The organism is Dictyobacter halimunensis (genome assembly GCF_036245075.1).
In genome coordinates, this window is the sequence record NZ_BSRI01000002.1 from 980,417 (window position 1) to 1,211,102 (window position 230,686).

General features: G+C 52.9%; 181 protein-coding genes, 4 tRNA genes and 1 other RNA gene (2 of these 186 cut by a window edge). 84 read left to right on the top strand and 102 right to left on the bottom strand.

All coding sequences use genetic code 11. The features are described from left to right. The 8 genes from AABA21_RS18125 to AABA21_RS18160 all read right to left on the bottom strand — a co-directional run. Positions 1–229 carry the 5' end (the start) of a response regulator gene (locus AABA21_RS18125; protein WP_338252607.1) on the bottom strand. The gene continues 4,358 nt to the left of window position 1, outside the view, so 229 of the gene's 4,587 nt are visible here — the first part of the coding sequence; the start codon lies at positions 227–229; its stop codon lies off the left edge, out of view. Positions 230–391: 162 nt separating this feature from the next. Continuing rightward, the gene (locus tag AABA21_RS18130; protein WP_338252609.1) at positions 392–2,392 is read right to left on the bottom strand and encodes a methyl-accepting chemotaxis protein; all 2,001 of its coding nucleotides are present in this window, start codon (positions 2,390–2,392) and stop codon (positions 392–394) included. 75 nt (positions 2,393–2,467) lie between these two features. Continuing rightward, a complete protein-coding gene (locus AABA21_RS18135) occupies positions 2,468–3,073 on the bottom strand; it encodes a chemotaxis protein CheW (RefSeq protein ID WP_338252611.1) in 606 nt (201 codons plus the stop codon). Between the two features lie 113 nt (positions 3,074–3,186). Beyond that, positions 3,187–3,552, bottom strand: coding sequence for a response regulator transcription factor (locus AABA21_RS18140; RefSeq protein WP_126594861.1), 366 nt, complete (start codon positions 3,550–3,552; stop codon positions 3,187–3,189). A 108-nt stretch (positions 3,553–3,660) separates the two neighbouring features. After that, the gene (locus AABA21_RS18145; protein WP_126594862.1) at positions 3,661–4,092 is read right to left on the bottom strand and encodes a response regulator; all 432 of its coding nucleotides are present in this window, start codon (positions 4,090–4,092) and stop codon (positions 3,661–3,663) included. Then, complete coding sequence (locus tag AABA21_RS18150; protein WP_338252617.1) at positions 4,092–5,495, bottom strand: DUF4388 domain-containing protein; 1,404 nt, start codon at positions 5,493–5,495, stop codon at positions 4,092–4,094. Before AABA21_RS18150 ends, AABA21_RS18145 begins: the two co-directional genes overlap by 1 nt. Positions 5,496–6,214: 719 nt before the next feature. After that, positions 6,215–6,937, bottom strand: coding sequence for a response regulator transcription factor (locus AABA21_RS18155; RefSeq protein ID WP_338252619.1), 723 nt, complete (start codon positions 6,935–6,937; stop codon positions 6,215–6,217). Between the two features lie 100 nt (positions 6,938–7,037). Beyond that, positions 7,038–9,731, bottom strand: coding sequence for an ATP-binding protein (locus tag AABA21_RS18160; RefSeq protein WP_338252621.1), 2,694 nt, complete (start codon positions 9,729–9,731; stop codon positions 7,038–7,040). 874 nt (positions 9,732–10,605) lie between these two features. Between AABA21_RS18160 and AABA21_RS18165 the strand changes: the two genes are divergently transcribed. Next, on the top strand, positions 10,606–12,270 hold the full coding sequence (locus AABA21_RS18165) for an alkaline phosphatase D family protein (RefSeq protein ID WP_338252623.1): 1,665 nt from the start codon (positions 10,606–10,608) through the stop codon (positions 12,268–12,270). Between the two features lie 183 nt (positions 12,271–12,453). Here the strand turns inward: AABA21_RS18165 and AABA21_RS18170 are convergent, their stop codons facing one another. Then, positions 12,454–13,575 (bottom strand): lipocalin-like domain-containing protein, encoded by a 1,122-nt coding sequence (locus tag AABA21_RS18170; RefSeq protein ID WP_338252625.1) that lies wholly within the window; start codon positions 13,573–13,575, stop codon positions 12,454–12,456. Further along, the gene (locus AABA21_RS18175; protein ID WP_338252628.1) at positions 13,572–15,902 is read right to left on the bottom strand and encodes an MMPL family transporter; all 2,331 of its coding nucleotides are present in this window, start codon (positions 15,900–15,902) and stop codon (positions 13,572–13,574) included. The genes AABA21_RS18170 and AABA21_RS18175 overlap by 4 nt, the downstream gene beginning before the upstream one ends. Positions 15,903–16,227: 325 nt before the next feature. On the opposite strand from AABA21_RS18175, the gene smpB reads away from it, so the two are divergent. Both smpB and AABA21_RS18185 read left to right on the top strand, forming a co-directional pair. Further along, on the top strand, positions 16,228–16,725 hold the full coding sequence (gene smpB / locus AABA21_RS18180; RefSeq protein WP_338252630.1) for an SsrA-binding protein SmpB: 498 nt from the start codon (positions 16,228–16,230) through the stop codon (positions 16,723–16,725). Between the two features lie 6 nt (positions 16,726–16,731). Then, the gene (locus AABA21_RS18185; protein WP_338252632.1) at positions 16,732–17,100 is read left to right on the top strand and encodes a VOC family protein; all 369 of its coding nucleotides are present in this window, start codon (positions 16,732–16,734) and stop codon (positions 17,098–17,100) included. On the opposite strand, the gene AABA21_RS18190 is transcribed toward AABA21_RS18185, so the two are convergent. From AABA21_RS18190 to AABA21_RS18240, 11 genes are all read right to left on the bottom strand, one after another. Next, entirely contained in the window at positions 17,085–18,383 is a 1,299-nt protein-coding gene (locus AABA21_RS18190) for an MFS transporter (protein WP_338252633.1), read from the bottom strand. The two genes, AABA21_RS18185 and AABA21_RS18190, sit on opposite strands and share 16 nt — an antisense overlap. A gap of 16 nt (positions 18,384–18,399) precedes the next feature. After that, positions 18,400–18,645 carry a hypothetical protein gene (locus AABA21_RS18195; RefSeq protein ID WP_338252636.1) on the bottom strand — a complete coding sequence of 82 codons (246 nt, stop codon included), beginning with the start codon at positions 18,643–18,645 and terminating at the stop codon, positions 18,400–18,402. 138 nt (positions 18,646–18,783) lie between these two features. Next, on the bottom strand, positions 18,784–19,467 hold the full coding sequence (locus AABA21_RS18200; protein WP_338252638.1) for a GNAT family N-acetyltransferase: 684 nt from the start codon (positions 19,465–19,467) through the stop codon (positions 18,784–18,786). Positions 19,468–19,540: 73 nt separating this feature from the next. After that, entirely contained in the window at positions 19,541–20,521 is a 981-nt protein-coding gene (locus tag AABA21_RS18205; RefSeq protein WP_338252640.1) for a GNAT family N-acetyltransferase, read from the bottom strand. 88 nt (positions 20,522–20,609) lie between these two features. Beyond that, complete coding sequence (locus tag AABA21_RS18210) at positions 20,610–21,434, bottom strand: ABC transporter permease (protein ID WP_338252642.1); 825 nt, start codon at positions 21,432–21,434, stop codon at positions 20,610–20,612. Positions 21,435–21,449: 15 nt separating this feature from the next. After that, positions 21,450–22,412, bottom strand: coding sequence for an ABC transporter ATP-binding protein (locus tag AABA21_RS18215; RefSeq protein ID WP_338252644.1), 963 nt, complete (start codon positions 22,410–22,412; stop codon positions 21,450–21,452). Positions 22,413–22,707: 295 nt separating this feature from the next. Next, positions 22,708–22,905, bottom strand: a complete 198-nt coding sequence (locus AABA21_RS18220; RefSeq protein ID WP_338252646.1) for a hypothetical protein — start codon at positions 22,903–22,905, stop codon at positions 22,708–22,710. Between the two features lie 179 nt (positions 22,906–23,084). Further along, entirely contained in the window at positions 23,085–23,444 is a 360-nt protein-coding gene (locus AABA21_RS18225; protein ID WP_338252648.1) for a hypothetical protein, read from the bottom strand. Positions 23,445–23,556: 112 nt separating this feature from the next. Further along, a complete protein-coding gene (locus AABA21_RS18230) occupies positions 23,557–26,031 on the bottom strand; it encodes a transglutaminaseTgpA domain-containing protein (RefSeq protein ID WP_338252650.1) in 2,475 nt (824 codons plus the stop codon). A 5-nt stretch (positions 26,032–26,036) separates the two neighbouring features. After that, positions 26,037–27,248, bottom strand: coding sequence for a DUF58 domain-containing protein (locus AABA21_RS18235; protein ID WP_338252652.1), 1,212 nt, complete (start codon positions 27,246–27,248; stop codon positions 26,037–26,039). Positions 27,249–27,250: 2 nt separating this feature from the next. Then, positions 27,251–28,222, bottom strand: a complete 972-nt coding sequence (locus tag AABA21_RS18240) for an AAA family ATPase (protein WP_338252654.1) — start codon at positions 28,220–28,222, stop codon at positions 27,251–27,253. 310 nt (positions 28,223–28,532) lie between these two features. On the opposite strand from AABA21_RS18240, the gene AABA21_RS18245 reads away from it, so the two are divergent. The 4 genes from AABA21_RS18245 (at position 28,533) to AABA21_RS18260 (ending at position 31,691) form a co-directional block, all read left to right on the top strand. Further along, a complete protein-coding gene (locus AABA21_RS18245) occupies positions 28,533–28,841 on the top strand; it encodes an acylphosphatase (RefSeq protein WP_338252655.1) in 309 nt (102 codons plus the stop codon). Positions 28,842–28,869: 28 nt separating this feature from the next. Continuing rightward, positions 28,870–29,160, top strand: a complete 291-nt coding sequence (gene gatC / locus AABA21_RS18250; RefSeq protein ID WP_338252657.1) for an Asp-tRNA(Asn)/Glu-tRNA(Gln) amidotransferase subunit GatC — start codon at positions 28,870–28,872, stop codon at positions 29,158–29,160. 5 nt (positions 29,161–29,165) lie between these two features. After that, positions 29,166–30,623, top strand: coding sequence for an Asp-tRNA(Asn)/Glu-tRNA(Gln) amidotransferase subunit GatA (gene gatA, locus AABA21_RS18255; protein WP_338252659.1), 1,458 nt, complete (start codon positions 29,166–29,168; stop codon positions 30,621–30,623). A 93-nt stretch (positions 30,624–30,716) separates the two neighbouring features. Then, on the top strand, positions 30,717–31,691 hold the full coding sequence (locus AABA21_RS18260; protein ID WP_338252661.1) for a D-alanyl-D-alanine carboxypeptidase family protein: 975 nt from the start codon (positions 30,717–30,719) through the stop codon (positions 31,689–31,691). Positions 31,692–31,747: 56 nt separating this feature from the next. On the opposite strand, the gene AABA21_RS18265 is transcribed toward AABA21_RS18260, so the two are convergent. Next, positions 31,748–32,746, bottom strand: coding sequence for a sugar phosphate isomerase/epimerase family protein (locus tag AABA21_RS18265; protein ID WP_338252664.1), 999 nt, complete (start codon positions 32,744–32,746; stop codon positions 31,748–31,750). Positions 32,747–33,021: 275 nt separating this feature from the next. Between AABA21_RS18265 and AABA21_RS18270 the strand changes: the two genes are divergently transcribed. The 4 genes from AABA21_RS18270 (at position 33,022) to mfd (ending at position 40,267) form a co-directional block, all read left to right on the top strand. Further along, the gene (locus AABA21_RS18270; RefSeq protein ID WP_338252665.1) at positions 33,022–34,281 is read left to right on the top strand and encodes a metallophosphoesterase family protein; all 1,260 of its coding nucleotides are present in this window, start codon (positions 33,022–33,024) and stop codon (positions 34,279–34,281) included. A 12-nt stretch (positions 34,282–34,293) separates the two neighbouring features. Then, positions 34,294–35,007, top strand: coding sequence for an aminoacyl-tRNA hydrolase (pth, locus tag AABA21_RS18275; protein WP_338252667.1), 714 nt, complete (start codon positions 34,294–34,296; stop codon positions 35,005–35,007). Positions 35,008–35,273: 266 nt separating this feature from the next. Continuing rightward, positions 35,274–36,245: a helix-turn-helix transcriptional regulator gene (locus AABA21_RS18280; RefSeq protein ID WP_338252669.1), complete on the top strand. Its 972-nt coding sequence runs from the start codon at positions 35,274–35,276 to the stop codon at positions 36,243–36,245. Positions 36,246–36,727: 482 nt separating this feature from the next. Further along, positions 36,728–40,267 carry a transcription-repair coupling factor gene (gene mfd / locus AABA21_RS18285; protein ID WP_338252672.1) on the top strand — a complete coding sequence of 1,180 codons (3,540 nt, stop codon included), beginning with the start codon at positions 36,728–36,730 and terminating at the stop codon, positions 40,265–40,267. Between the two features lie 92 nt (positions 40,268–40,359). Here the strand turns inward: mfd and AABA21_RS18290 are convergent, their stop codons facing one another. From AABA21_RS18290 to AABA21_RS18305, 4 genes are all read right to left on the bottom strand, one after another. Then, positions 40,360–41,847, bottom strand: a complete 1,488-nt coding sequence (locus AABA21_RS18290) for a hypothetical protein (protein ID WP_338252674.1) — start codon at positions 41,845–41,847, stop codon at positions 40,360–40,362. 65 nt (positions 41,848–41,912) lie between these two features. Beyond that, complete coding sequence (locus AABA21_RS18295; RefSeq protein WP_338252676.1) at positions 41,913–44,174, bottom strand: DUF2079 domain-containing protein; 2,262 nt, start codon at positions 44,172–44,174, stop codon at positions 41,913–41,915. A gap of 204 nt (positions 44,175–44,378) precedes the next feature. Beyond that, entirely contained in the window at positions 44,379–45,392 is a 1,014-nt protein-coding gene (locus tag AABA21_RS18300) for a glycosyltransferase family 2 protein (protein ID WP_338252678.1), read from the bottom strand. 212 nt (positions 45,393–45,604) lie between these two features. Further along, positions 45,605–46,378, bottom strand: coding sequence for a glycerophosphodiester phosphodiesterase (locus AABA21_RS18305; RefSeq protein ID WP_338252680.1), 774 nt, complete (start codon positions 46,376–46,378; stop codon positions 45,605–45,607). Positions 46,379–46,642: 264 nt separating this feature from the next. Between AABA21_RS18305 and ssrA the strand changes: the two genes are divergently transcribed. The 9 genes from ssrA to AABA21_RS18350 all read left to right on the top strand — a co-directional run bounded on the left by ssrA (position 46,643) and on the right by AABA21_RS18350 (position 56,456). Beyond that, positions 46,643–47,013, top strand: a transfer-messenger RNA (tmRNA) gene (gene ssrA, locus AABA21_RS18310). Between the two features lie 192 nt (positions 47,014–47,205). Next, a complete protein-coding gene (locus AABA21_RS18315) occupies positions 47,206–48,618 on the top strand; it encodes a hypothetical protein (RefSeq protein ID WP_338252682.1) in 1,413 nt (470 codons plus the stop codon). Positions 48,619–48,902: 284 nt separating this feature from the next. Next, positions 48,903–49,358, top strand: coding sequence for a hypothetical protein (locus AABA21_RS18320; protein WP_338252683.1), 456 nt, complete (start codon positions 48,903–48,905; stop codon positions 49,356–49,358). A gap of 349 nt (positions 49,359–49,707) precedes the next feature. Further along, entirely contained in the window at positions 49,708–50,679 is a 972-nt protein-coding gene (locus tag AABA21_RS18325) for a Vgb family protein (protein WP_338252685.1), read from the top strand. Between the two features lie 198 nt (positions 50,680–50,877). Beyond that, positions 50,878–52,449 carry an MFS transporter gene (locus AABA21_RS18330; RefSeq protein WP_338252687.1) on the top strand — a complete coding sequence of 524 codons (1,572 nt, stop codon included), beginning with the start codon at positions 50,878–50,880 and terminating at the stop codon, positions 52,447–52,449. Positions 52,450–53,132: 683 nt separating this feature from the next. Continuing rightward, a complete protein-coding gene (locus AABA21_RS18335) occupies positions 53,133–53,336 on the top strand; it encodes a hypothetical protein (RefSeq protein WP_338252689.1) in 204 nt (67 codons plus the stop codon). Positions 53,337–53,626: 290 nt separating this feature from the next. Continuing rightward, positions 53,627–54,790, top strand: a complete 1,164-nt coding sequence (locus tag AABA21_RS18340) for an AI-2E family transporter (protein ID WP_338252691.1) — start codon at positions 53,627–53,629, stop codon at positions 54,788–54,790. Between the two features lie 156 nt (positions 54,791–54,946). Continuing rightward, positions 54,947–55,393 (top strand): hypothetical protein, encoded by a 447-nt coding sequence (locus AABA21_RS18345; protein WP_338252693.1) that lies wholly within the window; start codon positions 54,947–54,949, stop codon positions 55,391–55,393. 190 nt (positions 55,394–55,583) lie between these two features. After that, positions 55,584–56,456 (top strand): aldo/keto reductase, encoded by an 873-nt coding sequence (locus AABA21_RS18350; protein ID WP_338252695.1) that lies wholly within the window; start codon positions 55,584–55,586, stop codon positions 56,454–56,456. A gap of 119 nt (positions 56,457–56,575) precedes the next feature. Here the strand turns inward: AABA21_RS18350 and AABA21_RS18355 are convergent, their stop codons facing one another. The 3 genes from AABA21_RS18355 to lexA all read right to left on the bottom strand — a co-directional run bounded on the left by AABA21_RS18355 (position 56,576) and on the right by lexA (position 59,628). Then, positions 56,576–57,469, bottom strand: a complete 894-nt coding sequence (locus AABA21_RS18355) for a DedA family protein (RefSeq protein ID WP_338252696.1) — start codon at positions 57,467–57,469, stop codon at positions 56,576–56,578. A gap of 98 nt (positions 57,470–57,567) precedes the next feature. Further along, positions 57,568–58,650, bottom strand: a complete 1,083-nt coding sequence (locus AABA21_RS18360) for a hypothetical protein (protein WP_338252698.1) — start codon at positions 58,648–58,650, stop codon at positions 57,568–57,570. 336 nt (positions 58,651–58,986) lie between these two features. Then, positions 58,987–59,628, bottom strand: coding sequence for a transcriptional repressor LexA (gene lexA, locus AABA21_RS18365; protein ID WP_338252700.1), 642 nt, complete (start codon positions 59,626–59,628; stop codon positions 58,987–58,989). Positions 59,629–59,950: 322 nt separating this feature from the next. On the opposite strand from lexA, the gene AABA21_RS18370 reads away from it, so the two are divergent. Further along, complete coding sequence (locus AABA21_RS18370) at positions 59,951–60,487, top strand: bifunctional nuclease family protein (RefSeq protein ID WP_338252702.1); 537 nt, start codon at positions 59,951–59,953, stop codon at positions 60,485–60,487. Here the strand turns inward: AABA21_RS18370 and AABA21_RS18375 are convergent. Both AABA21_RS18375 and lysA read right to left on the bottom strand, forming a co-directional pair. Then, complete coding sequence (locus tag AABA21_RS18375; RefSeq protein ID WP_338252704.1) at positions 60,484–61,125, bottom strand: hypothetical protein; 642 nt, start codon at positions 61,123–61,125, stop codon at positions 60,484–60,486. The two genes, AABA21_RS18370 and AABA21_RS18375, sit on opposite strands and share 4 nt — an antisense overlap. Before the next feature lie 97 nt (positions 61,126–61,222). Next, on the bottom strand, positions 61,223–62,551 hold the full coding sequence (gene lysA, locus AABA21_RS18380; protein WP_338252706.1) for a diaminopimelate decarboxylase: 1,329 nt from the start codon (positions 62,549–62,551) through the stop codon (positions 61,223–61,225). 139 nt (positions 62,552–62,690) lie between these two features. Between lysA and gltX the strand changes: the two genes are divergently transcribed. From gltX to AABA21_RS18425, 9 genes are all read left to right on the top strand, one after another. Next, positions 62,691–64,223: a glutamate--tRNA ligase gene (gene gltX / locus AABA21_RS18385; RefSeq protein WP_338252708.1), complete on the top strand. Its 1,533-nt coding sequence runs from the start codon at positions 62,691–62,693 to the stop codon at positions 64,221–64,223. Positions 64,224–64,301: 78 nt separating this feature from the next. Next, the gene (locus tag AABA21_RS18390) at positions 64,302–64,955 is read left to right on the top strand and encodes a DUF6483 family protein (protein ID WP_338252710.1); all 654 of its coding nucleotides are present in this window, start codon (positions 64,302–64,304) and stop codon (positions 64,953–64,955) included. Between the two features lie 172 nt (positions 64,956–65,127). Then, positions 65,128–65,763, top strand: a complete 636-nt coding sequence (locus AABA21_RS18395; protein ID WP_338252712.1) for a CPBP family intramembrane glutamic endopeptidase — start codon at positions 65,128–65,130, stop codon at positions 65,761–65,763. Between the two features lie 357 nt (positions 65,764–66,120). After that, entirely contained in the window at positions 66,121–67,071 is a 951-nt protein-coding gene (locus AABA21_RS18400; protein ID WP_338252714.1) for a UDP-glucuronic acid decarboxylase family protein, read from the top strand. Positions 67,072–67,564: 493 nt separating this feature from the next. Next, on the top strand, positions 67,565–68,740 hold the full coding sequence (locus tag AABA21_RS18405) for a lysylphosphatidylglycerol synthase transmembrane domain-containing protein (protein WP_338252716.1): 1,176 nt from the start codon (positions 67,565–67,567) through the stop codon (positions 68,738–68,740). Between the two features lie 130 nt (positions 68,741–68,870). Then, on the top strand, positions 68,871–69,053 hold the full coding sequence (rpsU, locus tag AABA21_RS18410) for a 30S ribosomal protein S21 (protein ID WP_126594919.1): 183 nt from the start codon (positions 68,871–68,873) through the stop codon (positions 69,051–69,053). A gap of 196 nt (positions 69,054–69,249) precedes the next feature. Then, positions 69,250–69,822: an rRNA maturation RNase YbeY gene (gene ybeY / locus AABA21_RS18415; RefSeq protein WP_338252721.1), complete on the top strand. Its 573-nt coding sequence runs from the start codon at positions 69,250–69,252 to the stop codon at positions 69,820–69,822. Further along, positions 69,819–70,247 (top strand): diacylglycerol kinase family protein, encoded by a 429-nt coding sequence (locus tag AABA21_RS18420; protein ID WP_338252723.1) that lies wholly within the window; start codon positions 69,819–69,821, stop codon positions 70,245–70,247. The genes ybeY and AABA21_RS18420 overlap by 4 nt, the downstream gene beginning before the upstream one ends. Before the next feature lie 79 nt (positions 70,248–70,326). Next, entirely contained in the window at positions 70,327–70,557 is a 231-nt protein-coding gene (locus tag AABA21_RS18425) for a hypothetical protein (RefSeq protein ID WP_338252725.1), read from the top strand. Between the two features lie 83 nt (positions 70,558–70,640). Here AABA21_RS18425 and efp (AABA21_RS18430) read toward each other — a convergent pair whose 3' ends face one another. From efp (AABA21_RS18430) to AABA21_RS18440, 3 genes are all read right to left on the bottom strand, one after another. Then, on the bottom strand, positions 70,641–71,207 hold the full coding sequence (efp, locus tag AABA21_RS18430; RefSeq protein WP_338252727.1) for an elongation factor P: 567 nt from the start codon (positions 71,205–71,207) through the stop codon (positions 70,641–70,643). Positions 71,208–71,318: 111 nt separating this feature from the next. Further along, positions 71,319–72,371 (bottom strand): THUMP domain-containing class I SAM-dependent methyltransferase, encoded by a 1,053-nt coding sequence (locus AABA21_RS18435; protein ID WP_338252729.1) that lies wholly within the window; start codon positions 72,369–72,371, stop codon positions 71,319–71,321. A gap of 183 nt (positions 72,372–72,554) precedes the next feature. After that, a complete protein-coding gene (locus tag AABA21_RS18440; protein WP_338252731.1) occupies positions 72,555–73,352 on the bottom strand; it encodes a hypothetical protein in 798 nt (265 codons plus the stop codon). A 425-nt stretch (positions 73,353–73,777) separates the two neighbouring features. Between AABA21_RS18440 and AABA21_RS18445 the strand changes: the two genes are divergently transcribed. The 3 genes from AABA21_RS18445 (at position 73,778) to AABA21_RS18455 (ending at position 76,000) form a co-directional block, all read left to right on the top strand. Beyond that, positions 73,778–74,257 (top strand): MerR family transcriptional regulator, encoded by a 480-nt coding sequence (locus AABA21_RS18445; protein WP_338252733.1) that lies wholly within the window; start codon positions 73,778–73,780, stop codon positions 74,255–74,257. Positions 74,258–74,346: 89 nt separating this feature from the next. Further along, a complete protein-coding gene (locus tag AABA21_RS18450; protein ID WP_338252735.1) occupies positions 74,347–75,132 on the top strand; it encodes a lipoyl protein ligase domain-containing protein in 786 nt (261 codons plus the stop codon). 25 nt (positions 75,133–75,157) lie between these two features. Continuing rightward, entirely contained in the window at positions 75,158–76,000 is an 843-nt protein-coding gene (locus AABA21_RS18455) for a PIG-L deacetylase family protein (RefSeq protein ID WP_338252737.1), read from the top strand. A gap of 79 nt (positions 76,001–76,079) precedes the next feature. On the opposite strand, the gene AABA21_RS18460 is transcribed toward AABA21_RS18455, so the two are convergent. Next, positions 76,080–77,156, bottom strand: a complete 1,077-nt coding sequence (locus tag AABA21_RS18460; RefSeq protein ID WP_338252739.1) for a C39 family peptidase — start codon at positions 77,154–77,156, stop codon at positions 76,080–76,082. A gap of 724 nt (positions 77,157–77,880) precedes the next feature. Here AABA21_RS18460 and AABA21_RS18465 point away from each other — a divergent pair. Continuing rightward, a complete protein-coding gene (locus tag AABA21_RS18465) occupies positions 77,881–78,102 on the top strand; it encodes a hypothetical protein (RefSeq protein ID WP_338252741.1) in 222 nt (73 codons plus the stop codon). 15 nt (positions 78,103–78,117) lie between these two features. Beyond that, the gene (locus AABA21_RS18470; RefSeq protein ID WP_338252743.1) at positions 78,118–79,716 is read left to right on the top strand and encodes an asparagine synthase-related protein; all 1,599 of its coding nucleotides are present in this window, start codon (positions 78,118–78,120) and stop codon (positions 79,714–79,716) included. 64 nt (positions 79,717–79,780) lie between these two features. On the opposite strand, the gene AABA21_RS18475 is transcribed toward AABA21_RS18470, so the two are convergent. Both AABA21_RS18475 and folP read right to left on the bottom strand, forming a co-directional pair. Beyond that, on the bottom strand, positions 79,781–81,199 hold the full coding sequence (locus AABA21_RS18475; protein ID WP_338252746.1) for a bifunctional folylpolyglutamate synthase/dihydrofolate synthase: 1,419 nt from the start codon (positions 81,197–81,199) through the stop codon (positions 79,781–79,783). A 15-nt stretch (positions 81,200–81,214) separates the two neighbouring features. Continuing rightward, positions 81,215–82,093 (bottom strand): dihydropteroate synthase, encoded by an 879-nt coding sequence (folP, locus tag AABA21_RS18480; RefSeq protein WP_338252748.1) that lies wholly within the window; start codon positions 82,091–82,093, stop codon positions 81,215–81,217. Positions 82,094–82,388: 295 nt separating this feature from the next. On the opposite strand from folP, the gene AABA21_RS18485 reads away from it, so the two are divergent. Next, positions 82,389–82,883 (top strand): hypothetical protein, encoded by a 495-nt coding sequence (locus AABA21_RS18485; RefSeq protein WP_338252751.1) that lies wholly within the window; start codon positions 82,389–82,391, stop codon positions 82,881–82,883. Positions 82,884–83,002: 119 nt separating this feature from the next. Continuing rightward, complete coding sequence (locus AABA21_RS18490) at positions 83,003–84,094, top strand: polyprenyl synthetase family protein (protein WP_338252754.1); 1,092 nt, start codon at positions 83,003–83,005, stop codon at positions 84,092–84,094. A gap of 66 nt (positions 84,095–84,160) precedes the next feature. Here the strand turns inward: AABA21_RS18490 and AABA21_RS18495 are convergent, their stop codons facing one another. Beyond that, complete coding sequence (locus tag AABA21_RS18495) at positions 84,161–85,696, bottom strand: WD40 domain-containing protein (RefSeq protein WP_338252756.1); 1,536 nt, start codon at positions 85,694–85,696, stop codon at positions 84,161–84,163. A 214-nt stretch (positions 85,697–85,910) separates the two neighbouring features. Here AABA21_RS18495 and AABA21_RS18500 point away from each other — a divergent pair, with 214 nt between their 5' ends. The 6 genes from AABA21_RS18500 (at position 85,911) to ligA (ending at position 95,974) form a co-directional block, all read left to right on the top strand. Next, a complete protein-coding gene (locus tag AABA21_RS18500) occupies positions 85,911–87,629 on the top strand; it encodes a M28 family peptidase (RefSeq protein WP_338252758.1) in 1,719 nt (572 codons plus the stop codon). 225 nt (positions 87,630–87,854) lie between these two features. Beyond that, positions 87,855–89,507, top strand: coding sequence for a putative manganese-dependent inorganic diphosphatase (locus AABA21_RS18505; protein ID WP_338252760.1), 1,653 nt, complete (start codon positions 87,855–87,857; stop codon positions 89,505–89,507). A gap of 251 nt (positions 89,508–89,758) precedes the next feature. Beyond that, positions 89,759–92,017, top strand: coding sequence for a sodium-translocating pyrophosphatase (locus tag AABA21_RS18510; RefSeq protein WP_338252762.1), 2,259 nt, complete (start codon positions 89,759–89,761; stop codon positions 92,015–92,017). Positions 92,018–92,235: 218 nt separating this feature from the next. Next, a complete protein-coding gene (locus tag AABA21_RS18515; RefSeq protein ID WP_338252764.1) occupies positions 92,236–93,324 on the top strand; it encodes a phospholipase D-like domain-containing protein in 1,089 nt (362 codons plus the stop codon). Between the two features lie 217 nt (positions 93,325–93,541). Next, the gene (locus AABA21_RS18520) at positions 93,542–93,829 is read left to right on the top strand and encodes a putative quinol monooxygenase (protein WP_338252767.1); all 288 of its coding nucleotides are present in this window, start codon (positions 93,542–93,544) and stop codon (positions 93,827–93,829) included. A 57-nt stretch (positions 93,830–93,886) separates the two neighbouring features. Further along, a complete protein-coding gene (gene ligA / locus AABA21_RS18525; protein WP_338252768.1) occupies positions 93,887–95,974 on the top strand; it encodes an NAD-dependent DNA ligase LigA in 2,088 nt (695 codons plus the stop codon). Between the two features lie 67 nt (positions 95,975–96,041). Here ligA and AABA21_RS18530 read toward each other — a convergent pair whose 3' ends face one another. Then, positions 96,042–97,868, bottom strand: coding sequence for a serine/threonine-protein kinase (locus tag AABA21_RS18530; protein WP_338252770.1), 1,827 nt, complete (start codon positions 97,866–97,868; stop codon positions 96,042–96,044). A 340-nt stretch (positions 97,869–98,208) separates the two neighbouring features. Continuing rightward, positions 98,209–99,504 (bottom strand): serine hydroxymethyltransferase, encoded by a 1,296-nt coding sequence (locus AABA21_RS18535; protein WP_338252772.1) that lies wholly within the window; start codon positions 99,502–99,504, stop codon positions 98,209–98,211. A 786-nt stretch (positions 99,505–100,290) separates the two neighbouring features. Here AABA21_RS18535 and fusA point away from each other — a divergent pair. Beyond that, complete coding sequence (fusA, locus tag AABA21_RS18540) at positions 100,291–102,351, top strand: elongation factor G (RefSeq protein ID WP_338252775.1); 2,061 nt, start codon at positions 100,291–100,293, stop codon at positions 102,349–102,351. A gap of 80 nt (positions 102,352–102,431) precedes the next feature. Here the strand turns inward: fusA and AABA21_RS18545 are convergent, their stop codons facing one another. The 7 genes from AABA21_RS18545 to AABA21_RS18575 all read right to left on the bottom strand — a co-directional run bounded on the left by AABA21_RS18545 (position 102,432) and on the right by AABA21_RS18575 (position 110,323). Further along, positions 102,432–103,679, bottom strand: a complete 1,248-nt coding sequence (locus tag AABA21_RS18545; RefSeq protein ID WP_338252777.1) for an MFS transporter — start codon at positions 103,677–103,679, stop codon at positions 102,432–102,434. Positions 103,680–103,914: 235 nt separating this feature from the next. Further along, entirely contained in the window at positions 103,915–105,909 is a 1,995-nt protein-coding gene (locus tag AABA21_RS18550) for an aldo/keto reductase (protein ID WP_338252779.1), read from the bottom strand. A 284-nt stretch (positions 105,910–106,193) separates the two neighbouring features. Then, on the bottom strand, positions 106,194–106,559 hold the full coding sequence (locus AABA21_RS18555) for a hypothetical protein (RefSeq protein ID WP_338252781.1): 366 nt from the start codon (positions 106,557–106,559) through the stop codon (positions 106,194–106,196). Between the two features lie 100 nt (positions 106,560–106,659). Then, a complete protein-coding gene (locus AABA21_RS18560; protein WP_338252783.1) occupies positions 106,660–107,313 on the bottom strand; it encodes an LON peptidase substrate-binding domain-containing protein in 654 nt (217 codons plus the stop codon). Between the two features lie 415 nt (positions 107,314–107,728). After that, complete coding sequence (locus AABA21_RS18565; RefSeq protein ID WP_338252784.1) at positions 107,729–108,208, bottom strand: GatB/YqeY domain-containing protein; 480 nt, start codon at positions 108,206–108,208, stop codon at positions 107,729–107,731. 155 nt (positions 108,209–108,363) lie between these two features. Further along, positions 108,364–108,648 carry a hypothetical protein gene (locus AABA21_RS18570; protein ID WP_338252786.1) on the bottom strand — a complete coding sequence of 95 codons (285 nt, stop codon included), beginning with the start codon at positions 108,646–108,648 and terminating at the stop codon, positions 108,364–108,366. A gap of 22 nt (positions 108,649–108,670) precedes the next feature. Further along, positions 108,671–110,323: a sodium:solute symporter family protein gene (locus tag AABA21_RS18575; RefSeq protein WP_338252788.1), complete on the bottom strand. Its 1,653-nt coding sequence runs from the start codon at positions 110,321–110,323 to the stop codon at positions 108,671–108,673. Between the two features lie 432 nt (positions 110,324–110,755). Between AABA21_RS18575 and AABA21_RS18580 the strand changes: the two genes are divergently transcribed. The 3 genes from AABA21_RS18580 (at position 110,756) to AABA21_RS18590 (ending at position 114,955) form a co-directional block, all read left to right on the top strand. Then, on the top strand, positions 110,756–112,261 hold the full coding sequence (locus AABA21_RS18580) for a thioredoxin-like domain-containing protein (RefSeq protein ID WP_338252790.1): 1,506 nt from the start codon (positions 110,756–110,758) through the stop codon (positions 112,259–112,261). Between the two features lie 164 nt (positions 112,262–112,425). Beyond that, positions 112,426–114,003: an L-glutamate gamma-semialdehyde dehydrogenase gene (gene pruA, locus AABA21_RS18585; protein ID WP_338252792.1), complete on the top strand. Its 1,578-nt coding sequence runs from the start codon at positions 112,426–112,428 to the stop codon at positions 114,001–114,003. A gap of 16 nt (positions 114,004–114,019) precedes the next feature. After that, on the top strand, positions 114,020–114,955 hold the full coding sequence (locus tag AABA21_RS18590) for an MBL fold metallo-hydrolase (protein ID WP_338252794.1): 936 nt from the start codon (positions 114,020–114,022) through the stop codon (positions 114,953–114,955). A gap of 93 nt (positions 114,956–115,048) precedes the next feature. Here AABA21_RS18590 and AABA21_RS18595 read toward each other — a convergent pair whose 3' ends face one another. The 9 genes from AABA21_RS18595 to AABA21_RS18635 all read right to left on the bottom strand — a co-directional run bounded on the left by AABA21_RS18595 (position 115,049) and on the right by AABA21_RS18635 (position 125,843). Further along, positions 115,049–115,645: an acyltransferase gene (locus tag AABA21_RS18595; RefSeq protein WP_338252796.1), complete on the bottom strand. Its 597-nt coding sequence runs from the start codon at positions 115,643–115,645 to the stop codon at positions 115,049–115,051. Further along, positions 115,645–116,706, bottom strand: coding sequence for a polysaccharide deacetylase family protein (locus tag AABA21_RS18600; protein ID WP_338252798.1), 1,062 nt, complete (start codon positions 116,704–116,706; stop codon positions 115,645–115,647). Before AABA21_RS18600 ends, AABA21_RS18595 begins: the two co-directional genes overlap by 1 nt. Before the next feature lie 96 nt (positions 116,707–116,802). Next, positions 116,803–118,029, bottom strand: coding sequence for an NAD(P)-binding domain-containing protein (locus AABA21_RS18605; RefSeq protein ID WP_338252800.1), 1,227 nt, complete (start codon positions 118,027–118,029; stop codon positions 116,803–116,805). 21 nt (positions 118,030–118,050) lie between these two features. Continuing rightward, positions 118,051–119,304, bottom strand: a complete 1,254-nt coding sequence (locus AABA21_RS18610) for a carboxylate--amine ligase (protein WP_338252802.1) — start codon at positions 119,302–119,304, stop codon at positions 118,051–118,053. Between the two features lie 25 nt (positions 119,305–119,329). Further along, complete coding sequence (locus tag AABA21_RS18615; protein WP_338252804.1) at positions 119,330–120,382, bottom strand: polysaccharide deacetylase family protein; 1,053 nt, start codon at positions 120,380–120,382, stop codon at positions 119,330–119,332. Positions 120,383–120,441: 59 nt separating this feature from the next. Continuing rightward, on the bottom strand, positions 120,442–121,680 hold the full coding sequence (locus AABA21_RS18620) for an NAD(P)-binding domain-containing protein (protein ID WP_338252806.1): 1,239 nt from the start codon (positions 121,678–121,680) through the stop codon (positions 120,442–120,444). Continuing rightward, positions 121,677–122,954: a carboxylate--amine ligase gene (locus tag AABA21_RS18625; RefSeq protein ID WP_338252809.1), complete on the bottom strand. Its 1,278-nt coding sequence runs from the start codon at positions 122,952–122,954 to the stop codon at positions 121,677–121,679. The genes AABA21_RS18620 and AABA21_RS18625 overlap by 4 nt, the downstream gene beginning before the upstream one ends. Positions 122,955–123,031: 77 nt before the next feature. Then, a complete protein-coding gene (locus AABA21_RS18630; RefSeq protein ID WP_338252811.1) occupies positions 123,032–124,075 on the bottom strand; it encodes a polysaccharide deacetylase family protein in 1,044 nt (347 codons plus the stop codon). 106 nt (positions 124,076–124,181) lie between these two features. After that, a complete protein-coding gene (locus tag AABA21_RS18635) occupies positions 124,182–125,843 on the bottom strand; it encodes a N,N-dimethylformamidase beta subunit family domain-containing protein (RefSeq protein WP_338252813.1) in 1,662 nt (553 codons plus the stop codon). Between the two features lie 768 nt (positions 125,844–126,611). Between AABA21_RS18635 and AABA21_RS18640 the strand changes: the two genes are divergently transcribed. From AABA21_RS18640 to AABA21_RS18680, 9 genes are all read left to right on the top strand, one after another. Then, complete coding sequence (locus AABA21_RS18640; RefSeq protein ID WP_338252815.1) at positions 126,612–128,048, top strand: tyrosine-protein kinase domain-containing protein; 1,437 nt, start codon at positions 126,612–126,614, stop codon at positions 128,046–128,048. A gap of 199 nt (positions 128,049–128,247) precedes the next feature. Then, positions 128,248–129,549: a nucleotide sugar dehydrogenase gene (locus AABA21_RS18645; protein WP_338252817.1), complete on the top strand. Its 1,302-nt coding sequence runs from the start codon at positions 128,248–128,250 to the stop codon at positions 129,547–129,549. A gap of 35 nt (positions 129,550–129,584) precedes the next feature. After that, positions 129,585–132,521, top strand: a complete 2,937-nt coding sequence (locus tag AABA21_RS18650) for a lipid II flippase MurJ (protein ID WP_338252819.1) — start codon at positions 129,585–129,587, stop codon at positions 132,519–132,521. A 166-nt stretch (positions 132,522–132,687) separates the two neighbouring features. After that, positions 132,688–134,031 (top strand): glycosyltransferase family 4 protein, encoded by a 1,344-nt coding sequence (locus tag AABA21_RS18655; RefSeq protein ID WP_338252821.1) that lies wholly within the window; start codon positions 132,688–132,690, stop codon positions 134,029–134,031. A 2-nt stretch (positions 134,032–134,033) separates the two neighbouring features. Beyond that, on the top strand, positions 134,034–135,359 hold the full coding sequence (locus tag AABA21_RS18660) for a glycosyltransferase family 4 protein (RefSeq protein WP_338252822.1): 1,326 nt from the start codon (positions 134,034–134,036) through the stop codon (positions 135,357–135,359). A 24-nt stretch (positions 135,360–135,383) separates the two neighbouring features. After that, a complete protein-coding gene (gene asnB, locus AABA21_RS18665) occupies positions 135,384–137,330 on the top strand; it encodes an asparagine synthase (glutamine-hydrolyzing) (protein WP_338252824.1) in 1,947 nt (648 codons plus the stop codon). Between the two features lie 26 nt (positions 137,331–137,356). Next, complete coding sequence (gene asnB, locus AABA21_RS18670) at positions 137,357–139,297, top strand: asparagine synthase (glutamine-hydrolyzing) (RefSeq protein ID WP_338252826.1); 1,941 nt, start codon at positions 137,357–137,359, stop codon at positions 139,295–139,297. A gap of 41 nt (positions 139,298–139,338) precedes the next feature. Beyond that, positions 139,339–140,418: a glycosyltransferase gene (locus AABA21_RS18675; RefSeq protein ID WP_338252828.1), complete on the top strand. Its 1,080-nt coding sequence runs from the start codon at positions 139,339–139,341 to the stop codon at positions 140,416–140,418. Beyond that, positions 140,405–141,706: a glycosyltransferase family 4 protein gene (locus tag AABA21_RS18680; RefSeq protein ID WP_338252830.1), complete on the top strand. Its 1,302-nt coding sequence runs from the start codon at positions 140,405–140,407 to the stop codon at positions 141,704–141,706. Before AABA21_RS18675 ends, AABA21_RS18680 begins: the two co-directional genes overlap by 14 nt. 6 nt (positions 141,707–141,712) lie before the next feature. Here AABA21_RS18680 and AABA21_RS18685 read toward each other — a convergent pair whose 3' ends face one another. Then, a complete protein-coding gene (locus AABA21_RS18685; protein ID WP_338252832.1) occupies positions 141,713–142,963 on the bottom strand; it encodes a putative glycoside hydrolase in 1,251 nt (416 codons plus the stop codon). Positions 142,964–143,270: 307 nt separating this feature from the next. On the opposite strand from AABA21_RS18685, the gene AABA21_RS18690 reads away from it, so the two are divergent. Further along, positions 143,271–144,227 carry an SDR family oxidoreductase gene (locus AABA21_RS18690; RefSeq protein ID WP_338252834.1) on the top strand — a complete coding sequence of 319 codons (957 nt, stop codon included), beginning with the start codon at positions 143,271–143,273 and terminating at the stop codon, positions 144,225–144,227. Between the two features lie 84 nt (positions 144,228–144,311). Here the strand turns inward: AABA21_RS18690 and AABA21_RS18695 are convergent, their stop codons facing one another. Both AABA21_RS18695 and AABA21_RS18700 read right to left on the bottom strand, forming a co-directional pair. Continuing rightward, complete coding sequence (locus tag AABA21_RS18695; protein ID WP_338252836.1) at positions 144,312–145,319, bottom strand: Gfo/Idh/MocA family protein; 1,008 nt, start codon at positions 145,317–145,319, stop codon at positions 144,312–144,314. Between the two features lie 150 nt (positions 145,320–145,469). Next, on the bottom strand, positions 145,470–146,600 hold the full coding sequence (locus AABA21_RS18700; RefSeq protein WP_338252838.1) for a DegT/DnrJ/EryC1/StrS family aminotransferase: 1,131 nt from the start codon (positions 146,598–146,600) through the stop codon (positions 145,470–145,472). Between the two features lie 478 nt (positions 146,601–147,078). Here AABA21_RS18700 and AABA21_RS18705 point away from each other — a divergent pair, with 478 nt between their 5' ends. Next, complete coding sequence (locus tag AABA21_RS18705) at positions 147,079–147,381, top strand: sugar transferase (protein ID WP_338252840.1); 303 nt, start codon at positions 147,079–147,081, stop codon at positions 147,379–147,381. Further along, positions 147,359–147,754, top strand: coding sequence for a sugar transferase (locus AABA21_RS18710; RefSeq protein WP_338252842.1), 396 nt, complete (start codon positions 147,359–147,361; stop codon positions 147,752–147,754). Before AABA21_RS18705 ends, AABA21_RS18710 begins: the two co-directional genes overlap by 23 nt. Before the next feature lie 596 nt (positions 147,755–148,350). Here AABA21_RS18710 and AABA21_RS18715 read toward each other — a convergent pair. The 10 genes from AABA21_RS18715 to AABA21_RS18760 form a co-directional block, all read right to left on the bottom strand. Beyond that, positions 148,351–149,145, bottom strand: a complete 795-nt coding sequence (locus AABA21_RS18715) for a response regulator transcription factor (RefSeq protein WP_338252844.1) — start codon at positions 149,143–149,145, stop codon at positions 148,351–148,353. Between the two features lie 447 nt (positions 149,146–149,592). Further along, entirely contained in the window at positions 149,593–150,042 is a 450-nt protein-coding gene (locus AABA21_RS18720; RefSeq protein ID WP_338252846.1) for a divergent PAP2 family protein, read from the bottom strand. A 21-nt stretch (positions 150,043–150,063) separates the two neighbouring features. Next, entirely contained in the window at positions 150,064–150,288 is a 225-nt protein-coding gene (gene xseB, locus AABA21_RS18725; protein ID WP_126594979.1) for an exodeoxyribonuclease VII small subunit, read from the bottom strand. 11 nt (positions 150,289–150,299) lie between these two features. Further along, positions 150,300–151,535, bottom strand: coding sequence for an exodeoxyribonuclease VII large subunit (xseA, locus tag AABA21_RS18730; RefSeq protein ID WP_338252849.1), 1,236 nt, complete (start codon positions 151,533–151,535; stop codon positions 150,300–150,302). A gap of 5 nt (positions 151,536–151,540) precedes the next feature. Continuing rightward, entirely contained in the window at positions 151,541–152,056 is a 516-nt protein-coding gene (locus AABA21_RS18735; RefSeq protein WP_338252851.1) for an acetyl-CoA carboxylase biotin carboxyl carrier protein, read from the bottom strand. Positions 152,057–152,167: 111 nt separating this feature from the next. Next, positions 152,168–152,716, bottom strand: a complete 549-nt coding sequence (gene efp / locus AABA21_RS18740; RefSeq protein ID WP_338252853.1) for an elongation factor P — start codon at positions 152,714–152,716, stop codon at positions 152,168–152,170. Between the two features lie 15 nt (positions 152,717–152,731). Beyond that, a complete protein-coding gene (locus AABA21_RS18745; RefSeq protein WP_338252855.1) occupies positions 152,732–153,832 on the bottom strand; it encodes a M24 family metallopeptidase in 1,101 nt (366 codons plus the stop codon). Positions 153,833–153,847: 15 nt separating this feature from the next. Continuing rightward, complete coding sequence (aroQ, locus tag AABA21_RS18750) at positions 153,848–154,285, bottom strand: type II 3-dehydroquinate dehydratase (protein ID WP_338252857.1); 438 nt, start codon at positions 154,283–154,285, stop codon at positions 153,848–153,850. A 6-nt stretch (positions 154,286–154,291) separates the two neighbouring features. After that, complete coding sequence (gene aroB, locus AABA21_RS18755; protein ID WP_338252859.1) at positions 154,292–155,956, bottom strand: 3-dehydroquinate synthase; 1,665 nt, start codon at positions 155,954–155,956, stop codon at positions 154,292–154,294. A 29-nt stretch (positions 155,957–155,985) separates the two neighbouring features. Next, entirely contained in the window at positions 155,986–158,757 is a 2,772-nt protein-coding gene (locus AABA21_RS18760; RefSeq protein ID WP_338252861.1) for a CHAP domain-containing protein, read from the bottom strand. 390 nt (positions 158,758–159,147) lie between these two features. Between AABA21_RS18760 and AABA21_RS18765 the strand changes: the two genes are divergently transcribed. Next, a tRNA-Val gene (locus tag AABA21_RS18765) sits at positions 159,148–159,221 on the top strand. 40 nt (positions 159,222–159,261) lie between these two features. Continuing rightward, positions 159,262–159,338: transfer RNA gene (locus AABA21_RS18770), tRNA-Val, on the top strand. Between the two features lie 116 nt (positions 159,339–159,454). On the opposite strand, the gene AABA21_RS18775 is transcribed toward AABA21_RS18770, so the two are convergent. From AABA21_RS18775 to rpsB, 10 genes are all read right to left on the bottom strand, one after another. Then, on the bottom strand, positions 159,455–160,867 hold the full coding sequence (locus tag AABA21_RS18775; RefSeq protein WP_338252863.1) for a S53 family peptidase: 1,413 nt from the start codon (positions 160,865–160,867) through the stop codon (positions 159,455–159,457). Between the two features lie 644 nt (positions 160,868–161,511). Continuing rightward, positions 161,512–162,750, bottom strand: a complete 1,239-nt coding sequence (gene ispG, locus AABA21_RS18780; RefSeq protein WP_338252865.1) for a flavodoxin-dependent (E)-4-hydroxy-3-methylbut-2-enyl-diphosphate synthase — start codon at positions 162,748–162,750, stop codon at positions 161,512–161,514. Positions 162,751–162,769: 19 nt separating this feature from the next. After that, positions 162,770–163,969 carry a M50 family metallopeptidase gene (locus tag AABA21_RS18785; RefSeq protein WP_338252867.1) on the bottom strand — a complete coding sequence of 400 codons (1,200 nt, stop codon included), beginning with the start codon at positions 163,967–163,969 and terminating at the stop codon, positions 162,770–162,772. A gap of 82 nt (positions 163,970–164,051) precedes the next feature. Next, positions 164,052–165,239 carry a 1-deoxy-D-xylulose-5-phosphate reductoisomerase gene (locus AABA21_RS18790; protein WP_338252869.1) on the bottom strand — a complete coding sequence of 396 codons (1,188 nt, stop codon included), beginning with the start codon at positions 165,237–165,239 and terminating at the stop codon, positions 164,052–164,054. Positions 165,240–165,455: 216 nt separating this feature from the next. After that, a complete protein-coding gene (locus tag AABA21_RS18795; protein ID WP_338252871.1) occupies positions 165,456–166,361 on the bottom strand; it encodes a phosphatidate cytidylyltransferase in 906 nt (301 codons plus the stop codon). Between the two features lie 243 nt (positions 166,362–166,604). Next, positions 166,605–167,393 carry a polyprenyl diphosphate synthase gene (gene uppS / locus AABA21_RS18800; RefSeq protein ID WP_420917161.1) on the bottom strand — a complete coding sequence of 263 codons (789 nt, stop codon included), beginning with the start codon at positions 167,391–167,393 and terminating at the stop codon, positions 166,605–166,607. 2 nt (positions 167,394–167,395) lie between these two features. Beyond that, positions 167,396–167,953, bottom strand: coding sequence for a ribosome recycling factor (frr, locus tag AABA21_RS18805; protein WP_338252873.1), 558 nt, complete (start codon positions 167,951–167,953; stop codon positions 167,396–167,398). Between the two features lie 119 nt (positions 167,954–168,072). Further along, positions 168,073–168,807: a UMP kinase gene (gene pyrH / locus AABA21_RS18810; RefSeq protein WP_338252875.1), complete on the bottom strand. Its 735-nt coding sequence runs from the start codon at positions 168,805–168,807 to the stop codon at positions 168,073–168,075. A 148-nt stretch (positions 168,808–168,955) separates the two neighbouring features. Then, positions 168,956–169,552, bottom strand: coding sequence for an elongation factor Ts (tsf, locus tag AABA21_RS18815; RefSeq protein ID WP_338252877.1), 597 nt, complete (start codon positions 169,550–169,552; stop codon positions 168,956–168,958). Positions 169,553–169,775: 223 nt separating this feature from the next. Further along, entirely contained in the window at positions 169,776–170,645 is an 870-nt protein-coding gene (gene rpsB, locus AABA21_RS18820) for a 30S ribosomal protein S2 (protein WP_420917200.1), read from the bottom strand. A 645-nt stretch (positions 170,646–171,290) separates the two neighbouring features. Here rpsB and AABA21_RS18825 point away from each other — a divergent pair. From AABA21_RS18825 to AABA21_RS18835, 3 genes are all read left to right on the top strand, one after another. Beyond that, on the top strand, positions 171,291–172,022 hold the full coding sequence (locus AABA21_RS18825) for a response regulator (RefSeq protein WP_338252881.1): 732 nt from the start codon (positions 171,291–171,293) through the stop codon (positions 172,020–172,022). An 81-nt stretch (positions 172,023–172,103) separates the two neighbouring features. Further along, positions 172,104–172,871 carry a Crp/Fnr family transcriptional regulator gene (locus tag AABA21_RS18830; protein ID WP_338252883.1) on the top strand — a complete coding sequence of 256 codons (768 nt, stop codon included), beginning with the start codon at positions 172,104–172,106 and terminating at the stop codon, positions 172,869–172,871. Then, on the top strand, positions 172,871–173,536 hold the full coding sequence (locus tag AABA21_RS18835) for an ABC transporter ATP-binding protein (protein ID WP_338252885.1): 666 nt from the start codon (positions 172,871–172,873) through the stop codon (positions 173,534–173,536). The genes AABA21_RS18830 and AABA21_RS18835 overlap by 1 nt, the downstream gene beginning before the upstream one ends. A 67-nt stretch (positions 173,537–173,603) precedes the next feature. Here the strand turns inward: AABA21_RS18835 and dxs are convergent, their stop codons facing one another. Further along, the gene (dxs, locus tag AABA21_RS18840) at positions 173,604–175,541 is read right to left on the bottom strand and encodes a 1-deoxy-D-xylulose-5-phosphate synthase (RefSeq protein ID WP_338252887.1); all 1,938 of its coding nucleotides are present in this window, start codon (positions 175,539–175,541) and stop codon (positions 173,604–173,606) included. Between the two features lie 422 nt (positions 175,542–175,963). On the opposite strand from dxs, the gene AABA21_RS18845 reads away from it, so the two are divergent. Next, on the top strand, positions 175,964–176,467 hold the full coding sequence (locus tag AABA21_RS18845; protein ID WP_338252889.1) for a hypothetical protein: 504 nt from the start codon (positions 175,964–175,966) through the stop codon (positions 176,465–176,467). A gap of 87 nt (positions 176,468–176,554) precedes the next feature. On the opposite strand, the gene AABA21_RS18850 is transcribed toward AABA21_RS18845, so the two are convergent. Together AABA21_RS18850 and gatB are read right to left on the bottom strand one after the other, a co-directional pair. Then, entirely contained in the window at positions 176,555–177,802 is a 1,248-nt protein-coding gene (locus AABA21_RS18850; protein ID WP_338252891.1) for a Glu/Leu/Phe/Val family dehydrogenase, read from the bottom strand. Positions 177,803–177,883: 81 nt separating this feature from the next. Next, a complete protein-coding gene (gatB, locus tag AABA21_RS18855; RefSeq protein WP_338252893.1) occupies positions 177,884–179,371 on the bottom strand; it encodes an Asp-tRNA(Asn)/Glu-tRNA(Gln) amidotransferase subunit GatB in 1,488 nt (495 codons plus the stop codon). 546 nt (positions 179,372–179,917) lie between these two features. Here gatB and AABA21_RS18860 point away from each other — a divergent pair. Beyond that, positions 179,918–180,502 (top strand): GTP-binding protein, encoded by a 585-nt coding sequence (locus AABA21_RS18860; RefSeq protein ID WP_338252895.1) that lies wholly within the window; start codon positions 179,918–179,920, stop codon positions 180,500–180,502. 648 nt (positions 180,503–181,150) lie between these two features. Continuing rightward, the gene (locus AABA21_RS18865; protein ID WP_201366643.1) at positions 181,151–181,840 is read left to right on the top strand and encodes a LuxR C-terminal-related transcriptional regulator; all 690 of its coding nucleotides are present in this window, start codon (positions 181,151–181,153) and stop codon (positions 181,838–181,840) included. Between the two features lie 133 nt (positions 181,841–181,973). Here AABA21_RS18865 and AABA21_RS18870 read toward each other — a convergent pair whose 3' ends face one another. Then, positions 181,974–182,495 (bottom strand): hypothetical protein, encoded by a 522-nt coding sequence (locus tag AABA21_RS18870; RefSeq protein WP_338252900.1) that lies wholly within the window; start codon positions 182,493–182,495, stop codon positions 181,974–181,976. Between the two features lie 188 nt (positions 182,496–182,683). Here AABA21_RS18870 and glgP point away from each other — a divergent pair, with 188 nt between their 5' ends. After that, the gene (gene glgP, locus AABA21_RS18875; RefSeq protein WP_338252901.1) at positions 182,684–185,239 is read left to right on the top strand and encodes an alpha-glucan family phosphorylase; all 2,556 of its coding nucleotides are present in this window, start codon (positions 182,684–182,686) and stop codon (positions 185,237–185,239) included. A gap of 222 nt (positions 185,240–185,461) precedes the next feature. On the opposite strand, the gene AABA21_RS18880 is transcribed toward glgP, so the two are convergent. Then, a complete protein-coding gene (locus AABA21_RS18880; protein ID WP_338252903.1) occupies positions 185,462–186,127 on the bottom strand; it encodes a GtrA family protein in 666 nt (221 codons plus the stop codon). Between the two features lie 1,101 nt (positions 186,128–187,228). After that, on the bottom strand, positions 187,229–187,684 hold the full coding sequence (locus tag AABA21_RS18885; RefSeq protein WP_338252905.1) for a VOC family protein: 456 nt from the start codon (positions 187,682–187,684) through the stop codon (positions 187,229–187,231). A gap of 523 nt (positions 187,685–188,207) precedes the next feature. Between AABA21_RS18885 and AABA21_RS18890 the strand changes: the two genes are divergently transcribed. From AABA21_RS18890 to AABA21_RS18910, 5 genes are all read left to right on the top strand, one after another. After that, positions 188,208–188,867 (top strand): HAD family hydrolase, encoded by a 660-nt coding sequence (locus AABA21_RS18890; RefSeq protein ID WP_338252907.1) that lies wholly within the window; start codon positions 188,208–188,210, stop codon positions 188,865–188,867. A 189-nt stretch (positions 188,868–189,056) separates the two neighbouring features. Further along, on the top strand, positions 189,057–190,001 hold the full coding sequence (locus AABA21_RS18895; RefSeq protein ID WP_338252909.1) for a quinone oxidoreductase family protein: 945 nt from the start codon (positions 189,057–189,059) through the stop codon (positions 189,999–190,001). Between the two features lie 122 nt (positions 190,002–190,123). After that, the gene (locus AABA21_RS18900; protein ID WP_338252911.1) at positions 190,124–191,236 is read left to right on the top strand and encodes an aminotransferase-like domain-containing protein; all 1,113 of its coding nucleotides are present in this window, start codon (positions 190,124–190,126) and stop codon (positions 191,234–191,236) included. Positions 191,237–191,653: 417 nt separating this feature from the next. After that, a complete protein-coding gene (locus AABA21_RS18905; protein ID WP_338252912.1) occupies positions 191,654–191,800 on the top strand; it encodes a hypothetical protein in 147 nt (48 codons plus the stop codon). A 122-nt stretch (positions 191,801–191,922) separates the two neighbouring features. After that, positions 191,923–192,981, top strand: a complete 1,059-nt coding sequence (locus AABA21_RS18910) for a phosphotransferase family protein (RefSeq protein ID WP_338252914.1) — start codon at positions 191,923–191,925, stop codon at positions 192,979–192,981. Between the two features lie 70 nt (positions 192,982–193,051). Here AABA21_RS18910 and AABA21_RS18915 read toward each other — a convergent pair whose 3' ends face one another. The 3 genes from AABA21_RS18915 to AABA21_RS18925 all read right to left on the bottom strand — a co-directional run bounded on the left by AABA21_RS18915 (position 193,052) and on the right by AABA21_RS18925 (position 199,986). Continuing rightward, on the bottom strand, positions 193,052–195,577 hold the full coding sequence (locus AABA21_RS18915) for a flippase activity-associated protein Agl23 (RefSeq protein ID WP_338252916.1): 2,526 nt from the start codon (positions 195,575–195,577) through the stop codon (positions 193,052–193,054). A gap of 13 nt (positions 195,578–195,590) precedes the next feature. Next, the gene (locus tag AABA21_RS18920; RefSeq protein WP_338252918.1) at positions 195,591–197,870 is read right to left on the bottom strand and encodes a flippase activity-associated protein Agl23; all 2,280 of its coding nucleotides are present in this window, start codon (positions 197,868–197,870) and stop codon (positions 195,591–195,593) included. 313 nt (positions 197,871–198,183) lie between these two features. Further along, complete coding sequence (locus AABA21_RS18925; RefSeq protein WP_338252921.1) at positions 198,184–199,986, bottom strand: ArnT family glycosyltransferase; 1,803 nt, start codon at positions 199,984–199,986, stop codon at positions 198,184–198,186. A 272-nt stretch (positions 199,987–200,258) separates the two neighbouring features. Here AABA21_RS18925 and AABA21_RS18930 point away from each other — a divergent pair, with 272 nt between their 5' ends. Further along, on the top strand, positions 200,259–200,744 hold the full coding sequence (locus AABA21_RS18930; protein ID WP_338252923.1) for a BsuBI/PstI family type II restriction endonuclease: 486 nt from the start codon (positions 200,259–200,261) through the stop codon (positions 200,742–200,744). Positions 200,745–200,780: 36 nt separating this feature from the next. Here the strand turns inward: AABA21_RS18930 and AABA21_RS18935 are convergent, their stop codons facing one another. The 6 genes from AABA21_RS18935 to AABA21_RS18960 all read right to left on the bottom strand — a co-directional run bounded on the left by AABA21_RS18935 (position 200,781) and on the right by AABA21_RS18960 (position 209,524). Then, positions 200,781–203,282: an ATP-dependent Clp protease ATP-binding subunit gene (locus tag AABA21_RS18935; RefSeq protein WP_338252925.1), complete on the bottom strand. Its 2,502-nt coding sequence runs from the start codon at positions 203,280–203,282 to the stop codon at positions 200,781–200,783. A gap of 222 nt (positions 203,283–203,504) precedes the next feature. Beyond that, a tRNA-Arg gene (locus AABA21_RS18940) sits at positions 203,505–203,580 on the bottom strand. A gap of 129 nt (positions 203,581–203,709) precedes the next feature. Continuing rightward, positions 203,710–203,785 (bottom strand) — tRNA-Arg (locus AABA21_RS18945). A gap of 391 nt (positions 203,786–204,176) precedes the next feature. Continuing rightward, positions 204,177–204,596, bottom strand: coding sequence for an ArsR/SmtB family transcription factor (locus AABA21_RS18950; protein WP_338252927.1), 420 nt, complete (start codon positions 204,594–204,596; stop codon positions 204,177–204,179). A gap of 496 nt (positions 204,597–205,092) precedes the next feature. Beyond that, a complete protein-coding gene (aspS, locus tag AABA21_RS18955) occupies positions 205,093–206,883 on the bottom strand; it encodes an aspartate--tRNA ligase (protein WP_338252929.1) in 1,791 nt (596 codons plus the stop codon). A gap of 205 nt (positions 206,884–207,088) precedes the next feature. Continuing rightward, the gene (locus AABA21_RS18960; RefSeq protein WP_338252931.1) at positions 207,089–209,524 is read right to left on the bottom strand and encodes a Stp1/IreP family PP2C-type Ser/Thr phosphatase; all 2,436 of its coding nucleotides are present in this window, start codon (positions 209,522–209,524) and stop codon (positions 207,089–207,091) included. Between the two features lie 251 nt (positions 209,525–209,775). Between AABA21_RS18960 and AABA21_RS18965 the strand changes: the two genes are divergently transcribed. The 5 genes from AABA21_RS18965 to AABA21_RS18985 all read left to right on the top strand — a co-directional run bounded on the left by AABA21_RS18965 (position 209,776) and on the right by AABA21_RS18985 (position 216,643). Next, positions 209,776–211,080, top strand: a complete 1,305-nt coding sequence (locus AABA21_RS18965) for a zinc-binding metallopeptidase family protein (protein WP_338252933.1) — start codon at positions 209,776–209,778, stop codon at positions 211,078–211,080. Positions 211,081–211,453: 373 nt separating this feature from the next. Continuing rightward, a complete protein-coding gene (locus AABA21_RS18970; RefSeq protein ID WP_338252936.1) occupies positions 211,454–212,632 on the top strand; it encodes a glycosyltransferase family 4 protein in 1,179 nt (392 codons plus the stop codon). Positions 212,633–212,652: 20 nt separating this feature from the next. After that, entirely contained in the window at positions 212,653–214,269 is a 1,617-nt protein-coding gene (locus tag AABA21_RS18975; protein WP_338252938.1) for a sugar transferase, read from the top strand. A 1-nt stretch (position 214,270) separates the two neighbouring features. Further along, on the top strand, positions 214,271–215,398 hold the full coding sequence (locus tag AABA21_RS18980; RefSeq protein ID WP_338252940.1) for a glycosyltransferase: 1,128 nt from the start codon (positions 214,271–214,273) through the stop codon (positions 215,396–215,398). Positions 215,399–215,902: 504 nt separating this feature from the next. Then, a complete protein-coding gene (locus tag AABA21_RS18985) occupies positions 215,903–216,643 on the top strand; it encodes a hypothetical protein (RefSeq protein ID WP_338252942.1) in 741 nt (246 codons plus the stop codon). Positions 216,644–216,729: 86 nt separating this feature from the next. Here AABA21_RS18985 and AABA21_RS18990 read toward each other — a convergent pair whose 3' ends face one another. After that, a complete protein-coding gene (locus tag AABA21_RS18990) occupies positions 216,730–217,941 on the bottom strand; it encodes an acyl-CoA dehydrogenase family protein (protein WP_338252944.1) in 1,212 nt (403 codons plus the stop codon). Between the two features lie 273 nt (positions 217,942–218,214). Between AABA21_RS18990 and AABA21_RS18995 the strand changes: the two genes are divergently transcribed. Next, a complete protein-coding gene (locus AABA21_RS18995) occupies positions 218,215–218,862 on the top strand; it encodes a glucosaminidase domain-containing protein (RefSeq protein WP_338252945.1) in 648 nt (215 codons plus the stop codon). 77 nt (positions 218,863–218,939) lie between these two features. Here the strand turns inward: AABA21_RS18995 and AABA21_RS19000 are convergent, their stop codons facing one another. Both AABA21_RS19000 and AABA21_RS19005 read right to left on the bottom strand, forming a co-directional pair. Continuing rightward, positions 218,940–219,380: a CHRD domain-containing protein gene (locus AABA21_RS19000; RefSeq protein WP_338252947.1), complete on the bottom strand. Its 441-nt coding sequence runs from the start codon at positions 219,378–219,380 to the stop codon at positions 218,940–218,942. 14 nt (positions 219,381–219,394) lie between these two features. Continuing rightward, complete coding sequence (locus AABA21_RS19005) at positions 219,395–219,814, bottom strand: hypothetical protein (RefSeq protein ID WP_338252950.1); 420 nt, start codon at positions 219,812–219,814, stop codon at positions 219,395–219,397. A 223-nt stretch (positions 219,815–220,037) separates the two neighbouring features. Here AABA21_RS19005 and AABA21_RS19010 point away from each other — a divergent pair, with 223 nt between their 5' ends. Next, complete coding sequence (locus AABA21_RS19010; RefSeq protein WP_338252952.1) at positions 220,038–221,249, top strand: tRNA dihydrouridine synthase; 1,212 nt, start codon at positions 220,038–220,040, stop codon at positions 221,247–221,249. 432 nt (positions 221,250–221,681) lie between these two features. Here AABA21_RS19010 and AABA21_RS19015 read toward each other — a convergent pair whose 3' ends face one another. Then, a complete protein-coding gene (locus AABA21_RS19015; RefSeq protein WP_126549160.1) occupies positions 221,682–221,882 on the bottom strand; it encodes a hypothetical protein in 201 nt (66 codons plus the stop codon). Positions 221,883–222,609: 727 nt separating this feature from the next. Here AABA21_RS19015 and AABA21_RS19020 point away from each other — a divergent pair. Together AABA21_RS19020 and AABA21_RS19025 are read left to right on the top strand one after the other, a co-directional pair. Then, positions 222,610–223,326 carry an SRPBCC family protein gene (locus AABA21_RS19020; protein WP_338252956.1) on the top strand — a complete coding sequence of 239 codons (717 nt, stop codon included), beginning with the start codon at positions 222,610–222,612 and terminating at the stop codon, positions 223,324–223,326. Positions 223,327–223,498: 172 nt separating this feature from the next. Then, positions 223,499–224,101: a DUF1003 domain-containing protein gene (locus tag AABA21_RS19025; RefSeq protein ID WP_338252958.1), complete on the top strand. Its 603-nt coding sequence runs from the start codon at positions 223,499–223,501 to the stop codon at positions 224,099–224,101. A 639-nt stretch (positions 224,102–224,740) separates the two neighbouring features. Here the strand turns inward: AABA21_RS19025 and lepA are convergent. Then, positions 224,741–226,549: a translation elongation factor 4 gene (gene lepA, locus AABA21_RS19030; protein ID WP_338252960.1), complete on the bottom strand. Its 1,809-nt coding sequence runs from the start codon at positions 226,547–226,549 to the stop codon at positions 224,741–224,743. After that, positions 226,546–227,727: a tRNA 2-thiouridine(34) synthase MnmA gene (mnmA, locus tag AABA21_RS19035; RefSeq protein WP_338252962.1), complete on the bottom strand. Its 1,182-nt coding sequence runs from the start codon at positions 227,725–227,727 to the stop codon at positions 226,546–226,548. The genes lepA and mnmA overlap by 4 nt, the downstream gene beginning before the upstream one ends. Before the next feature lie 451 nt (positions 227,728–228,178). Here mnmA and AABA21_RS19040 point away from each other — a divergent pair, with 451 nt between their 5' ends. Next, entirely contained in the window at positions 228,179–228,595 is a 417-nt protein-coding gene (locus AABA21_RS19040; RefSeq protein WP_338252964.1) for a hypothetical protein, read from the top strand. Between the two features lie 172 nt (positions 228,596–228,767). On the opposite strand, the gene AABA21_RS19045 is transcribed toward AABA21_RS19040, so the two are convergent. Both AABA21_RS19045 and AABA21_RS19050 read right to left on the bottom strand, forming a co-directional pair. Next, the gene (locus tag AABA21_RS19045) at positions 228,768–229,049 is read right to left on the bottom strand and encodes a hypothetical protein (RefSeq protein ID WP_126595032.1); all 282 of its coding nucleotides are present in this window, start codon (positions 229,047–229,049) and stop codon (positions 228,768–228,770) included. A 907-nt stretch (positions 229,050–229,956) separates the two neighbouring features. Next, a protein-coding gene (locus AABA21_RS19050) for a glycosyltransferase (RefSeq protein WP_338252966.1) crosses the window boundary here: on the bottom strand, positions 229,957–230,686 show its 3' portion. The gene runs 494 nt beyond the window's last position; only the last 730 of its 1,224 coding nucleotides appear in the window; the start codon falls outside the window, past its right edge — the gene reads right to left on this strand; its stop codon occupies positions 229,957–229,959.

Below are 230,686 nucleotides of genomic sequence, written 5' to 3' on the forward strand. Positions count from 1 at the left end.
CACCCAGGATGTCCTCCATACCATGGGCTACGTGAGCCAGGCCAGGAAAGTCCATCATGGAAGCGGAACCGCCAATGGTGTGAGTGCGGCGGTAAGTTTCTTCGAGGGCATCCATGTCGCCAGGTGACTGTGCCAGTCGCCCGAGATTCGCCTCGATTTCTGGCAAATAGCTATTCACCTCTTCGATAAACGAGTCGAGGACGGATAGTTTATCAAATGTGTTCGACATGTTGCGCGTACTCACTTAACTATTCTGGTGTTATCTTTCTCAATCCCGCCGTGCAGATACAATAGAGCAGGGAGGGATAAATACGAGAAAGATAACACCTCACTTCTATAAGCCTGCTCTCACTTTTTCGCTCACACGATGATAGCAGGCCTATAAGAACAATTACTGATTCTGGTCGTGAATGCCACTTTGCCAGCGCGGGCGTGCATTGTTCCCTTGGCCAGGCTGCTGCTGTGACAGTTGCTGGAACGGTGGTGGAAGCAATCCAGAATTAGGTGCCTGCTGCGCAAAGCCGGGATTACCATTCGCCTGGTTGCCATACTGTGGCATGCCAAAGCCTTGATCCATTCCCTGCTGCTGGCTATCAAAATCGCCCAGATTGCCAAAATCGAACTGATTTCCACCAAAGAACTGCTGGTTGTTATTGATGCCAAAGTTACCAGATGAGGGCACCTGTTGTGGCATGCCTGCCGGAGAAAACGCGGCAGGATTGCCGAAGTCGGGGCGCTGCCCAAAGTCTGGCTGGCCGAAATCTGGCTGACCAAAGTCTGGCTGCCCATTGGCCGCGAATTGCCCTGAACGGCTACCCAATGAGACCAGTGAACCCGTGTTCCCGGGTTCAGGAAGTGGCGGGAAGTTGCCCGAGAAATTCTGGCTCCAACCACTATCGGACCCACCACCCAGCATAGCGCCAAAGGGTTGCTCACCGCGCTCAGCAGGTGACTCAGTTACAGATGTCGCCATATTAGAGAACGAGCCAAGCATGTCATTTATACGATCAGGCAGGCGGAAAGTTGAAACGGAAGCACGCAACTGCTCAGAAAGCTCAGCCAGGTAACTTACGCTTACCGCCGCTTCCTGCGTGCCGGCGTCGGTCTGACGGGTGATTTCAGAGATACGGCCCATGGCTACGGCCACCGCTTCAGAGACCGAGGTCTGTTCATTCGCGGCACGAGCAATATTTTCAATCATTTGAGCTTGTCGCTCTACTGCGCTGTAAATAGAGTTCAGAGAACGACCGGCATCATCGGCCAGTTGCGATCCTTTAACCACTTCCTGCGTGCTATCTTCCATAGCAACCACGGCTTCGTATGTATCGCCCTGAATACTCTTGACCAGCGTCGCGATACGTTTGGTCGACTCGGTCGAACGTTCTGCCAGCAGGCGGATTTCATCGGCAACAACGGCGAATCCACGACCGTGCTCACCCGCCATAGCGGACTGAATGGCCGCGTTCAACGCCAGCAAGTTTGTCTGGTCGGCGATGTCTTCGATGATACGTACGATTTCACCAATTTCGTTTGAGCGCTCACCGAGGCGCTTAATCTTTTTCGAGGTTTCCTGTACGTTCTCACGAATGAGCATCATACCTTCAATCGTCTGACGTACAGCTTGCTGACCATTGTTCGCGCTACGCAACGCTTCTTGCGCTACGTCCACACTCAGCTGGGCGTTACGCGCCACGTTTTGAATAAATACGGCCAGCGCTTCCACGGCCTCGGTCGTCTGGGCGATCTGTTTCACCTGTGTCTCAGAGGCCTGCGCCAGTTCAGCCGAGCGATCCAGAATACGGCGAGTCGCGTTGGTAACCTGTACAGCAGTTGACTGTACACGGCCCACAACCTTCGCCAGCTCTTCAATCATATAGTTGAATGAGTCAGCCAGCACACCCAGGGTGTCCGGGGTTACTTCCGCCTGGACGCGCAGGTCGCCATCACCGACCGCGCTTACCTCTTGCAGCAGCTTCTCAATCTGCGCCTGCAGGGCCGCCGCATCGTTACCAGAGCCTCCCATTGAAATGCTGGGGGTTGAGCCCTGGTTATCCAGGATGGCATTTAAGGAGCTCGCCAATTGGGCCAGCTCGCTGTCGCCATTCACCGTCGCACGCACCGAGCGATCCCCGCTCATGAAATCGCGGCAGATCTCAGCCAGGCCCAACAAACGGCTCTTAACGCTATTTTGTACATAAAGACTTGAACCAATACCAATAATAAGAGCGAGCACGGCACCAATAACAGCGATAATACCGATCGTTGGGTTAGAACTAAAAGACAAAAAAGCAATAACAATAAACACTATAAAAGGAACAACGAAGGAGCCAAGTAACCCTATGGTAAAAGGGGCACTCAACGCCGAACCACTTTTATTTTGATCAGGATTCATCCGCCAGACCTCCATTGATAAAAATATATCTATCTCAATTCAGGTAGCCTACAACAGGCCCCCGCACTATTATCATTAGGCCTTATAGCGCTGCATTTTTTCGGAGAAAAGAAGGCGAGCTACATCCAGGATGATGATTCCACGATTAGGCAGCACTGCCCCACCCATAGCATATGGAGCCGCCCAGGAGGGAATGATAGCCTGGCGCACATTTCCATTGATAGCAGTAGCGGGAATCGGTAGCATCTCACTCACACCATCCACCGCCAGGCAGATGACCATCTCGTTCGCCTGTAGCGATAACAGGCGAGTTTGTGGTGTATAGGGCACCTGCTCTAAATCCAGAAACATTCGTAAGTCTACCACTGAGACGATGGAACCTCGCAGGTTCATCACCCCTCTAACCCAGGAAACAACATTAGGAACCGGCGTTAACTCGACCAGCCGCTCGACGCCTTGCACTAGCTCAGCCTTCACAGCCAGTTCACGATCAGCAAGAGAAAACACCAGATATTGCTCCCCAACAACGGCCGGGGGTGAAGTCTCTCCATTGGGAGATCCATTCACACCAAATTGCCCCTGCGCCAGTTGCAACTGCAGAGCCGCAACCGAGGGAGACTGTGAGATTAATTGCTGAATTGCAGCAAAGGCTTCACGTTTTTTCTGATCTTCACTGGACACAAAAACTTACTCCATAGAGAGCACAAGAAGCGAGAGGCATCCCATGCGACATGTGTGGCAAGGAGAAAGAGAGCGGCGTCCGCCGTCAACCCTGGCCCTGCCCGTACGACTACTTAAATAAGGCGTCGCACACTAGCTACTAACTCATCACCGTTAAAGGGCTTGGTAATATAGAGGTCAGCCCCTTGCCGCATCCCCCATGCCTTATCCAACGGGGTGTTCTTCGACGTCAACAAAATGATGGGGATATGCCGGCTCACGTCCGAGCTCTTTAATTTACGACATACCTGAAATCCATTTTGCTTCGGCAACACAACATCAAGTACGATACAGTGTGGACGTTCTTTAAATACTTTTTCGACTGCTTCATCGCCATCAACCGCGGTCACAACATCAAAACCGCTGTTGCGCAATGGCGTCACAATCATCGTTAGTTCTGTCCAACTATCGTCCACAACAAGTATTTTCTGCCCAGGCATCCGATTCTAACCTTTCCTAATGAGCCAACCTAGCAATGGGAAATTTAGCCTACCCTCCAACCCTCCCGACCAAAGATGCTGAACATCACAGGTACTGATATTGGAGATTTAGCCGCGATAGCGTAGGCGAGGGCGTGTCCCCTCTTGTTGAGCAGGTACACGTTCTTGCCAGTTCGCAAGGTGTTTCTTGACTGTTTGCACAAGTTCAGCCGAGTCAAATGGTTTGGTGAGATACTCCGTCGACCCTGCTAAACGACCGCGCATCTTGTCAAACAAGCCATCCTTCCCACTGAGCATAATAATGGGAATTTGTCGAAACTGCAAGTGTTTGCGTATTATCTGGCAAATTTGGTACCCATCCATCCGCGGAAGTTGGATATCAAGCAAAATAAGGGCTGGCATCTCATCGGCGACCGAAGTCAACGCGCTCAGACCATCTCCTACCGTCACCACTTTGATGTGTTCTCTCTGGAGAGTCATCTGCACAATTTTGCGTACAGTAGGACTATCGTCTACAACAAGTACCGTTGGTTCAGCCATCAAATTGACCTCCTTCGCGTATCAGGCGACCACATTTCCCCATTGTTGTCGGCGGGGTTCTGCCAATTTTGTACAATTCCAAGTGATGAGGGTTGGATAGCATCTCGACCTCGCGAGTTCTGGGTGTTGCGATGCGCCCGGTAAATCTGGTATTGCTGAACCTCGTGATCAATCTCTGATAAGAAGATTCGCCACGCGACATTCAATTGGCGCCCGATATGTGAGTTTCCGACCTCGTCGCGCAATAGTTCGGTAAACACCATGCGCAAAAAGGCGACCAGGCCCTGAACTGCTTCCCAATAGAACTCTTCTAACTGCTCACCCTTCACGACTTTGTTAAGCGTCAGTATATCATTACAGTCGAGTTGGCCATAGTGAAACGTTGCTGTTTCTAGAATCGGAAATTGCTGCTGTGATAACGCCTGCAGTTGTGGCACAAAACGGCGTTCAAGATAACGAGCAATTTCCATGGAAGGAATTTTGCCTCGCCCGCGTAAGCTGCGCGCGTATAAGCCATGGTGCACAAGGAGACCATTAATACACTCGGAGAGGGTGGTAATTAAACCAAGGAGATGTTGAGCTGGATTGGAAGCCTGGCGCTGCTGTGCTAGCAGATACTGGCACTTGATAATGATGTTTGAGAGGTCACCCTGCAACTCGGTTTCCAGTGCGGTGTCTACCACTTCAATCAGATTTAATTCTAACAGGCGAGCCATAACGCGAGCAATCCTGGCCTCTGGAGTCATCAGGGCCAGCGCGACCGCTTGCAGAGTGAGCTCTCCATTGGCGAGGCATAGCACTTCAATGCCTTCCTGATTCAGGCCCAGATTGCGCACATCATTGCTGACTTCTGGTTGCCAGCGAGCCACCGTGGTGCGGGTAAGATGGGTCACCCCCTCGGCGCTAATCTCTTCCCATTCATCAGCCTGGCGTAGAGCTTCCAGCAAGACGGAATCAACATCCAGCGCCTGCATCTTGCTCTCCATCGGGATAACCTGGCGGTGAAAGGCGAAACGACCATTTACCCAGCGTAGGGCATGACTGATCGACTGCGTCACCAGAAATTCCAGGCGGCGCTGCATCTCTCCGGCAGTCATCCAGCCGCGCTCAACCAGCAGCGCGAGCGACATCTGCATATCTCCGCGCGCCAGTTCTCGAATATATTGCGCACGTGGCGGATCTAATTTATTGAGTAAACAGAGCATGCCCAGCACGTCGGGTGGGGGCACTCCGTCTTCATGTAATCCTACAATTTGCCCTTTACGCAAGCTGATTGAAAGCGTCTCTGGTCCCGAAGTCACAAATAACTTTCCAGTTTTTCCGCTCAGGGCAAGCATCTTTAAAATGGATTGGAGACCCAGGGTCTGTAAGTCTCCATCCATGATACGGTCTTGCTGCTCCATTCTTCTCTCAGTTCCTTTATCAGACTAGCTTGCGGTATAAGTAAGATAATCAGTGCGCAAGCGGTCTTGGTGCGTGTCCGCCGTAGATATATCCATCCATAGTTCCACAACGCACGCTATAAGCAAAATGCGCATGCCCATTTATCAGATATGCGGGGCATCCGCATGTAATTGCTGTGTTAAAAGCGCTGCTATCCTTCACTCGTGCTTTCTGATAGAGCCAGCACATACAACACGAGCGATAGACGCATTTTTTACCACACACATAGCTATTTTTATTTTTCTGTATGATACAAAGGGAGACCCTTTTTTCGATTATTGTGAAGAAATTTCCCTCTTAGCGCCGTAGGTAAAAGGTTGTCCTCGTCCTCCCCACACATCCTATCTTGATGTCATCCCAGGTCCGTACGCCTATATCATAGTATTATGCACGGCGCTAGTACCTGGTCCCCATGATCAACAGTTTAACCGACCATAGCATACTAGAAATCCTGATTTTCCACCACCCCCCACATACCTCTGTTATCTGCCTCCATCATACATCGGATTGCAGGACAATACCAGAACTTATTATGGTATACAGTAACACAAAAAGGAATGCTTTTACCAGCCAGAACAATGATCACAGGCCCGGGAACCTCATGTTAAAAGTGTACCGCTAAATCAGTCAAGTCGCTATAAAAAAAACACAAGATGGCATTAAAATTTTATTAAGGATTTTAATTTTCTCCTTGCGATCTGAAAACGTAGCCAATCCCTGGCTCGGTGACGATATATCTCGGCCGCGATGGTTCCGGCTCGACTTTAAGCCTGAGCTGGCGCACATAGACGCGTAGGTAATCGGCCTCTTCGCCATACTCCGGCCCCCAGACGGCACGCAAGAGTGCGCGGTGTGTCATGACTTTGCCCGCATACAACATGAGTTGCCGCAACAGTTCAAACTCTGTCGGTGTCAGGCGCACCTCCTGCGAGCCCGCGCGCACCTGGCGCCGTACGATATCCATGTACAGATAGTCGTCCTCGCTGGTCAGTATTTCTGGCTCCCGCTCGTTCGTGGCCTCTTTCGTGCCAGCCCGTCTGAGACAGGCTCGTACGCGAGCCTGGAGCTCGTCGTTGCTGAAAGGCTTGGTCAGATAGTCATCGGCACCATAATCAAGCGCCTTGATTTTCTGCTTTTCCTCCGCCACGGCTGAAAGCACAATAATGGGTGTCTGTGTAAACTGGCGTACCTGGACGCATACGTCGACACCATCAATACCGCCTGGCAAGCAAATATCCAGTAAGACCAGGTCTGGTTGATGAATCTTCACCATTTCAACCGCTTGCTTTCCACTTTCAGCGACCAGCACCTCGTAACCACCTACGGTCAGATTGCGGCGCAGAATGCGCTGAATTGGCGGCTCATCATCAACGACCAGTATCCGTTTCCCTTTCACCCTCATAGCGTTCCTCCATACAGGTATCCCAACCTGCAACAATGCCTTCCACCCCGACATCGGTCATCCCCGGGCCAGTCAATTATGCTCGAATCGGCAGCTGCGACTAGCCACGTTCCGTTCTCTGTTCATTCCGATGGATCATCGTCTGGGGATGAATCGGCAGCAGAAAGGTAAAACATGTCCCTTCACCATCCGCCGCCTCAGCCCAGATGCGACCCTGATGGGCTTCTATGATCCCCTTACAGGTTGCCAGCGACAGCCCATTGCCATAAAAAGATGCATGGCTTTGAAATGAGGTAAAGATACGCTCTCGCTCATGCTCTGGTACGATGACCCCTTGATCAATGACACGCACCCGCAATTCTTCTCTCTCATCCTTTACCACATCGATAAATAGAGAGATCGTTTTATAATCTGAACTGTGCCGCGCGGCATTCTCGATCAGGTTATACAATATCTGTCCCAAACGTGCATGATCTGCATAGATCAGCGGCAAGGAATCTTGAAGCCGCAGCTGCAGCTGACGATTTCCAAGGGCACGCTGCAACTTTGTGATGGTTGCGTAGAGAATTTCTGAGACGTCGCACCATTCAAGTTTAAGCTCCATCGCCCCCATTTCTATGCGTGAAAGCTCGATCAGCGCGTTGACCAGCATGGTAAGATGATCGGCCTCGCTATCAATATCGACCAGCATCTCATTGCGGTCATCTTCATTCCACACCAGGTCGGCCTGTAAAAGACCCGTTACCGCGGCTTTGATCGTTGTCAGCGGCGTGCGCAGATCATGTGAAAAGGCCGAGAGCAGCGCGGAACGATTCTTTTCTTCGCGTACCTGCTCGGTTATATCCTGCACCTGTAAAGCAATGCCTTCCAGCTGCCTGGCCTGTGTATAGAGAGGATAACAATGAAATTGGTAGTGATGATCGCTGGCCACGCTATCCTGGCTCGTCTCGCTGGCCACCCTTTCTGCACAGGGCTGCGCCATCGTTTCCAGTGGCTCCTCAGCCAGGATACAGCGAAATGCCTGCCGGTAGATACTCTCCTGCGTAAAGTCGCGTAGATAGGCGCGTACCTCATTGTTGTTGCGCATCCGTGGCAAAAGATGTGAAAATACCTCTTCGATCGAGGGCCTCACTGATCGGCCCTGCACGACAGAAGATACGAGCAATTGCATGTGTGGATAATATTCTGTAGCCATCGTTTCCAGCTTCCATTCACACCATTGGCGCGCCGCTGAATTCATATACAGGCAGTATCCATCCAGGTCAACAACAAACCAGGGATCACGTACCCAGTTGGTTGATTGATTGAGATGACCAATCAAACGGTTAAGTTCCCCAATCATGCCGACATGTGTCAGGGCCGATTCTGATGGCTGCGTCAGCAGCGCCTGAGGTTCAACATTGGTAGCACCGGGCTGAAATGGCGCGGACTCAAATAAGAACGCTGAGGACGGTAAGGGCTCTGTTGACAGTGAAGAAATAAACGGATCGTTCGTTTGCTCGCTCTCGATCGCATAACGGATGCTTTGCAGATTGCGCTCACCCTGGGTTAAGAGCTGTTCGCTGATCCAATGCATGAGCTGGCTGAAATTCAAACCATAGGTGTGCTGGGCATGGGCACGAATCTCTTTAAAGATGCGGAGCTCTTCACGGAGCTGCTCATCCGTAGTGCTCTCTTCATATACCGGCTGCAACCGATCAAACTGCTCGATGGCCGCTTGAAATTGTCTGCGTTGATCCAGGGAGGCCTGTAACATGCCATTGTGGATGGCGATGGTAGCCTGGTTCGCAAAAAGCGCCAGGATGTCGCTTTTGAGGGGCGTGAAGCCACCTGCCTCAGTAGAGCATAGGGCCAGGATACCATAAACGGCTGATCCGGTGGCCAGTGGATAACAGTAAAGCGAACGGAGTCCGAGTTCGCTGGCCAGCGGTTGATTCTCTGGATAATGCTCATCGCTGGCAATGTCCTGTGAACCCAACGGCTGGCGCCGCATGAGCGTTTGCCAGAACATATTCTTTTCGCTGACCCTTCCCTGCTGCTGCAAAATACGTTCCAGTGGCTTCGGATCCACCTCGCATTGAGCTTCCAGGTACAGGGTATGAGAACGGCGGTTGAGCAAGAGCATAAACGAGGAGACGCTGAGTGCATTCGAGACCCCGGCCACAATCTGCTGCAGGACGGTGGAGAGCTCCATTTTAGAGGTTAGCGCCTGGCTCACATCCTTCAATGCCCGGCGCTGACGATCCTGGATCGCCGCATTCCCGCCCAGTTGCACCCCCTCGATCGCGGCGGCCAGCATTTTGACGACGGCATCCACCAGCCGCTGCAGATGCTGATCGGCATAGGTGTGCAGTCCTGTGCTACCAAGCTCCAGGGTGCCCAGGACGCTATTCTCGACCATCAGCGGCGCGATCAGGGTCGAACGCAGCTGGTGATAGCTACTTAATACATCACCACTGGAAGAGGGGGAGCCATCCAGCCCTTCAGGATAATCGTGTACCTGCAACGAAGGATTCCGCAAGACTTGCTCTAGCATGGAGTCAGCCAGTGGATATTGATGCAGGCGCGCCTTCCAGGCCCGACCTTCATCGCGCTGGCAAACCGTTACGCGTACGGCCTGACGGTCGTGACGGAGCAATACCACCCCGAACACATCGAAAGGCACCGCCAGTTCCAGCTCTGCTGCCAGCACGGTATAATCAGGCTTGGCCCCGCGCACGCTAAAAACAATACGAGCTACGCGTTCAATAATTGCAGACTCTTCAAGAGCAGAGGTATGTGTTCTCGCTTCCATTGCTTCCTGCCAGATTTCGCAGCCACCCTCATCATCCTCAGCGTTGATGAGATCCCTTCCCTATAAAATGAAAAGGTGAGAGGCATATCAGGTGTACCGAATACGCTTTGCGTTGCATAGAACCAGCGGCACGCAAAGGACACAATAAATACACATTGATCATTGTTTATACACTTTTTAAGAGGATGCAAACAAATACATGCAAAATATGTTACAAATCCTCATCTACCTACAAAATACCTGTTTGCTATTGTCACAAAGTATACCACATCCATGCCGGGGCTGGTCAATGCCCATGGGTGATGTTTCGATTATTTTATAAAAAAAAGTCGATCAGCAGATTGCCTCAAGCAGCCTGATAACAACGTTTCCCCCACCCAACCTGCTCAAGTCCTCTATGATTTCTTTCTATTTACTTAATGTGTCTTTGAGCAAATAAACGGCTCGCAGACAGGTTTTCTCCGAGGCTATATGGTGGTGCAGCAGGGCCGCGTCCGCGGCCCTGCTGCACCACCATATAAAACTAGCGCGGCCGCACTGGTTTTGTATGAGTGTATCGGGTGCGCGGCTGCGCACCCGATACACTCATACAAAACTGGCACGTGAGTACCACAGGGATGAAAACAGCCCCTGGTATGTTGGTGCCCCGGGTGCGCGGATGCGCACCCGGGGCACCAACATAAAACCAGTGCGGCCGCGCAGCGGACGCACGTGCGGGGGCGCCCACATGCCACCCGATAATGGGAGTAAGACCCATTCATTTTATACGAAAAACAGAGGAACCTGTTTTTCGTATAAAATGAATGGAGTATTCCCTACCTGGGCGAAGTTAAAAATTGCCAGACTCCCTGGCGGGAAAGAAGAAGAGGAATTAATGGCTGAACTTCTCGTTGGACCGCTCGTACGTGCTATCAACCCGGACAGTGTCGTCATCTGGGCCGAGCTAACAGCGGCTGAGACTGTCACGCTGCTTGTTTACGCGGATACACAATCAGAAACTATCGTTAGACAAAAAACAACCATGGTTGGCGGTCACTATTATGTAGCGCTTGAGCTGCGTAATTTACAGGCCGCGACCTGGTATACATATCAGCTTATCGCGGCATCTACAGGAAAAGAGCTCACACAGACCTCCGGCTTACCCGGCAAGCAGTGTTTTCGTACCCTGGCGGCATCTACATACAAAGATCCACTACGCATTGCCTATGGTTCCTGTCGCAAGGCGGAGGCCAACCAACCAGATGTGTTGAGCGCGCTGGGATACTGGTTGAGTGAGCACGCCGAGCAACGCGAATCGGTATGGCCCCATCTGCTGCTATTGATTGGCGACCAGATCTACGCCGACCAGCCCTCAACCGGCATGCAACAAAATGTACCACAGATTGGTGATCAAGCAACCACTTATGAAGATTTTTGTCAGTTCTATCACTACGCATGGGGCACCGATAGCGGCGTGCGCCAGGCATTGGCCGTGCTTCCCACGTATATGATCTTTGATGACCATGAGATTACCAATAACTGGAACTTTATGCCCACCTGGCTCTCTTCGGCCATTAAGGCGGGCCGCGAGCAGTTACTGGTCGATGGACTGGTGGCCTACTGGGTCTACCAGGGCTGGGGCAACCTGCGGCAGCAGGCAACACGGCATCCGTTGCTCGAGGTTATGCGGCAGGCCGCCGAAAGCGGCGAGGACGCCATAGAGCCGCTGCGCGATTATGTACGTCGGGATCTTTATGGCGAGGTGGGACTGCGCTGGCACTATGAAATACCATCCACGCCGCCCATATTCGTGGCCAATGCGCGCACCGAAAGAACCACCATCACAACCGGAAAAGAAGAAGACATTCTGGCCCCGACGCGCATCACCAGTCGCGACCAGACGCACGATCTTCAGAACTGGTATGCCAATAATCAGAGCCCCCTGGCGATCCTGGTCTCGTCCGTACCGGTCCTGCTGCCACCGGCTATTGGCTGGCTTGAGTATTTAATGGGGCAGCGTCTCTGGCTGACGAAAAAGGGGCTGGGGAGCCATCTGGGACTGCGGCTGGCGCGCGTACAACAGCGTCTGGCGGCCAGGCTAAGCTTTGATCACTGGCCGCACTATCCTCTATCCTGGCACGACCTGCTGCAGCTTTTTCAGCAGCCGAAAGATACACTGATTCTCTCTGGTGACGTGCATTTTTCTTACGCGCTCACAGCCAGATTAACGCATCAATCAGATAGTGACACCTATCTCTACCAGTTTGTCTCCACTCCCCTGCAGAACGAGCTCAGCCCATCCGACCAGAAAAAGATAAAATTGCAGTCCAGAATCTCCAGTTGGAGCTATGGGGGTCTAAAACAGAGCATTCTCCCGCTGATGTCGGACAATGACGCGGTCCACATCGATCACAATCTACTGTTTGAAAATACGCTGGCCATCATCACCCTGCAGACCGATAGTCAGGGACATTACATCCCCCATCAAGACTACCTGGGCATCATCAATGGTCAGCTACAAAAAATCGCCACCACCATCCTACCAGCGCTCAGACAATAATGGACTGATGCCCATAAAGTAAGTAGTAGGATGTTACCGGTGTGGCATGGATACACCAAGACACGTAATATATATTGCCGGTGGTGTGGCGCGGATGCGTTACACCACCGGCAATATATATTACGTGCGAGCGCCGCAGGCGCGAGACTGTGCGGAGCCTCTCACCAGCGCAATGCTAACAGGCTATCTAGTATAGCCCGTTAGCTCAACATACCCTTCGCCAGAGATCGGCTGGCCTTTCTGCTGTCCCTCGATGCTGACGGCACCTTCCCAATAGACGTTGCCAGTCGAATTCGTTACGACCAGTTCCTGATTCTTCAAGAGAGGCCTGATCGTCAGGGTTGACTGCAGGTGAGGATCCTTGATATCGATGCGCCAGCCTGAAGGGTACGTGATACCCGTCGTTGGACTGGCCCATTTATCCAGGACGATCGCTTTCAACGACTGCTCGGGCAGCACATAAGCCTTTCCATCGGCATCGGTATAGCCGATATACGTCGAGATAGTTTTGCCGCTGGCATCGCGAATAAAGTACAGCATGATCTCGGTTCTGTTGTTCAGCTGGATACTGTACCAGTCCCAGCCGCCACCACCCAGGCTGAGGAAGTTGCCCCATTGATGGTCCATCCAGGCGGTACCGGTAACCTTTAAGGACTGATTATGGTCGAGCAGCGTACCACCAACCTGCATGCGCGTGCGCGAATAGTAGTAGGAGAAGCCGCCAAGACCATAGGTGATCAGCCCGTTACCGTTGTGCAGGGTCGGAGCCTTGAGTCCGGTCAGATTGAGATTCATGGCGTAATTCTGCATTGAGGCTACCAGATGGTCCTTGCCGTTCAGACCCTGGGCGGACCAGTCGCCAACATGCACATCGATGCCCGGCGTTGCCTTTCCCCCTGAAGAAGAAGGGGTCACAAACTGTGTGAGGCGCCGCTGATCATAATGGAACTCGCCACGCGTAATATCGCTAATAGCAAAATGGGCGGGATACACCGTGGGTAGGTTGCTACGTATGGCCTGAAAAAAGACCAGTTCAAACCCATAGGTATGCGACTTGCCGGACGCATCAGTCGCCTGCATATGACCGGTGTAGTACCACCATTCGGTGAGGTCATTATGCTTCCCCTCGTCGCGTGGGAACTCGATCGGTGGCAGAACCGTCTTCGTTGGCTGCTCACTGACCTGTGGCAGCGTCGCCGAGGTTGTGGTCATGCCAGGAAAGGCACAGGATGAAAGTAGCAGCGTGAGCAACAGGCCCCCAACCGCCAGCATCCAGACCGACGTGTAACGCATCCACAGCCTCATCTTTTGCCTCCTATATGTATATTCGTATGTGTGTTCGCCTGCTCGGCCGTCGTCTGTTCATTATCTGTATCCACTGATCCCATGTACTCGGCCAGGGCGGGTGGATGGCGCTGGACGCCGGCGAAGGGCAGCCACCAGTTCCAGGTACCCAGCAGGCGCATGGTGGCGGGAACCAGCAGACCACGCACCAGGGTCGCATCGATCACCACAGCCAGGGCCATACCCAATCCCAGGGCTTTAACCAGGATCATGTCAGCAGTAGCAAAGCAGGCGCTGACCACGATGACGATGACGGCCGCGCTGGTAATAATGCCACCGCTACGCTGCAGTCCCAGCGCCACCGCCTGCCTGTTGTCGCCCGTCTGCCAGAACGCCTCTTGAATGCGCGACAGCAAGAAAACCTCGTAGTCCATCGAGAGGCCAAAGATCGAGCAGAAAAGCAGGATGGGGCTGGACGCCTCAACAAATCCCAGCGGGGTAAAACCCAGAATCTGGTGTAAGAAGCCATCCTGAAAAATCAACACCAGGGCGCCATAGCTGGCCAGAATCGACAGGGTATTCATCACAATCGCCTTCAGGGGCAGCAACAGCGAGCGAAACAGTAGCAGCAGCACGATATAGGTGGTGATAGATATAACCAGCACGGCAACCGGAAAATCTGTATACAGGGAATCGACGTAATCGATATTGCCCGCCGTGCCACCATCAACTAGCACAGATATGCCATGGCCAGGTGCGGTATTGCGAATCGTCTGTACCAGCGCCTGCGATTGCGGATCAACCATACCATATTTGCTAACCACCTCCACCAGCAGCGTATCCCCCGAAACAGACGACTTCAGAAAGGCACCGATATACGGGTCAGCGATCAATTGTGGGTGCGCGTAAAGCAACTGGTACTGATCCAGCGTGAAGCGTGGATCGGCGCTCACAATGCTATCAACCCGGTCCACGCGTGGATCCGCCTCGATGCGCTTGACGTAGTAATACAGATTCTTGATATTCTCCGGCGTCAGGGCATTGCCCGGCGTATGCACGGCTATCAGAATAGGCGTGGTCTCGCGCTGATTGAAACGCTGCATCAGCAGATCATACGCGGCGCGCGAGGGCACATATGATGGCAGGATCGAGGCATCGGGCGCCGAGAAACGGACTCCCAGAAAGGGTGCACCAAAGCTCAGCAAGAGCAGCAGGACGGGAAAGAAGACGCGTAGCGGATAGCGCATTACAAAGTGAGACAGGCGATACCAGAAGCCATGGTGCGGCTCCAACTCTATATCTGTTCCCACCGGATGCCGCTTGAGGCGGGGAAAGCGCACAGGCAAGGCATTGACCTTTAGCCCAAGAATCGAGAGGAGCGCCGGTAGCAAGGTAATGGCAGCCGTCACCGCCAGCACGACCACCAGGATGCCGCCCAGACCAACGGAATGCAGCATATTGATGTGGAAGAAGGTCAAACCAAACAGACCGATCGAAACGGTCAGGCCGGAAAACGTAACAGCCCGGCCCGCCGTAGCCACGGTCACCGCCACCGCATCTTCGATGTCGCGTCCATGCAGCAATTCCTCTCTGAAACGGCTCACCATAAAGAGCGAGTAATCGACCCCTAAGCCCAGGCCAAACAGCGTCGTAATATTGAGCACAAAGATAGAGAGAGGGGTAATATGACCCAGCGCAAAGATTAAAGCCAGGGATACCACCACGGCGAAACCGCCAACCAGCGCAGGCAAAGCCGAGGCAATCACTGACCGGAAGACAAACAGCAAAGCGATAAGAGCAAAAGGAAAGGCTAAAAGTTCGGCCCGCCGCAGATCATTTTCACTGACGCTTTGAATATCTTCATAGAAAACGGGGCCGCCACCCACGCTCGCCTTTAAGTCGGGGACCTTCTGTAGGCGCCGCTCTAGCTCCGGCAATAGTTTGGCCGCCGTGTTCGCATCAGGCTTCATCTCGACATTCACATACGCGGCATGGCGATCCTGCGAAACCTGGCGTGGATTTTCCAGGTAACTGGTGACCTGCGCCACCTCGGACCAGTTACGAATATTGGCCAGGGCGCGCTCGGACTGCTGACTGAACTGTGGATCTTCGACCGTATAATGGGTGCTGGTAAATATAATCTGTACGATCGTTTCATTGACATGCAACTTTTGCGACAGCGTATCAATCGCCTTCTGAGACTCCGAATCGGGACTTTCAAAGCCACCAGATTGCAATACCTGATTCGCCCGGGGCGCGAAGGGGAGCGCGAGCACCGCGGCAAGTATCCATAACCCAACAATCAACCAGCGATGGCGGGTGGCAAATTTGCCTAAACGGTAGAACATAATGTAACCTTTCTCTAGCATAATGCAGTGGGCAACGAACTCTCTCGTTCTGTTGTATGACGACCCTCTATGCCCGGTGGGGTAATTCTCTAAAGAAGAGGCTAAGGTCGACTATAAGAGCCGGGTGTTGTATAATGAGGACATCACCCACTACCTGTGTATGAACACATCCCTTTTTCCTGGTACAAGATTTCTGACGGGTACTTTTTATCTTACCAGGTAGAAAAAGAACCTGCTACGCAGTGTTCCTGCCGCACAAAAGAGATCGTAACACCATTGTAAACGATACGGCAGATAGACGTCCTTTATCTAAAGGAGTTTGAGTATGGCTAAAGCAGCCCCGGCAAAAAAAGCAAGCACACCAATCGAGCATGTGCCGATCAAGGTCATCTCGGTCAATCGGCAGGCCTATCACGATTATGAGGTCGAGCGCACCCTGGAGGTTGGCATCTCGCTCGTTGGAACCGAGATCAAGTCGATTCGAGAGGGAAAGGTCCAGTTGCGCGGCTCCTATGCCATGGCGCGCAAAGACGAGATCTGGCTGGAAAATGCCAATATCGCGGCCTACGAACACGGCAACCGCTACAATCACGATCCGATGCGCACGCGTAAACTGCTGCTCCATCGGCGCGAGATCGATCAGCTCCTGACCAGGGTCGCGACCAAGGGCCTGACGCTGGTCCCCTTAAAGCTCTACCTGAAAGGTGGGCACGCCAAGATAGAACTGGGACTATGCCGTGGTAAAAAGCTCTACGACAAACGAGCGATGATCGCCAAACGCGATGCCCAGCGCGATATAGAACGTATTGTGAAAGGTAGATGATCCAGTATGTCGATTACAGGCATTCATCACGCACAGATTACCATTCCACGCGGGGCCGAGGAGCAGGGGCGGCAGTATTATTGCCACCTGCTCGGACTGCCCGAGATCGAGAAGCCGGACTCCCTGAAGGGTCGCGGCGGCTTCTGGCTCCAGGTAGGTGATCGCCAGGTTCATGTTGGAACCGAAGACGGTGTGGAGCGCACCAGCACGAAAGCCCACCTGGCTTATCATGTAGACGATATCGCCACCTGGAAGCAGAAGCTACAGGAGCATGGCTTTGAGGTCCTGGAAGGGGTGCCGATCCCAGGCTTTGAGCGCTTTGAGACGCGCGACCCCTTCGGCAATCGCCTTGAGTTCATTCACTCACTGGCATAGATAGATTTATCATCGCTGTACCCTTCGCCTTTCTTAAACAGCCAGAAGAGGGAGAACAATGCCACCAGGGCCAGCAAAGCGGTGAGATAGATCAGCCCATCGAAGCCAAAGCGATGGGCGAACATCCCACCAAGGCCGTTCCCCAGTATCTGCCCCAGGCCCAGAAAGATGGAATAGAGGCCCATCACCATCCCTCGATCTCTAGCGGCCTCTTCCGAAATATCCGCCAGATAGGCCAGTGCGGCCGGAGCAAAACTGGTTTCAGCGAACACGCCGATCAGTAACAGAGGTAGCCAGACATAGATCATAGTAGTATCGCTAGCACCACGATGATTGATGCCAAACAGAGCGATACAGGCCAGGTACACGCCAATAATCGAGGTAAACATCAGGCGCAGGCGCGCAATCTTCTGCAGGAAAAAAGCCCAGAACAACAAACTCAGGCTGAAGAAGAGGACGATTCCACCCAATACCAGACTCAACATACGTCCCCCGCCGGGTCCGCTCATGCTTCCCATCAGCAGTTGATGAGGATAGCGCACGGGCGTTGAGAGAATAAACGTCAGCTGTGAACTCAGCCAGATGCCCACCAGGGCGCTGATGCAGAGCCAGGCTGGTAGAAATGCCAGCAGGCGTGGCATACGCAGGATACGCAGATAGCGCCTCGCGGTCTCACCAATCTTCCTCTCACTGCTGACAGCCTGGTTAGCCACCGGCGAAAGCCACATGCACCAGATAACCAGTATATAGCTGACAGCCAGCCAGACAAACGCCCCACGCCCAAACCAGAACCAGAGCAGGCCGCCCATAACGGTCCCCACAGCGATACCACCACTGGTCACCAGTTCATACAGACTCATGACGCGTACGCGCCTGCTTTGATCGCGCACCGTCAGATCGGCCAGGTAGCCAAGCACAGCGGGAACGGTAATGGCTCCCGATAGGCCAGCCAGAACTTGCAGGCTCAGCAAATAGGGTAGTGGCTGGTGGGCAGGAGTAAAAAAAAGCAGGCCAGCCTGCAACAGACCAAAGACAGGTCCCAACACCAGAAATATACGTCTCCCCCAGCGATCACTCAATCCACCCATAAAAGGGGCCAATGTAAGTTCAGAAATATAAAAAGCTACCGGCAACAAGCCAACTTGCACACTGGTAATCTTGTGAGCCGTGCTGGCCGCCATGTGTGCTAACAAGAGGCCCAGCACAATCGTGCTGGCGCCAGAATTCGCACGCAGGATAAGGGTTCCCACTAATAAAGGTGTCACAGTGTGCCTGCGAACCATACCCCCCTCGATTCATTTATTGTTCGCCCCGAAGGCGATCCGCATTATTCGCACGAACCTTACGATAGCTATATAACGTTACCAGGGCAATAATAGCTCCAGCAACGATCAGACCAATCGCTACGATAAGCAGTACGAAGAGCAATATACGCATAGTATCCGTATTGGTAACACTCATAAAAGTTAAAGCAGTCATCGTCGATACACCTGTCATGGCAATCCTGTTGTTTTCCTTCCCGGCGGTAATACCTTGTCGTTCCACGCGATGATAGAACTATGTACTAGGACTATGCAGAACCATTAAAGGTAACAACAAAACAGGATAAACTCAGCATTCATAATAAAACACGCCAGGCAATGTTGCTGGCGTGTGACTATCACCATTTTATCCATTTTTATTTTAACCTGTGGCGCAAGGAATCAACACAGTTGATGCCTCGGCCTGAAATCTCCTCCCAAAGGTTTTGACATACACGCTGTACTTCGATGTCCTGTAGGCCTCACCCTGCACCTGTGAAGTCATGCTCTGCTCATCATTCAGCGCCACCTGCAGCGTTAACAGACCATCTTCAGATGAGAGTAAGGGATCGGCAATATGCTTCAGGGCGAACTGCATGCGCAAGAACTGCTGCTGTAAGCAATAACCTTCGTGCTGCATCATCTCACACAGCACGCTATTTGCACTATCCACCGTGACATGGATCTGAATCTGGCAGCGCCCCACCAGGTCGCGGCTCAGATAACGGATGCGTTCTTCCCCCAGCCGAATCAACAATGTCTCGATGCCGCGGCTCTGATACTCGGGATGGATAGCGATCTTAAGGGCATAGATTGGCTCTAATGATTCGTGGTTCTTGCGCTGTACATCAGCATAGCCAATCACATGCTGCTGCCTCGTCACAATCATCCAGGCATCGCTCGCCATCTGAAAGTTGCAATCCTGCCAGCGCTCCTTGAGCTCCGCCTCCAACTGCTCTTCAGATGCGATAGCCGCACGTTCATATAAGCTCAGCAAATGTGCCACCTCGGCACTATCTTGTAGATGCGGGGCACGTGCAGACAGTTGGTGTAGACGTATAATCACAACAGTGCTCCATTCATTGTCAGCCAACGAGCTGGTGAGATGGAGACTAGAGATAGGCGTATCAGGGTACCAGCTACTCTGAAAGCGTCTGTATACCCGGTTCTCTACCTACCCGTAATTCCTTCTCGTATTGGGTCGCTCGTTTGACAACGTGCATTCCAGCACGTTCATATAAGCGCGTCGCGCCCGTCAGGCTCTGTGCATCGACCGACAGGGAAACCGTATGTATATCGCGACGGAAAAATTCACTAAAAGAATGCTGCAAAAGCGCCAGGGCCAATCCCTGACGGCGCCATGGGCGACGTACACCCAGCACATGCACCCAGCCACCTTGTTCCTCATTGGCACAAAGGGAGATGCCAGCGATCTCATCACCATCCATAGCTAGAAACCAGAGCGACGGATCAAAGGTGTCTTGCTGTACAGCCCAATACTGCCACTGCTCAAAGGGCTGATGCATAAAGCCCCAGTGATCGCGAAAGATCTCTTCATCGGTCTCGTAGACGGCATAGAGCATATCGGTCGTCGGATGAATGATACGGATATACTCAGGCCACTGGGGTGCCGTGGGTGCCGTCAATAATTCGATCCCCATATCCCAGAAATTGCGGATCGGCTGAAAGTCGTGCCGCTTCAGTAGAGCTTCCCAGGCCGGGTTCTGATTATCACAGTAACCGCGCAGGGTAACACGCACATCCGGGGCGGCCAGTGGAATTTGCTGCCGCGCCCACTGCTCGGCCTTCTCCAGCAACAGTTCGCCAATGCCATGGTCGAGATATTGCGGATGCACGATACAGCGCACTATGTTGCGCGCATGCTGTACATGCTCCATCATAGCGAAACCGATCGCCTGTCCCTCCTGGTTCAGCACCAGCCAGCCACCACTGGCCAGATCGGCATCCGGGGAGGCCAGAAGCACCTGTAATGCCTTCAATGTGATCCTAACTTTGCCTGTCCAGTGCATCTCACTGGCTGCGACGAGCTGGTACACTTTCTCTGCGTCATCTAAAGTCAACTGACGAACCGTAAAGGTGTCAGGAATTTTCGTTATCACAACTGTTATCCATTCCTTCGGATGGTGGAAGCATTGGTGCTCCAAACACAACTGCTTCCACCTGATCAATCACATCAACAAAATGATTCTAGCCGTTGCGCTTCAATTTGCCGGTACGCTTGGCGTAGCGCTCGGCCATCCTGAAGATCCACATACCAACAGGGATGCTGATCACGCCTGTGATCAACAGCGGCCAGATGTTGCTCCAGACCTCGGGCGACCAGAGCTCCTTGCCCGACAGCAGTCCGGCGCGCAGCCCGTTGAGCACATAAGTGGCGGGTGAGAGCCAGGATAAAGGCTGCATCCAGGCCGGTAGAACGGTCACTGGATAGTAGACGCCCGAAACCAGCAAGATCACCGCGCGCACAATAAAGGACATCTGCATGCCCTTCTCGGTATACAGCAGCGGCAGGACCGAGGTAGCGATGCCAAAGCCGATAAACGAGATGCTCCCTAACAACAGCATAAACACGACCGTCAGATAGTTAGCGTGGCTGAGATCGAGATGGAAAAAGAGGACCACCACGATCAACTGCAGGGCCGTAAACAACAGTCCGTGTACGATGGCGTACCAGCAGCTTCCAATCATATGCGTCAGGCGCGAGATAGGAGCCATAAAGGTATATTCGATCGTCCCTTCCCAGTGCTCAATATTGATGACATCGGTCACGCCATCAAAGGTCACACTCAAATAGGTCCAGACCGATGTACCGATCAACAGGTACAGGATCATATAGTTGACCTGGGCCGGCTTCAGGTCGGGCGTGGCCTGCGCGATAAATGTTATGCTGAGCGCGTTCACCACGTTATAAAAGAGCCAGACCACCTCCCACGCCCAGTAGCGCTTGGTCAGGTTCCAGTTGCGCTCAAAAAACGCAAAGCTGGCACGCGCCTGATGCAACATCGATGACATAGTAACAACTCTCCTTTAATTATTCTCTTCTTCTTCACGCCGGGCCTCGTACACTTCGAATGCCTTCTCCCAGCTACCATAGCGCTTCACGTCTTCCTCGGTGATCAGATGGGCCGCGGTATAGTGCATAAACACTTCATTCATCGAGACCAGTTCAGTCTTACCATGGAGAGCGGTCACGGTGCGCTTGAGGGCCTCTGTCTCCCCTTCAGCGACGATACGGCCCTTGTCGATAATGGCCACGCGATCGCACAGGGCCTCGGCCTCGTCCATATCATGGGTCGTAATCAGGATGGTCGCGTCATGCACATCGCGCAGCTCATTGACGAATTTCTGCACATCGATCTTTGAGCGTGGATCCAGCCCGGTGGTCGGCTCATCCAGCAGCAATAGAATCGGCGAGGTCAGAAACGCGCGGGCGATAGCGACCTTCTGCTGCATACCACGGGACATGTTCTCCAGCGGCGCATCGATGCGATCGGGCTTGATGCCCAGCCGCGTCAAAATCTCGCGGATGCGCTTGCGCGCCTCTGCCCCATTCATGTTATAAAGGCGGGCCGCATAGATCAGATTCTCCATCGGAGAGAGCTTCTTGAAGAATGACGCCTCTACACTCACGCGATTGATCAGCCGCTGCACCGTATATTCATCCTTGACCACGTCATAGCCAAAGATGCGTACCGAACCCTCATCGGGAATCAGCAGCGTAGACATCATGCGGATCAAAGTGGATTTCCCAGAGCCATTCGCGCCCAAAATACCAACGATCTCACGGCGTTTGACCTTTAAACTGACATTATCGACCGCGCGTATCTCCTTTTTCTGCTCCTTCTCCGGTGCATTCTTCCGTGAACGACTCCATAACGAACGTGATTTTTTAAAGACTTTTGAAACACCATCGATGACGACCGCATCGTCGGCCGGATCAATGGTGATATTTTTTAACAGTGGCATAGCCGCAATATCAAGGATAGACAAGAGTTTTCTCCTTTGGAATAAGCACGCCTATCAGAACATTCTCAAGTCTAGATCAACGCGGCGACCCTGACATCGAACCTTCGAACAGGCCAGATCTGTCCAACCAGACAGTGACAATTTCCATACTTCTACCATTACATTCCCAGGCACATACCTCAAAACGACATACATCCTCCATTCATCAGCGAAACGACAATTGAAGTCCTTAGAAAAAAACACAATAAAAAAACCGTGGGCTGGATTTGCTTCACCAGTGCCCACGGTTGGAGGGTTGCTCTTACATTTGACGCGCCTGCTAGCGTCTATCAGGCGGTCTCCTCCTGGAGATGGGCACACTGGTCCCCTGGGCCACATCGGTAGGGCGATGCGTCAGGAAAACAAAGCCTGAGGCATACAAGCCTGTGGTGGCACCGGGCACAGCATGGGTATCGTGACCAAAAATAGCGGCGCGCTCGCGCAGCACAGCATAGGAAAGTACACGATTGTTCAACATGCCAGCCATCTCCTTTCATAAAAATCGGCGAAAAAGGCAGAAAAAAATATCCCACAGTAAGTGAGAGGTATTGGGGATTACACATGTAATCCCCACTGCTTCCAAGTATACGGAATATACTTGTTCTATGTCAAGGGAATATGATAACAAATTTTATTTTTGTGAACGCCAGGTAAGTATTATTTCTCTTTCAGATACGATCGTAACTTCCCTTGCTGAATCACCTGTACCAGTTCAACATGGCGCTGGAGTGCTTCGTCAGGGTCACTAAAGACATACTCACACAGGGGTAAACGCACCAGGGTATGATACCCGCCCTGCTGGGGATAGATGGTTGTGACATAATCGCGGCCAAGGTTACGGTCCGCAAATGTCGCCACGACATATTGCTTGTGGTCCGGGGCAATCGCGATATGGCGCGCCAGGTCCAGCGTCTGCAGGCGCACAGGAGGCGCACCCGGGATCTCTAATTCCCGTTTTTCAGGGATCTGTAATGGAATGAGCGTTTGCTCGGAACTGACTACTTCATTTTCTGACATGGAATCCTCCTACCAAATTATTAGCTTGAAAAAGTGCAGCCCACAGTTAAGATGACAGGAGGCCGCGACCTATAGTGTACGAAAATGTACCGTGGAGGTCAAGCAGTCCATGCTAAAATTCTAGCCGCATCTTCTTGCGCTTCTGCCGCCTCGCCTGCAGACGTTTGTACTGTCTTCTGATAGCATCGGGCACGCGACGCAGAAAGCGAGGATGTCGGGCCACGTAAAAGAACAGTCGTCCCCGCAAGCGCTTCCACATGGCCGGCAACTCTCTATGTTCACCCGATCGCCGCGGATGTTCTACGCTGTCGGGATCAGCCCAGCGCTCGCGCACAAAGATATCCCCCAGTCGCTCCAGGGCTTGCTCATCTTCTTTCGATGTCAGAACCGAGCCCGCCAGGCTGTGCAGGTATTCATAAGGTGTCTGTGATGACTGGTGCTCAAGGCCCGCCCACTCAGCCAGCGTACAAATACGACCATAGATCTGGGCCGCCACACTATAGCGGCTGAACAGGCGCCGCCACCAGAACGCAAAGATCAGTGTTCCCAGCAAGATTACTACCAGTATACCCCCCAGACCGATACGCAATTGAGCCTGGAACACATCCTGCGACTGATTGGCACCTGATCCGCCGCTTCCATTATCAGCAGGGTTATCAATATTGCGATCCCGACGCGCTTTATTGGTGGCTGAAGGCAGGGTAACACTGTTTCCACCAGGAAGAGGCGCGCTGCCGCTATATTGATCGGGCTGTGGGCGCTCAAACGTTTTAAAGCTGGCCGAAGGCTCAAAGTTAATCCAGCCATAGCCGGCGAAGTAGACCTGGGTCCAGGTATGGGCATCCACTCCACGAATAGTATATTGTCCACTTTCATAGGTCCCCGGTGCATATCCGGCGACCTCACGAGTTGGAATGCCCAAAGAGCGGGCCATAAGCGTCATGGCCGTCGAAAAGTAGTTACAATAGCCATCGTGGTTCTTATTACCAAAGAGGAACCAGAGCACAGGATCAACCCCGGCCGGGGGATGAATATTGGTATTATAGGTATAATGCTGACGCAGGTATGTTTCCAGGGCCACCGCCTTATCATACATAGTGGTGGCCTTTGCCTGCGTCACTATCTTTTGCGCCAGGTCGTGGATACGCTTATCCTTCTGGAGATAGCCAGGAACCTGGGTGAAATCTTTTACCGTCTGAAGATTAAAATAGTCCACTGGAGGCAACTGATCTGGTGCCTGGTTCGGATCAAAATTGGGCGCATCGGCAGGCATGGGGATCTCGCGCAGCGATACGATATCGGCAGACGAAGCCGTAGAGATCACGGTATAGTGCGTACCGGCTGCCAGACCATTATTATTATCACCCAGCCAGGCAATGATGCCGCCGCTGCCATCCATCACATTAGCCGGCAGAGACATCTGCACAATATCCGATGCGCCCACCAGGTACGGCTGTTGCTCGCCGGGGGCTGCAACGACCTCGATGGTCTGCTTGACCGTATGGGTCTTCTGCGTACTGTTCGACAACGTCGTATTGGCGGCAATATGATATTTCTGATCGTTATAGACGATCGACCAACCATGGTCATACGTATCATACGTCACCAGTGTCAGATACTGAGGTTGAATATCATCGATCTTCACTTTAAAGACAACATCCTGTGTCAGATTAGGGTTACCGCCAAGCACCAGGGTATCTTTAAAGTTACCATGGTTGGCCGCGATATTATCCGTGGAACCTACAGAATTAAAGATGGTGGAAAATTGTCCTAACGGACCATTGGGCGCCCAGATCTGGGCCAGGTGCGACTCCTCATAAGAACTGGGAAGGAGCCAGGAAAGCACGAGGATGCTTACGGTAATAAAAATGCCCGTCTGCATCACGTCCCAACTCAGATCATCTGAGTAGCGCAAACCTTTGCGCTGCCAGCCGTGGATCGCCTGATGGAGGTTAAAGCGTAACAGCAGGACCAGAGCGGCCAGCAAGAAGATCACAAGCAAAATAATGTAGGGCGCAATAACATTGTTTAAATTGAAGACAAGAACAAGGGCATTCAGGATCACCATCAGCCAGGGAAGATGCCAGCGATACAGGCACAGTACGCTACAATACGCCAGCATAAAACTGCAGAAAACGATGAAGAGGAAAGGAATAGAGCCATCGAAATTAAAGTTCCCGCTGAAGATTTGGCTGCATCCGCGCTGTATCGCTTGCCAGCTGGCAGCGGCATTGCCTTCGTAGAAAAAACTGGTCATCTGCCAGTAGGAGAAGGCAAGACTCAGCAGCGTAACGGGAATATAGACCAGAGCCGGCGCAAACCGCTGTTGCTTGGCCGACCAGAGCCCGAGCAACAGGGCGATAAAGGTGGTCAAAGTCAGCACGCTCAGGTTATCAACCCAATTGGCAGCTTGAATACACCAGGTCACACAATATACCATTAAAGCCAGCAAGAAGAGAGAAAACCAGCCCTCTTCAAAGTAGTATGCAATTCCTCTGCTGCTAACCAGCTCATTAACGTCATCCTGTCGTCGCCTGGATGGATCGGTAATCAGCTTTGAGAGACGTTCCATCGCCGCATTGCGCATTACGCTTACCTCTGTTGTAGTGCACGCACATCAGTACCCGTTTCTAAAATTTGAGTAATAGGTTCACCGCGTTTGACGCGCATAACCGGGACGCCCGAACCTTCCAGCAAAGCCAGTGTATCTTCATCCGGTGGTTGCTCTATAAAAGAGGCTGCATCCAATCCTATAACGGCGGTCTGTACTCCACGCAGTTTCAAGTGACGCAAACTTTCATGCCAATCACGCGAATTTGATGGCGTGATCACGATCGCTACCGCGTTACGCCCAAAGTGGAAGGCATCCATCGCCAGGGCTTCTTTTAGATCTGGACCGTCACCTGCCATAACGACGGCCAGCAATTCCAGTGCGCGTTCGATCTGGCGCTCACCTCGATCCAATGGCAACATCTCTCTACGTTCACCATTGACAATCATGCCCACGGAAAAATCCTGCCGCAAGAGATACGTGGCCAGGGTAGCGGCGATCGTTACGCCGTATTCCTCAGTCGATTCATTGCCTTCTCCGGCCTGCACAGCGGAGTGAAGATCCAAAAAGATCCAGGCATCAATGGCCGGGTCAAGGTCAAACTCTTTCACCATCAGCTTGTTATAATGCGCGCTGGAACGCCAGTGAATACGATTGAGCGCATCACCGCTGGCGTATTCACGGATAGTGGTGGGAGTGGTAGTGGTCTGTAATGCGCGGCGCGAACTCCTGCCGCGTCCGGGCAGGCCACCAGTAAACAGAGCGAAGTCGGATAAGGGATAGACACGCGGCAAGACCAGTATTTCCTGGGCAGGCGCCAGCACAATGCGGCGGCGAAACAATCCGAAGGGATCTCCACTCATCGCCAGCACGGGACCGAGCTGGAAGCGTCCACGTTGCTGACACACACTGCGTGCACGCCAGGTTGCTCGCTTGCGCCCTCCCATGCTGGCCACATATCCGGCCCAATGTCCGGGTAGGGTCGAGCCATCAGCGATCTGCACCCATAGTTTAGGGAAAGAGCTCATATTATCAAGCGTCAAACGCTCATCAAAATACTCGCCCACCTGCACGCGTCCCGCCACAGAGGTGCGACGAAATACCATCTTGAGCAGGCTAAAGCGAGTCCAGACCCAGGATAGGACGAACAGGACCAGGAGCACATACGTCAAAACATAGAGGACCTTCCAGGCACTACTGATGGCAAAGAAGGCCAGCACGAGAATCAGTAAGAATACTTGCCATGGACGCATAGCTAGCGCCCCCTTCCACCACCAACCCACGCGTTTGGCACCGGCACCGATTGCAAGATCTCATCAAGAATTTGCGCCGAGGTCACAGAGCGTACGCGTGCAGCAGGGTTGACAATAATACGGTGTGCCAGGGTCGGCTTGACCAGCAGCTTGATGTCATCAGGAATGACATAACCACGGCCACGTATGGCGGCCAGTGCCTGGGAGGCGCGGAACAGGGCCAGCGATCCGCGTGGACTCACACCCAGATAAATATTCTGATGATTGCGGGTCGCATTAGCGAGAGCCACAATATACTCTCGAATCGATGGATCAACATGTATGCTACGCACCTGCTGCTGAATCAAGACCAGCTCATCGGCCGTCATAATCTGGGCCAGGTCCTCAAGCGGATGATGGTGCTGATGACTATCCAAAATATTGATCTCGTCCTCGGCACGCGGGTAGCCAAGCTTAATGCTCATCATGAAGCGGTCCAGCTGCGCCTCGGGCAAAGGAAAGGTACCCTCATATTCAATCGGGTTTTGCGTCGCCATCACCATGAAAGGTTGGGGCAACTGATAGGTCACACCGTCTACCGTAATCTGAGCTTCTTCCATCGCCTCGAGCAAGGCCGACTGGGTTTTAGGAGTGGCACGATTCACCTCGTCCGCCAGTACAATCTGTGACATGATCGGCCCGGGGCGAAACTCAAAATTGCCCGACTTCTGGTTATAAATAGAGACACCGGTCACATCACTGGGTAACAGGTCCGGAGTAAACTGGATACGTTTAAAAGAACAACCAATCGAACGGGCGATAGATTTCGTAAGCACGGTTTTACCTACGCCCGGCACATCTTCAATCAAAATATGGCCGTGGCAGATTACCGCGATCAAGCTGAACGCAACGGGCTCGGCTTTGCCAACAATGACCCGTTCAACATTGCCGATCACACGCTGTACAGCGCTTGCAAGGTCTTGTACTGACTGCATTAATCACTCCATAAGAGGTTTTATCGAGGCTGGCGCATCGATAGTTATCTGATCCATTGAAATGCGATAGACGAAAAGTGGTGTTTATTATGGTATCACTTACTACCTCAATAACACAATGATAGTCATAAATTTGCTGTATAAAAAACGGTGCACGAACATTCCTAACTAATACGATGCGTCATATGTTTTTGTTACAGCCTTCCATATAATTATACGTCTATCCTGAATCCTATATCTCATGCCTGGCAAAAGTATCCTTCTTTCTTCATTCTGCGAAAGGGACTATCCTCAAAGGCGAGTCTATGCTATGATGGAAGCCATGAGCCAGAACAATCCGAACCCAAAAGAAGAACTTTACGCAGTGGTAGTCGGACTTGTGCAGGGCGTAGGCTTTCGTTATTTCGTTGTCGAAAAAGCACTTCCCCTGGGGTTACACGGGTACGTCCGCAATGATAGCAGTGGCGACGTTGAAGTAGTCGCGCAGGGGACGCGTCCCGCGCTCGAACATCTGCTGGCCTTGCTGCGGCAGGGGCCCTCGGCAGCACAGGTGCAGGATGTACGTGTAACCTGGAGAGAACCTACGGAACATGTAAGCGGCTTCCACGTCCGATGGTAGCAAGCAGGTTATATAGAAGAGGAACAGTATGATTGATCGCGAGACGGTACAAAATGTCGCCCAACTCGCCCGATTGGGACTGAGCGAGGAAGAGGCCGACATGTTTGGTACCCAACTTTCTGCCATTCTAGACCATATTCATATTTTGCAGGAAGCGGATGTGAGCGGCGTTTCCCCAACAGCCCATGCGTCGCGCCTCACCAATATTACACGTGAGGATATTCCACAACCATCCTATCCACCCGAGGTGTTGCTGGCGAACGCGCCCGATCAGGATGAGAACTGCCTGAAGGTCAATGCGGTACTGGAGGAGGAATAGGATAGATGACAGAACTCTATAAGCTCAGCATTTCCGAAGCTGGCGCACTCTTACGCCAGCGTAAAATTTCTGCGGTCGAATTGACGCAGGCCCACCTGGATCGTATCCGCGCGGTTGAGCCAAAGGTGAAGGCGTTCACCCTGGTAACGGATGAACTGGCCCTGCAGCAGGCGCGTGAGGCGGATAAGCGCCTCGCCAGTGGTGAAAACCTCCATCCTTTAACCGGCATTCCACTGGCCATTAAGGACGTGATCAGCACCAAAGGTATCACCACTACCTGTGGCTCACGCATGCTGGAAAACTTCAAGCCTCCCTTCGATGCCACGGTGATGGAACGCCTGAACGCCACCGGCTTCGTCATGGTCGGTAAGACAAATATGGATGAGTTCGCCATGGGTTCGTCAACCGAACATTCGGCCTTTTTCCCAACCCATAACCCCTGGGATTTAGAGCGCGCACCTGGTGGCAGTAGCGGTGGCTCCGCCGCAGCGGTGGCCGCCGGCATGGCGATGGGCTCATACGGTAGCGACACCGGCGGCTCTATCCGCCAGCCCGGCTCGCTCTGTAATCTGGTTGGACTCAAGCCGACCTATGGGCGCGTCTCGCGCTTCGGCCTGGTCGCCTTCGCCTCCTCGCTAGACCAGATTGGTCCTTTCGCGCGTAGTGCGCGTGACGCGGCGATCCTGCTGCAGGCGATCGCCGGCCATGATCAGCGTGATGGCACGAGCTCACCCGAACCAGTACAAGACTATGAGGCCGCGCTTTCCGGGAGCATTAAAGGGCTGCGCATCGGGGTACCCGAGGAATACTGGGTTGAGGGCACACAGCCCGAGGTCATTGAGACGACGAAAGCCAACATCGAGCGCCTGCGCGAACTGGGTGCCGAGATCAGCCCTGTCTCCTTGCCACATACCAGATATGGCGTCGCCGCCTACTACATCATCGCGCCAGCTGAGGCCAGCTCAAACCTTGCCCGCTACGATGGCGTGAAGTATGGCTACTCGTATCGCGATACCAGCGACATGTGGGAAGCGATGGAGAAGACGCGTGAGTATGGCTTCGGAGCCGAGGTAAAGCGCCGCATCATGCTGGGAACGTACGCCCTCTCGGCTGGCTATTATGATGCCTACTATAAGCGCGCCGAAAAAGTACGTACCCTGATCAAACAGGACTTTGACCGTGCCTTCGAGAAATTTGACGCCCTGGTCAGTCCCGCCTCACCAACCGTGGCCTTCAAGATTGGTGAGATATCCGATCCCTACCAGATGTACCTGCAAGACGTCTTCACCATACCAGCCAACCTGGCCGGTATCTGTGGCGTCTCCATCCCTGGTGGCTTCAGCGAAAATCTGCCGATCGGCCTGCAACTGCTTGGTAACGTCTTTAAAGAAGATGTGATCCTGCGCATCGCCGATGCCTTTGAGCAGGTGACCGATTATCACACCCAATGGCCCGGTTTATAAACTGCCCATTCGAGCGCTCTGCCCTTTGCCATAGAAGCATGAAGAAGGGCAGGGCGCTTCTTTTCTAGAAAAAACGAATAGGTACAACTTATAATGAAACGCCGTCTTCTTGCACTCTTATTGATATGTATCGCTCTATTTCTTCTCATTCTGGTACCGATCCTCACCTTTACCCCGCTTGGGACCGCACTACAGGGTAGCGCACAGTCGGCAGCTTCACCCACAGCCACCCCACAGCCACGCTCTTCACCCACGCCAATCCCAACCGCTCAACCCGTTCTGACAGCCAGGGGAACAGCCCCCGCGACAGACGCGACGGCCGAGTTGCTGCTTGACGCTGACACTGGCAATATTCTCTACGAAAAAAATGGGGAAGAGCCACTCATGATGGCCAGCACCACCAAGATCATGACGGCGCTGATCGCGATTCAGACGGCCGATCTTGAGCGTCCCATACATGTGCATCAGGACGCGATTGATCACGTCATCCTCGATGATGGGAGTAGCGCGGGTCTACAGGTGGGGGATGTCGCGCCGCTCAAGGAGATGCTCTATGCGTTGATGCTGCCCTCGGGCAATGACGCGGCCTACGCGATTGCCGATGAACTGAGCGCAGGTGATCGGGATGTGTTCGTCAATCATATGAATCTCTTCGCGCAACGCCTGCACCTGTTTCAAACCCATTACAGCAGTCCAGATGGACTGATAGGGGACAGTACAACACACTACACGACCGCTTATGATCTGGCCAGGTTGAGCCGCTACGCCATGAGTATTCCTTTGTTCGCCACCATCGTGCATACGCAGACGTATACCGCCCATATCGGTGGCAGAACACTGCTCTGGACCAATACAAATAAGCTACTGGGCAGTTATGCCGGGGCGACCGGCATCAAAACCGGACATACCTTTGCCGCCGGCTATTGCCTGGTCTTTGCCGCCACCAGTCATCAGCATCATCTGATCGGGGTCCTACTCAATAGTCCAGATGAGACACAACGCAACATCGATGCCGCCGCGCTGCTGGACTGGGGCTTCCACCTGCCCGTGCTACCACCCAGAGAATAACATAAACCGAGGGCAACCAGATAGGTACCTGATTGCCCTCGGTCGTCCGTACGGCATTATTTTTTGCTGAAGGCGGCATCGAAGGCCACGTTGGAAGGCGCAAAGTCCGAGCGGCGCACAAAGGCCAGCGCGTCCTGCGCTCCATACTCGCGGTCCATACCAGAATCCTCCCATTCAATTGAGAGGGGACCCTGATACCCAATGCGGTTCAAGGTGCGAATGATCGACTCAAAATCAACATCACCATGTCCTGGCGAGACAAAGTCCCAACCGCGCTCGGCCTCACCGAAGTTGAGATGAGAGGCCAGGATGCTGCGGCGTCCATTGAGATGGCGCTTGGAATCTTTTACATGCACATGATAGATGCGATCCGCGAACTCAGCCAGGAAGGTTGCCGAGTCCAGAAACTGGGGCACCAGGTGGCTGGGATCAAAGTTGATGCCAAAGCCGGGGCGATTATTGATCGCGTCCAGTGTCTTACGCGTGGTTACAAAATCATAGGCGATCTCGGTTGGATGGACCTCTAACGCGAACTTGACACCCTCCTGGTCGAAGACGTCGATGATTGGATTCCAGCGATCAGCGAAATCCGCATAGCCACGCTCGATCTGGGCAAAATCATTGGGCGGGAAAGAATAAAGCATATGCCAGACGCTCGATCCGGTAAAGCCGGTGACGCGGTCGACACCAAATTTAGCGGCGGCGCGCGCGATATCTTTCATGCGCTCAGCGGCACGTTTGCGCACACCTTCAGGTTCACCATCACCCCATACATCTTTGGGCAGAATATTCTGGTGCCGTGGATCAATCGGATCACAGGTCGCCTGGCCAATCAGGTGTGCGCCAACGGCATACACTTTCAAGTTGTATTTGTCTAAAATAGCGCGCAACGACTCGGCATAACCAGGCTCGTTGAGGATACGAACTTCGTCAAAATGCTGGCCCGAGGTCGCCAATTCCAGACCATCAAAGCCCCAGCGGCTCACCTTGGCGGCTAATTCCTCCAGGGGCAGGTCGCCCCATTGGCCAGTAAAAAGTGTGACAGGTCGTGCCATTACGTCCCCCTTACAAGTTTTTCATTAAGTGCCCGATCGATCAGGCTGCATATACGCTCTCAAAGCGGCCGCGCTGCTCGCTGGGCAACTACACCATCGTTCGTACTTGAGTATACCACATGCGCTTAAACACGTCTGACTGCCAGAAAGTTGTGTTCACCGTGACTGGCGGCCCATTTCCAGGGCAAGATTGGCAGACTACTAGTAAGGTTGCTACAAACATGATAAAATAACCTCACTTACAAGTATCATATATTTTGAATAGAGTATGCTGCATGCGTTACGCGATCTTTACCGATATTCACGCGAATTTAGAAGCACTAGAAGCAGTGCTCGCGAAAATTGATGAATTAGCTCAAGAGGATCCCATTGATGAGCTCTGGTTTCTAGGAGACCTGGTCGGCTATGGGCCCAATCCTAATGAGTGCATCAAGAAATTGCGAGAACGCACTGACGTTATTATTGCTGGCAATCACGACTGGGCTGCAGTTGGCAAGCTGGATCTCGATGATTTCAGCGAGGCTGCACGCATCTCTGCCGAATGGACGGCCACCCAGCTCACGGAAGAGAATCGCGCGTTCCTGGCTAATCTACCAGAACGGATCCAGAAGGGTGAATGCCTGCTGGTACACGGTAGTCCTTACGGACCACTGTGGGAGTACCTGACGTCAGAAGTGCTGGCAGAAAGAAGCTTTCAGCACTTCAATAGCCGTTACTGCTTCGTGGGGCACACCCACGTGCCGGTCATTTTTCAACAGCCGGACACCCTGTCCAACACCCCGACCAGTCCATTAGCCAATGGTGAGGTAATGGAAAATCTGGATGATGAGGAAACGGCAGCGCTGGAAGCGGTTGATGGGTCATCTCCTTCCAACACCTCAGAAAAACAACAGGATAACGAGGCAAGCACCGTAGGGTCTACGCGGCAACAGTCCCAGGCCGCTCAGTCGGGCGAGAAAACCGAGAGCGCCCATACCGAAACAGAGCAGATTCAAAACCTGGTCGCCGACGCGGCGGACGCCATCGCGGATCTGCAGCATCAGATCGCCGACGATGCCCCCGAGGCCAATCCAGAGACGCCTTCTGAACTGAAAGAGATCATCACCAACCAGGAATCTAACGAGGATGCTGATGCCGATGAGGAGACACTGGATAGCGAAGAGGGTGAAACAGAAACAGATGACGAGTACGCCTCTGCGGAGGCTATCCAGGATGCTGAAGATCTCATTAACCAGGAAATTGAAGAGCTCTTAACCCTGCTGGGACTCAGTCAGAGCATGATTGACGTTACGAATGAGATGCTGGTGCCTCCGGAAGGGTTGTGGCAGGCCCCTGAACACCATCGAGCCATCGTCAATCCCGGTGGCGTTGGTCAACCACGCGATGGCGATCCGCGCGCGGCCTTTATGATCTACGATACCAATGGTGGCTTCACTTTTTATCGCATACCCTATTCATTTGAGAAGACACAGGAAAAGATTGAGAAGGCGAAACTACCACAATACCTGGCCACACGCCTTGCTTACGGTCGCTAATCAGGAACTCCAATGAAATTAATTATTGGCCTGGGCAATCCGGGCTCTCAATATGAAAAAACACGCCACAACGTGGGCTTCCACGTTGTGGATTTGCTTGCGCATACCCATGCGTTCCGCTGGGAACGTCGTGGTCGGGCCATGATCGCCAGCGGCACCATTGGATATGAAAAGGTGGTACTCGTAAAGCCAACTACCTATATGAACAACAGTGGAGAGGCCGTTGGCGAACTGGTACGCTGGTTTAAGATCGAGCCCGAAGATATCCTGGTCATCTATGATGAACTCGATCTACCGATCGGCCATATCCGTCTGCGCGCCCGTGGTAGCTCTGGTGGACACAATGGGATCAATAGCTTGATCAGCCACCTGCATACCAACGAATTTCCACGCCTGCGCGTCGGCATCGGTCGACCCGCCAATAAGCATATCGACACCATCAATCATGTACTGGGTGTTCCGGCAAGCTCCGAACAGATCGAGCTAGAGATCGCCGAAAGCAAAGCAGCCGAAGCGATACCTCTCTACCTGGAAAAAGGGCTGGACGCCGCCATGAATATCATCAACGTAGATCCCGAAGCGCAACGCAAGGCCGAAGAGAAACGCCGCCTCAAACAGGAACGCCGCGAACAAGAAAAGAGGCGCAAAGAAGAAGAGTTTGCGCGGCAGGCTGCCGCCGCGCAGGCAGATTCCCTCCCCACTGATGGCCAGGCCACCTCAAACTGACTTGGCGTCCCTGAGGGCATTGCCTGGGGCGCTGACGCGCCCCATATTTATTTAATAGGGTCCATGCAAAATAGGTGCCTGGGGCACCTATTTTGCATGGACCCTATTAAATAAATATCTTTGAGCGCCGTAGGCGCGTATCGTCAAGGGCCGAAGGCACAAATGCCAGCGGCGCGCAAGCGCACATACTCTTGCACAGCACTCAAGGATGATCTACAATTGAACGGAAGTTCTTGCTGAACTCTTTCTCGTCGATGGAGAGAAAAATGTATCATCCAAGCACACGCTTGCTAACCATCCTGGATCTCTTGCAGATGCATCCCTATTTAAGTGGAGAAGAACTGGCCCGGCGCCTGGAAGTTGAGCCGAGGACGGTACGGCGCTACATCGGAATGCTTCAAGATATGGGGATGCCCATAGAGGGGAGCCGGGGGCCCGGTGGGGGCTATCGCTTACGACCGGGATTTAAATTGCCGCCACTCTTGTTTACAGAAGAAGAGGCTACCGCAGTCATGCTAGGGCTGCTGGGAACATCCTGGCTGGAAATAGATCTCTCGGCAACAGCGGTAGAAGGCGCGCTGGCCAAAGTATATCGCATACTACCGGCGAAAGGTCGTGAACGTCTGCAAGCATTCTCAACCAATATGATGCTTTCTCCTCAACAAAAGGATACGCGCCCCGATTCCTCACTACTGGTTCGTCTGAGCGAAGCGGCGCACACCCATCGACGCGTAACGATAGCATATAGCTCACATCACAACCAGGACAGCACACGCACGATCGAGCCCTACGGCATCGCGGGATGGAAAGGCCACTGGTACGTAGTGGGCTATTGCATGCTGCGTCAGTCGTATCGCATGTTTCGGCTGGATCGTATCCTCCAGGTACAGATCCATGAAGAAACATTTGTGCCCGATAAAGATTTCGATTACCAGGACTACATCCTGAAACACCTGGTTACGGTTCCTCCCAGGTGGCTGATCGAGGTAGAGTTTCAGGAAGAGTTGCACCTGGTACAACATAAAATTCCTTCGACGCATGGCAAGTTGACGCCCACACCAACTGGAGTACTCTTTCAAACCCATCATGTCGACCTGCCATCGATGGCTCGCTACCTGATGAATCTCAACATTCCATTTGTGATCCACCAACCGCCAGAACTACGCACAACCTTGCTCGAACTGGCACAAGAGATGGTGCGTATCGCGCATGCTGGCTTCGATACTCATGCAGAATGAGTCTACTCCCGTCACCCTGGGGGTACGTGATAGTCCCCCCACGCGCGTCCGCTGCGCGGCCGCGCTGGTTTTATGGGTTGGTGCCGGGGGGTGCGGATGCGCCCCCCGGTACCAACCCATAACGGACTCGGGAGCCACCGCAGGTGCAAAACCGTCATACATATATGGGTGCATGGGGTGGGGTGCGCATCCGCGCACCCCACCCCATGCACCCTATAAAAAACCAGCGCGGACACGCGTGTGAGGGTGCTCACGTACCCCAGTAAGGTGAGAGTAAGGCTCACTCTCACAACAAATATGACTTCAAAAGCTTTTGCTGAAATTTATATTATAACGTTTGAAATTATTCTGTGATAAGACAAAAGAGGCAAAGTGTACCGTCCTGTCTAGACGAGAGCCCAGGTAGTACGGTATGATAACTAAAGTATGGAACAAGGGCAAGGCAAACGACACCCCCACGGCAAGCACGGAGGGGGTGCTGTTTGTACTGTCTAGTGCTGGAGGTCGAATTGACATTACAGGGTTTATTAACACTGCTGATACAACGGCCAGAGTTTCGCCGTTTACAAGAAAAAATACAACATGCTGAAGGAATTCCTGCGCTCACCGGCATCACCGAGGCTGCGCGCCCCTATATCGCCGCCAGCCTGGCGCGTGCGTTAAAGCAGCCCATGCTGATTGTTGCCAGCGATGAGGCAGAGGCGACTCAAATGACCGAGGTACTCAAAGCCTTCGTTCCTAATCCCAGCGATGTCTTTTGCTTACCAGATCGCAATGCTCTTCCCTACGAGCGCTTGATTGGTGACGCCCTGACCACCCAGCGCCGTATGCAAGCGTTGATTGCCATGGTTGAACGGGAGCGCACCCCTATTGTTATCTGCTCGGCGCGTGCGCTTACCCAGCCGGTGATTCCGCCCCAGGAGCTCTCGGCATCCCTGTTCCGCTTACAGACGGAGCAAGAAACAGATCTCAATATGCTGATCGAGCACCTCTACAACCTTGGTTATGAGCCTGTCGCAGAGGTAGAGGAGACGGGCCAGTTTAGCCATCGTGGTGGTATCATCGACCTGTTTCCACCGACGCTTCCACGACCGGTACGCGTCGAGTTCTTTGGCGATGAAATTGAATCGATCCGTACGTTTGACCAGGAGACACAGCGCTCCCTGAATACGATCGAGTCGTGTATTATCGGGCCTGCGCGCGAGGCGCTTCCTGGTCGAGGAATCGCGGCGGCTAAAGAATTAGCCCAACTGGATAGCCGCACGCTACACAAAGATGCGGAAGAACGCTGGAAGCATGACATTGAATTGCTCGCCCAGCAACGCTCGTTTGAGGATATCGCCTTCTATCTGCCCTACCTGCATAGCCCGGCCAGCGTGCTCGATTACCTACCAGCCAATGGCCTGCTGATTATAGATAATCCGGCCAGTGTGCAAAATCATATTCAGGAACTGGATCTGCAGGCACAGGAAATTAAAGAGCAACATGAGAAAGAGCATGAGAATCCAGCTCGCCTGCGCAACGCCTGCCTGGAATGGAAACAACTGGAACCACAGATTCAGCAGCGGCGTCAACTACGTTTTGCCGACATCCTCTCGACCGCCGAAAGCGAATTTGATATGCGCCAGCAGGGTGGAACGGAGAATTTAGTTCCCCCCTGCAGCAGCGCCAATTCATATGGCGGCCGCCTGCGAGCATTTGTGCAGGACTGTCGTAAAGCGCTGGATAACCGCGATCGCGTGATCATTGTAACCATGCAGGCGCGACGCATGGCCGAGGTACTCAGCGATGAGAGCATTCTACACGATCAAACCATTGAGGTCAGCCCCGGCACCAACATCAATCAATTGCCGGAAGCCGGCACGCTAACCCTGATCCAGGGACAGCTTACCGAAGGCTGGCAATCGCGCTCATTGGCGCTCTATATCTATACCGATACAGAGATCTTTGGCTGGTCGAAACGGCGCAATGTCCAGCGCCGCAAACCGGTCACGCCAGCCTCGTTCCTGGCCGAGGTCAATCCCGGCGACTATGTTGTTCACCAGGAACACGGCATCGGACGCTTCGAGGGGCTGGTGAAGATGAATCTCACCGGCGTCGAGCGCGAATATCTCTTAATCCATTACGCAGGGACGGACAAGCTGTACATCCCAACCGATCAACTCGACCGCATTACGCGCTATATAGGGATGGGAGACGCGGTTCCCGCTTTGAGCAAGCTGGGCACCACCGAATGGACACGTGCGAAATCCAAAGTGAAAGAGAATGTACAGGATGTCGCCCGTGAGCTGTTGCGCCTCTATAGCGTGCGCGAAGCGGCACAGGGGCATCCCTTTCCGCCAGATTCGGAGCAGCCATGGCTACAAGAACTAGAAGACGGCTTCCCCTATCAAGAAACACCTGATCAACAGCGAGCGATCGATGAGGTCAAGGCGGATATGGAACTGCCACGGCCCATGGATCGGCTGGTCTGCGGTGATGTAGGCTACGGCAAAACTGAGGTAGCGCTCCGAGCTGCCTTCAAGTGCGTACTCGATCAGCGGCAGGTCGCCATCCTCGTTCCCACCACCGTTCTGGCCCTGCAGCACTACAACAACTTTAAGGAGCGCCTCAAAGCCTATCCCGTTCGCGTCGAGCTGCTCAGTCGCTTCCGTTCCGAAAAGGAGCAAAAGCAAATCCTGGAAGACCTGGCAATGGGTAAAGTAGACATTATCATCGGCACCCATCGCCTGCTGCAAAAAGACGTGGTCTTCTTGAATCTGGGGCTACTGGTCGTCGACGAAGAACAACGCTTCGGCGTCATCCATAAAGAGCGCCTGAAACAGCTACGGGCGGAGATCGACGTGCTGACAATGACCGCCACGCCTATTCCGCGTACACTGCATATGTCGCTGGTCAATCTACGCGACATGAGCATCATTGAGACGCCGCCGCAGGAGCGCCTACCCATTCGCACGACGATTCGTGAGTATGACGATGCGTTGATACGTGAGGCCATTCTGCGCGAGATCGACCGGGGCGGCCAGGTCTTCTTCGTGCATAACCGGGTCCAGGGCATCCAGGTGCTGGCCCAGAAGTTACAACGCCTGATTCCGGAAGCTCGTGTCATCGTTGGTCACGGGCAGATGAATGAAGAACAACTTGAACGCGTCATGGTTGGCTTCTCTAATGGGGATTATGATGTACTGATCTCCACGACGATCATTGAAAATGGACTGGACATTCCAAATGCCAATACGATCATCGTCAATAATGCCGCATTCTTCGGCCTCTCACAGCTCTATCAGTTACGTGGACGTGTAGGGCGTGCCACGCAGCAGGCCTATGCCTACTTCTTCTATGGCAAAAATGCCAGGCTGACACCGGTACAGGAAAAACGGTTGCGCGCCATCTTCGAGGCAACCGAGTTAGGGGCTGGCTTCCGCATCGCCATGAAGGACCTGGAGATCCGTGGCGCAGGCAGCTTGCTGGGCGCGGAACAATCGGGTTTCATGAATTCAGTCGGCTTTGATCTCTACTGTAAGCTACTTTCAGATGCTGTTCAGGAGCTACAGGGTAAGCAGGCGGAAATGGGAATGCCCTCGACCTCGGTCGATCTCCCAGTCGATGCCTACCTGCCCGACGAATACATCGGCGATCGCACACTCAAAGTCAATTTCTATCAGCGCCTCGCCAATCTCAAAGGTCCCGAGCAGGTAGAAGCCATGGCGGCGGAGATGACCGACCGCTTCGGACCCGTACCCGAACCGGTACACAACCTGCTTGAGCTAGTCAACCTGAAAGTCGAGGCGGCCCAGCTGGGATACGAAGCCATCGCCATCAAAGACAACGAATTAATCTTAACAGTCAAGCGCAACGTGGTACCTAATCGCATCATGCTCTATCGTCGCTTCCGCAACGAGGCGCGCGTGCAACAGGGGGTCATCCGCATCCCCCGACGCTTGCTTGGGCCCACCTGGATGAAGCAGCTAAAAGAACTGCTGCCCGTCATCACAGCATCAGCCTCATCCACCGCATCCTGAACACAAATATGAGAAAGAAGGGATAAATGTCAGGGACGCGCCAAAAGCGCGTCCCTGACATTTATCCCTTCTTTCTCATACCTCACCATTTTTTATTGACGGCGTGTATGCATCAGGTGGAACATGAGAGCCTGCTTGTAATCGAGCACGCTGACCAGGCCGGTCTTCATCACCTGGTTGGCCAGATTCAGCAGGGTTGAAACGACCTGTAGACGCGTCTCATCGAAGCGAGCCTGTTGGCGTAACATTTCCAGCAACTGGGTAGGGCTCTGATTAGAGATCTCAAGGCCAGCTGAAATAGCTTCGACCCGTAGCCAGATCACAAGCTGGTGGCGCATCTGCTCAAAGATCGCCAGGTCATCTTCGCCCGCCGTCATCACTTCGCGGTTTCCATGAGACGTCGCGGCTGCGAGAGGACTATTAGGGGCAACGGGAAAATTCGCGGGAGCAGATGCTCGCGCGGCAGCTGGCGCGGCCGGACTCGCTGGCGGTGCAGAGACTGCCGGGGCGGGTGCGGTCTCACTTAATGGCGAAGTCGGCGGACGCGTACCATTGCCTGTAGACGTCCTGCTTTGTCTGGAAACCGGCATAGTAGGCGCGGTAACAGATGTTTGTGCTGGCGGCGCGCTACGATTCACCGGGGCAGCATTTTTATTCTCCTGTGGCTGCGTGAGCGAATCCAATTTGCGTGCCACGGGCTGGGGAGCCGCCGTCTCAGCTGGCCGGCCCGTTCTGGCAGCAGGAGGTGGCATAGTAGCAGGTGTCGCGGCAGCCACCGGTTGGGCAGACCCTACGCGACCATCCGCGGCCGGAGCAACTGGCTGGTTCTGACGTTGCGGCGCCACCGGCTTCCTGGCAGCCGGAGCTTCAACGTCGCTCCTCCCCGGCTGTTGCACCGAAGGATAGCTAGCCGAACTGGCCGAACCTGGTGTAGCAGCAGGTCGACGAGCGGCCCCAGTGGTCGCATATTGATTGGCAGAGCTGGCACCAACCCCGACCGGCTGGGCCACGGCGGCAGCGGCCGGGGTGGCCATCGGGCGAGCTTCGCCACGAATCTCCTGCATCTGCTGCTGCAACAACATAGTCGAGTTGGCGACCTGCTCCCATGTCGGCTCAGACCGTCCACTAATGCTGGGCGTACTCCACGAAACCACTGGACGCGGGCTTCCAAAGGGCGGCGTACCTGGCGTGGACTTCTGGCCTGTCAGGTGATGCCGCAGATTCTGGGTCACCGTCGACGCGCACGAGCTAATGAGTAAACGGATATCCGACATTCTGCGGCGGCCCTGGCTCCCAAAGAAATTGCGATTGCGTTGCACAAACTGGATAAACAGCCGCTCGATCTGATGCTGAAAATCCGTAGACATGAGGTCGATACGACTCCAGGCAGTAAAATCGACAGAGCTAAGATAGAGCCACACTTCCTGACGCTTCGAACGGTCAACTGGACGCATCTGTAATGACTCGGTGCGATGATCAAAAAAACGTGGATAGCAGAAATTAGCGATCAGCGTCTCAGCTAATTCAGCTTTTAAGCGTGCGATTTCCGCAGGCGGGAGTTGACCTAAATAAATGCCCATCCTACATCCTCTTTCATTTTACTGCGGGCATGCCATAGAGAATTGGTGATGCCGCTCACTATTCATTAGTCGACAATTGTTATTGGCATCAACTGCAGCGTATGTGTACCCGGGTTGGCAGTAACTGTACGCGGTGCATGCAAAACCTGCAACGGCAGCCGAGCTTGTACATCCATTATTGTACTCGATGTCTGTACTTGTGGTAAAAGGGCAATGGACATCTGTGCTAGCCCATTTGGAATACCACTCTTTTGTAGATTAAACGTACGAGTCATGAGTCGCACGATTGAGCCAGCTTTCCAACTCTGTGTAGGACACCAGGCAAGTTCAGGCATATCCATACTGGCAATATATTCCTGCCCGTTGCTCCCCTTCAATAACGTGGTCACCTGTAATGGTTGCTTACTCGGCTGCTCTACGCGCCAATAGGTCGTCAGCGACCCATAGCCATTGGTGCGGCTAAAAGGACTACTGGCGCCCACCTCAAATCCAGCCAGGTCCATATGTCCACCGCCAGGTTGCTTGAAGTCAACCTGCAACGAATTCTTCACCTCTTGAGGTGAAACGTATATATTTGAACAGAAGCTCGCCGGCAGGTCAAACAACAGAGATGCCGGATCGGATGGCTGTCCGCCGCCTGTAGACGGTAAGATACGCGGTGCTGATAGCCCACGCTTCAACAACAGATACCCATCCTGAGCAGCCAGCACGCCATAGTTCCCACTAGCCAGCACAGTTTTAACCTCGCTCGTATATTGCTGAGCTTCAAAATAGGGATAGATATCTCCCGTTACATCTAATAAAACGTATTCAGCCAGCCGATCCGCGGGCCGACCATTCAGATATTTCGGATCGGCGGCATACGGGAACATATAGATGCTCGCGCGGTGACTCAGGTGCGGCACCAGTTTTGTCTGCGCCGATACCGAGGCATCCTCTGGAATCATATCCATAAAGTGCTGAGCCAGGTCCATATGCGGCGTGGTCTGCGGCCATTGAAAACCGATCGAGAATGGCAGCTGACCATGGAAATAATAGTCTGAACGTAAGGCGCTAAAGATGACCCCAAGCACCAGCACCCAGGTCAAAATGCGAGGCAAGAAGCGTCCTATATCTGAGCTGGTCCGCGCCAGAACGATCCCGCGACTGGCCAGCGCAGCCAGGGCGTGGCGCGCCAGCCAACGCACAACCACCAGAGCCTCAATGGTAGAAAAAATGATTACCGGCACGACTTCAGCATTATAGTGGAACAGGCCGCTATATTGCTGTGGGTTCGAGCTCAGCAGGTTGATCGCCAGCGAAGGAGTCGCCATGACCAGCACCCATGGTGCCAGCATTGGCAGATAGAAGATGCCGCCGCCGTGCGGTCTGGGTATATAGCCAGCCGGTGCCAGGACAGCGTGAATATACGCCAGGTGATGATACTCAAAGACATATGTATGTAAAAAGGACACCGGGTGCACAAAGGCATCTTTGATCAGAGATCCACCGCCCGCGCTCCCACCGTACCGCGAAATCAGCAACGGCTGGCCGGTTGGGCTGAAGTGCGGCATGATCACTTGGGTAGCGACCACGAACCAGACCAGTCCAAGCAGCGCCAGAGCCAGTCCACTCTTCCAACGGCGCTGAAAGATGACCGACCAGAGGCCGAACGTCAACACGACCAGCGGGATATCCTCTTTGCAGGCCATGGCCAAAAGCGCAAAGACAAACAGCCACAGCGTCTGACGCGTATACATGAAATACAGCATAAACAGCAGCAAGGAGGCCGTCAGCGTCACCGCGTGAAAGTCTGAGGTTGTCGCCTGTAGCTGAGCCGGATAGATCAGGTAGAGCAGCGCAAAGGTCCCTGCCAGCCACTCGTTGCCTAAGCGCAGGCGGGCCAGCCAGTATGCTGGATAGGCACCCAGCGCCACGATAATCGTCTGAATAACAAAAAGGATACGCGGATCAGACCAGATGTAGTAGAACAGGGAAATCGGAAATAAGATAGGCTCAAAATGGATCGCGAAACGCACGTATCCATCCGGGGACGCGCAATTGGTATCGTTGATAATATTGCAGATAGTATCGTGCAGCAGATTACCATGGGCCGTATTCCAGATCGACTGATCCATAATACCAAAGTCTTCAGCATTGGTTTGAAAAGCCAGGTGTCGACCGCCCATGTACAGGATGTAAAAGGCGCTGAAACAGATGACAGCCAAAGTTATCAGGCCCGTCACGATCCAGAATGTTCGGGTACGCGGCAACACCTCTGGAGCAGGGTAAGCGCACCACTGATCGCGCAGATAGACCAGGCGCTTACGCCAGATCTCTTTACCCACAGGCGCTACCTCTTTCTCTCGTTATAGATACCACCTGTCTGGTTGGCAAAGCAGTCCTGCCACCAACGCTCCGTATGGCTTGGTCTATATGCGCTACCAGTTCGGCCCATTGTTTATCCAGACAAAACACATACCGCACCCCTCCGAAGGGCAGCCACACCTGGCATATCCGTTTACCCATCATCGGAAAGAGCATCCGCAGCATTAAACCAGTTCCTGCCTGATACTATATTCTTCGTCGCGCTGGAAAGCATAGTGACGGATCATCTCACTCTGTAAGCCTGCCAGAAAGAACTGCACGCCAAAGATCATCAGGAGGATACCGACAAAGAGCATCGGCTGCTGGTGAATTGGCTCGTGGATCCAGAAGTAGCTGCGCAAAACAATAAAGAGATCGATCAGCACACCCAGCACAAAGGACCAGAAGCCAAGCGGGGCAAACAAGCGCAGTGGCCGACGCAGAAAGGTGGTCAGGAACAGAATGTTCATCAGGTCAATCAGACCCTGAGCGAAACGCTTGGCTCCAAACTTGGAGACACCAAACTGACGCGGATGGTGGGTGACCTTGATCTCTGCCACCCGGAAACCACGGGACTGCGCGATGACCGGAATAAAACGGTGGAAGTCTCCATACAGCTTCAGATGCGGATCTTCAATCACTTCACGGCGATAAGCCTTGAAGCCACAATTGATATCGTGCAGATGAACACCGGTCAGCTGACTCACCATGCCGTTGAAGATACGCGATGGGAACGTTTTAGAGATCGGATCCAGGCGAGGAAATTTCCAGCCCGTGACCAGGTCGTAACCCTCATCCAATTTCTCTAGATAGCGTGGAATCTCCTGTGGATCATCCTGCAGATCGCCATCCATGGTAAACACAACATCACCGCGCGCACGCTCAAAGCCAGCAACCAGACCGGGAGTCTTACCAAAATTGCGGCGAAAACGAATCACGTGCACAACGCCAGGATTCTCCTCGTGGAGAGCCTTCAGAACTTCAAATGTTTTATCAGTACTACCATCGTCTACAAAAATAATTTCATACGATTTACCGAGTTGATTAATTTGCGCCTGAATTCTCTCAAACAGGATACGAACGCTCTCCTGCTCATTCATCAAAGGAACCACAATCGTGATATCAATATGCCTCGATGATAACTCAGGAGTAGCCAGCTCAGACGCGTGTTCTTTTATTGCCATTTCAGATTGCTGCATAGCCTCAGATTCTCCACTCACAACCAAGATTCAACCCGCCTAATGGCTGGTATTCGGGGCTCATTATAGCATACCCTTCTGTGTGAACTATAGGATATGGTACCATTGCTCTTTCTGGTAATACAAACGGATAATAACTAAGAGCAGACACACTACAAGCTCCCACCCATTACTTCATGTGGATGGAGTGCGCGGATACGCGTACGCCAGAACTAGACCTGCGCAAAAAGGTCGGGGCGATCGGTCGTCAACGAGTTTACCCCATCAGCCGCCAGTTGCCGCAGGTCCTCCAGATCATCAACCGTCCACAATCCCAGCTTAAAACCATTCTGGTGCATAATGGAGAGCACTTGCGGAGTGTAGAGCTTGCGGTCCAGGTGAACCCAGTTACATCCGGCCAGGGTTACCTGCTTGCATAACTTTACCAGGCCAGGATCATCGGCCAGCGACCAGACCCGCTCACTCACCAGCGCCCCGGTCACCACGCCAGGCATCAGCCGGCGCAGCCGGGACAGGGCCACCCAATCAAACGAGATAATCAGAACCCGATCCACCATCTTGGCCGCCTGCACCTCGCGCGCCACCAGTTCAGCGAGCCGTGGATAGCGCCCGAACTCACCATCACGCTCACTAAACTTGATCTCGATACAGACCTTCATCCGATTGCGCGCCAGCGCCAGCACCTCGCGCAACGTTGGCATCTGCTCTGCCTGGGGCCAGCCGCCCGGAAAATGGGCCGCCGTATTTAAAGAGCGCAGATAAGCAAAATCCAGGTCCAGCAGATTCCCCTCACCATTGGTCAGACGCTCAACCGTCGCATCATGAAACACCACAATCTGCCCATCACGGCTCAACTGCACATCGAGCTCGATCATATCAACCGGCATCGTCAACGCATTGCGAAAAGCGGCCAGCGTATTTTCTGGTGCCAGGCAAGAGCCGCCACGATGAGCAATGCGCACCAATGAACTTTGAAACATGACCATAAAAACCCCGCTCACTAAACAGCTAAACAATTAAAACGCCATCATCACGCAGATCATTATACAAAGGCAGAATCCACCATGGCAACACAGCCAGACAAAAAGACGCCCAACTATCCAGGCACATCATGTCAGCAAGCTAACCACAAACAAATCAAAATCTGGGCGCCCAAATATTGCTATTTGTCAACCAATATGGTATACTACAGAATACACCAATCGTGTACTGGCCTTAATTGAGCAAGTACATGATAAGGTTCTTCATCTGGGGATGTCGGGTTTCGACAGGCAGTCAGATTGAAGAATTGCAGGCCGAGGTGTCGGTATGCACCCTCGCTAAACAACCGACAAAACAATAGTTGCCAAACCAGCAACAAACAACTTCGCCCTCGCTGCCTAAGAAGTAGCGACGCGACGTCTGCCCGGCTTTTTCTCGTGGGGCCGGTTCCAGGCGTCATACACACGAGATGCGATAACGGCCATCGCCTTCTAACCGTTGTCAAAGACCAGAAGGCCAGCGCTCTAGTATCCAGTTGATGGGAGACCGGGGCGTACAAGCAAAACATCAACTAAGCCTGTAGTACATTCCTCGGTAGGATTGTTTGGACGGGGAGTTCAACTCTCCCCCATCTCCACCACAAAAGCCGCTTGTGAAGCGAGTTCACAGGCGGCTTTCTTTTGCCTCCTTTATTCAACAGTTGAATTAACTTCTACCACAATCGAAGTCTCTCAAATCTTATAGGCGCTTCCATAGTTCCTTATTTTTATCACATGTATAATTCTTTTATACAGTATAATTATGTTTTTATATTGGAGGAAACACTACTGCCATGCAGAAATTTCTGTCACGCCGCTTGAATGATGGCGTATTCTTTGTCATTCTTATGATTGTGTTTGGTGAACTGGCAAGCTTGTTGCACATCAATTCGCTATCTCCATCGGACTCCAATCATTTTATTTTACAGGCACAGGCGTGGTTACACGGTCACCTGGACATGGGGGTGCATCGAAACGACACCATCACCATCAACGGCAAGGTATATATTGTATACCCTTCGTTGCCGGCATTTATGATGCTACCATTCATTGCCGTTCTGGGTGATACATTCAGTGATGTCTGGTTTACATGGATATTTGCATCATTGAGTATCGTTTTGCTGTTTCGAACCCTTGAGGTCATGCGCATTCGCAATATTACCCATCGTCGGCCGTTTGAAAATTTCATCATTGCTATCACCTTTGGGTTTGGCACCATAGCTTTATGGCTCTGCCTGGGCGGCCAGATATGGTTCACAGCCCAGACTGTTAGTGTCTTCTATATTTTGCTCACACTCCATGGTACACTAAGCAGGCGCTGGCCATTAGCAACGCTGAGTGTGGGACTGGTGTTGCTTACACGTGTGCCTGAAGTGTTGATCGGTATTGTTCCCCTGATCGTCTATCTGCACGATCTAGGAATTGGGCGTCGCGTTCAGCAGCAGTGGTACTTTCTACCGAGATACTGGCCATCACTGCGTGAACTGGCCGTCATACTCGCGCCATTCGCTGTTACATTGCTTATACACCTGGTTCATAACCAGCTTTACTTTGGGAGTCCATTGAGCATAGGCTATGATATTCAGAATCAGCAAAATTATCCCAATATCAAATATGGTGTCGTAAGCTGGCACTATATCTGGCCCAATTTTGTGGTTGCTTTCCTGCGCTGGCCAGCCTTTTATTTCAATAGCCCCACCGATGTTCATCCACAGGTTGATCTGATCATCGATGGCATCGGAACAAGTATGTTCTTTAGCACGCCGCTGCTGGCAATCTTTATTTTCGCTCCACAAGGTAAAACACCACAAACCTGGTTGCGTGCCACCTTTTGGGTAACGACCGCGATCATCCTCCTGGCCATACTGATGTATTGTACTACGGGATGGCGCCAGGTCGGGGCTCGCTATGTATACGTGCTCTATCCACTGCTCTTTCTGCTATTGGCCCAACGCGCTGCTCCCATAGATACGCGCTGGATATGTCTGGCAGGCGTAAGTATATTCAACAACCTTTTACTGGCGCAGAGATTCTGGGAAGGGAAATCTTCAATGGAATTTATAGCAGGAAGCGCGGGTATTGTCCTGGTAGCCTGCATCGTTGCTATCGTTATACTCCACAGGCAGAAATATCAGTCTGAAGAATTAACGCCAGCCGAGCCAGAAATGGTCCCCGTGGGGTCTATACATAGCGGTGAATATTCTTAATGCAAGCGCAGCATTTATATAATCCCTGCCGGTAGCAAATAGCAAGCCACTCATTTGGAAACGCTGCTCACTCGCGGATAGCTCTGCCGCGAGTGAGCGGCGTTTCCAAATGCTTTTTACAACAATATTGCAAAAATTAAATGTTTGATTTGTCACATTTATTATACTTAAAAATAGATTTTTGCTTTCTGCACCCTTACACATAGCAAGTGCCTTTGTTCCATAAAGCTCTGATCTTTATTTTATTGCTGCATTAATTTGAGGAAAGAAAGGAAGTGTTTATAATGAACAAATCTCGCACCCTGAGTATCGCTTTTGTGCTCTTCCTTGTAGCTGGTTTCGCCAGCTTACCCACACAAGCCTCCGCCCATGCAAGCTCGTATCAACCTGTGAAAGCACAATCCGATCGTTGGTTTTCACATTCTTCTTCCCTTCAACATCCTGTTCACATGGCTGGTGAACAAGACGCGCCGGTGACAACAATTATAGGAGGGCAGGGTACAATCGCTGCCAGCAGTACAAATGGGGGTTCGGTATCCTGCAACGCGAATACACATATATCCGGAGGCGGATATGCACTACTCGATAAAGATGGAAAGCCTGCAAGTCTAAAGGATGTCTTTGTTTTAGCAAGCGCTCCATTTAAAACAAATGATGGGACAGAAGCATGGGGGGTGAGCATCAATAATACTACAACCTCTCCTATCACTGTAGAGGTTTATGCAGTTTGCATTTCATAAGAAGCGTTCTAGCTACGCCAGATGCTTCTTTCACTTATCTGTCATGATAGACCTATAACTATCATGATACAAATGAAGGAGAGGGCCGGATGCCCTACCTCTGGCTTCATGCAAAGCCACTTGTTGAAACATTACGTGATCAGGCCGCCTGCCCACAAAATCAGGCGGCCTTTTGCCTGACAAATCGAGCCGTCAAATTGTAGCGGGGCAATCCATTACTCTTTTGCAAAGCTTGCCAAAAAAGTTATATCGGCGCATGATTATGGTGGGCAGAAAACGGGGATATCGTACTAAAATACGAGTGGATAATTTGTATTGAGATGCATATACCAGAAGAAGGATGCTCACCATGTTACGCCATATACACCAGCGGTCAGATGCAGTTATTATGAGGATGTTTGTGGGTAGTCTGTTGTGTATGCTGGCTGCGTGTACATCGGCGAGCCCGACAGGTCCTACCCATACAGGCACAAGCCCGACGGCGGCAACTGCTCCATCGCCAACTCCACGTCCTACCCCAACCCCAAAGACACGTGTGGCGCCATCCCACTATACGGCTCAGGTAATCCTACGGGGAAAAGGACATCCAGACGACCTGGCGCAGGACCGGCAGGGACATCTCCTGTTTAGCGATGATACCACCGGAACTATCGACCGCCTGAACAGCGATGGTTCGGTGACGATTCTGCTACGCGATCCCGCGGGACCAGAAGGGCTGGTTGTGCTGGCCGATGGCACCATTATGTTCGGCGAACAGACTACGAACCGTATCATGAAGCTGGCTCCCGGCTCTCAGACAGCGACGGTCGTGCGCGATCTTCCGGGGCACGATAGCCAGGCAACCTGCAAACATGGGGTCGATGGGATCGCCCTTGATCCAAAAACCAACACCTTGATCGTGCCGGATAGTCCAATTGGGAACGTTTATCGGATGAGCCTGGATGGCAAAACGTTACATCTCCTGGCGGCAGGGATCAGCCGACCGGTGGGCGCCAGCGTTGATAGCAATGGCACCGTTTTTGTAGCCGATGAGTGCGGCGGGGCCATCTGGAAGATCACCCCATCCGGCATGGTCACACGCATTGGCGGCTTTGCGATGCCAGACGACATAATCCCCGATGGCTACGGCAATCTGCTAGTCGTCGACCTGGCTCAAGCGGTCCATGCCTTCATCCGTTTTAATCCCGCCAGTGGCAAGAAAGAGATCCTGGATAGTCAACGCTATATTGAGCCACAGGGGATCCTCAGCGACAGCAGCGGACATATCTATGTCTCAGATGATGCGGCCAATGTCATCGTCAAATATACTCCGATCCCTTGAGAAAAGGATGTGTGAACGGCATCAGCTGCCACGCATCTCATCCTCTTCGCGTGCATATCCTGACGGATAACGACACATCTAACAACAACTATGAAAAGTAATATAAGCAAATCCACCACAAAAAGGGAAGATATTCGACCCTTTTTTTGTTATAGGTTAGATAGAAAACGTTATCTTTTTGTTCCAGGGAGATCAGGCATGCATGATGAGCACAGACAAGTATTTCATGGGAGATTTGAAACAGCATCGCAGGGGGAGATAGAAGCTGTAAAGGTGGAGAAACCGGTTGCATCGGGGTCCGTTACCCATTTACCAGGACAGGTGCATCCGGGGGTGAATAAGTGGGCTGTACTTATTTTAGCCGCTTCAAGCGGCTTTTTGACGACGTTAGATAGTTCGATTGTTAATATTGGCCTTCCCGCCATTTCAAACACCTTCCATGTGGGGGTAAGTGGGGAGATCGAGTGGATTATTATTGGCTACCTGGTTGTGATCGCGGCCGTCTTGCTGACCTTTGGTCGCCTGGCGGATTTAATCGGGCGCAAGCCTATCTTCTTAGCTGGCCTGATCGTCTTTATCAGCGGATCCGCCTTGTGCGGAATGGCGCCATCCCTGCTGATGTTGATCCTGGCGCGCATCTTTCAGGGGGTGGGGGGCGCAATGATCTTCGCGGTTAACATCGCCATGATCACCAGCACCTTTCCAAATAATGAACGCGGATTGGCGCTGGGATTGAACGCGGTTGTGGTATCGCTGGGCGTCAGCGCGGGGCCAACTATTGGGGGACTGATCACTCAATATTTGACCTGGCGTTGGATCTTCTATGTCAACGTGCCACTGGGCCTGCTGGTGTTATGCGCCGCCTTTTATGTCTATCGAGAGATTCGGCCGGCTCACGGACAAAGCAGCCGTTTTGATCCCCTGGGTGCCACCTTGCTGGCCATTGGGCTCTCAACGCTCACCCTGGGACTCTCCTTTGGCCAGGAGTGGGGCTGGTTGTCGGCCGGATTAATCGTTACTCTGGTCATCAGTATTATCGCATTGGGATCGGCAATCTACGTCGAGAGCCGTATAGCTCATCCCATTTTAGATTTAAACCTGATCCGCAATCGTACATTTGCCTTTGCCAATATCACCTTTATGCTGTGCATGATGGCCCTGTTCGCACCAGGTTTTCTGATGCCATTCTACTTTGAGCAGTTACGACACTTCACCACCGAGCAGACGGGGCTGATGCTGACACCACTACCACTGACGATGGCCATTCTGGCTCCCTTGAGCGGCGCGCTGGCGGATCGTATCGGCTCGCGCTGGCTCTCGCCCATTGGACTGGCCATAGCTTGTTTCGGGCTCTTCTTGCTCTCTGAGATAAGCGCGCAGAGCACGCTGTGGGATATTATCTGGCGGCTGCTGGTTATCGGTATTGGCCAGGGCATCTTTCAATCACCCAATACACGTACCATGATGGGGGCCGCGCCGCGTTCGGCCCAGGGTGAGGCGTCCGGCCTGCTGGCCACCGGACGCGTCATCGGCCAGGCATTGAGTGTGGCGATGATGGGCACAATCTTTGCCAGTCTGGGTGGCTCCATAGCCGGAAATCTACTCGCCAGCCAAACGCACTCACTATCGCCTGCAAGGATTTCTTCGCTGCAACAGATGTTCATGGGCGGCTTCCACGCCGCATTGATGGGCTGTGCCGCCTTTGCGGCCCTGGGTATCTTTAGCGCGATGGCACGAGGCAAGGGGACGGCCGCGGAGTCGGCACAGTAAGAGAGAAGCACTGCTGGCTGTTCAAGCCAGCAGTGCTTCTCTCTTACCGCATATGAATCTTATGGCGATTCTGAAGCCTGTAATCCACAGTCAAAAATATTGTCTTTTAAGTGAAAGTAGGCTATACTCTAATGGTCTTACAGTTGCTCTCGCGAACCGTATCCTCTTACGAAACGGCATCCTCAGCCCGTTCTTCCCATGGATGCTGTGATATTACATACAGGTATTCGCGTACGCCAAAGTGGCAGGCTGCCGCTCACTTACGGTCATCTCAGCCACCTCCAGTAGTTGCAAGCAAGCTGATCTATGGTTAGGAGACGTAGCAACGTTCTAGATCGCTACGTTCACATGATTGAAGGGGATTGCATTCCTTTGCATGGAAACGTCAAAAGTTGAGCACACAACGCAGGTGTCTTTTGACGATTGCCAGCATACGTTTATTTCCACCTGTCCATACACTTTTCTACGGAATGTTCGGTCGCCCCATAAGCAGGGGATACGCGAGATGAACATTCCTCGTTAACTCAATACCGCGCCCTACCACGGGCGACAACCAGGTAAACCTACCGACAGCACCATTCACGCGCATAACTGTATAGATGGGTGAAACCGCCTGGCAGGCGCAATATAACAAGATAAATTACACCCTTTCGTGGGGGGATTCTCAGTGGAGGCATTTCAGGATGAAAAATCGTTACTATGTACAACCTTTAACCGAACAGGTCTATCTGATACGCGAACGTCAATCCGCCAGTGGCGGCCCAGGTCCTAATGATCCAATCATACGCTCATTTAGCGTCCGTCACGACGCTTATATGTATGCCAATAGTATGAATTCAGGAGCCGTAGAGCCACCAGTCCGCAACGATAAGCATCGTCCAGCATAGTCGGGTACATGAATGGTGCAAGGGCCAGGTATTATGCATCTTGCACCATTCACGCATCACGTTGGTTTCACAGGCTAAAAAGCTCTGGTTGTTCTTTCCTCTCCTCATACCAGTCCCCCCTCGCATTGATCTTCCGATTTACATCCTCTGATTACATCTTTTGGTTGAAGCAAAGCGCCGACTCGTTTGATATGTTCTCAATATTACTGGCTGCTGGCTCGTCATGGTCTTTATACGTCCACGTGTTGTCCCGCATAGATATCGTGAGCCGGAGAGCGAGGGTAGATTGAATGTCCTCTTTATCTAATTACAATATAGTGCCCAAAGGCGATCAAACGCCCACCGCGGCATGGACCAGGCGTTTTCTAATCGCGTTAACAATCGTCGCCTGGATGATTATCCTGATCGGTATCAGCTTTATCCTCAGCAAGATCCTGGGAGCGCTCATCACCCTGAGTATTTCAGCCCTCATCGCCTACGTTATCTATCCCCTGGTTAGATTGCTGGAACGCTTTATCCCCAGACCGCTCGCGATTTTAATCGTCTATCTGGGAGTACTACTGCTGCTGCTGCTGCTCATCTATTTTGTCGTTCTCACGGCTATCGGTCAGTTAGCGGCGCTCATCATATCCATCCAAAATAGCCTGCCAGATCTTCTGCAACGCCTGCAACCATATATCAACAAGTTGAGCAACGTCAACATCTCGCCCGGTCAGATATTGTCCTCTGGCGAACAGGTGCTCAATTATGTTTTATCGGTGGTGGGCAACGTTTTTCCGGTGGTCAATAGCATTTTCTTATTAATCATTAATTTGATTATTGTTACCTCTTTAAGCGTTTATTTTTTACTGGAGGGGAACAAGACGATTGACTGGCTACGTGAAAAGACGCCGCTACGCACGCGTGCCAAAGTCAACTTCTTTCTGGATACATTGCATAACACCATGGGAGGCTTTATACGGGGACAGATTACGCTGGCAGCGGTCATCAGTACGATCATGTGGATTGGATACAGTATTATCGGCGTACCATATGTCACGCTGATCGCGATCATTATTTTTGTCTTCGAGTTCATTCCCCAGGTTGGTTCCTATATTTCTATCGGCATTGCTGTCCTGTTAACCCTGGCCACCAGGGGATGGCAGACGGCATTGATCGCGCTCATCTTCTCAAGTATTGTACAAGGTGGGCTGGATGGGCAGGTGTTGGCGCCACGTATCCTGGGGCATGCCGTTGGCATCCATCCCATTATCTCTATCGGGGCCCTGCTGATTGGGGCGGACCTCTTTGGCCTGCTCGGGGCGCTGTTTGCAGCACCGATCGCGGGCGCTCTCCAGATCTTTGTACTGGCCTACTGGCGTTCCTGGGTCAAGCAGCATCCTGAGGAATTTCCTGAAAAATCACCTGGCAATGTCGCGGGCACGACACCCGGCACATCAGGGCCAGCCCCTTGATGAGAAGGGATGATCATCTCCCATACCACAGCAGCGCGCTCACAACACCTGGACAAACAGACAAATTCTTGTATGATTGATATCAGGCACTCCCTGCTGCCCGGCATGCAAACTGATCTGTTTTCAATAGTATGTATTGACATGGAAAGGATTATCGTGGCTTCTCATGTTGCCCAACTAGCATCAGCTCTACATGCGATCTCCGTCCTGGCGCTTCAGCAATCACCGCAGCCACTGCGGGTTGCCGTGATTGGTCAACCCGCATTCACCCCGCTTTCACTGGTGACGTCATTGATTGCCCATCTGCCCGCCAGTTGCGTGGTGGTAGCAGAGAATACAGGCAAGGTTGAGCAGCACGCGCTGGCCAGCGCACGCCGCTACGGCTACATCGTCGAGGAACATTCACTTGAAGAGAACATGCAGCCAGGCAACACGGCAGACGCGCTGGTACAGCCGGTCTCGATCGTCGTTGCGTTCTGGGATGGTATCAGTCAGGGTCCCCATAGCAGTGCCACCGTCGCGGCACGCCAGGCCGGTATCCCGGTCTTTGTGATCGCGCCACCCCCTCCACCCAATGCCCCCATCCAGAATACCTTGTTCTAGCGCGCGAGAGGTTAGGGAGTGAAACTTCCCACAAAGAGAAATCGTTTTCTAAACAGGGAAGGGAGATCCATGTTCTTCATTCACAAGAAGGTAAAGATCACGAGCCAGCAAGAATTTTCCACGCTTTCCACCTTTCCCTCCTACCAACAGATATGAGCCCTGCTGCTCATGAAGATAAGGAGAATTTCGCATGCAACAGACACATCAGCAGCCTGCCACAGCCAGCGGCACCTTTGCCATTGGTGGTGACTTGAATGTATATCGCCTGGGATTTGGGGCGATGCGCATCACCGGTAAAGGCGTCTGGGGCCCTCCGACTGACAAGCAGGAGAGTATCGCGGTACTGCGTCGAGCGCTAGAGCTAGGCATTAATCTGATTGATACCGCTGACTCATATGGTCCCGAAGTAAGTGAAGAGCTTATCGCGGAGGCACTCCATCCTTATCCTCAAAATCTTGTGATTGCTACCAAAGGCGGCTGGCGACGGCCCGGTCCGGATAACTGGGTACCGCAAGGGCATCCATCCCATCTGCGCCAGGCCCTGGAAGGCAGTCTGCGCCGATTGCGCCTCGATACCATCGACCTTTATCAATTCCATGTGCCCGACCCCAATGTCCCGTTTGAAGATTCGGTTGGTGAGATCGCCAAGATGAAGGAAGAGGGCAAGATCCGTCACGTCGGCCTGTCCAATGTCGATGCAAAACAGTTGGATCAGGCGCGCAAGATCGTGCCAATCGTAACGGTACAGAATCGCTATAACCTGACCGATCGTGGCTCTGAAGAGTTGGTCGACTTCTGTCAGCGCGCGGGCATCGGCTTTATTCCCTGGGCACCACTGACGGGTGGCGATCTGGAGGAGCCGGGCAGTCCACTCGAACGTATCGCGCAGCAACACCAGGCCCAACCAAGTCAGATCGCTCTGGCATGGCTCTTACAGCGTTCCACCACCATGCTGCCCATACCAGGTACAGCATCGGTCAAACATCTGGAAGAGAACGTGCTGGGGGCCACCATTAAGCTGACACAGGGAGAGTTTGATATACTGAACCAGGCCAGCAAATAAGTACTTGCCCGACAAAAAATCAGCCTGCTAAAGACAGGACCAATGTCTTACAGAGCAAAAGGGGTACCTATCTATATGGAATAGGTACCCCTTTTGCATAGCTTGCGATATAAGCTGTTTTATGAACGACGAGGAGGCTGGGATTGTGTTGGTCGCTGTGGCTGCTGGAACTGTGGATTTCCGGAAGACTGACTCCAGGGCTGCTGTGGCTGCTGGAACTGTGGATTTCCGGAAGACTGACTCCAGGGTTGCTGCGGCTGCTGCGGCTGCTGGAACTGGGCATTGTTCACCGGCTGATTCCAGGGTTGCTGCGGCTGCTGGAACTGGGCATTGTCCACCGGCTGGTCGGTGTTCGAGGCCTCATGCGCGAGGCGGGCGCGACGATCATTGCGCAGATGGCGCCAGACGTACAGTACGACCAGAACAACAATGGCGGCGACAATCACATATTCAAAGCTCTTATAATATGGTTCAATGGTCGACATATTGCCATTGAGAACCACACCGGCGTAGGCCAGCAATACGCACCAGGGGAAAGAGCCAATAAAGGAATAGATACAGAACTTGGTAAAGGACATCTTGGTGATACCAGCGGGTAGCGAGATATAGGTACGAACCACCGGCAGTAAGCGCGAGAAGAATGCGGTGGGGCTACCCCAGCGCTGGAAAAAACGATCTGCGATATCGGCATCATGATGTGAGATCAGTACGTAGCGCCCATACTTTAACATCAAGGGACGGCCACCTTTGTAGCCAATCCAGTAAGCGATGGTTGAACCGATCAGGCACCCTAACGCACCGGCCAGACCCAACGCAATAATACCCATTGGAGTGCTGACTCCAGGGAGAATTTTGTGCTGCGCTAATAAGAGGCCCGCCACCGGCATGACGATTTCGCTGGGTAGAGGAATACAGCAGCTCTCAATTGCCATTGCCAGAACAATACCTAACAGGCCAGTCGAGATATACAGATTAGTGATAAACGTTGTTAAGAGATCCATGAAATGGGCCACGTCTGCCTCCTTCGTAGAGCTTGCGATTTTGTCTCATACTAGCACATTTTATTGAAAGAGGCCAGAACCGTTAGTATCTCAAAAGGAGGTAGAATAGTCTACTCTTCATCGTGGCTGCTGGTCAGATTACGCGAGGAGCGGCGTGTTATCGGTGGCTCTAATTGCTGCGCCAGCTCATCCTTTAAAGGGTCATCCTCATACATATACGGTGCACGCCGTTGGAGCGGCTTCTTCAAATCGGCACCCATAAAATCTGGCGGAAACACGTCGGTTTCGGGATCCCTGTATTGGTACTTTTGGGCGCTTATATCCTCATCTTCCGAAATCGCCCGATAAGGACTATTGGGTGATGGATTGGCATCAACGATGCGCCGCCCACGCTGGGTATAGCGATAAGGGCCATCGGTATCCTGAAGCTGCCTGGTGATCTGGCGATAACCATGTGAACTGGGTGGCTTGCGAGTAGAGTGCTTATTCGTCAGAGGAGATGATGGACGACGCGAACGGTATCCCTGATAGTCGTCTTGCGCGGCATCTTCTGAACGCTGCGATGCTTCCTGTCGCGCGATGCGCAACGCCTGCGATTGAAACTGGCTGCGCGTCATCTCCGGTTGGTAACCCGGGAAACCAGGATTGGGCAGGCGACGTGTTGTGTGCCGCCGACTGGGAGTCTCTCCATCGCGTGGCGTTAGCTGACGCGGTGTAGACCTGGGGCGTTGCGTTGAAGAGGGTCGATACGCCGGATATTCATCTGAGGCCAGGTTGCGTGGAGATGGGGGAGGCAATTCTCTTCTGGTTGGAGCTGGGAGATAACGGCGCTCTTGTTCATATTCCTCATACTCGTCTTCTTCACCCCATACACCACGATTGCGCGGCGTATACCCATCGTCTTCCTCGATCCAGATCGTTCGCGCCAGGCGCTCAGGGACCTGCCGATAGACATACATACCAGAACGGGGCTCTTCCTCAAACTCTTCATCCTGCAAGCGTATACGTTCTTGCTCTTCATGGCGACGAGCGAGAAACGAAAAAAGTGTTAAAGAGATTGGAATACTTAGAAGTAGTGCCGCCAGGCCACCTATTAACCCACCAAGAACCCAGGAATTGAGGGTGTTTGCATACCAGAGAACAACTGCAGCCCCTACAATAAGGACAAGTGCCGCAGCAACAGCCTTTAACAAAGGCTCGCATCCTTTCTGAGCTTCCACAAAAAATTGAGGCTCACAACAGAATAAATCCCTACTAACATAGTAATAGAAGTATAGCAGAATAGATCAAAGAGTACAAGAGCATAGGTCGTTCAGGAGGGGCTTAACAGATAATAACAGGCGCAAGTGCATACAAAAGTGCATTCTATATCTGTTGGAAGGCAAAACAGATAGAGACGGGAGCAAGATCATATTACCCGGTAGCTATGAAAGCGTACCGGTGATCTTTGATTCCCGTCTATGATGAAAAATCGCGCCGCTAAAGCTAGCAAGGGGAATAATCAGTTCTACAGCTGAGCTTTCAGGAGCTCAGGCAGCACTGATGCACTGACGGAAGATCGCTACGACCTTGCCTTGAATCTGCCATTCACGATCCCAGATACTCCTGGGAATCAAAATGGGATCCAGCTCTGAGTTCGCTGGCTGTAGACGAACCCGGTCGTGATCTTTTTCCTGGAAGAAACGCTTTAAAGTAGCGCTTCCGCTTACCCCTTCTTGCATATGAACCGCCACGACGATATCGCCATTCTGACAGGTCTCCTGGCGCTTAATCACCACGTAGTCTCCGTCACAAATGTGATCTTCAATCATAGAACGGCCTCGTACAACCAGAGCGTATGAATTTTCGGTATCTACCATGTTATGGCCCATATCGACTGTCTCAGAAGCCCCCTCGTATATATCCAGGGGCTCACCTGCTGCGATTGTGCCCATGACAGGGATACCTTGAGTCTGCTTGGTAAGTTTGATACCACGACTCTTCTTCGCCTGACGAGAGATCAAGCCCTTCTTTTCCAGCATGGTAAGATGATAATCAACGTGGCCAGTACTGGCAATGTTAAGTTCGCGGCCAATCTCGCGATTTGTGGGGGGCATCCCCTCTGATTTCATGTAATTTACAATGAAATCATACATGCGGCGTTGTATTTCGCTGGCTTGCTCCAACGACATAGTATGGTCTCCTGCCTTTCTGAACACCTCAGCTAACTTCCCCACACAGCCAAAAACTAGAACGACTATTCCAGATGATAATACCACAACAGCATAGGCAATACAAGCTTTTTTTGAACGGATTTTTCAAACAGACATTCTTATCAATCTTCAGGACTTGGCAGTAGCTGCTGGTTTTGTTATACTCCTTGCAAAGGAACATTGAGATACACGAAGCTGTCCAACGACGCGTTAACATTTGCGTCCTATGCTTTACTAGGTGTACAATAGATGCATTGGGTATTCGACGGATCCACGCACGAAAGAAAGAGTCAGAAAAACTATGGTAGAGATGACAGTTGAGAGCGTGCGCATAAACCTGGCTACGCAGCAGCGAGTGGTCATCTTAAAAGCAACGAAACAAGAGCGCTATCTCTTCATTTGGATAGCGTATGCGGAGGCATATGCTATCGCCGTCGAGCTGCAAGGAACCACTTCGCCGCGACCACTGACGCATGACCTTCTTAAGAACGTCATTGAAGAGCTTAACGCGAAAATTGTAAGTATCGTAATCTCTGATTTGATCGATGAAATCTACTACGCTCGCATTGTCCTTGATGTTGATGGTCGACATGTTGAGATCGACTCTCGACCCAGCGATGCCATCGCGCTCGCGGTACGGGCCAAAACTCCCATCTATGTTGAGGAAAGTGTCCTGGAGCGTGCTGGTGTTGTTCCTGAACAGAATGAAGAGCCGCAACCCCCGAATGTGCGATCAGAGACGAAGCAGGAAGATGAGGAGGAGGAAGAGCAAAACCTGGATGCCTATCGCGACTTCATTAATAGCCTGGACGTCCTGGACGAATTTGGTAAAGACTAGTTCGCTCTGTCCACCGTTTTCCTTACGTTACTGCCCTGGCTGGTAGCCCTGTCTATGCCTATATGCGCATAAATGATCATCTTTAAGATATGGACCAGTATGCGCGAACAGAAGCCATAGAGCACGATCGCCAGGAGTGTGTAGGGCTCGATGCGAGTAAAAAAAGCCTGATGCAGTGGGGGAAGTAGCATTTGCACAGGGAGCAGCGCCATATCGCTGATCTGATAGACAGTTCCCACCCATCCACCATCCGGTGCGAGATTCCATGCTTTGCATACAAAACGCACAAGTAGTAGTATTTGTATGCCCACAAAACATAACCCAACCTCCAGGGGCAATAGACGTAGCGAGAGGGTGCTTATACTTTGCGACAACCTTTGCCCCCATCCCATGGATACAGGCATTCCTTCTTGTCTGCCTGGCTGTGGGAGATTTGCACTGGTCGCGGTGGCTGGCGGTACGGGATAAAAGGTATGGTTTGTCGCATGCGGAGCCGGGATGGTATCATAACCCGACGAGGTCGGATATGCAGGCGGAAAAGACGCGGGGCCCGGAAAGAGATCATGCGGCACAGGTTCTGTTGGTTGATCATGTTCGTCTATCTTTGGCGGCTTCTTCTTCAGCATCCAGATTCCCATGCGCGTTCAATTCCTCAATCTCTCAGGCCCGGCAGTGATTGCATTCGTCGCTCCCCCTCCTGTTGCGTGGGCAGAAGGGATAAAAAGGCGAAAGCCATCAGGCCAGATATCTCTCTAATATATCTTCATACGTTTCACGTCGTTCCATGATAACTATCTCTGCTTCGTCAACCATGAGTACTGCTGGCCGAGGGACAAGGTTATAGTTGCTGGCCATTGGAAGACTATAGGCGCCAGCGGTCGGCAGACAGATCAGATCTCCCTCGTGCAGCACAGGTAGCTCAACCTGCTCGATCAGCATATCCCCCGACTCGCAATAGCGGCCTGAAAGACAGTAGGTCTGGCTGGCTGGCTCCATGACATGTTCAGGTGCCAGGGCCGTATAGCGAGAGCCGTAGAGAGCTGGTCGGATATTATCGCCCATGCCACCATCAACAAAGAGATAATTCACGCCCCCCGGCGTCGCCTTCGTGGCTCCAATGCGGTATACAGCCATTCCCGCGCGCCCGACCAGTGAGCGACCCGGTTCCAGAATCAGGGTTGGCATAGGTGCCGGCAGTGTTGGTCGCAGCGCCTCAACGGTCCGTTGCAACGCTCGAGCCAGCAGCGCGATCGGGGGCATCTGCAATGCGTCAACGGTCTCGATGCCCCAGCCACCACCCGGACTGATCTCCTCCGGCCACCAACGGGTTTCCTGATAGATCTCACACGCCAGGGATAGCAGGCGCTCCACACACTCTTCATAGGGACGTGTCTCGCGCAGCAAAGTCCCACTATGGGCATGAATTCCGGCCAGGTCCAGTTGATCATCGCGCAGGATGCGTAACAGAGCAGCTTTCGCGTCACCAGTGGCCAGTGGAAAACCAAATTTGGCGGTCGCATGTCCAGTCTGCAAATATTTATGCGTGTCGGTATCGATATCCGGCGCGACACGCACCAGTACCGCCGGACGAGTCGCCGTCTCCCGCGCGATGCGCGTCACGCGCTCCAGTTCGCTCCAGTTATCAAGTACGATACGGCCCACACCCAGCTCTACCGCCATACGCAGTTCCGCCTCCGACTTATTGTTGCCATGAAAAGAGATACGCTCCATGGGAAAAGAGGCGTGCCGGGCAACTTGCAGTTCGCCCCCTGAAACGACATCCAGCCCTAATCCCTGTTCCATACATAACCGTGCCAGCACCGGAGAAATATATGCCTTGGAGGCATACAGGATACGTACAGCCGATGCGGTATAATCAGTGGAAAAGGCCTGCCTGTAACGTGCGCATGCACTCATCATCGTCGCCCGATCAAAAATATACAGCGGAGTACCATACATACGTGCCAGGTCGCTCAGCTTTCGACCAGCGATCAACAATTCACCTTGCGCAGAAATAGTAGCCGTATCAGGAAGCAGTTCGGCAGCGGGTAAACGCGAAGACATAAACGATAACCTTTCCAGGAACCTTTGCTAAGAAAAAGGAGACGGACATGCTGTTTTTCGCATGCTATCCAGCACAGTTATGCTATGTTACAATAGATCGGAGATGTAGTAAAGAAGTTGAAGGAGAACCATTCTTCGTATGACACAGATTGACAACCGTACGGAGGGGCAACTAAAGCCGGAGCAGACTCAGGTGCCCCGGCTGCGTTTCGCACCTAGCCCCACCGGATTTCTACATATTGGTGCATTTCGGACCGCCCTCTTTAGCTGGCTGTTTGCCCGGCACAGTGGCGGCAAGTTTATCCTACGCATTGAAGATACAGACCTGGCACGCACTGTAGAAGGAGCGGTTGAAGATTTCACCAGTGGTCTGGAATGGTTGGGGATGGATGTTGATGAGGGTCCAATCATCGGTGGTCCCTATGGCCCATATTACCAGGTGCAGAGGAAGGCTCTCTATCAGCAGTATGCCAGCCAGCTCATCGAGTCCGGACACGCCTACCGTTGCTATTGCACACCCGAGCGCCTGGACGAGATGCGCAAAGAACAGATCGCCAATAAGCTGCCTCCCCGCTACGATCGGCGTTGCCGCTATCTGACACCCGAGGAGCGCGCGGCACACGAAGCGGCGGGCGAAACCTGGACGGTACGCTTCGCCATGCCGCTGGAAGGTGAGACCGTTGTGCATGATATGCTGCACGGCGATATGGTCTTCAAAAATAGCGACCTGGATGATACCGTTATCCTTAAGACAAACGGCCTGGCCCCCTATCACCTGGCACACCTGGTCGATGACCATCTGATGGGTATTACCCACGTCCTGCGCGGCGAGGAGTGGATCTCCAGCGCGCCACGTCACGTGCAGATCTATCAGGCCCTTGGCTGGGAGCCCCCGCTGTTCTATCATGTACCCAACGTACTGGGGAAGGACAAAAAGAAGCTCAGCAAACGCCGCAATGCTCCTTCCTGGTCCGATTATAAACGCGAAGGCTACCTGCCAGAGGCCGTCTTTAACTTCCTGGCTCTGCTCGGCTGGGCCTATGATGACCAGACCGAGCTCTTTACCAGAGAAGAGCTGATCAAGGCCTTTACCCTGGAGAAGATCGGTATCTCATCGGGCATCTACGATCCCGAAAAGCTGCTGTGGATGAACGGCGTCTATATCCGTAAGCTCAGCCTGCAGGAGCTGGTGGAGCGTACGCTGCCATACATGGAGCGGCCGGAGGCCGAAGGAGGTTTGCCCGACAGCATCCAGCGTCCACTGGATCGTGACTATACGACGCGCGTGCTGACACTTGAGCATGAGCGTCTGAAAACACTGGGCGAAGCTTCATACGTCGTTTCTTTCTTCTATGAGAAAGAGATCGATTATAGCCTGGACATCTTAATCCAGAAAAAAATGGATGCCGCCGGCACCCGGGACGCCCTGATAGAGGCGCGCGACCTTTTGCATAGCCTGGATAGCTGGGAACATACGCTGCTGGAGGCGCAGTTACGCGAACTGGTCGCCAGACTCGGTCTCAAAGCGGGCCAGCTCTTTGGCACGATCCGCACCGCCGTCAGCGGGCGCACCGCCACCCCTCCTCTCTTTGAGATGATGGAGGTCCTGGGTCGCGAAGTCTGTATGCAGCGTATCGATCAAGCCATCGCCAAACTGGAACACAACAGTTAGAGAGACATAGTACAAGCAATAGGGCATCCATCATGGATGCCCTATTGCTTAGCACGGTTCTCACAAAGTTGAGGGCATATGATTAATAAAGATTACATCCTCCGCCTGGCCGAGCAGATCGGCTACGAGCTCTCGATCCTGATCGGACTGCGCAAGCGCAACCGCTTTCAAGATGAACTCATCGCCATCGATAACCTTCTGCTCAAATATACGGGACTGACCTCACGCTTTATCAACTCGCTTGCGGATGAACTACTGTTGCAGAGCCTCTCTCCCCTGGGCAAATTGAATGTCGACAGCGCCCTATGGGTAGCCTCAATGCTGAAAGAGGAGGGCGTAGCCTATGACGGGTTAGGCAACAGTAACGAGAGCTATTATCGCTATACGAAATCCCTCTATCTACTCCTCGAACTGCTCTATCAGGAACATGTGGGTAACGACTCACCGCTCTACAACGATGCGGAGGAGTTAATTCACAAGCTCGCCGACTATGCATTGCCCGCGCATATACAGCAAAAGCTGTTTCGTTACTATGAGCAGCGAGGCATGTACGCTCAGGCGGAGAATGTTCTCTTTGATCTGCTGGAGCAGCATCCCTCCCCAGAGGCCCTGCAGGCGGGCCAGGAATTTTACCAGCGCCTGCAAAAGAAGAGCAGCACTGACCTTGAGCTGGGCGATTTTTCACAGGAGGAAGTGCAGGAAGGTCTCGATCAACTACAACGGTTTCGTTGACCTATCCCGAGCAGGAACTATAGCTATCTCACTGGACAAATACCGCGCATATTGTTTACACTAACTTAACATCCATTAATAGTCCCTTAAACATGACCCAAGAAGAAAGTTAGTGTAATTCATGGCAACAACCCGGGCAAATACCGTCTTTTTACCTCGAAGAGGAAAGCATGTGTCTTCAGAAAAGTCTTCACAGCTCGTCTATTCGACCGTCGCCAGCACGTGGCGCTGGATGTGGCCGGATACTCTTATGCGCATCATCCCTATGGCTCTGGTTCCACTGGGCTATATCGCCATTTTCCACCTGCCACTGAGCTTCCTGGGGCTCACCCTGACCAATGTGCCGCTCCACCTCTTGATTGGTCTGCTGGTGGGAATCGGCATGGCGGCATTCGCGGCTACTTATCGGATGTTTATCGTGGGCCGCTGGTTCCGTAAACCTACGGCAGCCGATCAATGCATTCAAACATTCTTTTATCTTTTTATTAATGGACCCGTCGAGGAGCTTTTCTTCCGGGGATTTATGCTGGCCGCAGTCGTCCAGTGGACCCATTCGCTCTTCCTGGGCTGGCTGATCAGCACTGCCGTCTACACCCTCTATCATCGCCTGGGCAAATGGAACTGGCGCAGCGTTGGCGGAGTCGGCCTGGCTGGCCTGGTTTTTAGCCTGGTCTACCTCTTCTTACCCGGTCCCCATTCACTGCTGGCGGTAACAATTGTACATGGCTTTACAACCAGCGGCTTCCTGAGTTGGGGCGATGAGGTACTCTACCAGAGATGGAAGCGCCATCAGGCAAAAGCAGCATAATGTGGTACTATTAATAAATAGCCTGTGACGAATTTGAGCACTAAAACGTATTGGTGGTAGGAATAAGCAGTCAAAGCCAGCCATTCCATCAGATGAGCCGTAGGTCGTTCAGGTCGAAAAACAGCGTTCATGAGGCTTATTCATCCGTTTACACAAAACATCCCCTGAATCAACACAGGATAGACAGGGAACCATCATCGTCTATGGGGGACTGGAACGTACACCAAAACAGGTAGCATGAGCCAGTTTAGGAGCTTAATCTATTATGCTATGCTTGTTACCAACCAGTGTACGGTTCGTCTACCCATTAGGTACAAATATCTATGAAAAGATATTATCTATGTCTGGAGGTTCTCATTGAAAATCTTAGTTACAGGTGGGGCAGGTTTTATTGGCTCCAATCTCTGTGAACGCTTACTTGATGAAGGACATACTGTTCTCTGTGTTGATAATCTCATAACCGGTTCCATTGACAATATTCACGCATTCATTGACCATCCTCATTTCACGTTTTTGCAACATGATGTGACCCAGCCATTTGAGAGCGAGCCCGAGGTGATCTTTCACCTTGCCAGCCCGGCCAGCCCGGTTGGATATCTGGAACATCCCATCGAAACCATTCTGGTCAATAGCGTTGGCACCCATCGGATGCTAGAACTGGCGCGCAAAAACAACGCTCGCTTCCTGATCTCTTCCACATCAGAGATCTATGGCGATCCTCTAGTCCATCCTCAGAGCGAGGATTACTGGGGCAATGTCAATTCGATCGGGCCACGGGCCTGCTATGATGAGAGCAAACGCCTGGGCGAAACACTGGTTATGGAATACTATCGGCAGTATCAAACCAATGTTCGCATCGTGCGTATCTTCAATACCTATGGCCCCAATAGCGCCCTTGAAGACGGTCGCATGATCCCTAATTTCATCATACAGGCGCTAAAAAATGAGCCTATCACCATTTATGGAGATGGCAGCAAGACACGCAGCATCACCTATGTAAGCGACCTGGTCGAAGGTTTGATGCGCGCCATGTTTAGCCCCAATACGACTGGTGAAGTGTTTAATCTGGGAAGCTCCGAGGAACATACCGTGCTGGAATACGCACAGATGATTATCCGCCTCTGCAATTCTTCCTCCGAAATTCGCTTTGAAACCAGCCGCGTCGATGATCCCGAGCGCCGCCGCGCCAATACAACCAAGGCGTACCAGGTTCTGGGCTGGGAACGCAAAGTCAGCATGGAAGAGGGCCTGCGCCAGACGATCGAGTGGTTCAGCAAGCGGATTGGTCAGTATTCAACTATTTCCTGAGTGCATATCCCTGCTTTGGCTGACATAGCCGGAAGTGTGATGGCAACGAGATGTTTTTTTTCGGAATACGAACAATAGAGACAGAGGGTAACGATAGTGCCTGGCAACCGTCATATCAGTTCAATCCGAGACGTACTCTATTAGCCATAGCCAGGAATATACCACCCCGATATTTGATCACGTATCTACCCTCTTCCATTGAGGACGCCAACAGGCATGTTCTCTGTCCTCACCAGGTACAGGTGCCGTCACTGGCACCTGTACAGCGCGCACCTCTTCGTTCTCCACCTCGATGGAGAAAACAACCAATCCTATCCATCTTATTATCGCTCAGTCCTGGAAGACAGGAGACGCAAAAGTCGTTTTTTAGACAGTGGCAGTATACTGGGTAGAGGCGGCGCATAAACAGCTACGTTTCCCGTTTATGCCTTGCCTGATGACAGTACGATGTAGTGCGAATCTGTAATAGCCAGAAGATGTGGAGGATGTCGTCTTGGTTCGTGATGATGACGAGGCCCGGCGTATAAGCCAGGTTGCCATAGATGGTGAACAAATAGCACCGTCGACACATGCAAACACGATAGAAAATATATCTGACGTTACACAGTCCGAACGTGAGACGACGGACAAACAGCCTGCACAGGAAATCACCCGCGATCAGCTCGCGCTGGGCAAGCGTCTCTTGAACTGGCGAACCCTGGTGCCACTGGCGTTTGTGATCGTTGCCCTGGTCATTGTGGCCCTCAAAGCAAATATCAATCCTCAGAAAACATGGGCGGCAATCAGGCACGCCAATCTCATCTTCTTTCTGTGCGCATTTTGCATTTATTATCTCTCCTTTGGCCTGCGCGCCTGGCGCTGGAAGTTTTTGCTCGAGAACGTTGGCTTTAAACCTGAAAATGGCATTCATCTCCCACGCCTACCAAAATTGGTGGAGATCGTCTATATCTCGTTCTTCGCCAATGTGGTGGTGCCCGCCAAATTAGGGGATCTCTACCGCGCTTACCTGCTGCGCCAGGAAATCAATGTCTCAACAACGCGCAGCTTCGGTACAGTCCTGGCGGAGAGGCTACTGGACTTAATTATACTGCTGCTGCTGTTTATTCCGGCCGTCCTGATCAGCCTACACCAGAATATGCCTCCCCAGATCGCCCTGGGCATGAAGATTCTGCTGATCGCGGTGGTCATTGGTATTATCGGTCTATTCGTCTTGCGCCAGGTGCGTGAGCCGATCGCCAAACTTATACCAGGGCGATTTCGTGAACAGTACTACCATTTTCAAGAGGGGACGCTGGGCTCGTTCCGCCGCTTACCGCAACTGACCCTGCTGACCATGGGAGTATGGAGCTGCGAAGCTCTGCGCTTCTTCTTCATCGCCCTGGCCTTGAACCTGATTGATGGCAATCTCCTCCACATTCTGACCGCCTCAATCTTTATTGGACTGGGAGAAGCACTCTTGACGGTCATCCCAGCCACAGGCGGGGGCGTGGGGCTGGTCGAAGGAGGCATGGCGGCGATGATCGCCCTGTTCTATAAGGGCGTGGACCTTGTCAATCAGACGGCCGCGGCCATCTTGCTCGATCGTATCATTACCCTGTTCAGTATCCTGGTGCTCGGCTTCATTGTGTTTATCATTGCCTTTGGCAAAAAAGCTGCCCAAAAAAGGTGATCCGGGAACCATCACACCTTGACACAAGGAAGTACCTACACTATAATTTTGGCGCAGGTCCACGAAGTAGTTATAGCATGTAAATGCAATTCATCCTACTTTAAACCAGGCCGTGAGAGGGGGGGATCTGGTGACGGAAGTTAAAATCGGTAGCAACGAGATGTTTGAGACGGCGCTGAAGCGCTTCAACCGCAAAATTCAGCAGGATGGTATCCTCGCTGAAGCACGCCGCCGCGAGCACTATGAAAAACCGAGCATTAAACGCAAAAGAAAAGAAGCTGCCCGACAGCGTAAGGCCGCACGCAGAGGTTAAACTGGGTGCCCCGGATTACGCGTAAAGTAAGGCAGTACGTTTTTGTCTGAGAGGCATTCAAGATGCTGTCCTGGCTCTCTATGATGCCTCTCAAAAACGTGCCTCGGGTAAACATACTAAGCTTCTCTTTCTACTCAAGCAGAGCATCTTCCACACCCTCAAATACAAGCGCATTCCTATTTTTGAGGATTTTTTCATGCAAGAACATCCAGCCATCGAGTTATACCTTAATCTCAGTGATGAAGCACAGGCCGCACAGGCAGAACAGGTTGTCTCCGCCATCGACCTGGATGAGGTAGTCAACTCTACATTGCAGGCGGCCGCCATTACACAATCCGTCATGCTCACCTTGCTCATTACAGATGATGCTGGCATTCAGGAGATGAACAGGCAGTATCGTGAACAGGACAAAGCAACGGATGTGCTGTCATTTCCACTTTTAGAGCAACCCATCGTTCAGGCACCAGCTGAACAATTATGGACACCCCAGGATAGCGGAGACGGTGAGGAGCGGGCATCCACCCCGGCATTTGTCACACCACCGGGTATGGCCACCAACCTTGGCGACATCGTCATCTCCTGGCCCACAGTGCAACGCCAGGCGCGGGAGGCCGGTCATGAGGAGACCACCGAGTTCGTCTACCTGCTTTCTCATGGTGTACTGCACCTGATCGGCTATGATGACCATACAGAGTCTGGCTACCAGGCCATGGTGGCGATTCAACAGGCGGTACTGCAAAAACTGGGGCAAAAGGCGTATCGGTCATGAAACAGCCGGAACAAGCCCCCAGGCCTCCGCTGCATAAGCATACCTCTCGCAATGAGCTAAGCAAGTTTATCGCAGGTTTCGGCTTTGCCTTCCAAGGACTCTGGTATGCTATTCGCACGCAGCGCAATATACGCGTGCACCTGACTATGGCGGTGCTGGCGATTCTGCTGGGTGTGCTTCTCCATATTTCGTCCATCGAATTCGCCCTGGTCTTTATCGCCATTAGCGGGGTCTTTATCGCGGAAATGATCAATACGGCGATAGAGCTCTGCATCGATCTGGCCTCACCCAACTATCATCCCCTGGCGAAAATTGCCAAGGATGTGGCGGCCGGAGCCGTATTGGTGAACGCCATTCTATCAATCATCATTGCCCTCTTCATCTATGGGCCTCATCTATGGGCTCTGCTCTTCCTTACGCGCTAGCGAGCACCCTATCTCTGTTCCATCCCGGTCACAAGATGATGAAGTCGGTCAACAAACATAGAAAGATGTTTTTGTATCTATGTCCTTTCTTGCCAACCCTCTGATCGCCACTATACTCTGGGTGGTGGTTATTATCTTCTTTGTGCTCATCATTGCCATGCGCATTATGAGGGCGCCCACTGAGAAACGGAGACAGATCACCGTGGAAACCATCCCGACCGTACTGGGCTTTGTGGTACTGATGGTGTTAATCCTCTTTTTTCCAGGCATCTTTGCCTATGTGCGAGATCTGATTGTGCATAAACACTAAAAAACAAAGTTTTCATGTGAAGAGGGCGTTGCGGCGGGTGGACACGTCCATCCGCCGCAACGCCCTCTTCACATGAGTGATCTTTATTTGACGCGCTCAACGTATTGGCCGGTGCGGGTATCAATACGAATGCGGTCGCCAGGATTGACGAACAAGGGTACGTTGACCACCGCTCCGGTCTCCAGGGTGGCGGGCTTGGTAACATTGTTGGCCGTATCACCACGTACACCGGGCTCGGCGCTCTCAACGGCCAGTTCCAGAAAATTCGGCAGCTGCACGGCGATGATGTTTTCTCCATCGACCAGCATCTCAACCACATCTTGCTCTTTCAGGAATTTGATGGCGTCACCCAGCATCTCCTTTGGAATCGGCTGCTGATCAAAGGTTTCGGTGTTCATGAAGACATAATCATCTCCATCGATATAGAGAAATTGCCAGTTTTGATGCTCGACACGTACCTCATCAACATCTTCACCGGCACGAAAACGCTGCTCAATCACACGACCGTTTTTGAGATTTTTTAAGCGCGTGCGAACAAACGCACGCCAGTTTCCTGGACTGACATGATGGAATTCAGTAATTGTCCAGAGATCATTGTTATAGCGAATAACCATGCCGTTACGAAAATCGGCAGTAGTTGCATTAGCCAAGGGAGTAGTCTCCTCTCTTTATTCTGATATTATTTGTTCCTGCAACGCATGATGCGACGGCATCCACTCGCAAATAAAAGGGAATAACCGACGCTAACTTGCATACGAAAATTATGCCCGCTCCGACACAAAGATGCTGGCCGGTTGACCAAGCACCACAAAGACAACTTTTTTCTGTGTCTTCCACCCATGCTCCTGGATGATGCGATCCCACAGGCGGTCGTCACTGGTTAGCGAAACCATCAAACCGCCTGGAGCGAGCACGCGATCGAACTCACGTATTAATGCAGTATACAACGCTTCGTTATCTTCACGCGTACCGATCTGCTTGCCAAAAGGGAGATTGGTGATGATACGCGTCACAGCGGAGGCTTCCAGGGGAAGCGCGCGCGCATCCCAGGTCTTCAAGCTCACGTTGACCTCAGCCGCGCGGGCGTTGCGCCGTGCCATGCTAACCGCCTGTTCGCGGATGTCGCCACCCAGTTCTCGCATTACCGGGCTCAGCAGGGCTCGCTCGATGAGGATTGTGCCAGCGCCACAGAGGGGATCCAGAACGATATCATCAGGAGTGGGTTGAGAGAGCCATCCCATAGAGGCCGCGACGGTAGGTCGCAGGGAAGCGGGCAGGTGCTGGCGTTTGTAGGCTCGATGGCGCATCGTAGCATCACTGAGTCGCACCCCGATCAGAACATCGCCGCCCCCTAACCAGAGCCAGACCTCCAGGTCCGCGTCATCTTCAACCAGGCGCATACCACGCGGCATGCTTTTGCGTAACGCATCGATTACCGCCTGGCCCGCGTCGACGCGACGGAAATCGTAGGAGCCGACCATCTGGCTGACAACGCGCCATGTCCTGGGATGCGCCCCGTGATGTCCACGGCGCCAGCTCGCTATCGCATTAGTAAGGTCGGCATTGAGGGTGGCGCTATGTAAGACACGTAACGCATCGGGTCCGCGCCGCAACCCCTTGATATGGGCCAGCGCCACAAAAACGTCCTCAGTCGTACGCAGGTCCAGCAGGTTCTCAGGGAGTTCCGGGGTCTGAAAGAGCGCGATGCCGCGCATAAATTTCACCAGTGCAGACTCGGGTAGGGTGGCGCGAATCTCGCTAAACGCCAGCGTTTCCAGCCCGGGCATAGTCATTGCATAGAAAAGATCTGACATGTATCCTAATTTTCTTCCCACCATGCCGCGTTCAGCGCGTCCAGGTAGGAGTTGGGGTTTTCTGCTGTTATCTATCAGCGTGTCATAATACCATAGACCTCCTGATCTCGCAATCCCTGCCGCCCACGCGAGGCATGTCATGCTCTGGCTGATCGCGCTTTCCCCACGGACAGGTAAGGGTCGCTACGTGAGCAATTCAGTCACGACGGCAATTTCCTGAGAATATTTCGCCAGACGCTTCTTTTTGAGATTTTCGCGCAGGATCCAGTTTATGTCGCTATCATTCCATACAGCGCACTCGCGCATAAAGGCAAAACATTTGGCGGGCAGGGCAGCCGCGACAACGCTCAAGGTATAGCCCAATGTACGGCGCAAGATGCGAAAATCTTCGCATTTGCGCTCTGACACAGGTACCTGCAAGATATGCTCAAGCACCGTACGTTGTAGTTGCAAGGCGCCTTCGGCAAGTTCGGTGCCATAGAGCAGACGCGACTCGGAGATAGAGGCGATCGCAGCCCTCTGCTGCAAAAAGCTATCACTGGTCGCTAATTGGGAGAGATATGACATGGTCATCGAGGCATCAGCGCTTAAGAGATGTTGAAAAGCTGTCGCGACGGCCTCTCTGATAGGCCCCGAAGGGCTACAGGCATAGTGGCAGAGCATGCCAGCTACCTGCTCACGCCATTCGCTCTGAGTGGCGGCGCAGGCTCCAGCTGCGATTACACCGCAAAGGATGATAAACTCGGATTGCACATCGTCAGCGGCAAGTATCCCATCGTGGCTAGCAAATGTATATATGAGGGAAAGAACATTGTCGCGCTGTTTCGCACTGGCCGCGGCTAATAGATACGCAAAATCATTAGCCAGTTCAAAGTTAGGCCTGGAACCAGGAAGACGGCTATGCTCACGCAAATAAAACTCAAGCGGGCGATGGTGCCCGGCAATAGCTCTCTCAACCAGAGAAGATAATGTATCGTGCATCTCAATTATCCTTGCCTCAAAAAACAACCATGGCTCTGGTTTGACTATTTCGACCTGCGCTATGCAATACCTTCAGGCATATGCCTGTCCTGCACATATTTCCACCCCTCAACTCACTTACCTCCATCCCCTCTTTAAGAAAAATCAGGGCATTGCCACACTCATCATTTTACCATACATCTCGCAATTTTAGGCTTATTTTCCCGCACAAAATGCCGCATTAACATTGACGTGAACGTTAATGATATGAGATAATAAGCTGTTACCAGTTAGCGGCATAATGAAGGTTATTCCAGGTCTTTTCGAGTGCCGGTTCCATTCCATGAAATCTGATACAATGAGTTACGCGTAGGTGCTCGCTTCACCAGAGGCAAGGCATGTCTATCAGAACCCGACAGCGAATATGTAAAAGAGGGTCAACCGCAATGACACATCCAGATGATGACGAGCCAGATCCAAACACAACAACACAGAACTATTATTCAATCGATCAGGTAGCAACGCATGCCCGGCTGACGAAGCGCACGCTGCGCTATTATGAAGAGATGGGGCTGCTCCCCCAGGCTGAGCGTACCGAAGGTAATTATCGGCGCTATACCGAAGAAGATTTACAGCGCATCATGTATATCAAGTCGTTGCGTGAACTGATGGGCTTTTCATTGGGTGAGATTCGTAAGTTCCTGCAGGCCGAAGACGAACGCGAGCAGGAAAGGACAGCATTTCGCCAGGGCGCGGATACCCAGCAAAAGCTACTGCACCTGGATCGCTCTGATGAGATCATTCGCGAGCAATTGGTGCTGATTGAGCAGAAAATGAATGGGCTCAAAAATATGCAGCAGCAGCTATTCGAACGCCTGGAAAAGCATGCACGCAAGCGGCAGGCGCTACAAGAGGAGGACTCTTAGCGCGCGGTTTCATGTGACACCAGAGCACCAGCGTGATACAATAAAAAGCAAATTTTCAGAAATCAACAGAGAAAAGTATAAACGCATTTATGAGTAACTGGCTCATCTATCCGCTAACGATTGCCGATCAGCAGCAACACATTGAGCTTAGTGAGCAACTTTTGAGCAATGTTCAACCTGGTGATCCTGCCACCATTTACTGGTCGCTGGCCCAGCCCACCGGATTGGTACTCGGATTTTCTCAAAAGGAAAACATCCTCAATCCAGCTGCCCTGGCGGCTGGATCGTTTCCTATCTATCACCGGCGCGCCGGGGGAACCGCTGTACTGGTGGGACCAGGCTTGCTCAGCCTGGATGTGGTGCTGCCGGTCGATCATCCCCTCCATTTACCCGACCTGGTTGAATCATATCGCTGGTTCGGCGAATCATGGGTAACCACGCTGGCCCAGCTGGGGGTTCAGACGCGCATGGTTACACCAGAGGAGGCCCATGCGCAGCGCGCGCTGCGCCGGCAACCGGAGACCAGGGAATATGAAATGTTGATGAACCGCGCCTGCTATGGCTCCCTTTCTCCCTACGAGGTAGTGGTGGGCCAGCGCAAAGTGGTTGGCTTCGACATGATTCGCAGGAGGTGCGGCAGTCTGCTCCAGGCGGGTCTGCTCCTGCAATGGGATAGTCAGTTGCTGGCATATTTATTAGGCCACACGCCGGCAGAACAGCAACTCCTACAAAAAGGTCTGCTTGAAAGGGCTGTGGGATTAGATACCCTGCTGGAAAGTGTTATTACATGTGACGAGGTGATCAATACCTTTGAGCGTGTCCTCATAAACGATGAGCGGCAACGCCTGGTGATTGATCCATTATCCTCTTTTTAAATGCAATGAAAGGTTTTTTTATACCATGGGAGATCGAACTGCTCAGGGCGCAGTCGAAATGTTGACTGAACCCGATTACGAGGCGATGGTAATTGGAGCACATCCAGATGATAATGACTTTGGTACGGCAGCGACCTGTGCGTTGTGGGCCAGCCAGGGCAAAAAGGTTGTCTGGGTTGTCATGACCGACGGTACAGAGGGTAGCGAAATTCCCAGCCAGAGCGATGAAGAGTTGATGCTACTACGCGAACAAGAACAGCGAGCAGCCGCTGAGGTCTACGGCATTAAAGCGGTTGAGTTCCTGCGCAATCGTGATGGCCATCTGGTCAATAGCGAAGATACGCGCCGCGCTGTGGTCAAATTGATCCGCAAATATCGTCCACGCGTTATCTTCACCCATGATCCAACGTCTCATATCATGGCTCCTGATCCAGATGAGAAGCCAGATGCGACCGGGTACCTCAATCATCCCGATCACCGGGCGACCGGCAACATCGTGGTGGATTCCATTTTCCCGTTCGCGGGCAATCCTCGCTCGTTCCGTGAGCTGCTGGCGGAAGAACTCCAGCCCTATCGCGTACATGAAGTCTATTTCTTCGGTAGCACCCAGACCAATACCTATGTTGATGTCACCGAGAGCATCGATAAAAAGGGCCAGGGCCTGATGTGCCACAAATCCCAGTTTAATCCCGATGATAACGATCGCATGGCTGAGCGCATGCGTGAGCGTGCCGCCTCGGTTGCGAAGGACGCAAAAGAGAAAAAAGGATTGGAGATGCGCTATGCGGAATCCTTCCGCCGCATGAAGCTGCATATCCCACCCGCACCCAAAGAAGATACCGTTGTGCCAGCAGGCAGCGAAGAGTAAAATAGAATTCCACCTAATAAAAGGGAGTGGCATTGAAGTCCTGCAGGACTTCAATGCCACTCCCTTTTATTAGGTGGAATTACTTGCTATTCTTTGGAGTCACCACTACGGCGAAGCCGCGCCAGAGAGATAAGAATTTCGCACGCGACATCGAGGTTTGATTGAGGATGGAGGAATCAGCCAGGTACACCTGATCACCATTACCACCACGTATAACCAGAATATGTCCACCGGGGACAATCGCTGAGGGCGGAAAACTGACGATCACTGGACGTCCCTGGTTGGCGATCTTGATGACTTCGTCAAGGGACGGATTGTTCAGGTGGGTTGCCTGGAAACCAAAGCGGTCAACCGTGGCATCGATACCGCTGGGCTGCAGCAATCCGAGATCGGGCGTGATCTGGTGAAGATTGGCCTCGACCTTTAAGATATCGGTAACGCGGAAGTGGTGCCCACTGTAGGAGTTGATCACTTCGGTCATCGATGCGGCCGAACAGGCGGACGCAGCCCACGTATCAAACTCGTTCTGGGACTGATACTGATCAACCGACATCTGGTTAAGCCGGATCAGCGCTTTGGAAGCTCCTACAACACCCACAAATGTCGGCTGCGAGGGATTGCTGGCGGGTTTGGAAATGGGTTTGGGGGCCGGCTCCGGCATGTCAGAAGTGATAGTGTTCCAGAGCGAGGGGATAGTGCTGGATGGTGCGGACAAGAGCGGTTGCAGCGCGATCATACCAGCGCCGAAAAGCGCGATCAGAATTAAGCAGATACCTAACCAAGGGGTTGCTTCACCTCGCCGAGGCTGGATCAGTTGTTTGACATTCAATAAAGCTAAAATCTGCGTCCAGCCACCAGCTACAGGAGAAATAGATTCAACTATTTCATAGGCCGCGTAATTCGTCTGCACGCGCGGCTGCTGTAGACGTGCGACACGCTGGGTCCGTGCGGGCTGCAGCTTGCGCATGCCGGTATCGATCCCATATATCTGACTATCGGCCCCGCGGCGATTCATTCGTGCCCGCGCTGCTTCCCGAGAAGCATATGAGGAACCCGCTTGTTTCTGTTCAGCGGCATTGGCTCGCGGCGAGAGGAATAATCCTGCAACTACTAGCGTAAGAGCAATAGCCAACAGCATGAGCAGGACAATAATCATTAATAACTCCCCTGATAACGTAATGTTCTACAATTGAAAGATATGCCATACATCCGGCTTGACATCAGCGGCTGAAAGCGTCAGGCAGCAATAAACGCCAGGATGTATAGGCACAACTGGCCGCGCTCCAGAAACATCTCAGATAGGCTTTTATATAAGAGCACATAGCACAATATGATACTTTGAAGCTAGTGAACATACTACCGAATAAATATTACATCCACCAATTTCAATGCATCTATTCAAGCTACTCTATATGACATTTGCTTTACCTTCAACATATATAATGAGAGGTCTCTACTAACCTCAACAAGAGGCCCGGAGCCGCTTCACTCCCGGCTTTATCTATGTAAAGCTCTTTTATTATAACATACAAAACGCGTGCTTGCTATCATATTTGCAGCAAAATGCGGCAATCTACATTAAAAAACATTAATATCTCCGCAAGATTTAGCAGGCAAAACAATGCGGCATCAGAGAACTATGGTACTATAGAATAGTGCTATAAGAAGTGGGCCCAGAACACAGCCAGACAGACTTAACAGTACCGGAAGATCATGATATGATGGTCGCAGTGCGTTTGCTCGTGGATAGACAAACGAGCGACACTCATAAACCGTATCGAAGAATAACAGTCCAGTGCATTTGCTGATGAGAGAAATGAGGGATAACCATGTACGTGTACTATATCTTGCGCGGAACCGTAAATAAGGAGCCTGTCGAATTGGAAGGTGATGTAGATGACGAGCAGTTTCCCAATGTAGACCGTACCGAAGGAGCCGATGTCATTCAGGCGGTGCTAAAAAAGCTGGCTGATGAGGGGGAGCAGGGCGAATGGACCGAGTGCGATCTGACCAATGAGTACTTCGATCGTGATGATACCTACGTGTTCTTCAACAAGAAATGGATACGCCGCTCAGATGTGCCATTGACGAATACGCGCTAAAGAAAGGCTATCGCTATGCCCGTACTCGCAGGCTGGCTAACTGGCGAACAGGTACCACGGGAGGTCATTGAGCAGACGCTCTCGGCGATGGGCGAAGTCCTGGCGAACCATGGTGGGACGCCGGCCCATTCTATCTATCCCGGCGCGGGCTTGATCGCTTTCGCTGATACGGCTTACGCGCAGCAGCAGCCAAAGGAGCCGCCGGTGCTGGACTGGGTGCCCGATCGGCGCACGCTCGTCTATCGGCGTCCACTCTCGGGCATCCATCCACTTTTTTATATCGAGAACTGGCCGGCCGAAGGCAATCTGATCTTCGCCAGTGAGATGAAGGCCCTCTTCGCGGTGGGAGCCCCCAGGCGTCTGCATATGGCGGCCCTGGACGCACTCTGGCGCTATGGCTCGATCCCGGCCCCCTGGACCGCCTTTAAAGATATTCAGGTGGTTCCTGCTGGTTCGATTTTGCGCTGGCAACACACCAAAACGGTCGTCAATCCTGCCAGCGATTTCGCGCTGGAGACCACACAGCCGTCCGCTGACACACTGGAACAACTGGACGCCTTGCTCAATCAGGCCAGCCACGATCAACTCCCCCCACATGAACAGGTGGTAGCCTTGCTCAGCGGGAGCCAGGCTTCATCGCTGGCCGCGGCCCTGAGCGCGAGACAAAAGGAACAGAAATTTGCCAGCACAACGCTGAGCGCCAGCAAGAGGCAGACGACAAAGGGCTGGAAAGAGGTACAGGCCGTCGCGGATACGCTTGATCTGCCGCTACTGGCGATCACCGCGGTAGATCAGCCCGAGTTCTGGCAGGCAGCGATTTTGGGACTGGAAGCGCCATGCTGCGACAGCCGCCCTCTGGCGATCCACCAGCTATTGCATACAAGCGCGGTAGAGACCGGGGCGCGCGTCGCCATCAGTGGCCTGGGTGCGCAAACCCTGCTGGGAGCGACCACCGGCCAGCTTGTTGATGATTCAGCCAACGATCCGCTGGCCAGCTATCGCCAACAACATTCACATCAGCCAATACGCGCCGGGCAGCTGTGGTCGTCCGACGTCAGACAGATGCTGCCCACGGTTGAAGCCTGGGAGGATACGCTGCACGCGCGCAAGCTGCAGCGACGCGCCCAACAATATCCTGATAGACGCCATGGGCTGTATTATTTAGACCTGCATCTGCGGCTGGCGAATGAACTGGTGTATCCTTTCTACCAGCTCGCCACCCAGGAGCGCATGGCGATCCGCTCACCCTATCTCAATGCCCACGTCATGACATCTATGATCGCCAGTTCTCCCCTGCTCAACAACGATCCCGCGCTTAAGAACACGCTGGATAGCCTGCTGCAGCGCTATATGCCAGAAGCCTCCCGTTCTCCCAACGAGCAGCCCCTGACCATCCCGATCACGTCCCTCGCTCTCTATATGGAGCCTGGCGATGAGCTGTTTGACCTTACCCTTGCTCCGTCCGCCATTCGGCAGCGGAACATATTCAACCCGGAGCTGGTACGGGACCTGCAGCAGCGCGCGCTCAAAGAGGTCGTTGCCAGCCGGGCACTGGTCTTTATCTTTACCACACAACTATTCTGCCAGATCTTTGGCATCGAAGAACTGGCCTGAACAACACACAATGATGCGGAGATACGGCGCATCCAGCCTACTCACGCGCCGTATCTCCGCATCATCAATGATCTACGCCTTCGATTTCAGATGCCGCCTGGACATCACCATGGTCGGCCGCCCAGCGCAGGGCTTCACCGGCCAGGTACAACGAGCCGGTGGCGCAGATCAGGTCAGACGCGTCCGCCAGGTCTGTGGCCAGGTCCAACGCCTGCTGACAGGTCTCGGCCAGGTGGACCTGGACCTGAGGCGCGTATTGCTGCAATAACGTCTGCAATTCCTCTGGTCGCATGGCGCGCGGGTTGTCGGCATGGGTCAGGATGATGGAGTCCACATCAGCCAGTTCCTGAAGCATGTGCGCGATGTCTTTATCTTTATTCACTCCTAGTACGATCAACAAACGGTGGGGATCGAAGGTGGCGCGCAGAGAGTGCAGCAGCTTGTTCATGGAGTCGGCATTGTGCGCCCCGTCCACCACAATGGTCGGCTCGCGCCCAACGATCTGCATACGCGCCGGCCAGTGGACAGCGGACAATCCGCTGCGCAGCGCCCGCTCATCCCATGCAATCCCTTTCTTGCGCAGCTCTTCTAGCGTGGCGACCGCGACCGTCGCGTTTTCTACCTGGTGCTCCCCGAGCAATGGCGTCTCCAGATCGCTATAATCGCCGGTGGGCGTCTGAATCGAGAAGCGCTGCCCGTCCTCGCGCTGCTCAAGAATCTGGTAGCGGTAATCCAGTGGGGGCACCTGTCCAGTTGCCACCTCGGCCTGGGCGGGATCTTCTCCCATAGCGCCAACCCGGACCATGCGCGCATTACGCTGCCGGGCGATAGAGGTGATCGCCACCAGTGCTTCAGGTGACTGCGCGGAGGTCACCACCAATCCATTGGGTTTGATGATGCCGGCCTTCTCAGTGGCGATTTTTGTCAGGGTATCGCCCAGGATGCTCATATGGTCATAGCTGATCGAGGTAATCACCGAGACCAGGGGCTGCGTTACATTGGTGGCGTCCAGGCGCCCTCCCAGTCCCACCTCCACCACGGCGTGCTGGACATGCTGACGCGCGAAATACAGCAGGGCAAGGGCTGTGCCGATCTCGTAGGTGATGAAGGGACCATACTGCTGGCTGGCCTGCACCTTCTCAACGGCGGCCTTGATCTCGGGTACCAGGTCCGCCAGTTCCTGTTCGCCGATTAAATGACCGTTGGTCTGCGAGCGCTCACGAAAGGTATGCAGGTCCGGCTGCGTATAGAGTCCTGTGCGCAGCCCTGCCTCGCGCAAGACGCGCTCGATGTAGGCCGCCGTCGATCCTTTCCCCTTGGTGCCCGCGATCAGCGTGTTACTGTATTGCAGATGGGGATTGTCTAACTGCTTTAATAGCTCAACCTCGCGCAAAATATTCTCGTTGCGATCTCTGGTATATTTGCCGCTGCGTTCATAATCCGTAAAGCTATAGATATAGGCCAGTGCCTCTTTATAATTCACAATTATTGCTCCCTTTTATGCCTCCGAATGCGGAAAGGTGCCGCGAACAATGGCGTCGCTCATCTTTACCACTCGCATCATCTCGCGTACATCGTGTACGCGCACGATATCGGCCCCCTGCGCGATGCCCAGGGCGACCGTCGCGGCGGTTCCCTCCAGGCGTTCTTCGGGAGGCAGGCCGCCCAGCACCTTCCCGATGGTGGATTTTCGTGATGTCCCCAGCAAGAGCGGTCTCCCTAAGAGGCGTAACTCGCCCAGGCGCCGCAACAGGGTCAGATTCTCATCGGGAGTAACGCCGAAGCCGATGCCCGGGTCGATAATGATGTGCTCCCAGGCAATACCAGCCACCAGAGCGCGTTCAATGGCGGCGGATAAAAAGCGCGTCACGTCGCTGACGATATCGTGCTTATGGTAGCCACGCATATTGGCCATCAGCACCACCGGAACGCCATAAGCATGGGCAACCTCGGCCATAGCCGGATCGTGCTTGAGTCCCCAGATGTCGTTAATCAGGCTGGCGCCCGCCTCCAATGCATTCGCGGCCACCTCGGATTTGTAGGTATCGATTGAAATAATCACGTCCGCGGGCAGGCCGGCACGTAGCGCCCGGATCAGCGGGACCACGCGCTCGATCTCCTGCTCCGCGGTCACGGTAGCGGCGTTGGGACGCGTCGACTCGCCGCCGACATCGATAAAGCGCGCGCCTTCCGCGACAAAGTGCTCCGCCCTGGCGACCGCGCGCTCGATCCAGCCATCACCCGTCTGCAGGCCATCACCAGAAAAAGAGTCCGGGGTTGCATTGATAATACCCATCACATAGGTCTGCTGACCCCAGACGATAGTATGGTGAGCCCATTGTGTTGGAGGGAAAGAAGCCCCCACGAATAAAGACATCAGTGAACCATCCTTTTACTCAACATCTTACGCTGTCTGCTCATAGAAGGGCAAGACTCTATCAACGCCTGTCTGTATACGATTACATAGTGATAAGAGAGGATTACCGATGGTCAACAAAGGACAGCAATAGGTCTTTCAGGCCGTTCGACAACGAGTTCGCAACCTGATTCGTTATACCACACAGATAATCAATGCTATACTTACCTATAAGCACACTTTGAAACATCTTATTGTACAGATATCGATCACAGCAGCATGTGGTCGCGCAATAGCGATATGGAAGAAGAAAAGCATGCCAAAAAGCAATGAGGCCAACCAGTATCAGCGCAGCGTGAACGCGGCTCGTCGTTGCCATGAATGCAGTGAAGAGGCGCTCGGGCGCTGTCCCGATTGCCATATGTGCTTCTGTCAGGAGCACTTCCCGAAACAGCAGCACTCTCCCTGCGCCGAAAAGCAGATGAAGCTATCGCAGACCCAGGTCTGCTATGTCTGCGGCACCCAGGTGTATCCGGATCAATGGTCCTTGTCGAAAACCACCCACTATGTGGACCAGTCCAACTGCCGGGGCTGTGGTCGCTACATCTGCGACGACCTGCATACCCAGAGCAAAGATGAAGATGTCATTATCTCACGCGAAGGGTTGCGCGGCCATCGCTATCAATACATCAACCGTTACTGCGACATGTGTTCACCGCTCCGACGCGTTGGCGGCATTCGGGGTGTAACCCGTGGCCTGGTAGTAATCGGGACCATAGCCGCAGCGGTGTTCTTCTATTTACACCCGTAAATATACATTCTCATTGCAGATTCATCAGAGGAGAGAAAGGGGACGAGGGCGCATAGCGGATAGGCGCTATACCATCTCGTATCGTCATATTCATGGTCTTATCGACAACTTTACAATCTATGTTGCTCAGGCATCAGCATTCGATTGACACCTTGCTGCGGGCAACGCTGGATAGGGTCACATCGGGGTCAGGGGTGTCTGCCCTGGACGCTTATTATGGGCAGATGCGCTACCATCTGGGCTGGGTAGATAGCCAGTTGAACCCTACCAATAGCAATCCAGGCAAGCTCTTGCGTCCAACCTTGCTCTTACTGGCATATGAGGCTGCCGGAGCCTGGGGATTGACCGATGGCAGGGAGACAAGCGATGCTGGCTATCTACAGCGCGCGCTACCCGCCGCGGTGTCGGTTGAACTCACCCATAACTTTACGCTCATTCACGATGATATCGAAGATGGCGATACCGAACGCCGCCATCGCCCCACCATGTGGACGCTGTGGGGAGTTCCCCAGGCCATCAATACCGGTGACGGCATGTTTGGTCTGGCGCGCTTCGCGCTGTGGGGCGTGCTAGAAAATGGTGTAGAAGGTGATATCGCGGCCCGCCTGGGCGCCGTCCTGGACCGCACAGTCCTGGAGATCGCGGAAGGACAATACCTGGACATTAGCTTCGAACGGCGCCTGGATATTTCTGTCTCGATGTATATCGATATGATCGGTCGCAAAACCGCCGCCCTGATGCGCTGCTCAGCTGAGATGGGAGCGATGATTGGAACACGCGACGCGGACACAATCGAGCGCCTGGCCACCTTTGGACAGGCAATCGGGGTAGCATTCCAGGTACGCGACGATCTGCTGGGCGTATGGGCGTCGGCGGCGGAATCAGGAAAAACACGAGCCGGTGATGTCTATCGCCGCAAGAAGAGCCTGCCGATTCTCCACGCCCTGGAACACGCCAATCCACAGGACCTGCGGACGCTGCAGGATATCTATCAACAGGAAGCGGAGATCAAAGCAGAGCAGGTAGAGCAGGTGCTGGCGATTTTCGAGCGCACGCAGACGCGGGCCTACTGCCAGAGCTTCCTGCAGCAGCATTGTGATGCCGCCTATGAGGCGTTGAACGCGGTCCCCCATGTCAATAGCACAGTCTCTACTCGCGCGCTCGGCGATATGCGCACCATGGTACAATTTATCGAAGCCGCCGCGCATTAATCACCTGAACATAAATGATGTCGTATATGATTTCAGAGCGAGCAAGCAGACTATCCTCCCGGAAGTCTATACGACATCCCATAGTATGACCTGGTTGCCAGTGGCCGTAGCTATCTGTTTGCTGGTCGGCGCCCAGGTGATACTATGCACAGTATTCGCCAGCTTCTGCTGAAAGATCTGCTTCATCCCCTGGTTCACCTGGAACAATAAAAGTGTGCCATCATTGGTGCCAACCGCCAGCAGACGCGCATCAGGCGACCAGGAAACGGCTCGGATAGGGAACTTCGATAGCTGCAGGCGCTGCGGAGCATCACGGCAGATCTGCCCATTATTGGCGCACATCAACGCATCGCGCCAGATGCGCACGATCCCATCATCCCCGCCCACAGCCAGCTGGACGCCGTCAGGCGCGAAGGCCAGCGCGCGCATCGACTTCGCGGCATCAAAATAATAGCCATGAATGTCCTGTGCCTGGGTTGCGTTCCAGATGCGCACGGCGCCCCCTTGCGAAGCAGTAGCTACCGTCTTGCCGTCTGCGCTCCACGAGACAACCTCAATGGGAACGGTATGCCCCTGATAGGTCTGGAGTGCATTGTACTGATTGCCATCCCAGACAACTGCTCGTTTATCGTCACCCACTGAAACCACGCGCATCCCATTCTGGGTCGCCCATGACAATCCATTGACCATCTTCGTATGCCTATGGGTTGAACGGGCCAGGCGCTTGCCAGTCGTGATATCCCAGAACGCCACCTGTGTGTTGGCTCCCGTTACCAGGCGTGTGCTATCGGGGGACCACGCCAGAGCCTTGACGGCGGCAGGATGCGCAATATCGCGCTGCACATTGCCCTGCATGTCCCAGATGAAAACGTGGGTGTCATCCGAGCAGCTGGCCAGCAGATTCTGCGCAGGAGCCCAGCTGACGTTGCGCACGATCTGCTGATGCCTGGTAAAGGTCAGACGTGCCTTCAGCGTTGTGGTATGAGCCACCGGAGGTTTTGGGGGTGTACGTGGGGTGACATGCGTTGTCATGGGAGTGGTATGAGCAGTAATGAGATTCTGAAGAAATGGTATCTTCACCCAGCCACGATATGCCGCGTAACCCGCCCCGGCACCACCCACACCACACGCGGTCCCAACGGCGGCGAGAAACACACGCCTGGATACCCTACCAGGCTTTTTGATGCCTTCGGTATCTGGTCCAGAAGCGGGCTGGCTGCGGCCAAGGGCCGGCAAGATGGTATCATCGACCAGGGTTTCAGATGAGTGCAACGCAGGATCAAACTGCGGCTTCCCCGCCACAGGCGAAGCGATTGGGGCAATCGGCACCTGTATACCGCCTGTCCTTGATGAATCTAACATCAAGCGCATGCCAGGCAGGATACCGGAAGCGGTCAGGGTCTTCTCAGGTGCCAGAACACGGCCACTGGAGGCATGACGCAAGGTATAGACAAGCGGCTTCCCGAACAGGTCATATAATGGTAATTGTAAAACAACCACCAGTTTAGGGAGCAGCATGGAGACAGGTACATCCATCGCCACAATTACAGGACGTACTGCTCCAAAAGTATCTTCTTCTATGAGGATCTCAGATTTTTGCATCTATATACCCCAATCCATCTTTCTCTAAAATAGAGTGTATCATGGCAGGTTTGCATTTTTCACCCTTATAAGTAAAAAAGGCTAGTAGAAATGCAAGTAGATATGAAATAACCCAACCATAGAAAAAGTGAAGCAAACGCGCGGCAATACTGAGCGGCTTCTGTGGTATGATAAATATACACATTTGCAAATGTATTTCATCAGGAGAGAGGGCATGAGCAACCGGGTTCAACGGGTGTTTATCTGCGCAATACTTTTCCTCGGTAGCGCCTTGATAGCCAACAGTACGCCAACGTATGCGTATAGCACGACAACAAACCAGGCACATTTCGTCCAGCAACCAGCAGGAAGTAAGACGATGCCAGTAGTAGAGCCGGATTATATCTACAACCAGCTCTATACCATGGCCACCAGTTTTCAACACCGTGAATCCGGCTATGATAAGCAGCTGCCGGTCAAAGTAAACGGACACGATGAGTTTGCCAATTACTGGTCACAGGAGATAGTGCGCGATCTTCAGGGCTTTGGCACCACCAGCTATCGCGATGATTTCTCCGTGCGCGGATGGCGCTCGCGACCCACCACGGCGCCGGGCACCAATGTTGAGGTGACGGTACCAGGCTCCCTGCATCCAGAACAGATCATCGTGATTGGCTGCCACTACGACGGCATGGCCACATCCACCCAATCCGCCAACGACGATGCCAGTGGCTGCGCGATAGAGCTGGGCATCGCCAGAGCCCTGGGAAACTACTGGCAGCAACAGCATGTCGCGCCACAGCGCACTTTGCGCTTTGTCCTGTTCGATACCGAAGAGCAGGGTCTCTACGGCTCCTATCACTACGTCAACGCAACGGTAAACGGGGACCTGAATAATATCGTGGCCATGTTTAATGAGGAACAGAATGGCATCGCCTATCCTCTCCGCTACCTCGGGCAGCTACAAAATGCATTGATGCCTTTCTATGTTGAGCTCTCACCCGTCAGCGGCCCGCGCAGCGCACAGATCAAGCAATTCAGAGATTTGATGGCCACTGCGGTTCCAGCTGTTTTTCAGCAGATACGCCAGCTGGGCGTCCAGACGCTAAGCTATCATGACAAGAACGGGCATGATGTGGAGCAGCCAGTCTTTACCCCCGATCAGCTGAACAATGTAAAGCAGGAGGACGATAAGATAGGTTCCAGCGACCAGGTTCCCTTCACCGAGGCTGGTATTCCATGCGCCACCTTTGTGGGCAACTCAACCTATTATGATTACAGCGCGCCGCGGGCATCATACCCGTTTGACCAGCCCACGGACACCATCCAGCTCATGAATACCTTTGCCTCAGGCAACTCGATCAGGTCCGCCGCCCTGACGCTGGCCCTGGCGCTCCCGGCCATGCTGACCACCTGGATGCTCCAGCAACCATCCATGCTGGGAGAGTCCGCCAGCAGCGGACATCCCTTAATAACCATGGGCGATATCGCCAGGCTGCAGACTGGGAACAACGTGACCTTTACAGCTCAGGCGGCGCAGTCGCTCAAAGCAGAGGATGCTCCAATATATCACTGGGACTTTGGTGATGGGCAAAACGCCAGCGGCACAAGCGTTCACCACACCTATGCCAGCGATGGTACGTACACGCTCACGCTAACAGCAACCACGAAAACAGCTGTACAGCGCATAAGCAAAGAGCTTACGATAGGCGCGCATAATCCAACGTATCCCAACCAGTATGATCGTTTTTATTCAACGGGCATTCCTCCCACAAACAAGATCGTAAAACTACCAGAGCCCGATGGAACGCTCTCTGACACGGTACAACTGGCGCCACAAGCGCTGTGGACCACGGCCCTGGCATCAGGGCCAATGGGCAAAGAAAAGGAGCAATTACAGCAGGCAACAACTGCCCCCTTGCCATCTCAGAAAAAAAGAGTCTATGATACCTGAGCCCTTCCTCTTCTTGCTCATTGCATTGGTGTTTTTACTTATTCCTGGTATCATTGGTAGCGTCATCTTGCGCAAACGCAGGCAACAAGATTGAGAGGTATGGATAAAGTACACAGTAAAGCTTGACGGCGCTATTCATAATAGACGTAGGTTGACTAGATAGTCACGCAAAAAAGACCTGAAGAAATAAGGCAACAACTTGACCCTAAGCCGGAGATCTACTATATGACAAAACCAATTTATGTAATGGGACATAAAAATTCCGATATGGATTCTGTCGCCTCTGCCTATGCATATGCGCATCTATTGCGCGCACAGGGGGAGGACCAGGCCATTCCAGCACGTCACGGGGACCTGAAGCCAGAGATCCGCTTTGTCCTCGATCGCTTTCATGTGGAACCACCTGAAGCACTGGAAGACGTTTATCTACAGGTACGTGACGTTATGCGCCGCGGCATTATTTCTGTATATGTCGATCAACCGGTGTTTGAAGCTGGACAATTACTACAGGAACACAATCGAGGATCGATGCCGGTCGTCGATAAGGATAATTATGTTAAAGGCATGATCGCGCATGATGATCTGGCCAAATTATTCTTTAATGATCTGGATCCCCTATCCCTCAATCGCATCCCGTTGATTCGCGACAACCTGGTGCGTGTGTTGAAGGGCCGCATCCTGGTTGAAGGGCGCCGTGAGCTGGGCAACCGCGTCCTGGTTGGAGCGATGGAAGCCGAGACGATGGTCGATTATATCGAGCCCGGTTGCCTGATCATCATTGGCGACCGTGAAGATGCTCAACTCATGGCCATCGAGGCTGGCGCGGCCGCGCTGGTGGTTACCGGCGACCTGCTGGTCTCTGAACGCACCCTGGCAGCCGCCCGTCAGCATGGGGTAATGGTGATCAGTACCGCCCACCATACGTTTACGGCGATTCGCCTGATCAACCTGAGCATTAAAACGCAAGAGATTATGAACCGTGAGTTTACGTTTTGCCACCCCGATGATCATATGAGCGATGTGCAGCCGACGCTGGCACGTCTGCGCTCCATGCCTGTGGTGGACAATCAGGGGAAACTGGTCGGCTATATCTCGCGCACAGATTTGATTAAGGCCCGTCCGAAACGTGTCTACCTGGTCGACCACAATGAGCAGTCTCAGGCGGTCGATGGCATCGAAGAAGCTGAATTGTTGGGCATCATCGACCACCACCGCATCGCTGACGTGCATACAAGCAAGCCAATTCTCTTCCGTGCCGAGCCGGTTGGCTGTACGGGCACCATCATCACGGGTCTCTATCATGAGGCCGATGTTGAGATTCCCAAAGATGTGGCGGGCCTGTTATTGGCCGGCCTGCTCTATGATACCCTGATCCTGCGCTCCCCCACCTGCACCGTGCGCGACGAGCGTGTCGCCGCCGAACTGGCCGCTATCGCGGGTGAAGATATTGAAGAGTATGGGCAGGCGATCTTCGCCGCTGCCGCACAGGATCTGGCCGAGAAACCGACCGAGGCCCTGATCACCTCTGACTTCAAAGAATTCACCGTGCGCGACCACAAATTCGCCGTTGGCACGGTCGAAACCGCCAGTCCATCCAGCATTGAATCGCGCATGGATGAGCTGAAGGAGACCATGAAACATATCGCGCAGGAGCGCGGCTACGTTTCATTCCTCTTTATGATCGTCGATATCATCAATATGCGTTGTCACCTGTTGATCTGCGGCGGCGAGGAGGCGGTGGCAGAGGCCTTCAATCGGCCTCTGGAGTCCGATGGCAGCTCTATTATCGTTGAGGGTCTGGTATCGCGTAAAAAACAGGTTGTGCCACAGCTCACCCGCATTGAAGCCTTACTCACTGAAACGGCTAACGTGCGGTAATTAGCTTGTAAAGCTTGTGCTCTTGCCATGTGACATTCGCTATGTTACACTATGATACGACTTGGATACTCCTTGTTAGGTAGAAGTAACTATTGCAAATTTTTAACAATTGCTCCGCAGTACGCAGTATGTCCATTTTTGTAGTTAAAATTCAATAGTCCGCTTCTACCATGGTTCGGTCACGATGTACCTGCTATCAATGTTGATACGCAAATAGCTTCTTATCTTCTCATAAGGAGGACATTTTTATCGTGAGCAACTATATCTGGGTTCCAATCGTAGTGGGAGTTCTTGCTGTAGCGTTTGCTGGCTACCTGGCCAGCTATGTATTGCGCAAAGATACCGGCACTCCTGCCATGCAAAAGGTTGCAGACGCTATTTTTAAAGGGGCAATGGCGTTCCTCAACCGGCAGTATCGTACTATCGCTCTCCTTTCCATAGTGGCGGCGGTGGTGGTTGCAGGGGTACTCTATCTTCTTAGTAATGGAAGCGAAGCCGCAAAGTTTGACCTTGCCTGGCGTACGGCTATCGCCTTCCTGATCGGCGCGTTATGCTCAGGAGTTGCCGGCTACATTGGCATGTATGTTGCGGTAAAGTCTAACAGTCGCACGGCCAGCGCCGCGACCCGCAGTCTGGGCGAAGCCTTGATGGTCTCGCTGCGCGGTGGCGCGGTCTCTGGTTTCCTGGTGGTGGCCCTCTCACTGCTGGGTGTCTCCCTCATCTTCCTGCTCTATAGCATCGGTAATACCATCGATAAGGTTCCGTCCCTGATCGTTGGCTTTGGATTCGGGGCCAGCTTCGTGGCGCTGTTCGCGCAGCTCGGAGGCGGCATCTATACCAAGGCAGCCGATGTGGGAGCCGACCTGGTCGGTAAGGTTGAGGCAGGCATTCCAGAGGATGACCCGCGCAATCCGGCCGTTGTCGCCGACCTGGTGGGCGATAACGTTGGTGACTGCGCCGGTCGTGGCGCCGACCTCTTCGAATCTACAGCCGCCGAAAACATCGGCGCGATGATTCTGGGCGTCGCCCTCTACCTGGCTACCAAAAATCCCGGTTGGATCCTCTTCCCTCTGGTGGTGCGTGCCTTTGGTTTGATCGCCTCGGCCATTGGCTTGCTCTATATCAGGCCGTCGGTCGTCATCGAGCCGGATAAAGCGGCCGGTCGCGATCCAGGCGAGATCGCCATGAAACAGCTCAACATTGGCTACTATATCACCTGCGCCCTTTCGGTGATCGGAGTCTTTGTTGTCAGTTACCTGATGCTTGGTGGTGAGTCGCTGCGCAGCAACAGTCTACCCGCCTGGACCTGGTTTGGTCTTGCTGGGACCGTTGGTATTCTTCTTAGTATTGCTTTTGTTTATATTACCCAATATTACACGGCCGGCACCTGGCGCCCGGTACGCGAGATCGCCAGTGCGACGCTAACCGGACCCGCCACCACCATCATTACCGGTATCGCGGTCGGTTTCGAGTGTACCGCTCTGCCGGTACTGGCTATTGCCGCTGCCCTGGGGCTCTCCTTCTTCTTTGGCAGCCAGGTCACCATTCCAGTTAGCGCCAGCATCAATCCTGGCGTGATCAACGTTGGTGGCATCTTCGGCACCGCGGTAGCGACGATGGGTATGCTGATGAGCTGTGCCTATATCCTGGCCATGGATACCTTCGGACCCATTACCGATAATGCCGGCGGCATTACCGAAATGAGTGGCGAGGCGGAATCCGTGCGCGATATCACCGATGCGCTGGATGGCGTTGGCAATACCACCAAGGCTCTGACCAAAGGCTATGGCATTGGTTCGGCCGCCCTGGCCGCCTTCCTGCTCTTCAGCGCGTATCTGGATGTGCTTTACTCCTATAAGAAGACACCGGATGTGTATCGCGTTGACCTGGCCAATATCCTGGTGTTTATCGCGGCCCTGATCGGGCTGACCCTGATCTTCTTCTTCAGCTCCCTGGCCATCCGTGCTGTAGGAGAAGCCGCCAAGCGCATGATCGAAGAGGTGCGCCGGCAGTTCCGCGAGAATCCCAAGATTATGGCCGAACGGGTTGAAGACAGGGTCGATCCTGATTATGCCCGCTGTGTCGATATCAGTACCCGCGGCGCGCTACGAGCTATGATCCTTCCTGGTGTCGTGGCGGTCCTCACACCGGTCCTGGTGGGTGTCATTCTGGGACCACAGGCGGAGGCGGGCCTGCTGATGGTTGGTACGATGGGCGGTATCGTACTGGCCCTGGTGCTCAATAACGGTGGTGGCGCCTGGGACAATGCAAAGAAATACATCGAAGCTGGCTATCTGCGCGTCAACGCGGATGGCGAGATGGTAGCTCGTAATGATACCAGTGGCGTCGTTTTAGGCAAGAAGAGTGAACCGCATAAAGCCAGCGTCGTTGGTGATACCGTCGGTGATCCCTTTAAGGATACCGCCGGCCCCTCACTGCACGTGCTGATCAAGCTTTTGAGCACCATCACCCTGGTGCTGGCACCACTGTTCATTGCTCTCCATCCGTAGGTATTCCATCTATTATTGATTAGCAAAGGCGTTCTCGATCTCGGCAAGGGGTTCGGGAACGCTTTTTCGCTGCATTTTTTTATGGGGTTAGGACGCGCCCGGGTATGGGGCCGCTTCGCGACAAGCCAGGGCAAGCCTGGCACCTGCGGCGGGGATATGTTCCGCTTTCATTCCTCTCTCACGTATAAAACATATTGAAGACATAAAAATGAGGAGGGATGATGGATCATTCATCACCACACCGGAATATACGCGCATGGTCATGGCTATGCGCCTGTCTGCTGCTCTGCCTGATGCTGCCAGGATGCAGCAATTCATCGGCGATTACCATCAGCAACCCTAGCAGCGCCACGCCAGCGCCTTCAGCGGCGACCGATATGAGCATGAGCAGTTCGGGGAGCGCGGGACTCAAACTCTATATCGAACCCGACGCGGGCGAAAAGGTGATTACGAACGCAATCAGTGGCGCGAAGAAGTCGGTCTGGCTAGAGATATATCTGCTGACAGACAAGAAGGTTATCAATGCGCTGGAAGATGCCGCCCACCGTCACGTTGACGTGCGCGTCATGCTGGAGGTACATCCATATGGCAACGGCTCGGTCTCACCCCAACAGACCCTGGAGAAGCTACGGGCGGCAGGCATCAAGACGCAGGCGACCAGTCCCGATTTCGCGCTGACCCATGAAAAAGGGATGGTCATCGATGGTCAGACAGCCTATATCATGACCAGCAACTTCACCAACGCGGCCCTCGGCAACAGCAAATATACGCTCAATCGTGAATATGGCATCATCGATAGCAATGCGCAGGATGTGAAAAGCGTGCAGAACATCTTCACGGCCGACTGGAATCGTCAACCATTCAAGCTCAATAATTCACGTCTGGTGGTCAGCCCGCTCAATTCTCACTCAACCTTTCTCTCGCTCATCGGGAGCGCACAGAAATCAATCAGCATCGAGGCGGAGGAGATGCAGGATAGCAAGGTGGAGCAGGCCCTGACGACCGCAGCACGGCGTGGTGTGAAGATTCAGGTCGTCCTTCCTGACTCCTCCTCCAACGATAGCAACCAGGAAGGCATCACCACCATCAAAAAGGGAGGCGCCCAGGTTAAGCAGGATAAGCGCCTGTACATGCATGCGAAGATCATCATAGTCGATCAACACAAAGCCTTTGTAGGCTCTGAGAATATCTCAACTGCCTCACTGGACAAGAATCGCGAACTTGGCATCGTCGTATCCGATGCCTCTGTTATCAATGCGCTCAGCCAGACGTTCCAGAGCGACTGGCAGGCATCTCAAACAGCCTGAGTAGCACATAGATACACAAACAGATGGCGGCAGTAGCCTTGCTAAGACAAGCGCTCGTGATGGACATGATCTTATAGATCGTGGTAGGATAACATCCAGCAACCAGGAGGCAGGCCCGCATAGACCTGATACACAACTTCATACACTGTTTACCTGTTTTTGGGGAGAAGAAAGAAGACTCCCCCACTCACAAGACGACACGCAAAGGAGTTTTAGCATGGTTACTGAGGTCGCTGTTTTTATCGCGTTACCAGGCAAAGAAGAAGAGCTCGGTCAGGGAATTATTCAGGGCATCGAGTTTATTCGCCAGCATCCAGAATGTATTTCGGCCAATGCCACCCGTTGCCTGGAGAAACCAGGCCGCTATATGCTATCCGTTGTCTGGTCTTCCCTGGAAGCCCATGTCAACGACTTCCGCAATAGCGCGCTGTTCGCGCAGTGGCGCGCGCCCATTAGCGGTCTGTTTGAAGAAAAACCAGAAGTTTACCACTACCAGGCGTACTAAAAAGAATTAGCTAGAAAGAGAGTACGTACACAAACTTTTGGCAGGAGAGAAAAGCATATGTCAGATGTCCATGATGGGCGCACAGAGAGCGAGCAGGTAGAGAATACTGCGCATGCGCCGGAACAGGCGGGAGAAAAAAACGCGGAGGAACAGCTAGAGACCCATGTGGCTGGACTGCGGCATCAGATTGAAGAGGCAAACTATCAATATTTCGTCAATGATAATCCAATTTTGACGGATGCCGAGTATGATCAGTTGATGATTGAGCTTCTGCGTATTGAGCGTGAACATCCTGAATTGCAGACGCCTGATTCTCCCACGCAACGCGTGGGTGCGGGTCCGATCCAGGATGTTCCCCAGCATGTCCATCCGGTACCCATGCTCAGCCTGGCCAATGCACGCAGCGAAAAAGAGCTCCTGGATTGGCATCGGCGCGCGCAGAATATTTTGCCCAACGCGACCTTTAGCTATGTTTGTGAGCTAAAGATCGATGGACTGGCGATGGCTCTGACGTATGAAGAGGGGCGCCTGGTGACCGGCGCTTCTCGTGGCGACGGCATGGTAGGTGAAGATTGGACGCCCAACGTGCGCACGATCCGGACCATTGCCCATAAGCTGCGCGGCAAACATGTCCCCTCTAAAGTTGAGGTGCGCGGCGAGATCTATATGCCGATCAAGAGTTTTGAGCAGCTCAATGAAGAGATGAGCGATACCCGCTTATTCGCCAATCCGCGCAATGCCGCCGCGGGTTCACTGCGCCAGAAAGATGCGCGCATCACGGCAACCCGCAACCTGAGCTTCTTTGGCTATCAGATCGGTTATGTCAATGGAATGCGCATCAACAGCCAGTGGGAAGCGCTGCAGATGATTAAAGAATGGGGATTTCCCGTCAATCCTCATATTGAGCTTGCGCCGGATCTCGATGCGGTCATGGAATATTGCAATAAGTGGGAGAAAGAGCGCTTTAATCTGCCCTATGAGATTGATGGGGTGGTCATCAAGATCAATGACCTGGCCCATCAGGAAGAGTTGGGGACGGTAGCCCGCGATCCGCGCTGGGCCATCGCCTTTAAGTATCCTCCCATCCAGGTTGCCACGAAGCTTCTGGACATTCGCGTCAATGTTGGTCGCACCGGCGCGCTGAATCCATGGGCGGTGTTGGAGCCGGTCAATATTCGCGGCGTGACAGTCTCACGAGCGACGTTGCACAATGAGGGCGATATCCAGCGCAAGGACCTGCGCATCGGTGACTGGGTGCTGGTCGAGCGAGCCGGAGAAGTCATCCCCCAGGTCGTTAAGCCAGTCGTGGAGCGGCGTACCGGAGAGGAACAGGTCTACCATCTGCCGGACCGCTGCCCGTTCTGCGATACACCCATCGTGCGCATTCCAGACCAGGCGATGGCCTACTGTCCCAATAAAGAGTGTCCAGAACGCATTCTGCAAAGCGTGATCCACTTTGTGTCCAAAGGAGCGATGGATATCGAGTCGATCGGCGAGAAGATGGCTGAGCAACTTGTCAATGCCGGCTATATCAAATCCCTCTCGGACTTCTATCACCTGACCGAAGAGCAACTGCTGGCTCTGGAGGGCGTGAAGAAGAAGAGCGCGGACAACATGCTCAACGCTATCGAGACCAGCAAAAAGCGACCCTTCTGGCGCGTACTCTTTGGTCTGAATATTCGCTACATCGGTGAAAAATCGGCCCAGCTCCTGGCCACCGCCTTTGGCAGCATAGACGCCTTGAAGCAGGCCAGTGCCGAAGAGATCATTAAAGTGCCCGGCGTTGGCCCTGAGATCGGTCAGAGCGTCTATAGCTGGCTGCAGGACAGTGATAACCTGGCCCTGATCGAAAGGCTACGTGAGGCGGGTCTGACGCTCGAAGAGAAACCCGTCGAGCAGACCGGTCCCCTGGTGGGCCAATCCTTCCTGCTCACGGGACGCCTACATACGATGGCCCGTGGGGCCGCGGAAGAGGCTATTGCCCGGCTGGGCGGTAAGATCGCGACCGGCGTCAGTAAGTCGCTCAGCCACCTGGTTGTGGGCGAGGATCCAGGCTCCAAACTGGCCAAGGCGCAAAAAGCAGGCGTGCCCATTCACGATGAGGAGTGGCTGGTCAATCTGCTCAAGGAGCACTCCGAAGTTTAAATACAGACCAACGATAGGGATGATGGTATCGACCATCATCCCTTCTTTTCTTTTTGGGCTCCTGCGACTAGGCCGGCAATACACGCGACTGGGATAAGAAATGCTGCGCGCCCTGATCGATGCCAACAATATAGGTCCCCTGAAAGTTCTTTATCACCGTTCCACCATTATTGTCAGTTTCAGTGGCTGAGAAAGTCACGCTGACGCTATAGGTTCCGTTATCCCCCGCCGTGGCATCAATACTGGTGATATCATCGTGACGCGTATTCGCATACCCCTGCGCGAACTGATCGTATGGATTCTTATCCTGATAATCCTTTGCCCAGTGGTTGTAAGCTCCCCTATAGTTGCGCTGATTGATATCGTCAAAATAGCCCCGTACAAATTTCTGGGCACTATCGGCGGTTACTATCGGTGTAGGAGTAGGCGTCGGCGTAGGTAAAGTCGTTGGGGTCGCGGTTGGTTTCGCTGGCTGTGTCGTAGGAGTAGGATTTTGCCTGGTCTGGCCAAACGTACCCTCGATAATCCGAGGCGCAAAGATGACACCAACGATACACAGCGCCGCCACGATCACGACAGCCAGCAGCCAGCCCTTCCAGGCCGAGGATCTTCTACGCGGTTCTACGTATTGACTTTGATTATAGGCTTGACTGTGATTGTAGGCGGTCTCGGCCTCTTGTAGATGGTAGTTCGGCGGCCATCCCTGGGACCCTGGGTAGGCATTGGCACCGGGATAAGAAAAACCACCATGCGGCGTCTGTGACGGGCCCACAGGCTGGTTATAGGGAACCGGCCCTTGAGAAGCATTTGAGGGATAAGAAAGTGGCGCGTTGGGCATGCTGCCATGCGGTGTGTGAGGCGCGTAGTCAGGCCGTGACGCATCGACTGGATAATAGTTGGGTGCCGAAGGGTGCGAATTGGGAAACGCATAGTTGTTTTGCGCGGGCTGCCATTCAGGCGAAGAGATCGAGCGTGAGGCATTAGCGGATCGTTCGGTAGCCTGCAATCCCTGTGAAAGCGAGTTTGAAGCGCCGATAGCATGGCGTACAGCTTCGACCATCTCACGCGCGGATTGATAGCGGGCGGCCGGGTCCTTGGAGATCGCCTTCTGCACCACCGCATTGAGGGCCAGCGAGAGACCTGGGTTTACCTGGAGGAGTGACGGTGGCTGATCATTAATATGCATGGCCGCGATGAAGAGCGGCGAACCACCCTGGAAAGGTACCTGGCCGGTCAGCATCTGGAACAGGACAATCCCCAACTCATAAAGGTCAGCACGATAATCGACGTTGCGTCCCTGCACCATCTCGGGCGCCATATATTCAACCGAACCAAGAAACTGTCCCACCGCCGTTAAAGAAGGGTCAGACAGGTTGCTCACATTGCTATCACGCGTAATGCGCGCGATACCAAAGTCAACCAGTACCAGGCGGCCATCCGCATGGAAGAGCATGTTGCCAGGCTTAACATCGCGGTGCACGATCTTATGGTCATGGGCATATTGCAGAGCAGATCCGGCCTGTTCGATATATTTGAATGTCTCTTGAGGAGAGAGACGGCCTTTATTTTCCAGCAGAGTGCGCAAACTGCCACCCGTCAGATAGGGCATTACCAGGTAGGCCAGCCCATCCTGTTCCGCGTACTCATAGATCGGTAGAATGTTCACATGGTCGAGCTGAGCAATAACATTGGCCTCGCGGCGGAAACGGGCCAGAAACTCCTGGTGAGCCTCGGAATAGATGCCCGCACCCGATCGTAACACTTTGACCGCCACATCACGCACGGGACGCGTCTGGTGCGCGCGATAGACCACCCCCATCCCACCAGAGCCAATGACTTGCTCCAGGGCACAGGTTCCGAGTTGTTTCCCGATGAGGTGATCATTACTTTCCATGAAAAAATATCCACTTCTTTAATTTTTTGTATGCTTTAGCATACCCTTAGCCAGGGTACTCGTATATACACCACCCTCATCTGCATAGACGTGATACCCATCCACTATTTGCTTGTGATTTGTCTGGCCGCGCCACGCTCTCTCAAACGCTGTTCATTTCTGCCTCGGCACGAGGACTTCTCTCTTAGAAACGATAAAATGCTTGCGAATGTATCAAAACAGGGACCGGTCTGTTGCGCTCTGGCGATGTAGCTACATCCGTAATTTATATGAAATAAGCCAAGCAAGTCAAATGCGACACTGACCCGCCTGGCCCATCACGCTCTTATTTACATGACGCTTAGACGTATTTCATCTCTACGTAACGGGCACGCAGAGCATTAATCTGCTGCTTCACGTTTTTGCCGCGTACGCTCTCGTGAATCAGCTGCGCCAGTTCACCCATAGAGTGCTCGTCCATACCGAAGCGCGTCATCTCGGATACGCCGATGCGCAAACCCGAAGGGTTGCGCGGATCAGCATCCCCGGGCAGCATGTTATAGTTGAGGATGATATCGCTCTCCTCCAGCCGCTTCGCGACCTCGACGCCTCCACCCCATTGCGCCACATTGACGGCGATCATGTGGCTGCGGGTATAGCCGAACTCGCGCGCCTCCACCGGTGTCCCCAGTTCATCCAGGCTCCGTCCCAGCGCCTGCGCGTTGCGCACAATCTGCGCCGCGTATTCATGGCCATAGCGCTGCATCTCACGCGTGGCGATCAACAAGGCGGGCAGGGTATGCAAATGATGATTGCTCGATGAGCCAGGGAACACGCCCCGGTCGGCAGGTTGCCAGTATTTTTTGATGGCGGCGGCATCCTCCAGGTTTGATAAGATAACACCACGTTGCGGACCCGGAAAGGTCTTATGTGTGCTACCGGTCATCCAGGTCGCGCCTTCCTGCAAGGGAGACTGGAACTGTCCGCCGGCAACCAGGCCCAGCACGTGTGCCCCATCATAGAGAACCGGGATCTCTTTCGTTTTACAGAAAGCAGCGATCTCTGAAACAGGCTCGGGGAATAAAAACAGACTCTTTCCCAGGATCACCAGTTGTGGATTGAGCTGATCAACCAGTTCAATGGTTTTCTGGGCATCTACATGATAGCGATCTTCCGTCAAGGGCAGATAGTGAAGGTTGATCGAATGCTCACCACCGATTTTAAGCGACTGGCCGCGATTCTGAATACGTCGACCAAACACGCCGACCGCTCCATGGCTGATGTGGCCACCCGCGTCGGTCGAATTCGCGATCACGGTATCACCGCCGCGCAAAACGCTCAGGGCCAGGGCGGTATTGGCCGCGTTCCCGCTGATCGGGCGCACATCCGCCTGCCTGGCGTGAAAGAGCTTCAATAGTTCCTGCTCCGCCATGCGCTCGATTTGATCGATATAGCGCGTCCCCTGGTAATAGCGATTCACCTGCTCGCCCTCGTTGGGATGTCCTTCTGCGTAGCGACCCATAAAATCAGACGTCTGAACGCGCCGCACCGCCTCACTGGGGGTATTCTCGCTGGCAATCAAGTTAATCGTCTGCGTCTGACGCCATGTATCCTGTTGCTGAATAATAGCTTCAATGTCATGTATGTCGATGGTCATATCTGCAAAGCTCCCTTCCGCTAACCGCGTCGAACAAATATGCTTTCAGTATAGCACAACGTTTTTGTGAGCAGTTACCCGCGTCAACGGCGCTGCATACCAGTAGACAGGCACGAAGAATGGGTCTTACTTTTTCACTATCCTGGTGGCGCGTGATCGTCCCCACACGCGCGTCCGCTACGCGGCCGCGCTGATTTTTTAGGGTGGTGCATGGGGATGCGCAAATGCGCATCCCCATGCACCACCCTAAAGCTGAATGGTATGTGAGCATCATAGGTCCATTGTATGTTAGTGCAGCAGAGGCGCTCCGAGCGCCTCTGCTGCACCAACATACAAAAACAGTGCGGCCGCGTAGCGGACGCGCGTGTGGGGGCGATCACGCGCCACTAACATGACAAAAATCAAGCACACGCTAAAAGATATTTTAAATATGAGCCATCGATGTGTCGATAATAGTGAAAATAGAGCCTTGGTGCGGCACCCGTTGGCAGGATTTTGAAATGGCGCAATTATGCATAAAATAATTTTTGCATTAAATAAACAAAAACGTGCAAGATAAAGAAAAAAGCGCCGCTATATCGTGATTTGATGTGCAGTTGAACATGTTGCGTAATTTTGATATACTAGGTCTACACCTACGAAATGAGATGGGATAAGTGCACGACTTTTCTCAGTACCGCAAACAGCCATTCGCGTGGCCGCGCCGCACCGGTGGTCTATGGCAGACCCCTCGACATTCGTCTGATCAGGCCATTGCTGCGTAGAAACTCAGGAGGATTGGGTTTTATGAAGGTTTATCCGGCGGAACACATTCGCAACGTAGCGCTCATTTCTCACGTTGGAGCTGGCAAAACATCCCTCATCGATGCCGCATTGTATGATAGTGGCGCAGTCACCCGCCATGGAAAAGTAGATGAGGGCACCTCAGTCGTTGATTATGATCCTGAAGAACTGAAACGACGCATGTCTTTGCAAGTTAAAGCCTTGCCAGTGGAATGGGACGACCACAAAATTAATTTTATCGATACTCCTGGCTATCCCGATTTCGTCGGAGAGGTAAAGGCGGGCCTGCGCGTTGCCGATGCGGCACTGGTAGTGGTAACCGCGGAAAAAGGGGTGGAAGTAGGGACCGAACTTACCTGGCAATATGCTAATGAACGCAACCTTCCCCGTATCGTCCTGGTCAATAAACTCGATCGCGAAAATACCTCATTCGAGCAAGCTTTGACTTCATTGCGCAACCAGTTTGGTTCCAAAATTGTTCCCCTACAACTCCCCATTGGCGAACAGGCGAGCTTTAATGGTGTGGTCGACCTGGTAACGCAAAAAGGGTATACCTTTGAGGGCGGCAATAGCGTACAGGAGGTTTCTGTCCCATCGCAACTCGAAGAGCAGATCGCGACGTATCGCGAACAATTAATCGAGGCGGCCGTAGAGAGTGACGACGCCATCATGGAGAAGTTCCTGGAGGGTGAGACGCTCAGTGATGAGGAGATCAATGACGTCATCAAAAAAGGGACCCAGAGCGGCACGATCATCCCGGTCCTGTGCGGTTCGGCCAGCAAGAATATCGGCGTTCAGACGCTTCTGGATACCATTGTAAACTACCTACCCAGTCCACTGGAGGCAGTGGCTGAAGATGTCTCCGCCTTTGGTGATAATGTCTCCGCCTTTATCTTTAAGACCACGAGCGCGCAGGCAGGCACGATCTCTTCGTTCCGCGTCTTCAGTGGCACGCTCAAATCAGATATGCATCTCACCAATGTGGGAACCGGGGCTGATGAGCGCATGAGCCAGTTGACCATCCAGCATGGGAAGACGCAGGAACCCGCCACAGAGATCCCCAGCGGCGATTTCGGGGCGGTCGCCAAGCTGTCAAACACCCATACCGGCGATACACTGACGAGCAGTAAAGAGATCACCACATCAATCGAGCCGATTAATCTGCCGCTCCCGTGCTATACCGTCGCGATTGTACCGCATAGCCAGGCCGACCTGGACAAGATGAGCAATGCTCTGGCGCGTATCATTGAAGAGGATCGCACCATTCGTGTCTCACGCGACCCCGAGACAGCCGAAGTGCTGCTGTCTGGAATGGGTGAGACGCATATCCAGATCCTGGTTGAAAGCATTAAACGCAAATACTCGGTTGACCTGCAGACCCATGACCAGCGCATCTCGTACCGCGAGACGATCCGTAAGAAGGTACGCGCCAATGGACGTCATAAGCGTCAGAGCGGCGGACATGGACAGTTTGGTGATGTGTGGCTGGAGATCGAACCGTTGCCACGCGATAGCGAGCAGCCCTTTGTGTTTGAGGATAAAATTGTGGGTGGCGTCGTGCCGGGTCAGTTCATCCCCGGCGTCGAAAAGGGCATTCGTGAATCGCTCAAGCGGGGCTTTATCTCGGGTCACCCAATGGTGTACGTCAAGGTGGCGCTGGTGGACGGAAAGTATCACCCGGTAGACTCCTCGGCGCAGTCGTTTGAGGTCGCCGCCTCACTGGGTATGCAAGAAGGCGTGCCACAGGCCAACCCGGTGCTCCTGGAACCAATCATGAACGTGACCATTGAGGTGCCGGAGCAAAACATGGGTGACGTGATGAGCGATATCAATACCAAGCGCGGCCATGTGATGGGTATGGAATCGCTGGAAAATGGGATGCAACGTATCACGGCCGCGGTTCCACAGGCAGAGATGCTGCACTATGCCACCGATCTGCGCTCGATTACGCAGGGACGAGGCAGCTTCAGCATGGAATTTAGCCAGTACGCGGAAGTACCGCCAAACGTCCAGCAAGAAATTATAGTCTCGCACAAGAAACAGGAAGAAGCCGCCCACAAATAACCGGCATGAAGAAGAGGAAGGCGACCATCCCGGCCGGGGTGGTCGCCTTCCTCTTCTTCATGCCGGTTATTTACAAATGTCTATCTAGAGCCCATTAGATGCTGGCGCATGCTGCGGGCGTTGAGCGCATAAAATCCGAGAGCCAGCAGGATCAGCAGGCAGGCCACGGCGCAGACGCCATTCCACCTGGCTATGCTCCAACCAAAGGTACCCAGGATAGATCCGATGGAGCCACCTACGAAGTAGATGAACATGTAGACGGTATTCAAACGGTTGCGGGCCGCGGGCTGCAGGCTATAGACACGTGCCTGGCTGGAGATCTGGTTCGATTGCGTACCCAGGTCGAGCAAGATAGTGCCGACAATCAGTCCGAATAACCACTGGCCGGTCAGCCACATCAGCACGAAGGCAACCAGGATAATGACCAGGCCCATCCCATTGGCCAGCCTTGGATCGCGGCGATCGGCGAACTTGCCAACAAACGAGGCCGCCAGCGCGCCCGCCACGCCCACCAGGCCAAACAGTCCAGCGACCTCACTACCAAAGTGATAGGGAGGGGTCTCCAGGAAGAATGAGAGCGAAACCCAGAAGACACTAAAGGCGGCAAAGGCCAGAGCACCGAACAGCATCGTCTCGCGCAGGACCGGCTCGTCCCGCACCAGATCCCATAGTGATCGCAGCAACTGCGGATAGCTCATGGTACCCTTCTTCGCCCGATCAGTAGGTAGCAGGAGACGCATAGCAACGGCAAGCAGGATCATCATGGCGGCCGCGATCCAATACATGGACCGCCATCCCAGGTAGTTCGCGACGATACCGCTCACGGTACGCGCCAGCAGGATACCGATCAGCAGGCCGCTCATAACGGTCCCAACCACCTGTCCACGCGCCTTCGGCGGCGCCAGGTGGGCTGAATAGGGAATAATCAATTGCGGCACAACCGTCGTCACCCCCACCAGAAAACTGGCCACCCCGACCATCGTAATCGATGAAGCGCTGGCCATCCCGATCAACGCCAGGGTAACCGCGCACAACATACCCACAATCAATGTTCGCTGATTATATTTGTCTCCCAGCGGAATAATAAATAGCAGACCACAGGCATAACCGATCTGACTTAAGGTAGCGATAAATCCCATTTCATTGGCCGAAACGGCAAACTCATGACCCATGTTTGCCAGTAGCGGCTGTATATAATACAAATTCGCGACCGAGATAGCGCATGCAATAGACATAATCAATACTAATCGTCTATCCACCGTGGCAGTTTCGCCCTGCCGCACCTCAGCCACTTCAGGAGTTTGTTCCTCAAGCAGCTCTTTATCCAAGCAATAATTCCTTCCTCACTAAGCAACATCCATCAATTTGTCTATAACAAAGAAGAGCCACCATTTTATTGCATGCGCATGCAATAAAATGGTGATGTAGAGCGTGCTTTGTGTGCCTGCGGCCCCTGACGATACGCGCCTACGGCGCTCATCTGAATAAGTAAAAGGGGTGATGCCAGATGGAGTGCGGAGCACTCCATCTGGCATCACCCCTTTTACTTATTTAGATCTTTCTTCAGTCTTCGAGATTCAGCCAGCGAACTTCCTCGGGGGTCAGCTCAACTGTCAGGGCGGGCAGCGAGGTGCGCGTCTCCGACAGCTGGCGTGGTCCGATCAGAGGGAAGGTCGGGAATGGCTGATTCAGGACGTAGGCCAGAGCGATATTAATGGGGAGCACCCCGCGCTCTTTCGCCATCTGCTGCACACGCTCCAGGCGTTTGAAGTTGTCTTCACTATACCAGCAACGTACCAGCTCTGCATCAGAATGATCATCAGGATGGGCACGACCGGTAAAGAAGCCGCGAGCCTGGCTCGACCAGGGCATAATGGGCATCTGCGTCTTCTCTAACCATGCACGCGACCTGGGATCAGAGGCCGCGATACAGCCAGCCCAGACCGGATCAACCATGCGCGCCAGACTGAAGTTATTACTCATAGCCGAAAAACCACTCATGCCATGGGCGGCCGCCCAGTCGTTGGCCTCCTGCAGACGTTCAATCGACCAGTTAGAGGCGCCAAAGACGCGCATGCGTCCGGCGTTCTTATGCTCGTTGAGAACGGTGATGAACTCGCCCACAGGAATATCCGTGTTGTCACGATGCATCATGTAGATATCTACATAATCGGTCTGCAAGCGATCCAGGCTCTGCAAGAACTGCGAAGAGAGGGCCTGGGGATTACAGTGGGGTGTATGCGCACCTTTATCCAGGATCACTACCTGCTCACGCAGGCCACGATTTTTGATCCATTGACCCAGAATCTTTTCGCACATGCCACCGCCATAGATATAGGCGCTGTCGAAACAGTTGCCGCCCTGCTCGATAAAGTCATCGAACATGATCGATGAGTGTGGCCAGTTGACCTGGTTATCGACACCCATCACCAGTCTTGAGATAGGCTTCTCGACACCTTCGATGCGGCCATATTTCATAATGTTCTGCGGGCGTGCCTTCAGAGGCCGTTTGTGCACCGGGAGATGCTGATCGGGCCCCTGCGGCTGCTCGGCTGGATAGGTCAGGCCGATCGCGGCGCGCCATTGATCCAGGGTACGCATATTGCCCAGCGTATCTTCCCAGCTCATGGTTGGAGACTGGCGTTCCGCCAGGTGTTCAGCCACCGCATCGGCTTCCAGCCCATAGAGGTCCTCGGTCTCAAAGCTGTGCTCGGTTACCTCGCCATCATTGCGTTTTACAATAATCTTGGTGGTATGGCCGGCACGAGGATTCCAGGGAGGCGGAATGGTGAGGAATCCCTCTGATCCATAAACGCGGATCTCGTTCTCGGCATTGACACGCACCCCCGTTAATAGCTGGGCAACGATCCCACTGGGAAAGGCCAGCGAAGCCACCGTATACTCATCGACATGGCTCTCTTCACCGATATGGCCGGTAGCGGTAACCTTCGTTGGATCAGCGAACGGTTTGCCGATGGCTGCACCAGCTATCAGGCGGGCCACTGAGGTACAGTAACCACCAACATCGAGAATACCACCACCGCCTAATGTATCCTTCAGCAAGCGACTGTTCAGATTATAACCAGCATTAAAGGCAAAGCTGGCCTGAATGACACGCACATCACCAATCGCTTTATCCCGAATCAGCTCGGCCAGTTTCGCGATCTGTGGGTGACAACGATACATATACGCTTCCATCAGGAACACGTCATTGCGCTGCGCCGCTTCCACGATCGCCATGGCTTCAGACTGATTAAGGGCGATCGGCTTCTCACATAAAATATGCTTGCCAGCTTCAGCGGCCTTGATCGCCCACTCGGCGTGCATGGGGTGAGGAGTAGAAATATAAACGGCCTGCACATCTTTATCAGCGAGCAGATCGTTATAGCTACTATACCGTCGCGGTACATCCCACTTGTCGCCAAAGCGATCGGCTGCCTCCTGGGTACGGCTCCCAACTGCCAGGAGCTTCCCTGTTTTCGAGCTTGCCACACCTTTTGCAAAGATACCTGCAATGTTTCCAGCCCCAAGGATACCCCAGGTTAGCGTTTGACTCATGATAATCCTCCAAACCACTGTGAAACCTGATAATCAATGTGTCAATTTCGTCATACCTGTAGCGAAACAATATGATCAGCACATGCATATGTTACAACCTGCGCCAATGCCAGTTACACCCTAGTATGATCCAGTCAAATAGGCAAAAATGCAGGAGCAACATTGATCTATGCATTTTACGTTCTTTACCCATTCCAAACGAAGCGTTCGGTTTTTGACCTATTTTGGAGGTTATACCACGAAGCCAGCCCATGCGTCAAATTATCAGTGGCAAAAAAAGCGCTTTATTTCTGGCGTGGTGAACGGGGAGGGAAGTTTTGGGGCTTACTCTTATGCTGCGCCGGGCGTTTTGATCCTCCACTTTTGGGACCACGTGCCTTCTGGGATCCTTTATGTGGGGCAGTCTCTTTTCCAAACACGGCCTGGGCCTCCTCACTGTGGCCATGGCCTATCAACCATTCCTTCGCCTGGGGGCGTAACTCTTTCAAAGTCTGGCTGCCCGCGATCATCATCCACATCGCGAACTCAGGATCGGACGGGGCCTCCTCACTCCAATGGCCCTCTGAAATTAAGAAGTCTCTGACTTTATTCACATCTAACGTACGCAACTCGGCATCTAGCCGCTGCCGGAAATTCTGGTAATTGGTCATTTTTTGAGCTACTCGCTTTCGCATAGGATATACGATGGTGTGTCCTGCACCAGACAATGTGTGCAGGCTACCATCGCACTGAACCTGGATGGTCTTCTCTCTAGTTTAGCATAGTAAGATCATCGTCAGGCCGTTTAAAGAGGAGCTGGCGCATAAATGGAACTTCGCGCCGCAGCACCGCGATCTCTTCAGCCAGGCGCTGGTGGGTCGAGGTGAGCTCCAGATAGTGCTGCTTCTTGCTATCCTCAATCTCCAGAAAGTAGGCAATGAAGTGCGATAGATCTTCGGCCACTTCAGGCAGATTGGCGTGCAGATCATTCTCCTCAGGCGCGTCAAGCAACATACTGAGATAGGTCTCAAACAAGCCACGCGCCTGCTGGATCATGGGGGTCAACGTCTCTTCTGGCTCAGGATCATCTTCATATATCTCGACCAGGCCCGAGAGGTAGGACTTTTCGCGGCTCTGACTGAGGATGCGAAAGCGCTGGATACCTACTGCCATTAGATCATAGCAGCCATCCTCCAGCGGTCGCAGATTATGGATTTCGGCCAGGGTCCCAATTTCGTAAGGCTCTTCCTGCATAAACTTGCTACCAGCTTTTACCAGTACCACACCAAAGGGTTTATTTTCTTGCTGGCAGTCCACTACCATCTCTCGATACCGCGGCTCGAAGATATGCAATGGAAGGACCGTACCAGGAAAAAGTACAACATTCAATGGGAATAACGGCAATTCAGTTGCGGTTGCAGACATATCAGGAATCCTCCAGGGTGAAGAAACCGACACCTCTTGATTTATAATATGCACAGATCGTCTCTCAGCTAAAATCAGCCTCATCTTGTGCGAGATAACTTATCGTACCTTGAGACGCCACTGGTATATATTATGGGGCAAATTATGCATGCAAATAAACTCTCATCTGAAAGAACGACAAATCCCATCTATCGTTATCGGAATAATTAATATACTGTACATTATATTCTGGGTTTTTGACAAGAGTATTTCCGGTATGTTGTGTATACACCCACTTCAGAAGCCTGGTTAGATAGGATATTATTCTATAGTATTAGACAAGATATGATTATACAATTATCCATATACCCACAAACACTCCGAAGAGCCTTGTCTTGCACGCGACCCTTCGGAGTGCGATTGTATTATTTGGCGCCTATTGAACAAGTTCCCTGACCATACGCTGCACACGGGCACCATCGGCGCGCCCTTTGGTCTCTTTAGCGGCCTGGGGCATAACCTTGCGAAACTCTTTACCATTTGTCTCGATCAGGCGTGTAATGATCGTCCGCAATTCATCGTCGCTTAGTTGCGAGGACTGCAGGTACGATTGTAAAATCTCCATCTCGCGCTGCTCTTTGTCAGCCAGGTCGGTGCGCCCACCCTGCCTGTAGAGGGGAATGGCCTGGTTGCGCTTCTTCACTTCTTGCTCGAGAACCTTCAAGCAGTCGGCTTCGGTCAGGAGCTGACCATATTCCGCGTTTTTGCGATCAGTACGCGCTACCTCGAGGTTATGGATCGCGCCCAGAGCCATACGTAATGTATCCAGGCGCACCTGATCGCGACTGCGCTGCGCCTCGCGAATGTCTGCCTTCAACTGCTGCTCAATAGGAAAATCCTGCCGTGCTTCTGCCATCTTTCATACTCCTACATTGCTACTATACTATGTGTATGCGCCCCTTAGTATACTACGAAGAAGCGAAAAAAGCACCCGCGCATGATATTCCTGAATACAATAGGACCGAGCCGGGCATCTGCCCGGCTCGGTCCTATTGTATTCAGGAATACTAGTTATACGGCGTGGCTGCGACGGGCTGAAATGTAACTGCCCATGCTCATAACGATGCCAAAGACCACCATGAGTAGTCCCCACCACAGATTGATGTTGATGTTCGCGCTCTGGGCGTAATTGACATTGCCAAGCAGACCATAGATGACAAGGACCAGACCGATGACGCCAATGGTGGCGCCGATCGTCAGGGCAATCGACATACGGTGTCCCTGCGCCTGCTCATTATCACCCCCATCAGGGGTCTGTACCTGTTCATGCTCTATCGCGTTTTCGTGTTGACTCATAATACTATCACCTTCTTGCTTCCTAGAAGAATATGATATTCAGGATAACGAAGATGGCCAGGGCTGCTCCAGCCAACACCATCGGTCGCTTATACCAGACCGTCTCAACCACCGTCGCCTTTGGCGTCATGCTATAGACCAGTCCTCTTAGCTCCTCGTCCGGCTTAGGCTCGGTAAAGAACGAGACAATGATGGTGACGACGAAACAGACCCCCCAGGCGATCAGCGCGCGCCACATGCTGGATCCCTCCGAGCTACCCAGCGAGAAGAGATGCATATACTGCTCGCCGATCCAGAGCGCAATCGAAACCACCGTACCAATCAGCAAGCCAACAAAGCCACCCCATGGCGTCGTGCGCTTCCAGAACATACCCAGCAGGAACGTCGCCAGCAGAGGAGCATTGAAAATGGAGAAGAGCGCCTGCACGTAGTCCATAATACTGGTGAAGCTGGACGCGATATAGGCGGTACCAACGCTCAACAGAATACCCACAACGGTCACAATGCGTCCCATCCACAGATAATGGTTGTCGGGGGCATCGCGCTTGAAGTACGCACGGTAGATGTCGTAGGTCCAGACGGTATTAAAGGCGGTCACATTACCAGCCATACCAGACATAAACGAGGCCAGCAGCGCGGTCAGGCCAAGACCAAGCACCCCATTGGGGAGGTAATGAGCCATAGCGATCGGGATAGCCATGTTATACGAGTTCTGGAACGTGCCACCTTTACCCAGATTAGGCATCACCGAGAGGATGATCAGGCCAGGGATGATGGCTAGAAATGGGAAAAACAGCTTCGGGAACGCGGCGATCAACGGCGTACGCTCGGCCGCCGCCTTATCCTCAGCCGCCAGCGCGCGTTGAACCACCAGGAAGTCGGTACACCAGTAGCCAAAGCTCAAGACAAAACCCAGCCCCAGCACAATGCCGATAAAGTTGACCCCAAACGGATTGTTATTGGTAGCGGTGTTGGCCCACAGGTGGAAGAACTGTGGATTGTTTACCTTGGCCTGCAAGCCAGACCAACCACCAGCACTGATCAAACCAATAATCGTCACCGGTAAAAGTCCAGCGACAATCAAGAAGAACTGGAGCGTCTCATTGTAGATCGAGGACGTCAGTCCACCCAGAATAATATAGACCATGATGAATAAAGCGGCCAGCCAGATACAGGCATTCAGCGACCAGCCCAGCAAGAGGTTAAACACCAGTGCGGCCGCAAACATGTTGATACCGCTCGTCAGCAAGGTCAAAATGGCAAATGAGATCGCGTTGAAGCCGCGAGTAGCCTCGTTATAACGCAGCTTCAAGAAGCCAGGCACCGAGTGCGCCTTACTGCCATAGTAGAATGGCATCATAAAAATAGCTACAAATAACATCGCCGGAATTGCGCCGATCCAGTAAAAGTGCGCCTGCAAGAAGCCATACTGGGCAGCGTTAGCACCCATACCCAGGATCTCCAGCGCACCCAGGTTAGCACCTACAAACGCTAAACCCGTTACCCAGCTAGGCAGTGAACGACCTGAAAGAAAGAAATCTTCCGATGATTTCATTCGCCTTCTCAGCGCAAAGCCAATGCCAAGCGTCACGACAAAGTAGATAGCAATAATGAGGTAGTCTACCCAGTTCGCGTTAGCAATGACATTGGCCGACACCGCTGTCAAAGTAAGCATAGCAGCTCTCCCTTATTCACGAATCCATAGATATAGATTATTTCTCTAAATTGCAGATAAATCTATAATAAAGAAATAATCTTTACCTATATTGATGGGGTAAAAAATTCGACAAAAAGAAGCCAGAGCTTATCTTATAACTCTACCTTCACAGGAATACTACAGTAATCACGAGGTAGGTCTATAAATCGCTTCAGTCGGAAACGGCATAACAAAGGGGATTATATGGTTCAGGGGGCTCTATACCTATGTTCACAGGCTTCTCACAGCCAATTTACGACACTCTCTCGAAAGGCACGCCATCGCAACGTTACATCACAGGTAAAGTAATGAAATAAATGGGCCCTATCATCGTGTTAATATCTGAAGAATAACAATGCATATATATCATTCAAGTCCAGCTACCAGGTGCGAGGGAAAGGAGTGAGGAGGATGAACAGGCCACAGTTTCGCGGCGAGGTACGAGCGCCAGATTTCCCCACCAATCTGGATTGGATCAATAGCGATCATCCATTACGGATGGCAGAGCTACGTGGTCAGCTAGTGATCCTGCACTTCTGGACCTTTTGTTGCATTAATTGTATGCATGCTCTGGCCCAGCTGCGCGCCATAGCCGCCGCTTTTCCCGATACAGTGACCGTAATCAGCGTGCATTCTCCCAAATTCCCGCGTGAACAATTCACAAATAGTGTACGCGACGCGGTTCTACGCTATGGCATAGAGCATCCCGTGGTCAATGACCGAGGTATGTATCTCTGGCAGCAATACGCCATCCGCGCCTGGCCAAGCCTGGTCTTTATCGATCCCGAGGGGCGCGTCATTCAACGGCGTGAAGGTGAGATTGATCCTGCTCAAGCGATCACCTTCATCAGGCCGATGATAGAAGAGTTTGAGGCACGTGGCCTGCTCACACACCGACCACTGCGCTTCGCACAGGAGGTCGCGACCGAGTCGCTGCTCGCTTTTCCGGGCAAGGTGGCTGTCGATAGCGCCAGTGATCGCCTGCTGATCAGCGATACAGGCCATCATCGAATCATTGAAAGCAGTCTGGATGGACACGTCCGCCTGATCATCGGCACCGGCGAGATAGGTAGAGCGGATGGCAGATTCGACCAGGCACAATTCAATCGCCCACAAGGCATTCACCTGGTGGGAGATCAGCTCTATGTGGCCGACACCGATAATCATCTGATCCGCCGCGTTGATCTGGCTATAGGACAGGTAACGACCATCGCGGGCACAGGCAAGCAATACGGCCTGAGCCGCACGCCAGCCAGCGGTCCCGCCCACACCATTGCCCTCAACTCGCCCTGGGATCTCCAATGGAGACACGATCCGCTGGCCGATCGCGACGACCTGTTTATCGCCATGGCGGGCAATCACCAGGTCGCGGTACTCCACCTCGATAATGGCGTGATCGAACCATTCGCCGGTCGAGGACCTGAGGGGATCGGAGACGGACCATATCAGGAGGCGTTTTTCGCCCAGCCCAACGGCCTGGCCCTCTCTCAAGAGACGTTGTATGTCGCTGATAGCGAGACGAGCGCGGTGCGCGCCATCGATTTAGGCGCAGCACGGGAGGTGCGAACGCTGGTGGGGCAGGGACTGTTCGACTTCGGTGATCAGGATGGAACAGGTGATGAAGTACGTCTGCAACATGTACAGGCGCTCTGCGCCTGGCGCCAGCAGATCTACCTGGCGGACACATACAATAATCGCATTAAGATCCTCCATCCCGAGACCCGGCGGGTAATCACACTGGCTGGCACTGGCATAGGAGGGCTGAAAAATGGTACATTCTTAGAGGCACAGTTTAATGAGCCTGCTGGCATCACCGCCGCTGCTGGAAAACTCTACGTAGCCGACACCAATAACTCGGCTATCCGCGTTCTGGACCTGGGCACACAGACCGTGTCCACGTTACACATCCACGTGTAGTCCGGGCCACATTCTCCAGCGTCCGGTCATGATTAAGAACCAGCCACATTCCTTTGCCGGAGAAGAGAGATGCATAAAATGCTTTCATCTCTCTCAAGCTATGAGATACAATGGAATATATGATCGTTTACTCATCCCAGTGAAGTGTTTGCAAGGAGCTTCCCATGACAACCGTATTTGAAAATGCTACTACCCACGCGCAAAAATCATTTGTGAATGAACCCTTCACTGATTTTTCACAAGAATCCAATCGACGTGCTCAGGAGGCCGCTCTTGAGCAGGTGAAGAATGAATTAGGGCGCACCTATCCCTTAATTATCGGTGGCAAGGAAATATACAGCGAACAGACCTTTAATTCGGTCAATCCAGGTCAGCCAGATCAGGTTGTCGGCACCTTTGTGGCTGCGACCCGCGAGCAGGCTGAGGAGGCTATTCAGGCTGCCACCGCCTCCTTCGAGAGTTGGAAACGTGTCCCCGCCGTCGAGCGCGCCGGTTATTTATTTGCGGCCGCCGACCTGATGCGCCAGCGCCGCTTTCTCATCAATGCCTGGATGGTCTACGAGGTCGGGAAAAGCTGGGTCGAGGCCGACGTTGAGGCGGCTGAAGCCATCGATTTTCTCGAGTTCTACGGTCGCGAAGTGCTCAGGCTAGCTGATAAGCAACCGATCACACCGTTTCCTGGCGAAGAGAATGAGCTGGTCTACATTCCATTGGGCGTAGGCGCCGTCATTCCTCCCTGGAACTTTCCCTGCGCCATTATGGCCGGCATGACCAGCGCGGGTTTCGTATCGGGCAATACCATCGTCCTGAAGCCAGCCAGCACAGCGCCAGCCATCGCTTACCAGTTCATGCAGATTCTAAAAGAGGTAGGGCTGCCCGCCGGAGTCGTCAACTTCCTGACCGGCTCAGGTTCTACCATTGGCGATGCCCTGGTCGACAGTCCAAAAATCCGCTTCATCTCCTTCACCGGTTCGCGCGAGGTTGGCACGCGTATCTACGAGCGAGCCTCAAAGGTACATCCGGGACAGCTCTGGCTCAAGCGCTCCGTGCTCGAAATGGGCGGTAAAGATGCCATTCTCGTCGACGAAAGCGCCGACATTGAGGATGCCGCGACCAACATTGTCTCCTCCGCCTTTGGCTTCCAGGGACAGAAGTGTTCAGCAGGCTCGCGCGCCATTATCGTCGAGGCCGTTTATGACGACATATTACAGAGAGTGGTCGAAAAAGCGAAAAAGCTAACGATGGGGGATGTCACCCAACAGGGTACATACATGGGCGCCGTTGTTGACGCCAACGCGAAGAAGAAGATCCTTGAATATATCGAGATCGGGAAAAACGAAGGCAAGCTCGTCCTGGGTGGTGGTGAACAGGGGCCAGGCTACTTTGTTGAGCCGACCGTCTTCGCCGATGTAGATCCCCAGGCGCGCATCGCCCGGGAAGAGATCTTTGGCCCGGTGCTGGCTGTGATGAAGGCGAAAGACTTTGATCACGCGCTCGCCATCGCCAACAATACCGAGTATGGCCTGACCGGATCTCTCTATTCGACCAATCGTGAGCACATCGCTCGCGCCAAAGAAGAGTACCATGTCGGCAACCTTTACTTTAATCGCAAATGCACGGGTGCGCTGGTAGGTGTCCATCCATTTGGCGGCTTTAACATGTCGGGGACCGACTCTAAAGCCGGCGGACGCGACTACCTGCTTCTCTTTACACAGGCCAAAGCCATTTCGGAGAAGAAATAAAACGAAGGAGCAGCTCTTGGCAACCGTTAGTAAATACAGTCCAGGTCTCTGGCATATCTCCCTGCCTTTTCAAGGAGAGTCCGAGGTCATTGGGACATATGTCCTGGCCGGGGAGGATGAGGTCGCCCTCATCGATCCCGGTCCAGAAACAACGATTGAAGCTCTGCTGGCCTCTTTGAAGGAGGCAGATTTTAATCCACAGGCGATTACCCATATCCTCGTGACCCACATTCATCTGGACCATTCGGGGGGCGTGGGCACATTGCTGCACCACATGCCTGATGCCAAAGTCCTTGTATATAGTAAGGCGGCACCACACCTGCAAGATCCGGCCAAACTGATTACCAGCGCCAGCCGGGTCTATAAGGAGCGTATGCAGGAGCTCTGGGGAAAGGTTGAAGCGGTGCCGGCGGAGAATATACAGACCATCGATGGTGGAGATGTATTGAATATCGCTGGTCGCCGGCTGGAGGTGCACTATACACCCGGACACGCCAGCCACCATGTCGTTTTCTATGATGTACATGCTGGAGAACTGTTCGCCGGGGATGCCGCAGGTGTACACCTGCCCGGCATCGATTATGTGCGCCCACCAACACCACCCCCTGATGTAGATATCGAAGCCTGGTCAGCAACTATCGATCTGCTCAAAAAGCTGCGACCGGATGTGCTCTACCTGGCGCATTTCGGGCCGGTACGCGACACGATCCCTCACCTGGAAAGGTTGCGTGCGCAACTCTTCGCCTGGGGTGATATCGTTCTGGAAGCCATGCAGGCCGGAAAGAATGAGGATGAGATCATTCAGGTCCTCATGGATAAAACGATGCCCGAGCTCAAACGCAAAGGGGCTAATGATGAGGTTATGAAGCGCTACGACCTGGCCACTAATTATCCCATGACTGCTCAGGGGTATATCCGCTACTGGCGGAAAAAACATCCTGAAAGATTCTAAATGGAGGGCGCAAATGCGCCCTCCAACTTTTTTTATAGGTGTGTAGCAGCAAGGGCACGCTGCGTACCCTTGCTGCACTATAACGAAATCCTGCTAGCTGGAGAAAACGCAGGTAGTGCCGCAGGTTTCGCACCAGCCGGAAAGCTTGCCATCCTCTACCGCGTGGACATCTGCCAGGCGGCGCGCGCAACGGCATACATGGCCGTGGGGGCGAGCGGGATTGCCAAAGACAAGTGTATGCGGCGGCACATCCCTGGTGACTACAGAGCCTGCTCCGATCAATGCAAACTCCCCAATCGTGACGCCACAGACGATCACTGAGCCAGCGCCCAAAGAGGCTCCATATTTGACCAGCGTCGGCGTTACTTCCCAATCATCAGCGCTCTTCAATTGTCCATCGGGCGTGATCGCCCGTGGAAACATATCGTTGGTGAAGCACACGTGTGGACCAATAAAGACACCATCCTCGACGGTGACTCCCTCGAAGAGGGAGACGTGATTCTGTATTTTGACGCGCGATCCAATAGAGACATGGGACTCGACATAGACGCCCTTGCCAATATTGCATTGTTCGCCGATGCGAGCCTGAGAGCGTACGTGTGCCTGGCGCCAGATACGCGTGCCAGCGCCAACCCGGGCTCCCTCCTCTACTTCAGCCTGTGGATGAACATAAAATGATGTAGCTTGCATTATCTTCCTTTGACGCGACGAGCATTGGTAAAGTTGTTACGGATAAAAGGCATCCAGCGCAGGCGGGAAATAAACCCCCACAACCCTGCTGCCTCGGCTGCTATCACCAGCCAGTGCTGATCAATATCGGCTTCGATACGACATAGACGATATGGATCGCTCTCGGGCGTGTTGATACCATAGGTCGTGGTCACGGCCCAGTCATAGCCAGCATCCCTGACCGCCTGTACAACGGCATCGCCAATGTGCTGGGCCTGCCCGATAGGATAAGCGAAGCTGCGTACAGGGTGCCCGAGCTTCTCCTCCAGCACCCGACGGCACTCGGTGACTTCGTAGCGCGCCTCAGCCGGATCAGCGATATACGAAAGGATGGGATGATGCATGGTATGGGCTCCAAGCGTGATCCAGCCACTCTCGTCCATCTCCCGGACCTGCTCCCAGGTAACCGGAAGCCGGTCTTCATCACGGTCCTGCTTATCTGGCATGGGCGATACATCCAGTACAGCCCTGGCTTCAGCCAGAAAGGTCTCGCGCTCAGCGACCGAGGTGGCGAAACGCGCATGGTCATCGATAAATTGAGCCAGGGCGGGCCGCTCCTGCTGCAAATTAAAGTGCTTCTTATCCAGGGTAACCTCGCTGGTGCGCGCCCGGCGCGCCATGCTCTGACCTTCGAACCACCAGAAGCGCTGATGGCTTTCGATATAATCGGGAACAAGATAAATAGTGAGAGGAATACAGTAATCGCGCGCCACGCTCATCGCATAGGTATAATTATCGGTATAGCCGTCATCCAGGCTAATGACGAGTGGTGTGCGCCGATCATTTTGATATTGGGGATCTTTCTTTCCAGTATAGAGCTCTTCCAGCGCGGCTTCCAATGGCATGATACGATAATGGCGGCGTAGATACAGCAGGTGCTGTAGAAAGTTACCGCCCTTTGACGTATGATACGTGAGTATCGCCACCCGCCGTCCCGCGCGCTGATGGAAACGGCGCGCCATGGCTACCAGGCCGCTATAATAGAAGAAGCCCGCCAGCATAATTAAAATTCGTCGACCCATCCTGACTCCCTTTGCACGACTCCCATCAACCACACATGAGCTATCTCCGCACTGTACAGGTGAGATAGCTCATGCCAGTATCTGGATAGAGGAGGTTTAGCGCGAGCGCACAACCTGTTTAGCGATAGCGCCAGAAGCACGGCGGGCCGCGGCATCAGCGCCCACCACAAAGCGATAGAAGGGACCGAAGCTACGCGCGGACGAGAAGCCGACAAAGTAGAGACCCGGTACGCTGGTCTCAAAGTGGCTGTTCAGCACTGGTGAGCCGCGATGGGTCTGCAACGCATCCTTGATGTTCTCATCCAGCATCGGCAGCCCCTTCACGTCCGGACGATAACCGGTACCAAGGATCACATGGTCGTAGAGCTCTTCTTTGCCATTGGCCAGGGTCAGCTTTACTTTGCCATCCACTTCCTCGATCTTTGTGATTGAGGTATTCTCGCGCAGATCAACCTGTCCAATGATGCGCGGCTTCAGCCAGTGCGATCCGGCTGGCCCATGCGTATTGTCAACGATGTTATCGCGACGAGCGCGGGAAGCACCGTGCAGGGAGTAAGGATACTTCTCCTGAAACAGGTTGGACCAGCCATAGCCCATGCCTGCCTTTGGCGCACGCAGGTGACGGGCCCACATGGGATATATCGAGTTATGCAAATTCAGCCAGCGCACGGTACGACGCACGAATACCGAGACCTTCGCACCCAGCTCATTCAAGAGAGCGGCCGTCTCCAGAGAACCCTGTCCACCACCAATGACCGCGACCCGCTGGCCTTTGAATTGCTCAAGCGTCGCGTGCTCGGACTGGTGCGAAACCAGGTGTTTAGGCATGTGAGCGTACTCTTCAGGAGAATAGATGTAGTAATGAAGCCCAGGAGCCATGGCCACCGCTTTACTCGTCACCACGCGCCCATCCTCCAGCGTGACGCGATAGTGGTCATCAACATGCTCGATATTGCTGATGTAGGTCTCATCAACATTGGGTACCGCATGCTTCTGGAACCAGTTGACATAATCAAGGAACGTTTCACGTGGCATCGGATCAGCAGGGGTTTTGCCCTGCGCCTCATAGTAGCGGGCAATGGCATATTTCCCCTGGGGATCTGACAGGCTGGAAGCCCACCAGAAGGAACGCAGCAGCATGCCATCGGGCATATGATTGCGCCAGAAATAGTTTACTTTGCCAAAGGTCGCTACTTTGAGTCCATGGCCTAATAAGTGGGCGGAAAGAGAGAGACCATAAGGGCCGGCGCCCATCACTACGACATCATATTGGGTAGAAGGTGTAGATGCTTGATTCTTTTTAGGGTTTAAAGAGACACTCACGATAAGTTCCTCCCAGGTAAGCTATTTGCTCAATTTACGTACAGAACGAGAAGAGAAATCTTTGGCCGCGCTCCAAACAGGTTTTAGATCCTTCAAATCAACATAATCATAACCAGCAGGCATAAAAAAACTAGAACAGAATTGAAAAAGAGTCTGGGCCGGTGATGGTACACCTGGTCGTCCACGCTGGGCCAGGGCCTCGGCCGTCGTCACGATATCGCCTTCCAGAAAACGCATCCAGCCACCGGTTTGATAACCCTCAATCGGCTTGATCGCTTCTCCGGCAGCCCATTGGTAGAGCAGGTAGGGGAAATCGATGCCTGAACGTACCGCTACTTCGACGGAGGCCGATAACCGGGGGTTAATCTCCATCAGGTAGGGCTTTCCGGCTTCGTCACGGCGGAACTCTACTTCAGAGTAGCCCTCCAGTTCGATCTCGCGCACCAGTCGCTCGGACTGCTGGCCGATATCTTCAGGAATAGCGATGCTCTGTCGCAAGACCGAGGTTCCTCCCAGTGGTGGCTGGGTACGCTTCGCCCACTGCGCGAAACGCGCATAGACGGTGCCCTGCCCATACAGCAGGCTGACCGCTTCCCGGCGGCCAGTCAGGAACTGCTGGAACAGTGTACTGCCACCACCCTGAGTGAGCTTTTCAACCGCCTGATACGCCTCATCTTGCGTGGTCACCAGCTCACAGATCAGGCGCACCCCTTGTTGCTCTCCCCATAGCCAGGTTTCGATCGGCTTGACCACGGCCGGCAAGCCAATCTCACGTATAGCCTCCTTGACCTCGCTGGTGGAAGAGACCGTGACGCCCCTGGGAATACCCAGGCCCAGCTTTCCAGCGATCGATAGGGTCAGATCCTTATTGATAGCCGCCTCCAGGGCAGGCTCTTTAGCCAGGGCGACACGTGTATATTTTTCGATCTCATCCCGATGTTCGCGAATAACCGCCAGTGTGCCATCCGAAGAGGTCAACAATACACGAGCGCCCGTATAGGCCAGCACCTGCTGTAGATAGGCCAGATAGGAATCCGACTGTTGCTCATAAGACGGTGCTACGTAGGCGTGTTCACACCAGCGAGACGCGAATGCAGGGATAGAGCGCGCCTTCCGGGAAGACGGCGACATCGTCTCCAGGGCGGCGACATGCATCCCCCGTTTTCCCAATGAACGCACCGCTACCAGCGATTGACGCAAATTCGCATCCAATATCAATGCGTCATACGCTGGCGAACGCGCCACGCGGTCCAGTGCATCCTGTGGCTGAAGCATAGACGCCGCCCCACCTTCCACACCATTATTTTTTAAAGAGTCTGGCATACTTTTTCCTAATTCGAGATACGATGCCCAGCAGTCCAACAAGTTCTGCCGCCATCACCATCCAGTTCACTTCGGTATCACCGGGCATACGGCCCAGCAAATAGGGATTTGACTCGCTGGTATTGAGCGTTTCCAGCGTCGTCACCGCCCAGGTAAAGCCAGCTGTCTTCACAGCCTCAATGCCTCGCTCACCGATGTGCTGCATCTTTCCAACCGGATAGGCAAACACCCGCACCGGATGGCCCAGCTTCTCTTCAAGCATCTGGCGAGAAGCCTGAACTTCGTACAAGACTTCCGCCGGATCTGATAGATAGGCCAGGATCGGATGATTGACCGTATGGGCGCCGAAAGAGACCAGTCCACTGTCTTCCATCTCGCGAATCTGTTCCCAGGTCATAGGCAGATCCATATCACTGGTAGTGATTTCGCGACATGGCAGCGCAACCTGCAAAGCCAGTTGTACCTCCGAAAGGAATTGTTCCCGCTCGGCGATTGACCTCGTGTGCCGCGCACGCCCATCGATGAGATCAATGAATTCCTGACGTTCGTGCGGCACCGTCAGGCGATAGGTGAGACCATCAAACGTCACCTGCTCACTTTTGAGTAGATCGACCAGCTTGCTGGCCGCTAACCACCAGAAATAGCGGCCGCTGTCGATATAGCCTGGGATCAAAAAAATCGTTATCGGCACCTGGTAGAGCCGGGCCAGCCGGAACCCTTCGACGTAGTTATCGATATAACCATCATCAAAGGTCAGAACGAGCTGGCGACGGTGATCGCGTTTGCCGGCCACATTCTTTCTGGTTCCGCTGGCACTTCCGGTAAAAAGCTCTTCCAGAGCCTCCTCTAAATGAACGATGTGATAGTGGCGCTGCAGGTAACGCATGTGAGCCTGCAGGTCATGGTCCGCATTATGGTAGTTCAGAATAATCACTCGTCGATCAAGCCGCTCATTGATCCGCAAAGCCAGGTACGTAATACCCAGATAGTAAAACATTGCTGCAATCACTACGCGCATGCGTTCGTACATAGTAATCCCCCCTCATCCCCTCGATGCTTCCGACAGCAAATGTGTTTCACGCTGCGCACCTATTTATGTTGGGCTACGTAGCGGGCAGCGCCGGCAGCCGCTCGTTTTCCAGCAGCTTTCGCCCCCACAACGAAACGATACAATGGACCAAAGGCGCGTACAGAGCTAAGGCCGATAAAGAATAATCCCGGTACGCTGCTTTCAAACCAGTGGCTCAGAACAGGAATCTGCTGATCTTCCTTGATCTGTGATAGCAAGGATGGATCGATCATCGAAAGATTCTTCATTTTAACTTCATAGCCAGTGCTCAACAGCAGATGATCAATCTGCAGTTGCTGCCCATCCGAAAGCAATACATCCAGTTTTCCGTCACGCTCTTTGAGCTCTTTGATGGTGGTATGCTCATGGACTTTAACCTTGCCTTCGCCCAGTACCCGTTCACGTAACCAGTGGGAAGCCGCGGCCTGGTAGTTCGAGTTAATAAAGCGGTCTTTGCGATCCTGGGCGAAACGATAGAACAGGTATGGCATATATTCCAACACCCAGTTCTCCCAACCCGGAGCGATACCGGCCGAGGGTGCCTGGATCTTTTCCCACAGTGTACGCTCATCGTGGCGATCGCGCGGCAACCAGTTAATCGCCCTGCGCACCACCAGGTGAACATCGGCAGCCTTACCTTCCTCAAGCAGCAGCGCCGAATACTCTACCGCGCTCTGTCCGCCACCCACCACCATGAGATGTTTGCCTTTGAAGCCATTAAAATCACCATTGTCGAAGGCGTGCGAAACCAGGTCTTTTGAAAAATTCCTGAACTCCTGTGGCCAGCGACCGAAGTAATATACGCCAATCGCCATTACTACCGACGTCGCCTGCACCACACGTCCATCTGCCAGCGTAACGATAAAGCGCTCATTTTGCCGCGTGACCGAAGTGACATAGGTCTCATCGACATTGGGTACCGCATTCTTCTGAAACCAGAGCGCGTAATCCAGGAAGAGTTGTATTGGAACCGGGTAAGGATTTTTTATATTCCTCATCTTTAAGTAACGCGCGAAGGTATACTTTTTTTGTGGATCAGAAAGGCTGGTCGCCCACCAATGAGAGCGCAGATACATACCTGGAGGCATATGCCTGGCCCACAATTCCATTGGCTTACCAAAGACCGCGACATTTAACCCTTTAGCGAGCAAATGAGCTGCCGTCGTAAGTCCATAAGGGCCGGCCCCGACAACAATCACATCGTATTGCGCGACCGGCGTCAACTGTTGAGATTCTTTTAAGTCTGATACAACACTCATGAAGAACTCCTTTTGATGCGTGACAACCTTTTGGCAATAGCCCCTCCTACCCACTCGAACGTAAACTCCGTTGATGCTTTTATAGCAGGGGTCAAATCATTCCAATCGATATAGTCATAATGCATAGGTTGAAAGAAAGAAAAAGTAAAATCGCGTACCGCCTGGATCGGCGGCGTTATTCCGGGACGCCCCCGTTTCTGCAGAGCCTCGATCGTCGTCATAATATCGCCCTTGAGATAACGCATCCAGTTCCCAACGCGATAAGAACGAACGGTATCGATCTTGTCACCATTTGCCCATTGGTAGAGCAGATAGGGAAAGTCAACGCCAGAGCGGACGGCAATTTCAACTGAAGCAGATAAACGAGGATTGATCTCCATAAGGTAAGGAACACCCGCCTGGTCGCGCCGGAATTCGACTTCCGCATAGCCCTCAAGGTCAATTTCACGGATCAACCGTTCAGACTGGGCGCCGATATCCGATGGGACGGCGATACTCTGGCGCAGGACCGATGTTCCACCCAGTTGAGGCTCAGTACGCCTGGCCCACTGGGCAAAACTGGCATGCACCTCGCGGTTGGCATACATAATGCTGATGGCCTCGCGCCGACCGGTTAAGAACTGTTGGAACAGAATAGTACCACCCAGGTGCGTCAATTCTTCCACGGCACGCCGCGCTTCATCTTCCGTAGCGACCAGACGAGAAGCAAAGCGGACTCCACCTCCCTGCTGCTCATCCCACAACCAGGACTCAACCGGCTTGAGAACGGCTGGCAGGCCAATCTCTTTGAGGGCCGCCGGTACTTCATCCAGCGCGCTGATCGTCACGCCACGCGGAATAGCGAGCCCCAGTTGGCTGGCGGCATCCAGGGTCGCTTCCTTATTGATAGCAATCCCCAACGCGGGATCGCGTGCCAGCGCGATTTTAACATGCTTTTCCAGGCGCTCTCGATGCTGACGCAAGAGGGCCACCGTGCTATCAGAAGACGCGATGACGACGCGAGCACCACTATGCGCCAGCCATTGTTCCAGGAAGGCAAGATAGCCATCGGTGCCAGCTGCGTTGGGGCAGACGATGCCTTGCCGACACCAGCGCGAAGCAAAGGCCGGCACACGGTTCTCCGCCTCCAACGCCGCCACCTTCAATCCCTGTTTTCCCAATGAGCGAATCGACACCAAAGACTGGCGTAAGGCCGCGTCCAGCACGACAGCGTCGTACATTTTTGGATGGCTTTCAACACCAGGGTCAGCTTGCTCATTGAGAACAGATCGCATAGCGCCAGTGTTATCTACTTCAGATGAATGACCTAACACGCAACACCTCAAACTGAAAACAGCTATATATAATGTATTTATATATTTCCCTTACTTTTGGTAAAAGGTTTCCATAGAGGAGCAAAAATACTCCAGATACCCGAGGTTTCAGCAGCGATTAAGAGCCAGTGGCGTCGCACCTCTACCAGAACACGCTCCAGACGATACGGATCACTCTGTGGTGTCGCTACCCCTTTTGTGGTTGTTACAGCCCAACTATATCCCGCCTCGCGCACTGCCTTGAGGGCCTCCGGTCCAATGTGTTCGGTACGGCCAATAGGATAGGCAAAAGTTCGCACCGATCTGCCCAACCGCTCCTGCAACACCTGGCGGCAGGTGGCGATCTCGTAGCGCACGTCAGATGGATCTGATAAGCGGGACAGCACAGGATGGTTCATGGTGTGAGCCCCAAAGGAAACAAAACCACTTTCCTGCATTTTCAGTGCTTCTCCCCACGACAGAGGAATATTAACATCTTTTACCTTTCCATCACAAGTATCTGGTACTAATGCTAAATCTTGTTTCACCCGCGTTAAAAATTGTTCCCGTTCTGCTACCGAACGAGCGCCACGCAGGCGCGCGTCAATGGCCTGTGACAAAGCCTGCCGTGACGCGGGTTGCTGTAAATGATAGATCTGCCCATCAAGGGTGAACTCGGTGAGGCTGCTCCGCTTAACCAGGCGTTCACCTTCACCCCACCAGAAGTATTCCCCACTATCGATATAGCCAGGAATCAGAAAAATGGTAATGGGCACATGTAACTCAACGGCCGCTTTAAAAGCGTGGGTATAGTTATCGTGATAGCCATCATCAAACGTGATCACAAGGGGAGTGGGTTGCCGGCCCGACTTTTTGGCAGGCGGCTGTGGGGCATAGAGCTCCTCCAGAGCCTCCTCCAGGTGCAAAATCCGATAGTGGCGTTTTAAATAGAGCATATGTCGCCGGATATCGCCCAGGCTGGCACGATGGTAATTTAAGATTAACAAGCGCGGCCCCCGCTGGCGCATGCGCCAGCGGCTAAACCGTACCAGGCCACTATAGTAAAAGAAAGCTGCGACTATCAGGCGTACTGCTTTACGCATAAAAGTTTTTTCCCCTCACAGTCCATTGCAGAATAGAATGGATACATTCCTTACCAACTTCACAGCAAATGGCTTCACGTCATTGTCGAAGCAGGCCACCTCATGCTTAGAAGCTATTGGGATTATGCTTTACAATCAGTGCCGCCATCACATTCTTCATCAAAGCCTGCATCTCTGGCACGGCAGTGCTTTTGTCTCCACATTTTGAATCGTCATGTGCCCGATAGCTGTCCAGAGTTGTCTCCCAGTATATTGACCCGGTGGCAAAGACCAGGGCGCCAGAGGGCGCAATATAATACGCGGAATTGCTTACATCGGGCTGCTTGGTTTCGCTACTGACTGTGGGTGATGCGCTGATAATATGCAGATCCTTTGGAGTGGTACTACTATACGATGGATTGTCTGGTGTGCCATTAGGGCTTGTATGAGCCCGGTCCCATTCATACCCCACGACGCCACAGCCGTATGACTGGTTCGGCTGCAAGTTGGTATCTTTAAGCAAAGGCAACGAAGCCGCCTGGGGTGCGACACGCCAGGGGAAGCCATTCTGATCATGGGTCAAGTTGGAGAATAAAACCCCTACGACGGCATTTTCAGGCCGTCCCACCACCGGATCGCGCCACATAGCGGTTACAACAGAATTATCTTTGCCGTACATTGGATCACGCGCCAGGTCCTGATTGGCGGTCTGGACCTTATACGAGACGATGGTGCGGTCGACAACACCGGCAGAATCAGGCTCGAAACGCATCTGCCAGTAGATAGCATTGGCGCCCATAAAGGCTAAACCGATCCCGTCGTTGCGCGCCTTCTCTACGGTTGCGCGCATGCTCTTTGTCCAATATTCATCGTGCCCCAGTGAGATGTAAGCTTTATGCCCATCTAACAGGTGGGGGGTTCCCTGCAGGTCGAGGTCGCTCGCGTACGAAACATCGTAATTGTGCTGCTCCATCCACCGTACGGTCTGCACAATAAAGACCAGCACCTGGCTGGCGCCATTTTCGACATCGTAGGGCTTATCAAGAGACACCTTGACGGCGCGATTGGACACCGATGTGCCCTGGAACAGATCATCGGCATCATAAAGACCAGAACCACCCCAATCGTTGTAGGCCGCGTAGGTCGTATCAGGCGTCACGGCGATATATGGCGAGGTTGTAGATCCCAGTACGTCAAAGGGGGCGTAGGATTGCTTGCCATTGATATCGGTAAACTTTGCCAGATAGATACCTGTGATCCAATCAGTTGGGACCTGCAACGTATACGATGGCTTCCAGTGCGTCTCAATCAGGCCAGTATCCTTCGTTATCGTGCAACTGGTGCAGTTGACAAGATGTTTACCAGTGGCGTCATAGTATCCCTGGGCCTGTCCAGATAGATTGGGGATCGAGTTCATCAGGCGTCCACCCAGACCACTGTACCATCCCAGCCGAAAAACATCGATGCGATATGAGGTCTGAGCCACCTGGGTGCTGATATAGAACGTCAGTGATTTCCCCGGTTTAACCGAAGTCGTGCTCACATATCCCTGAATCTGGGTAGTAGATTCGCTGCCAGTTGGAATCTTCCACGAAGTAGTACCAGTTAAAGCATTTTCACGTGTTATAGCATTATCAGATCCCGCAGAAACATTATTATCATTCCCATTGAGCACAACTGCTTGATTGCCCGAGCCAAGCGATAACGATGGTGACAAGAAATAAAAGCTGATCAGAGCTCCTGCGATAATAAAGATAGTGACGATAGTAACGACGGACTTAAACTTCATGCAGGATCCTCCGCATTCATTGGTTCAAACATATGCATATTTCTTTACAAGAATACAACACAAGAGATTATTCTCCACTAGAATATAGCATCAGAAAATAATGGAGCAACGAATACTACCCCTACCCCTGACAAAAATACCATAACAGGTGTGAAAAAGAGATGTTTATAGTGGTAGAGAATCAGTGAAACATCATCTAAAAGCGTAGAGAAATTCATGAGATGTTTTCTCCGGGCCGAAAGTCCATAGCTATAAGAAAAAGATTCAAGGGTAGGAATATTTTCCTTATGGCTACATTATCTTACTGTTATCTACTATACTATGCAATGTATGAAATTTAGGTAAAAAGTATGATATGTCGAAATAAATGCCATTGAATGTCGTTAATATATATTGACGGCTTGTTATGGTAACGTTTTTCAGATTCAACCCTTTACCACTGACAATAACACAGGTCACAGGGAGCTTTATTACATCTCATCCCTAAAAATAGGAGGAGCAAAACGTAAATCCCGAAGGGTGCAGTATCTCAACAAAGGTGTACTATTTTCAACGCCTTCTCAACACAAGCAACAACCTGATTCTCATCTATAGAGAGTAATCTCATAGAGAGTACTCTCATAATGAAGAAGATTAGTAAAAACAATATTATGTTGTTGCTATACTATAGGCAAGCTTATTCATTAGTACTGCGTAAATAGACATTTTTATGGAAGTCTGACATCGTCATAATATGTATGACTAAAACCTGGTAAGGACGGTATTTCAATGCGGAGTACGCTCAGTCGCTATATACTACTCGCAAAACGTTGGGCATGGGTCATCATACTCGGTATGGTTATTTGTGGTGGTACGACCTATGTCGTCACCAAATTGCTGATGCAACCCGTCTACGAAGCACAGACACGCATCCTGATTACCCTGGCGGGTACATCACAAAACGATAGTACGCTAGCGGCTATTGCTCAGCAATCAACCTATAGTCAGTTGGTTACCAATCCCAATGTTCTCGCTCCAGTGGCCGCCAAACACAATATGGAACTGAAACAGCTGACCGGTATGGTCAAGACACAGTCAGCCACCAACAGCCCTATTATCGATATCCTGGTCGATAGTAGCAATCCACAGCTGGCAGCCACCCTCTCCAAAGAGGTCGCGCAAAGCTTCACCGCTTATGCCACCTCGCACCTGGCTAGCCAGGCCAACTTTAACACGATCGATCCGGTCGTCCCAACGGATCCGGTTCGGCCCCGCCCTTCGCAGGACTCGCTGATTGGAGCACTGGTCGGCCTGGGTCTGGCTCTGGCTATCATCGTTATATTCGAATGGATAGATGATCGGCTCACCGCGCCAGAAGAGGTCAATAAATTGTTGGGGATCGATGCGCTGACGATCATTCCTGAGCTTTCGCGCAAACAGCGCTCGCGCAATGCAGAGGATACCCCTGAGCTGGCCGAGGGCTGCCGCATTCTGTGCGCCAACCTGAACATGGCCCAGATGATCCGTCCCTTTAAACTGGTCATGGTTACCAGTCCAATGGCCGGCGAAGGGAAGAGCACGATCGCCGCCAATATGGCTTCGTTCCTGGCGATGTCGGGGAAACGAGTGCTGCTGGTCGATGCCGATCTGCGCCATCCTGTGCTGGACCAGCACTTTCAGGTGAACAACCAGAAAGGGCTCTCAAACGCTTTCTTAGGAATGTGGAACCAGGTCGAATCCGAGCTGGACGGGCAGCCAACGGAGATCCCTTCACTGCGCGTTTTGACCGCCGGCGTGCTCCCATCCAATCCATCTGAGCTCCTGCAGTCTCAACTCGCCAGCCAGCTCTTCAATCATTTCCGCAATTCGCAAAAATTTGACTATATCATTTTTGATACACCACCCCTGCTCCCAATTGCCGATGCTCAAATTATGGCGGCGTATATGCAGGTAACGATTATGGTCGTTGATGCCTCACGCACACCACGCAAAGCAATGATACGGGCCAAGCAAGCGCTTGCCCGAACAGGTACACGCATCCTGGGTGTGGCGCTCAATAAAAGCTACTGGCCCGAATATGGTGAGGTGCATGATTATCTGAGCAATATCCAATCGCGCCCACGTGCTGATATTGCGATGGCGATGCCGCCCAATACGCCCGTCATCAATCACGCTATCGATGCTACGAATACCGCGATCCTGCCTTCTACGAATAATAAGCGTTAATGAACGAGGATGCTAATGAGCAGGTGGGTAGCGCAAAAGCGACAGCAGCGTCCAATCTGATGTGGTGGCTGGTCAAGCAATTGGCCAGCTTACCATGTCGGCCATAAAAAGTAACATACAGTATATATACGTCAATCTGTTATTGCGAATTTCTGTGCTTTAAAAAAATGTTTGAGCATCTAAAAGGAAAAAAAAGTTAATGAAAAATCAACTCCTGGAGAAGATCTCCTCTCGTTCGCTACGTGTTGCAATAATTGGGCTTGGGTATGTGGGTCTGCCGCTGGCTGTGACGTTTGCCGAAGCTGGTTTCCAGGTGACAGGCATTGATGTTGATCAGAAAAAGGTTGATCTGGCCAATGAAGGGCAAAGCTATATTTCAGATATTGAAAGCGAAGATCTGCAGCGTCTGGTTGCGGGAGATACGCTCCGCTTCACCACTGATTTTGGCGCCCTCGATGAGATCGATGCCATCAGTATCTGCGTTCCAACACCGCTGCGCAAAACACGAGAGCCAGATGTCTCCTATATTATTTCAGCCACCCAGCAGGTACGTGCCCATCTTCACCAGGGGCAGTTGATTATCCTGGAAAGCACAACCTATCCCGGCACAACGGATGAGGTGCTGCTTCCGGAACTGGAGAACTCCGGCTTAAAGGTTGGAGAAGACTTCTTCCTGGCTTTCTCGCCCGAGCGCATCGACCCGGGCAATCCTAAGTTCGGCACCAAAAATACCCCCAAGGTGGTCGGTGGCATCACGCCCTCCTGCACCGAGCTGGCGCAGGCCTACTATGGGGCAGCGATCGAACAGATCGTGCCGGTAAGCTCGGCCCGTGTCGCCGAGATGACGAAGCTGCTTGAGAATACATTCCGCGCCGTCAATATCGGCCTGGTCAACGAGATCGCCATCATGTGTGAGAAGCTTAACATCAACGCATGGGAAGTCATCGATGCAGCTGCCACCAAGCCGTTTGGCTTTATGCGCTTCCAGCCGGGTCCTGGCCTGGGCGGCCACTGTATCCCAGTCGATCCGCACTATCTGTCATGGAAGCTCAAGACGCTGGACTATAACGCGCGCTTCATCGAGCTGGCCGCCGAGGTCAACAGTAGTATGCCACACTATGTGGTCAATAAAGTGATGTCCGCCCTCAACGAGCAGCGTCGTAGCCTTAATGGCGCAACCGTCCTAGTACTGGGCGTGGCCTACAAACGCAATGTCAGCGATGTGCGTGAGTCACCTGCCCTGGATATCATCCAGGAGTTAATCTCCCATAAAGCAGTGGTGCTCTACAACGATAACTATGTCCCCTCTCTGACGCTTCAAGGCCGAACTCTGCATTCTCAGCCCGTAAGTAGCGGTCTGCTGCAGGCTGCGGACTGCATTGTGCTGGTAACCGATCATGACTACTATGATATCGCATCTATCGTTGAGGAGGCGCGCTCTATCGTTGATACACGCAATATGACCAGAGGATTTCAAGACGCCAAAATATTCAGACTTTAGACCCATGATCATCACTGATAGAACGGTTAAGAAACATGTCTCAATCTATGGGCAACGGCAGAACTGATAGTCAACCACTGCTGAGCACAACCAGTGCTCGGCTAGTGGCGGTTAAAATCAAATCTGCCAATAAAAACATCTTCCGGGCTCTGCTCAGTCTGGCTTCGGCTAACCTGCTGATTCGCGTTATGGGTCTCCTGAATCAGATCGTGGTCACCGCCAAGTTCGGGCAAGATCAACATATGGATGCCTACTATGTGGCATCCCTTATTCCGACGACGCTCGCACCGATGCTGGCCAGCGCCCTGGAGGCATCGGTCATTCCCGCCTACTCTCGACTGCGTACCAAGGGTACACGAGAACAGGCATCTAAACTCTTTAGCACGCTGCTCAATCTGCTGATCATACTCTCTATCGTGCTCACCGCCGGACTGATCCTCTTTAAAACAGAGTTGATGACGTTCCTGGCACCGGGAACGCAACAGTCGACCCTGTTGATAGCACAGGATCTGACCCCGTTTATCTTTCCGGTCCTGGCTCTGATGACGCTCAATAGCTTTATGGAGTGTCTCCTGAACGCGGAGGGGAAGTTTGGCTGGCCCGCCTACGCGGGTATGCTCACGCCTCTGGCCACGGCATCTTTTGTTATCGTTGGCGGCAACAGCTTTGGCGTCCTGATGCTCTGTATCGGCACGCTGGCGGGTCAGGTGCTCCAGCTAGGCGTCATTATTTACCGCGCGCATAAGATGCAGATCGTCTATCGACCTGTGCTTGATCTGAAACTACCCGAACTTAAACCGATCATGAGCGCGGCCTGGCCGGCGCTCTTCGGTGGCTTGATCAGCATGGCCAGTCCGTTTGTAGATACGATCTTTAGCTCGTTTCAAAGCGCCGGTACTATCGCGGCGCTCAATAATGCACTCAAGCTGAATGGCGTGCCTACCGGTGTGCTGTTCGCCGCCGTTGGACGGGCCGCCTTACCCTACCTGGCGAACCAGGCCGCCATCAAAGATATGCGAGCATTTAAAGGGACGCTACGCCTCTATCTCTGGATCGTGGGCATCGCGACGCTGGCCCTGACCCTTGTCATGACGTTTGGCGCCCGCATCATCATCGGGATCATTTTTGAGCATGGTCATTTCACAGCGCACGATGCCGACACAACCGCCTGGATTCTGGTTGGCCTATCGATTGGTATGTTCCCAACCGCCATCGGCTTCATTGTGTCGCGCGCCTTTAGCGCGCTGGGTAAGACCCGTGTCCTGATGGGGGTGAGCATCTTTAGCGTCTTCGCCAATGCCGCCTTTGATGCTTACTTTGGACACATCTGGGGAGGGTTTGGTATCGCGTTTGGCACCTCCCTCTACTACTTCTGCACTATGTTCATCCTGATCATTACGCTGCGCATGATGATCGGAAAATTGAATCTGTTGACCCCTCCTAAAGAGCTGTTGGAGATAATTCAGAAGCTAAGCCGGGGACAGGTCCCGGCCAGGTTCTCCAGAGGGAGGGAAGGCGGTATGAGAGATTTTGGTCTGACATATGCTTTCCGCAAAAGGGCGCTGCAGGTCGTCTTCGCATTGTCCGTTTTCGCAGCTGGGGCCGCGGGCGCCGCGCAGAATGCCCTCTTCACCGTACGTATAGCCTTTGGTTCGCTGGTGGTGCTGGCGCTTTTGCGCTATCAGTACCTGCTCGTTCTGGCCTGGGCCGGCATCAATGTATTCATCGGCTCAGCATTACCACTGTTTAACGGTAATAATCTGCTCTCGGGCTTAACGTTGCCAACGCTCTTGTTGCTTTTCTACGTCCCAACAAAAGAGGCGTTCAAGCGTCTGCCAGCGCTCCCGTTCTGGTTGTTCTACTTCATCTGGATCCTGCTGAGCATGGGCATTTCACCGATTCCACTGTCGCAATTTATGACTATCTGGACCACCGAGCTGGACTTCTTCGCGGTCTGCGTGCTGGTGGTGCTGGTTATCGATTCGCGTCAGAAGATGATCGGCTTTATCGATGCGATGATCGCTCCATCCATCTTTATCGCGATCTACGGGCTCTATGGCTTTGTGACCCAGCAGCATGGTGTGGTTGATCCCACCACGGGCTTCTTTCGTATTAGCTCGATTTTCTATGATACCCCACCAACGCTGGGTCTCTATCTGTCGGTGCTCATTCCCATTACCATCTATCGCATCTTTACCATGCGCAGCTTCTTCAAGATATGTGGAGGGGTCGCGGTATTGCTCCTGCTGATGGTGGCGCTGGGTCTGACCTTTAACCGAGGGACGCTCATTGCCGTAGCGGTTGGATTGGTGGTTACCGTCCTGTTCCTGCCTTCCAACAAGATGCGTGGCATCGCCATAGGAGCAGGTACCGCGATCGTGGGGCTGGTCTTTCTGGGTACCACCCTGGCCAACATCCCTATCCTGAGCCGCTTCTCCAATAGCGATATTTCATCGCTCAATGGCCGAACCTATCTCTGGCAAGCATTGATCAATCACTTCGATCCTGCTCAGATCCTGGGATATGGCATGAAGTCATCGGATGTGTTGTTGACCCAGTTGCAGGTTGGCTTCGGCGGTGGCGTCATCGCCACGGCGGCCCACAATATCTACCTGGAAGCGATGTTCGAGCATGGCATTATAGGTCTGATGCTGATGTGCCTGGGCTTTATCGCCTTCGGCTGGTGCCTGCTAAAGAAATACTTTTCGGACAGGAGTTTTGAGCAAAAACTGCTGGTAGCTATCGCCTTTGGCACCCTGGTCAGTATCGTCATCCAGGGATACGAGTCCAATGACATCTGGAACCAGGGCGTGGGCATCTACTTCTTCATCCTGATGGCCCTGCCATTCTGTCGCTATTGGGATAAAACGCAGGGCTCAAGCAAAGCTGCACCGGAAGATGCACAGGAGCAAAGCGATCAGGAAGAGACAGAAGATGCTCAGGCAGAGCAAGAAGAGCTGACCATGGCCTAAAGAAACAAGCGTCAAGCCATTCAACCTCATGAGCACAACCGCCAGGGAGGCGCTTTCCCGTCAGCAGTAGCATCCACCCTTCGGCTGAGCAAGAGCGGCGATGAGCCGTTGTCACACATGAGTGGATTTATCAATGGCTTCCAATTAGCATCTAAGGAGAAGCTTCGTGGAAAATAGTTCGCAGGATCAGCTGCGTATCTGTATGGTAGCTTTCTTGTATGCACCTATTATTGGTGGGGCGGAAACACGCGCGGCCAAGCAGGCACACCGCTTGCTTGAGCTGGGCCATAAAGTGGTCATTGTAACGTTGCAACATGAAAAAACCTGGAAAAAATCTGAATTAGTCGATGGCGTTCCGGTTATCCGCATTGGTGGATCGTTTAATCGGCGTGGCAGATTGCGCGTCGGTCGGCTGGGGCATCTCCCGATCGATCTCTTAATGTTCTTGCAGTTGTGGCGCATGCGTCACCACTACGATATTTTGCATACAATCCAGATTTCCCCCCTCTCGGGCGTGGCGGCCCTGATAGGAAAATTAACGGGGAAACCGGTGATTGTCAGTATCCCCAGTACGGGACCCGGCAAAAAGCCGAAACCAGAAGAGGCCATCATGATGGTGGACACGCTGGCCGGCAAACTGAACGATACTAGCTTTTTGAAGGTTGACTATGCAGATGCCGTGGTGGGGGATATGCAGCATATGAGAAAGACCGCCGTCGGTGGCGGCATGATCCTGAATTTCCTGAAAAAATCTGATACATTTTATCAAATTCTTAGTGCACGCAGTTATGGCTATATGACGTCCAATGGCTTTCGCCGCGATAAACTGGTCCATATTCCCAATGGTATTGAAATTGAAAAATTTAATCCCGCCCCCGAATTACGGCCTGACCCCACTCAACCCGAGCGCGATATCCTGTGCGTGGCACGCCTGCAATTTCCAAAGGGCGTGGATGTATTGCTCCATGCCTGGAAACGCATGATGCTGGACCAGCCAGACGACTGGCGGGCGAACCTCAAACCGCGTCTGCTCATTGCGGGCAATGGGCAGTCTGAAGAGCAGCTAAAACGCCTGGCGAAGGAACTGAATATCGAGGAGAGCGTGGTCTTTCTGGGGGCCCGGAAAGATGTGGTCAACCTGCTGCAGCGGTGCTGGGGCTTTGTGCTACCCTCACGCTGGGAAGGGATGCCCAATGCCCTGCTGGAGGCGATGAGCTGTGAAGCACCATGCATCGCGACCCGCGTCAGTGGTAGCGAGGATATCGTGATGGATGGCGTGAATGCCTTGCTGGTCGAGCCCGAACAGCCGGCCGAACTGGCGCTGGCAATGCAGCGCTTAATAGCTGATAGTGACCTGGCCCGGCGTCTGGGAGTGGCCGGACGCGAAACTGTTATACGTGATTATCACATGACGAATATTGCTGATCAATTTATAGATTTCTATCGACAAACATTACATAAGGAGTCCCGAACCCCTGCCAAGGTTCTTGAGGGCGTGGGAGAAATATAAATATGGAACGTAAACCACGTATATGTATTGCTATTACTACTTTTTATCCCTATGTCGGTGGTGCCGAAACCCAGACCCTGGCTCAGTGTCAACGTCTGATCGAGTCGGGTTATCAAACGCAGGTGATTACTTTTCGGCATAAACATACTTGGCCGCTGACGGATACCCTCAAAGGGGTACCCGTCAGACGCATCGCCGGTTCGCTGCTGGGGAAACGCGATAACTTGCCGCGCATCGTCCAGCGCCTTCTCTATTTCCTGGCCATGTTTGTGATGGCCAGAACGATCTGGCGCGAACGCAACAACTTTGACGTCTTACAGGTCTGTCAGTTCAGCCTGCTGGTCCTGCCATTGGCCGTGGTCTGCTATTTCGCCAAAAAGCCTATGACCATTATTGTTATCAGCGCGGGCGGTGAGAAGCCCACCAAGACTAATGAGAACGCGAAGCTGCTAGCGGGCCCCCTTGATCCCGGTCTTCCCTGGCTACAGGTCGATGGAAAAACCTGGATCGACGGCGACCTGTACGGCCTGCAGGCGGCTGGTCGAGGAGCGGTCAATCTCACCCGCCATCTGCTCAAGCGTATTCATGCCGTCGTTATTGTGCTCAGCAGACGCTCAGAGCACTACGTAAAAGCTAACAAGTTTGATGACTTAGAGATCCAGCTGATTCCCAATGGCGTTGATGTCGCGCGCTTCCATCCTCAGTCCCAGCTTGCGGTCACGCCAGAACGTGCCAGAACCGTGGTCTGTGTCTCTAAAGCACGCTGGGAAAAAGGTCTGGATGTGCTGCTGCAGGCCTGGCACCTGGTTCATGCCCAGCAACCCGAGGCGCGCCTGGTGATCGTGGGCAGCGGTCCCGTACTGCCTCAACTAGAGCAACTGGCGGCGGCCCTGGGCATCGCGGAGAGTGTAGAGTTCGCCGGATTACAGAGTGATGTGCCAGGCCAGCTACAGCGAGGCCTGATCGGTATCCTTCCCTCGCGCTGGGAAGGGATGCCCAATGCCTTGCTAGAGGCGATGGGCAGCGGCTTGGCCTGCATCGCGACCCGCGTCAGCGGTAGTGAGGATGTGATTGAAAGTGGCGTCAACGGCCTGCTGGTCGAAAGCGAGGATTATACAGCGATGGCGCAGGCTCTGCTTACCCTGCTGTGCGACCCTCAACTGGCACAGCAGTATGGAGCGGCCGCCAGCGAGCTCATTCAACGCTCCTACACCCTTGAACATGTACTGAGTCTCTATACATCAATCTATCAACGCCTTACTGCAACACACACGGGGCAGCCCACTGAAGATGTACTACCCTCAGAGAGCTACTCGGTGACACCATAAATACCCTGAAAGGATATACCTCTCATGTGTGGAATAGCGGGATTCGTCAATGTAGCATGTGGACACGAGAATGCTGAACACCTTATCGATAATATGTGCAAGATTATTCGCCATCGCGGTCCCGATGATCAGGGAACCTGGGTTGGCGATGGTATAGATAGTGGAACGTCCGCGGCGCTGGGTATGCGCCGCCTGTCCATTATTGACCTGGCTGGCAGCCATCAGCCAATCTTCAATGAAGATCAGAGTATGTTGATCGTTTTCAATGGCGAAATCTATAACTACCAGGAGCTACAACAGGAGCTACAAGCCCGTGGTCATCAGTTCCGCACCAATGGAGATACGGAAACCATCCTGCACGCCTACGAAGAGTATGGCGACGACTGCGTCAAGCATCTGCGCGGGATGTTCACCTTCGCAATCTGGGATATCAAACGTCAGCGTCTCTTCGCGGCCCGCGATCGCTTTGGGAAGAAACCGCTCAATTACTACTGGGATGGTCAGCGGCTCATCTTTGGTTCAGAGATTAAATCGATTCTAGAGGCGGGCGTGCCACGCGAGGTCAATCCCATCGCTCTGGATGAATACCTGGTCTATCGCTACGTGCCCTCCCCACTGACCATATTCAAGAATATCATGAAGGTGCCGGCGGCCCATGTGCTCATTTACGAACATGGGAAGGTCAGTACGAAGCGCTACTGGGATATCTCGTTCGCCCATACCTGCAACGACGATGAGGCGACCGCCGTCGAGCGCACGCGTAGCCTGCTAGAAGAGGCCACGCGCATCCGCCTGATGAGTGAGGTTCCACTGGGAGCCTTCTTAAGCGGTGGACTGGATTCGAGCGTGGTCGTTGGCATGATGAGCAAATTGATGTCTCAGCCAGTTAAGACCTTTTCCATCGGTTTTGAAGAGGCCTCCTTCAATGAGCTCCCCCATGCGCGCAAGGTGGCTCAGCATTTCGGGACCGATCATCATGAATTCTTTGTCAAATATGACCTGGTGAATGTTCTACCGCAGCTGGTATGGGACTACGATGAGCCGTTCGCGGACTCATCTATGCTGCCAACTTACTATGTCTCTAAACTGGCACGCGAACATGTGACCGTGTCATTGAGTGGGGATGGCGGTGACGAGATCTTTGGTGGCTACGAGCAATACAGGCGCGAGTACCAGCTCTATCATATTCCTCGCCTGCTGCGCGGCACTCTGTCACGCGCCTCCTATCTTCTGCCTAACAAGGTACGCGGCAAGAAGCGTCTGCAGACCTGGTTGCGCGACTATGGAACCCGTAGCATTGAAGCGAATATGCTGTTCCCCGACTATACCAGGAGCGAGCTCTATAGCCAGGATTTTTATCAGCAGGTGCAGGGACATATGCCGTTTGAACGTCACCTGGGCCTCTACCACGCGGTGCAACATCTCGATCCAACCGCCCGCATGCAGTATGTCGATACCCTGACCTATCTCACAGATGACATTCTCGTCAAAGTCGATAAGGCCAGCATGTTTAACTCACTGGAGACGCGTGCGCCCCTCCTCGACCATCATCTGGCGGAATATGTCGCTTCTCTGAATCCTTCACTGCGCGTCAACAATGGACGCATTCATGACGGTCATGGCAAATACCTGTTGAAGAAAGTGGCCAGCGATATGCTGCCACCAGAGATTCTAGAACGGCCCAAGCGCGGCTTCGCGGTGCCGATCAATACCTGGTTCCGTAAGGATGTGCAGAGCTATGCCCATGACGTGCTGACTTCAAGCCAGGCCAGGGGACGCAACATCTTTAGCCAGCAGTTGCTGCATAATCTGCTCAGCACCGATGGCGGACGCCCTCTGACCAATCATAGCGAGGTACTCTGGTCGCTGCTCTGCCTGGAATTATGGTTCCAGACATATATCGATAAGCCGGGTCTTACAACCGGAGAAACTATAGCATCTACATCATCTTCTTATACAATCAAAAAATAATGAATGAATGAGGAAAGGGAGCGTTTATGTGCGGCATTTGTGGAATTTATAACGCACGCAGCGGCGAACCGGTCTCCCCGCAATTAATAGATTCTATGACGCGCCTGATTGCGCACCGTGGTCCAGACGATAGTGGAGCACACATCGATGGCCCGCTGGGCCTGGGCTTCGCGCGCCTGAGCATTATTGATCTCAGCGGCGGCCACCAGCCAATGTGCAACGAGACAGGTGATATCTGGATCGTCTTTAATGGTGAAATCTGGAATTATAAAGAGCTTCGAAAAACACTGCAAGAAAAAGGCCATGTCTTTCAAACCAGTAGCGATACCGAGACGATTGTACATGCCTACGAAGAGTATGGCGTCGATTGCGTTGAACGCCTGCATGGGATGTTTGGCTTCGCCATCTGGGATGGTCCCAGACAGCGTCTACTGCTGGCACGCGACAAGGCCGGAAAAAAACCACTGTACTACACCAATCTGAATGGCAATATCATCTTTGGCTCCGAGATCAAGGCGATCCTGGGTCATCCGCAAGTCAGGCGTGAGGTGGATGTACAGGCGATGGCCGATTTCCTCAGCGTGCGCTACGTGCCAGCACCAGCCACGCTCTTCAAGAACATCTCCAAGGTCAAACCGGGACACTGGGTGCTCTTTGAAAATGAGACGATACGTGAGCATTGCTATTGGGACTTCACCTTTAAAAAAGATCCCGAGAAGCGCTCTATCCCCGAGTACCTGGAAGGCATCAAACAACATGTGCACCGGGCCGTTGAGGAGCGTATGATGGCCGATGTGCCGGTTGGCGCCATGCTCAGTGGTGGCGTCGATTCCAGCATTATTTCTGGGATCATGAGCACGCTCACCCCACACAAGGTAAAGACCTTTTCGGTAGGCTTCGATCATCCCGAGTACAGCGAGCTTCCTTATGCGCGCATGGTAGCCGATCACTTTGGCACCGATCATCATGAACTGGTGGTCAATTCTTCAGATCTCACGCAGTACTGGCCTCTGTTGACCTGGCATCGCGATGAGCCGGTTAGTGAGCCGTCGGACCTGGGCGTCTACCTAGTCTCCAAGCTGGCGCGCCAGCACGTCACGGTCGTCCTCTCTGGTGAGGGGGCCGACGAGCTGTTTGCCGGCTATCCTAAATACGTGGTGGACTGGATGGCACGCTACTATCACATCCTGCCGGATGCGGTGCGCAATCAAGCCATCCAGCCGCTCTTAGAGCGCCTGCCCTATAGCATGCGCAAGCTTAAGACAGCGGCCCGCAACATCTCTCAACCGGCTCCACAGCGCTGGATGAACTGGTTCGGTATCTTCAATGGTCCCTTAAAAGAGCAGTTGCTGGCCGACGAGACGAAGATGGCCATCGACCTGGACGCCAGCCGCGAGTTCCGACGCTGGCTGCAGAACAATCCACAACGCGACGACCTCTCTTCGATGCTCTACCTGGACACCAAGATCTGGCTCCCGGACAATCTGCTGATGAAGGGCGATAAGATGACGATGGCCGCCTCGCTGGAGTCGCGCATTCCCATGCTGGACTACAAGCTGATCGAATACGCGGCTAGCATCCCGTCGAGCGCAAAGATCAAGTCGCTCAAGACCAAGTATCTGCTCAAGCAGGCCTTCGCGGACTTCTTGCCGGCCCCGATCCTGACGCGCAAAAAGATGGGCTTTAACGTGCCAACAGGTGTCTGGTTCCGCGAGGGTCAGCGCGACCTGATCAGCAAGCTCTTGCTCTCGGACCGCATCCGCAGCCGTGGCTACTTCAACGATGCCTATATCGAGAAGATGGTGCAAGATCACCTGGACGGGAGGACCAATTACCAGGCTCAGATCTTTACGCTGGCCAGCCTGGAGCTCTGGTTCCGCGTCTTCATCGATACACCTGATCTGAAGAAGCCCGAGGGCTCTGTTTCGGATCTGCTGGCGGAAGAGTCGCTGGCGACCATCGTCTAAATCAAAACATGCTCTTCTATCCGGAAAGGATCTATCATAGAATGCCCAGGAAAACAGTTACGCCATTTCGTGTCCTGATGGTCACCGGCATCTATCCCACGGCTGAAAAGCCGCACGCCGGTACCTTTGTGAAAAGCCAGGTTGACGCGCTGACCGAAGCGGGTCTGGAAGTTGATGTTATCCATCCCAAAGTTGGGATGCCCACCGCACTGCGTTATGCCTCAGCCCTGTCACAGATCTGGCGCGCCGCCCTGAGCGGACGCTACAACGTCATCAATGGTCAGTATGGCTTGTGGTGCTTTATCTGCCGCCTGCAATGGGGCATCCCGGTGGTGGCCGCCTTTATCGGCGACGATATCCTGGGTACCGTGACCGCGCAGGGCGGCCATAGTACGAAAGGCAACGCTGTGGCGATGTTGAGCCGCCAGCTCTGCTACTGGGTCGATGCGGTGATCGTGAAATCGGACCAGATGAAGAGAGAGGCACGCGGTCCCCAGCAAAAGATCTACGTTATTCCTGATGGGGTCAACTTCTCGCAGTTCCAGCCTGTGCCACGAGATGTCATGCGCGCCGAGCTCGGATGGGATCAGAACAAATACTATGTGCTCTTCAGCAACAATCCAAACATCCCGGTGAAGAACTTCTCTCTGGCAAAGGCAGCCGTTGATCGTGTCCGAGACAAAGGCATCGACATTGAACTGGTCGTGGCCACCGGCCTGCCACATGATACGGTGGTGAAGTATATGAACGCCAGTAACGCCCTGATCCTCTCTTCACACGCCGAGGGCTCACCCAATGTAGTGAGAGAGGCCATGGCCTGTAACGTGCCCGTCGTCAGTACCGATGTCGGCGATGTGCGCGCCGTGATCGGGCGTACCGAGGGCTGCACCGTCTGTACACCCAATAGCATCGAAGAGATGGCCGCCGGCATCGAGGTCGCGCTGGCGCATACCGAACGCACCACCGGCCGCGCCGATACCCAGCATCTCAGGGGCAGTATCATCGCCCAGCAGATCATCGATGTCTATGAAAAAGCCACCGGCCTGAAGATTCCCCGGAAAACCAACGATGCAACGGAGAATGAAGCACAGTTGAAGGAGACAGCTTATGCCCAGGAATAAGAAAGTGCTTCTCCTGGTAGAAAATCTTTCGGTTCCTGCTGATCCACGTGTCTGGCGCGAGGCCCAAACCTTGCGCCAGCACGGCTACCAGGTCAGCGTTATCTGCCCCCGTGGCGAGACGCGCGATACCGAAAGCTATGTCTGCCTGGATGGTATCTTTATTTACCGCTATACCCTCGATACGACTATACGCAAATCAACCGATTACATACGCGAATACGCGTCGGCCATGCTCAACACGCTGCGCCTGAGCTTTAAGGTTTGGCTCCGGCACGGCTTCGACGTCATCCATGCCGCCAATCCGCCGGACACATTTTTCTTCATTGGACTGCTCTATCGCCTGCTGGGAAAAAAGTTTATCTTTGACCAGCACGACCTGGCACCCGAGATGTTTGCTATCAAGTTTCAGGGGCGCATGAAACTAATTCAGCGCTGCCTGCAGCTATGCGAGACGCTCTCATATAAAACCGCCAACCTGGTGATTACAACCAATGAGTCGCAGAAGCGCAACGCCCTCAAACGCGGTGGCTGCGCGCCCGAAAAGGTGGTGGTGGTACGCAACGGACCGGATGATACACGCTTTACTGTCCTTACCCCTGAGCCTGAGTTGAAGCGGGGACATCCCTATCTGCTGGCCTATATCGGGGTAATGGGCTCACAGGACGGTGTAGATTACGTCCTCTACGCCCTCAATGAATTAATCAACAAACGTGGCCGCCAGGATATCGGTCTGGTGCTGATGGGTGACGGCGATCAACTGGAGATCCTGAAAAACCTGACCCAGGATTTACAGTTGACGGACTACGTCCATTTCGCGGGCTGGGTGGGCAAGCATGATCTCTTGCGCTACCTCAGCGTCGCCGACATCGGACTCTGTCCGGACCCCAGCAATCAGCTGAACGATCACAGCACCATGCTCAAAACGATGGAATATATGGCTATGGGGCTGCCGGTGGTAGCCTTTGATCTGCTGGAGACACGCTATTCGGCTCAGGAAGCGGCGCTCTACGCCAGCGCCAATCGGGTCGAGGACTTCGCCGATAAGATCGAGCTCTTGCTGGAGGAGGCCGCCCTGCGCAAAAAAATGGGCGACTATGGCCGCCAACGCATCGAAGAAGAGCTGAGCTGGAACCAGACCTCAAAGCATCTCGTGGCCGCCTATCAGCAACTATTGGCGCGCGATGGTGTCCCACAAATCCAGGCAGGTCGTCAGGAAAGCGTCGAAGCACTTGCCGGTGGCATGGTAGATCCGGTTGCCGATACCGTTTCCGTACCAGCAACCGAATAGCGTTGATCAGCCCTTGAGCAAGATTTTAGCCGAGTAGGCCGGTAGCGTAAAGGTGTGACCGGGTCTGTTCCCATAGGGATCGACATAGGTAGTTGTACCACTGGTGGTTACCTGCACACTGGCATTGTTGGGATTGACGACGACCTCGCCACCGGTGAAGTCTCGCCAGTACACGCTCTGCGATTGGTACATGTCACCCTTTGCGCTCCCGATGTTGGCGTGTAGTTCCGGGTAGTCTCTGGCATAACCATACGCCTTGAAACCTGAAATATTAATCGATGCCAGGCGTTGATTACACATCAGGTACGAGGCGTAGATCCATTCAGTGTCCGCCGGCGCCAGCTGCTTCTGTACCTGGTTGACGATAAAGAAAGGCTTCCCCAGATCCTGCACCGAATCTATATACTGGATCTCCTGCAGCCAATCATTCCCAACCAGGGTATGATTGCCAAAGTGGGTGAAGCCACTCTCATTGAGCACACCATCCACGTGCTCCAGAACGGTCCACAAGGTTGGGGCATGGAGCGAAACAACGCCGGTGCTGACATTGCCGATCAACAGCAGAGGATGGGGTAAGGCATGTAATTTCGTCTGCATCTGGATGACCCAGTTGGCCAGATCAGTCTGCCAGCGCACGTCATTATTGCTGCCCGTGTAGAGCTGTACCCAGTGGCCCTGTTTGTCAAAGTGGCCGCAGGCACCAAAGATATTTTCCATATCGATATTATCGACGGCCAGGGCATCATAGCCGGCTTCACTGGCGGGCTGAACGTAATTTTGCAGCTGCCAGTTCACCACCTCTGGATTGGTGATGTCGAGCGGAATGTTTTTGTCACCATATTCCAGGGCTGGCGTCTTCTGATCGCATTTGTAGAGGACCCAATCGGGATGCACCTGCTGCCAGTATGCCAGGGTACCAGGGTTCGTCTGATCGACAAATATGCCGTTATCGCGATGGATCGTCATGTAATAGCTCAACAGCAGATTGGGGTTCGCGTCACGATAGATCTGCATATTATCCAGGCGCGCGCCCCAAACGAAATCGTAATCATTGGCGATCGCCGCTGGATCCTTGATCCGATAATCAAAAACCAGCACAGAGTGGATATTCTTACTGGTATCAGTGAAAGGGCGAGTGCCTTTAACAGGATTAAAATTGGTGCACTGCTCTAGATGGCAGACAGGAACCTGCAAGCCTACCGGCGCCGCGGCCGAGCTAGTATAGTCGGGCGTCGTCTTACCCGACGATGAAGGCATTGATAGGGTGCAGCTACTTACAATCGCGGGCAAAAAAAGTGCCAGAAATAGATAAACTGATCGTTTAATACATGGACGTCTAAACACCAGGATTTTCCTCTAATGTATTCACAAATAACAATGTTCATACTATGCCAACCATCCATGGTACAAGATAACATATACTCTAGCAATTAAACAGGTATGTAACCTGAATTGGGTATACTCTGGTAGAGTAGAAATTGTTACAAGCTCAATTTTACATGAAGAAAGGGGTTGTACACAGTTTTTCTGACAACTAGAAAGTACTAGTGTGCATACAGTAATTATGAGTTCAGTACGTTATTTGGTCACAGGTGGAGCAGGATTTATTGGTTCACACATTACCGCGACACTCCTGAAACAGGGTGAAAATGTTCGCGTTTTAGATAATTTTGCCACTGGTCGCGAGAGCAATCTGCAAGCCTTCGAGGGGCTACCAGGAAAAGTCGAGATCGTACGCGCCGACATTCGCGACCTTGCCGCCGTCACCCAGGCAGCTCAAGGAGTAGAGGTTATCTTTCACCAGGCCGCCCTGGCATCGGTTCCCCGCTCAATCGCCGATCCGGTCAGTTCACTGGAGGTCAATGTCAATGGCACGCAGAACGTCCTGATCGCGGCCAGGGACGCGGGGGCGCGCCGCGTGGTATTCGCCAGCTCCTCATCGGTCTATGGCAATACGCCAACCCTGCCCAAACACGAGGGCATGCCCACCTCACCCATGTCTCCCTACGCCGTCCATAAGCTGACCGGAGAGCTCCTCTGCTCGGTCTTCTATAACATTTATGGCCTGGAAACGGTGGCCTTACGCTATTTCAACGTCTTCGGTCCCCGGCAGGATCCCAAATCCGAGTACGCGGCCGTCATCCCCCGTTTTCTGACCGCCCTGCTCAATCAGGAGCAGCCAATCGTCTTCGGCGATGGAGAGCAGACACGCGACTTCACGTTTGTCGCCAATGTGGTCCAGGCCAATCTTAAAGCGGCGACCGCACCCGATGCGGTAGGACAGGCTATGAACATCGGCTGTGGTGAGCGCATCTCGCTCAACGAGGTTTTGCGCAGCGCCGGTGAGCTGCTGCAGACCACCCCGGATGTCTCCTATCGCGATCCTCGCGCGGGAGATGTCAGGGATAGCCTGGCCGACATCAGCAAAGCGCAGCGCCTGCTCGGCTATGATCCGAACATCAAGTTTAGCGAGGGTCTCTCCCAGACGCTGGAGTCCCTGCGCGTGGGCGTATCCCAATAATTACGGCACATCCAACAAGGCACAAGAGTGGGCGTTCTCAACAATGAGAACGCCCACTCTTGCTTGTAGAGATCTCTGTCACATCTAGTGAACAGTTACGGCAGTATTGATAGCCTCTTGCTTCTCCAGAGCCGCCTGGGCAGCCTCCAGAACACGTACAACCGCCAGGCCAACTTCACCATTGGCCCGCGGCTGATTTCCGGTGCGAATCGAATTGACGAAGTCCTCGCATTCCAGGCGCAACGGCTCAACCCAATCGATATGGGGGATGGTAATAGCCCCATGGCGATAGGAGACAACCGGATCGGCGTGTACATCCGCTCCCTTATTGTAAACTTTAATCATCTCTGAGGGATTGGTGTCGTCGTAAACGACCATTCTGGCATCACCAATGACCGTGACACGACGAATCTTGCAAGGATGCAGCCAGCTGACATGCACGTGGGCCGTCATCTGGTCGGCAAACTCTAAATCCAGGTGCGCGATATCACAGATATGCGACTGCAGGTGGGCATGCGCCTGCACCTTAACGCTCTCAGGTGCCTTCCCAAATAAATAGAGAAGAATTGATATATCGTGCGGTGCCAGATCCCAGATTACATTGATATCGCTGCGGAACAGGCCTAAATTGACGCGTTCAGCCTCAACGCAATAGATCTTTCCAAGATCTCCGTTTTGCACCAGCTTGCGTAGCTCGTTGACAGCTGGACTGTATTCAAAGGTATGGCCAACCATGAGGATGAGATTGCGTTGGCGGGCTATTTCTATCAGTTCTTCAGCTTGCGCGACACTGGCGGTGAGCGGCTTCTCTACCAGAACATGCTTGTCATGCAACAACGCTTCTTTCGCCAGCTGGTAGTGGGCACGCACAGGTGCCGCGATCACCACCCCATCAACATCGGAGTTAAGAATATCGTGGAAATCGGTGGTGGTTTTAATCCATGGCTGATTCACAGCGATCGATGCCAGGCGGCTCTGATCCAGATCAGCTACCATGGTAACCGACACATTCGAAAGGCCATCCAGGTTACGGGCAATCTTTGGTCCCCAGTATCCCCAACCAATTAAACCAAAACGTAGATCTGTTCTCATTGGTACATTCCTTATAAGTTCCTACTCTAAAAAGCTCTACATTGAAATACGAAACGATAGATACACAAAACACACAAGTACCATAAAAACCCGGTAGCAATATCGCTTCCATGCGAGCTGTCTGTAACCGTGGATGTATACCTCGGAGGTTCAAGCGGAATGAGAAGCCACGGAACCAATGTATTTCTTTACGCTATCAATGACACGCTGCACTTGCTTCCCGGTAAGTTCTGGATACATCGGTAAAGAAACAATCTTTGGAGCCAGGGCTTCAGTCACCGGAAACATGCCCGGCTTATAACCGTAGGAGACACACGCCGGCTGCAGATGCAAAGGAATGGGATAGTGAACATTGGTGCCAATCCCCTCGTCCTGCATGAATTGGCGGAAACGATCGCGGTCAGGGACCTGAATTACATAGTAGCAGTACACGTGTGTGCCCCAGGGACGTACGACCGGAACCGCATCAACGATCCCACGCAACTGCTCGTTGTAGGCCTGAGCATGGGCCTGGCGTGCCTCGTTCCAACGCTCCAGATGCGGCATCTTGATCAATAATACCGCCGCCTGTAGCTCATCTAAACGACCGTTAGCCCCCATCACTTCATGGAGATAGCGCACCCGCGAGCCATGATCCCGATACATGCGCATCTTCTCCGCCAGCTCGGCATCATTAGTAGTGCAGATGCCAGCCTCGCCAAAGGCACCAAGATTCTTGCTATAGTACAGGCTGAAACACCCGATATCACCGAATGAACCAACTCGCTGGCCTTTATACGTAGCACCATGAGCCTGTGAGGCGTCTTCGATAACACGCAGGCCGTGGACACGTGCGAAATCCATCACCGGCTGCATCTCTACGGCATGGCCATAGAGGTGAACAGGAAGAATAGCTCGTGTACGCGGGGTCAACACCTGTTCAAGCTGCTGCCAGTTCATCAGATAGGTTTCGGGATCGATATCAACGAAGACAGGGATAGCCCCGACCGCTGCGATCGCTTCCACGGTCGCGATAAAGGTATTAGCAACGGTGATCACTTCGTCACCGGCGCCGATACCGCACGCGCGCAAGGCCAGCTCCAACGCATGCGTACCCGAAGCGTTGCCAACACCAAATTGACACCCGCAATACATCGCAAACTCTTGCTCAAATGCCCGCTGCCGGGGCCCTATAAACAGTTGCATCCCTTCGAGAACTTCTTCAAAAGCGGCCATAAATTCAGGCTTTAAAGCCAGATATTGCGCCCGTAAATCTACCAGAGGAATATTTTCAGATGACACTCTTTTTGACCACTCCTTAATCATAATTCAAAATACTTATTACAAAGAATCCTATATAAATCTTACATGTGGATTTATGTTATATTGATATATAACGTCATGTGCACCATACCTTAAACACATAGCTGGTCCCCAATAGGTGCCTGGGACACCTCATCTTTAGATCACCCCTTGTACACAGCGTTATCTATATAAACCCTTATTATTATGATAGCAAATAGGAGTAGCTATTGGATGGCTATAAAGGTGTAAGATAGGTTAAACTATGGCTAATCAGTAAAGAATACACAACCATAGGCAATTCGCGAGAGAAGGGGGGGCTTATGTTTTTATCACCTATTTTCAAACTCTTTACCATATCTCCATAAAAATCCTCACCGATTATACACCTGAGTCAGATAATATTGAAATCAGAATTAACAGAGCGAGGGGAACATAAAAAGTTTTACCTCATGTCTGCACTTTGTGGGAGGCAAACATGATTGTTCAATCGGCGCCCGTCCGAACGATCAGCATCAATACGGGCTACTTGAGAGCAAAGCGTGCACTTGATATTGCTTTTATCCTTCTCATTGCACCCTTTGTACTCCTGGTTGGTATTGTTGTTGCGATCTGTATCAAATCAAACTCTGAAGGCCCTATTTTTTTTCGTCAGAAACGCATCGGCCAGGATGGGGTCGAATTCGAAATGCTTAAATTCAGATCTATGTATGTAAATAGTGATCAGATGGCTCATCGCGAAAAAAATTCTCCAATACATGAATGGTCAAAAGCTCAATGATGACTCTACAGGCAAAATGATGTATAAAGATGTTCAAGATCCACGTATTACTAAAGTTGGACGCTTTATCCGTAAAACAAGTTTGGATGAACTACCACAATTTTGGAATGTGCTGATAGGCCAGATGTCGCTGGTTGGTCCTCGCCCTCCTCTGCCTTATGAGGTTGAACTGTATACATCCCATGAGTGGCTACGCATGATTGGCAGACCAGGGTTGACCGGCACGTGGCAGGTCTATGGACGCTCGCGCGTGACTTTTCAGAATATGGTTGAGATGGACATAGACTATCTCGAAAAACAATCGATATGGCTTGATTTAAAACTTATCATTCTCACAGTTCCAGTTATGCTCTTCGCACGCGGTGGTGCTTAATAAATTATAGTATATCTATTCATTTATCTATCTTTAATGCAGTTTCTTACTCAAGGAAGCAAGAAACTGCATTATTATGTTTTTTGTAGAATAGATCTTACTCTGTTGGCGAGCGTGAGCGCTCCCGCACGGACGTCCGCATGCGCGGCCGCACTCGTTTGGTATGGTGGTGCAACAGGGGCGCGGATGCGCCCCTGTTGCACCACCATACTATGGACTGTTGCACACCGCAGGTGCACCGGGGCCATTTGTGTATGGGTGCAGGGGAGGCGCCTCTTCACCCCTGTTGCACCACCATACTATGGACTGTTGCGCACCGCAGGTGCACCGGGGCCATTTGTGTATGGGTGCAGGGGAGGCGCCTCTTCACCCCTGTTGCACCACCATACTATGGACTGTTGAGCGCTGCAGATACACGGAGGCCATTTGTATATGGGTGCATGAGTTGCGCTAATGCGCAACTCATGCACCCATATACAAAACTGGTGCGGCCGCATCAGCGGACGCACCTACTCGATTGTTCACACAGAAATGTTGAGGCAGCCTTCGCCGTTGTGCAATACGGCATGCATTGCACAACGTAAAAAATAATAGGCTTATATGGAAACTACCCGCAGTGGGCGAATATTCTCATCCTCGGCGGAGCGGCGGATCAGCGTATAACCAACACCAGGCACCGTGAGAATAAAGTGCGGATGGCTTGGATCTGGCTCGACCTTCTGACGTAGATGGCGGATGTGCGCTTTGATTAAACAGGCATCCCCATCGCCATCATAGCCCCATACATGGGTGACGATCTGGTTCGCGGTACAGACATCGTTCGCATTGATAGCCAGCAGGTGCAGCATTTTACTTTCGGTAGGAGTAAGGCGGCTGACCTTGCCGTTTACGGTGACTTCGTTGTGCAGAGAATCGACACAGATAGGACCAACATGGATCAACGATGAGGGTCTGCGTTCAAGAGTCCCGCGTGACCGACGGCTAACCGCTCGAATGCGAGCCAGCAGCTGCGATGGGAAGAAAGGTTTCCGCAAATAATCATCGGCTCCCGACTCCAAACAACGCACCTCATCATGCACATCTTTTCCATCCGTCACCACCAGTATCAACGCGTCGTGCTTGGTGCGCAGTTCGCGGCACAGGGCCAGCATATCTACATCTTTAAGAGCGGTATCCATAATCACCAGATCTGGCCGCTGCTCCAACCATTCAACCCGAGCACGCTCAGCTGTATAAGCACGATAGACCTCATAGCCCAATGTCTTTAGCCAGCTTGTCAGCATCTCTACCAAATCACGATCACTATCGATGATCAGTAATTTCATTGTCTCCTCCCAGCGCTGTGGTTGCCATCCTTCATCCGTCATCACATATACAAATTCAGAATTCATAAACAGGTAAGGTCTTTAGATAGCAGTGGTACTTATAATCATCATGGTTGGAACCATTCATTTGCTATCAAGTAAACGCCACTTGCATGGGTATTTATAACACGCATATCTTTTATCGCTGTATCATCAGCGTACAATGCAACGACAATGTCAAGTAGTCGTACGAACGAGGAATGCGCTACAAGCAAGAACAGATTAACGATTGTTTTTCGTGAAACAGGTTACTGTTCTTCATGCTTTTCGGGCATTTTTATGATGGTAGAACAACAAGGAGACCACTATTGACGTAGACTCGGCTTATCGTCTGATAAAGACTATACCTGATACAATTTTAAATTGCAATGCAGCAATATGGTAATGCATCACAATTTGTAGAAGGTATCGGCATGAAGCTGAAAGAAGAATAAAAATGTTTCTATATAATATGTTTTGTTATCTATATAGGCCTCAGATGGTGCATAACAAGCCAATAGCGATCCCTAACAATCCACCAACAAAGACCTGAATCGGGGTATGACCAATCAGTTCGCGCAGACGCTTCTCCGCTGCCACGGGGCTGCCCTGAAAAGCTTCTTCAATCATCTGATTAAGGAGGCGCGCCTGAATGCTAACGGCACGGCGGACGCCGGCGGCGTCGTACATCACGATACAGGCCAGCACAACAGCGATGGCAAATTCAGCGGACGCGATGCCCATCACGCGACCAACGGCTGTGGCCAGTCCCGTGACGAGGGCCGAGTGAGAACTGGGCATACCACCAGAGGAGACCAGTCGACTCAGGGCCAGTTTTCGTTGCTTGAATAATTCCAGAATAGTTTTGCTCACCTGGGCGATGCCCCAGGCCAGAAAGGCCGCGATCAGCACCCGATTATCCAGTAGAGAACCATGATTTAACATATATTCCACCCTTCCCCTTTTCTATAAATCAAGGGGTGAAAGAGAGGGCGTATCGGTAGTTTCGTCCATGCTCAGTTGCTGCACTGAGAGCTCGGCTTGTTGTAAGAGCTCATTGCAATACTGCGCCAGTTGCATACCATCCTGATACTGCCGCAGCGCCTGGTCTAGTGGCATCTTCCCTTCTTGCAAAGCAGCAATAGCAGCTTCCAGCCGCTCAAAAGCTTCTTCAAATGATAACGTTTCCATCTTATCCCCTATCAAATCTTTTCTAGTGGCTCCTGTACCTGCGCCGCGATCTGTCCATCCTGAACCTGAATGGTGACGACATCGCCCGCCTGCACTTGCCGGGTGCTGGTTACAACGGCCTGATCGCGTTGCTGCCGTACCACCGCATAGCCCCTGGCAATGGTTAAGAGTGGGCTTAAGGAGTGCAATTGCAGGCTTACCCCCCGCAGTCGTTCGGCGCGCAAGGAGATGCTATGCTGCATATGAGTCTGAAGGCGCTCGGTGCATTCATCTATCTGCTGGCGGCGCTGCACGATAATGCTCTGCGGACTCACATGCTGCAGGTCACGCAATGCGTGGGCAAGCAGTGCCTGTCGATCCTCAATGTGCTCGGTAATTAACTCGGTCAGCAGTTGCTGTTTCTCCTGCAGCTCAAACTGCCAGTCCGCGATATCAGGCACGGCGGCCGTGGCCGCGGCCGTTGGTGTAGACGCGCGTAAATCCGCCACAAAATCCGCGATAGTAAAATCGGTTTCGTGACCAACACCACTGATGACCGGGATGCGAGAGCGAGCGATGGCGCGCGCGACAACCTCTTCATTAAAAGCCCAGAGCTCTTCAATCGAGCCACCGCCACGCCCGACGATGATAACATCAGCCTCACCATGCTCATTGAGCAGGTCCAGGGCTGTGGCGATCGAGGCGGGAGCATCAACCCCCTGCACCTGGGCGGGCGCCAGGATAACCTGCGCTAAAGGATAGCGATTGCGCAGGGTACGTAGCATATCACGCAGGGCGGCCGCCTGTAGAGAGGTGACGATGCCGATGATAGAGGGCTGCTCCGGCAATGGACGCTTGCGCTCACTATCAAACAGACCCTCAGCCTCCAGCCGTGCCTTCAGCTGCTCAAAGCGCCGAAAAAGGGCGCCTTCGCCCAGCGGCATGACAGCATCGACATAAAACTGTAGCTTGCCGTCGCGTTCATAAAATGCGACACGCCCGTTGACAGCCAGGGCCATCCCATCACGTAAAGTGGGGGCCGACGTACGCAGGCGTGCCTGCTTGAAGAAGACACAGGACAACTGGGCATCGCCCTCTTTCAAGGTAAAATAACAATGTCCAGATGGATACGTTTTACAATTCGAGACTTCACCGTGCACCCAAATATTTTGCAAGATGTCGTTAGTATCCAGCAACTCTTTCAGATACAGCGAGAGGGCTGAGACACTGATGGCCGACGGGGCTCCGAGAGAGTCCTGAAAGAGCATACGGCTTATGCCTCCTCTGAGCGATCGATCAGGAACAATTGCTGCCCATATTCCACAGCCTGGCCATCCTGAACCAGAATTTCGGCAATACTACCAGCGATCGTGCTCTCTACCTCGTTAATCACATTTAATGATTGAATGGTGCCGACGAGCTGACCCGGCTTGACGCGATCACCAACCGTGACCAGTGGATTGCCTTTGGGCTTGCCCCAGGAATGGAAGATACCAACAAGTGGAGCATTGATCGTATGCCTGGACTCTGCGGCGGCTTCTTCGGACCGGGTCTCGTCGCTTTCGTCCTCGGCAGCGGCAACGGCGTAAGTCGTTACTTCACCCGCGCTCTGCGCCCTGGCTTTTCGCAACACGAGCTGCATCCCTTCGGCGGGCCGCTTGACCTCGATTTCTGAGACATCGCTGGCGTCCAGTAACTGTACCAGGCGCTTGAGATGTTCGATGCCAACCCGGGGAGCGGCACCTTCACGTGTGATGGTTTCGACTTCATGAGAATTATTGTGGTTCATAAAACGACTCCATATATGCTAGCAGACATTGACAAACTTTGTGTCAATGGCCACCAGTGGCAGGAGGGAGGGCAGTCCCTCCTGCTTCCTGTAGTGTGCGGCTAGGCGCGCTCAACGTAGGTGCCGAGTGGTAGTATTAACACGAATCAGATCATCGGTTGAGAGAAACAGCGGAACCTGCACGACCAGGCCGGTCTCCGTGGTGGCGGGCTTGGTGCCACCAGTGGCGGTATCACCTTTGAAACCAGGCTCGGTGTAGGTAATGCGCAGCACAAGTTTCTCAGGGAGCTCCACCGAAATGGGCTCATCTTCATAACGAATAATGTCGAGCTCCAGGTTATCGATCAGATAATTTTTGGCATCGCCTAGCTGCGCCTCGGTCAGCACAATATCGTCATAGGTGCCGGTGTCCATAAAATGATACTGATCGCCATCCTGATATTGGTAGGTCACATGTGAGCGGTCCAGGTAAATGCGCCTGAATTTATCGCCAGCGTCACAGGTGCGGTCGACCGTTGCCCCTGAGCGCAGATTACGCAACTTCATACGCACAATCGCGCCGCCACGACCAATTTTGACGTGCTGCCATTCCAGGATGGAACATAGCTGCCCTTCAAATTCTATCGTGACACCTTTTTTCAAATCACCAGTTGAAATCATGAATACAAATCTCCTTTAGCGCTGAATCACCAGTTCAGTAGGTGACTGCGTTAATACTTCAACACCATCTTCTTTAATCAACACACAATCTTCAACACGTGTACCAGTCCACCCGGGAATGTAGACACCTGGCTCAACCGTGACGACCGAGCCGGCTGGTAATTTGACATCTTCGGGGGCACGTTGTGAAAGAGAAGGGCTTTCATGGATCTCCAGGCCTACTCCATGGCCTGTGCTATGAATGTAGTATTCGGCCAGGCCAGCTTCCGCCAGAACGTTGCGTGCCAGGGCATCGGCATCACGTCCGGAGATGTCCGCGTATAAACCCTGTTCGCAGGTCTTCATCGCACGCAGGACGGCCTCATATATCTCTTTCATGCGCGGCTCGGCAGGTTCGCCCAGGCAGATGGTGCGGGTCATATCGGCACAGTAGCCTTTATAGCGAGCCCCCATGTCGATCGTGATCAGCTCACCGGACTGAATCTGACGCGAACCAGGAACGGCGTGCGGCATAGATCCATTGGGACCGGAAGCAACAATCGAGCTAAATGAGGGTCCATCGGCTCCCAACTCCACCATTTTACGTGAGATCTCCCAGGAGACCTCTTTCTCGGTCATGCCTGGCTGAATCCACTGGCATAGATGCGCGAACGTGTCATCGGTAATGGCGATAGCCCGTCGCAGCAGGTCCAGTTCATGTGGCTGCTTGACGTCGCGCAGGCGATTGACGATGGTCTCTTCAAATGGATGCAGGCTGAACGTTCCTTCGCCCGCCTGGCGCAGCGCATCAAAATCGGAGTAGCGCAGCACGCTGGACTCAAATCCAATCTTCTTCCAGCCATATTCTTGAGCTAGAGAGGCGATCGATTGCGTGTAGTTGCGTCCAGGTGGGATCACGACATGCCACCCAGCCGCTTCACGCGTGGCAACCTCGCCGTACAGCAAATTTGTCAGCAGGATTTGCTGCTGCGCGCTCACGATGACAGAACCAGATCCTTCCTCATCGTTTAGCCAGCCGCTCAAATAAGAAGCGTTTTGTGGGTGCGTGATATAAAAGGCATCCAGACCTTGCTCAGCAATCCACGCCCGGAATTGTTGTACGCTCTCTTGACTCATAACCATCTCTTTCTATTACTCGCTTACCAGTGCCGTCAAGGCCTCCAGCGCTATGACATAGCCTCGCCATCCCAGGCCGGCTATCTGCCCACGGCACACAGGCGCAATCACTGAATGATGCCGGAACTCTTCGCGCGCATACACATTGCTCAGGTGAACCTCGATCGTTGGCAGTCTGGCATCGGCAATAGCATCGCGCAGCGCGATCGAATAATGGGTAAACGCGCCAGGATTAATGACGATACCAGCGGCCTGCGCACGCTGCTGCTGAATATAATCGATCAGGCCTCCCTCGTAATTGGATTGAAAACAGGCGACGCTGACTCCCAGGGCCGCGGCACGCTGACGTACCGCTTCATGGATATGCTCCAGGGTCATCGTACCATAAATCTCGGGTTCTCGGGTACCCAGCATATTCAGGTTCGGCCCGCTTAAGATGAGGAAATTCTGCATCTCTCCCTACTTTTCTCCCATGAATGCCGTAATGATGCGTTCAACCAGTTCATCGGGTAAAGGCGTGATGGTAACTTCACCGATCCGCCTGGGCATAATCCAACGTACTCGCTTGCCAACGACCTTTTTATCGAGCTGCATAGCCGCCAGAATATCACGAGCATGCACTGATCCTTGATAGGTCGTCGGAAGTCCCAGGGCCGCCAGCAATTGATTTTGCCGCTGCATATCCTGATCGCCAAAGAGATCGGACTCGTGCGCCAGCCAGGCCGCCACTACCATACCCAGCGAGACGGCTTCGCCATGCAGCCACTCCCCGTAGCCTGAAACATTTTCTAGCGCATGACCAAAGGTATGACCGTAATTTAAAATGGCGCGTCGCCCCTGCTCTCGCTCATCTTCTTCTATTATCATGACCTTCAAATCGATACAGCGCGCAATGATCTGGCAGAGCAGCTCCACAGGTGGTCGGGAGAAATCGCGCAATGTGCTCGCGTGCGCCTCTAATAATGCAAACAGCTCAGCGTCAAGTATGATACCATACTTTACAATTTCTGCCCATCCCTCTGTACGGGAACGCTCTGGCAGCGATAACAGCACAGCTGGATCGGCCAACACCAGGCGGGGATGATAAAAGGCGCCGATCAGATTTTTGCCGCGAGGATGGTTGATGCCGGTTTTGCCACCAATAGCGGAGTCAACCTGGGCGAGCAGCGAGGTGGGAATCTGGATCAGAGGCACACCACGTAGATAGGTGGCGGCCGCGTATCCTACCAGGTCGCCCACCACCCCACCACCAAGCGCAACCAGCGCTTCACGGCGCTCGGCATGCTGCTCTAACAGCCAATCATAGATCTTCGAGAGCTGCTGCTGTGATTTGCTTTCCTCGCCAGCAGGTACCGTATAGACATACGGTTCAAAACCTGCCTCGGTCAATTGCGACTGTAATGAGGGGATATAGAGATCGTGGATATTGCTATCGGTGATGATAAATACGCGTGGTGGTAGCTGCAACTGCTTGAGATAGACGGCCAGCCGCCGCAATCCGCCCCACTCAACCACGGTATCATATCCCGCCCCCACATGAACGTGACGCACAATAGGAGCCACCTGCTCCTGAGAAATGTGATCTAAATCTTCAAGCATAGCTATAATCTCCCCGGCCACCTGCTCCGTCGGTTTCCCCTGGGTCAGGCAGGTTAGCTCGGCCTCTTGATACCAGGCTTCACGGGCCGCCAGCATCCTTTGTAGATTGGCAAGAGGATCTGTACCAGATAGAAGAGGTCGTATCTCCAGTGTCTGACCTTGTCGCTGCTCCCTGAGATGTTGCGCCTGCAGGCGAAGCAGGGATTCTCGCGGATCAACCTGTAGAAAGACGCGCACACCATGCAGGGTCATAAGCGCGCGATTCTCTGGACGTACAACAATGCCACCACCGGTTACGATGATGGCATCATCTGGTTGTTGCACTGCGTGAGCCAGCATACGGGCTTCGAGTGTGCGAAAATATTCCTCACCGTGCCGGGCAAAAATTGCCGGAATGCGCTCTCCATACTCCTGTTCAATGAGCGCGTCGACATCCAGTAAGGGACGTCCCAACCGTTGCGCCAGCAGGCGCCCGACCGTACTCTTTCCGCTTCCAGACAGCCCTATCAAAAATACGTGTCGCATAGTGGCTCTATTGTACCACGATTCTGCCCTTAATAGAGCTCTTCGTTGCGAATATTTGTGGTCAACGAGTTTACCATGCTAAAAACGGTTGTATCGACCGATTGCACGTGTTCTTGAACCGGCACGCCCTCGCGTAAGAAGGCCTGGATACGATTATCGTAGACGGTAAATTCTCGCCCAAACGAGAACACATATTGCTCAAGCTGTCCACTTTGACGGTTGAGCACCAGGATAGTGTCGTTGGTGGCGCATGATGCTTTCGGAGTGCAATTGGCCCGGTTGGTAAAGGCCCCCACCAGGATCTGCCAGCGCTGATCCCAGGTCTTGACCAGGTATTGATGAGCGATATTGAGCTTCCGATCAAAGGCGACAAAGGTGCTCTGGGCGCTCTGAGCGTCATAGAGCATAACGCTCAACGTCGGGAGTCCAAAGTGACCAACGTACAGGACCTGGTGCGCGCCGACATGCGATTGGAGCTTCTGCTGTGAGAGCTGCAGATGCGCGTCAAATGCCAGCGTCTGGATGTCACCGCTGCCTGGATCATACAGGAGCAGCTGAGAACGGCCAGAGTTGATGAAGTCGCCGCTATAGACGACCCAGTTACTACCTAAATTATGCTGCTCATGATAGTCGAGGATCCCTAGATGCTGATCGAAATCCATGATGCGACCCTCGCCCATCGTGCGATCGTACAGGAAGATACCATCCTGTTGCGCGTTCACGAAGCGGCCAACATAAACTTCCCAGCTGGAATGCCACAGGGTATAGCTCTGTTTCTGGTGAATGCTCAGATCTGGATTGAAATCCATCAGCTCGACGTTGGCCGAACGGTTCTGCTTCTCCCAGTTCGCTAGCTGGCTGCCGCTTAATTCGCCACCTTTATCAGGAGGATTATCAGCCAGAATGTTGGTAGGCATAATATAGCTGTATTGTACGGTCTTTTGCGCGGCAGGCGTAGCGCTCGGCTTGGCGCTGGCCGCCGGCGTAGCAGTAGGGGTCGGCGCCACCGTCGCTGCTTTGGTTGGTGTTGGCGTCGGCGCTGGCGCGGTTGTAGGTGTAGGTGCCACGGCAGGTGTCGCCGTCGCTGCTGGCGCAGATGTCGCCGTAGGTACCACAGCAGGTGTTGGCGTCGGCGCTGGCGCGGTTGTAGGCGTAGGTGTAGGCACCACGGCAGGTGTCGCCGTCGGCGCTGGCGTCGGCGTTATTCCCGGCGTCGGTGTCGCCGTCGGCGTCACTGTTGGCTTTGGCGTCGGCGTCACTACGGGAGTTGGCGTTACTGTTGGCTTTGGTGTCGGCGTCACCGTCGGTTTTGGCGTCGCCGTTGCCGTCGGCTTTGGCGTTGCTGGAGCCGTCGAGGTTGGTGTAGCTGTAGCGGTCGGGGTTGCCTGCGTCGCCGGGCTCAACGGCACCGTCGGTCCAGCAGGAGTCAAGCCTGGAGTCGGAATAGATGGATCAACCGGATTAGTAGTTGGTAGGGTAGGATTATTCGGATCTGCTACAGGCAGGGTACTTGAGAAGCGTTTGTACATAAAGAGGCCGCTGCTCTTACCATTGAAACGCCCAACCGAAATCTCCCAACCCGGTCCAATATTGGATAGGGTCGCATGTTTTTTAATGTGAAAATTGGTGTCCAGGCCCAGAATCTGGATGGTACCCGCTACCCGGTCATAGAGCAAGATCTCTGAGGCATGACCACCCGAGAAATTGCCTACATGGATATCTAGAGTCGATCCCCAGCTACCAGCAGGCGTGGTTGCGTCTCCCAGATCCACCAGGGGTTGAGCCGCATCCGGCACATGCAACAATTCGTCGTCCGATGAAACATCATATGTACGCGGACGCACTTTCTGCGCGGGCAATCGCTGCTGATTCAACTTATAGATCTGGATACTCCCCCGCTGTCGATTATAGAGCAGCAATGCACTGGAGCCGTTGCCAGCGAAGTCCGCGTTAAATTCCTGATCGGAAGAGGCCGGTGAAAGACCCAGCGCGATACGATCGCTCGTATAGGTCGATTGTTGCTGCTGTACGTTGTTGGTAGCGGTAATCCCATTACTGGTGGTAGGGATAGAAGGAATGGTGTTCGCAGAAGCAGCCGCAGCGGCATTCGCCTCGTTGGCGGCCGCAATAGGGTCCCCAAAGCCACTTATGCCAGGAAGGCGGGCAAAGAGCTGACTATCAACCCTGTCGGGAAAATAAATAAAGCGCAGCTGGCCATTCTGGTACTGCGGCTGATTGATCTCACTTACATTATAATTATTAGCGGCATACATATATCTGACGTCACCATAATTTTGATACGTGACGCCAAAGGTCGATTTATCCGCACTCACAGAGGTAACGAAGGCCACGTGCCCCGCCGCGCTCGCCGCCCATGTACCATCCGCCACAGGAAAAACAGCGATCGAACCTACTCGCGGTGTGGTGCCAACGGTGAATCCAGAACGGGCGGCATTTGTAGCCCAATCAGCGGCGTTGCCCCAGTTTATCGGCAGGTCATAGCCCAGCAGGTGCCACTGCTCCCAGGCCCACCAGACACAATTACCACCCAATGGATAAGGGCCGGGACAGAGCATATAAGGGTTACCATCTGGAGAAAAATAGGAGCTACTACAATCAGCACTACTCTGAACGTGTGCCTGGGCATTCACTGATGGTGCGATGGTAAATGGAGAAAACTCTACAAGAATAACCAGGCAAAGTAGAAATAGACCAACGATCTTTACCCACTTACGGCTATCACGGTCACCGCTTAGCCCATGCCTTATCTTCAGCATCCGTCCTTGGGCGGAAAAAAGCATACACGACACACCTTCCTAGAGTGCAGGGACGGTACAAGGTCCTGTGATCGCTTCCCCTGAAAATGCGCTCCGGGTATATCATTGAGGCTTAACGCAAATAAAAAAGCGGCATCCTTATAGATGCAAACTGATATACTCGACGCAACGGTAATAGATTTTTTTGTCGAGAATAAATAGATAGAAGTTCTCGACATACGAAAAATTATAACATCGTATTCATATAGAATCAACCCACTCTGGCTTCTTTTTAGTACTTACGGAATTTATAAAGTTTTTTTACATGCCTTTTAGCATAGTATTTTGCATTTCCGAAGCCCATCATTTCTTAAAAAAACAGCTCGCCAGGCGCTTGACAATCCACCTGATCGATGCTATTATTGTCTGCGTTAAGGGCGATTAGCTCAGTTGGTTAGAGCGCCACGTTGACATCGTGGAGGTCACAGATTCGAGTTCTGTATCGCCCATTTAAATTTACTGGCAACGAATCCCAGAAATTTATCCCATGGTCGATTAGCTCAGTTGGTTAGAGCGCCACGTTGACATCGTGGAGGTCACAGATTCGAGTTCTGTATCGACCACCAACAAGAAGAGGCCCTCCTGCTTATCTGTATAGCAGGAGGGCCTCTTCTTGTTGATAGAGATGCCTGAAAGGGTCTGATACCCCTATGTCAATAGGGGTATCAGGGTCGCTACAAGCTTATCTCATGGTTGCTTTCTGGGCATCGAAATCATGGGCATGGGCACCGCTGGTAAAGAGAACCAGCAATGGCACAAACTTGGAGACGACAGGTGAACCCCAACCAGTTACAGCATCCCAGCCTTTTTTGGCATCATATCCCTGGATCGTCACCGGATTGCCATTGGCATCGGCGAAGGTATAGGTATTGTTGCCCGACGTGATGTCATGGAAGGTTGCTGAATAGATGGGATTGACACGACCAAAGATCAGGTACAGTGCAGGGTTGATGAAGCCAACCTTCTTGTTGCCAAGCTGATCGGCGAGAGCAATAATGCCAGCCCACTGTGGGGAGCCAGCGCTGGTACCGCCGAAGATGAAGACCGAACCAGCAGGAGCACCGCTATCAGAGGTAACAGTTAATACGCCACCATTGATGGCTGCATTGTAGGCTACATCCGGCACACCGCGACCCTTGCCGGGAAGGTTTGGCAGCCCATACTGGTAGAATGGCTTCGCATAAACCTGGCTAATGCCACCACCACCAGCAGCACCGAACTGGGGTTCATTCCAGGCTACTTCGCTCTGATAAGCACCGGTAGTCGCATCAGCGACCAGCTGTGTGCCACCAACGCCGGATACGAATGGATCGTTCGCGGGTGAAGAGGCCGACTTGATATAGGAGTTACCATCGCAGGTAGGCTGCGCAGCACCCTGGTCACCAGCAGATGCAAACAGGGTGATGTTCTTTCTGGTGGCAGCCTGGAAGGCCTGATGCCATTTCTGGTTGGTCGCCGCATCCAGGCAGCTCTCCGCCTCACCAAAGCTCATCGAAACGACATCGCCCAGGTTGTGGTCGATCGCGTACTGCAACGAGGCAACCAGGTCATTGTCGTCGCTGCTCTTGGCCAGGACCAGGTCAATGGTCGCGTCAGGAGCAACTGCATGAGACCATTCCACGTCCAGCGCGATCTCACCAGCCCAACCTTCCTGTAAGGGGCTGCCATCAAATGGAGTCAACGAACCCTGTCCAGGAATAATGTTGAGGGTAGGGTCATTCAGACCGAAATTCTGATCAAAAGAATGAAGGTCATCCTTAATATGGGGAGCACTATAGGCATCCAAAATAACGATTGTACGACCTTTTCCAGTAATTCCTTTGTCTAATAGGGGCTGAATACTATAAGCATTACGAATCTGTTTAGGACCATAACAACGAACAGCGGCAGTGTTCGACTGGCACTTAAAGGTTTTATCCTGAACCGTGCCAGCATAAATATGATGGGGATTCACCACTGCCAGAGGATTGACGTGGCTCGATGCATACGCGCCAGCAGTCTGCGTGGCCGCACCGGTCGCCAGAAGAGCTAGTAATAGCGCAAAAGCGAATGTTGCATAAAACATACGAGGAGCAGCCATACGTCTTTGCATCATAAGATACCCTCCGAGTTAAACATAGAGCTAAATATATCAATTAGAAAGAGTCGCTTTCTAAGTATAGAAGATAATAAATAAATTTGCTAGCTCTTTGGATATAAAAAATACTGAAGAAATGTGTAATACAATAAATATCCTTTTGCAAAAAAAAGCAGAAAGGGAATATATTATGGCAAGCTAATATTCCATGATACAATATGAAACCAAACATTAGAAAAAACCAACAGGGTAAGCTGTATGAACTACACATTATGTGTACCCATAAAAAGTACTATTTCATTCTCTTATCGATCCAGGGCCACTGACAGACGTAAGCCATCTTTTTGCTATACCGCCTTTCTAAGGGCTTTTATTAGCGTAGCACATGTAAGTGCCCACACACACGCGGCCGCTGCGCAGCCGTGCGATTTGTTTATGGTGGTGCATACAGTGTGCATCCATGCACTGTATGCACCACCATAAAATAGACTATCTAATCATCCTTTTTGAGAGATAGCATGCACCACCATGAAATGGACTATCTGAACATCCTTTTTGAGAAATAGAGCGACATGAGGGGTGGGTGCGGATGCACCCACCCCTCATGTCGCTCTATTTCTCAAAAACCAGATGAGCGCCGTAGGCGCCCGTTCACCCGGGTATTAGGCCCGTGGCAGAATCGGCAGATTCATCCCTTCATCGCGGGTACGGTGGGTACCGGCAACGTCTTTAATGCCACCCTCAGGGTAGACTAGCTTTGCCTCAGCCTCAGGCAGCAGGCTGGCAACCTCTTTCAAGACGGCGTCCAGGAATTGATCCTCGGGGACGGTTTTAACCACCTGACCTTTGCGGAAGATGACGCCCTTTCCTTTACCACCAGCCAGGCCCACATCAGCGTCACGCGACTCACCAGGGCCATTGACGACGCAGCCCATGACCGCCACCTGGATAGGGGTTTGTACCTTGGAGAGACGCTTCTCTACCTCGTTGGCGACGCTGATTACATCAATCTCAACACGGCCACACGAGGGACAGGAAACAAAGGTGACGCCTCGGTTGCGCAGTTCCAGCGAGCGCAGAATCTCAAAAGCCACGGGGATCTCTTCTTCAGGTTCGGCGCTCAAGCTAACACGGATCGTGTCACCAATGCCTTCAGCCAGCAGGATACCCAGACCCACCGAGGATTTCACGGCTCCCGTTACCAGGGTACCGGCTTCGGTAATGCCCAGGTGGAGTGGATAGTCCGAGCGCTGCGAGAAGCGACGATAGGCCTCAATGGCCGTCAGCACCGTCGAAGACTTCAGGGAGACATCGATGTTATGGTAATCCAGTTCCTCACACCAGCCGATATACTCCAGCGCGCGGGTAACCATACGCTCGGCCAGGTGTTCACGCTCCTGACGGCGGGCCTCAGTAGGATCGGTGCGCTCAAGCGTGCCATCATCGCGCAGACGTACCTGCACGCGCTGCATCTGCGCTACCTTATCCAGCGCATCGATTGAACCCGAGTTCACGCCAATACGCATGGCAACGCCACGCTCTTTAGCGGCCAGCACTATCTTCTCCATCGACTTACGTCCCTGTAACAGGTTACCGGGATTAATGCGAACCTTATCGATACCCTGGCGAATCGCTTCCAGGGCCAGTTCAGGATTATAGTGAATGTCGGCCACCAGTGGAATATTGATGCGCTTCTTGATCTCGCTCAAAACCACAGCGTCTTCCATCTCGGGCACAGCGACACGCACCAGTTCGCAACCCACATCCTGCAAGCGATGAATCTGAGCCACCGTTGACTCAACATCACGAGTATAAGTCGTGGTCATAGATTGCACACTAATGGGGGCGTCACCGCCAATTGCGATATTACCTACCTGTATCTGTCGTGTTTTTCTTCGCATAATTGAAAGTAAACTCCGTTTAGCCGTTCCAATGCATAAGATCACTCACGGTGACCACAATCATAAGAACTAATAGTAAGGCAAAACCAACCAGATTAATAATTCCCTCACGCTCCGGTTTCAAGCGTTTTCCACCACGTAATATCTCTACCAATATCAGGAAGACGCGTCCGCCGTCCAGAGCGGGGAAGGGTAAAATGTTAAAAATTGCTAAATTTAAACTTAAGGCAGCTGTAAGACTCAATATGGGCCACCAGCCAACAACCGGGGTCTCTGCCGCCACGTTCTGCGTGACCTGAGCAATCCCAACCGGACCCGAAAACTGCGGCTGAATCGCGCCAACAATCATTTTGCCAATAATGGACAGGTATTGATGAATAAAGTCGATCGTATGCACGATGCCTCTAAAGGGGGCTTGCCAGAGAGGATAGTGCATGATTAAGACTTTGGCTCCCACGCCCATATAGCCCTGCCCCTGCGGTGGATGGACGCGCGCGTTGACGGTTACCTCCTGTGTAGTCCCCGGTTGACCCCGGCGAATCGTCAACTGGATGGGGATATGGTCATTTTTTCCTTTATCGGCATTAATAATCTGCGTCACAGCCGTCGACATGGCGGTGAAATCTTTGACCGCCTTCCCATTCACAGCCACCACCGTATCATCGGTCCGCAGACCGGCCGTGGCCGCCGGCGAACCGGCCTGCACCGTGCCGATCACCGCCGTCGGCGTGGGCATTGGCTCACCCAGACCATAAGCAACCGTAAACAACACAATGCCAAGCAGAAAATTCATAAAGACGCCTGCGCAGAGCACTATGATGCGCTTGCCCGCTGTTTTCGAGGCAAAGCTGCCTTCATCACGGCGTCCATTCTCATCAACGGCCTCTCCATTCTCACCCACCATGCGTACATAGCCGCCAAGAGGCAGGAGATTCAGCGAATACAGCGTACGCTCAGGCGGAGTCTCCGGCTCGTTGCTGGCATTGCCAAAGGGATTCTGAATATTGCTGGTATCCACCGCCGAGCGTCCCTGCCCAAACCACAACACATCCCAGCCACCACGTTCGCGCTTGCGAAAGCTTACGATGTTAGGAGGGAAGCCCAGCGCGAATTCGTCAACTCGAATGCCAGCCCACTTTGCCGCAATAAAATGTCCCAGCTCGTGTACAAACACGAGCAATCCCAACACTGGAATCACAGCGAGTATATACCAGCTCATCCCCTTTTCCTTTTCTCAATACACATCTCTATGTATACCATCTGCGGATGCTTCCCCCTATCAGCGGCATGCAGCCTTATAACTATGACTGGACCTGTACGCGCTTCTTCCACAACTCACGCACGGTACGGCGTGCCCATGAGCAGGCTTCAAGCGTCGCGGCCACATCCGGCTGCTCAATCGACTGATGGCGCTCCAGGGCCGCCTCAATTAACTGGGCAATCTCCAGGTATCCAATTTTGCCCGTTAGAAACAGCTCAACAGCCTCTTCATCAGCACCCACCAGGGCGCAGGGATAGGTTCCACCACGCCTGCCCGCTTCAACCGCCAGCCGGAAACAGGGGAAGCGCGAAGGCTCCAGTTCCTCAAAATGCAACGCTGCCACATCGGGCCAGCGCAGTTCACGAATAAAATCTGTCTCGGCAGACGCCAGGCGGTCAGGATAGCCCAGAGCATTCATGATTGGCAGGTGCATGCTTGGCAGGCTGGCCTGCATTTTGATAGAGCCATCAACAAACTCAACCATCGAATGGATAATACTTTCTGGATGCACCACCACTTCCATCTTCTCATATGGTACACCAAACAGCCAATGAGACTCAATCACTTCCAGCGCCTTGTTCATCAAGGTTGCGCTATCAATGGTGATCTTGGGTCCCATGCTCCAGGTGGGATGTGCCAGCGCCTGTTTAACCGTCACCGTTTTCAGGTCATCTAGCGGAGTTTTGCGGAAGGGCCCGCCGGATGCGGTCAAGAGGAGGCGATGAATGTTCTTCTGCTCTTCCCCCCTCAGGCACTGCCAGATAGCACTATGCTCACTATCAATAGGGTAGATAGAGACCCCCACACGCTGAGCCGCCTGGGTTACAAGGTGGCCCGCCATGACCAGGGTCTCTTTATTGGCCAGCGCGATCGTCTTGCCGGCGCCGATAGCCGCCAGCGTAGGCATCAGACCCACCAGGCCGGAGGTAGCGGCGACCAGGATATCGGCATCGGTATGGGTAGCCACCGCCAGCAACCCCTGTTCACCGAGCAGAGCTCGGGGCAACAGGCGCCGGGCCTTGGCCTCAACCTCGGGGGTATCCGCGTAACAGGTCACCAGGTCTGGCTGGAACTCCTGCACTTGCTGAGCCAGCAAGTCCACATTGCTGCGTGCAGCCATAGCAACCACGCGGAATTGTTCGGGAAAGCGCCGTACGACATCGAGAGTCTGTCGCCCAATTGATCCCGTGCTTCCTAATAAAGCAATACGTTTAGGGAACGTTGTCATGAAACTCAACCTATGATATATATATTTGCTTACTTACGCCGTGTAAGTAATGTTTCAGTTTCGCCTTTCATCCAGATTATAGCATGTATGAGCCAGGATGTTCTGCTTTGATCAATCTGGCTAGCGGTCAAAACGGGCTTCTGTATGGTGTCACCTGCCGCGAGGCCACCCCCTCGCTGCTCGCGCTTGCGCATCATGGCGGATAGGCTGATCGGGCTAGTGGAAAAACAGGGAGAAGATATAAACGACAATGACGGCGAAGAGCAGGCTATCGATGCGATCGAGCATGCCACCATGCCCCGGCATAAATTGGCCGCTATCCTTGACGTGCATCTGGCGCTTAATTAACGACTCGGCCAGGTCCCCCAGGGTCGCCACGGTTCCAATCAGCAATCCCAGTACAATAGCGAAATACCAGGGGACGCCCAGGGGAACTACGGTAAAGAGTAGACTGGCGATCACTGAGACCACCAGACCGCCGGCAACGCCCTCCCATGTTTTCGCGGGACTGATGTGGGGAGCCATTTTGTGGCGCCCAAAGTAGCGTCCTGAGAAGAAGGCCGCCCCATCAAAACCCCAGACGCCCAGCAGCGTAATTAAGAGCCACCAGACACCGCGGGGTAGGGTCACCCACCACCCCTGCATAGGATGCAGGGAGCTAACCTCGTATCCACGCAGAAGTAAGAAATAGCTCATTGACCAGCCCAGATACAGTGGAACGGCCAGCGTCAGAGCCCAGTCAATCAGAGTGCCCTCCAGCTGCTTACGCGTAAAGAGCCAGCAAAAGGAAAGCACAATCGAAGCCCCCAGCCCGATCTGCAGTATCAGGAGCTGCTGCGGCGGAAACATGGCGGAACCCAGAAAAAGCACACTCAGCGCATAGCTCATCATAATCAACGGATGATGACCAGCTTTATGGAGCATCGTGTGCAGCTCAATTGTCCCTAGCACGACGACCCCCAGGCACGCCGCGAAAGCCCACCAACCGCCAAACCAGACAAAGAGGAGAACAACCGGCATCGCGATCGCCGCGGTCAACAGGCGCTGGCCAACAGACGTATTCGCTTTTTTCTCGGGTTCAGTTACACCCGCATCACTATTCTGCTTACTCGTGCCTTGCAACTAATTACTCCTCAGTCAAGCTATAGGTTATTCTAACATACACAGAAAATGCCATATTCCCAACGCGGTAGCTCTGTGTAGAATCAACCTTGGGCCGCTCCAACCATACGAGCGCTGCTCGACCAGGATTCCCCATGTACCTGCTCATAGGCATTATGCATGTAGCACCAGGCAATGCCAAAAAAAGAGAATACGTAGAGCAAATTCCTGGCTGGTGGTCTCTACGTATTCTATCACCGTTCCTTACTTGGAGGGAACGTCTAAACGACCGAAACGACGCTTGCGCTGGTTAAAGCTATCCAGGGCCGCCATCAGATCTTCGTGCCCAAAATCAGGCCACAGGGTGGAGGTCGCATAGTACTCGCTGTAAGCTGATTGCCAGAGCAAGAAATTGCTCACCCGCATTTCGCCTGCGGTACGAATTACCATGTCGGGATCGGGCAGGTCGCGGGTATATAAATAAGAGCTAATCAATTCTTCATTGATCATCTCAGGGTCGCGACCATCGGCGATAATCTGCCTGATCGCATCCACCAGTTCAGCGCGCCCTCCATAATTAAAGCAGACATTCAGACCGATGCGTGTATTATCTTTTGTCAATTCAATTGACTCGCGCACCGCCTGCTGAATATCAGGAGACAGATCGTACAGTCGACCAAGATGGCGCAAACGAACCCCATCACGGTGGAGTTTTTCTAAATCCGAGCGTATGGTTTCCCAGAAGAGACGCATCAAGCCGTCAACTTCACTTTGTGGGCGTCCCCAGTTCTCGGTAGAAAAGGCATACACACTGAGCATCTCGATATTTTCGTCTGCAGCACACTCGACGACACGTCGGAGTGCGGTTACGCCCGCTTTATGTCCTGCCAGACGCGGCAAATGCCGTTTGTTGGCCCAACGCCCATTGCCATCCATAATGATGGCAATGTGGCGGACCGGCTGTTTTTGCTGCTCAGATGCGACAAGGGACGTCTGCGCTAAATTCTTCTCTTTCCCCTTTATGGACGAAAAGAGCTGTTGCATCTTGGTCAAAGTTAGACCTCCAGGATCTCCAGTTCCTTTGATTTCCCGATCTTGTCCATCTCGTCGATGTAGCGATCGGTGAGCTTCTGCAGCTTATCGACGCTACGCTTCAGCTCGTCTTCGGAAACTTCTTTCTTCTTTTCACGGTCGCGCATCTTATCCTGTACATCACGGCGAATGTTGCGGATAGCGACCTTGTGCTCATCAGATTTTTTATGTAAGGTCTTTACCAGGTCTCGGCGGCGCTCCTCGCTCATAGGAGGAATGACCAGGCGAATGACCTGCCCATCATTGTTCGGGTTAATACCCAGATCCGATTTTTGAATCGCCTTCTCGATATCAACCAGCATCTGTTTATCCCATGGTTGAATCACCAGGAGACGAGCCTCTGGGACAGAGACGGAAGCCACCTGATTGATAGGCGTTGGTGCGCCATAATAGTCAACCGTGATACGATCAATTAAGGCAGCGCTCGCCCGACCAGCGCGAATAGCATTGAGGTCCTGCTTCAAAGCCTCAATAGCCTTTTGCATACGTCGTTCTGCATCCCCAAGTAAATCTGCTGTCATTGCATACTCCCTTTGTCTCTAGGCACAACATGCACCTCAAAACCGGAACGTGATAAGCGGTATCGCCGGCTCGTAGGTGCCGGGCTTGCCCCGGCTTTACATCCGGCTTGCCCCCACCGTTAGACCGGTTCTTTCACGTCAGTAGAGACCAGTGTACCACACTTTTCTCCATGCATAATGGCTTCCAGTGCTCCAGGTTGATGCAAATTGAAAACCATGATCGGCATGTTATTATCTTTACATAAAGATAATGCGGTACTATCCATAACTTTTAACCCCATATTTAATGCCTGCATGTAGCTCAGGTCGGAGAACCGGCGAGCATACGGGTTACGCATCGGGTCATCGTCATAGATCCCATCCACTTTGGTCGCTTTGAGCAGCACTTGCGCATTCAATTCGACAGCACGCAATGCGGCAGCAGTATCAGTGGTAAAGAACGGATTGCCACTACCAGCCGCCAGAATCACCACACGCCCCTTTTCCAAGTGGCGTACCGCGCGACGGCGGATAAATGGCTCGGCCACCGGAGGCATTTCGATCGCGGTCTGTACCCGTGTGGCGATGCCGACTTTTTCCATCGCATCCTGCATGACCAGTGAGTTCATGACGGTAGCCAGCATACCCACATAGTCCGCGGTACCACGATCAATACCGGTCGCGGCGGCATCTGCGCCGCGCCACATATTTCCGCCTCCAATAACCATGGCGATCTCTACACCCAGTTCGTGGACACGCTTGACCTCGCCGGCGATCCGCCGTACCGTCTCGGCATCAATTCCTGATCCCTGAGCTCCAAGCGCTTCACCACTCAACTTGAGCAGAATACGCCGATATTTTGTCTCGACTGACATCTTTACCGTTCTCCCTTGTGCGCGACCGTGAGGGACGCCTCTTCGTTTGTCATTACAATCCACATGGGATATTCCTCCTCCTTCACTGCGGCGAAAAAGAAGGAATATCCAATCCGGGCCTGGCCCGAAGGAGGGTAGTCAGGAAAGACTACTCACCCAGAGCAAAGCGGCTAAAGCGGCGGACAACGATGTTCTCTCCGGTCTCAGCAATCACTCTACGCACAAGGTCACCAACCGTTACAGACTCATCTTTTACCCAGGGCTGCATCATCAGAACCTGAGTGCCGAACTCTTTTTTGAGCTTGCCGGTGAGGACCTCTTCGCGGCGTGCCTCGGGGACACGAGCCATGGAGGGGTCTTCGGCGAATCTCTGACGCGCGGCCTCGGTCACCTCGGCCGGCACATCTTCGTAATTAACGTACTGGGGAGCAACGCCCACAATCTGCAGGGCCAGGTCGTTGGCCAGATTGCGGAAACTTTCGCTGCGGGCCACGAAGTCCGTGCTACAGTTGAGCTCAATCAAGACACCAACACGATTGTTGTGGTGCACATACGAGAAGACGCCACCCTCTTTGGTCTCACGACCAGCGGTTACCATCTTTTCGGCTTTTTTGTCGCGGCGCGCTTCCAGATACTTGACCGCATCACCCCAGCTTTTCGCCTCGGCGAGAGCGTTTTTGCAATCCGCGAAGGTCGCGCCCGTCTCTTCACGCAACTTTTTGACGTCTGTAGCTGCGAATTCCATAACGTTGGTTTCTCCTCAATCTTTATGTATGATACTCAGATCTCGATAGCAGTACAACAACTGCTGTCCATCTTTTTTGGACTCTGAGTGCTTGACAAATGGAAAATGTAGTAATCACACGCTCAAATCGTGTGTTAAAGGGTAGAATATATTACACAAAAAGGCGGGAGTCAAAGGCGCGTATGCCCCTTTTCTCCCACCGAAACGATGCGTTTGGTTTTGACTAATGAGCCTCTTTGGAAACCAGTTCTGGCTCAGCAGCCGGGGCAGCAGCCTCGGCCTCAGCCGGTGCCTCAGCCGGTGTCTCGGCGGCAGCCGGGGCTGGAGCGGCCTCAGGCTCGGCGGCAGCGACGGGGGCTGGCTCTGTGGCAGCCTCGACCGGTGCTTCGCTCTCACCAGGCTCGACGTCTTTCTGCTGGGCCTCGAGTTCGCGACGGCCCTCGACGGCCGCATCGGCGATTTTCGCGCACAACAGACGAACCGCGCGAATGGCGTCGTCGTTAGCCGGAATAGGATAGTCCATCTCATCGGGATCGCAGTTGGTGTCTGCCAGGGCGATGATAGGAATCTCCAGGCGGCGCGCCTCCATTACTGCGGTACGCTCTTTGCGGGTATCGATAATAAAGATAGCGTTAGGCAAGCGGCGCATATCTTTGATGCCACCCAGAATACGCTCCAGACGCATGATCTCATCCTGCATGTGCTGGACTTCTTTTTTGGGCAGGCGCTCAAAATCACCCCGGTCGCGGCGCTCTTCAAGACTACGCAGATAGGTGATACGAGACTGAATGGTTTTGAAGTTGGTCAGCATACCACCAAGCCAGCGCTGGTTGACGTAGAACATGCCGCAGCGCTTGGCCTCTTCGGCCACGGCTTCCTGGGCCTGTTTCTTGGTACCAACAAACAGCAGGGTTCCACCATCGGCGACCAGCTGCTCAACGAACTTGTAGGCATCGTTCAGGCGAGTCACCGTCTGCTGGAGATCGATGATATGAATACCGTTGCGGTCCATGAAGATAAACTGCTGCATCTTCGGATTCCAACGGCGCGTCTGGTGGCCAAAATGCACACCAGCTTCCAACAACTGTTTCATGGAAATGATATTAGCCAAAAACGGACCTCCCTTGATCCTCCGCTCTCACTGTACGGCGTCAGGGTCCCCTAAGGTGTATTTGCTTGTTCCAAACATCAGTCGAAGTTATGGACCCCAGGGTCAGCGCTATTTCAGAGAGCGTGTGTACTTAATTGTATGTGCCTGAGCAGGCGGACAGTCCTCGCCCACTTCGACTGTGAAGTATAGCACAGAGCTTCTATGGACGCAAGAAATTTGGCCACATCTCCTCGTAACGGCAAAAATAGAGTATAATGTGAAGAAATGCTTCTTGCTTTGTTTCGTGTATCTTTATAACTCATCAGAGAATAGGGTAAAAATGGGGGTGGATGATGCGCAGAACAATCTATTATTACCGTGTACGTTTAATTGCGGATGCCTTACCATCTTGCTCCTGCGTCTTTTTTCTCGCTCGTATGCCTACTCCGGCTCCTCCCCTCCTTTTTCACCGCATCCACGCTACGAGAGGGCTACCACGCAAGATTCTTCTCCTAAAAATAGGTGAACACCGTTCGCTTCTTGAATTCGGGCGTATAGTATAAAGTGAGAGTACACATTTCTAGCTAATGGTAATGTGGCACTCATACCATTTTCAGGGGTTGCAGATGTAGAAAGGGATTGAAACAGATGGTAAATGTTCTAATCGTTGATGACCATTCGTTGATGCGTCGCGCGGTACGCGAAGTGATTGAAAAGGAGCCGGGGATGTGCGTGGTGGCCGAGGCCTGTAACGGGCACGAGGCGGAGGTGCAGGCGGCAGAGACACAGCCTGACGTGGTGCTGATGGATGTTGATATGCCCGACTGCACCGGCTTTGAAGCCACCGAACGCGTGCTGGCCTGCTCTCCCCATTCACGAGTGGTGATTTTTACCTCCTCTCATCAGGAACAGTTACTCTTTCAGGCGATCCAAAAAGGGGCCATGGGCTACATTACCAAGGATATCGAGCCGGATGCGTTGATCCACGCGATCCATTGCGCCGCGCGCAATGATCTTTGTATTCCCGGAGCGCTGGCGACCCAGATACTTACCTACCTGCGCTCATCCTGGAAGATGCACGCTGGCTACGGCAGCATGCTCTCTTCCTCCATTTCCTATCGTACCCCACGCCGTACCGCCCATGTCACCGTCAGTGGCGAATCCAGCTTGAGCGATACGACTAGCACGATGCCTCGTCCATTGACCGAGCGTGAAAAGCAGATCCTTGATCTGATGCGCAAGGGTCGCAAAAATCGCGAGATCGCCCTGGAGCTATCGATTGCCGAGTCTACAGTGCATAAACACGTGCAAAATATCTTTGAGAAACTGCACGCCCGTAATCGCACGGAGGCGATCTATCTGACCAGTGTTGAAAGCTAAGCATTATCATACGCATATGCTACAATGGATAGTGTTCATTATGAAAAAGAAGAGATGTCACTATCATACAGGACAATATACGTGCGAGAAAAACGAACGAGCCATTCCGGAACGGTCCGCCTCCAGTCTGATCAGTCGGAGGAGAAAACCTCATTCCTGGCTCAGGTAGCCATTTTTCAACATTTCAGTGTACAGGACCTCAACGCAATTGAACAGAGCCTTACTTCGTTACCTTGCTCACCGGGACGCATGCTCTATCGTCCCGGTGATGTTATCAATACGCTCTTCTTTGTGAAGAGTGGACACATCCAGCTCTATCATCTTTCTACCGATGGCAGAAAACTCATTACCAATACGCTGGAAGCGGGCGCCTGTTTTGGTGAGCAGGCGCTGTGTAGCCCCAATACCGCTACCAGCTTCGCTGAAGCGGTCGATGCCGCCGCCCTCTACCTGCTCAATAAAGTTGATCTCGATCACCTGCTGTTGCTGCATAGCGCGGTCTCCGGGGCGCTCCTGCAGCTGATGGGGCAACGCCTGACCGGGCTTGAGAACCAGCTGGTCAATACCACCTTCAAAAGTGTGACCGCTCGCCTGGCGGATCTCCTGCTCCAGCTGGCAACAGAACAGGAGAGAGAGGTCAACGGGCTGGTCGTCAATGGGTTCAGCCATGAAGAGCTAGCCGACCGCCTGGGCGTCTACCGGGAAACCGTCAGCACTGCACTGCGAGAATTAAAAGATGCGCGCGCCATCCAGCTAGGGCGAAAACATATAGTGATCCACCAACCTGATCTGCTCGCACAGCTGGCTCAGACAAACAGCAAATCAGGATTACATAGACGAGAACATTGATGGTTATCAAAGCACAACATGTCACAAAAATGTATCACAGTGGGCAGCTGCGGGTGAAGGCTTTAAGCGATGTGTCACTGGAGATAGCGCAGGGAGAGATGGTCGCGATCATGGGGCCCAGCGGCTGTGGAAAAACCACGCTGCTCAACTGCCTGTCAGGATTGGATACGATCGATGAGGGCGATATCTATATTCGGGGCGATAACTTGCGCGACCTCAGCGAACGCGAACGCACAACCTATCGAGCGCAGCATATGGGCTTTATTTTTCAGGATTTCAATCTGCTACCGGTGCTCTCGGCCGTAGAGAATGTGGAGCTGCCGCTGCTGGTTACGCACGTCGCCAGCCAGAAAGCAAGGCGGCGCGCACTGGAGATGCTCGATATAGTCGGACTGAGCGAGCGAGCGCGCCATCGGCCCGCGGAGCTCTCCGGCGGCCAGCGCCAACGCGTCACCATCGCGCGCGCCCTGGTCAACAATCCTACCCTGGTCTGGGCAGATGAGCCCACGGGAAATCTGGACAGCTCAACCGCCAGCGACATTATGCATCTGCTGCTCCAGCTCAACCGCGAACACCAGCAGACCTTCGTCATCGTTACCCACGACCCGAACATCGGCGAACAGGCCCATCGCATCATCTCTATGCGCGACGGCCAGGTTGTTTAACCAGAAACAGAGACGATTGTGCCCCCATGCGCGACCGCGCATGGGGGCACAATCTTTACAGACTACGTTATTTAGCCAGGGTGCGATTCGTGGTGCTCAACTGCTCACGCACAACATCTTTAATATGCGCCGAGGAAAGGCCATACAGCTCTTTCAGGATGGTCAGGGCGCCATGCTCGACAAATTTATCCGGCAGGCCAATCACCCGTACATCCACTTCATTGAGCCCCTCACGCTCCAACAGCTCCAGGACGGCACTGCCAAAGCCGGCGGACGCCACATGATCTTCGATCGTGACCAGGCGGCCGGTCGCCTTCGCCAGGCGCAGAATCATCTCTTCATCCAGAGGTTTGGCCCAGCGCGCATTGACCACGGCGACGTGGATGCCCTCGTCGGCCAGTTCTTTGGCCGCCAGTTCAGCTTGCGCCACGGTCGCTCCGTAAGCCAGCAACACCGTCTGCTGGTGTTCCGCCGCCTCCAGGGTCTCGGGGCTCAACAATTCGGCCTTCCCAACTTCCAGCTTGTGAAATTCATTGGTCATAGGCACGCCCAGAGCCTTGCCACGGGGATAGCGCAGGGCCACCGGACCATCCAGATAGATGGCGGTATAGAGCATGTGCCGGAGCTCTTCTTCGTCTTTGGGCGCCATCACTTTCATACCAGGGATCATGCGCGAGAAGGCGATGTCAAACACCCCGTGCTGCGTCTGCCCATCTTCCCCCACCAGCCCGGCACGGTCCATGGCAAAGACGACATGCAGATTCTGTACAGCGATGTCATGAATAATCTGGTCGATGGCGCGCTGCATAAAGGTAGAATAAATGGCGGCAACAGGGATCATACCGCCAACGGCTAAACCACCGGCAAAGGTAACCCCGTGCTGCTCAGCGATGCCGACGTCAAAGTAGCGCTCGGGGAAGCGCTGGTGCAGCTTCTTCAGTCCGGTGCCCTCTTCCATCGCGGCCGTAATACCAACTACTTTGGGATCTTGCTCGGCAATGGCGACCAGAGCATTGGCGAACACTTCGGTATACGATGGGGGATCGCCCGCGTTCTTCTTGATGATGCCGGTCGTATAATCATAAGCGCCAGGACCATGCCACTTGGTGGAATCGCCCTCGGCGACTTCCCAGCCCTTACCCTTCTTGGTCACCATCTGCACAATAATGGGACCTTCAACCTTTTTCACATTCTCGAATACATCCACCATCGTTTCCAGATCATGACCATCAAAAGGACCAAAGAACTTGAAGCCAAGTTCTTCAAAGATGGCGCCGCTTTTACTATGCATCATAAAATGTTTAAAACTGGTTTCAGCACGTCCAGCAGCCTCGCGGGCCTTATCACCCACAACCGGCAGGCGCTCAATCGATCCCTTGGCCATCTCGCGTAAGCGCTGATAGCTGGGCGAGGTCTGCATGCGACGCACATTCCCAAGATATTGCGAGATTGCTCCAACATTATCAGAGATGGACTTATCATTGTCATTGAGCACAATAATGAGATTTTTTTTCAGACTACCAGCGTTATTAATGGCCTCTAATGCCATACCACCCGTCAGCGATCCATCCCCAATGATCGCCACTACTTTATGCGTCCCACCCTGCAGATCACGCGCCGCCGCGATACCAAGAGCAGCGGATATCGATGTACTTGCATGGCTCGCACCAAAGACATCGAAATCACTCTCATCTCGACGAAGATAGCCAGAAAGCCCTCCAAATTGACGAATGGTATGGAAGCGATCACGGCGCCCCGTCAAAAGCTTATGCACATACGCCTGATGGCCAATATCCCAGACGAGCTGATCATTGGGAGTATCGAAGACATAGTGAAGCGCCATCGTTAGTTCAACAACGCCCAGATTTGGAGCCAGGTGACCACCTCGCACAGACACTTTCTCGATGATCTCGCGCCGAATCTCCTTCGCCAGAAGCTCCATCTGCGGAACCGACAGGGCACGCAGCTGCTCTGGGCCATTAATCGTCTCTAGAATGCTTGTCAATGGTTTCCTCCAAATTACTAGACACCGGCTCCCCATTGTATACGTCGGCAACAAGCGACCAGTAAATATTCCTATCGAAGTGGTTAGATACCACTATCATGAAGATGCATAAAAGTTAGTTAAAGGGTGTATTCTCAAGTACCTTTCACAATATTATAGATATGTTCGCAGGCAGTGGCAAACGCTTCAGCCCTGAAAATTCATGCACGTAAGGTCTTGACAAGGCTTGATGCAGCCTCTGGAGCCATTTTATACCCCCTAAAGTGCACCTTGACAGTATTCTTCTTTCTTCTTATTATGAACCCATATGGTACCACTCACAATTTGGAAGCGGCATTTCCAGACTGAGTGACGTCTTGAAAACACAAAGGAAGGCAGGAGCGGTCCCTCATTCTTAAATGGGGAGAGGAACCGCGCATCTTATGACAAGAAAAGATAGCGAAAAAGATTCGGAAAGGCCACATTACTATTCCCAGTTCTGGCTTGATGTAGCTGCGGGCCGCCATGTGATTGGTGCCCCCAAACCTGAAGATGGTGAAGCGGTCGAAGAGGCCCCTGAGCCAGCTCCACAGCGGCGGGGTCGCTTTAACGAGGCCAGCGATGGGCAGGTTGTCCATCCCGCCGCCGAGCCAGTACGCTCCTCACAGTCATTCGCCGAACCTGAGGCGGAAGAAGATACCCTGGAAGCCAACGACCAGGTTGAGGAGTTTGACTATCAGGATGATCAGGTTGAGGAGGCCGACGTCCCCGATATGGATCTGGACTCTGAGGCAGACGAAGAGGAAGATTTCTTCGAGGACGAAGAGGAAGAGGAAGAGGACGACGATATGAATTGGGGCCGTGGCCGCAAGAAACCGAAGCCCTCGCGTGCATCCAAGTTGCCACCGAAAAAACCTGGCAAGCGGGATACCCGCCGCCCATATTAAGCTCCCTGGTCCCGTTGAAAAATCTGACAGCGACTGCAAAAATTTTGCAGTCGCTGTTTTTGCTGTCCACTTCCTCAAGGAGAAGGTTTAAGGATAGATACCCCGTACCAGGGTAGCCTCGGACACCCGCGAGATGGCTAGCATATTCGCGCCCAGGCGTAAATCGCAGTGATACTCCTCCGATTTGTTAGCGACGGCATCAAAAGCTTTGTTCATGATTACTTCCAGGCGGTGGATAATGTCCACATCATCCCAGAACAGGCTCTGCAGATCCTGTACCCATTCAAAGTAACTGACGGTGACGCCTCCGGCATTGGCCAGAATATCCGGAATAACCAGGCAGCCTTTGTCGAAGAGGATCGCGTCGGCCTCTGGAGTGGTAGGGCCATTAGCGGCTTCCGCTACGATGCGCGCCTGCACCTTATCTGCGTTGTGCTCGGTGATCTGGCCTTCGGTAGCCGCAGGGATCAGGATATCACAGGGCACTTCAAGCACATCGGTGGAACTGATACTCTGCCCATGCGGATACGTTGCTACGGTGCCGTGCTCTAATTTGTGGCGCTGAACCAGCGCCGGATCCAGACCATCCTCGTTATACAGGCCACCGCTGGTATCACTGAAGGCGACGATCTTACAACCCTCGTTGTGGAACAGGCGCGCGGCAACACTGCCCGCGTTGCCAAATCCCTGGATACTGACGCGTGCCCCGCGCAGGGGCATCCCGATGCGCCGGGCGGCGCGACGCGTGGCGAAGAGAACACCGGTCGCGGTGGCGTCGTTGCGGCCCTCGCTACCGCCGATAGAGAGAGGTTTGCCGGTAACAACGGCGGGAACAGAAAAACCCTCGTGCATAGAATAGGTATCCATCATCCAGGCCATAACCTGAGAATTCGTATTGATATCTGGAGCTGGAATATCGCTATGAGGACCAATAATGATAGAAATTTCAGTGGTGAAGCGGCGCGTCATGCGCTCTAGCTCGCCGGCGGTCATATTTCTGGGATCACAGATGACGCCGCCTTTGGCGCCTCCATAGGGAATCCCAACCACGGCGCACTTCCAGGTCATCCACATGGCCAGGGCCTTTACCTCGTCCAGCGTGACGTCCGGGCCATAGCGAATGCCACCTTTGGCAGGGCCCCGAGTGACGTTATGCTGGACACGATAGCCCGTGAGAGTCTTGATGCGGCCGCTATCGAGCCGTAACGGAAAATTGACGATCAACTCGCGTTTTGGCTTGCGCAAAATCTCGCGCATATCTTCCGAGAGTCCCAGCCTATCGGCGGCCCGCTCAAATTGCTGAACTGCCATCTCATAAGGGTTAAACTGCTGCATGATATCTCCTTTGATGCAAAACGTCATTGTCCTGGCTTCAATGGCATGCGTCCCTGACCATGTTGGATGGTGCAGGGGATATTACCCCTGCGGCTCTTCTAGTTTCTTTTGTAAGAGAGGCCTTACAACATCGATTTTTGCCTGGCCACGTGTCTGTTTCATCACCTGGCCAATCAGACTTTGAATAGCGTTCACTTTACCATTACGATAGTCGGCAACAGGCTTCGGATTCTTCGCAATGACTTCATCGATAATCCGTTCCAGCGTTCCAAGATCACTGATCGGAGGTTTGATACCCTTGCGCTCAACAATGGCTTCGGGCATCTCACCGCTGGCAAAAGCTTCATCCAGGATATCTTTCGCCTGTTTACCAGTAATACGTTCCTGATCAAGCAAATCTAACAGATTTGCTACCGCGGCGGGTGTTAAACGCGTATCCTGCACAGAGATAGAATTGGCCTTCAGCAGACGGACGACCTCGCTCAACACCCAGTTGCTGGCAACTTTGGCCCGGGCCTGGCGATTTTTCGCCGGGGAGGCGGAAACGACCTGCTCGAAGTAGTCACCGAGCGCTTTGTCTTCGGTCAAGACGTTAGCATCCTGCTCTGAGATACCATATTCTTTGACGTAGCGGGCACGGCGCTCATCGGGTAGCTCGGAGAGTTGGCCGCGAATCTCTTCTACCACCGAGCGGCTGATAATCAATGGTGGCAGATCGGGCTCTGGAAAGTAACGATAGTCGTCGGCCTTCTCTTTGACGCGCTGCGTCACGGTGATCCCTTTAGTCTCGATCCAGCCTCGCGTCTCCTGGCGAATGGTGCCGCCGTTGCGGATCACCTCGATCTGGCGCCGCGCCTCATATTCCAGAGCGCGCTCAACCGAGCGGAAGCTGTTCATGTTTTTGATCTCGGTCTTCACGCCCAGTTTTTGCTCACCACGAGGACGTACCGAAACGTTGGCATCACAGCGCAGGCTGCCCTCTTCCATACGACCGGACGATACGCCGATGTAGATCAGGATTTCACGCAACTTCTGCATATACAGGCGCGCTTCCTCTGGGGAGCGCATGTCGGGCTCGCTCACGATCTCCATCAATGGGGTACCGGCGCGATTGACATCGATCAGCGTATACCCCGGTCGGTGCAGCGAGCGGGCCGTGTCCTCTTCCAGGTGAACGCGGGTAATGCCGATACGGCGCTCCTGCCCATTGTGCTCAATCGTCAGGTAGCCGTTGCTACTGAGGGGAATATCATATTGTGAAATCTGATAGCCCTTCATCAGGTCAGGATAATGGTAGCTTTTGCGGTCAAACTTTGAATATTCGGGGATTGAACAGTTCAATGCCAGCGCGGTCATAATGGTGTACTGGACCGCTTTCTGATTGATGACCGGCAACACGCCGGGCATTCCCATACACACCGGGCACACATGGGTATTGGGAGCGGCGTTCGCATAGTTGGTGCTGCAAGAGCAGAACATCTTACTCTTCGTCAGCAGCTGCGAATGCACCTCGAGTCCGATAACGACCTCAAAATCTGTATCAATCGGAGTATATGCAGTTGTCGTCATGTGCGTATTCTCACTTTATTTCTATCGTGTAACTATGTCTAAAGCAGAGCAGCCTCAATTTGTCGTAAGTCTAGTCCTTTATCCTTCTCTCGTCAATGGCAAAGCCCGGCTACTGCTGCTGCATTCAAAAAACTAGAGGTATCGTCATTTATTTTAGCACAGTGCTCACATACCCTACGAAATGCGAACATCATGACGGAAGATAGGAGATATTGGCTAATTTAACAGGACTAATTTGCTGATTTCATACGTTTGCTGATAATAATAATCATTCGCCTTCTTGTAACGGGCTCACAACGAGACCAATGGATTTTTGTTTGTTCGCATCCAGGGAATCTATGTGGCCAGAGGAAAATGGAAGAGCCAAAATAAGGGACGGTGACAGCCTGATAAGGCCGGGTTAACGGGGGTGATGCAGCACAAAACGCTGTTGCAGCTACCTTGAGAATAATGTATACTGTCCCAGGAAAGAAGTGGCATAGTTTACATTTTACAGGCGTGCAGGTAGACGCGCATATATAGAGAGCGGGCAGGAGAGCGTTACGTATGTCTCTAATCAATATGGCGAAACGCGAGATTAATTGTAAAATTGTCTATTATGGAATTGGTCTTTGCGGCAAAACGACAAATTTACACTATATACACCAGGCAGTGAATCCACATGACGTTGGAGAAATGGTTTCAATCGATACCGAAACAGAGCGTACATTATACTTCGATCTGCTGCCACTAGAACTGGGAAAGATCCACGGCTTTAACATTCGCTTTCAGCTCTATACCGTTCCTGGACAGATCCTTTACCAGCAAACACGTATTTCAGTGCTCAAGGGAGCCGATTGTGTTATTTTTGTCGCCGATTCACAGGCCAGCAAGCTGCAAGAGAATATCGAATGCTGGAATGAGCTCCAGGAGCAGCTACGCCGCATGAATAAAGATACGGCCAGCTTCCCCCTGGTTATGCAATGGAACAAACGCGACCTGCAGGATACGCTACCAGTATCGGTTTTAGAAAAATACCTGAATCCCTATCGCGTACCTAGCTTTGAAGCGGTCGCAGTAACCGGTAAAGGGGTCATCGAGAGTTTGCGTGTGGGTATTAATTCGACGCTACGCAAACTTGAACGCATCTAGATTTATTCATTTCAGTACAGGGGAGCGCTCCACCAGGAGCGCTTTTTTCTTTGCTCGCCAGCACGGGGCACCGCGCTCCAAATCTTTTTTATGAGGTGTGCAAAATATGCGCTTTCGCGCATATTTTGCACACCTCATAAATTTGTCGTGGCTCTCCTCAGCAGATACTACATCCCTTATCACTATAGAGGTGGGTGGGGCGGCGGCGTCGAGCGCCGCCGCCACCCACCTCTATTATTTTCGGGCGGCCGCATGCGGCCGCCCGAAAGAGGACACCTCCTTACCCATCACCATGGGAAACATCCCTACCAAAAAAGAGCATCCATGCTGCTCAGCTACACTATCACTTGAAATACAAGATAAGCGGGACTTGACACAACCTAATACAATCATGGTGTACCTGAAAGTACTAAAGGAAGGCCAGCGCTACGGGGTAGAAACTCCTAGAAAGGTCCATAAAATGGCCTGCCATCTTATAGACGCTCACAACATTAATGTGTATAATGGGGCAAAGTTACAAGGTCTACCAACCCTTGATATTGCAAGGGGCGTCCACTTCTTATCTTGGGAGTTCAATTAGACAGAAAAGAGTGCAGGCAGTGCTGCATGGGCCTTTGCGCTGTCCGTTCTCTTCTATGAAGGGATTACATGGAAACGATACGCGTCATCATTATTGATGAGCAGCCACTCTTCCGTGAGGGTATCCGCGCTACCCTGCAGAGAATGGGGGACTGCGAAATTGTTGGAGAGTCGACGGATGCAGCTGACGTACTCGAAATAGCTCGTACGTGCAACCCCGATGTAGCCCTCATCGACGCTGGACTGACGGCCTCCGATCCATTGGAGATTGCCCGGCAGATGCGACATTCATCACCACGCCTGGCGATCATCGTTCTCACTCCATCAGAAGATGAAGAGCGCTTATTTCAGTCTATTAAGGTTGGTGCCGCCGCCTATACGACGCGCAACATCACCGCCGACGAGTTGATGGATACCGTTCGCAAGGTAAGCCATGGCGAGTACCTGATTCGCGATGATGTGCTTGCCAAGCCACAACTGGCCAGCCGCGTCCTCAAGTCTTTCCGCGAATTAACGGTGGAGGAGGAAGAGAGCGAACAGAAAGATCTCTATTCCCCACTTTCTAGTCGCGAGGTCGAGATTCTCGATTACATCGCACGCGGCAATAGCAATAAAGAGATTGCCAAGTCCCTGAAAATCAGTGATCAGACGGTGAAGAATCACATTACCTCGATCCTGAAAAAATTATCTGTCAATGATCGTACCGCTGCGGTTGTGCATGCTCTGCGCCATGGGTGGATTAAAATGCATGAAGAATAGCCATGGCGTCTCCACCCGGGAGCGATACCACTATTTCTCATGCATACATCCGGGCACGTGAACAGGTGCAGGATAGTCCAAAAACTGGCACACCAATACCGCATCAATAATTACGTAGGTGGTGCCAGCTTTTTTATGCCCATATAGCCAGAGCAGGCTGCCCGGTCTGTGCATTGATAAAGAGATAGAGATCTTGAGGCGGTTGGGTGGTGAGGGCAACATTGGTGGAAGGTTGGGGCACCTGCTGATACCAGATAAGCCAGGTGGGCAGGTTGGTAAAGGAGGAATGGTTCTGATGATTGGTTACGGCTGGATACGTCAGCAAGACATAATGGGCGTCGATTTTTTTAGCGCTCGTAGCCGCGTCCGGTTCGGCCTGCGCGGCCAACTGGAGCGCCTGCAGCCGGCTGATCGGTGGAGTGTCATTGGGCGTGCTCAGCGTGACGCCCACGGCCTTAAGCGGCTCCGATTGCAGTAGCGAAGCCGGCACGGGTGTAGTAGCCGCGTCCACCATGGACCAGCGGGAGATCATCGGCACGGACACGGGATGAAATAAGAAAAGCCAGAGTAACCAGAACAGGCCAATGCCAAGAAGCAAACCGCCGATAAAACGACCTCGCCCGTCCAGGCGTACAGGAACAGGCTTCCTTACCACGACATTCCTCTCCTTCTCACTGACTCCAGTCTTTCTCAGTATATGTCAAATACTGGCGAAAAACAACTGAGCGACGTTGCCCGAGCTTCTGAAAAAAGATATACTGATACCAGGAATTAAGACTTTAAAGCAAGCAATCTAAATCAGTAGTATAAGCAAAGAGACGCTACGAAAGGAAATGAAAACGAGTGAAAGTTTACGGTCGCATAACGGTTTTTCCAATTATGCCCGCTCGTATAAACCGTTTATATGAATTAGCATATAATGTCTGGTGGAGCTGGCATCCTGAGGCGCGCGCTCTCTATAGCTCTCTCGATCCAGCGCTGTGGGAACAGGTAAGCCATAATCCGGTGCACTTTCTCAGCCAGCTACAGCCACAAACGCTGGAGCAGGCTGCCCAGGATAGTGACTATCTGAAGCGTTATGACAGCGTCATTCGGGATTTCGACCACTATATCCATCCCCAACCCAATGAAACATGGTTCTCGACGACCTATCCTGAGCTAACGAACAATACCATCGCTTATTTTTCGGCTGAATTTGGGCTCCACGAGTCCTTGCCCATCTATTCAGGTGGCCTGGGAATCCTGTCTGGAGACCACTGCAAAGAGGCCAGCGATCTTGGTCTGCCATTCGTGGGCGTCGGCTTTCTGTATCCGCAGGGATATTTTACGCAACAGGTCAATCGTTCGGGCATCCAGGAAGCCTCGTACGATAAGCTCCATTTCTCAGAGGTACCGGCCGTCCCGGCCATTGGACCCGATGGCAATGAGGTCGTTATCAGCGTGGAACTGCCCGGCCGCCGCATCTATGCCAAGGTATGGAAGCTGATGGTTGGACGGGTGCCGCTTTATCTGATGGATACCGATATTCAGCCCAATGCTCCGGCCGATCGCGAGCTGTCGGCTCGCCTGTATGGTGGTGACAATGAGATGCGCATCTCACAGGAGATTGTGCTTGGCATTGGCGGTGTTCGCGCCCTGCGCGCCCTGGGCATTAATCCTTCCGCCTGGCATCTCAATGAGGGGCACGCGGCCTTCCTCAGCCTTGAGCGCTGCCGCGAACTGGTTGCCACCGGCCTGAGGTTCAATGAGGCCCGCGAAGTCATCAAAACGAACTCGCTCTTTACCACCCATACACCTGTTCCCGCCGGCAACGACGCCTTTAGCTTTGACCTCGTCGATAAATACTTTAATACCTACTGGGGGCAGCTTGGTCTGTCTCGTGAGCAGTTTCTGGATATCGCGCGTGAGGACAAGAGTTGGGGACCCAGCTTTAGCATGACGATTCTGGCGCTGAAATTGACGGGCCACCACAATGGCGTAAGCGCGCTGCATGGAGATGTCTCGCGCAAGATGTGGCAGTTCCTCTGGCCTGGCCTGGACAAATCAGAGGTTCCCATCGGCGCCATTACCAATGGCATCCATACCTTTTCCTGGATTGCCCCTGAGCTCAATGAGCTCTATGGCCGCTTCCTGGATCCCGATTGGGGCAAGTATGTTGATGACCAGGCGTTCTGGGATAGCCATATTCAAAATATTCCCGACCAGGAATTATGGAAGGCCCATCATCAACGCAAACTGGCGCTGGCCGAGTATACAACCAGGCGTCTGAAACAGCAGCATCTGCGCCTGGGAGAAGGAGACCGTCAGCTGGCGGAATTTGAGGGGATGCTCAATCCCAATGCCCTGATCCTGGGCTTCGCACGCCGCTTCGCGACCTATAAGCGCGCGACACTGATCTTCCGTGACCTGGACAGGTTGCGCCGCATCCTGAACGATCCTCAGCACCCGGTCCAGATTGTATTCGCTGGTAAGGCGCACCCGGCCGATGAGCCCGGCAAAGCCCTGATCCAGTACATTTACAAGATGTCGCGCAGCGAGGAGTTCAAGGGTAAGATCATCTTCCTGGAAGATTATGATATCGATATGGCCCGCTACCTGGTCTCGGGCACCGATGTCTGGCTGAATAATCCCATTCGCCCGTACGAAGCCAGCGGCACCAGCGGACAGAAGGCCGCCCTCAATGGACAGCCTAACTGCAGTATTCTGGATGGCTGGTGGGCCGAGGGCTATAACGGCAAGAATGGCTGGGCCATCGGCGAAGAACGCGATTATCACGATCAGGAAGCTCAGGCGGAGGACGACAGCAATTCGCTCTACCATATCCTCGAAAATGAGATTATCCCAACCTTCTTTGAACAGGATAGCAATGGCATCCCCCATCAGTGGACAGACTACATGAAGGAAGCGATCCGCACCTGCGCGCCACAGTTCAGCATGCGTCGTATGGTCAAAGACTATACGAATACCTACTATGTGCCTGAGATCCGTCATAACATCCGGATCGAAGAGAACCACTACGAGCAGGAACGCCAGCTGGCTGATTGGAAGGAGCGGGTCAGCCGCGCCTGGAACAGCCTGGAGCTTTATGTGGATGGGCGCCGCGAGGGCCAACTCAGTCTGGGTGAGAGCCTGGATGTGCACGCCTGGGTACGGGTCAACGAACTGGATCCCAATGATCTGCGCGTCGAACTGGTCTACGGTGAAACGCAAGAGGAAGTGGCGATCCCAACTTACACGCTCCCCATGGAGTACGTCAAGCGTGAAAACGATGGCTCCTACCGCTATGACATCCAGCTCAAACCGGATGAAAGCGGTAGCATTGCCTATAATATCCGCGTCATCCCCTCTCATCCTTCGTTAACCGATAAATATGAGTTGGGATTGATCCGCTGGGCCTAAAACGCCTTCCCAACCAAAGTTTCCAGAGGAGTCATCCCCTCTTTTGCAAAGTCCAAAAAAGAAGGAAATGCGTGGTTCACAGCGGCGAGGACGCCGCTGTGAACCACGCATTTCCTTCTTTTTATTTTGTGGTATCGCCTGCGGCGATACCACAAAATAAAAAGAACAGGGGCCGGCTGGCCCCTGTTCTTAAAACATTGTCATAGTATAGATGGTTTTTAGTTAGGCATTGTGCAGCGGCCCCGAAACAACGGCTGTTCCTGGAGCAGATCCCGTTACTTTTTCCGCTGTCGTCTTATGGCGATAGGTAAAGAGATGATGGAAAGAGAAGTTATAGAATAGTACCAGAATCAACGCGATCGCCTGTGCAAGCATCGGCATGATGTGCACGACATGGCTGAAGAATTGCTGGATTAAAATGGTCAACAGGCTTCCAACCAACGAAGTGAGATGGAAACGACCACAGCGCGCGAGCCATGAACGCTGGCGCCCCGGCATGTGGCGGAATGTGAAGAAATCGTTGGGAATGAAATTGGCGACCAGTGAGACTTCACATGCCACTGCCCCGGCGACCAGGGTGCGCCAGAAATCACTCATTGAAGAAGGCAAGATGTAGAGCATACCCGCGAACATTGCCAGATTCACCACGGCGGCCGCGCCGCCAAAGAAGATGTAACTGACAAATCGCACAACCCAGTCAGCTTTCCCCCCGGTTACCTCGTCAACAAGGTCCAATACACGATTGACAGCTTTCCAGCGCGTGGGATGATAACTCGGGCCACGTTTCGCCGGAGCAACCTGCTCTACAATCTCTTCTACAAGTTCTTCTAAATTATTAGATGGCTCAAGAATTTCTTCTAAATTTCCTTGTACTAAAGACTGATCCATGTATCTTTTTATGTCTCCGTTTTTTTTCATAACTAATCGCGGTCAACCAACCGCCTATATTTGCCAGACGAGTTGTGTTAAGAGAATGTAACAGAGAATCACCTAAATGGCTAAAAGTATCAGTATTTCTAATGATCTAAGCATTTTCTCAGCATGTATTTCTCTGCATACTTCTTGTGTCTGTTAACCACTTCTTAAATATATTTTAAGACCACACCTGTAATAGAGGATACGAAAATATCTCTATTAAAGATAACAAGAAAATCGTGTACTCCGATACACTTCTATGCGAAAGTACTATGGAGTGTCAGACACACTTTTTACTGGCGCCTCTATGCGGGCGGCCGCTGCGCGGTCGCCCGGGTTTTGGTGGTGCATCGGGTGCGCGAACGCGCACCCGATGCACCACTAGATGGAAGGTGGGGAATACCGCAGGGCGGCATGTGGGGCGAAGGGGCCAATATATTCAATGTAGCAGCAACCTCGGAAACGAAGATCATAGGTGCGCTCCTTGCGGGCAATACGTTCAATTTAACAATGCGATAGGAGACGCGACCACAAAAAGGAACGCGAATCGTCGTAGGTGCTGGGCTTGCCCCAGCTTGGCCGCAAAGCGGCCCCGTGCCCGGGCGCTCACATTCCACCAAAGATGGCATCTTCCCCTGCGAGCGCCGTATCAATGCAAGAGCTTGCCATACATTGGATCATCGTCCTCTGGGAATGCTCCCGTGTTTGACGAAACGTATGCGCTTGGGTACGGGGCCGCTTCGCAGCAAGCCAGGGCAAGCCTGGCACCTATGACGATTTTCTTTCTTCATGTATGCCTTATGCTCTTTTTACACGATCTTAAATTGAACATATTGCCCCTTGCGGACGCTTGCCGCGCAGCGGCCCCGTGCCCGGGCGCACACGTTCCACCAAAGATACCATCTCCCTTCTCAAAGGGGCGCCAGCGTGTGATGTTGAACATATTGGGCCCAGGGGCACAGTCCTTGAAGAACCTATACCTGTAAGGAGCAAGGATAGTGCAAAGCTGCCAGCTATGCGAGGATAGCTGGCAGCTTTGCGGTAGGGAGAGAGAAGGGAACAGACGAGGTGGTATCAGGCGGCCGTTCCCATGAGTATATTTTTAAAGATGGCGCGGATACTCTGGCTGGTTTCTAGCAGTGAGAAGGCGTTTCCATAGGGGTCTAGAAATACGGCCTCGACTCCGTAGAGTTGTTTGCCGGGGGGGGCGATAAAGGTTACACCTCGCTCAGAGAGCTGTGCGTATTCCTGCTGGCAATTGTCGGTGACAAAGATAGAAGCCAGCTTGCGCTCCTGATGGCCACGCAACTCATTGATATATGCCTCTCCGTAGAGGGGGACATCGGGTTTGGCCAGCGCCAGTTCTGGTTTCTGCTGTCCCTCTGGGGCCACCGTCAGCAGGCGTAAATTCGGCCCAAAGATTATATCACTGCGTTTTTCTAGTCCGAGCATATCAATATAAAAGCGGAGCGCTTCATCCTGATCATTGACCAGAATTGAGATTATGGTGTGTGGTGAAATGAGCTTCATGATTACCTGCATGTTCTGTGCTGGATGCGACAACTACAAACCCTGGCTATCGTCCTGTTGTTTGGTATACCTTATTATATAAAACATTTGTTCTAAATGCAAGCCGATGAGCATACATTCGGGTACTTTTCTCGTAAGTTCGTGCTTTGTTATGGAGCTATCTCCCGTGGATCGCCAACGCGAGAAGATGTGATACGATAAAAAGGTATGCACTCCTCGCAAAGGACGACATGGATTTCTTTATCTATGCGCATGCTCGCGCATATAGACCTATTCTTTTCCATGACCCTGAAACAGGTCATTACATGAAGATATATCTAAAGAGTGGGCCTTAGTCCCGTTATCATGGGGACACGTGCTCGCCCCCGCACGCGCGTCCGCTACGCAGCCGCGCTGTTTTTTGTATGTTGGTGCATCGGGTGCGCATCAGCGCACCCGATGCACCAACATACAATGGACTCGGGGGCCACCGGAGGCGCGAAAGGTCGGGCAGGCCGGTATAGTTTTTTATAGTGGAGCTGGCATGAAATTAGCAGGATTTCTATTCGATCTGGATGGGACACTGGCAAATACAATCCCTTTATGTATTAAAGTTTATCAGCAGACCTTTAAGCATTTTACCGGGCGCGGCTATTCTGACGCGGAGATCACGGCCCATTTTGGTTTGACCGAGGGCGGTATCTGCCAGCAGGTTGTTCCTGATCGCTGGCAGGAGGCGTTGGACTATTACCACGATGCCTACGAACGGGCACACGATGAGTGTAACGAGCCCTTTCCGGGTATTCCCACTGTACTGGACCTGCTCAGGTCAAAAGGCGTAAAAATGGCTGTGGTGACGGGAAAAGGGATACACACAGCGACCCTGACCCTGAATCGCCTGGGGATCGCCGATTACTTTGAGTTTGTGGAGGCTGGCCGCGAAGATGCGGTGGTTAAGGCGAGCGCGATGCGACGTATCCTGCAGGCATGGCAGATTAAGCCAGAGCAGGCGGCTTATATTGGTGATTCCGCCTCCGATGTGGAGCAATCGGCCCAGGCTGGCGTGCTTCCTCTGGCGGCCGAGTGGTCGGCCACAGCGACCATCGATCAGTTGGAAAATATCCATCCCTACGCCAGCTTCACGTCGGTTGAGGACTTCATCGACTGGATCAAGCGCAATGTGGAATCCCTCACCTCCGTCTAACGCTGATCCACTTAAACACGAATGGTCCGAATCGGTATGGATCACATCCTCCATCAGCAGTACAGACCGATGCCAATTGGCTGGTAAAGACCCGATGATTGACATTTTACAATCATCAGATGCAAGGCTTACAATAAACGAGAACAGGTAACATCAGTTATTGCTTAGTAATAGAGAACGGGGGTATTCATGAAGGCTGTTCAAGTTTCCCGGTTTGGGGGTCCAGAGGTTCTGCAGATACAGGAGGTAGCAGATCCCAGTCCAGCTCCCAATGAAGTCCTGATAGAAGTAAAAGCGACCACCGTCAATCGGCTGGATCTTTTCCAGCGCGATGGGAGCCGGCCGGTCAAGCTTCCATTTACACCCGGTCTGGAAGCTGCGGGAGTGGTGCTGCAGGAGAGCAATGGCTTTCGCGCCGGTGAGCGTGTCCTGACGACGCGCGCCAGCCAGGCTCGTGGCGGTGGCGGCTATGCCAGCAGATTAGCGGTCCCGGCCACAGACCTGGCGCGCATCCCTGAAGGCGTAAGCTTTGAGCAGGCTGTGGCCGCGGGACTGGCATCCTCAACGGCCTGGGGGAGCCTCTTCGACCTGGGGCACCTGCAGAGCGGCGAGCGGGTCTTGATCTGGGCCGGTTCCAGCGGCGTGGGCTCGATCGCCATTCAGCTGGCCAAACATGCCGGAGCCACAGTCGTGACCACGGCCAGTTCAGAGGAGCGCGCTAACGCATTGCGACAGATGGGGGCCGATGAGGTGATCAACCATCGTCAACAGAACGTGGGCAAGGTACTGCAAGAAACGGGAGGGGTTCAGCTGGTCATTGAGCTGGTGAGCGCAACCCTGCAGGAGAGTATCGAGGCCGCGGCGGCCGATGGCCGCATCATTTTGATCGGCAATCTTGGTGGGAAAGAGGCTACAGTTGATACCCAGGCGTGGCGCCTCAAGCGCGTCAGCGTCATTGGTGGTGGTCAGCTCCATACCTCGATAGCCAATGAAGAAAAGGTGCTACAACTGATCGCCGAGAAGGCCATCCATCCTCTGATCGCTCGCGTGCTGCCCGTTGAGCAGGCAGCCGAGGCTCATCGCATGCTCGAATCTGGTAAACCCCAGGGTAAGATCGTGCTCACCTTTGCCTGAGCTCAATCTATCAGGAGTGTATGTCTGCTCTGGCGATGCAACGACTTATCGCCCGAGCTAGACATACACCCACTAGAGAAGGTAAACTTGTCTCAAAAATGGGACATGCAAGGAGATATAAGATGCCAAGTCAAGTTAGTAGCGAGCAGATTCTCTTTACGCGTGGTGTGCCGGCGGTTGAAGCACTACCCAACAAACTGCTGAGCGAGTGCATGCAGGCCGCTTTAGAGGGTCCAGACGGCAAAACCATCCTCCAGTATGGACACAACGGGGGGTACCTACCACTGAGACAGTTGATTGCTGAACAATATCAGGTGTCGCCGGACCAGGTGCTGGTCGGCAATGGCTCTCTCCATCTGCAAGATATTTTCGCGGGCTTCCTCCTGAAACCTGGTGATGTGGTTTTTGTGGAGCAGCCGAGCTATGATCGTGCCATCAAAACCTTCCGTCGCCGTGGCGCGAAGGTGATTGGTATCCCCCTTGACCTGGACGGCGTCAACCTGGCCGCCCTGGAGCAGGCGATAGCACAATACAAGCCAGTCTTTATGTATGTTATTCCAGACTTTCAGAATCCGGCAGGGGTGACCACTTCGGCGGCCAAGCGCCAGGCTCTGGTAGATCTGGCCGAGCGCTATAATTTCTGGCTGGTCGAAGATGTTCCATACCGGACCCTGCGCTACGCGGGAGAGTCGCTGCTGCTGCTGCGTGACCTGAACGCCGAGCGGGTAATCACCGTGAGCTCGTATAGCAAGCTGATCAGCCCGGCCTTGCGCGTCGGCTACCTGGTTGGACCCCTGCTACTGGTCAAACAGCTGACCAAGCTGGCCGAAGAGACCGTACTGGCGCCCGTGCTGCCTACAGAGGCCGCGGTGGTTGAGTTCCATCGCCGGGGTTACTTTGCCTCCAATCTGGAAAATCTCAAGCAACTCTACGCGCCACGTCTGCGTGCGGTCGTCCAGGCCATCAAAACCTATCTGCCAGACGTACCCTTCGCCGAGCCGCAGGGTGGATTCTTTGTCAGCATCATGTTACCGTCACACTTTAACAGCGCCAATCTGCTAGAGCGAGCCAAACAGGCAGGACTCATGCTTACCGATGGGCGCGATTTCTTCGCTGATCCCTACTCTGATAGCGAGGATCCCCGCCAGGGTGAGCGCTTTGTGCGCCTGCCATTCTGCGCCCTGACCCCAGAACAGATTGAAGAAGGCGTCAAACGTCTGGCTGCATTGCTATAACCCTGATCACCACTAGAAGAAGGGGGGCTAGATAAATTGAACCAACCCTCCTTCTTCTACATGGATGCGCATCATATTTTTGCACAGAGAAAGACAACGAGAAACATCCCTCGTAGGTTTGGGCCTTGCGCCCAGTTTCCCCTTCATGCATGTCAACACCCCTCCCAGAATCGTGTTTTTGGCTCATCATCGACTTGGGGATAAAAATCGGGCCCAAGGCCCGAACCTACGTTATTGCCTTTCTTGATACATGATTGAATGGAGAGGATAAAATGGGTGCAAGGCCGAACTTGCGTCTCTCTTTCGCAAAAAAAAGAAGTGCACCCATTCTGCGTATGGGCATTGACAACAGAGCCTTCAATGCTGTATATGTAGGATATTAATATTAACAAACACTATAATGGCAGGAGAGCTACGATGAATTATTTGCGCTATCTGTTTGCAGATTCTCGCATCTTCGTACGCCGTAGCCTGCTAGCCATGACCACACGAGCATCCTCCTCCAAAACAGCGTCGCGCTCCTCTAACGCGGCAATCAGCAATGCGCAAGTAGCGGAAGCGTAAGTTTCGCTACCCCCACCATCTTTAAGCAGCACTACTTCTAGCCAAAAAGCTCACTAAGAGTGTTTCTATGGCGGCTGCTGTTTTGCTCTGCTATTCTCTTCAATACAATCAGGAGCTTTTTTATGCCCCAACATCACTATGGTCAACGCCTGGGCATGCTTGACGATCAGCAATTTCAAGCTGCTCTAGATCGTTTTAGATTGGGTACCTTGCTGCATACAGAACCTATTACTTCCGGTAACTTTGGACAGAACGTATTCGTGACCACGAGTCAGGGTGAATTTGTCTTGCGCGGCAGTCCGCATTTTGACTGGCAGTTTCCAACCGAGCAGTTTTTCGCCTACTTGCTCCACGAGAAAAGCCAGCTACCCATACCCTGGCCCTACCTGTTGGATGAACGTAAAGATATCTTTGGATGGAGCTATGTCCTGATGCCGCGCCTACCAGGCTATCAGACGGCTGATCCGCAGTTCTATGATACGCTACCAGAGCTGGATAGACGGCACATAGCGCAGGCCATGGGCACAGCTCTGGCAGAACTACACAGCATTAGCTGGCCCATCTGTGGACGTTACGATCCTCTCACCCAGACGATTCAACCATTGCAGTTGCAGCAGGAACTGGCCTGGCCGTTTCCTACCGCAACATCACTCCAACAGCCGCCACAACTGCCATTTAGCCAGTTGATAGTCAAGGTTGTACGTCATCATCTGGAAAAGCAAGCCAGCGTGAACGCCATCACTAACCAGGAAGTTAACTGGGGAACACAGATCATTGAGCAGGCAGTGCAAGCAGCCGACGACGATTTTCAACCAGCGCTAGTGCATGCCGACTATAGCAAGCATAACCTGGTTGTTGAGCGCCTGCATGGGCAATGGCGCGTCAGTGGCATTTTCGACCTGATGGGCTTCTTCTTTGGCAACAGCGAAATGGATCTGGCGCGCCCGGTAGCAACCCTCCTGGAGGAGGATAAGTCGCGCGCGGAGCTCTTTCTGCAGGCTTATCACCAGGCACATCAGATACGACCTAGCTTTGCCAGCCGCTTTGCCATGTACATGCTGATGGATCGCCTGGTCATCTGGGCCTTCGCAAAGTCAAGCCAAAAACGCTGGTGGGATGAGAATCTGACGTTCCAACAATGGGCGGAACCCTTCATCTCCTTCGCCTCTCAGTATGTATGAGAGGCATAAAATGGGCCATCCCGGATTTTTGAAAATCCGGGATGGCCCATGAGAGATGTTCCAAACACGCCTACGGTTTGATACCGGTCTGGCTACTGACATCGTTGCGGATGAAGAGCCCCATGTCATAGGAGCCGTCGGTGCTCCCAAAGGCCTTGCGCTGCCACCACCAGTTCCAGACATTGTTGATCGCGCGCCCCAGGTCAAATTTGGCATTTGGCGGCGGATTGTCGCCATAGCTGAGCCAGAGCCAGGGTCCAACACCTGTATACGGCTGAGGATCGGTACAGGGATGGCCGGGCGTCGCCTTACACGGTGGCAACATATATCCTTGATCCCACTGCGTACGCATATGGTACTGGTGGAATTGATAGGTATCGCGATACTGATACTGCATACTCGGCATTTGATCGCCACTGGTAATGATAACCGGTATGTTTTGTGCCGTAGATGAACAGCCATTGGGATAGTTGAAGCAGACGTTGGTATAGTCACGCACGTACCAGGCGAATGGCCAGGTAGAGTCCTCAACCAGGCCAATAGGAATCTTATGCTGCCCACCATAGAGCTTCTTATCGAGGGCCGCAATCTTGTCCATCATGGTATTGACGTCAGTCGTGGTCTGCACATAGATCATCATTTCGTGCGGGGCATCGGCATAGTGTACAAAGCTCAATTGGAACATGTTCTGCAGCGTAGGGACGAGCAAGAGTAGGGCCAGCACCACGGTCGCCACCGAACCACCCTGCGCCAGAGGCTTGCGCGCCCGCGGCGGGATAAAGGCAACGGGAGATTTGGCCTCTTCGGTCAGTGGAGTAGTCGTTTCCTCGGCGACATCTATCATCTGCGTAGAGCGGCCCAGCCGCTCTTTGACAACTTGAATGACCTTCACAACGGCCGGCTCAAGGGCGATCGCGGCCAGCAACATCATAGGCATGGTCATGTGAATCGTTAGCCAGGGCATCTTCTCTCCGGCCCAGGTATAGATAAACACGTTGCCGATAAACCAGTAGACCAGAAACAGGCGGAAGCGCGTCGGACGAACCAGGCAGCGAATCACTCCAACCAGGCCGAAGACCACGCCGATCTGCTCGTAGAGGGGAATCAGCAAGAAGTAATAATACCAGGGCTGCCCGCCACGCGCGACCTGCTGCTGCTGCAACCAGTAATAGAGACCCTGCCAGATGCCGTCTCCAATACCACCGGGCAGATTGGTGAACAGGACGCTAAACAGGACGATAAAGACAAACCAGCTACAGACGACGGCGAAGAACCAGTGCGTCCAGGGCATCGTCACGATGGTATCCAGAACCGGTTGTCGGCGCCGCTCAACCCGGCGCGCCAGGCCACGTCGCTCCGTCGTTATCGTTCCCCTGACTTCACGTATCAGCAGAATAGCGATCACCACGGCCAGTAACATACCTAGCCACGGCAGGAGCGCAACCGTATTGGCCTTCAAACGCGCCACATAAGCATCCGCGATCGCCGTATTGGCTTTGTTCGCGGTGATATAGGTTGATAGCTCTTTCAACTTGCCGAAAAAGAGCTTGGCAATGATACCGAGAATGGCGAAGTAACCCAATGTGAACCAGGGAGCAGCCGTCGTCGGGATGAACTGGTCCCAGAACGGGCGTCCTTCCCTGGTATTGATGTTGCGCAGCTTTAAGCGTACACCCAGTTCCCATACAACCAGGGCGCCCAGGAAGCTTCCAAAGACTGCGATGGTCAGGAAGGTCGCTTCTTTAGTGGCATAGGACAGGGTAAAGGCCAGGGCGGACAACAGGAGCCAGCCACCCTTGCGGTCACGCACATAGCGAGCCATCGCGACCACGGTAAGCAGGGTGAAGAATGCCATGTAGATATCTTCGCGGGCAAAGCGGGAGTAGTAGACCATACTGGGTGAGACAGCCAGCAAGAAACAGGCCAGCCAGGCCCCGACTTTACTGATATAATCGCGCAAGAAATACGGCAGACCAACCAGGGCAGAGCCGAGGGTGGCGGCCGCGATACGCACGGTGGTCGTATTCACGCCGTGATCGGGCGCCCCGAGAAGCTGACTGATTTTATAGACAAATGCAATGATATGAAATTGAAATGGACCATGCGTCAATGGATCATAACGATAGCAGGAACTGGCGGCCGTCTGCGCGCAGGTCAGCCAGTTCTCCATGTTGTTATGCATCAAAATCAGCGAGAAATAGGCATGCAGGCTTTCATCGTGGTGTAGTGGCTTATCGCCCAGTCCCCAGAAGCGCAGGATCACCCCCAGTAGAACCACGCCCCAAAAAGCAATACCAGTCCAGAGCTGCTCCCTCGTTGGTGGCCAGAAAGATTTACGGGCTACCGGTTCTTCATCTGCATCTTCCAGGTCAGACTCGCTCGGAATATCGACCTCCTCATGCTCTGGCCAGGTCTGTGTATCGACCTCTTCGCCGGTATTGGGCTCGCTGGCGGTCGCGGTGGGTTCTGTCGCGGGCGCAGAAGCATGATCGGTGGTGGCATCCTCGGGGATGCCACCACTATTTACATTTTCTTCAGAAACCAGACCATCAGGAGCGGTAATCTCCTCTTTTGGTTTGTTTTCAAAGCTTTTCAAAGCGTCTCTCTCCCTATGGATTTATTCCCATATCACTGCGAATAAAAAGTCCCATATCAGTTGATCCAGTAGTACTTCCAATGGGTTTGCGTGTCCACCACCAATCCCATATATTTTTAAATGCTAGAGCGGGGGTAAAAAGCGCGCCACCTGGAGGAGTATCACCATAACTCAACCAGAGCAATGGACCAACGCCACCCCATGTGGGCTGCCCCTGGCAAGAATCGGTTACAGAAGGGGTACATGGCCTGGGCTTATACCCTTCATCCCACCAGGTACGTAACTGATAATGATGAAACAGATAAGCCGCTGTGTGGCCCCGAGCATCACTGGTGCTATACTGTGCCTGTGCCTTGCTTAAATCGCCACCGGCAATAATGGCATCAGGCTTCGCGTCCGAGCAACCTGTAGGGAAACCATAACAGACGTTGGGGTAATCACGCAAGTACCAATAAAACGGCCAGTTCGCCTCTGGCATGACTCCAATACTTAGCTTATGCCGCCCATGATACAGTTTCTCATCCAACTGGTCAATTTTTCCCATGACCGCGTTAACATCGGTGGTCGTCTGTACATAGATCATCATTTCATGTGGGGCATCGGCATAATGCACAAATGAGACCTGCCACATGTTCTGTAACGTCAGTATCAATAAGAAAATCGCGGCCAGGGCGCCCGCTATGGTGCCAATCGATGATCCAATAACCCTCTTTGATTGTACCCTATTTTGCCCTTTTTGCGTAAGGTTTTGCCCACTTTTTACTAATACACTTAAACGATTGAACAGAGGCTCCAGTCCGATCGCGGCCAACAGCAGCATGGGCATGGTCATGTGAATCGTCAGCCAGGGCATCTTCTCTCCGGCCCAGATATAGATAAACACGTTGCCGATAAACCAGTAGGCCAGAAACAGGCGGAAGCGCGTCGGACGCAGCAGGCAGCGTACCAGGCCAGCCAGGCCGAAGACCACGCCGATCTGCTCGTAAAGGGGAATCAGCAAGAAGTAGTAATACCAGGGTTGACTGCCACGTGCGACCTGCTGCTGCTGCATCCAGTAATAGAGACCCTGCCAGATGCCGTCTCCAATGCCGTTGGCCAGATAGGTAAAAAAGACAGAGAACAGCAGGACAAAGATCAGAGCTCCTACAACCAGGGCGCTGGACCAGTATTGCCAGGGCAAGGTTATCAATGCGTCCAGAGTGGGCTGCTTCAGCGGATCTATGCGTGCCGCCAACCCCTTACGGACCGGAGCAGACTTCTTTTGCAACTGGTCTCTCCCCCAGCATAGCAACACATACAGGGCGATCAACAGGCCCAGCCAGGGGAGCACGACCACCGTCTGATGCTTGATGTTATTGATGATTTCATCAGAGGCAGCCGTATAGGTATTGATATACACCGAGGTATCTTTCATCCATCCAAAGAACCACGTCGCCAGTGGCGCGCAACACAGGAGCAGTACCACCACGCACAGCGGGGCCGCGGTCCTGGGCCCATACTTTCCCAGAGTGGAATCCGGTTGAAAGCGGGAACGCACAGGAACTCTACAGCCAGTCTCCCAGGCCAGTAAAACAAGCAAAAAGCTGCCGAAAATGGCGATGCTGAGAAACGTCGCCTCCTTGGTTGCATACGAAAGCACAAAGGCGATCGTGCCGGTGATAAACCAGTCTTTGCGCCGATCACACATATACCGTCCCGCCGCAACAACCAGTAGCAGGGTGAAAAACGCCATGTAGATGTCTTCGCGGGCAAAGCGGGAATAATAGACCATGCTGGGTGAGACAGCCAGCAAGAAACAGGCCAACCACGCTCCCACCTTCCCCAGGTAATCGCGCAAGAAATAGGGCAGAACAACCAGCGCCGTTCCCAGGGTGGCGGCCGCGATACGCACGGTGGTCGTGCTTACGCCGTGATCGGGCAGGCCCAGCCACTGACAACACTGGTAGACAAAGGCAATAATATGAAATTGAAACGGCCCATGAAGGAGAGGATCATAATGATAGCAGGCCATCGTCTGGTCAAAACAGCTTTTCCAGTTCTCCAGATTATGCAACAACTGCAATGAATAATAGGCATGCAGACTCTCATCATGGTGCAGCGGCTTGATCCCAAGTTGCCAGAAACGCAGCGCGGCCCCCAGCAAAAGAACCAGTAGAAAGGGCAGCAGTTGTTTTCGTTGTTCACCCGCCAGCCAGTCAGGCCCCCGCGTCTCCTTCTGCTCCACTGGAGTCGGAGCTAATTGCTTCTCAACATCCAGCACCGGCTGCCTCTGTTTACTTTTATATATTGGCACTTTCTTCCCTCCAATCTCGCCACCCATAGCACGTCAAAAACAACTTATTCAGGTATATGATACACCTTGCGAAAAATACGATATTTTAGCCGCAAACTGCCTTTTCTATGCACATGAAAAATAAGACTACCTGTTTTCTGGTGCTTTAACACAGTAGATAGGTAGCCATTGACGAAATAACTAGTAAAATATAGGTGGGTAAAGACCTATAAAAGAGGGCCAGCACTGGTAAACTCTGAATCACTTCAAAAACAATGCTCATAACCCATCAGTGGATTGAATAGCATCAAAGGAGAAAAGTACTGCTTTTCTATTATTTCTCGGGTAGCTGCAGGCCCGAGGTAAGCTTTGCTAGCAATTGTTGAGGTGTGTAGGGATAGTGGGGATCACGCACAAAGATGCGGGCTGTGGGATGATCAAAGACCGAGTAACTTTCGTCGGCATTGCTATCATCCAGCGTGATACCAAACAGATGAGGATGGTTCTCAAACTGCGCGGCCAGGTGAAAACCCAGTTGTCCGCTAAAGAGCAGCTGATAATAACGGATAGTCAGTGGATAGCGCCCGGGAGAACGGGGGATAGACTTATCCAGTCGATCCGTTGGCATTGTAATCGCGTCGACGGTGGGCAACAGATTCGCCAGCTGCTGCGCTTTGGCTTGCGTGTCGTCCCCGTAAAGATCCAGTCCCGTCGTCGGCTGACCACTCACATCTGTATAGGTCGCTTGCTTATACTCGTCGGGAGTATGTCTGCCAACAGGAAAGGGCAGGGCATCGTCCCACTGCTCATAGGTTAAAACGCTACCAGGTGCGATATGCTGATAGATCCATTCCGAGGCTTGAATGCGCGTATTGGGTTCACTATACACATTCAGCAAGGCCAATCCCTGAAACATGGTGCCACCCAGCACAAACAGAAGGATAATAACCTGCAAACAGGACTTGAGCCATGGCATGCGCTCCAGAACGGGCCGATTCCACCAGCGTATCCGCTGCAGCAGGACGATCACGAAGGCGGACGCAATCACAATCAGAAATGGGTAGACGGGCAGCAGGTAGCGCATGAATTTCACAAAGAAACTGCTTACGATAATACTATAGACCAGCACCCAAACCAACAAGATCAACCAGCTGCTTTGCCAGTTGCGCCACAACAACCAGGCCAGCCAGCCACAGCCGATCAGGGCACTGGTGCCCGCGCCAATCCCCATGCCCCACAGAAGCAGGTTCTGTACCTGATAGATAAAAGGCAGGGTACCCGCGAATTGCCGTACATATGGCAGATCTAGCGTGCCACGCGCAAGATTTCCTTGCTCCGATACCTGCTGGATAAACGCAGGCATGTCCAGCAATGCATATGGCTGGGTGCCGACAAAAGCCACAAACATTAAGATGGCGGCCCCAAATAGAGCCAGGGCCAGATCGAAAAAGCGGCGGTAGCGTTGCCAGCGCAGCCAGGCCGCGCACAAAAGGGGCAGCACCAACGGAGCGGCGCTAAATTTGGTAGCCATGGCCAGGCCATAGGACATGCCAGCCAGTAGAGCCCATAAGAATGGGCGTGGGCTATCAACCCAGAGCACACAGAAAAAGACGGTCAGGACGACAAAGAAAGCCAGCAGGGTATCAACCGCGTAAAAATGGGAGAGCTGCAGGTGCAGGGGCGTAAAGGCCAGTAGCGCGGCCGCCAGCAAGGCAACCGACCAGGCTTGCGCTTGCAACTGCCTCGTTTTGCGCGCCAGCACACCCGCCAGGCAAGCCGTCACCAATATCGTCCCGCTATCAAAAATAGCGGAGACCACACGCCCGACCAGAGTCAGGGGAAAGAAATCTTTCGCATCATGCAGGTTATACCCCAGTACACGACCAATGGCGGCCAGCAGGTAGATAGGGAAAGATCCATAGGCAAAAAACTGTGGATTGAGGGGAGAGCGAGTGGGATTTATGAACTCGGCCCAGCTTGTCGGCCAGCCCAGCGCGGTCACATGGAACAGGATCTGTCGTTCATCAGGATGGAAACTATTGCCAGCATCCCAGTTCAGTCCGTACAGGCGTAAGCCACAACCCAGCAATACCAGCGCCATCAGCATCCAGAACTGCCAGCGTGCAATCAGCTTCACGTCATCCCTTTCTCTTGCAGCTCCTGACCCGCTAAGCACCGACAATAGCCAGTAAGCATCACTCTTCGATCTCAAGTATATTGATTATGGCATCTACGGTCAAGAGGTCATATCAGCTCAAGCGCAACCTGCTGCTGGCAGTTGATGCCATATCCCACCCTTCTTTTCGCCGGTACACAGAAATTTCCGCTTTCCATGACGATCAGAGGCATCTTCATGTATAAGGAAGCTAAAGAATCCTGCCGTTCATTCGTTTACAGACAGGAGTGAATATGCAACAGACGCACCATACGACCCTGAAGATGTTCAATGGGGCCGCCTTCTTCTTTGCCTCACCCGGTCCAGACCGGCATAATTCATTGTTGGTCGATACGATCGAGCTTTTTGCGCCTCGCTATACCCCCGGCGCCTATATCTTGCGCCTGCAAGATCCAACCAACACGGTCGATATTCTGGAACAAAACCAGCTGCAACAATTTGGACTGGGCGCCATTCCCTCGTCTGACATGCCAGATATCCTGCTCTATCAAGCTAACAAACAGGCACTATTCTGCATCGATGTGCTCACGATGCATGGCTTTGTCTCATCTCAGCGCAAGCAAGCCCTTGAACAGGCTATGACCAACTGTCCTCTGCGCCGCGTCTATATTAGCTCGTGTTACGACTTCTGTGACTATAAGCAAATCGTCGAGCGCATCGCCTGGGGCACCTATGTCTGGCTCGCTCACACGCCCGAGCATACCATTTTCCTCTGGTAGCCAGCCAGGGCAATGATCCTACCTTCACAGGACTATTTATGCGGCCGCGTGCTCCTGCCCATTGATACTGGCGATCAGGGTGGCGTCACTATATGGCTGTACCGTGATCATGATCTCTCCGTGAACCACATCGGCCAGGATGATGTCACCGGCGCGAAAGGAGCCGCGCAGGAGCGCCTCCGCCAACGTATCATCTAGCAAGCGTTGTACGGTACGTCGTAGGGGACGCGCGCCATATTCGGCATCATAACCATGCTCAACCAGGAAGGCGCGCGCCCTATTTGTGACCTGTAGTTCGATATCGATGGCCGCCGTCCTCTGCTGGGTCTGCGTTATCATTAAATCAACGATCTCGCGCAGATGGGCAGGTTCAAGGGGATGAAAGACGATCATTTCATCGAGGCGATTGAGCAATTCGGGCCTGAACGCTTCTTTCAAGCCTTGAAAGATCTGTTCCCGCATACGCAGGTACTCCTCATGGCGCGCTTCCCGTTCATGGCGCTGGCTGCTAAAGGCTATTCTCCCCGGCCGCGCATGGGTGGTGCCAATGTTTGAGGTCAAGATGATGATGGTATGACGAAAATCGACACGCACGCCATGTGCATCGGTCAAATACCCGTCCTCTAATATCTGCAGAAGAAGATCAAGCACCTTGGGATGGGCTTTTTCAATCTCATCGAATAGCACGACGCTATAGGGTCGCCGCCGTACCGTTTCGGTTAACTGCCCCGCCTGATCATAACCAACATAGCCGGGAGGGGCGCTGATCAGGCGCGAGGTATGGTGGCTCTCCATAAACTCCGACATATCTAGCTTTAACATGGCATCTTCATTGCCAAAGAGGGTGGCCGCCAGCGCGCGTGCCAGTTCGGTCTTGCCAACACCGGTCGGACCCACAAAGACAAACGAACCGATCGGACGACGACAATCACGCACGTCCGCCCGCGAGCGTCGAATAGCCCTGGACACGGCCAGCACCGCCTCATGCTGCCCGATGACGTGTTTATGCAGGCTGCCCTCAAGATTGAGCAGATGAAAGCGTTCTTCTCCGGCTATCTGTACTACCGGGATACCGGTCCACATGGCGACCACGTCAGCGATATCCTCCGCCGTCACCACCATACCATGTTCCTGATTAAACGCATACCAGTCGTGCTCAGCCTGCCATAACTTTTGACGCAGCTGGCGCTCCTGGCACAGGAGATGGGCGGCCCGTGGAAAGTCTCGTCTGGCAATGGCGCAATCCTTTTCATGATGGACCGCGCCAAGGGAGCCACGTAGCTGCAATACCTGATCGGGGAAGAACGAGCGCTGCACGCAGACGCGCGCGGCCGCTTCATCCAGGACATCCAGGGCTTTGTCGGGCTGGAAACGGTTCTGGATATAGCGCGTGGACATTTTGACCGCCGCCTGCAAGGCATCGTCTGTGAGCGTCAGACCGTGAAATTCCTCATAGCGCGCGCGCAGGCCCCGCAAGATCTGCAAGGTCTCTTGCTCCGTGGTTTCAGCGACCAGCACAGGTTGAAAGCGCCGTTCCAGGGCGGCATCGGCCTCGATGTTTTTTCGATACTCATCCAGGGTGGTCGCGCCGATGCATTGAAACTCGCCACGGGCCAGCATAGGCTTAAACAGATTGGCGACATCTAACGAACCCTCGGCCACACCCGCCTGGGCCAGCGTATGCAGTTCATCAATGACGAGGATAATCTCCGGCGTTGTCGTAATCTCATGCAAGATATGCTTCAGCCGCTCCTCCAGATCGCCACGAAATTTGGTACCGATCGCCAGCGAGCCCACATCGAGCGCCACTATGCGATGCTTTAACAAACCATCCGGCACCCGGCCCTGAATGATGCGCAGAGCCAGTCCCTCGGCGATCGCGGTCTTTCCGACACCTGCAGGGCCAATCAAGACTGGATTGTTTTTGGTGCGACGCAATAAGATCTGCATGGTACGCTCAAGCTCAGCCTCGCGTCCAATCAAGGGATCTAAGAGATTCTCCAGCGCGGCCAGCGTCAGGTCGCGACTAACCTGGTTGAGGACCGGCGTGGCCTCGTAACGGGTGTGATAATGGGTCGAGAGCAGCAGGCGCTCGTAGCCGCCGTTCATTAAGGCGGCGAACTGGCTACGAGCCACATCCAGGTGGATACCAAAGCTTTCCAGCACGCCCAGCGCTACGCTATTCTGCTCCTCTAGAATAGCCAGAAACAGATGCTCTAAACTCACCAGCCCATCCTCACCTTCACTGGCTACCTCTTCCGCGCGCGCCAGGGTCGCACGAGCAGCTACATTGAGGGATGGCTCGCTTAAAATAGCTTTATTTCCACGTCCAATCACGAAATCTAACGCCTGTGTAATGCTGGCGGTACTCACATGTAGGGACGCAAATAAGCCCTCGATCAGCGTGTCTTGCAATCTCAATATGCCAAGCAGCAGATGCTCAGAGCCGATCAGGCGATGACGCAGGCGCTGAGCCTCTTCACGAGCAAAGGCGATGACTTGCCGCACGTCCGGGCAATATTTGTCGTATCTCCCCATCTTTATCTCCTTGTGAGGTCACTATCTGTCGCAGTGTCTTATGAATACATATCGGGATCATGCATTTTTTTAACAGAGCCATGAGTCGAGGGTTCGTAAATCAGGGGGAAAAGTCCTACCAGGCTACAGATAAGCGATTGATGCATGATAGAACATAGCGGGCAATACATCATGAGGGGAGGGCACAAAAAAAAGGACCGGCTTTACAACCAGTCCTTTGCGTGGCGTACCCGATAGGAGTCGAACCTACGACCTACAGATCCGCAATCTGTTGCTCTATCCACTGAGCTACGGGTACTCATACTGCCTTTCGACATCTGTCAGAGAGTATAGCAGACCCTCACAGAAACGTCAAGGTTTGAGCAGCGACCTTTACACATAAAAAAGCTTTGCGCTATGAATGAGACATAGAGCAAAGCACTATGTGTGGCGTACCCGATAGGAGTTGAACCTACGACCTACAGATCCGCAATCTGTTGCTCTATCCACTGAGCTACGGGTACTTAGCATCAGTATGCTTGATGGACAGGTAAGCAAGGGGTTTACCAGAAACCCTTGTTACTGTCTCTCACTGACGGGGATAATAATATCAGAGCTACCGGCATTTGTCAATACATTTTCAGCCAGAACATAAATTTTGCCTGTCTGTATCGATTGGCGCCTTCCCTGCCATATCGCCATGCGGCAAAAAGGGTTCCAGCGATGTGGAACCCTCAGTAAGACATTCAGAATGAGAAACCATGTATAGCCATAACATCAGGTGGCGAAAAATATACTGGAAAACGCTCTGGTTTATCAATTCAGCTATAGCAAATACCCTTATGCTTGCAAAACATGCTGCTATTGACACGTTTAAATAGCATAGATGTCGCGCATTGCTATACTGGCACTCGGTTATGCAAGTCCATCAATCACATCGCGCGCCCGACTGAGGGCCTCGCGGCGCACATAGTAATACGCCCATAAACCCTTCTTGCGGCAATCCACCAGACCAGCATCTCTTAAGATACGCAGGTGATGAGAGATGGTCGGCTGCTCCAGCGTAAAGCTCTCCACGATTTCAAAGACACACACCTCTCCCTCATGACGGCTCAACAAACTCAGGATACGTAAACGCGTTGGATCGGCCAGCGCTTTTAATAAACGTGCCTGCACAACAGCATCTTCTTCTGTCAATGTCGGTACAAACTTCGGTGTAATAACACTGGGGTTGTTCAAAGGGGCGGTCTGTCTGTTGAGCATCCCAACAGTGTTTGTCGCACCATTTGGAACTGAGGTCGTGCGATTCGGATTACCCTGATTCATCGATGTCATTTTCTTCTCCTTCCATCCTCCCAACCGGATGTGAAACCTCTAATAGATTTGTGGCTTATGGTATGTGCATACCTACAATTATTATAGAACTCTATCCAAATTGTTAGCAGCAAATATGCATCTTTTCGTTTTTATAGTTTTTAAAGCATCTTGTTAAGCTTTTCCAAAAACAGCAAAAGACAAATAAATATTCATTAATGCTAATACAATAATGAAGAAAAACATAGAAAAGGGTGGTGATCCTGGCATGGTAGGGCCAGGATCACCACCCTTTTCTATCGATGTGGTTACAATTTTTGCAGAAGCTGGAGATTCGTGCCTTCGGCCATGACACTACGTGCCTACGGCACTCACAAGAGTATAAAACATTGGAGCCAGCGGCGCGTCCGCGCCGCTGGCTCCAATGTTTTATACTCTTGTGGACAAGAATCCGCTTAGCGCTTTTCTTCAGGGCGCGCTGTCCTCGTCAACGTTTTAATTCGTGAAAACTTTCTGCTTAGCGCTTCTCTTCGGGGCGCAGGGACAGGTGTAGCTCTTGGAGCTGTTTGTCTTCGACAGGCGCGGGGGCGCCCATGAGAAGATCCATGGCGCTCTGGGTCTTGGGGAAGGCGATCACATCGCGGATGCTATCGGCATCGGCGAACAGCATGATCAGGCGGTCAACACCCAAGGCGATACCTCCGTGAGGCGGGGCTCCATACTCAAAGGCTTCCAACATATGCCCGAATTGCTCTTTGATCTGCTCATCGGTCATATTCATGAGTGAGAAGACTTTGTGCTGAAGGTCAGCGACGTTGATACGAACGCTACCACCACCAATCTCGAAGCCATTGCAGATGATGTCATACTGCCGGGCGCGAACGTCGAGCGGGTCGGTATCCAGATGGCTGATGTCGGCTTCGTCCATGCCCGAGAAGGGATTATGCTCGGCATCGTAGCGCTTGAGCTCTTCATCATAGTGGAAGAGCGGAAAATCAACCACCCAGCAGAGGGCGAGTTCATTGGGATCGATCAGGTTCAGGCGCTCGGCAAGCTTGCTGCGCAGTCGAAACAGTACGTCGTTGCTCACCTTGGCGCTATCGGCCACGAAGAGCAGCAGATCTCCAGCTTTGCCTTCCAGACGATCGATAATAGCCTGCACCTCTTCCGCCGTCATGAATTTGGTTAAGGGCGACTTGATATCGCCGCTCGCATTGATGGCCAGCGAGACCAGTCCTTTTGCTCCCAGCGTGCGTGCGAATTCTGTCAGCTCGTCTACCTCTTTACGACTGTAGCCGCCCGCGCCCGGCACGCGAATCCCCTTCACGATGCCATTGGCCGCAAGGGCGCTCTTAAAGACACCAAAATTACCGGCACTGGCCAGGTCGGAGATCTCTACCAGCGGCAGATCAAAGCGCAGATCTGGATGATCTGATCCATAGCGGCCCATCGCATCTTTATAGCTCAGGCGCGGGAACGGGCGCTGCTTGATACGCTTTTTGGTGCTGGTCTCAATCAAGCGGATCAGCAGGTCCTCAATCAAAGACATGACGTCTTCTTCAGAGACAAACGACATCTCCAGGTCAAGCTGCGTAAATTCTGGCTGGCGATCGGCACGCTGATCTTCATCGCGGAAACAGCGCGCGATCTGGAAGTAGCGATCCAGACCACCAACCATCAAGAGCTGCTTTAACTGCTGGGGCGACTGGGGCAGAGCGTAGAACTCTCCGGAATAGAGACGGCTGGGCACCAGGTAGTCGCGAGCGCCTTCAGGGGTACTCTTCATCAAAATAGGCGTTTCGACCTCGACAAATCCGCGCTCATCCAGGTAATCGCGCATCTCTTTCACCACGCGATGCCGCAAGACGATATTCTCGCGCATACGGGGGCGGCGCAGGTCCAGATAGCGATATTTCATCCGCAGTATCTCATCAGCCTGGACAGCATCACTGATAGGGAAAGGAGTCGTGCGAGCAGGATTCAGAATCTGTATATGCTCCGCGGCAATCTCAATCTCACCCGTGCTTAACTGTGGATTTTCGGTTCCAGGCAGGCGCCGTACAACTTTACCACTTACCTGTACGACATATTCCGAACGCAGTTCGGTCGCCACTTTATGGGCCTCAGCTGACTTCTCGGGATCGCAGACAACCTGTGTCATCCCATAGCGGTCACGAATATCTAAGAAAATGAGTCCGCCATGGTCACGGCGCCGGTTGACCCAACCCGCCAACTTGACCTCCTGGCCGACTGAAGACGCAGTTAATTCGCCGCACGTATGCGTGCGGTATTGCACCTCAAAACCCACGTGAGTATCACTCCTTTAACGTGTTACAGAAGCAAGGTGCGGCATGCAGCGCATGGAACGGCTTGCGCGCTCACTCGTAAGGAGGGGATCAATCAATACCCACGCCAGCCGCCACGTACTTCTGACTAAAAATCACTGCTGCACCCGCAAGTTAACAGCAGTGAAAAGATTGCATTCTCTCTATTGTGGCACAGTCGTCAATCCTTTACGGATTTGGGCGGCAGGCTGCGGTTGAAGAGACATCTATGACAATCTGATTGGTCGCCGCGGAACTGGGGGCGGCCGCCAGCAGATTGACATGATTGGTGCGCGCATCAAACGCGGTCCCCTTGACGCCAGAGACAAGTGTTGACGATACGTATTGCTGCTCTAAACTGGCGCTCGGCAGGTTACTATTCGGCGCGATGACCCCACCACCCATACTATTAGCAGTCGCAGAGGCTGCGGGGGTAGCAGCGGCCGCCACGCTATTGGGCGCTTTGACCACAAAGTTTAACACACGATGATTTGTGTTATCCACCACAAAGAGATGTGCCGCATTATTCACCATGCCGACCGAGAGCAGCGACTGCCGCGTCTGCGCTGTCGGCGGCGGAATGCTCAGGAATTTGCTGATTGGCGCAGTCGGGGTCGCCACCGGAGTGGCGGCATTAAAGTTCTGCGCGTCCTGGGACCAGGGCGTATTCACCGTCTGCTGAACCAGCACTCCCGCCTCCAAAGCTTTGGGGCTATTCGCCTGCAGGCTGGCGATCTTTCCATCGCTATGTAAGAGAAAGATTTGCCCGTTTGGTAAGGCGGCCGCGCTCACCAGGCCGGCAGAAATGGAGATCTGCGTTGTAGCCGGGTCTTTATCGAGCTTATCCACGTTGTAATTCAAGAGCGTGGCCTGATTCTGATTCGCCTGGCTGGACGCCGAAATTACATACACCTCACCAGCCCAGGCCGTCAGGAGCAGTGGCGTCTGATTGGTAACCAGTTCGGGTTTGATGGCCGTGCCATTATTCACTTTCTCCGTCAGCTTGTTATTCTGCCATTTGTAGGCGTGCAGGTGATAATTAGCGCTTGGCTGGGCGGAGGTCAGGGTGTAAAGATACTGGTTATCGCTGGTCAGCAGGATAATCTTGTCATTGCCCAGCGGCACTTTTTGCAAGGTATGCTGGTCATTGACCTGGTAGACCGCGCCATCCAGACCTAGAACATAGCTTACCGTGTGATCTTTATCGGTCTGCAGGGTGGCCAACGAACTCGTCTGTATGTCTGATCCACTCGCATTTAACGTAACCGGCGCCTGATTGACGCACGGCAGACCTACCGCGAGGGACCGCTGATTATAATTCGTCAGGGCCGTCTTAAACTCAGAAGTCAGATTATTTTGCAGAGATATCAGTTGATCACTTTGCTGTGGATTGAGCGAGGCGCCCTTCAGGCTGCGTAACTCTTGCTGGGCCTGCGTAAGATTGGATAAGGCTTGATCTGGCTGAGAAGATACCTTCAACTTTGCCTGTGAAATTAAGGTATCGGCGTTATTTAACGTGGTCTGAACCGCCGAGGGCCTTAAGAAATACCACGCACCCGCTCCCGCTAGGGCCACTATCAATAGGATCGCGACCACGATCGTTGGCAGTAGTAGCCGATTGCGCTTGCGCCTGGGCACATTCACCGCGGCGTGAGGCGCTGTATACCCTTTTGAAGAAATAAATGCTGGTTCAGCAGCAGGCGGCGGCAGAGGACGACTGTTGATACGACCATCTTCAACACGCGGCGGTGTAGAAACTCCGAGCGAGGATGAAGGCACGCGACCCAGGACGGCGGTACTCTCATCCGCGACATGGTTACCACCACCCACATGGACAGGATGCTGGAGAGCAGCAGGCACATCATCACCCGCCTCCATGACTCGAACGACGATGGCGGTAATATTATCGGCTCCACCATTCTCATTGGCTCGCTCAACCAGGTGGTACACGCTCTCTTGCGGCATATATTGATTGACAATCGCCCGCAGATCTTCTTCACCCACCGGACCCGAAAGCCCGTCAGAACAAAGAACAAAGGTATCGCCATCCTCCAGAAGCTCTGTGAAGACATCCACCTCAACCTCGGCCTGCGTGCCCAGGGCACGTGTAATCACATTGCGCTGCGCATGCGAACGAGCCTGATCTTTCGTCAGTAAGCCCGCACGTACCTGTTCTTCTACCCAGGAATGGTCCTGCGAGATCTGCCTCGCCTGACCATGACGTACCATATATGCACGGCTGTCTCCCACATTCGCGATATAAGCTACTCCCCCGCGTAGCACGGCCGCTACACAGGTGGTCCCCATACCACTACGCATCATATTTTCTGCCGCCCGTTGATGAATTAACGCATTTGCTCTTTTAATCGCATTCATCAATGAGAGAGGGATATCATCAGCCTCATCTTGGTAATAGACGTTGCTCACCGTGTCTACAGCGATTTCGCTCGCCACTTCCCCTGCTGCATGTCCCCCCATGCCATCAGCTACAATAAAGAGCGCACCTTTTTTGGCCATAACCTGGCTGTCTCTTGGAATGACATAGGCCATATTATCTTCATTATGGGGACGTTTACGGCCAACGTCTGTTAGCTGTGCGACATCGAGCCGGAGTTGTTTGGACAACGCGCTTCTCTCCCGTACTTCAGTAGCTCTCGATTTGTGCGCACTGCCCACTAGGCAGTTGCTGGAACTTTAGGCTATAATACACCGATACCGAGAAAAACGCAACGTAATACACATTTTTTGGCTGCGATCTTCTCACTCACCTACTACTTATACCGCTCACTGCACATGAGTATACTCTTTCAGACCGCGACGTGCAAGATATATACACGGCGGTACTAGCAACGCCATACCAGGAGGGCAAAGGAGCTATGCCATTGTCGTCAATCAAGCAGACCCTTTTACAGGCGCTTGATGAGCAATTCCCTTTGTACCTGCATGATTGGCAATCTATCTCTACTCAAATTTATACTTCACCAGCGCCAAAGATACAAGATATCTGGCTGTCACTTTTGCGTCATCATGGTTTTTTCGTACAATACCTTGACTCGGGTCAGCAGATCCTATATGGCGAGTATATGGTTGAGGCACCACAAACACTGCTTTTTTATATAAAATATACACCATCGCTGGCAATGCAGCAGGCTACGTTTCCTCTGCTCTCACACCTGGCGGCCATCCGCGCCTATAGTAGTCGGCGCGAGCCATTCCCCCTCAACGTCAAATGGCTGATCGACGGCCAGGACGACGTATCCGCCAGCGCTCTTGCGCATTTTTTCACCCAACATCGCTCCCTGTTACAGGCAGATGACTGTATCCTGTATACCACAAAACATGAAACAGGCAAAGAGGGTATACAACCTGAATTGCTGCTGGGCATAAAAGGACATTTACAGGTAGAGGTCTCGCTGCGAACCGCGGACCACTCCATCCCAACCGCCTACGGGGCCATCGCGCCGGATGCCGCCTGGCAACTTATCTGGTCCCTGGCCGCGCTTAAGGATGCGCGTGAAGATATTTTACTGGAAGGTTTTTATGATGACCTGCAGGCGCCGGAGGATGAGGTCGTCGCGTCCATCGCGCAGCTACCAGATACCAGTACAGAGCTTAAACAGGCCTGGGGCACCGAACATCTGCTCATGGATATCGAGGGGGTCAGGCAGCATTACGCCTACTGGCTCACGCCTACCTGCACCATTACACTGCTCAGCAGTCCATCAGATCCACAGACCAGCGGTGACCGCGATCTTCTACCAGCACAGGCTCATGCCAGGTTAGATTTCCGCCTCGTATCCGCGCAGGATCCTTATAAAATCTTTACACAACTTCAACATCACTTTGCTACCCATACGTCCTATCCCGTCCAGTGCCGTCTGTTGTCCGCCAGCCGGCCCATCGCTATCTCGGCCAGGGAGCCACTGGTACAGCGGTGGCTGCAGGCGATCGACGGTGCCTCGCGGCAGCCACCAGTACTGCTGCCACTGGCGAACGACCTGTATGGCTACGCCTTGATTAGCGACCAGCTGGCGTGTCCCGCTATGGGGATCGCCCTCCCTGTATCATCTGACGCGACGCTTGAGGAACAATTACGTATACAGATGATACAACATGTGCTTTTTCTCGCCAGTTGTGATAAGCCAACGCCTGACCAGGCCAACCAGCGATCAAGCCATTAGTTCCATTTACTAGGCCATTTGTGGATAGCAGAGTATACTGAGATATGTGCATGTTGCTCACAATCAACATGTTACCTGCGCATTTTTTCTATAGAAAATGCATACGCTTCAAGAGCAACAGGGTAATACCTATCTTTCCTATTTATTTCCACCCTGCACGCTTGTGAGATGCGCTATGTAGACCATACTTCTAATGCAGAGAATAAAGTGGGGGATCAGGGGTCAAAACAGCAGGTATTGTGACCACGTAAAAATCAAAGACGTTATAAAGCAGTAACATCTAGCGGAAAATGTCATCGCTTATATAACATCTTTGCCAATCTTCTGTAATATACACTGGCGTTAGAAGTCTGATGAGGAGAACACAACGAGAATGCACATTGGCATCAACGCACAGTTGTTATCCTACGGTCAGAGCTATCGCAATGGTGGCGTCAGCCGGTATATCCGCTATTTGCTGACACAAATTGCCAGGCAGCCGGGGGATCACACCTATACGGTATTTGTAAATGGACAGGATGTCATTGAGCAGCTGGAACACCATCCGCAAATTACCTTTCTGGCTGCCCCGTGGCCCGAATCCAGGCCCGCAGCCCGTATCGCCTGGGAACAATTAACGCTGCCCAGGTTGGTCCGCCAGCATCAGATCGATGTGCTCCATTCTCCTGTCAATGTACGGCCTGAGCTCTTACCAGCTCGTTGCGCGAGCGTCGTTACGCTGCACGACCTGGCATTCCTGCGCTTCCCACATGTGCTCACACCGGCCAAACGCCTGTATCACCAGACATTTACGTTGCGAAGTTTAAAGCGCGCTGCGCTCCTGATTACAGTATCCGAGAGTACGAAACGAGATGTTCATGAGCTGGTAGGAATTTCATACGAGCGTATTCAGGCTATCTATCCGTGTATCGACGAGCGTTTTTCGAACGTTTCTATAGAAGATAAATTAGATACATTCCGCGAAAAATATGGTGTTAGGGAGGGTTTTATCTTATACCTGGGTACTTTAGAACCCCGTAAAAATATCACTACCCTACTTGATGCCTATGCACAATTGCGGCAGAAACACCATATTCGTGAAAAGCTGGTGCTGGCAGGGGGCAAAGGCTGGCTCTACGATACCATCTTCGCCAGGGTCCGTCAGCTTGGCCTGGAACAAGATGTGTTGTTCCCCGGCTTTGTCCCCGACGATGAGCAGGCGTTATGGTATAAAAGCGCTTCCGTCTTCGCCTATCCTTCATTGTACGAGGGTTTCGGCATTCCGGTGGCGGAAGCCCTGGCCTGCGGTACGCCGGTAGTCACCTCGAATGTATCAAGCTTACCCGAGGCCGGGGCGGGGCTGGCGCTGTGTGTTGATCCACAGGATGTAACCGCGTTGAGCGCCGCGCTCTACCAGGCATTGACCGATCAAACCTTGCGCGAACGTTGTCAGCGTCAGGCGACCATGGTCGCTCAACAATTTTCAGCCCGGACCATGGCGGAAAAAACGATCGCAGCATATGAAATGGCTGCCAAAATACATCATTCACAACGTATAACGTTTGTTCAATAGTATGAGATAGTATAAAATATATGGCTCGAATTATACAGAACAACGAATCAGCGCCAGCCGCGAGGACCACAACCGAGGTAACACATGAAATGGGCGGAGCAACAGGACCAATCACGAAGGTTATCTCTGAACGCAGGTCTATACGTCGCCATTGGCGTATCGCCGAAACCATCTTTATGGTCGTGCTCGATATGCTGCTGACCCTTTTGGCCTGTTACGGTGCCTATCGCCTGCGCTTTAAAACACTTTTGCATAACCCGATGCTGGAGGGGTTAAAATTCCAGATCTTTGGCTATTATACCGGCGCGGCCCCTGATAATAACCAGCAATTCTCCTCATATATGCCGCTGTGGGCAGGCGTGATCGCGGGATTAATCATCATCTTTGCGGTGCGTCGCCTGTATCATATCCGCCTCACAGGTAACTCGTTCCGCCAGGCCTGGTTAATTATAACCTCGACCACCATCGGGATGGCCTTTTTAATCACGTACTTTTTCTTTTTTCAAAATAACAATCAGTATGATCCCGATACCCTGATACCCAATTCACGCCTGTTAATTCCGTTTATCTGGTTTACGACGATTGTTGTGCTGATCGCCGGTCGCCTGGCGGTCGCGGGTGTGATGGGTCTGCTCTACCGCATGGGACTGGGAGAGACGCGTGTGCTGGTCGTGGGCTCGGGCCGCCTTGGCAAAATGGTAATGCAATGTCTGGCTGCCAGCCCCAATCTGGGTTTTTCCGTGGTTGGCTTCCTGCACGATATGACCGAGCCGCCTGGTGATTTTGGTCGCTTTAAAATGCTGGGTACCATCGATGACATTGGAATGGTTATTCGTTCAATGCAGGTAGATGAGGTGGTTATCGCCCTCCCTTCTCACCTCAATAATCATGCCATCCGCAGCGTACGGCTCTGTGAACGCCTGGGAGCCTCCTTTAAGCTGATCCCCGATCTCTATGAGCTCAACCTTTCGCGCATTGATATGGAAAGCATCGAGGGCATTCCACTGCTGGGTATTCGGCAGGCTTCGCTCAATACGCCACAGCGTATTATCACGCGCACAATCGACATAGTCATCTCATCCCTGGGGATGATCATTGGTTCACCACTCTACCTCTTTATCGCGCTGGCCATCGCGTTTACATCATCCGGACCTATCATCTATAAGCAGGAACGGGTAGGATTAAACGGCAAACATTTTGAGATGTTCAAATTCCGCTCGATGTATAAAGACGCCGATCAACGCCTGGCTCAGCTCCTCAGTCATAATGAGGCCCAGGGGCCAATCTTTAAAATACGCGAAGATCCGCGCGTCACGTCGGTGGGCCGCTTTCTTCGCCGCACCAGCCTGGATGAGATTCCTCAGCTATTGAATGTGCTCAGAGGCGAGATGAGCCTGGTTGGTCCACGTCCCCCTCTGCCACGCGAGGTGGCTCAATATGAGGAGTGGCAGAAGGGGCGCCTGGCGATCAAACCCGGCTGCAGCGGTCTCTGGCAGGTACGCGGCCGCAGCAATATCAGCTTCGATGAAGGCGTGCTGATGGATATCTACTATATTGAGAACTGGTCCCTGCGCCTGTACATACAGATCCTTCTGCGCACCATTCCAGCCATCTTATTCAGCAGAGGAGCGTATTAACGTGAAAGTAGCATTAGTGCATGACTACCTCAATCAAATGGGGGGGGCCGAGCGTGTGGCACTGGCGTTTCATGAGATTTTTCCAGAGGCGCCTCTTTATACCTCAATCTATGATCCTAAACGTGTCGATCCCGCATTCCAGAAGATGGATATTCGCACGTCATTTATGCAGAAATTACCCCTGGTGACAAAGCATCATCAGCCCTACCTGCCGCTCTATCCATTTGCGATGGAGAATCTGGATCTACGCGGCTACGACCTGGTGTTGAGCAGTTCGAGCGCCTTCGCTAAAGGGGTGATTACGCGGCCGGAAACAATGCACATCTGCTATTGCCACACCCCTATGCGCTGGTGCTGGAACTATCAGGAATACGTTGAACGTGAACATTTGGGGAAAGTGGCCCGTGGCGTGCTGCCGTTTTTAATCACCGGCCTGCGCGTGTGGGACCAGACCAGCGCACAGCGGGTAGATCATTTTATCGCCAACTCGCCCGCGATTGCCGAACGGATCCGCAAATATTATCGGCGCGAGGCCGCCTATATTCCACCGCCGGTGGATACGAAACGCTTCCCATTCGAGCCCGATATGCTGCCAGGAGACTATTTCCTGGCCGTTAGCCGCCTCATTCCGTATAAAAGGTTAGACATGGCGATCGAGGCGTGTAATCGCCTCCAACTACCACTGGTCATCATCGGTGGGGGCCGCGATGAGGAGCGCCTGAAGCGGCTGGCAGGTCCCACCATTCGCTTCATGGGGCGGCTCTCAGATGAAGAGGTCATCTACTACTTCCAGCATTGTCGCGCCTTCCTCTTTCCTGGCGAAGAAGACTTTGGCATCACGCCGCTGGAGGCCCAGGCCTGCGGCCGTCCAGTTATCGCCTACGGAGCCGGAGGCGCCCTGGCATCCATCATTGATGGCGTAACGGGCGTCTTTTTCCAGGAACAGACGGTAGAGAGCCTGGTAAGCGTTCTGGCAACCTTTGATGAGCGCCGCTTTGATCCACAGGTGATCCATAATCACGCGCTCGAATTCGATAACTCGCGCTTTAACCGGCGCATCCTCCAGTTTATTGAAGCCAAGATGCAAGAGGGTAAGGTGGCGCCAGTATTATCAGCCAATAAATATTGAGAACGTATCTTACTTTCCTCTTATTGGGGGCGCATGGGCGTCCGCTGCGCGGCCGCACTGGTTATGGTTGTTGGTGCATCGGGGGCTCATGAGCCCCCGATGCACCAACAACCATAGAACTTTTGAGTGCCGCAGGTGCTCAGATACCTGTTTTAAGTAGGTGGGGCAGGGGCGCTGCAGCGCCCCTGCCCCACCTACTCACCACATGAGCACCACAGGTGCGAAATTTTGCCCGGCTTCCTAGCAACTAAGTACATCTGGTTGACAGTGGAAATTGGAGCCTTTATAGTAAAACAGGTTTATTGGATTGCGGAGTAAACTAAAAAAAGATAGATGTACTCTGCTATTTCCATACGTAAAGCATGCAGTGCGGATTGAGCACTCTAACATAAAAAATTATTTCGTGGCCAGTCCTGGCAGTGTTTGCATCCGCTGCGCGACATTGCCAGCCCGCTGGCCGCCGGGCACATCAAAACAAATTTGCGACTTATGAGGAGGAAACGCATGCACGAACGAGAGAATCAGGAGAGTGGATCGTTTAAAAAACCACCAACTCAGGGCCTTCCCTCTCTCAATGGCACAAGTAAACAGCGCGCGGTCTTACGCAATCCCGATGAGGGCACCAGTAAGCATCAGGCCATTCAACAGGTGATCTCGCAAAAGACCAGTGAGCATCGCGCTATACCCAGGCGCCCAGAAGGCATGGCACGGGTAGACACGCCCCCTGAAACAACTCGCGTGCCACGTCCTACCCTCCAGGAGCCAGCTCCTCAGAAACTGCGCAAACGTATTTTAACGTTTGGGGGAATCTTTCTTATTTTAGCCATCGTAGCTGGACTGGTCGGTTATTTTCTGGCTACAGGCATATTCGCCAGCGCGCCCGCAAGCAACACCGCAGCCGATTTCTTGAATGCCCTGAACACAAAGAATTATGGCCAGGCGTACAAAGATCTCGGGCCCGCGATTACGATTCGGACGTCACAGGACCAGTTCACCAAACAGGCTCAAATTCTTGATACCTGCTATGGGCCGGTGCAAGACTACAGCGAAATCGCGAATAGCGCTCAAGTAACCGATAACAGCCAGATCTACTCCTATACCATTAAGCGCGTCAAGAATAAAACCACGGTCCCCTACAAGCTGCAGGTTACGCTGCAAAAAGATCTTGACGACGGCACCTGGAAAGTTACCGATTATAGCAACAATATGGGCCCCGGCCAACCTGTACCGGCTTGCAGTAAATAATCTTTTAGGCAACAAAAAATGTTGTAGGGGTGAGGCCCGCCAGGCGGGCCTCACCCCTACAACATTTTTTGTTGCCATCTGATGACTTAGGAAAAGGCGCTTTCTCCAGTGATGGCCTGGCCGATGATCAGGGTATGGATGTCGTCAGTACCTTCATAGGTGAAGACCGATTCCAGGTTGTTCATGTGGCGGATAATGGGATACTCAAGCGTAATACCATTGGCGCCCAGGATCGTGCGGGCCTCGCGCGCGGCATGCAGCGCTTCGCGCACATTATTGCGCTTGGCGACGGAGATCTGCACGGGATGCAGCAGCCCCTGGTCCTTGAGGCGCCCCAGTTGTAGAGCCAGCAACTGGGCCTTCACGAGCTCGGTCGCCATCGTCACCAGTTTCTGCTGAACCAGTTGGAAGCGGGCAATGGGCTGCTGAAACTGTTCGCGGGTCTTCGCGTAATCCAGGGCCGTCTCATAACAGGACCGCGCCGCTCCAACTGCTCCCCAGGCGATACCAAACCGTGCTTCATTTAAGCAGGATAGCGGTCCGCGCATCCCTCGGATATTGGGCAGCATGTTCTCAGCCGGCACACGGCAGTCCTCAAAATGCAGCTCAGAAGTCACAGAGGCCCTGAGTGAAAGCTTGCGATGAATATTACTGGTTGTAAAACCAGGGGTGCCACGCTCGACCAGGAAGCCACGTACACCATCTTCTGTGCGCGCCCACACCACCGCCACATCAGCAATACCGCCATTGGTAATCCACATTTTGTTGCCGTTAAGGATGTAGGAGGAGCCATCGCGACGCGCGGTGGTGCGCATATTGCCCGCGTCGCTACCAATATCTGGCTCTGTCAGACCAAAGCAGCCGATCACCTCACCTTTGGCCATCGCCGGTAACCAGCGTTGCTTCTGCTCCTCCGAACCAAAGGCAAAAATAGGAAACATAGCCAGCGAGCCCTGCACCGACACAAATGAGCGGATACCGCTATCGCCCGCCTCCAACTCCTGGCAGACCAGGCCATAGCAGACAGCGCTCAGGCCTGCGCAGCCATAACCATCTAAATGCATTCCCAGCAGACCCAGGTCGGCCATTTCGGGAATCAGTTCACGTGGGAAAGTGCCGGCCTCAAAGTGTTCTCCAATCACCGGCATGACGCGTTCACTTACAAATTTGCGCACGGTATCGCGTACCATGCGCTCCTCATCGGATAAGAGTGTGTCGAGCGCATATAAATCGGTTGCCGCAGGCAGCGGCGCCTGTGCAGTTCCATGGGGGTTGGCTACGGGGGGCCGTTCGGTCATAAAATCGTTCCTCTCCAGACAATGCCTGTCCATGTGTATACAGCGAGCTATTCAACAGTAAATATCTCGTCAGCCCTTTTATTATAGCGTATATTCACCGTTATATGCTGACCAGTAACACATAACTATCAGAAGTTGTATAGATTGGTGCGGCCGGGCAGGGGCGCCCCTGCCCCGGCCGCACCAATCTATACAACTTCTCCCACAGCCCTACCGTAATAGGGATATATGCATTAAAATATATTATTAATATAACGTCCAGGAAGGATTAACATGCCTAAGGTTAAACGAAGGGTCTATCGCGCAACCTATCGCAAAAAACGACCACGCATGACTTTTTCTTCTGCCTTTCGATTTTCTGTGGTCGTTGTGGCCTGTGTAGCAATCGGCATCGGCATCATTAGTCTGCTCGTCTCTACTTTGGCTCCCCACCTCGCATCCCGGCTCAATGGATCCGCTGGCCCCTATAACGTCATGGGAAAACCGACGATCAGCGCTGACTTCATCAATGAAGTGCTCACTCACTACCATTCACCCGCCCAGGGCAAGGGTCAGGCACTCTACGATGACGGTGTTAAATATAATATCGATCCCGCTTATGCCCTGGCATTCTTCATGCAGGAGAGCCAGTTGGGGACGCAAGGGGTAGCCAGCATCACCCATTCGCTCGGCAATATTCGTGCTACCGATGGCCATCCCAGCTATGATGGATATCGCAAGTATGACACCTGGGAGGAAGGCTTTGATGATTGGTATCAGCTCATCTCAAAACAATACATTCAGAATTGGGGCCTGACTACCGTCGATCAAATTATCCCCGTCTATGCTCCCGACAGCGATAATAATAATGAGCAACAATACATCAGCTCTGTTGAATATATGGTTGATCGCTGGCGCAACGGCACAGTAGATATTTCCTGACCATACAGAAAGGGAGCCAGACCGCTGACCGGCGGCCTGGCTCCCTTTGAGATAGCGGTAAGTAGCGTACATATGACTTAGTGGAGCGAAGTAATGTCTCCACAGGCAAATGGATCGTTGTCTGTTTGTGACTTGACGCTTGTCGCGCCCTGGTGAACGTTGACGTACCAGCCATTGCGCGGAATGGAGCTAATATTGGGAATGATAGAGGTAGAGGTTCCATCACCGGCCGCATTGGCAACCACGGGTTTCAGATCATACTTGATCGCGCCCTGGCTCGCACAACTCCCAATATGAATATGAGCCATATGCTTCGAATTTGGTGTTAATCCCTTCAAATTGAGCGCGACTGTGAGCGTATGATTGTTCACAGTCAACTGTGCATCACCACTGGCGGACTGATTGGGCGCGAAAGCATTGGCCATCGTCGCCTGGACGTTCTGTGAGAGTTTGGTTGAAACAGTTGGATTAAAGACATTAGAGCAGGTAATCGGCATCGCCTGAGCGCTGGTATCCATAGCGGGTCCGTTACTTACATCGATATACCAGCCAGTCTCAGGAATCCCCCCGTCACATCTTTCACGCGCGTAATCACATCAGCGAAACCGATCTGCGTAGCTTTGACGGATGATAGATTATACACGAGTTTGCCGCCATTTTTACAGCTGCCTGCGTTGATATGTGCTGGATGGGTACTTTTGGGTGTCAGCCCCGTTAAAGCCATATGAACGGTCAGCACGTGAGATGTATGATCCCACATCAGCTCAACTGTACCAGATGGGCTGTGCCGTATAATGGCGCTGGCCGAGTTCACGGTCGCACTGGTTGGCGTCGCCCCAGCAGATCCATTGGGGTTGTTACCTGAGTCACATGCCGAGAGCAGCACGAGAACGGCTCCCAGCAACAGGGCAAAATGGATAAAATTTTGCTTAACAAGTTTTTTTGTAAGCATTTTGTCTCCTTTCCCATATTTATGTTCCTGCGCACCTATTATAGCTTTTCACCATTATACTGACAAATTTAACCTTTTAAATGCAAGAGGAGGGTGAAAAGATTGACCACTGGGCAGGAAAACATGTATCATAGAAGGACAAATAGTCATCAAGAACTGATAGTGAAGAGGGTGACGCACATTTCTTTCTTTCGGCGTTGCACCAACAAAGTAGACGAAAAACATGAAGCAAACATCTTTTTGGAATACATTAACACAACCTATTATTGGCCTGGCCCCTATGGATGGTGTGACCGATGCTCCATGCAGAACCATGCATGGCCTGCACGGGCGCCCGGATATTGTGATGACCGAGTTCACCAACGTGGAGGGGCTCTGGCGTGGAAGTGAGCGCATCTTCCGCGACTTCCTGTACACACCCGCCGAGCGGCCTGTGGTGGCGCAGATCTTTGGCTGTCGCCCGGAATACTTCTATAAAGCGGCCCACGTGGTCTGCGAACTGGGCTTCGACGGGGTTGATATCAATATGGGCTGCCCTGCCAGTTCCATCGCCAATAAGGGCGGGGGAGCGGCCCTGATCCGCCTTCCCGAGACGGCGAAGGCGATTATCCGCGCGACGCAGCAGGGAGTGCGCGATTGGGCCAACGGACAGACATTGGAAGATCTGGAGATGGACCCGGCGCGTATCCGCAGCATTCGTCAGATGAATGAGGATCGCGCGCGCCTGTGGGGAGAGCCACTCGTATATGAACGCCGCCTGCTACCGGTCTCGGTAAAGACCCGCCTGGGCTACGATTCAATCGTGGTCAGAGATTGGATGCAAGAGCTGCTGGAGCTGGAGCCCGCGGTCATCTCACTGCATGGGCGCACCCTGGTACAGCACTACAAGGGCGAGGCGAACTGGGATGCTATCGCCAGCGCCGCCGAGGTCGTACGCAAAACGGACACACTCATTCTCGGAAATGGAGATATCCATAGTCTCTACCAGGCGGCTGAACGCATCCGCACCACGGGCGTCAACGGGGTGCTCATCGGACGCGCAACCTTCGGGAACCCGTGGCTGTTCAAAAACAAAGAGCTGCTCAAGAAACTGCTGCATGAGGACATCAAGCCAACACCAGAGAATCTGCCCGATGTCATACCTACACGCGAAGAGCGCCTGCTAATGGCCCTCGAGCATGCCCGCACGCACGCCAGGATGAAGGGGCAGGACCACTATGTCGAGATGCGCAAACACATGGGCTGGTACCTGGGACACTTCCCCGGAGCCAAGCGTGTGCGCAACGAACTGGTACGCATCAACAACCTGACCCAGGTAGAAGAGATCATCCAGCGCGCCCTCGACCAGCCAGAGGAGGTCGACGACCCGGCGGTCGTGGCGGCCCCACCCATCGAAGTCCACGACACCTCGCTGGACCTCAGCTGCACCGCCTGATCTTTCACACCTGCGGTGCTCAAGGGTTACTTTATATATTGGTGCATCGGGCGCGCAGATGCGCTCCCGATGCACCAATATATAAGTAAGTGCGTTCGCGCAGCGGACGCCCGTGCAGAGGCGCATAGGTGCTCCTGCGCCGAAGGCGTGAAATTCTCCAACTACCCAAACACATCCCCCAAAAGGAAGAGAAGAGCGTTCATTCATAATGAATACTCTTCTCTTCTTTTGCTCAGGCTTTTCTTCATGAGACACAGTTTCTGGGTAGATCACAAGGGATAACGTGCTCACAACCACCCTGGGTGACACGGCTTTACAGGTATCAAACAAACATTGGGACATATCCCATAGGATGCGCCAACTTTGGAGACGGGATATGTATACGTAGAGATCGCAGTGGCTGTGTATTGAATAAAAACCGCCTGAATACGGTTAGACGAGAACGCCCTCGATCTCGCCAACCAGTTTCTGGATTTCGCGCAAACGCTGTTCGGCAATTTCAACGTTCTCCAAAGCCTGCGCTAAAATACGTGCTTCGAGCGATGGATACGTTTCAACAATCTCGGGATCAATAGAGCCGCCCAGCAGCTCTAGAGCGCGGCTCAAATTGTTTTCCAAGGTTCCAATTGACATTGCGTGTTACCTCTCCAAAGCATAGAATTCAGATACTACCAATGGGACAATCTATATAAACAGTGTCTCACCAAGAATAAACGCCTCTTCATACTACCTTTTACTACGTAAGCACATGCTCAATGGTTACATCGGTGAGCACGTGGTTGTGCTTGACTCTATGTTTATATTACACGAGACGCCAACAGAGTTTTGCACGCCCCCCTACCTCTTCCTGGTGATACACAGCACTGTGGTATTACAGAATTACTTTACTTCTCGACAAACCTTTATCCACCTGGGTCATGGCCGGATCTACGTAGTGTGATGGTTCGATTACCCTTTTCTGGGTAATATTTGGATCTACGTAGGATGATAGTTCGATTCTTTTTTTCTGCAAATTATATGTTCCGTGAGCATAATACCAGGGTTTTTCAGACAATACAACAAACAGGTACCTCTGTGCTTAGATCCTTGCTAAAAGTTGTGTTTCTTAACCAGTAGCACCCTGTTGTTATGATCATATGTGCTGGCACAATACCCTTTAGTCCATGTACTCCTGACTACCATACCCTGGCTTTACAGCAAAGGTAAATATATAACTATACAGTTTGGAACATTTTGAAGCCATCCAGAAACCAGTTTCGTATAAAAAGGGATGTTGTTAGATTGGTAACGCATGATTAACACGAATTGTACGTTTTACTTCCTGCCATGGGTGCAGGTGTTCAGTGAAAGAAGGATATATATGGCAAAGAACTATTCAACCCACAGTGCAGAAGTTACGGTCAATGCTCCTGTCCATCAGGTGTATGCGCTGTTTAGCCACTTCAATGACTTCCCTAAATTCATGAGCTTTGTCAAAGAGGTTACCTATCATGATGACCAATCAAGCCACTGGGTAGCTGACGTTGTCGGACAACATGAGTGGGATGCGGTCAACGAGGAGTGGATACCCGATCAGCAGATCGGCTGGCGCTCGACCAATGGTCTGGAGAATTTCGGTAAAGTGACCTTTACGCCAGTCTCCAGCGACCAGACGCAGGTCAATGTTGCCATCAATTACAATCCTCCCGCAGGTGTACTGGGTGACGCGGGCGAAAAGTTGGGCGCGGGCAACCGCTTCCAGCAGGCATTAGAACACGACCTGACCCACTTTGGTGAGATGGTCAACCAGGCCCCGGCCGGCGCTTTGGATCCCACATCCTCCAACTACCTGTTCCATGAGGATAGCGCCGCCAGCAAAGGTCGCACCACCGGCCGGCAGAATGAGACCATGCAGGAAGATGCGAGCTACAATCGCACCTCCACCGGTATGCCTACCATGGATCGGGATATCACAGGCACTACCAACAATCGCCTGGCCGCCAACGATATCGACACCGGCGCCATTCCAGTCGAGCCGAACACCGTTAGCCCTGACACCACCACTCGCAGCGAGAGAGCTCGCGACAGCAACTACTAATCCATCGGCTCACTTTCTACGTTCCCAGGAGCAGATACGTCTGAACGTGTCTGCTCCTTCTTTACACTTCCTCCCATTACCTCCCCAGGAAGATATAATAAGGGCTACATAGAAACATTCGCAATGGCAATAACCCCTATCAACCAGTAGAAAGAGGGCTCGTTCATATCTTATGAGCAAAAGAAAGCAACAACCACAGCAACCACAGGATATAGAGCAGGACGAGAAAAATCTTACCAAACTGCTAGATATCGTTGAAAAAGATATCGATAGCCTGGTGTCTATCCGCCTCTCAGCCGAGCGCGAAGCCGATCGACACCAGCACTTAATTGAGAGGGTCACCTATAATCTTCTCGGTCGACCATATACCCTCTACGCCATTATGCTCATTGTGCTGTGCTGGATCATCTATAACATTATATGTCCAATATTTGGGCTGCAGCGACTGGACCCGCCTCCGTTTTCAGATCTGCAGGGGATGGTGAGCTTTATCGCCTTACTGACAACGACAGCGGTTCTCATCACGCAGAATCGACAGGGAAGATTGAATGACCAGCGCTCTCATCTGGATCTTGAGATGTCTTTACTGGTCGAACGCAAGGTCAGTAAAGTCATTGAGCTGCTTGAAGAACTGCGCCGGGATACTCCGCAGGTAAAAAATCGTCGTGATCCCCAGGCGGAAGTGATGAAGGAAAGTGCGGATCCAGCCGAGGTCCTCTCTACCTTCCAACAAAATTATGAAGATGTAGTGAACGAGGGGCAATCTCTTTTTTGAGCCGTTGCTGCATAAAAAACCATGCGAACTGGCTCCATCGCTACTGACTATGGAGCATATGAATAAGAAAGTGCTCATAAATTCCATGGAAAAACCCTTGACTTCTACGAAATGAGATGGTAATGTTTAATTATTCCAAATGATTAAGGAATACACCAGGGAATAAAAAGACCTTGGCATAAGGCTTGGTCCTTACATAAGTAACCCGAAAGGAGATCTTATGACGTCCATCGATCTTATAAGAACCACGAAAAAACCAATTCGCGTGTTTGGAGTTGTATTTCAAATTGACTAGGAGCGCCCGTAAATGCGGGCTTTTCCGGCACCTTCAGGCGTTTACCTTCCCGTCTCGATAGGTCTTGCTGACCTAATCACGCCATGACGCGCTCTATACGTCGTCGGGTAACGGTAAAGGTATCTGGAGGCATATCGCTACTAACTTTCTAGCGATACTCCGTTCGGATTAGTCAGTTGATTTAAAACACGGGAGTTGTGAAGAACAAAAAAGAGACACGATGAGCTAGATAACCGTGATTATCTAGCTCTCTTTTTTATTTATAGAATTGAGAACCTGGGAAGCGGCCACCGGCACGCTGAGCGTGCCGGTGGCCGCTTCCCAGGTTCTCAATTCTATTTTTCTTATTCTTTGCCGAGGGAGAGGACAGCCATGAAGGCTTCCTGGGGAATCTCTACACTGCCAACCATCTTCATGCGCTTCTTGCCCTCTTTTTGTTTTTCGAGCAGCTTGCGCTTGCGAGAGATGTCGCCGCCGTAACATTTGGCCAGCACGTCTTTACGCATGGCTTTCACGGATTCGCGGGCGATGACCCGAGATCCGATCGCGGCCTGGATGGGTACCTCGAACAGCTGGCGCGGAATAAGGCCGCGCAGCTTTTCTACCAGGGCGCGTCCCTGATAGTAGGCACTTTCACGGTGTAAGATCAATGAGAGCGCGTCCACCGGGACGCTGTTGACCAGGATATCCATTTTGACCAGGTCTGAAGCTCGGTAGGAGCCAAAGTTGTAGTCGAGCGAGGCATAACCCTGCGTGCGCGATTTTAACTGGTCATAGAAGTCGATGATTAATTCCGCCAGTGGAATATCATAGGTCATCAACACGCGCTCGGCCTCGATATACTTCAGGTCTTTGTAGATACCTCGTTTGGAGGTGACGAGCTCCATGATGGTACCGATATAGCGCGATGGTGTAAAGATGGAGATGTCCATGAAGGGCTCTTCGATCTGCTCAATCTCGCCGAAGTTGGGCATCTCAGATGGATTATGGACCTCAACCACTTCTCCGCCGACTCTGGTGACGTGGTATTCCACACTGGGAGCCGTCGCCAGCATATCCAGGTTGTACTCACGCTCCAGCCGCTCCTGGATAATCTCCATGTGCAGCAGCCCCAGGAAGCCGCAGCGAAAGCCAAAGCCCAGCGCGTTCGATGTTTCCGGCTCATAATAGAGGGCGGCATCATTGAGCTTCAGACGATCCAAAGCCTCGCGCAGTTCGGGATAGTCGTTGCTATCTACCGGATACAGGCCGGCGAAGACCATTGGCTTGGCGGGCTGATAACCCGGCAGGGGCGCAATGCTTCCCAGGGCGGACGGCACAGTCACCGTATCCCCCACCTGGCAGTCTTTGACATTTTTAAAGCCGGTCGCGATATACCCTACCTCGCCGGTGGTCAACGTTTTCGTCGATACCAGCCGCGGCTGGAAACAGCCAACCTCCAGGATCTCGGCTGAACTGCCGGCTGCCACCATATTCAGGCGCTCCCCCTCGTAGAGGTCACCATCCACGACACGCACATACGCGATAACCCCTTTATAGGCATCATAGTGCGAGTCAAAAACCAGGGCACGCAGAGGAGCATCCAGGGCGCCTTTAGGCGGTGGCACCATTTTAATGATGGCCTCCAGAATATCCTGGGTGCCGATACCTTCCTTGGCGGATGCCAGGATGCATTCCTCCCGTGGCAGACCAATAACGTCCTCGACCTCTTGCATTACCCGTTCGGGCTCAGCACTGGGAAGATCGATTTTATTGATGACGGGGATAATCGACAGATCAGCTTCCAGGGCCAGGTAGAGGTTCGCCAGCGTCTGGGCCTCGACCCCCTGTGTAGAGTCGATAACCAGCAGGGCCCCCTCACAGGCCGCGAGGCTACGCGAGACCTCATAGGTAAAGTCAACGTGTCCCGGGGTATCGATCAGATTTAATTCATATTCCTCACCATTGAGTGCGGTGTAGCGCATACGCACAGCCTGCGACTTGATGGTGATGCCCTTCTCGCGCTCCAGCTCCATCTGGTCGAGCGTCTGCTCTAACAGTTCACGCTTGGAGACCGTGCCGGTAAACTCTAACAGGCGATCAGCCAGGGTTGACTTTCCATGGTCGATATGGGCGATGATACAAAAATTTCTAATATGTGCCAGATCCGTCATTCTGCGATAATCCCTCCACACAACACCTCATCACCATCCTCGCCACCATAAAAGACGGCGGCTTGCCCTGGTGTGATAGCCCGCTGTGGATGTAACAAAGTGACACGCACCCGCTCTCCTCCATCAAGGGGAGTAACGAGTGCCGGCTGCTCAGGAGCCTTATAGCGCACACGCACCCGTGCTTCGAATGGCCCGGTCGGTGTTTCGCCGCTGAGATAATGCATTTTACCAACAACAAACTCGCTCTGCTCCAGGGCACTGGCTGGTCCAACCACGAGCGCGTTGTTGCTAGCATCAATTTTTAAGACGTGCAGCGGATCGCGGGACGTGATGCCCAGTCCTTTGCGCTGTCCAATGGTATAGTAGGCCAGGCCGCGATGTCGACCCAGGGTATTGCCCTGCTGATCAATGATGGGCCCGGGCTTCGGTATCGAGATCAGGCCAGCGCCCCGGCCGGTAGCCGTGGAAGCCCCAACACCCACCAGTTCAGCTTCCTCCTGACGCGTGGCGGCATAGCGATCGATAAAGCCACGATAGTCATTCTGGGCCACAAAACAAATTTCCTGGCTTTCAGCTTTGGCGGCTACGGTCATGCCGCGCTCGGCCGCCATGGCGCGTACTTCTGGCTTGGTATATCCACCTAAAGGGAAGCATGCATGCGACAGCTGCTGCTGATTGAGCACGTGCAAAACGTATGACTGGTCCTTCTCGGGATCAACCGCGCGTCGCAGACGGCGCTTGCCGGTGATGGGATGATCGTCGACGCGCACATAATGTCCCGTGGCCAGGTAGTCAGCATTGAGGGCCAGCGCACGATTGAGCAATACAGTAAAGCGAATATGACGATTGCAGTTCAGACATGGGTTGGGCGTGCGCCCCGCTACATAGTCTTCATAGAAGTTGTCAACGATTTTTTCTTTAAATTCTTGTTCGACATTCACCAGGTAGAATGGGATATCAAGCATACGCGCCACGCGACGAGCATCGTCAACGGACTCCAATGAGCAGCATTTGTTCTGTGCAACGCGCTCAATGCCGTCATCCTCAGCTTCAATAACACCCGGTTCTGACCAGAGACGCAGCATAATGCCGATCACCTCGTGGCCTTGTTCTTTGAGGAGCGCAGCGGCGACCGAGCTATCTACGCCGCCGCTCATTGCGACGACTATTCGTGCCATGGTAAAAGTTCCTACTTATTTGTTACTAGTGTGTATGGTAATAATGAGTGTATGTAGAAAAAAGGACTAGCCTCTCGGGGGCTAGCCTTCTGAACCTTTGCAGTACAATTTGGGTAATGAATGTGTTTTGCCCTTTCTTGCCAACATTAAGAGTAGCACAGCCAGGGGTCCTTGTCAAATGACCTCGGGTGGGCAATGTCGCGCCCCCAAATGGCCTGCTGCATAGTCCAATACCACCCCATTGGGAACAGACCCTCGACGGTTCACGAGCTTTCGTGTATAATAAGCTACAATGTGCGAGTAAACGCGAGAGGTTGCAGGTGCTAGAGGCCTTGAATGGCACGAGAACGCGTCTGAAAATGAGCCAAGCGTTACCTAAATCAAGAACCATACAGGCTCGAAGTGTTCGACTTCTTGAACCAGGCAATCGAGCAAGGGAGTAAAAGCCACTATGCCAAAGAAATCAGCAGCTGCGCGCGGTGGAGCGCAATATCAACGACAAAAGGCTTTTGAACTGGTTCGTCCAGAGGGAGCCACAAACGAGACCTCGACGCCAGATAAAGTTGAGCCCACGGCGAAAAAAGTGAAGAAAACGCCCACGCCCGCTGCGGCCACTCCGGCTTCTGTCCTGGAGCCAGAGGCCGATCAGGCAACGGAGACCCCTACCCCCGTGGTTGCTCCAACCAGCGCATCGGCTCGCCTGGCCGCCCGTCGCCTGGCCGCGCAGAAAGCACAGCAGCAGCGCGCGGGCAACGCGATGGTGACCACTGAACACTTCGCCTATGTGCGCCGTGATTTAATCACGATCGCGATCCTGGCGACGATCATGGTAGCCGCAATCGTCATCCTCTATTTTGTTCTTATTTAGACTGCTATGTTGTCTGGCTGGCTACAGACAACTAGCTATACCCGCAATAGCCTATAAACCAGCTTCTTGATTGGCAAAAAAAAGGTGAGGCACTGAGAGATAAAATACAGTGCCTCATCTTTGTTGTGAAAAACCTGGCTTCACAGATCGATATCTTTGCGCCAGTAAGAGATCAGTGTGAGAGCGGGCCCGTCCCTAAACCAGAAAGCACCCCGTGACGATGCGCCTCTGGAATGGTCACGCCAAGTACGCGCTGCATAGCCATGGTATGGCAGCAATCACCCCAGTCATGGAAAAAGCGGCAGGTGCACTGCCACTCACCATCATCATATCTGGTAGTGTGGACATCATTTTCACCCTGGAATTTCGCCTCAAAACTCGTGAACTGGATGCGCTCTGGCTCTTCTGCATAGCGTTTGGCTTTGGCAATCTTGTTGATCATACTTGAGTTCATAGTTGCACGCTCCTTTAAAATTAGCAACCACTCCGTAGCCACTTGCACTGTATTTATAGCTCCGGGGGGAGCATTACATACGTTTTTATCTCATCGATTAGGCGAAAGAAACCTCGTTGTCCTCCTTCCTTGATAAAAATAAGGATACGTACGTAACAGTGGCAATCCTCCTGGATAGCAAACATAAACCTGAATGTTGATCGATGAGTACGCAGAACCGCTGCGCTCCATGCAAAGGTTCCAGTAATAAAAAAGCACCAGGAATTCTCATATTCCTAGTGCGAACTTATGGGGTGATGTTGTTGTCATCCTGTAGTTCAGTCTCCGGGGCAGTCGCAGTCAACCTTAGTAGACTAACGTTTGCTTGCATTGAGACTGTACACATAAGCATTCCACCCTCACCTGACTACTGCAATCAGGTACAAAAACCTGTAAGCCTAGCCACACTGTTAGAACATTGTGGGGTACAGGCTGAACGTCTAAATGGTGATTGTCTCTTACTCTTGCACTTGATTATACCATAGAGATAGGTGAAAGTCCACCCTTGGATAGGTTAATCTGCGTTCGTCCGACATTGTATTGAAAATGTAAAGTGTGTTAACGCGATTCTTCCTATCTCATCGAGGCTAATTATCAGCTCAGTTCATATTATGAATGGATAAAGGCAGAAGGATTTATATATATACTATCATAGCCGTAGTCGCTTCTTTGACAGGGGCGAGCACGTATCGCTAACAGTTATTATACATATGTATATACAATATCTTTACATTTGTTAGAGAATGCTTTACTCTCTTTGTGCTGGTACCACAGGGGCTCAGATTGGCACCTGCGGTACCAGCACAAAACAGCGATCCAGGCACGTGGGTGCCGGAGAGAAACATGCGAGCAGAACCCATCCTTTTGCTTACAGGGCAACCAGACATTGGCCAACGCTGATCAGCTCTTCATAAGTGGCGTAGATCTGGCGCGCTACGCTTGACCAGGCAAACTGCTGCACTGAAGAGCGCCCGGCTGCGCTCATACGCACGCGCAAGCGCTCATCACGCAGCAGTAGATCCAGCCGTTCGGCGAAGAAGCCGGGACAGCGCGGAACGAGGAAGCCGGTTTCGCCGTGCCGCACCACGGTCATCAGGCCTCCAGCACGCGTGGCGACCACAGGAGTGGCGCAGGCCAGCGATTCTACGGCGGCCAGGCCAAAGGTTTCATGATACGACGGCACCACGGTAACGTCGGCCGCACTATAGAACAGAGGCATCTCTTCCCGCGTGCGCGCTCCCATAAAGCTGACGCGATCTTCGAGCTGCAGGCTGCACGCCAGGTCCTGTAATGCTTGCAGTTCGCTGTCACCCCCCGGCTTGCCACCGACAATAACCAGCTGGGCATCTTTCTGCATCAGGGCACCCGCCCGCAACAGCTGATCGGGTCCCTTAAAGGGATCCAGCCGGCCAACGAACAGAAGGACTGGCCGCTCCAGCGGCAGTCCCAGCCTCCGGCGCGCCCACTGTTTATCGTAGGGCTCGAACAGCTTGAGATCCACACCGCATGGGATAACATCTACCTGGTGCGTGGTAGCGCCGCAGTAGCGCATCATATGAGAGCGCTCATCTGCTGTGGCGGCGATAATACGATCGGCC

What these genes read in the sequence shown, in the direction of transcription:
- AABA21_RS18130 (WP_338252609.1), bottom strand. Translation starts at nt 2,392, where the DNA reads ATGAATCCTGATCAAAATAAAAGTGGTTCGGCGTTGAGTGCCCCTTTT.
- AABA21_RS18140 (WP_126594861.1), bottom strand. Translation starts at nt 3,552, where the DNA reads ATGCCTGGGCAGAAAATACTTGTTGTGGACGATAGTTGGACAGAACTA.
- AABA21_RS18145 (WP_126594862.1), bottom strand. Translation starts at nt 4,092, where the DNA reads ATGGCTGAACCAACGGTACTTGTTGTAGACGATAGTCCTACTGTACGC.
- AABA21_RS18150 (WP_338252617.1), bottom strand. Translation starts at nt 5,495, where the DNA reads ATGGAGCAGCAAGACCGTATCATGGATGGAGACTTACAGACCCTGGGT.
- AABA21_RS18155 (WP_338252619.1), bottom strand. Translation starts at nt 6,937, where the DNA reads ATGAGGGTGAAAGGGAAACGGATACTGGTCGTTGATGATGAGCCGCCA.
- AABA21_RS18160 (WP_338252621.1), bottom strand. Translation starts at nt 9,731, where the DNA reads ATGGAAGCGAGAACACATACCTCTGCTCTTGAAGAGTCTGCAATTATT.
- AABA21_RS18165 (WP_338252623.1), top strand. Translation starts at nt 10,606, where the DNA reads ATGGCTGAACTTCTCGTTGGACCGCTCGTACGTGCTATCAACCCGGAC.
- AABA21_RS18170 (WP_338252625.1), bottom strand. Translation starts at nt 13,575, where the DNA reads ATGAGGCTGTGGATGCGTTACACGTCGGTCTGGATGCTGGCGGTTGGG.
- AABA21_RS18175 (WP_338252628.1), bottom strand. Translation starts at nt 15,902, where the DNA reads ATGTTCTACCGTTTAGGCAAATTTGCCACCCGCCATCGCTGGTTGATT.
- smpB (WP_338252630.1), top strand. Translation starts at nt 16,228, where the DNA reads ATGGCTAAAGCAGCCCCGGCAAAAAAAGCAAGCACACCAATCGAGCAT.
- AABA21_RS18185 (WP_338252632.1), top strand. Translation starts at nt 16,732, where the DNA reads ATGTCGATTACAGGCATTCATCACGCACAGATTACCATTCCACGCGGG.
- AABA21_RS18190 (WP_338252633.1), bottom strand. Translation starts at nt 18,383, where the DNA reads ATGGTTCGCAGGCACACTGTGACACCTTTATTAGTGGGAACCCTTATC.
- AABA21_RS18210 (WP_338252642.1), bottom strand. Translation starts at nt 21,434, where the DNA reads ATGTCATCGATGTTGCATCAGGCGCGTGCCAGCTTTGCGTTTTTTGAG.
- AABA21_RS18220 (WP_338252646.1), bottom strand. Translation starts at nt 22,905, where the DNA reads ATGTTGAACAATCGTGTACTTTCCTATGCTGTGCTGCGCGAGCGCGCC.
- AABA21_RS18225 (WP_338252648.1), bottom strand. Translation starts at nt 23,444, where the DNA reads ATGTCAGAAAATGAAGTAGTCAGTTCCGAGCAAACGCTCATTCCATTA.
- AABA21_RS18230 (WP_338252650.1), bottom strand. Translation starts at nt 26,031, where the DNA reads ATGCGCAATGCGGCGATGGAACGTCTCTCAAAGCTGATTACCGATCCA.
- AABA21_RS18235 (WP_338252652.1), bottom strand. Translation starts at nt 27,248, where the DNA reads ATGCGTCCATGGCAAGTATTCTTACTGATTCTCGTGCTGGCCTTCTTT.
- AABA21_RS18240 (WP_338252654.1), bottom strand. Translation starts at nt 28,222, where the DNA reads ATGCAGTCAGTACAAGACCTTGCAAGCGCTGTACAGCGTGTGATCGGC.
- AABA21_RS18245 (WP_338252655.1), top strand. Translation starts at nt 28,533, where the DNA reads ATGATGGAAGCCATGAGCCAGAACAATCCGAACCCAAAAGAAGAACTT.
- gatC (WP_338252657.1), top strand. Translation starts at nt 28,870, where the DNA reads ATGATTGATCGCGAGACGGTACAAAATGTCGCCCAACTCGCCCGATTG.
- gatA (WP_338252659.1), top strand. Translation starts at nt 29,166, where the DNA reads ATGACAGAACTCTATAAGCTCAGCATTTCCGAAGCTGGCGCACTCTTA.
- AABA21_RS18260 (WP_338252661.1), top strand. Translation starts at nt 30,717, where the DNA reads ATGAAACGCCGTCTTCTTGCACTCTTATTGATATGTATCGCTCTATTT.
- AABA21_RS18265 (WP_338252664.1), bottom strand. Translation starts at nt 32,746, where the DNA reads ATGGCACGACCTGTCACACTTTTTACTGGCCAATGGGGCGACCTGCCC.
- AABA21_RS18270 (WP_338252665.1), top strand. Translation starts at nt 33,022, where the DNA reads ATGCGTTACGCGATCTTTACCGATATTCACGCGAATTTAGAAGCACTA.
- pth (WP_338252667.1), top strand. Translation starts at nt 34,294, where the DNA reads ATGAAATTAATTATTGGCCTGGGCAATCCGGGCTCTCAATATGAAAAA.
- AABA21_RS18280 (WP_338252669.1), top strand. Translation starts at nt 35,274, where the DNA reads ATGTATCATCCAAGCACACGCTTGCTAACCATCCTGGATCTCTTGCAG.
- AABA21_RS18290 (WP_338252674.1), bottom strand. Translation starts at nt 41,847, where the DNA reads ATGGGCATTTATTTAGGTCAACTCCCGCCTGCGGAAATCGCACGCTTA.
- AABA21_RS18300 (WP_338252678.1), bottom strand. Translation starts at nt 45,392, where the DNA reads ATGCAGCAATCTGAAATGGCAATAAAAGAACACGCGTCTGAGCTGGCT.
- AABA21_RS18305 (WP_338252680.1), bottom strand. Translation starts at nt 46,378, where the DNA reads ATGGTCATGTTTCAAAGTTCATTGGTGCGCATTGCTCATCGTGGCGGC.
- AABA21_RS18315 (WP_338252682.1), top strand. Translation starts at nt 47,206, where the DNA reads ATGCAGAAATTTCTGTCACGCCGCTTGAATGATGGCGTATTCTTTGTC.
- AABA21_RS18320 (WP_338252683.1), top strand. Translation starts at nt 48,903, where the DNA reads ATGAACAAATCTCGCACCCTGAGTATCGCTTTTGTGCTCTTCCTTGTA.
- AABA21_RS18325 (WP_338252685.1), top strand. Translation starts at nt 49,708, where the DNA reads ATGTTACGCCATATACACCAGCGGTCAGATGCAGTTATTATGAGGATG.
- AABA21_RS18330 (WP_338252687.1), top strand. Translation starts at nt 50,878, where the DNA reads ATGCATGATGAGCACAGACAAGTATTTCATGGGAGATTTGAAACAGCA.
- AABA21_RS18335 (WP_338252689.1), top strand. Translation starts at nt 53,133, where the DNA reads ATGAAAAATCGTTACTATGTACAACCTTTAACCGAACAGGTCTATCTG.
- AABA21_RS18340 (WP_338252691.1), top strand. Translation starts at nt 53,627, where the DNA reads ATGTCCTCTTTATCTAATTACAATATAGTGCCCAAAGGCGATCAAACG.
- AABA21_RS18350 (WP_338252695.1), top strand. Translation starts at nt 55,584, where the DNA reads ATGCAACAGACACATCAGCAGCCTGCCACAGCCAGCGGCACCTTTGCC.
- lexA (WP_338252700.1), bottom strand. Translation starts at nt 59,628, where the DNA reads ATGTCGTTGGAGCAAGCCAGCGAAATACAACGCCGCATGTATGATTTC.
- AABA21_RS18370 (WP_338252702.1), top strand. Translation starts at nt 59,951, where the DNA reads ATGGTAGAGATGACAGTTGAGAGCGTGCGCATAAACCTGGCTACGCAG.
- AABA21_RS18375 (WP_338252704.1), bottom strand. Translation starts at nt 61,125, where the DNA reads ATGGGAATCTGGATGCTGAAGAAGAAGCCGCCAAAGATAGACGAACAT.
- lysA (WP_338252706.1), bottom strand. Translation starts at nt 62,551, where the DNA reads ATGTCTTCGCGTTTACCCGCTGCCGAACTGCTTCCTGATACGGCTACT.
- gltX (WP_338252708.1), top strand. Translation starts at nt 62,691, where the DNA reads ATGACACAGATTGACAACCGTACGGAGGGGCAACTAAAGCCGGAGCAG.
- AABA21_RS18390 (WP_338252710.1), top strand. Translation starts at nt 64,302, where the DNA reads ATGATTAATAAAGATTACATCCTCCGCCTGGCCGAGCAGATCGGCTAC.
- ybeY (WP_338252721.1), top strand. Translation starts at nt 69,250, where the DNA reads ATGCAAGAACATCCAGCCATCGAGTTATACCTTAATCTCAGTGATGAA.
- AABA21_RS18420 (WP_338252723.1), top strand. Translation starts at nt 69,819, where the DNA reads ATGAAACAGCCGGAACAAGCCCCCAGGCCTCCGCTGCATAAGCATACC.
- AABA21_RS18425 (WP_338252725.1), top strand. Translation starts at nt 70,327, where the DNA reads ATGTCCTTTCTTGCCAACCCTCTGATCGCCACTATACTCTGGGTGGTG.
- AABA21_RS18435 (WP_338252729.1), bottom strand. Translation starts at nt 72,371, where the DNA reads ATGTCAGATCTTTTCTATGCAATGACTATGCCCGGGCTGGAAACGCTG.
- AABA21_RS18440 (WP_338252731.1), bottom strand. Translation starts at nt 73,352, where the DNA reads ATGCACGATACATTATCTTCTCTGGTTGAGAGAGCTATTGCCGGGCAC.
- AABA21_RS18445 (WP_338252733.1), top strand. Translation starts at nt 73,778, where the DNA reads ATGACACATCCAGATGATGACGAGCCAGATCCAAACACAACAACACAG.
- AABA21_RS18450 (WP_338252735.1), top strand. Translation starts at nt 74,347, where the DNA reads ATGAGTAACTGGCTCATCTATCCGCTAACGATTGCCGATCAGCAGCAA.
- AABA21_RS18455 (WP_338252737.1), top strand. Translation starts at nt 75,158, where the DNA reads ATGGGAGATCGAACTGCTCAGGGCGCAGTCGAAATGTTGACTGAACCC.
- AABA21_RS18460 (WP_338252739.1), bottom strand. Translation starts at nt 77,156, where the DNA reads ATGATTATTGTCCTGCTCATGCTGTTGGCTATTGCTCTTACGCTAGTA.
- AABA21_RS18470 (WP_338252743.1), top strand. Translation starts at nt 78,118, where the DNA reads ATGCCCGTACTCGCAGGCTGGCTAACTGGCGAACAGGTACCACGGGAG.
- folP (WP_338252748.1), bottom strand. Translation starts at nt 82,093, where the DNA reads ATGTCTTTATTCGTGGGGGCTTCTTTCCCTCCAACACAATGGGCTCAC.
- AABA21_RS18485 (WP_338252751.1), top strand. Translation starts at nt 82,389, where the DNA reads ATGCCAAAAAGCAATGAGGCCAACCAGTATCAGCGCAGCGTGAACGCG.
- AABA21_RS18490 (WP_338252754.1), top strand. Translation starts at nt 83,003, where the DNA reads ATGTTGCTCAGGCATCAGCATTCGATTGACACCTTGCTGCGGGCAACG.
- AABA21_RS18495 (WP_338252756.1), bottom strand. Translation starts at nt 85,696, where the DNA reads ATGCAAAAATCTGAGATCCTCATAGAAGAAGATACTTTTGGAGCAGTA.
- AABA21_RS18500 (WP_338252758.1), top strand. Translation starts at nt 85,911, where the DNA reads ATGAGCAACCGGGTTCAACGGGTGTTTATCTGCGCAATACTTTTCCTC.
- AABA21_RS18505 (WP_338252760.1), top strand. Translation starts at nt 87,855, where the DNA reads ATGACAAAACCAATTTATGTAATGGGACATAAAAATTCCGATATGGAT.
- AABA21_RS18515 (WP_338252764.1), top strand. Translation starts at nt 92,236, where the DNA reads ATGATGGATCATTCATCACCACACCGGAATATACGCGCATGGTCATGG.
- AABA21_RS18520 (WP_338252767.1), top strand. Translation starts at nt 93,542, where the DNA reads ATGGTTACTGAGGTCGCTGTTTTTATCGCGTTACCAGGCAAAGAAGAA.
- ligA (WP_338252768.1), top strand. Translation starts at nt 93,887, where the DNA reads ATGTCAGATGTCCATGATGGGCGCACAGAGAGCGAGCAGGTAGAGAAT.
- AABA21_RS18530 (WP_338252770.1), bottom strand. Translation starts at nt 97,868, where the DNA reads ATGGAAAGTAATGATCACCTCATCGGGAAACAACTCGGAACCTGTGCC.
- AABA21_RS18535 (WP_338252772.1), bottom strand. Translation starts at nt 99,504, where the DNA reads ATGACCATCGACATACATGACATTGAAGCTATTATTCAGCAACAGGAT.
- fusA (WP_338252775.1), top strand. Translation starts at nt 100,291, where the DNA reads ATGAAGGTTTATCCGGCGGAACACATTCGCAACGTAGCGCTCATTTCT.
- AABA21_RS18550 (WP_338252779.1), bottom strand. Translation starts at nt 105,909, where the DNA reads ATGAGTCAAACGCTAACCTGGGGTATCCTTGGGGCTGGAAACATTGCA.
- AABA21_RS18555 (WP_338252781.1), bottom strand. Translation starts at nt 106,559, where the DNA reads ATGACCAATTACCAGAATTTCCGGCAGCGGCTAGATGCCGAGTTGCGT.
- AABA21_RS18560 (WP_338252783.1), bottom strand. Translation starts at nt 107,313, where the DNA reads ATGTCTGCAACCGCAACTGAATTGCCGTTATTCCCATTGAATGTTGTA.
- AABA21_RS18565 (WP_338252784.1), bottom strand. Translation starts at nt 108,208, where the DNA reads ATGGCAGAAGCACGGCAGGATTTTCCTATTGAGCAGCAGTTGAAGGCA.
- AABA21_RS18570 (WP_338252786.1), bottom strand. Translation starts at nt 108,648, where the DNA reads ATGAGTCAACACGAAAACGCGATAGAGCATGAACAGGTACAGACCCCT.
- AABA21_RS18575 (WP_338252788.1), bottom strand. Translation starts at nt 110,323, where the DNA reads ATGCTTACTTTGACAGCGGTGTCGGCCAATGTCATTGCTAACGCGAAC.
- AABA21_RS18580 (WP_338252790.1), top strand. Translation starts at nt 110,756, where the DNA reads ATGAACAGGCCACAGTTTCGCGGCGAGGTACGAGCGCCAGATTTCCCC.
- pruA (WP_338252792.1), top strand. Translation starts at nt 112,426, where the DNA reads ATGACAACCGTATTTGAAAATGCTACTACCCACGCGCAAAAATCATTT.
- AABA21_RS18595 (WP_338252796.1), bottom strand. Translation starts at nt 115,645, where the DNA reads ATGCAAGCTACATCATTTTATGTTCATCCACAGGCTGAAGTAGAGGAG.
- AABA21_RS18600 (WP_338252798.1), bottom strand. Translation starts at nt 116,706, where the DNA reads ATGGGTCGACGAATTTTAATTATGCTGGCGGGCTTCTTCTATTATAGC.
- AABA21_RS18610 (WP_338252802.1), bottom strand. Translation starts at nt 119,304, where the DNA reads ATGCTTCAGCCACAGGATGCACTGGACCGCGTGGCGCGTTCGCCAGCG.
- AABA21_RS18615 (WP_338252804.1), bottom strand. Translation starts at nt 120,382, where the DNA reads ATGTACGAACGCATGCGCGTAGTGATTGCAGCAATGTTTTACTATCTG.
- AABA21_RS18620 (WP_338252806.1), bottom strand. Translation starts at nt 121,680, where the DNA reads ATGAGTGTTGTATCAGACTTAAAAGAATCTCAACAGTTGACGCCGGTC.
- AABA21_RS18625 (WP_338252809.1), bottom strand. Translation starts at nt 122,954, where the DNA reads ATGCGATCTGTTCTCAATGAGCAAGCTGACCCTGGTGTTGAAAGCCAT.
- AABA21_RS18630 (WP_338252811.1), bottom strand. Translation starts at nt 124,075, where the DNA reads ATGCGTAAAGCAGTACGCCTGATAGTCGCAGCTTTCTTTTACTATAGT.
- AABA21_RS18635 (WP_338252813.1), bottom strand. Translation starts at nt 125,843, where the DNA reads ATGAAGTTTAAGTCCGTCGTTACTATCGTCACTATCTTTATTATCGCA.
- AABA21_RS18640 (WP_338252815.1), top strand. Translation starts at nt 126,612, where the DNA reads ATGCGGAGTACGCTCAGTCGCTATATACTACTCGCAAAACGTTGGGCA.
- AABA21_RS18645 (WP_338252817.1), top strand. Translation starts at nt 128,248, where the DNA reads ATGAAAAATCAACTCCTGGAGAAGATCTCCTCTCGTTCGCTACGTGTT.
- AABA21_RS18650 (WP_338252819.1), top strand. Translation starts at nt 129,585, where the DNA reads ATGTCTCAATCTATGGGCAACGGCAGAACTGATAGTCAACCACTGCTG.
- AABA21_RS18660 (WP_338252822.1), top strand. Translation starts at nt 134,034, where the DNA reads ATGGAACGTAAACCACGTATATGTATTGCTATTACTACTTTTTATCCC.
- asnB (WP_338252824.1), top strand. Translation starts at nt 135,384, where the DNA reads ATGTGTGGAATAGCGGGATTCGTCAATGTAGCATGTGGACACGAGAAT.
- asnB (WP_338252826.1), top strand. Translation starts at nt 137,357, where the DNA reads ATGTGCGGCATTTGTGGAATTTATAACGCACGCAGCGGCGAACCGGTC.
- AABA21_RS18675 (WP_338252828.1), top strand. Translation starts at nt 139,339, where the DNA reads ATGCCCAGGAAAACAGTTACGCCATTTCGTGTCCTGATGGTCACCGGC.
- AABA21_RS18680 (WP_338252830.1), top strand. Translation starts at nt 140,405, where the DNA reads ATGCCCAGGAATAAGAAAGTGCTTCTCCTGGTAGAAAATCTTTCGGTT.
- AABA21_RS18685 (WP_338252832.1), bottom strand. Translation starts at nt 142,963, where the DNA reads ATGCCTTCATCGTCGGGTAAGACGACGCCCGACTATACTAGCTCGGCC.
- AABA21_RS18690 (WP_338252834.1), top strand. Translation starts at nt 143,271, where the DNA reads ATGAGTTCAGTACGTTATTTGGTCACAGGTGGAGCAGGATTTATTGGT.
- AABA21_RS18695 (WP_338252836.1), bottom strand. Translation starts at nt 145,319, where the DNA reads ATGAGAACAGATCTACGTTTTGGTTTAATTGGTTGGGGATACTGGGGA.
- AABA21_RS18705 (WP_338252840.1), top strand. Translation starts at nt 147,079, where the DNA reads ATGATTGTTCAATCGGCGCCCGTCCGAACGATCAGCATCAATACGGGC.
- AABA21_RS18710 (WP_338252842.1), top strand. Translation starts at nt 147,359, where the DNA reads ATGAATGGTCAAAAGCTCAATGATGACTCTACAGGCAAAATGATGTAT.
- AABA21_RS18715 (WP_338252844.1), bottom strand. Translation starts at nt 149,145, where the DNA reads ATGAATTCTGAATTTGTATATGTGATGACGGATGAAGGATGGCAACCA.
- AABA21_RS18720 (WP_338252846.1), bottom strand. Translation starts at nt 150,042, where the DNA reads ATGTTAAATCATGGTTCTCTACTGGATAATCGGGTGCTGATCGCGGCC.
- xseB (WP_126594979.1), bottom strand. Translation starts at nt 150,288, where the DNA reads ATGGAAACGTTATCATTTGAAGAAGCTTTTGAGCGGCTGGAAGCTGCT.
- xseA (WP_338252849.1), bottom strand. Translation starts at nt 151,535, where the DNA reads ATGCTCTTTCAGGACTCTCTCGGAGCCCCGTCGGCCATCAGTGTCTCA.
- AABA21_RS18735 (WP_338252851.1), bottom strand. Translation starts at nt 152,056, where the DNA reads ATGAACCACAATAATTCTCATGAAGTCGAAACCATCACACGTGAAGGT.
- efp (WP_338252853.1), bottom strand. Translation starts at nt 152,716, where the DNA reads ATGATTTCAACTGGTGATTTGAAAAAAGGTGTCACGATAGAATTTGAA.
- AABA21_RS18745 (WP_338252855.1), bottom strand. Translation starts at nt 153,832, where the DNA reads ATGAGTCAAGAGAGCGTACAACAATTCCGGGCGTGGATTGCTGAGCAA.
- aroQ (WP_338252857.1), bottom strand. Translation starts at nt 154,285, where the DNA reads ATGCAGAATTTCCTCATCTTAAGCGGGCCGAACCTGAATATGCTGGGT.
- aroB (WP_338252859.1), bottom strand. Translation starts at nt 155,956, where the DNA reads ATGCGACACGTATTTTTGATAGGGCTGTCTGGAAGCGGAAAGAGTACG.
- AABA21_RS18760 (WP_338252861.1), bottom strand. Translation starts at nt 158,757, where the DNA reads ATGCTTTTTTCCGCCCAAGGACGGATGCTGAAGATAAGGCATGGGCTA.
- AABA21_RS18775 (WP_338252863.1), bottom strand. Translation starts at nt 160,867, where the DNA reads ATGATGCAAAGACGTATGGCTGCTCCTCGTATGTTTTATGCAACATTC.
- ispG (WP_338252865.1), bottom strand. Translation starts at nt 162,750, where the DNA reads ATGCGAAGAAAAACACGACAGATACAGGTAGGTAATATCGCAATTGGC.
- AABA21_RS18785 (WP_338252867.1), bottom strand. Translation starts at nt 163,969, where the DNA reads ATGAGCTGGTATATACTCGCTGTGATTCCAGTGTTGGGATTGCTCGTG.
- AABA21_RS18790 (WP_338252869.1), bottom strand. Translation starts at nt 165,239, where the DNA reads ATGACAACGTTCCCTAAACGTATTGCTTTATTAGGAAGCACGGGATCA.
- frr (WP_338252873.1), bottom strand. Translation starts at nt 167,953, where the DNA reads ATGACAGCAGATTTACTTGGGGATGCAGAACGACGTATGCAAAAGGCT.
- pyrH (WP_338252875.1), bottom strand. Translation starts at nt 168,807, where the DNA reads ATGTCAGTCGAGACAAAATATCGGCGTATTCTGCTCAAGTTGAGTGGT.
- tsf (WP_338252877.1), bottom strand. Translation starts at nt 169,552, where the DNA reads ATGGAATTCGCAGCTACAGACGTCAAAAAGTTGCGTGAAGAGACGGGC.
- rpsB (WP_420917200.1), bottom strand. Translation starts at nt 170,645, where the DNA reads ATGAAACAGTTGTTGGAAGCTGGTGTGCATTTTGGCCACCAGACGCGC.
- AABA21_RS18825 (WP_338252881.1), top strand. Translation starts at nt 171,291, where the DNA reads ATGGTAAATGTTCTAATCGTTGATGACCATTCGTTGATGCGTCGCGCG.
- AABA21_RS18835 (WP_338252885.1), top strand. Translation starts at nt 172,871, where the DNA reads ATGGTTATCAAAGCACAACATGTCACAAAAATGTATCACAGTGGGCAG.
- AABA21_RS18845 (WP_338252889.1), top strand. Translation starts at nt 175,964, where the DNA reads ATGACAAGAAAAGATAGCGAAAAAGATTCGGAAAGGCCACATTACTAT.
- AABA21_RS18850 (WP_338252891.1), bottom strand. Translation starts at nt 177,802, where the DNA reads ATGCAGCAGTTTAACCCTTATGAGATGGCAGTTCAGCAATTTGAGCGG.
- gatB (WP_338252893.1), bottom strand. Translation starts at nt 179,371, where the DNA reads ATGACGACAACTGCATATACTCCGATTGATACAGATTTTGAGGTCGTT.
- AABA21_RS18860 (WP_338252895.1), top strand. Translation starts at nt 179,918, where the DNA reads ATGTCTCTAATCAATATGGCGAAACGCGAGATTAATTGTAAAATTGTC.
- AABA21_RS18865 (WP_201366643.1), top strand. Translation starts at nt 181,151, where the DNA reads ATGGAAACGATACGCGTCATCATTATTGATGAGCAGCCACTCTTCCGT.
- AABA21_RS18880 (WP_338252903.1), bottom strand. Translation starts at nt 186,127, where the DNA reads ATGGATCAGTCTTTAGTACAAGGAAATTTAGAAGAAATTCTTGAGCCA.
- AABA21_RS18885 (WP_338252905.1), bottom strand. Translation starts at nt 187,684, where the DNA reads ATGAAGCTCATTTCACCACACACCATAATCTCAATTCTGGTCAATGAT.
- AABA21_RS18890 (WP_338252907.1), top strand. Translation starts at nt 188,208, where the DNA reads ATGAAATTAGCAGGATTTCTATTCGATCTGGATGGGACACTGGCAAAT.
- AABA21_RS18895 (WP_338252909.1), top strand. Translation starts at nt 189,057, where the DNA reads ATGAAGGCTGTTCAAGTTTCCCGGTTTGGGGGTCCAGAGGTTCTGCAG.
- AABA21_RS18900 (WP_338252911.1), top strand. Translation starts at nt 190,124, where the DNA reads ATGCCAAGTCAAGTTAGTAGCGAGCAGATTCTCTTTACGCGTGGTGTG.
- AABA21_RS18905 (WP_338252912.1), top strand. Translation starts at nt 191,654, where the DNA reads ATGAATTATTTGCGCTATCTGTTTGCAGATTCTCGCATCTTCGTACGC.
- AABA21_RS18910 (WP_338252914.1), top strand. Translation starts at nt 191,923, where the DNA reads ATGCCCCAACATCACTATGGTCAACGCCTGGGCATGCTTGACGATCAG.
- AABA21_RS18930 (WP_338252923.1), top strand. Translation starts at nt 200,259, where the DNA reads ATGCAACAGACGCACCATACGACCCTGAAGATGTTCAATGGGGCCGCC.
- AABA21_RS18935 (WP_338252925.1), bottom strand. Translation starts at nt 203,282, where the DNA reads ATGGGGAGATACGACAAATATTGCCCGGACGTGCGGCAAGTCATCGCC.
- AABA21_RS18950 (WP_338252927.1), bottom strand. Translation starts at nt 204,596, where the DNA reads ATGACATCGATGAATCAGGGTAATCCGAATCGCACGACCTCAGTTCCA.
- AABA21_RS18965 (WP_338252933.1), top strand. Translation starts at nt 209,776, where the DNA reads ATGCCATTGTCGTCAATCAAGCAGACCCTTTTACAGGCGCTTGATGAG.
- AABA21_RS18970 (WP_338252936.1), top strand. Translation starts at nt 211,454, where the DNA reads ATGCACATTGGCATCAACGCACAGTTGTTATCCTACGGTCAGAGCTAT.
- AABA21_RS18975 (WP_338252938.1), top strand. Translation starts at nt 212,653, where the DNA reads ATGGCTCGAATTATACAGAACAACGAATCAGCGCCAGCCGCGAGGACC.
- AABA21_RS18985 (WP_338252942.1), top strand. Translation starts at nt 215,903, where the DNA reads ATGCACGAACGAGAGAATCAGGAGAGTGGATCGTTTAAAAAACCACCA.
- AABA21_RS18990 (WP_338252944.1), bottom strand. Translation starts at nt 217,941, where the DNA reads ATGACCGAACGGCCCCCCGTAGCCAACCCCCATGGAACTGCACAGGCG.
- AABA21_RS18995 (WP_338252945.1), top strand. Translation starts at nt 218,215, where the DNA reads ATGCCTAAGGTTAAACGAAGGGTCTATCGCGCAACCTATCGCAAAAAA.
- AABA21_RS19000 (WP_338252947.1), bottom strand. Translation starts at nt 219,380, where the DNA reads ATGGATACCAGCGCTCAGGCGATGCCGATTACCTGCTCTAATGTCTTT.
- AABA21_RS19005 (WP_338252950.1), bottom strand. Translation starts at nt 219,814, where the DNA reads ATGCTTACAAAAAAACTTGTTAAGCAAAATTTTATCCATTTTGCCCTG.
- AABA21_RS19010 (WP_338252952.1), top strand. Translation starts at nt 220,038, where the DNA reads ATGAAGCAAACATCTTTTTGGAATACATTAACACAACCTATTATTGGC.
- AABA21_RS19015 (WP_126549160.1), bottom strand. Translation starts at nt 221,882, where the DNA reads ATGTCAATTGGAACCTTGGAAAACAATTTGAGCCGCGCTCTAGAGCTG.
- AABA21_RS19020 (WP_338252956.1), top strand. Translation starts at nt 222,610, where the DNA reads ATGGCAAAGAACTATTCAACCCACAGTGCAGAAGTTACGGTCAATGCT.
- AABA21_RS19025 (WP_338252958.1), top strand. Translation starts at nt 223,499, where the DNA reads ATGAGCAAAAGAAAGCAACAACCACAGCAACCACAGGATATAGAGCAG.
- lepA (WP_338252960.1), bottom strand. Translation starts at nt 226,549, where the DNA reads ATGACGGATCTGGCACATATTAGAAATTTTTGTATCATCGCCCATATC.
- mnmA (WP_338252962.1), bottom strand. Translation starts at nt 227,727, where the DNA reads ATGGCACGAATAGTCGTCGCAATGAGCGGCGGCGTAGATAGCTCGGTC.
- AABA21_RS19040 (WP_338252964.1), top strand. Translation starts at nt 228,179, where the DNA reads ATGCCAAAGAAATCAGCAGCTGCGCGCGGTGGAGCGCAATATCAACGA.
- AABA21_RS19045 (WP_126595032.1), bottom strand. Translation starts at nt 229,049, where the DNA reads ATGAACTCAAGTATGATCAACAAGATTGCCAAAGCCAAACGCTATGCA.